Genomic DNA, 230686 nt, shown 5'->3' on the forward strand with positions numbered 1-230686 from the left:
CCGGGCGTCCGGCTGACCAGAACGCACTATGTCCTGCGCACCGTCAAGAACATCCACTCTTCCGGTTTTGACGCAGAGACCATCGCCCAGATCAAGTAACAGATATCTTCAAAGATTGAGAAAAGGGGAAACAGCCGCGGCAGCTGTTTCCCCTTTTCTATTGCACCTATTGCTTCTATTGCCCCTGTATATTGTTCTATTGTCCCTATATGTTACTTCTATTGCTGTTTCTATTGTCGTTTTGTTTCCGTATGCACCTCGATCCAGGAGAACAGCTGCGTCAGCCATCGCATGACGGTCACCTGTGCCAGTGCAAAGACCAGGCACAGCGCCCATGCCTTCAGGGACAGGCTCTTCATCTCAAACAGGCCTGAGAAATAGTCTGATGCCACCAGAAATCCGAGCACACATCCCACGATCACGGCAATCCGCCATCTGTTCAGCGGCTGCGCCGTCCTGAGCAGGATCAGAAACCCGACAAGGGCCATCAGATAGGTGCTGGCGGTCGAGACATCTGCCTGCGAGATGTTGAAAAGCTGCGCAAACAGCACCATCGTCGCAATCGAGAAAAATGAAGTCAGCGCAGGCGGCATCGCGCCAAAGAGAGTCGTCCGGATAAAGCTGCCATGCTGCTTTTTTTCATTAGGCTCAAGGGCGAGCAGAAAGGCCGGCAGACCGATGTTGAAGGTCGATATCAGGGAGACCTGCGTCGGTCTGAGCGGATACATGAACGTCCCGATGATAGAAAATACCGCCAGAAGGAGTGAGAAAATGTTCTTGTAGAGGAACAGCATCGCGGATCTGGTGATGTTGTTGATGTCCCTCCGCCCCTCCAGAACGATGTCGTGCATGTGTGAGAAATCGGAATCCAGCAGAACGACCTGTGCCGCCTGTCTGGCCGCATCGCTCCCGCTTCCCATCGCGACGGAACAGTCCGCCGCCTTCATCGCGATGATGTCGTTGACGCCGTCTCCGGTCATCGCCACCTTGAGCCCCTTTGAGCGGAAGGCATCGACAAGGGCTTTCTTCTGCTCCGGCTTCACGCGTCCGAATACAGCATACCGGTCCACAGCGTCCCGGATCTTCTGATCCGTGTCAAGGCTGGCTGCATCCACATATCGGTCGGCGTTCGGAATGCCTGCCTTGCCTGCCACCTTCGATACAGTCAGCGGATTGTCTCCGGATATGACAACAACACGGACGCCCTCCTCTGTGAAACGCTGAAAGGTCTCCTGTGCATGCTCCCGGATCTCATTTTCCAGTGCAATAAACAGAAGCGGCTGTGCCTTCTGGCCGCTTCCCTCGGAAAGAGCCAGCACACGCTTTCCTTCCATCGCCCTCTGGTCGATCAGCGTCTGGTTCCGGGCAAGCGCCTTCTCCGAAAGCAGATATTCCGGTGCCCCCAGCCTGTAGAGGGTGCCGTCCGGAAGCCGCACCTCCGAATACTTGACCGACGAGTCAAACGGCTGAACCTCGCTTCCCTCCAGCGTGCCCCTCCTCGGAACGGCTGCGCGGATTGCTTCTATCGTGATGTTCGCATCCGGCACCGTCGAGACATAGGATGCCAGAAGTTCCCGGGCATCCTTTCTCTCCGCCACAGCCGCAGGCTCTCCCTTCGCCGAATCCCCCTTCGTGCCTGCTTCAGGTTCTGCAGGGTCAAAGAATTCCGTCACCTTCATGACATTGCTGGTGATGGTGCCGGTCTTGTCAACGCACAGGACATCCACCCGCGCGAGGGTCTCGATGCTGTGCATGTCGTGCAGCATAACCTTGCCGAGCGCAAGCCTGGCGGCGCTCATCGCCAGCGCCACCGTGACGAGGAGATAGAGTCCCTCCGGAATCATGCCGGTCACAGCACTGACCATGGACGGAACAGCAACATGAAACGGGTGTCCGTTCACGGCCATTCCCTGGTACAGAAGGAGTCCGCCGACCGGAATCACCAGAATGCCGGCAATCAGGATGATCATTTCCACATCATGGATCATCTCGGAGGGTGCTTCCTTCGCCTCCCTCGCCTTCTCTGTCAGCTGTGCCGCATAGCTGTCCTTTCCGACATGCGTCAGCTTCGCCAGAAGCCGGCCGGATGCAACGAAGCTTCCGGACTTCAGCTCGCTCCCCTCGCTCTTCTGTATCTCATCCGCCTCACCGGTCAGAAGCGACTCATTGACGCCTGCGTATCCGGAAACCACGACCGCGTCCGCCGGGATCTGCTGACCGCTTTCCAGACGGATCACATCCCCCAGGACCAGCTTTCCGGAGGGCACTTTCACATTCTTTCCGTCCCGGATCACCGTATATTCAGACACATCCAGAAGCGCCAGCTTGTCAAGCACCTTCTTTGCATAGAGCTGCTGCGCAATACCAAGCGCTGTATTGGCAATGATGATCGGCAGGAAGGTCAGACTCTTATAGGACCTTGCAATGATAAGGAGGATGGCCAGAAGCAGAAAGATCCCGTTAAAATACGTGAAAACATTCGAGATGACAATGCTTTTCACGCTGCCTGTCCCTTCCTGCGGAAGCTCGTTGCCCTGCCCGGACAAAAGAAGCTGCTCAGCCTCCGCCGAAGTAAGCCCCCGGCCTGTCTTTTGGTTTTCTGCCATCCTGACCGTCCCCCTGTTTTCTGTTTTCTGTTTTCTGTTTTCTGTTTTCTGTTTGCTGATATCTGGCTGCTGTTTTTCAGCCTGCACCAGTTCACATCCGCGCCGCTTCACACCTGCAGGCTTCTGCCTTCCAGATAGTAGCGCTTCTCGTTCGCATGTCCCATCGAGAAGGTCTTTCTCGGAAGAGCGCCGTCCGCTGCAACTGCCGGGAACAGGCGGTGCTTATCCATGGAAGGAAGCAGGAATCCCGCATTCTCCACCGAGGAGGCCAGTTCCGACACGGTCTGCTCTCCATGGATGTAGTCGATCCGGATGCCTTCCGTCCTGACGAGCTCATCCAGTGCCGTCTGGAGAGCTCCGACTTCAAGCCCGGAGACCGGATGATCGATCACCAGCACCCTGCACGTGCCGCCATAGATGACCGGGATCCTGTAGCTGTCCTCTTTCCGGCCTGTCTGCGTCACGCGCTGAGCAGCATCCCGGTCTCCACAGTCGACCGCCCCCGCCTCATTCCCATCAGATTCTTCCGCCAGATAAGCGTCCGGATTCTGCTTTTTTAGAATTTCGACGGTCTTCCTTACGATCTCCTCCCCTGTCAGCTTTCCCTCACCGAACAGCACGCGGTGAATCGGCTCAAACACAATGCCATCGTCATGAACATTCTCCAGCTCGCAGAGCGCATACCTGGCCGGATGATCCTCCCTCTCCTGCGGGGACAGCGTCTTCCTGATCTCCTCCCATGCAGCCTTTGCTGTCGCCAGGGAGTGATTTCCATCCCCCATCGCCATGAGGAATTCCTTCCCTTTGCCGAAACACTCCGTCGACTTGTCATAGAGCCTTGAGAAGGCCTCCTGTACACCGCCAAGCGCTTCCTTTGGGAAAAAGGTTCCCGTGATATGGCCTCCGTCCAGCATCAGATCTGTATCGTAGACCACCGTCCCCTTCTTTTTTGCCAGCGGCTCGATCACGGTCTTATCCGGATCGTCAATCAGGATGATGATATGCGGAAGCTCAATCGGCGCTCCTCTCCGGATGCGGAGTCTCGGCGGAATCCGCTCCGTGATCGTGCGCTCGGTCGCGCGGATCAGGGAGGTGGAGCCCTTCGTATAGTCGTATGCTTCCAGATCCACTGCGATGACCAGACCAAGCCTTGTCCGCCCGGCTGCCGTCCGCTTCACAAGCATGCAGCCCTCCGGAAGCGTTCTGAGCACCCCGGTTTCCTCATACTCTTTCATATGGCTCCGGATCTGTTTTGTCAGCTCCTCCTCCTGAGGCTTTCCGAGGTAGTATTCCGGCAGAATCATCCGCAGCGTGGACGGGGAAGTGCCGACGATTCTGTCCGCCTCCTCCCAGTATGCAGGCTCGGATGTATACTGATCGCAGGCGACAACCGCCCACTTCTCATAGTCCGTCCCTTCCTTTGGAAGCTGGATCCTGGGAATTCTGAGTCCCATCTCACTGAATGCATGCATGCTGTCATCCTCCATCCTATGATATTTGTGATATCTCTGGCACATGCGGCATTCTCGTGCCGCCTGCGTGCCGCTTTATGCCTCATGTGGGGCGTGTCAATAAGTCCTGCCGCCACTTGCATGAAGCATGCATGATGGAAGACTTTTGGCACTGTAATCATGATATCAAGAAATCCGTCCCTTCAGGGCCGGCTGACCGGCACAGCCCGAAAAGACGGATTCCGATGTCCGCATACGCTGCAGGGCCTGACGCAGTCTGACTGAATCTCTGTGCAGCCTGCCCTGCAGGTATATAACGGCAGATTAAGCCTGTTCTCTCGCGAACTTCTTCATAAAGTCGACAAGCGCCTCGACGCCTTCGTACGGCATCGCATTATAAATGGATGCGCGCATGCCTCCGACAAGACGGTGTCCTTTCAGATTCGTAAAGCCGGCCTCGACAGATGCTGCGACAAACTTCTTGTCCAGCTCGTCGTCGCCTGTTCTGAATGTGACATTCATCATCGAGCGGCTTTCTTTCTTCGCCTGTGCCTTGTAGAAGCTCTGCGAATCGAGATAGTCGTACAGAAGCGCGGCCTTCTTCTCATTGCGTTTCTTCAGCTCCTCAAGTCCTCCGATGCTCATGATCCACTCGAGCACCAGCTTGCAGATGTAGATAGACCAGGTCGGCGGCGTGTTGAGCATCGAATTCTTCTCTGCCTGCTTGCCGAAATCCCAGATCTTCGGGCAGATCGGCTGCGGATTTCCGATCAGATCGTCTCTCACGATCACAACGGCGAATCCCGCAGGGGCCATATTCTTCTGGACACCCGCATAGATGATGCCGTACTTCGAGACATCGACCGGTTCAGAGAGGATGCAGGACGAAAGATCCGCAACCAGCGGAACGCTGCCGGTCTCCGGAAGTGTGTGCCAGGCTGTTCCGAAGATGGTATTGTTCTGGCAGATGTGAACATAATCTGCTGCCGGATTGAGCGTCAGCTCGTCCTGAGAGGGAATTCTGGTGAAGTTCTCGCTTTCCGTGGATCCTGCGACACGGACATCCTTCATGTACTTCTTTGCTTCCTTGTACGCGTTGTTTGCAAAGTTGCCCGTGATGATATAATCCGCCACGCCGGTCTTTGAAATGTTCAGCGGAATCGCCGCGAACATGCCGGTCGCCCCGCCCTGGAGAAACAGAATCTTGTAATTGTCCGGAATCGACATGACCTTGCGCAGATGATCAAACGCATCGTTGATAATCTTGTCATAGACCTTTGAGCGATGGCTCATCTCCATGACGGACATGCCCGAGCCTTCGTAGTTCAGAAGGTTCTCCCGTGCGGACAGGAGCACCTCGTCCGGAAGGATCGATGGTCCTGCTGAGAAATTGTAAACACGATTCTCGATCATAACATTCCTCCTTTTTGACTGAAAACTGAAACAAGTCTACACCATCTGTAACAGCCTCTGCAACTGATCGTGAGCCTCCCGCTCCCGGGACTGCCCACGTTGATCCCGCTTGCGATATATACCGTCCCCTTACAGTTCCTTCAGCAGTCCGGTCGCGTCATTGAATTCATTGATCAGCTCATCCATCTCGGCTGCCTGTCTGTGCACGGCATCCCAGGTTCCCTCCGGGTCATACCACAGAGCGTCCAGCTCCTCCTTCGTCTTCCCCTGCTGCTCGACCCAGGTATAGTACTTCAGGTTGTGGATGCGCTTTCTGTCGTAGTAGGACAGCTCCAGCATATTGTCCGTCTTCTCGTCCAGGATATGGCGGCAGTGGTCAAGCTTCGCCTCCGTCTCGCTGTACGGCCCGTACATCTGATTGAGCTCGTCGACTCTCGACTGATACATCGCTGCCGAGTCGGTCAGGACGGTTCCCAGCACATCATGCTCTGTAAGCTCATAGTACTTCGCCATCTTGATGCAGCACAGCAGGTTCGCGATGCCGGAGATGCCGAGCCAGGTCAGCTTCTCAACCAGCTCTTCATCCAGTCCGAGCTCCTCCTTCAGGTACTTCTGTCCCTCCGGCGTGTTGAAGAGTCTCAGCAGGCGCTGGGAGTCCTCGTCGTCAATATCGATGACCATGTCGGTATTGCGGACATTGTGGATCCACGGCACATGCTTGTCCCCGATTCCCTCGATGCGGTGGCCGCCGAATCCGTTTTCCAGAAGGGTCGGGCACTGAAGCGCCTCGCCGACCGCAAGCTTTGCCTTCGGGTAGAGCTCCTTCAGCCTGTCTCCCGCTGAAAGCGTTCCTGCCGATCCGGAGGTGAATGCAGCGCCTGCAAACCGGTCTCCCGGCCGCTTCACGGCCTCATACACATCCGCGAGCGCGTTGCCGGTGACATTGTAGTGCCAGACGACATTGCCCATCTCCTCGAACTGGTTGAAGATCATCATGGACGGATCCTGCTTCAGCTCGTTCGTCTTGTCGAAAATCTCCTTGACGTTGGACTCGCAGCCCGGTGTCGCAATAACCTGTGTGGCAACGCCCTTCAGCCAGTCGAAGCGCTCTTTCGACATCTCCGCCGGCAGGATGGCAACCGAATTGCAGGCAAGAAGGCGTGAATTGAAGGCCCCGCCTCTGCAGTAGTTTCCTGTGGACGGCCAGACCGCGTTATGAACGGTGGAATCAAAGTGCCCGGTGACAAGCTCGGGGACCAGACAGCCATAGGAAGCGCCGACCTTGTGACAGCCGGTCGGGAACCACTTTCCGACCATCGCGACAATCCGGCAGGGGACGCCGGTCAGGCTTGACGGAAATTCGATGTAATTCGGGACGCTCTGGAAGAGCCCGCCTGTCTCCTTCGGCTCGTTCTTCCATGTGATACGGAAAAGGTTCAGGGGGTTCACATCCCACAGCCCGACATTCTTCAGCTTTTCCTGAATCTTTGCCGGAATCTTTCCAGGATCCTTCATCTCTTCGTAGGTCGGGAGAATGACGTTGTTCTTCCGCGCATTCTCGATGTTGTGTTTCAGGCTTTCCTTGTTGACTGAAAGATCGATCATAACGGCATACCTCCTGGGTTCGTCTCCATACTTCCGTCCGGCCCGGTTCAGGCAGTCCTTTCGCCTGTCTGCTCAGGCTTCCTTTCAAAGGCCCGGACTGAAATTGTTTTTTCCAGTATAACATGTTTTCATGCAGGTTGTGATACACTATACATAGAATATTTAAACAAGATTTCAACGTTTTTATCCAACACATTTTTCCGGAGGAAGATGCCATGTTTACACACGTCGATCTGAAATACAAACCCAGACAGGTTCCGCAGACCTCAGATCCCTATCTTTCGCTCATGTCAAAGGAGGAGGTCACCAAAGCCAGAAATTTTCACAGAACCTTCCCGCAGTATCAGGAGACACCGCTCAGAAGCCTGAAGCAGATGGCCTCTTATCTCGGGCTCGGCACCGTCGCAGTGAAGGATGAGTCGTTCCGCTATGGTCTGAATTCTTTCAAAGCCCTCGGCGGTGCTTATGCGATGGGCAGATTTCTCGCTGACGAAGTCGGCAGAGATATCTCGGAGCTTTCTTACAGTGTTCTGACGGACGAGCATTTTCTGAAAACGCTTGCCCCCTGCACCTTCTTCTCTGCTACGGACGGCAACCACGGGCGTGGCGTCGCCTGGACAGCCCGAATGCTCCACCAGCGCTGCGTGATCCTGATGCCGAAGGGAACCGCAAAGTCCCGCTTCGACAACATCCGCGCACTTGGGGCAGAGGTTACAATTGAGGACCTGAACTATGATGAATGTGTGCGGAAGGCTGCCCGGCTTGCGGAGGAGACACCCCACAGCGTCATTGTTCAGGATACCTCCTGGCCCGGATATTTCGATATTCCGTCCTGGATCATGCAGGGCTACGGGGTGATGGCGGACGAAGCCGCGGAGCAGCTCGGCACGCGCCCGACCCACGTGTTCGTTCAGGCGGGCGTCGGCTGCATGGCTGGCGCTGTGACCGGCTACTTCTCCGCCCTCTATCCGGACAACCCGCCGAAGATCATCGTCGTGGAACCGCACGCAGCCGACTGCATGTACCGGAGCAATGAGAAAGGGGACGGCTCCCGCGTCATCGTGGAGGGGGATATGGATTCCTGCATGGCAGGTCTGGCCTGCGGAGAGCCCTGTGAGATCGGCTGGGATCTGTTCCGCAACCACGCAACCGGCTTCATCTCCGGGGAAGATCGGATGACGCTCCGAGGCATGCGAATGCTGGCCGGCTGCTTCAGGGACGATCCGCATATCACAAGTGGTGAATCCGGCGCCGCGACTTTCGGTGCCCTCGCGACGATCATGATGGAGGACTGCTACAGCGACATCCGGAGGGAGCTCGGGCTCGGACCGGACTCCACCGTTCTTTGCTTCTCCACAGAAGGTGATACAGACCCCGTCCACTACAAGCAGGTTGTGTGGGAAGGTCTGGACTGACCGCATCATGTAACCACATAAAGCATAAAGAAAGCAGAGGCTGCGGATTTTCTCCACAGTCTCTGCTTTTCTGGCGTTCTTACGGATATCCTTCTTCGATGGATATCTTCTCCTGCGGCCTGCGATCAGAAAGCAATTCCTTTCAGGCAGCCTCCGGATATTTCTCGTAGAGCATTTTCAGAAGAATCGGGGTCAGAATCGAGCTGACGATGATCAACAGAATTACGGCTGTAAAATAGGAGCTGGTCATGAGGCCTGCCTTCAGCCCGCGCTGTGCAACAATCAGTGCTACCTCACCCCGGGTCATCATGCCGACACCGATCTTCATGCTGTCATGTCCGTTGAAACCGCATGCACGCCCCATCAGGCCGCAGCCGATAATCTTGCCGACGAGCCCGACCACGACAAAGGCAAGTGAGAAAACAAGGATGGTTGTGTCAAGCTGGCGAAGATTCGTCTGAAGTCCGATGCTTGCGAAGAAAACAGGTCCGAAGATCATGTAGGAATTGATATCGACCTTCCGCTCAATGTAATCGGACTCTCTAAGCGAGCAGAGAATGACGCCTGCGCAGTAGGCGCCTGTGATATCCGCCACTCCAAAATATCTGTCTGCAATGTATGAAAGTGCGAACGCAAGTGCCACGCCCAGAATCGGGATCCTTCTTGTATGTGGCGAACGCTTTTCCAGTTTTTTCATCAGCTGGAAGATGAAGTACCCGCCGACAAGGGCAATTGCAAAGAATGCCAGCGTCTTCAGAGCGACAACCCCGATGTTGTTGGACGGATCCTTCATGCTCATGACAGCAGTCAGGACCAGGATGCCGATGACATCGTCAATGATCGCGGCGCTCATGATCGTCGTGCCGACTACCGTGTTCAGCTTGCCAAGCTCCTTGAGCGCCTGAACCGTAATCGAAACAGAGGTTGCTGCGAGGATCGTCCCGATAAAGAGTCCCTTCATAAACTCTTCGCTTCCGGGTCCTGCAAACCCATAGAAGCTCATGTACAGAATGGTTCCGGCGAAAACAGGAACCGCCACGCCTGCAAGTGCAATCAGCGTCGCCTTCAGCCCGGATTCCTTCAGTTTCTCCATATCGGTCTCAAGTCCTGCTGAAAACATCAGCAGAATGACACCGATCTCTCCCATACCGGAAAGGAAATCGCTCTGCTTCACAAGCCCGAACACGCTCGGACCGATCAGGATTCCGGATATGATTAGTCCCGCAACTTCCGGCATATGCAGCTTCCGCGCCACCAGGCTGAAAAACTTGCCGAAGACCAGAATAATGCATAAGTCTTTGAGTATTTCAAGTGTATCCATAAGGTGCCTCCTCATTCATATCTTGGGCTCCGTCTTTTCCGGAGCCTGTGCCGCATTCCATCATAGCACACGTGTGCAAGCCCCCTGAAAAGAATTGAGGCACTGCGTCCATAAAAAGGCGCGCCTGCATCTTTCTGCGGCGCGCCTTCTCTGGCATGGTCTCATGCTCTTATACAGCATTACTGCTGTTCTTTCTTCTCTTCCTTCGCTTCCCTGGCTGCCTTGTTTTCCTCGACGGCCTTCTCCTTTTCCTGAATTCTTGCCTGCTTCATGGCTTCCTTTGCCTCTCTTGCAGCGGCTCTCGGTCCCTTGACAGCAGCCTTTTTCGGAGCAGCGCTTTCCGTGGTCTTCTCTGGCTCAGAGGATGCCGGAGCAGAGTCCGATGCCTTCTCGATCTCGGCAATCGCGGACTTTCTCATCGGAATGCGGCAGTTCTTGTTGTTGCCGAACTCCACGATGCAGTCCTCCTCATCGACAGCGATCACAATGCCGTAGAAACCGGAGGTTGTGACAACCGTGTCTCCGACTTCCATCTGTGAAATCATCGTCTGCAGTCTCTTCTGTTCCTTCTTCTGCGGCCGAATCGCGAAGAAATACATCGCGCCGAAGATGATGACCATATAGATGATCATCATGAAAAGTCCGCCGCCCCCCGCAGCTGCGGAGCTGCCGCCTGCGGTCAGAACAGATACCGGTAAAAGAGCTGAATTCATGTTCATATCCTCCTGCGTAGTCTGAATCAAACTTTTTTCATTTTACACAAATTCACAATCTGTATCAAGCATTATTCTGACCGGCTCAGCAGTCCGGGGTATTATAGGCCTCGGTAAAGTCTCTGCGGAACTGTCCATATCGATGCTCGTCAATTGCGTTTCGAATTTCTTCCATCAGATGGTTGTAAAAATAGAGATTGTGCAGAACCATCAGCCGCATCCCGAGCATCTCCTTCGCCTTGAACAGGTGATGGATGTAGGCTCTGGAGTAGGATCTGCAGGCCGGACAGCTGCAGCCCTCCTCGATCGGGCGCTCGTCAAACATGAATTTTGCATTCAGCAGATTGATCTTCCCATGGTGCGTGTAGGCATGCCCATGTCTGCCGTTTCGGGTCGGATAGACACAGTCGAAGAAATCAACGCCCCGGTAGACGCCCTCGACGATGTTCAGCGGGGTCCCAACTCCCATCAGGTAGACTGGCTTGTCCTGCGGCAGATACGGCACCGTGCTGTCGAGGATCCGGTACATCTCCTCATGCGTCTCGCCAACCGCAAGACCGCCGACCGCGTATCCGTCCAGGTCAAGCTCCGTGATCCGCTTCGCGTTCTCGATGCGGATGTCATCATACACGGCTCCCTGGTTGATGCCGAAGAGCATCTGGTGCTTGTTAATCGTATCCTCAAGACCATTCAGACGCCTCATTTCCGTCTGACAGCGGACCAGCCAGCGGTAGGTTCTCGCAACGGAATTCTCTACATAGCTTCGCTCCGCCTTCGAGGGCGGACATTCATCGAAGGCCATCGCGATCGTGGAAGCCAGATTCGACTGAATCTGCATGCTCTGCTCTGGTCCCATGAAGATTCTGTGCCCGTCAATATGTGAGTGAAAGGTTACGCCCTCTTCCTTGATCTTCCGAAGACCAGCCAATGAAAAGACCTGAAATCCGCCTGAATCGGTCAGAATCGGCCTGTCCCAGTTCATGAACCGGTGAAGTCCGCCAAGCTTTTTGATCGCCTCATCACCGGTCCGGACGTGCAGATGGTAGGTATTGCTCAGCTCAATCTGCGTCCCGATTCCCCGGAGGTCATCTGTCGAGACAGCACCCTTGATCGCACCGACTGTACCGACATTCATGAACACAGGCGTCTGCACTGTTCCGTGAACCGTGCGGAACTCCCCACGCTTCGCGCGGCCGTCCGTTGTAAGAAGTGTATAGTTTTTGCTCATGTCTGATTTTTTCCTTTCCCTGCCTGTCAGAAAAATTAAATGACAGGCTGCGTGCCAGACCTTCAGATCCCCACATCCAGTTCCACCGGGCAGTGATCGGAGCCGAAGATCTCGGTATGGATGCCTGCAGCAAGCAGCTTTTGATCGATTCTTTTCGATGTGATAAAGTAGTCGATGCGCCAGCCTGCGTTCTTCTCTCTGGCATGAAAACGATAACTCCACCAGGAATAGATGCCCTCCTCGTCCGGATGAAAGTAGCGAAAGGTGTCCGTGAATCCGGCATTCAGAAGCTCTGTCATCTTGCCCCGCTCCTCATCTGTGAATCCTGCGTTCTTTCTGTTTGTCTTCGGATTTTTGAGGTCAATCTCCTCATGCGCAACATTCAGGTCTCCACAGACGATGACCGGCTTCTGCGCATCCAGCTTCTTCATATAAGTGCGGAAATCATCCTCCCATCTCATCCGGTATTCAAGCCTTCTGAGGCCGTCCTGCGAATTCGGCGTATAGCAGGTAATAAAGTAGTAGTCTGGAAACTCCAGCGTGATCACACGTCCCTCATGGTCATGCTCCTCGATTCCGATCCCGTATGTAACCGCCACGGGTTTCAGCCGAGTGAAGACCGCCGTCCCCGAATAGCCCTTCTTCTCCGCATAATTCCAGTACTGCTGATATTCCTCCGGAAGCTTCAGTTCAATCTGCCCCTGCTGGAGCTTGGTTTCCTGCAGACAGAAGATATCCGCATTCAGTTTTTCAAATGATTCCTCGAATCCTTTTCCCATGCAGGCTCTCAGGCCGTTCACATTCCAGCTGACTGCTCTCATCGATGCACCTTTCCCTTTCCCTCTGCCGGCCGCTGCCGTTTTTTACTCCATATGCCCTCATCTTACCTTGACAGACCGGGTCTTTGAATACTTTCCATAGTATGTGACTCCTCGAAGGATCCGATACGGTCTGATTCGGACATAGTACCGTTTCTTTCCGGTCAGTTTCGAGATCGTTCTGCTGGTCTTCTTTGTCCAATAAGTCTTCAGGGTCTTGCCCTTGAACTTTTTGTTTCTGCAGACTTGGATTTCATAGCCTGCCGCATAGGAAACCTTCCTGAATCGGATCTTCAGCTTCTTCTTCCCGGCAGACAAAGAACGGACGGCTGGTTTTGCCTTTCTGACCTTTGTGATCTTTTTCTTCTCGGTCTTTGTAATCCGGTAGTTGTGGATCGTCGATCCGCCCTGGTACCAGGAAGAGAGCGTCAGCTTGTTTGTGAATGGGTCATACAGCGCGTTCACAGCGACAGTGATCGTCTCCCCGGAATAGATCGTATTGTAAATATCCCCGCCCTTGTCCTGAATGATCTGGTAACTGTAGGTTCCTGGCTGAGTGATCCAGACCGGTGTAAATGTAAACATCCCTCCGGCGTTCGTCACGCTTGCGACTCTCTGCCCGCCGAAGTACAGACCTGCCTGAAATTCTCCATCCCTCGGATAACTGTTCTGGACACTGACTGATGCTGACACAGTCGTGGCTGCGGCCTCCGGATTGACAAAGTAATAGCCGGCCTGTCCATTTTCGTTGAACTGCAGGATCATCCTTCCGTTGTCAAACATGACGGCCTCGATCTCCCGATGTGTCCCGTCAGATGAGGCTGGAATATAGTAGGTCTTCAGCAGGTTGCCGTATAGATCGTAGATCCAGATGACATTGTCGCCGCTTCTGAAACGTCCATCCGGAACCGGTTCATACATGGATGAGCGCCCGGCTTCACTGGCTGTAAAGTAAACAAGTCCGTTCCAGGTTCCGCTGCTCTGATGGGTCAGATTGGACGGGACATGAAAGGAGCTGATTTTTCTTGAAAGATCCCCGCTGTAGACTGTCGCTGTTTCAAGGGAGTTTGCGCGGTTTCCCAGGAAGAAGACATCTCTTGTTTCATCGTAGGAGATGGAATTGTAATACTGGTCGACCCGGATCCTCCGCTTTACCTTCAGTGTTGAAGCGTCCAGGACAATGATTTGGTATACTCCATCCGTCTTGACAGGCGTTGTGTAAATTTCATTTCGTGATGCGACATATGTCATGCCGTTTGAATGTCCCAGGTCCGTATCCGCAAGCTGACTGGAAATCAGCGCGTACGATGCCTTATCCAGCAGGACAAGCGGATTGGTCTTTCCAGTTGGCTTCAGGAAGGAGGAAATGACATACCCAGGTGTGATGGCTCCGCCTTCAAGTGCTTTCCCATAAGGTCTTGAGATTCTTGTCAGATTCGTGAGGGAGACCGGCGTCAGATTCGTCTGATCCACATCGACCTGTGGAACGAAAGTCAGCATCGCAACCGGATTCTTCTCTTCACCTTCCTGGCCATCGGCTGTCAGCTTCCAGGAAAACTCCGGAATCTTTACCGGATCAGGTGTTTCGATGTCACCTACGCTGTCACTGCCTGTTTCAGATTTCGCACTTTCTTCCTTATCGTTTTCTTCTTTGCCGTTTTCTTCCTTGCCGCTTTCTTTTTCAGTCTCCGGAAGCACTTTCCACCCTGCCTGGTATGCTTTAAGGGTGAACGTCTTCTCAGCAAGCGGCTTGAAATGGGGAACCGCCACCTGCACCGAATAGGTTTTCGTCACATCCCTGTACTCTTTGGTTGAGGGATCCGGCTGTCCCATGTCCCAGTCAGCTTTCACCGTGATCGGCTTCAGGCTTAAAACACCAGCGTCACCTGTATCCCGTTTGACTGCGTCACTTGAATACACCCTCTGCCCGGTGCTCTGGTCTGTGATTGTCACCGAATAATGCTTGATCGGGTTATCCGCAGCAGTTGCCAGATAGGTAGCTGTCTGAGGATTCAGACCGCGGAAGTCGAATCTGACCACAACCTGAATATCTGCCGCCCCCTTTGTCTCGATGGAGACAGGCTGTGTTTCCGCCTGCACAGTCTCCTTGCTTCCGGCAGCAGGCTTCTCACTGAAAGCAGCTGTCTCAGTTCCATCGGATTCCGTGGAAACCGGAACGGACTCGGTCGAAGCCGAAGCGGATTCCGTTGAGGCCGGAACGGACTCGGTCGAAGCCAAAGCGCGCTCCGTTGAGACCGGAACGGACTCGGTCGAAGCCGAAGCGGATTCCGTTGCTGTCCCGGTATCACTTGCCACCGGCCCTGCTTCTGTCTGACTGATTGTGCCTTGTGCCTGGTCTGTTTCCTGTTCAACCCGTTCCGAACTTGTCTCCGTCTGATTATGCTCCGTCTCGCCGGCAGATGTTTGTTCTGTCTCAGTTTCTGTAGTCTGTACGTCTGCCCAGGCTTCTCCCACAGTTCCTGCGGTTAAAACCGCTGCCAGGGTCAGAGCCGTCCATCTCTTCGTCCTCGAAAAATGGCGGTCAGCGAACCTCTCCAATCTTTGCAATCTTTGCAATCCTTTCAATTCTCCCACGCCTTTCACGTTCCTGCCGCATTCATCAGACAGGACATCATTTTTCCTGACAGGTGTCAGGGTCTGGCAGCTTTCCCGCCAGTCAGCTGTATATGTTATCAAATATGTCCATTATGCTCAATACATTCGCCGGTCTTTGTTGCTTCTCCTGCTCCTTCAGACTGTTGTATAATACCCCATTGTGAATCGAATCATACACACATTTTTAATAAGAAGGAATTATTGATCTATATGGCACGGAATACAAAGTACGCACTCGGCGTGGACATTGGCTCCACCACTGTCAAGGTGGCCGTCCTTGATGAAAGCAAAAAGCTGCTCTTCTCAGATTATCAGAGACACTTTGCGGATATCCAGGGTACACTTGCCCGCCTTGTGAAGGAAGCCCGGGAGGCGGTGGGGGACGTGAAGGTTTCCCCGGTGATCACAGGCTCCGGCGGACTGGCACTCGCGGGAAACATGGATATTCCCTTTGTCCAGGAGGTCATCGCGGTCTCAACGGCACTGAAAAAATATGCGCCGCAGACGGATGTCGCGATTGAGCTCGGCGGGGAGGATGCGAAGATCATCTATTTTGACGGTTCCTCGATTGATCAGCGTATGAATGGAACCTGCGCCGGCGGCACCGGTTCCTTCATCGATCAGATGGCCTCCCTGCTCCAGACCGATGTCACAGGACTGAATGAGTACGCGAAGCACTATCAGTCTCTCTATACCATCGCAGCCAGATGCGGTGTTTTTGCCAAGACCGATATCCAACCTCTGATCAATGACGGCGCGACAAAGGAAGACCTCGCCGCATCCATTTTTCAGGCTGTTGTAAACCAGACCATCTCCGGTCTGGCCTGCGGGCGTCCAATCAGGGGGCATGTTGCCTTCCTCGGCGGGCCGCTCCATTTTCTGAGTGAACTGCGGACAGCCTTCATCCGCACGCTGAAGCTTGACGACGAGCATGCCATCATCCCGGACAATTCTCACCTCTTCGCCGCAATCGGTGCCGGTCTGAACGCCCATTCCGCGATGGCCGTCAATCACTCGAAGGAGCACGAGAAGCTTGCCGAGCAGCTTTATGAGGCTGGAAAGGCCGTGACGGATGAGGATTCCGACCGTCTGCTGAGTGAGCTGGAGAAGGAGCTGACGGACGGCGTTCAGATCCAGTTCGAGGTTCCGCGCATGGAGCCCCTCTTCGCCTCTCAGGATGAGTATGACGACTTCATCGAACGGCAGAATCAGTACAATGTGGCGACGGAGGAGCTGGAGTCCTACAGCGGAAACTGCTTCCTCGGCATTGATGCCGGCTCCACGACAACAAAAGCGGCGCTCGTCTCTGAAGATGGCTCCCTTCTGTACTCGTTTTACAGCAATAACAATGGCAGCCCGCTGAAGACGGCTATCCGTGCGATTGAGGAGATCTATGACCGGCTGCCTGAGGATGCCCATATTGTCTATTCCTGCTCCACCGGCTACGGCGAGGCGCTGGTTAAGTCTGCCCTGATGCTGGACGAGGGCGAGGTCGAGACCATCGCACACTACTATGCGGCGTCTTTCTTCGACCCGGATGTGGACTGTATTCTTGACATCGGCGGACAGGATATGAAATGCATCAAAATCAAGAATCACGCGGTCGATTCGGTGCAGCTCAACGAGGCCTGCTCCTCCGGCTGCGGATCGTTCATCGAGACCTTTGCAAAGTCTCTGAACTATTCGGTGGAGGACTTCGCGAAGGCGGCACTTTTTGCGGAGCACCCCTTTGACCTCGGAACCCGATGCACAGTCTTCATGAACTCAAAGGTCAAGCAGGCGCAGAAGGAGGGAGCCAGTGTCGAGGATATCTCCGCCGGTCTTTCCTACTCAGTCATAAAAAATGCTCTGTACAAGGTCATCAAGGTTTCTGATGCCAAAGAGCTTGGCCGCCACATCGTCTGCCAGGGCGGAACCTTCTACAACGATGGCGTTCTGAGAGCGTTCGAGAAAATTGCCGGCTGTGAAGCCATCCGCCCGGACATTGCAGGCATCATGGGCGCGTTTGGAGCCGGTCTGATCGCAAGGGAGCGCTATGAGGAAGGGAAACAGACTTCCATGCTCTCGATCCGTCAGATCCGTGCGCTCCAGTATACAACACACAATGCCAAGTGCCAGGGTTGCACGAATCACTGCAGGCTGACAGTGAACCATTTCTCCGGCGGACGGACCTTCATCTCTGGAAACCGGTGTGAACGGGGTATCGGAAAGAAGAAGAATGCTGAAAACCTGCCGAACATGTACGATTTCAAGAACCACCTGCTCTTTGACAGGGAGGTTCTGCCGGAGGATGAAGCGGAGCGGGGAACGATCGGTATCCCGCGCGTGCTGAATATGTACGAGCTGTACCCGTTCTGGCATCTGTTCTTCACAAAGCTGAAGTATCATGTCGTGCTTTCGCCGGCGAGCACGCATCGGATCTACGAGCTTGGTATCGAGTCAATCCCGTCCGAGTCCGAGTGCTATCCGGCCAAGCTGACGCACGGACACATCGAATGGCTGATCGCGCAGGGGGTGAAGAAAATCTTCTATCCCTGCATTCCCTACGAGCGGAAGGAGTTCAAGGAGGCCGGCAACCATTACGACTGCCCGATCGTGACGTCCTACCCGATGAACATCAAGAATAATGTTGAGACGATCCGGTCAAAGAATATCGATTTCATCTGTCCGTTCATATCCTTCGAGAGTCTGAAGACGGTCACGGAGCAGCTAGTTGATGTCTTCTCCGATCTTCCGGAGCGGGAAGTGCGCGAGGCAGCTTCAGCGGCATGGACGGAGCTGGACCGCACAAGGCAGGCGGTCTATGCGGAAGGACAGCGGATTCTGGATTATCTGGAGGAGACCGGAAAGCATGGCATCGTACTGGCAGGGCGTCCTTACCACATCGATCCGGAGATCAACCATGGCATCCCGGAAATGATCAACTCCTATGGCATGGCAGTTCTCTCGGAGGATTCCATCTCGGAGCTCGCCCCGATTGAACGTCCGCTCCGCGTTCTGGACCAGTGGATGTACCACACGCGGCTCTACGGCGCAGCGGAGTTTGTGAAGCAGCGTGACAATCTGGATCTCATCCAGCTCAACTCGTTCGGCTGCGGTGTCGATGCGGTCACAACCGACCAGGTCGACGAAATCCTGACCGGATCGGATAAGCTCTACACCTGTCTGAAGATTGACGAGGTCAACAACCTCGGTGCGGCGAGAATCCGGATTCGTTCACTGATCGCGGCCATCCGAATCCGTAAAAAGAACCATACCGCCCGGACCATCCGTTCTTCTGCTCAGGAGACCGTTTCGTTTACAAAGGAAATGCGGAAGGACTACACCATCCTTGTGCCTCAGATGAGTCCGATTCACTTCGGTCTTCTGGAAGCTGCCATGACAGCGAGCGGCTACAATATGGTGGTCGTCAATCCGCCTGAGAAGGACGCGGTCGACAAGGGACTGAAATATGTCAACAATGACGCCTGCTACCCGTCCCTGATTGTCGTCGGGCAGATGATGAGCGAGCTGGAATCCGGCAAGTACGATCCGCACAAGTGTGCGATCATCATGTCCCAGACCGGCGGCGGCTGCCGCGCGTCGAACTATGTCGGCTTCTTCCGCCGGGCGCTGAAGAAGGCCGGGATGGAATATGTGCCGGTCATCGCCGCTTCGGTGCAGGGGCTGGAGAGCAATCCAGGCTTCCGCCTGAACTATTCATTTGCAAAGCGGGCGCTTTTTGCCTGCGAATTCGGCGACCTGTTCATGAAATGTCTCTACCGTGTCCGCCCATATGAGGTGGAGCGTGGAAGTGCGGACAGACTGCACGAAAAACTGGAGAAGGAATGCATCGACTTTCTCTATTCCGAGAATCCATCCGGAAAAGATTACAAACGTCTGTGCAAAAAGATTGTACAGGAGTTTGATTCTCTGCCGATCCATGAGGACATGAAGAAACCGAAGGTCGGGATTGTTGGTGAGATTCTGGTCAAGTACTCTCCTGCCGCAAACAACCATCTGGTTGAGCTTCTGGAGCGCGAGGGTGCCGAGGCTGTCCAGCCGGAGCTTCTGGACTTCGTTCTCTACAGCCTCTACAATGAGAACTTCAAGTGTCAGAACCACTATGCCGGGAAGGCGACAACGGCACTCTGCAACATCGGCATCAGGTTCGTCGAGCACTGCAGAAAAACAGCCCGCGAAGCGCTTGATGCCTCCCGTCGTTTCAAGGCACCGCACCATATCCAAAGCCTTGCCGAGCGGGCGAAGGCTGTCATCTCAATCGGCAACCAGACCGGCGAGGGCTGGTTCCTGACCGGAGAGATGCTCGAGCTGATCGAGGAGGGCACGAAAAATATCGTCTGCGTCCAGCCCTTCGGCTGCCTGCCGAACCATATCATGGGGAAAGGTGTTATAAAAGAAATCCGCCGGCAGCACGCCGACGCAAACATTGTCGCCATCGACTACGACCCGGGTGCGTCGGAGGCAAACCAGCTCAACCGGATCAAGCTGATGCTGTCAGCCGCGGTCCGGAACATGGAGGACGAAGCGGCGCTCGCCTGATACGAAACCGCCGGACAGGTCAAGAACAAAAACACAAGAACAAGGTCTTAAGCTTCAGGCAGACAAATGGCTCCGGGCATCATCAGCCCGGAGCCATTTCTTCGCTATCCTGTCTTTCTCTTTCTGTCTTGCCTGTCCGCCTTTGCCTGTCCGCCTTTGCCTTTCCGTCTTTGCCTTTCTGTCTTTGTTTTTCTGTCTTTGTTTTTCAGCGTACGGCTTTATGCTTCCCCCTGATCTGCATTGGTGAGGCACTGTGCTGGTAATCACAGCGTACAATCTGGAAATGCTCTGCCAGATAGTATGCGCCTTCGTCGGACACGATATACTTCGGATCCAGCTTCACGGTATACCGGAAGTACGGCTCAAAGCGGCAGTAGTCCGGCGTCCTGGTCTTTCTCTTGTAGCAGTAATAATCAATATAGGTGGCTTCATTGCCAAAGGACTGCTGAAGCTCCCTTGAATACAGCCTTCTGTAATCTCCATACGGAAAACGCCCGGTGTTGCGCTCTGTCTGCCCAGAGACAGAGACATAGATGTATGCCAAAGTCCAGTCCGCATGGCGCTCCTGGAACGCGGGCTGCACCTGCTCGCCGGTCTTGTTCCCGGATTCTTCCGTTCGATTCTCCGGCTTTTCCGCCATCATCTCAGCGATGCGCTTTGTGATGGGTGGTTTCAGCCGAATGACATAGGAAGCGAGATCGTCTCTTCTGATCTTGTAGAAAAACGAGCTTGCCAGATCCAGCTGCCTGCAGAGCTTCTCCAGTGTCATCATGTGCGGTCTGTACCGCAAAATCTTTCCAATCTGTTCTTTGTCTGGAAGCAGAAGCTTCCACTCCTCGTCCGTCCCGGTTTCCTTGTCATACAGATACAGAAAATTGTCAAGCAGACCCTCCTGATCCCGGTCCTTCAGATCCAGCGGCAGGGCTGCAAGGCTGTACTCATCCCGTTTTCCAATCCGCCTGTACCGCGATTCGATGAGTCTGCAGATATAAAGCTCGGTGGATGTGTCCGCCTTCACAAACGGCACTCCTGCCTTTGCCTCATTCCATGCCTTATAGATCAGACTCAGCGGGAGATCGACATCCACCAGAAACGATGGCAGCTCCAGGGGTGCAGCCGCGGAGGGAATATCCTTTTCCTCCAGCTTCTGCCGGATTTCCGCTCTGTCTGCCGCGTCAAATGTATTCACATAGCCAACCGGGAAACGTCCGTACCGTCCAGCCCTTCCCGCGACTTGCTTGACCGTCTGGGAATCCAGCTCCACTTCCTTGCGATTGATATGTTTAACCGTATCCCGGAAGACGATCCGCTCTATGTTGTAGTTCTGGCCGATCGCAATGGCATCTGTCGCGACAAGACAGTCCGTGTCGCCGCGCTCAAACTTCCGCGCCTCCTCCATTTTCACTTCGTAGGGAAGTTTTCCATAGACAATGGACGGATTCATCCCTTTTTTCTGAAGCCAGGCCGCCATCTCATAGGCGCCAAGCCTTGAGAAAACGATGTACGCATCGTTCTTCCTCGGCCCCCGGTACGGCTCCTCCTCGAACTTCAACTCGCTTGTGCGGATATGCTCGACCACCTCGTACGTATCCCCGCAGAGTGTGATCAGTTGTTTCGTAATCTCAAGTCCGCTGTATGCGCAGCAAACCTCCACAAAGGGCGCATTGACGCCGAGAATGGCATTGGTGTAAAGAGACCCGTCCTCTCCGGATATCAGCTGGCACTCATCAATCACAGCCATATCATACCGATGGCGGAAATCGAGCATCCCGATCGTCTCTGAGATATGGGAGGCTTCAGGTTTGATTTCCTTCTCCTCACCGGTTGCAAAGCTGCACGGGACACCATATTCCTCGATGACCGCCCGGCCTTCATAGGCCAACATTCTAAGCGGCGCCAGATAGACGCCGGAAGGAGCATTGGCAAGCGCCTTCATGGCGTCATGCGTCTTTCCTGTGTTGGTACCTCCCACATGGATGGTGAAATGGCGCCTGATTTTTCTGGCATCGCTGAAGAGATCCGGAACGTGAGACCGGGCCACCTCATGGATCGAATCGTACCGGTCCAGCATGGCCTCTGCTGCTTCAAGCTGGTACTTTGCCGCACATGCATGCAGAAGCCTTGTGTTTTGCCCGACACGCACGGCTGCGGCTGAAATCACCGCTGCCCTGCCATAGCTGTCCGGAAGTGCTCTGATGCTGCCAACCAGCACCGGCTCCGGCCTTCTTCTGCGTCTCATGCCTCCCCGTTCAGGCTGCAGATCCTCCTGAAGCCTGTCCGCAATCCTGGTCCCGATTGTTCGAAGCGTCTGTCCTGAAATCCTCAGACGCATTTTTTTCCGAAAGCTCCCAAGCAGTGTATCTGCGGACTTTCCCTGTCTCACCTTTGTCCCGTTTAAAAACCCGGAAACCGGATCCGCCGCCAGCTGATGACGGAACAGTGCCAGCGCCTCTGCATCCGATTCAATTGTCTGAAGGGAGCGTCTGCTGCCCTCGCCATCCTCCATCCGGATCTCATCACTGTAGCTGATCAGACCTGCCAGCACGTCTGTCAGCCGGTCTGCCTCCGTCTCAATCTGCCCGAGCACATCAGCGGGGATGCAGGCTTCCACATCCGATTCCCGGATTCCCTTGAACTGCTCTCTCATGTTCCTCTCCTGCTCCCGGTTCCTTCCGCCTCTTTCGTCTTTCCTTCCGATGTCAGGTTCTTTCGATCCACTCCGGCGGGTCCGCCCGTCTGATCATCAGGCGTCCTGCCTCATCTCTGCAGACCCTCAGTACGAAGTTAAACCGGTCATGCGCCACGCAGAGCGGATAATCCTCCGTCGGAAAAATATCCGCCTGAGCCGGATCAAAGAACTGCTCCGCCCCATGATTCCTCAGCCAGGCAATCTTCCCGTCGATATCATACGCTTCCCCCTTCAGAAGGGCTTCGATATAGCGCGCACAGATCAGATCCTCGTTTGTACTTGTAAGTCCTGCCTTTCCCATCGCGACAATCGATACGACGGAAGGATTCCGGAAACGAATATACGCCGCAACAGCCCTTGCATTCACAAGGCTTCCTGTCACGATTTCCTCCGCACCTGCCTTCGCAGCTGCAGCTATCCCCTGTGTTCCGGCAGATGTCGAATGGATCATCGCCTTCCCCTTGAAGGATGTCTTCGTCACATCGTACGGGGAATTTCCGAGATCGCAGCCGTCTACCTTCGCGCCGCCTCTCTCGCCGAGGAAAACAGCATCCGGATAACGTTTCTTCAGAGCGAATGCATCCTCAAGCCGCGCAATCGGCCAGGACCAGAGCGCTCCTTCCGAGAATGCATAGCATTCTGTCGTAAACGCGCGGAACACATCGATGACCACCGTCAGTCCCCGCGCCTTTTTCGCTCCCTCCAACAGTTCAAATACCCTGATCTCCACGTTCTCTGCCCCCTGTGCTGCCTGTATGCGTGTGCAGCTGTCCATTTTCATCCTGTCGAACTTTCCCCCTCAGGATGTCACCAACAGGTCTGATTATATGCCATCCCTTCCGCCTCGTGAAGGTTAAAAACAGGCACACCCGCTTTTGAAACCTGCCGGGCGTGCCTGCTTTCTGTGTTCTTATATTCACTGTAACACACTTGAAACCTTCAGCAGAAAAATTCTTTCTCTGCCTTCTTTGCGCTCCTGGTAAACCAGATCAGCACCACAAGGAACACGGCTGTCAGCCCGAGATACACGTAGGTATTGACCGGCCTGACATAGTCCGAGAAGAGCCCGAGCCCGCCGGCTGCAAGCGCAGAGAGGGCAAACACGAGCAGTTTTCCCCCGATCGCCTTCTTATACCCGTCCAGATCCTTGCAATGCGCGGTCGACTTATCCGGCAGAAGGACACCCTTTTTGACCTCTCCCTTAAACTGCAGCAGATACCAGCAGTACATCAGATAGATGCCGCATCCCGCAATCAGAATATCCATAAAAGAAAACAACGAATTGTTATCCATCTTCCTGCATCCCTTCCGGCAGATTCCAGCATGGCTGACTGCCTCCAGCCCTCTCCCGCTCCGGCGGCTTCCTCATTCAGGAAAGTCCGAGCCAGGAAGCGACCTCCTTCTCCATGCCGTCCCCTGCGATAAATGTATTGTGAAGAATCGGTGCCTTCCGGATATCCTCGATCGCCTCCGGAATCCGGACACCGCTCAGCGTTTGGAGCTCATCGATCAGTTCCGAATCGGTCTTCTCCGCCATCTCAGGCTCTATTGCGCAGACAACTGCTCTCGCAAACTTATACGGGCTGGCAGTGCTGGCAATGACGACCGGCGTCGTGTCCTTCGTCTCCTCACGATACTTGCGGCAGACCTTCGACGCGACTGCCGTATGGGTATCGATGACATACCCGCAATCCCTGTAGACCTGCGCAATCTCCTCCGCAGTCTCCTCCTCACTTGCGTAGTTTCCATAGAAATCAGACAGCTTCGTGTACATACCGTCCGTGATCTTGTAGACACCCTGGGAGGAAAGCGCGCTCATCAGCTTCGCTGTCTGTTCGCTGTCGTCCCCGGATATTCTGTAGATCAGTCTCTCAAGGTTCGAAGAGACCAGGATGTCCATCGACGGACTTGATGTCAGCTTGAACGAACGGTTTTTATCGTACGCGCCTGTTCTGAAGAAATCGACCAGGACCTTGTTCTCATTCGAGGCACAGATGAGCTTCTTCACCGGAAGACCCATCCGCTTCCCATAGTATGCCGCCAGGATGTTGCCGAAATTTCCGGTTGGAACCGTAATGTTGATCCGCTCACCCGGCTTGACTGCGCCCTGTCTGAGAAGCTGTCCATAAGCATAGAAATAATAGACAATCTGAGGAACCAGTCGTCCGATGTTGATGGAATTGGCAGATGAGAACCGAAGCCCCTGCGCCTTCATCCTGCGGTTCATCTCCGGATCCCGGAAGATCTTCTTGACACCCGTCTGCGCCTGGTCGAAGTTTCCGTCAATGCCGACAACATGGACGTTCCCGCCGCGCTGGGTACGCATCTGAAGCTCCTGTACACGGCTCACGCCGTCCTTCGGGTAGAAGACGATGATCTTTGTCCCCGGGACATCCGCAAATCCTGCCATGGCCGCCTTCCCGGTATCCCCGGACGTCGCAGTCAAAATCACAATTTCATCCGTGATCTGGTTCTTCCTCGCCGCCACTGTCATCAAATGCGGAAGAATCGAGAGCGCCATGTCCTTGAAGGCAATCGTCTTGCCATGGAACAGCTCCAGATAATACGCATCGCCCTCGTGTCTGAGCGGAGCCATCGACGGATCGTCAAACTTGGCATCATATGCCTTGTTGATGCAGTCCTTCAGCTCTTCCTCCGTGAAGTCGGTCAGCAGAAGGCGCATGATCTGGTATGCTGTCTCCTGGTAGGACTGCTCCGAAAGTCTCCGGAAATCGCCATCCCACACAGGGAGCTTTTCCGGAACAAACAGTCCCCCGTCCGGCGCAAGCCCCTGAAGGATCGCCTGGGATGAAGTCACTCTCAAATCCGAATTTCTGGTGCTCTTGTACATGATCGTCTGCTGCATGACCGCTGCTCCTGCCTTTTGATTGCAAAATGGTTCGTATCAGTCTCTAAGAATACCTTATTTAGAAGAAAGGCGCAAGTTATTCTCTTCTGTATGTTTTCTGGAATGTTCCCGGAGAGGGAACCTCACCACCTTAGCTGTAGTTCAGATGGAATTTGCCCCGTCTTTTTTTGATCAATGTAAACAAGCGGAAGAGTTCATATGCTCTTCCGCCCATCCATTTTTGTTCATTTGAACTTATAATAATCGTGCCCGCCGTAGGAATACAGGTATTCCAGTGTCTCGTCAAACCAGTTGACATTCTTGCTGGAGGACGATTCCCGTGCCATGAAAAACAGCGCTCCATCCGAGATGTTCTTCCCGCTGATTGCCTCCTTCACCGCCTTTATGGTACTGTCGGAGATGGTCAGCGTCCCCATCCGGCCATCCTGTGTCGGCGAGAACTGGGCCGTACCGCCCACTCTCTGCCAAACGACATCATAGACATTGTCTGGAAAATGGCTGTCCGCCACCCGGTTCAGTATGACATCTGCAACAAGAAGCTTGCTCTTCTCATCGCCGCCTGTGCACTCCGCTTCCACAATATTCAGCAGGGTGGAATAATCCGTGTAGGACATCGATCTGTTCTCTGCGATCACCTTGCCTGCATCGCTTGTGATCTGGGACGCCGACTGAATGGCCTGTGCACCCGAGCTGTCTTCCGGCTCCACAGTCGTCTCCGGCTCCTTCACATTGTCAAGACTCTCCGCGATGGAGGAAAGCCACATGGAAGTCTGGTTTCTCAGCTGCGTCTGCCTGCTGTCCTCACTCCCGCTTTCCGGCTCACCTGTCCCCACATCTGCCGGGGCATCTGTCTCATACGTTTCGGTCCCTGCTCCCACCATCACAGATGGCGCAATGCCTTCCGCTGACGCTGCACTTGATGTTCTGTGCAGAGAGACCGGAGCTGCGATGCTACCTGTAAAAAAGACAGCTGCCGTGATGAACAGACCAAGGATCTTCCCCTTTGATGAAAACTGCTCCTCACTCAATCCTGCATCAGCCGACGCTCTGCGCTTTGAAGCAGACACCGCCAGCTCAGCTTCTTTCACGCGGCCCTCACCCGATTCAGATCGATCTGTTTTCCGCAGGTTCATATCCATGGAAGCCCCTCACCTTCTCTCCATCACATTTACATTCATCAAGACGACAGCTGCAGACATATTGAGTCATCGACGCCTGTCAGCTCCGTCATATTGGTCGATACATCGCACATTATAGATATGTTTATTACGTTTGTCAACATTTCCGTAACACAATTGTAACATGCATAAGCCCAGTCGCTATGCAGATGGACGCGGCATGCCTGCATGCCGGCGGGCAGATGCACGAGCGACGCCAACAGACATGAGCGTGAAGCGATGCGCAGCAGCGCGAAAACGCGAATGGCTGTCAGCGGCCCGGAAGCTGCGCAGCAGCGAGGGACGAAAAAAACAGCTGCCCGCACTGCAGGCAGCTGTTATCAGGAAGGCATTCTGTTATTATTCTGAAAGCGCTGTATCCTCCGCATTCACCATGTTATTCACGGCTGTGAGAAGGGCACTGACGGAAGCCCGGATGATATCGACATCCACGCCTGCGCCCCAGTACAGCACGCCGCTCTTTCTGCTCCTGACACCGACATAAGCGATGGCTCTGGAGGAAGAGCTCTTCTCCAGCGCGTGCTCCTCGTAGGTATCCAGATCATACTCAAGCCCGTATGCCTTCTTGAGCGCGTTGGACACGGCATTCAGGCGGCCGTTGCCGGACGCCGTAATCTCGGCGGAGCGGTTTCCGAACTGTGTCGTGATGGTTGCAATGATTCCATTGTGCTGACGGAAGGTCACATGAGAGATGCCGTAAGGCTTTCTGACATCCTCGAAGCGGTCGATGAAGAGATCGAAGATCTCGTTCGGCGTCAGCTCCTTGTGCTGATGCTCGGACTCCAGCTTGACCTCGTCGCGGATCGCCGACGCAAGCGCCTTCGGCAGCCTGAGGCCGAAATCGTGCTCGAGAATGAAGCCGATTCCGCCTCTTCCGGACTGGCTGTTGATACGGATGACATCCGCATCGTAGCTGCGGCTGATGTCTGTCGGATCGATCGGCAGATACGGCACCGTCCAGAGATCCGTGTTCTGCTCTTTTCTGTAATGCATGCCCTTTGAAATGGCATCCTGATGGGAGCCCGAGAACGCCGCAAATACCAGGGAACCTCCGTATGGAGTTCTCGGATTGACCGTCATGCCCGTATAATCCTGATACTTGTCTACGATATCCGGCATATCGTCCAGGTGAAGCTTGGGATCCACACCCTGGCTGTACATGTTCAAGGCGAGGGTCACGATGTCCACGTTCCCGGTCCGCTCTCCGTTTCCGAAGATCGTCCCCTCAATCCGATCCGCACCGGCAAGTTCGCCCAGCTCTGCGTCTGCCACGCCGGTCCCGCGGTCATTGTGCGGGTGAAGAGAAAGCACGACGTTCTCCCTGTACTTCAGATTGTCGGAGATGTACTCGACCTGATCTGCATAGACGCTTGGCACGGAAAGCTGCACCGTCGACGGCAGATTGATGATGGCCTTGCGGTCCGGTGTCGGCTTCCAGACATCGAGAACGGCATTGCAGACCTCGAGCGCATACTCCGGCTCCGTCCCTGTGAAGCTCTCTGGACTGTACTCAAAGCGATACTTCTCGCCTGCCTCGTCCGTCAGATTCTGCAGAAGTTTAGCGCCTTCGACAGCAATCTGCTTGATCTCTTCCTTTGACTTCCGGAAAACCTGGTCACGCTGCGCCTTTGACGTCGAATTATAGACATGAACAATGGCGTTCTTACAGCCCTTCAACGCCTCGAACGTCTTTCTGATGATGTGTTCTCTGGCCTGTGTCAACACCTGGACTGTCACATCGTCCGGAATCATGTTCCGCTCGATCAGGGCACGCAGAAAGTCGTACTCCGTCTCGGATGCCGCCGGAAAACCGACTTCGATCTCCTTGAATCCGATTTTAACCAGGAGCTGAAAGAACTTCAGCTTGGTTTCCATATCCATCGGCACAACCAGTGCCTGGTTTCCGTCCCGAAGATCCACCGAGCACCACACCGGTGCATGGTCGATATAGGTCTTATCCGCCCACCTGTGACCGGTGTCCGGCGCCTTGAAGAACTGTCTGGTATATTTCTGGGAATTCATCATCGCCTGTCACCTCTCTGAGTCATGAACATTCTGCATATAGATTCTTGCTGTGCTGAACAGGATACCGTACTTACTCGCGATTTGCAAGCTCCTCCGCAATATCTTCCCAGGACAGGCCTCGTTCGACCATCAGAACCATCATGTGATAAAGGAAATCCGCCATCTCGTAGCGAACCTCCTCACGGTTCGGGTTCTTGGCCGCAATGATGATCTCAGCCGCCTCCTCCCCGCATTTTTTCAGAATCTTGTCGATTCCCTTGTCAAAGAGGTAGTTCGTATAGGAGCCCTCCTTCGGATGCTCTTTTCTGTCGCGGATCACATCGAGTACCTGCTCAAACACCGTGAGCGGGTTGCGGTCCTGATAATCCTTCTTCAGAATCGTGCGGTAGAAACAGCTCCGGTTTCCCGTGTGGCAGGCGGCGCCGATCTGCAGCACCTTCGCCAGCAGCGTGTCACTGTCGCAGTCCAGCCGCATCTCCCGGACATACTGATAATGCCCTGAGGTTTCCCCCTTAACCCAGAGGCTCTGCCTGCTTCTGGACCAATAGGTCATGACACCGGTTCGGACGGTCTGCTCGAAGGACTCCTTGTTCATATAGGCGACCATGAGCACCTCTTCATTTTTGTAATCCTGCACCACACAGGGAACAAGCCCGTTCTCGTCCGTCTTCAGCTCTTCCCAGCTGACAGCGCTCTCAAAGAGGTTCAGATCAGCCCCCTTTGCCTTCAGCTCCGCCTTGAGCTTCATGATATCGGTCTTCGGATCCCTGAGAATGTCCTCGCACAGTCCCTCCACGCAGTCCTGCGACAGAATCCCCAGCTTTTCGTCCTCGGAAAGGCCGTCACTTCCCACGACAACCATCGTCTCCGGCAGCCCGCTGAGGTTCGCAAACTCCAGACGGTCCTTTCTGTATACGAACACATCTGTCAGGATAACGATTCCGCTGGCATAGGTCTCAATCCGTGTCTTTGTCTCATCGTCCAGCACCTCGTCCTTGCGGGTGTCGATGCAGACGCCGATCTTCTCCTTGCCGAAACGCTTGGAAACCTCCTCCAGCATCTTCATGTTGGACGCCTTCGAAAAATTCAGAATGGCTTTCGCAGCCCCTGTGTAGAGGATCTTCTTCACATCCTCAACCCGTTTGATATTGCCGAAGCCCCAGACCGGGATATCCACCTTCCGGATGATCTCCCGTTCCAGCGTCAGCGACTCATCGTGTTCCTCATCCGTATCGCTTCTGTCAAAAATCAGCAGGCCGTCCGCTCCAAGGTTTGAATAGTGGCTCGACAGCGCAACGGCGTCCCCGCCCTCATAAGGCTCATCCTCCGTGAGGGAGGTGACTGCCTTTCCGTTTTTCAGATAGATTGCAGAAACCAGCTTCTTTTGCATGATCTTGTCCCCTTCTGCCTTATATGGTACCCTTCGTCGACAGTACATCCGTGATTCTCGGATCGATTCTGGTCGCTTCGTCAAGCGCTTTCCCGAACGCCTTGAACATCGCCTCCGCCATGTGATGGTCATTGCCCGGCGTCAGGACCTTCAGGTGAAGGTTCATCATGGCGCTGTAGGAAATGGCGTAAAAAAACTCCCGGACCATCTGTGTGGACATTGTCCCCATCCGGTCTCCCTGAAAGACTGCGTCGTATGAAAATGAAGGTCTTCCGCACAGGTCGACTGCACACAGAACCAGCACCTCGTCCATCGGCAGAATCCTGCTGCCGTAGCGCTGGATGCCCTTCTTATCGCCCACAGCCTTCCGGATTGCCTGTCCGATCACAATGCCGGTATCCTCGATCGTATGATGATCGTCCACGGTCAGATCTCCGTCCACCTTGACGGTCAGATCGAAGAGACCGTGACGGGCCATCCCGTCCAGCATATGGTCAAAAAAACCGACCCCTGTATCGATCTGAGTCTGCCCGCTTCCGTCGAGATTCAGCTGAACCTCGATGCTTGTCTCCTTCGTGTAGCGCTCCACCTCGGCAATCCGTGCCATCTCACTCCTCCTCACGGGACATATCCCGCTGCTTCTGCTCATACCCCCACCCAGGTTGCCTGATTCTCCTGATACATCCTGTTCCTTAGTCTGCCTCATTCTCGAACCGGACAGCGATAGAGTTGGCATGTGCTGTCAGCTGCTCTGCCTTCGCAAATGTCTCGATATCCTTGTGTACCTTCCGGAGGGCTTCCTCGGAGTAATAGACAATGCTGGACTTTTTGACAAAGTCATCCACGGACAGCGGACTGAAGAAGCGTGCTGTACCGCCCGTCGGCAGGATGTGGTTCGGCCCTGCAAAATAATCTCCGAGCGGTTCTGAGGAATACGGTCCGAGGAAGATGGCCCCTGCATTGTGGACGCGCGTCATCGTATCAAATGGATTCGAAGTGACAATCTCCAGGTGCTCCGGGGCAATCGCGTCGACCGTTTCAATACCCTCCTGCAGGCTGTCCACAACAAGAATATATCCATGATTCTCGATGGATTCCCCTGCAATCTGCGCTCTGGAAAGCACCTTCAGGAACCCGTCAGTCTGCTCCGAGACCTGCTCCGCCAGCTTCACGCTTGTCGTGACCAGGATGGCGGAAGCCATCTCATCATGCTCCGCCTGGCTCAGCAGATCCGCAGCGACAAAGCGCGCGTTTGCTGTCTCATCTGCCAGGACAACGATCTCACTGGGTCCGGCAATTGAATCGATGCCGACCTGGCCGTACACAGACTTTTTCGCAAGCGCGACAAAGATGTTGCCGGGTCCGACGATCTTGTCTACCCTCGGAACCGTCTCCGTCCCGTAGGCAAGCGCAGCGACCGCCTGCGCGCCGCCGACCTTGAAGATCACGTCCGCACCGGCCTCATGCGCCGCAACCAGGGTATTTGGGCTGATTTTTCCATCCTTCCCCGGCGGCGTCACCATGACGATCTGGGACACGCCCGCCACCTTCGCCGGCACGATATTCATCAGGACGGACGACGGATAGACCGCCTTCCCGCCCGGCACATAAACACCGACTCTTCTCAGGGGCAGGACCTTCTGACCGAGCAGAACGCCGTCCTCGCGGGTATCAAACCAGCTGTTCCGCTTCTGTTTTTCGTGAAAGGCCCGGATGTTTTCAAGCGCTTTCCGGATGACACGCAGAAGCCCCTGCGAGACCTCGCTGTACGCTTCCCCGATCTCCGCATCGGATACACGGACTGTATCCGGCGTCAGCTTCACATGGTCAAATTTCTCCGTATTTCCGAAAAGGGCCTCATCTCCGTTCGTCCTGACCTGCTCCACAATCTCCCGGACAGAAGCCTCGTACGCCCCATAATCCGTACGGTTCCGGCTGAGAAGATTTCCAAGCACCTCACGCCTCGTCTTTTCATCCAGTCTGACAATTCTCATGATCCCGTTCCTCCTGAGCAGCAGTTTCTCCGCTTCCGCCTGCTGCATGCATCTGACCGCCCGGCCTGTGTCGTCTGAATTCCTTCTGCCGACGGATCAGGAATCCTGAGCTGAAGACATCCGCTCCTTCTCCTGTTCCCTGGTGAGTACCTCGTTCATATCCCTGAGAAGCGCGGTGATCCGCTCATTTTCCATCCGCATGCTGACCGGGTTCACAACCACTCTTGCAGAGAGCGGACAGACTTCCTCGAGCACTTTCAGTCCATTGGATTTCAGCGTCGATCCAGTCTCGACAATATCGACAATCACCTCCGAGAGTCCGACAATCGGCGCCAGCTCGATGGAGCCGTTCAGCTTGATGATCTCGACCGTCTGGTTCTTCGTCTCATTAAAGTAATCTCTCGCAATCTTCGGATATTTCGTCGCCACCCGGATCTGCTGCTGTCCGTTCAGAAGCTTCCCCGCACTCTCGGGGCCTGCCACGCACATCCGGCACTTCCCGAAGCCCAGATCCAGCACCTCATAGATCTTACGGTCCTCCTCCATGATCGTATCCTCGCCGACCACACCAATATCCGCCGCCCCGTACTCCACGTATGTCGGCACATCCGGACCCTTTGAGAGGAAAAAACGGAGCCTGCGTGCCTCATCTGTAAAGATGAGCTTGCGTGTAGACGGGTCATTCATTTCCTCACAGCTGATTCCAATCTGCTCCAGAAGCTTCATCGTCTGCTTCGCGAGCCGCCCCTTTGTGAGAGCGATTGTCAGATACCTCATCATTTCTCCTCCAGCGCTGACCATTATTCTACCACAATCACAGACGCATAGCCGCCTTCCTCACGCAGCCGCTCCGGCAGACGCGCGGGATCATCCCCGCCTCTGAGACAGGAAAGGCTGCAGAGTTCCGTGTACTTTCCCTGTGCCCGGTAGGTCACCGCTTTCTTCAGCGCCTCCTTCCTGCAATTTTCCGCGTACAGGATCAGATAACGCTCGTGCTCTGGCAGAATATCGATTTTCTGCCTGCTAAGTGCGTTCATCAGCTGGCTCACGACAATCACAAATCCGACAGACGGCGTATCCTTTCCGAAATGAGACAGAAGGCCGTCGTACCGGCCGCCCTTGACAACAGCCTCGCCGGTTCCGTAGGTGTACCCTCTGAAAATGATGCCCGTATAGTACATGTACGCTGAGAGCATCCCGAAATCAAAGGAGACGGCATCCTGAACCCCGTAGACCTGCAGAAGGTCGCGAACCTCCATCAGCCTCCTGACAGCCTCCTGCGCCTTCAGCCCCTCTGAGAGCTCATATGCCCGCTGCAGTGCGCCGTCGCCATTCAGGTCAGGAAGGGTCACAAGAAGCTCCCGCATCCCTTCATCGATCTTCTTGTCCGACAGAAGCTTCCGAATTCCGAAGGTATTGTGGTTGTGCATCAGATTCCGGAGCTTTGTTTCCGTGTCCTCGTCAAGTCCTGCCTCACGCACAAGGCTCTCGAAAAATCCGGCATGTCCGACACTGATCTGAAAATCGCTCAGTCCGGACGCCGTCAGCGCTTCCGCAGCCATCGCGATCACCTCCGCGTCACCGTCTGCGGAGCCTTCTCCGATCAGCTCGGCTCCCATCTGGGTGGATTCCTTGAGCCTGCCCTGAAGCCCCTGGTAATTCACGAAGGTATTCCCCTGATAGGAAAGCCGCGCCGGCTTCATGTTCTGACTGAAGTACCGGCTCCAGGCTCTCGCGATTGAAGGTGTGAAATCAGGGCGGAGTACCAGCGTATGCCCCTCCCTGTCAAAGAACTTGTATAAGTCCTTCGAGGGGATCGTCCCGACATCGCTCCCGAACACATCGAAGAACTCGAAAGTCGGGGTCTCGATGTCCTGGTATCCATAGGAAGCCAGAACCCCATGGAGCCGTTTCTCAAGAATCTTTTTTTTCGCACATTCCTCCCCGTAGATATCTCTCACGCCCTCCGGCGTATGAAGGATTTTCTGATTCATCTCCGCTTTCTCCTCGCTTCCGGTATTCCAGACGGTTCCTGAACCTGGAGTCCGGTTCTCCAGCCACCGGTTCATCTTTGAATAATTTACTATGCTATCACTTTACTTCGCTAAAGCGCCGCATGGGTCTGATTGTACTAAGGTTCCTTCCTGCTGTCAAGGGGAGCAGGCCTCCTCTCTCCCGTCCAGATCGAGTTGAAGGGCGTCAAGATACGGAAGCAGGAACCCGTGCCGGTTCGGCCAGATCCGATACCGGGTGTCGATTTCATTGAAGGGAATCGACTTTCGTCCTCCCGCCTCCTTCCTGTCCCAGGCTTTCTTCAGGTCGCAGAACGGCATATAGTAAAACTCATCCCGCCCCGAATAATAAATCACCAGAAACGAAATGCCTCTCTGTCTCTCGAAGGCTTCCATGAACCGTACCTGATGCTCATGGACGTTCTGCAGGCTGAAGGTATCCGTCTTGCTTTCCTTTGCATCAAAGCAGACCGGAATTCCCTGCACGGCACCGATATAGTCGACGGTGCTCTTCTGGTCAAAGTATGCCAGTGTGATGTGGCGGGTCTCCTTATCGAAATTGATCGGCGTGATCGGTGTCGGAATCTTCTGGACCAGCGCCAGATGTTTTTCCTGATACTGTTCATTGGTCCGGTTGAGCAGTTCCTCAAGCGTACTGCCCCGGAGCCCTCTTGACTGCCAGGTTGCCATTTATCCCTCCCCCATGACCCTCCGGAAATCCGCCGGAAGCGGTGCCGTGAAGGTTCTGCCCGAAAGCTTCTCCAGAGGCGGATCCATCACGGGAAATGTCAGTCTCCCGGCATGAAGAAGCTGTCTTCTGACACTGAACCTTCTGGCCAGATATGCATTCACGCCAGCGTCTCCATACTTCGGGTCCCCGGCTACCGGGTGTCCGACCGATGCCAGATGCGCCCGGATCTGGTGGCTGCGTCCCGTCAGAAGGTCGACATCCAGAAGCGTCAGCACAGGCTGGCGCTTCTGAAAGCCGGTCCCATCTGACCTGCCAGTGCACTCTCTTCCGGCAAATGCCCCGGGTGTCTTCGTCAGACAGACCGCCTGCTCCGGCGTATAGCTGGTCCGGATTCGCTGTGCGCCTTTTTCCTCCCGGTCCAGGATCCGGACCGTGTTTGTACGCGCATCCTTGACGAGCCATCCATCAATTTTCTGACCGCTCTTCACTTCCCCGCAGACCAGCGCCTGATAGTGCTTGCTGACCGCGCGGTCCCGAAAGAGAGCGGACAGTGCCTGCAGTCCACGCACGGTTTTACCGATTGCGACAATCCCGCTTGTATTCCGGTCAAGACGGTTGCAGACTGAAGGCCGGACCGTCTGAAGCTCCCTCTGTGTGATCGCTCCTTCCCTCAGCAGGTAACCGATCGCGTACTCGTTGAGCGATAAATCTTCCGGCTTTGCCTTCTGTGTCAGCATTCCGGCCGGCTTGCTGACCAGAAGCACATGTTCATCCTCATACAGGATCCGGACGGAAGAAGGAAAGGTTGGAAATGGCAAGGCTATCTCTCTCTGCTCTCTGCCTCCCCTTCCCGACACTTTCCGGCCAGGCGCTTCCCCGCCAGGCGCTTTCCCGCCCGACACTTCACTGCCAGGCGCGTCCCTGCCCGGCGCTCCATTTTCCAAAGCGTAAGGCTTCTCTGCGGGAAGTGCCCGGTTCCTGCCGGGAACCGCCTCAACGCCCGGAACAGCCCCGCCGCAGAGCTTCTCCAGTGTTTCCTCGGCGAAATAAAGGCGGACCATATCGCCCGCCTCCAGTTTTTCATTTCCATGCGCCTTATGACCATTCAGCGTGATATTTTTCTTCCGGAGCATCTTGTAGATGAATCCGGCATGCGCCTCTCTGAGGGAGCGCTCCAGAAAATGATCCAGCCGCATACCTGCCTGAAGGGCAGTCATCACGATCTCTCTCATAGCTCTCCGTCCGGTCTGTTCTCAGACCGATATGTTCCGGATGACCCGCATAACCGCCTCATCCCGTGTTTCCCCTTCATGGACTGCGTCCGCCGCATGCTTCAGATTCGCCCGGTATTTGTCCGGATCCTGCGCCAGCGCCCGGATCCGGTCCCTGTACTGGTCAAGGTTCAGAAAAATATGAACATTCATCCCGTACAGCCCATTGCTGCTCAGAATCTTTTCGATATGCTTCTGCATGAACTCGAACAGCCCCCGGTTCGCGCTCGTGTAGGCTGCAACAAAACTGCCGCAGACAACAACCGCGTCCAGAGCAAGCCTGCCCTCCTCCGCGGTCACGCAGAGCTCATATCCCCGCACAAGATTTCCGGCGATCGTCTCCGTCGCCTCATACGCCTCCCGGGAAAATGGCTTCTGCAGAAGTGCCATGATCATGCTGACCGTCCACTTTGCCGCCGGAAGAATCCCGAGGATCGCAATGAGCGTGAACATATTTTTCCGGGTATGGTACCGGAAGATTCCTGTAAAATAAATCAGCAGTACAATGCCGTACATCAGGATGACAATCGCGATCCGCTTCTTCTTCTCCCAGGAAAAATATCCGTGCATCCCCTTTTCAGGATGCCGCTTTCTCTGTTCCTTCTCCATCATCTGCCCTGTCCTCTATATCCCTTCCGTCCTCTGTCCTTGTCCTCCGTCCTGCGCGTCTTCCAGCCTGCAGACGCCGGTTTGTTTCCCTGATCCGGCCGTCTCCCGGGTTCCGGCCGGATCAGACACTTCGGTCCGTACCCGATCAGATCCTCTCGCCCGGTCAGATGAAGCGCTTCCTCGACAAGGCTGTGCAGCTTCGGGTTCTTATACTGCATCAGCGCCCGCTGCATGGCCTTCTCATGCGGATCCTTCGGCACATAGACCGGCTTCATTGTCCTTGGATCAATCCCCGTCGCATACATGATGGTCGATACGGTGGACGGTGTCGGATAAAAATCCTGCACCTGCTCCGGCTGGTGGTGGATATCTCTGAGATACTCCGCCAGCTCCACCGCATCCTGGAGCGTACTGCCCGGGTGAGAACTGATCATATACGGGACCAGAAACTGGTTCATATGGCAGCTCTGATTCATCCTGTAATAGCGCTGCACAAACTGCCTGTAGACGCTGTTCTTCGGCTTGCCCATCATATAGAGCACCCGCTCCGACACATGCTCCGGAGCGACCTTCAGCTGCCCGGAAATATGATAGCTCACAAGCTCCCTCAGAAAGTCATCGTTTTTGTCCAGACACACGTAGTCAAACCGGACGCCGGAGCGCACAAACACCTTCCGGACACCCGGGATCGCCCTGAGTTTTTTCAGAAGGTTCGTGTAGGCCACATGGGACACCTCGAGATTCCGGCACGGCTCCGGCCAGAGACACTCACGGTTCGGGCAGACGCCCTTCGTCAGCTGCTTTCTGCAGGAAGGCTGGTGGAAATTCGCGGTCGGTCCTCCGACATCGTGGATGTACCCCTTGAACAGCGGATCCTTTGTCATCCGCTCCGCCTCCGCCAGGATGGACTCGTCTGAGCGTGTCTGCACGATTCTGCCCTGGTGAAACGTCAGCGCGCAGAAGCTGCAGCCTCCGAAGCACCCCCTGTTTGAAATGATCGAGAACCGCACCTCCTCCAGCGCCGGGATTCCGCCCTCGCTGATGTAGTCCGGATGGTAGGTCCCCGCGTACGGAAGTGCGTAGACGTCGTCCATTTCCTGCTGCGTCAGCGGTTTCGCAGGCGGATTCTGGACCACCCAGACCGTTCCGTACGGCTCGACCAGGCGCATTCCGTTGAACGGATCCGTATTCTGCATCTGAATCCTGAAGCTTTTTGCCAGATTCAGCCTGTCCGCCTGGAGCTCCTCGTAGGATGGCAGCATCAGATAATCGACAACATCCTCCTGCCGCTTTGTCTTATAGCAGGTTCCCGCGATAAAGGTAATATTGCTGATGTCAAGTCCGCTGTCCAGCGCATCCGCAATCTCAACGATCGAGTGCTCGCCCATCCCGTAGGAGATCAGGTCTGCGCCGCAGTCCATCAGAAGCGACCGTCTGATTTTGTTCTCCCAGTAATCGTAATGCGCAAGCCGTCTCAGAGAAGCTTCGATACCGCCGGCGATGATGGGAACATCGCGAAAGACACTCCGGATCAGGTTGCAGTAAACCATGCAGGCACGATCCGGCCGTTTTCCACTTACGCCTCCCGGTGTGTACGCATCCTCATGCCGGCGCTTTTTAAAGACGGTGTAATGATTCACCATCGAGTCCATGTTTCCGGCTGATACCAGAAAGCCCAGCCTCGGACGTCCCAGCACGGTCACCGACTCCGGATTCTTCCAGTCCGGCTGCGCAATGATGCCGACACTGTAGCCATGCGCCTCCAGCACTCTGGAGATGATGGCAGCCCCGAAGGAGGGATGATCCACATAGGCATCGCCTGTCACATAGACAAAATCCAGCTGCCGGATTCCGCGCGCCTCCATGTCCGCTCTGGAAACCGGAAGGAACCGCTCTCTCGGAATATCCCCTTGGGGGACATGTGCACGCGATGCATGCCGGCTCGCAGTCTCTTCTACGCGTCTTTTCAAAGAAGCCGCTCCCGGCCCTCCGGTATGCCGCTGTCCGTCCCCGGACTTTCCGTCATTCATCCTCCCGCTTCCTGCAAGATACTTCGCTCTGCTTTCTGGCTTTTCCATGATTCTGCTTCCCCGGCCCTGGTTCATGGTCCCTCCTTCCCTCCTTACTTCCTGCCTTTCTTCCGAAAACCCGTTTTCTTCCTGTCAGAACCTGTCTGTTTCGGACAGCCTTCTTTACAGCAGAAGCTCCCTGAAATCTTCGATAAAAAAGTCACAGACCTCCACAAGCTCTGCCCTCCGATCCTCTGAGTATGCATCCGCCACGCCGCAGACAGTCATCCCGGCCCGTTTTCCGGCAATTGCACCGCTTATGACATCTTCAAAAACGATGGACCGGGCGGGTATTACATCGATTTGCCTTGCCGCTTCCAGATAAATATCCGGGCTTGGCTTTCCTTTTCCGACATCGTCCGCAGTCAGGATCCGATCGAACAGCCCAAGCACATCATTTGCCTGAAGAGCTGTTTCCGCCAGTCTCCTTGAATTGCTGGTGCAGATCGCAAGCTTCACACCCTCCCTGCGCATGGTCTCCAGCAGCTGCCTGGCCCCTGCCTTGAGCGGGACCTTCGTCCTGTATCGCTCATACGCCATCTGGTTCCAGTCCTCCTGCATCTGTTCCAGCGAATCTGGAATCCGGAACCGCATTTTGAAGAGCTCTGCGGTCTCCGACATGCTGAGTCCCTCGATGTCTCTCTGCAGCGCCCGTATATCACAGCCCTCAGCGCCTGAAAAGCGTGACAAATACTCAAGATCGATGTCTGTCCACATCCACATGGAATCCACCAGCGTCCCGTCCAGGTCAAACAGGGCTGCACTCTTATCCTTCAGAATCCTGCTGTCTGTCCTCTTCACGGTTCCTCCACCCTGACTGTATTTGCCTCCTCATACAGCTCCCTGAGTTCCCTGGCTGTCAGAGGCCTGTAAGCACCTGGCGCAAGCTCTCTGTCGAGCGTCAGACTTCCAATCGCGAGTCTCTTCAGGAAGATGACCTTCCCGCCGACTGTCTCAAACATCCGCTTCACCTGGTGGAACTTGCCCTCCCTCAGGGCGACTGCACAGAGGCTCTGGCCTTCCCCGCAGCGGGAATAGTCCCCCAGTGTCAGACTTTCTGAGCAAATCTGCCGCATACGGAGCGACAGCCCGGACGGAAGCGCCTCCGTCTCTCTCTGCCCTGCACCTTCGCCGCTCTCCTTCTCTATACTCCAGAGAAAGTCTCCGTCAATTGAAAGCCGTCTCATAACCGCCGGGAGGGTCGGGTGCTTTTCTCCGATCTCCATCCCGCCGAGAAACATATCCTCGTGTGCTTTTGTCATCTCTCCCTCAACAACGGCAAAATAGATCTTCCAGACATGCCTGGATGGTGATATAAGCCTGTGTACCAGCATTCCATCGTTTGTCAGAAGAAGCAGACCTTCCGTATCTTTATCGAGGCGTCCCGCCGGGAACAGCTTCCGGGCATAGGGCTGTGCAATCAGGTCAAGCACCGTCCGGGCTCTCCTGTCCTCTGTCACGGAAAGTACCCCCTGCGGCTTATTCAACATCAGGTACACCATCCCTGCTGCCTTTACCTGTTTTCCACCGATCAGAATCTCATCGGAGGAAGGATTGATCTTCTGCTCCGGCCGGAGAGCAGTTATCCCGTTGACCTCTACAAGACCGCTTTTGATTTTCTTCTTCACTTCGCTCCTGGTCATCTCCGACTCTCCGGATAAGAACCTGTCAAGCCTCATCATGCTATCGTTCTGCTGCACTGTTTCACCCTTCCTGCCGAGCTGTCATATATTCCTTCAAGCCGCAGCCGTCTTTACAACAAGAGGCATCTGTCTTCCGACAGATGCCTCGTCATCTTCCTGTCTCCGAAGAAGAGCAGCCTGCCGGTCACTCCTCGTCTTTCTCTTTGTTTTCTTCCGAATCGGCTGCTTTGTCTTCCTCCGTATCCTCTTCGCTGACATCCGGCTTCGTCTGATAACTGGATGGCGCAAGCTGCGGGGAAAGCTCCCTGCGGTTCTTCGTGACAATGTCATAGCAGGACTGAATCGAATTGATGAAGTTATTGTACCGTGTCCCAGCTGAGTCCAGCGTATGCCCCATGATCTTCTCAAGATTATCAAGCATCTCGTCCGTGTAGGCAATCGCACTCACACGGATATTGTTGGCATCGGTTGTCGCTTTGTCCACAATCTCCTGCGCCTGCTGGTTGGTCTGCTCGATCAGACGGTTGGACTGCTCCAGCGCCTTCTGCATCACTTCACTCTCGCTGACAATCTTGTCCGCCTTCGCCTGCGCATCCGCGATGATCGTATCTGCCTTCTGCTGGGCATCTGCAAGAATGGCGTCCTTGTTGCTGATGATCTTCTGGTACCGCTTGATCTCATCGGGCGTCTTCATCCGCAGCTCACGGAGCATCTCCTCAAGCTCTTCCTTGTTGACCACAATCTTTGTGGAGGACAGTGCCTGAAACTTGCAGCCGTCGATATATTCTTCAATCTCTTCAATGATCTGTTCAATTCTGCTGGCCATCTTCTATACTCTCCTTAAAAGAAATCAGTCCATACTTTTCCTTCACGGCCTTCTCCACGGGTGACGGCACGAACCTGGAGATATCGCCTCCATAGGAGGCCACTTCCCGCACGGTCGTAGAACTCAGGTATGCATACTGAAGGCTGGTTGTCAGAAAGATGGTATCGATTGTCGGATCCATGATCCGGTTGGTCTGCGCCATCTGCAGCTCATATTCAAAATCCGTGATTGCCCGCAGCCCGCGAACGATAAATTCCGCTCCCTCTTCCTTCGCGAACTCGACCGACAAGCCTGAAAACGACTTGATCCGGACATTGCTGATGTCACTTGTCACAATCTGTAACATTTTAACACGTTCCTGAACAGAAAACAATGGCGTTTTCGCCTTATTCACAAGCACTGCCACGATCAGCTGATCTACCATCTCGGCGGACCGTTTGATAATGTCCAGGTGACCGTATGTGACCGGGTCAAAGCTTCCCGGATAAACCGCAACTCTTCTCATCTGTGCTACCCATCGTCTCCGGTACCGCTTTGGGTTCCGCTGCATATTTTTTCAGAAAGACGTGTTTGCTCTTTTTTCCGTATTCCTTCACACGCTCGATCCGGTACCCGAGCGCCTCCGCTTCCGAAAAATCGGTCTCCAGCGATGCCTCCACAACGATCAGTGTCTGATCATCCGCAATCGAGCTGCCTGAAAGCGCACGGAGCGTCTCCATCTCAAGACCCTTGTCATAGGGCGGATCCATGAAGATCACGCCGAACGGGCGCTCGCCGTCCATCCCGATGACTGTCCGTACCACATCTCCTGCGATCACACGTCCCTTGTCCGCAAGGTGTGTGAAATTCAGGTTGGCACGAATCACGGTCACCGCCTGCCTGCTGCTGTCGACAAATGCGGCAGAGGAGGCTCCTCTGCTGAGGGCCTCGATCCCGATCGCCCCCGAACCGGCATACAGATCCAAAAATCTGCAGCCGGGGATCAGCGGTGCCAGTATATTGAACAGCGTCTCCTTGATCCGGTCTGTCGTCGGTCTCGTCTGCATCCCGGCCACTGTCCGGAGCGGAAGGCTCCTTGCACTTCCGGCTATAACTCTCATCTGAAACTCCTTCTTTTTCAGTCAGTCATCATGCCTGACATTGTTCCGCCAGTCAAAATCCCCCCGGTCCATCGCCAGAATCATGGCTTCTGCCGTCGCGATGTTCGTTGCAACCGGGATATTATAACGGTCACATTCCTGTGTGACCGAAAGAATATCGAGCTGGTTGGGGCTCGTCTCAATCGGATTGTAGAAATAGATGACCAGATCCAGATCATTTCTCTGGATTCTGTCGATAAACTGGTTCTCGCCGCCGACGGAACCGGAAAGGAACTTATGAACGTGCAGATTTGTCGCCTGCTCGATCCGCCGTCCGGTCATCTCCGTTGCGTACAGATTATGTTTTGCAAGTATGGACTTGTAAGCCACACAGAAGTTCTCTATCAGGTCTTTTCTGTTGCTGTCAGCAATAAAACCAATATTCATCTTTCTGCCTCCCTGTGACAGCGCCCCTGACCCACAAATCATATGTGAATTATTTACATAATTTGTGCATCATTGTTGCGAATATCTGTTATCTTTCACAGTATAACATACTCGTTGCCGCTTTGCTGATAAATTGAGGCAAAATCTCAGTCTTTTTGTTTCCTTTGGATATCAAACGATGTCGTTCTCATCAGATAGCAGATTTCCTTCTTCGTGGTCATCGTCAGATTAAAGGCCTTGGCTGCTCCTGCACACAATCCCTCCTTGAATGCCATCTCATAGTCGCCATCGGAATCCAGATAGCCTGCCAGAAATCCTGCGATCATGGAGTCACCTGCACCGACGGTATTGACCACCTTTCCCTTGAGCGCATCTGAGCTGAAGATCTCACCCTGCTCGGTCAGAAGAACCGCGCCATCTCCCCCGAGGGAGACCAGCACATTGCGCGCTCCCATATTCTGGAGCTTTGCTGCATACGGGACCGCCTCCTCACGGCTGTGGATCCGGACACCGAAGATGTCCCCCAGCTCGTCGGCATTCGGCTTGATCAGCCAGGGGTGATACTTCAGCGTGCCGGTCAGAAGCTCCTTTTCCGCATCGACAATTACACGAAGCCTCCGTCCCTTCAAAAATTCCAGAATCTGCTCGTACATATCGGAAGGAAGGGACGGAGGGATATGTCCGGCCAGGACAATCGTGTCCCCATCGATTAGGAACCGGAGCCTGCTAAACAGTGTCCCGATATCCTCCTGTGTGATCTCAGGCCCCTGCCCGTTGATCGCCGTCTCCGCATCGGAACGGATCTTCATATTGATCCGGGACATGCCCCGCTCAACCTGAATAAAATTGCCTTCCACGCCACCGACCCGGAGCAGTCGTTTGATTTCGGCACCTGTGAACCCCGCGATAAATCCCATCGCGGTTGTCAGGTACCCAAGATCATTGAGGACAAGCGATACATTCACGCCCTTTCCGCCCGGGAAGACATCCTCTGATTGTGTCCGGTTAATAGCGCCTGTCTGAAAATGATCAACTGAGACCACATAATCCAACGTCGGGCTCAGCGTCACAGTATATATCATCATCTTCCTCCATGCGAATAGAAATCCGACCTCATCTGCGTGCTGGTTTCAATATACAACATTTTTTACGGAATCTGAACATGTTCTTTAACATTTATCGGTCGATTCGTCCTTCTGTATATCAGAAAATGGTACGTCAGATCGAAGTATGCATATTCCTCGCTTTTCTCAGCGCATCGAAAATCAGGATTCTCATCCAGGTTCGGGAAATAGGCATCCGCCTGATAGCCTCTGTCAATTTTCGTCACATAGACAGTCTCCGTGTACGGAAGAAGCTGCCGGTAGACGCTCTCCCCGCCGATACAGAAAACCTCCTGTCCCCTGCAGTTTTCGCGAAGATACGCCATCAGCTCCCCGATATCATGAACAACGGCTGCACCATCCGGTTTGAAATCTTCATTCCGGGTCAGGACAATATTGGTGCGGTTCTTCAAAGGTCTTCCGCCCGGAAAACTCTCAAGCGTACGTCTTCCCATCACGACCACATGGTTCATCGTCGTTTTGCGGAAAAATTTCATATCCTCAGGTATCGATACAAGCAGCTTATTGCCATAGCCGATCCCCCAGTTCGAATCGACCGCCACAATCATATTCATATGTCGTTTCCTCCTCAGATCGCAACCGGGATGTTCCGGATCTGCTCATGGTACTGATAGTTCTCGACATGAAGATCGTCGGTTGTAAATTGATAAAAATCGTGGACCTCCGGATTCAGCCAGACCTTCGGCGCCGGATAGGGCTCCCTGCTGATCAGTTCCTGAATCAGCGGCACATGACGGTCGTAGATGTGCGCATCCGCAATCATATGGACAAGAACCCCCGGCACCATGTCGGATACCTGTGCGATCATCATCAGAAGAAGCGCATACTGGGCAACATTCCAGTTGTTCGCGGTCAGAACATCGTTGGACCGCTGGTTCAGCACGGCATTGAGCACCAGCTTCCCGTCCCCCCGTTCCTGCGTGACATTGAATGTCATGCTGTAGGCACACGGGTAGAGATTCATCTCATGGAGATCCTGATGCACATAGAGATTCGTCAGGATCCGCCTGCTGAACGGATTGTGTCTGAGATCATAGAGGACACGGTCTGTCTGATCAAAAAGGCCTTCCTTATAGACGTGCTTCACCCCCATCTGGTAGCCGTACGCCTTTCCGATGGAACCGTCCTCGTCCGCCCACTCATCCCAGATGTGACTGTGGAGGTCATGCACATTGTTCGACTTCCGCTGCCAGATCCACAAAATCTCATCCATGGCGCTCTTCAGGGCCGTCCGCCGCAGCGTCAGTGCGGGGAACTCCTTCCTGAGGTCGTACCGGTTGCAGATGCCAAATTGCTTGATCGTGTAGGCCGGCGTTCCGTCCGGCCAGTGCGGCCGGACCTTCTCTCCGCGCGTATCCGTTCCATTCTCCAGAATGTCTCTGCACATGTTGATAAAAATATGATCACATTGACTCATGTTCTTCTCCTTGAAGATGCCGCCCCGTATTCTGGGTTTTGTCCTGTGTCCGCGTTCTGTTTCCTATGACCGCATCTTGTCTCCTGTTGCCGCGTTCTGTGCTTTCGTCGATTCAGGTCCCCAGCTTTGCAAACGATGTCTCCTCCGCAAACCCGGACGCATTCTGCAGAAACAGGATATCCGTATAGCCACCCGAGGCGATCAGATCCGACAGGCTTGCGTTGTAGTACCGCAGATCCAGCAGGTCGACCTCATCGAAGTCCGCATATGTGAACGGAGCAAAGCAATGCGCATACGAGTCCTTGATGATCAGAAGCTTTCGCCCTGTCCTGCTCTCCGGCATCTTCGACTGAATCAATCCATAATTTCCGCCATAAAAGTACGAATACTTGTCTTTTTTGTCCAGGAAGGAATCATCATAGATGCTGTTTCTCACATCGTCCGACTGGTTGTAAACCAGGTAATAGTCCTCTGCTTCAGCCGGATCATAGCGCTGGATACTGTCTGCCCGCCCCCGGATGCCGAGTTTGGATGAAATGGTTCCCTCAAAATCCTCCGTCACCGTGACCGGGCTGTAGACTCCGACGGAAAACCCCTTCTCCTTCGCCCATGCCTGGTACACGTACCAGGCGGCAAGCGTCTTCCAGTGGTGGTCTGTGCGGTAGTAAATCTCTTCATCCTTATGTTCGTTCAGAATCTTCCCGGTGTCAAAGAAAACGCCGTCCGGAAGCGCCGCCCGCACCTGACTGATATAGGCTTCCTCATCGTACGGCTGTGCAAAGGCCGGAAGCTTCTCTCTTAGAATATCGACGGCGTTCGGCACGATCATCACGGTCATATGATCCGCCCCAAGCGCCTCCGCTTCCTTCTTTGCAAATGAAGCCAGCAGGCTGATATTGGCCTTCGCCTGGTCGGTTGTAAAGCTTCCCTCGTGACTCTCAATCAGGTAGCCGTCTTTTGCAAAATAAACCCCGCTGATATCCTTCTTTCCGGCCGCCAGCTCAAAGTCTGTCTTCAGTGTGATCCACCCGTCTCGGCCGATAAACTGGTCGGACAAATAGCTCTCATAGTCTTTTGCAAACTGACCGGACAGGAGGGTGTCGATGCTGAAGGAAGGCCGCATCGCAAGCGAGCGGTTTTCCGTCTCGGAGCGCTCATTCTGCGGTTTGATCACCGTCGCCGCCGAAATCCCGAAAATCAGGACCAGAAACATCAGTGTAACATTGACGGAAACTGTCCTGTTCATGGAAGGATGCCAGTCGGCCTCTTTCTGAAATTTCATGTGAATCTACCTCCAATCTGCCGGGCATCTTCTAGCCGGCTCCAGGGGTGCAGCCATGCCCCGCAGACAGTACAGTGCCGGCGGGAATTGATGCGGTGTCAGCCTGAACCGGCACATTGCCCACCGGAACTGGTGCAGTGCCGGTCTGCTATCGGCAGTGCAGGCCGGAATTGATGCAGTGCCAGCGCGTATCTTCCTCAGAAGCGGAAGTACAAAAACGGATTGTAGGACGCCCCGACCAGATACGCAACGCTGAGCAGAAAGACGCCCAGGTAGAATCCGATCCGAAGCACCAGAGTCAGAACGCTGCTGCCCTCCGCGCGCCGGAGCAGCCGCTTTGCCAGCTTCTTCGGAAGCTCTGTACTGCCAAGAATCAGGCACACCATCAGAACCGCATTTGAATAAAGAAGGTAGATGCTCTCCTTCGATAAAAAACCCGCGGCCGGGACAAACATTGCCTTCAGGTATCCCATTTTCCCGGTAATCTCGTTGAAGGAAAAGATGAACCAGCCGATCATTACCGAAAACATCGTATAGACGTGCTGAACTGCGGACGGAAGCTTCTCCAGATACTTTCCGAAGAGCAGCTTCTCAAACAGCAGCAGCACACCGTAGTAGACACCCCAGAGCATGAAATTCCAGTCTGCCCCGTGCCAGATTCCGGTCAGAAGCCAGACAACCATGATGTTGCGGATCTGCTTCCACTTTCCCTTCCGGTTGCCTCCGAGCGGGATGTAGACATATTCACGGAACCAGGTTCCGAGCGAGATGTGCCACCGTCTCCAGAATTCCGTCACGCTCCTTGACTCATACGGGTGTTCAAAGTTCTCGAGAAAGCGGAACCCGAACATATGGCCAAGCCCGATCGCCATATCCGAATAGCCGGAGAAATCGTAATAGATCTGGAATGTATAGGCAGCAATTCCGATCCAGGCTGTCAGGGTCGGAATCCCTGCCGGATCCTGCACCTTGATGCTGTCCCAGAGCACGCCTGCATTGTTCGCCAGAAGAACCTTCTTCCCAAGTCCTATCATGAAACGGTTGACACCATCCGCAAACTCCTGTGTGCTCTCCGTCCTCGATCTCAGCTGCGCATCGATCGTCTTGTACTGAACGATCGGCCCTGCAATCAGCTGTGGAAACATCGTGACGTAAGCGCCATAGGAGATGACATTCTTCTGGACGGCCGCATTCCCGCGGTACACATCGATGACATACGATATCGTCTGGAAGGTATAAAAGGAGATGCCGATCGGAAGCGTGAGCGAAAGCAGCGGGATTGACGAGCCGGACAGACTGTTGACGGTTCTCAGAATAAAATTCGCATACTTGAAGTATGCCAGAAGTCCGAGCCCGGCCGCCACGGCTGCGGTCAGTGCCACCTTTGCCTTTCTGTCCTCCCCCGCTCTGCGGAAATGGTCGACCAGAAGACCTCCCGTGTAGGAGACCAGAATCGATACGATCATCAGAAAGACGTAAACCGGCTCTCCCCATGCATAAAAAACAAGGCTGACAAGGAGAAGGACCAGATTCCGGAGCTTTGCCGGGACAACATAATAAATAAGAAGAACTACCGGCAGAAACCGGAAAAGAAACAGCAGACTGCTGAAAACCATTCTAGATACCCGCTTGAAAACTGTAAGTTGCTATGCTTTACTTTAAACCCGATTATTATATAATATAAAAATACGCTGTTCAAGATTTCAAACCTGCAGCAGACAATTGTCCAAGAATCGGTGAAAAAACTATGCCATCCTCTCAAACAACTACCAAGACAAGCTCCACCGTCCGCAGAAGGCGGAAAGGGAACTCCGGCCGGACGATGATCCCGCGCCTGCTGGCTCTTGTAATCGTTTTCATTGCTGTCTTTGAAGGCAGAATCATCCATACACTCCTCACGCACCGGGTCAGTCCCTCTTCTTCAGGTGTCACTGCCACGCAGGGAAAGACTGCTTCTGACGCTTCGCAGAACCAGGACAAAACCGCGTCCACCCCATCAGCGGGTGCAGCTTCGACCGGCAGCAACCCGGATCAGGGGCTGGCGGGGCTGGCAACGGTCTCTGTTTCCGGCATGGCGACGGCACAGGCTGATACTGCCGGTACAGACACCTCGCAGCAGACCGATGCATCCGGTTCCGGCGAGACCATCGACAGCGCCGCTGTTGTCCCTGCCCAGAGCGACTCGGTCGATGACTCCTATTTCTCAGACGCCGTTTTCATCGGAGACTCGAGAATGGAAGGCTTCCGGAATGCTTCCGGCATCACACAGGGTACCTTCCTGACCGGCGTCGGCCTCTCCATCAACGACATGGACAAGCAGATCATATCGACGGCGGACGGCAATATATCTGTCTATCAGGGACTGAGCGGCCGGCAGTATAAGAGGATCTACCTGATGCTTGGCACCAATGACCTCGGGTTCTATCCATGGGATCAGTTTCAGCCGACCTTCGAGAAAGCCATCAAACAGTTTCATGCGCTTCAGCCGGATGCCGTCATCTACATCTGCTCGGTCATCTATGTGGAGGAGTCCAAGATCGCGAAGGGCTTTGAGTATGACAACAACCAGAATGTGCAGACAATCAACCAGTACATTCTGTCTACCTGCGAGGATCTGTGGTACAGCTACTATCTCAACCTGAATGAGATCTTTTCGGACGGGAATCATGAACTGATCCCAGGCGCTTCCGCAGATGGGATCCATCTTGAGCCGGAATACTGTGCTCAGATGCTCACTTACCTGAAATCCCACTATATCAGTGACTCCGACTGGAGCCAGGTCTTTGCGGCCAATGGTGGAGACAGTTCTGCCTCCGGCGCTGAGACAGAGGGAGCAGCAGTCAAGACCAGCTCATCCGCTTCCCAGACCGATGAATCCACGGCTCAGTCCGGTGTGTCGGCTGCCACCTCCGGATCCGCTGATACCGGGAATGTCAGTGCGGGCTGACGAGCGCATCTGCCGCATCTGACACCCGGTGCTTTTTCACGCACCCGGAATGTTGCCAAGTTGTGGCTGAGCAGCCTTGCATTGGCTGCTTCAATCTGCTAAGATTCCGTAGGCAAACAGAGTTTCCGGGAAAAAACAATCAAACAATAAGGGGTTATCATATGAAGAGATTTCGTAAAATCACTGCTGTTGTGCTCGCTGCAGTCTGTGCAGCGCTTCTTCTGACCGCCTGCGGCGGGGGATCCTCAAAGGGGACATCTTCCATCGACGTTTCAGCGCTGGCAGATGAGCTGAACAAGGACACCGTCAAGAACGACACACTGACAGAGACCAGTTCCGATATGCTTTCCAGCATTTATTTCTTCAAGGACGGTCAGGTTACGGAGAGCAAGGCATACATGAGCTCCGGCTCCACGGCTGATGAGATCTGTGTTGTCAAGTGCCGGGATGATGCGACCACCGATGATGTGGAGAAGCTCTTCCAGTCCCGGGTTCAGAAGCAGTCCGATCTTTACGCCACCTACAAGGCGGAGGAAAGCGACAAGCTGAAGAAGGCCATCATCAAGTCAACCGGAAGCTACACCGTCTTGGTTGTCTGTGATGACTATGATAAAGCGAACGAGATTCTTTCAAAATACGGATTCTGAGCCATGGGATTCCGAGTCAGAGGATTCGGATCCGGAGTGCCCGGCACCTGAGCTCTGTATCTGGAATGCATGAAGGTCAGACATCAGCAGAAAAAAGTGGGCCGCCAGCCAGTGCCGGGACCCACTTTTTTCTGTATATCTTCCGTCTGTATATCTTCCGTCTGTCGTTCATCCTTCTGAACTGCTCGGGCTGGCTCATCAGCTGCATCAGCCGCACAGCTGGATGATCGTGTCCGCAAAGATTTTCACACTCTTCACAAGCACATCGATATCGACAAATTCATCATCGCCATGCATCCGGTTGTCAACACCTTCCACCTCGCAGCCGAACGCGACACCTCTCTTCAGGCCATGGACATAGGTGCCGCCGCCAATAGCCATCGGCTTGCCCGGCTTGCCGAAATAGCGCTCATAGCTCTGAAGAAGCGTTTTGACAAATGGCGAATCCGCAGGCACATAGTGGGCCGGTGTCATCGGACCATCCTCCATCTCAAAGCCCTTCTGCCGGAGCATGGCTCTGATCTTCTCCGTCAGGTTTTCCTCTGTCGCGCAGAGCGGCGCTCTGCAGTCAAACTCCGCCGTCAGCTTTCCATTCTGAAGCTTCAGGATATCCAGGCTGAGCGTCAGCTCGCCGCTCTCCTCATCGCAAAGATCAACCCCAAGCGCCTTCCCGTGGCAGTCTCCGAACGGAAAGAGCTCAGCCAGTCCTAGGAGTGCATGAGTCGTCTTCGTCCCTGCAAGAGGAAGCCTGCTGATGAAGAAAAGCAGGGCTGTCAGGGCATTGACGGAGCCGTTGTCCGGCATGGCCGCATGGCCTGTCTGCCCCTTAACATGAACGAACTCACGGTCGCTCTTCAGCTCCCAGGTCACAGCCGCCTTTGTCTTCTTCTCTGTCTCTCCCGCCGCCTGTTCAAGCTGCTCCTTCGTCAGTCCCCGGAACGCGGCATCCGCAGTCCCCGGCACGACATTTGCCTTTGAGCCTGCGTCAATTTCAAGGACACAGGGTGTGTGGTAGTCCTCCGGAAGGTCTGCGGTAAACTTTTTCGCCAATCTTGCCTTCTCGATATTGATCAACGGGAAGTTTGCATCAGGCGAAAATGTATATTCTGCCTCCTTCTCAATTCCATAGTAATGCTCCAGATCGGAACTGCCGCACTCCTCGTCTGCACCCAGGATCAGCCGGACGCCATGGCGCAGACCGATGCCCAGCTCCGAGACAGCCCGCATGGCATAGAATGCCGCAACAGCAGGTCCCTTGTCATCCGCTGTTCCTCTTCCATAGAGATAGTGATCTTCCTGAAGCGGCTCAAAGGGCTGCGTTTTCTTCCAGTCCTTCGAAACCGGTACGACATCGAGATGCGCCAGAATGTCCAGGCTCTTCTCTCCATCTCCAGCAAGATCTGCTGTAATGCAGTAGTTGTCATAGTTATGAACCTGAAACCCCTTTGATTCAGCCAGACGCGCCATTGCTGCCAGCGCTGCCGCCGGTCCTTCGCCAAACGGCTTTCCATCCTTCGCCTCGCCCTTTGTGCTGTCGATGCGCACAAGCGCGGAAATATCGTCCGTCATCTCCTGTCTGTGCGCCTCTGCCCATGCGTCCAGACGATTTGCATATTCTGAATGATCCATATGATAACCTCCCATGCTGCGTGATACCCTGCATTATACGCCGTCTTGTTCCGCCTGTCGAAATGTTTCTGCTGCTGTGATACAATCTGTTTCAAACATGTACGATTGATTTGATTGATATGATCGGGAAGGACGGGGAATAGCTGTCATGAAGAAGGAAGGCTATTATTCATCAGGTCAGTTTGCAAAGCTTGCGGATGTCTCAGTCCGGACCATCCGGTTTTACGACCGGCAGAATGTACTCAAGCCCTCTTTTGTGGATGCGCACGGTGCCCGGTTTTACACAGACCGGGATCTGGCATCTCTCCAGCAGATCCTGCTTCTCAAGTACCTCGGCTTTTCTCTGGAGGAGATCCGGGACATGACTATCGGCGGATCGGACTACAGCCACATCTCCCGGATGCTTCGCATTCAGGAAAAACTCGTCCAGGACCGGATCGAACAGATGCAGACGGTCGCCGAGGCGATCCGCGATACGGAGGAAGAGCTCCGCCGCGGCAATGTCAACTGGCAGAATATGCTGGACCTGATCCATCTGACCGGCATGGAGCGTTCCCTTGCATCCCAGTACAGAAGCGCAACGAACCTCTCCGCCCGCATCGCGCTTCACAGCCTCTATTCAACAAACCCGGAAGGGTGGTTTCCCTGGCTCTACCGAAAGCTGGAGCTTGCACCGGGCATGCGTGTCCTGGAGGTCGGCTGCGGAGACGGGGCACTCTGGACCTGCCGGCACGAAGAACTCCCTCGTCCCATCTCCATCGTACTGTCGGATATATCGGACGGCATGATACGGGACGTTCGGCGAAATATACGGCAAGATCTCCAGTCCTTCACCTTCCAGGTCTTCGACTGCGCCAACATTCCGTACGCGGACAATACCTTTGACCTGGTCATCGCCAACCATGTCCTGTTCTATGCGGATGATCTGCCCGGAACGCTTCAGGAGCTTGCACGCGTCCTGAGGCCTGGCGGACGGTTTATCTGCAGCAGCTACAGCAGCCGCCATATGCACGAAATCCGTGATCTTGTCCGCCTCTTCGACAGTCACATCTCGCTCTCACTGGGTCATCTGTATGAGCGCTTCGGTCTTGAAAACGGGCAGTCGCTTCTCTCCCCTGTTTTCTCCTCCGTCCGCCTCCTTCGGTACGAGGACGGATTGAGGATTACCGACCCGCAGCCGCTTATCGAATACATTCTCTCCTGCCATGGCAACCAGAACCAGTATCTGGTCAACCGGTACAAAGAGTTTCAGTCATTCGTAAAAGAACAGGTTGGAAATGAATTCTACGTCACAAAAGATGCCGGTATTTTCGTCTGCAGGCTCTGATCGCCTTAAATTTTCTGTATTTTCTCCAAGGGCTTGAAGGTGACGTAGCGTCACCATATACACTGTAGCCAGTCAAGGGCCTCCGAAGTCTGTACGTGTCATACAGAATCCTCCGTTTTTCCGGCAGGTCCCAGTACGAGAAAGGAGTTCTGACGCATGAAGGGAATCATTCTCGCCGGCGGATCCGGCACACGCCTGTATCCGCTCACCATGGTCACCTCGAAGCAGCTGCTTCCTATCTATGACAAGCCGATGATCTACTATCCGATGTCGGTCCTGATGTCTGCCGGTATCCGGGAGATTCTGATCATCTCGACGCCGCAGGACACACCGCGTTTCCGCGAGCTGCTCGGCGACGGACATCAATTCGGCGTCCACCTGAGCTATGCGGTCCAGCCCAGCCCGGACGGACTCGCACAGGCCTTCATCATCGGGAAGGAATTCGTCGGATCCGACGAAGTCACGATGATCCTCGGGGACAACATTTTCTTCGGGCATGGTCTGAAGAAGCGCATGAAGACCGCCATCAAGAACGCGGAGTCCGGCCGCGGGGCTACGGTCTTCGGGTATTACGTGGATGATCCGGAGCGCTTCGGCATTGTCTCCTTCAACAAAGAAGGAAAGGCCGTCTCGATCGAGGAGAAACCGAAGAAGCCGAAGAGCAACTACTGCGTGACCGGCCTGTACGTGTACGACAACCGCGTCATCGAATACGCTCAGAACCTGAAGCCATCCGCGCGCGGAGAGCTGGAAATCACCGACCTCAACCGCATCTACCTGGAACATGGCGACCTCAATGTCGAGCTTCTGGGACAGGGCTTCACCTGGCTCGATACCGGGACGCACGAGTCGCTTGTGGATGCCACCAACTTCGTCAAGACGGTCGAACAGCACGAGCACCGCAAGATTGCCTGCCTGGAGGAGATCGCCTACAACAACGGCTGGATCAGCAAGGAGGAGGTTCTCGAGGTCTACAATATTCTGAAAAAGAATCAGTACGGACAGTACCTCAAGGACGTTCTCGACGGCAAGTATATCGACAAGACGCAGTGAAAAGCTGACCGATTAAGCTGACCGATTCCCGGCAGAATCGTTCAAGGCACAGAAAGGATTTTGTTTATGAATATCATCGTCACCGGCGGAGCCGGCTTCATCGGCTCCAACTTTATCTTCTACGAAATGAAAAACCATCCGGAGGACCGGATTATCTGTCTCGACAGCCTGACCTATGCAGGAAACCTGTCCACCCTGAAGCCCGTCCTCGACAAACCGAACTTCCGTTTTGTAAAGGAGTCCATCACGGACCGTGAGGCAGTTGAGCGGCTCTTTGAGGAGGAAAAACCTGACATTGTCGTCAACTTTGCGGCAGAGAGCCATGTCGACCGCTCAATCGTGAATCCGGACATCTTCCTTGAAACCAACATTCATGGAACGACGATCCTGATGGATGCCTGCCGCAAGTACGGCATCCGCCGGTTCCACCAGGTCTCTACCGACGAGGTATACGGCGATCTGCCGCTTGACCGCCCGGATCTCTTCTTCCATGAGGATACCCCGCTTCACACCTCCAGCCCCTACTCCAGCTCGAAGGCATCTGCAGATCTGTTCGTCCTGGCATACCACAGAACATTCGGTCTCCCGGTCACCATTTCCAGATGCTCCAACAACTACGGACCGTATCAGTTCCCGGAGAAGCTCATTCCGCTGATGTTCATCAACGCACTGAATGACAAGCCGCTCCCGGTCTACGGCGAGGGCAAGAATGTCCGCGACTGGCTCTATGTGGAGGATCACTGCCGCGCGATCGATCTGATCATGCGCAAGGGCAGAGACGGCGAGGTCTACAACGTCGGCGGACACAATGAGATGCACAACATCGACATTGTGAAGCTGATCTGCGACGCACTTGGAAAACCCTACTCCCTGATTACACATGTCGAGGACCGCAAGGGACATGACAGACGCTATGCCATCGACCCGACCAAGATCCACAACGAACTGGGATGGCTTCCAGAGACGAAGTTCGCGGATGGCATCCGGATGACCATCGACTGGTACAAGACACATGAAAACTGGTGGAAGCCGATCATTTCCGGCGAATACCAGAACTACTACCAGAAGATGTACGGAAACAGGAAAGAAGTCTGACAAGGGTGAAAACTATGAATGTACTGGTAACAGGAGTTGGCGGTCAGCTCGGCCATGACGTGATGAACGAGCTCTACAAAAGAGGTTATCAGGGAACCGGATCGGATATTCAGCCGGAATATGCCGGCGCACAGGATGGAAGTCCTGTCACAACAATGCCTTATATCTCCCTTGACATCACGGACCGGGATGCTGTCATGAAAGCAGTCCAGGCGCTTCGCCCTGACGTCATCGTTCACTGTGCCGCATGGACAGCTGTCGATCTTGCAGAGGATGATGACAAAGTAGCAAAGGTCCGCGCTGTCAATGTAGGCGGAACACAGAACATCGCGGATGCAGCAAAGACCATCGATGCAAAGATGGTCTACCTTTCCACGGACTATGTCTTTGACGGACAAGGAGATACGCCGTGGGATCCGGATTTCAAGGGCTATAAGCCGCTGAATGTCTACGGCCAGACGAAGCTTGACGGGGAATTTGCAGTCTCTGGCACCATCGACAAGTATTTCATCGTCCGGATTGCTTGGGTTTTCGGCAAGAACGGGAAAAACTACATCAAGACCATGCTGAATATCGGCAAAAGCCATGATGAGCTGAGAATCGTCGATGATCAGATCGGGACCCCGACCTACACATTTGACCTGGCATCGCTTCTTGTCGATATGATTGAGACAGAGAAGTATGGGTATTACCATGCAACCAATGCGGAGATTCCAGCCTCCGAGGGCGGGTATCTCATGGACGGCACAAAAAGTGCATCGCCGGAGGCTGTCTATACAAAGGAAGGCACGAAGACGGGCTATATCAGCTGGTATGATTTCTCCCGCGAAATCTTCCGGCAGGCTGCGCTGCTCGGCCACGACGAGTACAGCGAAAAGAATCTCCGGCTCATCCCGGTCAGCACAGCCGAATACGGGCTGTCCAAGGCAAAGCGCCCCTTCAACAGCCGACTCGACAAGTCAAAGCTCGTCAGGGAGGGCTTCACTCCTCTTCCGGACTGGAGAGATGCCTTGGCAAGATATCTGAAGGAGCTTGGGTACTAAAACCAGACGTTTTCATGCAGCCGGCCGGCCTTACGTGCCGGCTGCATGATGTAAAGAAAGGATCATACGAACTACATGGGACAGATTACAGTCAACAAGACACCAATCGATGGTCTCTACACCATTCTGCCGACTGTACACGGCGATAAGAGAGGCTATTTTACAGAAACCTACAACGAACGCGACATGAAGGAAGCCGGTCTGGATATGGTCTTTGTCCAGGACAACCAGTCCTCCTCGACAAAGGGCGTGCTGCGCGGGCTTCATTTTCAGAAGAAACACCCTCAGGGAAAGCTGGTCCGCTGCATCCGCGGGACTGTCTTCGACGTTGCAGTTGACCTGCGTGAGGGCAGCAAGACCTTCGGCCAGTGGTATGGCGTGGAGCTTTCCGAGGACAACCACCTTCAGTTCTACATCTCACCTGGATTCGCACATGGCTTCCTCGTGCTCTCCGACATCGCAGAGTTCTGCTATAAGGTAACAGATTTCTATACACCTGGCGATGAGGGCGGCATCGCCTGGAACGATCCGTCCGTCGGCATCAAGTGGCCTCATGTCGTCGGTTCCTATCCCGGCAGCGGAGATGCCTCCGGTTATCGTCTCGATGACGGAACACCGCTGAACCTGGCGCAGCGCGATATGGATTTCGACGTCCTTGCGAAAACCTTTCATTTTACCTAAAAGAGGATATCAAGGAAGTATTCCTAACTCGATCAAGTCACTCAATCGTTCTCCGTTTCTACACTCATTGCCTCAGATCACGCATCGTCCAGCCTCATGGTCCTTCAAACTCTGATGGTTCCGGTCAATTCCCATGAATACGATGCTTCGTCGGCATAAGAATACCGCCAGCTGATTGCTCAGCTGGCGGTATATTTTTATGATTCTCGCTCCACTTGACGGGCAGAACACTACCGTGCGATCAGACCTTGCAACTTATTTGTTTTCCGGTTCTCACTCGACGGTCACGGACTTTGCGAGGTTCCTCGGCTTATCGACATCCAGGCCCTTTGCACAGGAGACATAATAGCCCAGAAGCTGCAGCGGGATGACCGCCAGCGAGGTCATAAAATGCTCATCTGTCTTTGGTACATAGACGGTGAAGTTCACCGTGTCCTCGATGCTGTAGTTGCCATAGGTGGTCAGTCCCATCAGGTAACCGCCGCGGCTTCCGACCTCCACCATGTTGGAGCGGGTCTTCTCGAACAGCTTCGACTGTGTCATGACGCCGACAACCAGCGTCCCCTTCTCGATCAGAGAGATGGTTCCATGCTTCAGCTCGCCCGCGGCGTAGGCTTCCGAGTGAATGTAGCTGATCTCCTTCATCTTCAGGGAGCCTTCCAGACTGATCGCGTAGTCCAGCCCTCTTCCAATGAAGAACATGTCCTTTGCATTCGCAAACTTTGCCGCAAACCACTGGATTCTGTCCTTGTCGTTCAGCACCCGCTCGATCTTCTCCGGGAGCGTCTGCATCTCAGTGACCATCTCATCCGCCTTCTCCTGGGTGATCTCACCGCGCGCCCGCGCTGCCTCGACCGCAAACAGATACGTTGCGATCAGCTGGGTGGAGTAAGCCTTTGTCGTCGCGACGGCAATCTCCGGCCCTGCAAGCGTGTACATGACATGATCCGCCTCACGGGCAATCGTGGAGCCGATGACATTGACAATCGCTAGAGTCGGTACACCCTTATCCTTCGCGAGTCTGAGCGCCGCCAGGGAGTCTGCCGTTTCACCGGACTGAGAAATGATGATGACCAGGGAGTGGTCCCGCAGCTTCAGGTTTCTGTAGCGAAACTCGCTCGCCAGATCCACTTCGATGTGGATCGAGGTGAGATCTTCAATCACATAGCGGGCTGCCACACCGACATGGTAGGCACTCCCGCAGGCGACGATATACAGCTGATCCAGGGACTTCAGGAAGTCATCGGTCAGCCCTGTCTCCGAAAGGTCGATCTGTCCATCCTTGACATAGGCATTGATCGTGTCCCGGACGGCCTTCGGCTGCTCGTGGATCTCCTTGATCATGAAATGCTCATACCCGCTCTTCTCAGCCGCCTGAGTATCCCATTTCACCTCAACCGGCTCCTTCTCGACATGTTCTCTGTCGATGTTCCAGAAATCGATCGAATCGCTCTTCAGGCAGGCAATCTCGTAATTGTCCAGATAATACACATGGCGGGTGTATTTCATGATGGGCGTGACGTCCGATGCAATGAACGTTCCCGGATGCTTCTCATCCTCGGAAACACCGACAACCAGCGGACTGTCCTTGCGGACTGCATACAGCTCGCCCGGACGGTCCTTGAACAGGATCCCGAGAGAGTAACTGCCTCTGACACGATACATCATGCGGCACAGTGTCTCGATCGGGTTATGGTCGTACTTCTGATAATAATAATGGATCAGCTTTGCGGCGACCTCCGTGTCCGTCTCGGAATAGAAGGTATACCCATTCTTCTCCAGCTTCTCTCTCAGCTGCACATAGTTTTCAATGATCCCGTTGTGAACCAGGACCACCTGCCTGTCATCGCTGTAATGCGGATGTGCATTGGCGATGGACGGCTCTCCGTGGGTTGCCCATCTGGTGTGGCCGATTCCGATCGTTCCCTGCATCGCCCGGCCATCATCCGTCTTCTCAGCGAGGATTTTCAGACGCCCTTTTGCCTTGACGATATCGATGTTGCCTGTTTTGTCATTGACGACTGCAAGACCTGCCGAGTCATAGCCTCTGTATTCCAGCTTCGATAACCCCTCCAGGAGCAGCGGCGCTGCCTGTACGGTTCCGTTATATCCGACAATTCCACACATCTATCCGATCCCTCACGCATCATTTCAGGCTAATAAACAGTAAAATTTACACAACTTAATTATTATACAAGATCCATCCCTGTGCGTCAAAACAAGCAGACGGTCTCATCTTCCACCCCGGATTTCTGCCAATCTGGCTCTGTCAATCTTAAGGAAGCTGAAGCTCTTGCCGGGACGGATATGACTGCATATAGTCGTCTGAAGGGCGCAGTATCTGTCAGCTCAATGGCTAGATCTGCTGCACGAGCAGACCAGGTATATTCTCTTTTAAAAATGTCTCCACCTGCTCTTTGTCTGCCTTCACCGATCCCTGAAGAAAATACGGCCGTCCGCCGCCTTTTCCGCCGAGTGCCTGATTCATCTCACGGATCAGTGCCCTCAGGTCACCGTCCCTCTGCCCTATCGTATAAAAGTACCCGGCTTCATCACTCCCCGAAAGGACGCAGGCCAACCCGCCGTTTTTTTCCATCACCTTTGACGTCAGCTTCTGGACCATCACCGGATCATAGGTCTGTGCAAAGATGAGCACGGGGCCCTTTCCAGCAAGTGACTGGGCCATCCTGTCCATCTCTGCATACCGCAGTTCCAGAAGCTGTCCCTTCAGTGCTTTTTCATCCTCAAGCAGTTTCCCGACACCAGCGGCTGTCTCCAGCGGTTTCGAAGACGTCAGCGCTGAGACCTCCCGGTTCTGACGAAGAATGCCCGACATATAGTTGTATGCCCACCGCCCGCACATCATCTCAATGCGGATACCGCCCCGGAAGCGCTCATGTGCAATCAGACGGATCGGACCAATTTCGCCCGTATACCGGACATGAGTCCCGCAGCAGGCACAGACATCCGCCCCCGGAATCGTCACAACGCGGATCATGCCGTGGAGCTCTTTCTTGCTCCGGAATTGAACATTCTCCGCTTCCTCCTCCGTATAGACATCCGTATGGAGCGGCACGTTATTCCAGACAATCTCGTTCGCCCGCTGCTCAATCTCCTGAAGCTCCTCCTCCCTGATCTCCCCGCTCAGATCGATTGTCATCCTGTCGGCGCTCATATGGAAGCCTACATTCTCATAGCCAAAGCGGTTATGGATGAGGCCGCTCACGATGTGTTCGCCGGAATGATTCTGCATCCGGTCAAAACGGAACTTCCAGTCCAGAACACCATGTACCCTTGTTCCTGCAGGAACCTTCACTTCCCGATCACATACAACATAAATATCATCGCCGTCACTCTGCGTATCTGTAATGGCTGCTTTCCTTCCTGGAAACAGGTCTGAGAGAAGATACCCTCTGTCCCCATCCTGTCCGCCGCCCTCCGGGAAAAAGGCACTTTTATCCAGATAAAGATGTATCCCATTCTCCCCATCCCTGCAGGCAATGACGCGTGCGTCAAACTCTTTCAGGTATGCATCTTCATAATAAAGCTGCTTCGTCATTCTTGCTTTTTCCTTCTTTCTTCCTGTTCTTGTCTCAAAAATCCTTGACTGTTCTCATCCCGGAACTCTTGACGCTTTGTTCCGGCGTCTCTATACTGAAAATCGTTGTTTCCGGGAAGGCTCTGTGACAGTCGGATAGATGCTTTCAGACAGACACAACAACCTGTTCACCATTCTAACATGACAAATATTCAGTTGAAAGGCTTCCTTTATGCAGAATTCCTCTTACAAGAAAATACTATTCTCAGATATTGATGAAACACTCGTCACAACGGACAAGAGACTGACCGATGAGAACCGGTCCGCGATCATGCACTTTCTGGACACAGGCAATGCACTTGCTGTCTCAACCGGAAGGGCGCTAGCCGGTGCGCTTCATCTGATGGAACACCTCGGTCTGACCGGGCGGAAGGGTGTCTATCTCTGTGCCTACAATGGCTCTCAGATCTACGATGTATATGCAGGCAGAACCCTCTACAGAAGAGGACTTGACGCAGAGGATGTCCGGCTGGTCAACCGCTGTGCGAAGGAATATGGCATCCATCTCCAGGCATACTCCGACACAGCCGTTCTGACGGAAACGGATGATGACAATCTTCGTCAGTACTGTGAGATCCAGCACCTCCCGTTTGAGATCGTTCCGGATCTGGCAGATGCCGTGAAGCTTCCGACAGGGAAACTTCTTGCCATCGACTTTTCAGATCCTTCCAGAGTTCAGACATTCTGCACACTCCTCCGCGGCCGCCTGTCCGGGAAAATGAATGTCTTTCTCTCCAACGAATTTCTTCTCGAAATCGTGCCAAACGGAATTGACAAGGGTTTTTCGGTCAGCTTTCTGGCTAAGGAACTGTCCGTTCCGATTGAAAACACCATCAGTGCCGGGGACCAGGAGAATGACATTCCGATGATCATCGCTGCGGGACATGGCTGCGCTGTGAGCAACGGCATCCAGGCACTAAAAGACGCTGCCGACTATGTCACGGAGCACGATAACAACCACAGTGCCATCGCCGAAATTCTCAGGAAGTTCGGCTGACTGCGAGCTGCCGGTCAGAATCCACTGCGCAGCACACGCTCTGAAGATTCAGAGGTTTAATGATCCAGTCGATAAAAAACAGCTCCCCGGAGAGTTTGATATGCTTCATGGATGAAGCCTATCTCCGGAGGAGCTGTTTTTTATATTTCTGTCAGAACGATTCCTGTCAGAACGTCAGGTTTTTTCACTGTCAGACTGTCCGTCTGTCTTACCTGCGGTTCTTCTTTCTGATCACAACCAGCAGAATGATCGCTGCCAGTGCCGCTGCCGCAACGATTGCCAGCGGGATGATAGGGCTTGTGTCGCCGGTCTTGACAGAAAGCGTATTCACGACATGGATCGTGATCGACTTTTGATCGGTCGTTCCGTCTGCCTTCCAGGTATTCCCATCGTAGACATCCTTCGCATAAGTTACCGTCAGCGTATAATCGCCAACCGCATTGATCGCCATCGATGTCTGGTACGGTGCCTGTGTCCAGCTGCCTGTCACGGACCCGATCTGATAACCGGTCGGTCTGTAGCGGTAATCGCCCGGATTCGGATTCGTGTTATCCATCCCGGCTCCTACGGCGTTGAAGGTCAGTGTGCTGCTCTTGAGGTACTCCATATCATTCTGGAGCCCTGAAATGGTGTTGTTTGCCGGATCCGGTCCGTTCTTATACACGGCCGTGATCGTTGCATCACTTGCCTTGACCGTCGCAGTTGAATAGTAGGAGGACTTGTCTCCAAGCTCGATCTTGCCGCTCGTAACCGTCCATTTGTCAAATTCCTTTCCTGCAGCAGGATAATCTGCCTGAAGCGATACCTTCTGGCCGATCGTATAGGTTCCGGAAGGCTTTCCGTTCTTTACCGTAATCTTATATGGAATCGGCTCATAATTCGCCTGCACAGACGCATCCGAGCTGCAGGTAAAGGTTGTGGTCGCTGCCTTCTGATCCGCGAAGGTCCCGGTTCCGGATGCAATCGTCCATCCGGAGAATCTGTATCCTTCCTTCGGTGCGTCCGCTGTGATGGTCGCCGGCGTCGATGCTGCATACTGCCCCGTCCCGCTTCCGGACGTAACCGTCAGATTGTACATGATATCCTTATAGTTGGCCGTAACGGTCAGCTTCGCGGATGCTATAAGCGGGCTCTTCAGCTCAAACGAAAGCGCTGTCTGTGTCAGGTCACCCGGGACCTCCTTCAGCAGATTCTGATCAGAGAATGTCCAGCCATCGAATGCCTTTCCGGCCGGAGCATCGTCAGCCTTTACGGACAGGCTGGTTCCTGCCAGATACGCACCGCTTGCATTGTTGCTATCACTGGTTATCACGCCGCCTGTTACCGTGACAGAGACCTTGTAGGTCTTGTCCTCCGGTGCTGTGACGTTCACTGTGACATCCTGATCAGGCATGGCAAACGTAAAGGTCTGACCGCTGGCATCTGTATTGACAATTTTCGAACTGTCCGCTCCGGTAACTGTCACAACCGGAGACGCACTGCTGTTCTCAGCCTTGACGACAATGATCTGATCCTTTTGAAGCTTTTTCAGATCCGGAATCGAATTTCCATCCTTGTCTGTTACTGTCACCTTTGTATAATGAGACGCGCCATTGTCATCCTTATTAACTGTAAGTGTATGATCATCAGGCTTCTGCTCCGCGACATTCACCGTCGTCTCCTCAGCCGGCATCGTAAAGGTGACAGACACGTTCTGGCTTCCATCGCCATCGTTTTCTTTCGTCTGAACGGATGCTCCATCACTCGTCGTGACAGAAACATCAGACGCCTTCTCTACGCCCTCAACCGTTGCCGTCACAACAGTTCCCTCCGGAACCTGTGTGCCTGCCTCAATCTTGTTGCTGTTCGCTGCGTTCTGAAGCGAAACGGCTGCCGGATTCTCAGCACCTTCCAGATTGACCGTCAGAAGACTTGCTGTCTCCTGCGGCGCTTCCGTCGTCTTTGTCTCAGCCTGTGGAGCCTCCGTTGCCTTTGTCTCAGCCTGTGGAGCCTCTGTCGCCTTTGTCTCCGGCTGGTCCGACGTGTTCTGCGCATCGGATTCTGCCGTCGTCTCCGTCTGTGCCGGAGCCGCTGGCGCATCCTTGTATACTGCCTGGATGGTGACATCCGCTGAAGGAGCCGCTGCAAAGGTCACAGTCGACGATGCGGACGCCGGATCAGAGAACTGTACGGCAGGATCCGAAGCCGTCCACTTGTCAAACACCTGTCCCTTGCTGTTCTCCGCCTGTGTATTGATCGCCTGGCTGAAGCCGTCCGAATAAGGCGTGACAATTGTGGAATCAGATCCGTCATCCGTGACAAATATCACAGAAACATTCACGCTCTGTGCCTGCTGGCTGTCAGTCGAGGCAGAGGATGCATCGGAAGCATCTGCGGAAGCTGCCGCGTTACCCGCTTCTTCAGTTGCAGCACCGCCCTCAACATTGATGCTCTGGGAAGTATCCTGCCCGGCTGCGTCTGTCTGCTGCTGATCCGCTGCAGCTTGACCAGTCGCCGGTGCCTCCGTAGCAGGCTGTTCGGTCTCCTTCTGCGCTGCCTCATACTGGGCCGTAAAAACCACCACCTGATCCGGTTTTCCCATTGTAAAGGTCAGGGTGGCATTCTTCAGAGCTTCGGCACTGAGTCCGGAAAGACCGAGCGCGGACACATCATCTGCCGTCTGGACACTGCCGTCCGCCCCGATCTTCGAGACAGACCATCCGGAGAACTGCTGCCCGTCCGGAGCCGCATCTGCGGTCACCGTCACCTGACTGCCCTCCGCAAAATACTTTGCGTCCGGCATCGCGGTCTGCTGGCTTCCGTCGGAGGCCGTCACAGTCAGAGCGGATGCAGAGGGATCTGTATCCCCGGACCCTGACAGGGTTCCGCCTATTGCCTCCACCACGTAACCGGCAAGATCCAGCTGGTAAACCTTTCCTTCCGGCTGCTGAGTGATCTGCTGCGGCACCATCGCCGGGCTCCCGTCCTCGTTTGTCACCGGATTGCCATTCTCATCCGTAAGCGGAACCATCTCTGTCTGAGCGGTATCAGCTGCAGGCGTCAGATCCTTGACTGTATAGACAGCTGCCGTCCCGTCCTTCCACAGGGATGTACCGTCATCAGCCTTGCTCAGGCTCTCCGCCTTTCCGGCCTGTGCGTTGTCTGCACCAAGATAAATGGCGGCAGCCCCATAGACCTTGTCTCCCGGATAGAGCTTCGGTGTGCCGGCGTCAAAATTGAACTGCTGCCCACCGTACGAAGCATTCGATGTCGTATCGTATGTTACCGGGTCGGCATAGCCGGTAAAACTGCCTGTAAACGCAAGCGCGCAGGCAGCGAGCAGTCCGAGCATCTGTCTTCTCTTCATCATAGTGTCTCGCCCTCTTCTTTCAGGAAGTTGTGTCCGAAAGTGGAAACGTTTATAGTGTTCACTGTTTCGACACAGGTATGATAACACGTTCAGGGAATCGATGATCGTGAATTCAAGAACAGAAATTATGAAGAAATTCTTAAAGAATCGTCAGAAGCATTCTGCTGTCTGAACCGTCTGAAATGTCTGAGATGTAAGCAGGACGATAAGCCGGGTTATGTCGTGGACGGCCATCTATCCAGGCCCGCCGTTGCCGGCGGGCTCAAGCAGCCTACCTGAAGCTGACGGGCAGCCATATGCTTCGTTTCGGCCTTGCTTCGGATGGGGTTTGCATGTGCCCCGCCCGTTACCGGGCGGGCGGTAGTCTCTTACACTGCCCTTCCAACCTTACCGGGAAAATCCCGGCGGTACATTTCTGTTGCACTTTCCTGGGAGTCGCCTCCACCGGACGTTATCCGGCATCCTGCCCTGTGAAGCCCGGACTTTCCTCTCCCGGCACCTTTCGGTCTGCCGGCAGCGGCCGCCTGTCCTGCTTACCCGAACACTCTAACACAGGGCAGGCTGCATTTGCAAGCGGAAGTCCGCAGCATGCCATTCTGCTCTCCTGGCAGCTTTCCCTGTCTGCCGCAGCTGAACTGTATGAACTGTAAAGAAGCTGATTCCGCGGCTGTCTCAGCGGCTTCCGGCTGAAAGGCTGCCGGCAGAAAGCAAACGGATGATGACGCTCAGGCCAGGAAGGTTCCCCCGCCGATGAACTCCCGTACCAGGGAATTTTTCGGAATGTCGTCCGGCGGGATCGGCAGAAAGTAGTCGAGAAACTTCAGAAGCCGCTTCGCCTCCGTATATTCCGGCTCATCCTCCCTGATCGAGAACAGCATCGGCTCCGCGTAGAGCTTGAGAACCCCAAGTTCATAGATCAGCGCGGAGTTGAACATGACATCCGCACTCTCCTGGAACGGGAAAATATAGTTCTCCTCCCCCCGCCGCACGCTTTTCCACATCGCGATCGTATTCTTTGCGCTCGTCCCCCGGGTCCGCTGGTCACGCACGATCCGGCGCAGCAGTCTGCCGTCCGTCGTCGGAATCCGGTTGTGCTCGTCAATGTTCAGCTGCGTGAGGGCGGATATATAGATTCGGAAGCTGCTTTCCTTCGGAAGCGCAGCGGTCACCCTGTCGTCAAGCCCGTGGATGCCCTCAATCACCAGCACATCCCGCTCAGACAGACGAAGGTGCTGTCCCTTGTACTCGCGCTTCCCTGTCTTGAAGTTGAAGGTCGGAAGCTGAACGTCCTTTCCTTCCAGAAGATCTGTCATATCGCGGCTGAAAAGCGCAAGGTCGATGGCATCGAGTGACTCAAAGTCATAGTTCCCGTTTTCATCCTTCGGTGTGTCCTCGCGGTTTTTAAAGTAGTCATCCATCGGAACCGGGTGCGGAATGAGTCCGTGCACCGAGAGCTGGATTGAAAGCCGGTGGCTGAAGGTCGTCTTGCTGGAGGAGGACGGGCCCGCAATCAGAATCAGCTTCTTCGTCCGGCTTGCCGTGATTTCATCGGCGATCTCTGCGATTCTTTTCTCCTGAAGCGCCTCCTGTGCAAGGATCAGTTCCCGTGTCCGGCCTTCGGTCACCAGATCATTCAGGTCCCCGACCGTGTCGACGTGCATTAGCTCGCCCCATTTCCGGGACTCATTCTGAACATCGAACAGCTTTCTGACCGGCTGAAATGGTGCCACCTTCTCCGGCTCCTGCATGGTCGGCATCATCAGGACAAACCCGTCCCCGTACAGCTTCAGGTCAAAATGCTGCAGATAGGATGAATCCGGCACCATGTAGCCATAGTTATAGTCACAATACCCGTCAAAGCTGTAGACATTGGTCCGCGAGCTGATGCGGTAGCGGAACAGCCGGGCCTTGTCGTCCATCCGGTTTCGGGCAAACAGCCGTGCTGCCTTTGAGGTCTCCATCGACCGTTTTTCAAACGGGATCCTCAGCGCGGCAAGCCGCTCCATTTCCAGGCGCACCCGCTCCAGGAGCTGCCCGTCAAGCTGTGCCTTCTCACTCTTCATCGAGCAGAACAGCCCCTGACTCACCGTGAAATGAACCCAGATATGGACTTCTTCCTCTGCTCCTATCACGTTCTGGAACGCTTTGAGCATCATCAGGACGAGGGACCTGGCGTAGGTGTCTCTGCCGATCTTGTCTGCCATGGTAATGAAGGTCAGCTCTGCATCATGCGTCAGCTGTTTTCCAAGTTCTCTCAGCTTGTTTCCACTGCTGACAAGCAGAATCGGGTACCGTTCCAGACTCTGGTACGCCTCTGCAATCTCCTTGTAACGCACCCCTTCCGGAAACTGTCTGCTGACGCCGTCCGCCTTCACTGTAATCATCGCGCCTCTCCTCCCTGTGCTCTTTTATTAAGTTCAAGCGCCATCTGCACCTGTTCAATCCGCGCTGCCCTTCGCTCTGCACCTGCTCTGCCTGTATCCTTCTTTTTCCTGCTTCCGTCTTTGTCCGCGTCCTGCGTCCTTTCCGTCTCAAGCCCTCTGCCTTCGCCGGATGTTTTCTCCGACTCCCTCAGCTTCCCCAGCACCGTAAGAAGCGTCTGTTCCTCATGCCGGAGATACTGCAGAAGGACCGGATGCCGCTTCTCCAGAAGCCTCGGTCCATACTGAAGCTGCAGCCTGCTGAGCGGCTCCTGCCCTCGCTCCGCCTCCATCATCGGATAATACTTGCCCTCCTCCAGTACCATATTCTCGCGCAGGATCCGCCAGCCGTGCGTGCTCAGATACCGCCGGACATCCCCGATCTCCGACTGCGGCTGCAGGACGAGCGCCTTCGCACCGGAAAGCTTCTCCTCCCCCGCTGCCAGGATCCGGACCGTCAGGGGGCCTCCCATCCCGGCAATGAGCACGACATCGGCCTCCCCTGCCTTCAGGCCGTCCAGCCCGTCTGACAGCCTCAGGCTGATTCTGTCAGACAGCCCTGCCTCCTTCACACTGGCATCTGCCCGGGACAGAGGTCCCTTCCTGACATCCATGGCGACCGCCCTGTGCACAACGCCCTCTTCTACAAGCGTCACCGGCACATAGCCATGATCCGTTCCAATATCCGCCAGGCACTCTCCATGCGGACAGAGCGCACAGACGGCCCGGAGTCTTTCCGACAGCATCATGACAGATGTACCTCAAGCATCCGGATCTGGTTCAGCTTCTGCTTTCTTGTGACAGCCTTTGCCATCTCGTTTGCTCCTTCCTCCATGGAAATGGGCGAGGCCTCGTACACCTTCCGGACGGTCTCCCGGATCGCCTTCACCCGCTCAGAATCATTTGCCGCCATGTCCATTGTATGGAAGAGCTCCGCAACCTTCGCCTGCGTCTGCGTGTCCTCAAACCGGGCGATGACAGCCGCCTCATCTACCTTCTGATGCTCCTCCATTTGACCGTACAGGATCTCTGCGACGCTGCCCGCGAGACCGTCTCCATACCCGTCCTTCCCGATGTACGGTTTGATATCGCCGGCAATCGATGGATATCTTGCAATGTAGGACAACAGCAGCCGTCTGGACATCTCGAGACTCTGGTCTCCGACCGATCCTTCGCTGCCGCGCCGCGTCGCCGGCCTCGGAATCTGGTAATAATCCCCTGTCGACAGATCCTCATAGTAGTCCGGGACCGGCCGTTCCTCATAGGAGGGCCCTTCGTCTTCTACGCCCGACGTTTCCCTGGAGACTTCAGCCGTCCTGGGTGAATCTTCCTCCGGACGCGCCTCCGTCCTGTAATCCCGGTTATAAGAGGAACCTCCACGCGCAGCCGAAAGATACCGGTCGTCGACAATTCCCTTCTCCAGCTTTGCGCGGACACGGTCCGTGAGATCGGCCTCCTCGATCCCGTACTGCTCCGCCGCGAGCCGAATATACCCTTTCCGCTTGAACACATCATCCATCGAGGCGATCAGGGTTGCAAGCGCATCATAAAAGTCTGCGGCTCCGTCAGGATCATCCATTCGGAAACGCTTCTGCATGACACCCGACTCGAAGAGAAATGCATTTTCAGCCTGGTCAAGCCGTTTCTGGAAAGCCTCCTGCCCCTCCGCCTTGATGAATTCATCCGGATCCTTGTACGGTTCCAGATGGAGGATCACCGGTGTGATTCCGGCCTTTCTCAGCATCGGAATCGCCCGCATCTTTGCGTTCGTGCCAGCCTGGTCTGAGTCATAGCTGAGAATGACATCCTTCGTGAACCTCCGGATGATCTCGCAGTGCTGCCAGGTCAGTGCCGTCCCGAGCGATGCCACGGCATACGTAAAGCCTGCCTGATGCATCGCAATGACATCCATGTAGCCCTCGCAGAGAATCAGCTTCCCGGCGCGCGTGCGGCGGGCGACATTGTAGCCATACAGATTCCGGCTCTTGTCGAAGACAGCCGATTCCGGACTGTTGAGATACTTCGGCTTTGCATCTCCCATCACGCGGCCGCCGAATCCGATCACCCGATTCTGCGTGTCCAGAATCGGGAAGATCACTCTGTTGCGGAAGCGGTCATACATCCTTCCCCGCAGCTCGTCCAGATTCATCAGCCCGGACATGCGGATCAGCTCATCAGAAAACCCGCGCTCTTTCAGGTAATTGTACAGCGACGAAGAATCGGCGGGCGCAAATCCAAGCCCGAAGCGCTGGATCGTCTCATCTGTCAGTTTTCTGCCTCTCAGATAGGAAAGCCCCTCCCGCCCCTCGGGGCTGTGGAGCTCCTTGAAGAACCATGTCGCCGCCACCTTGTTGAGCTCCAGGATCTGCATCTTCTCGTCGCGGGCTTTTTTCTCTCCCGGGCGGTAAGACTGCTCCGGCAGACTGATCCCAGCCTGGCCGGCGAGCGTCTGGACCGCCTCCTGAAAGGTCATGTTGTCGTGCTCCTCCAGGAAGGTAAAGACATTTCCGCCCTTATGGCAGCCAAAGCAGTAGTACATCTGACGATCCGGATCGACACTGAAGGACGGCGTCTTTTCATTATGAAAAGGACACAGTCCGACATACCGCCGTCCGGCCTTTTTCAGCCGGACACTGGCACCGATCAGGCGCACAATGTCCGTCGCGTCCCGGACCTTGTCGATCACCTCATCCGAATAGTACAAATGTTCCTTCCTCCTTTCAGTTTCCTGCAGCATTGTCTCCGGCTGGCAGACTGTCCGTAGATACCCTGCCTGTGCCCTGTCCGCTTTCACTTGCAGGATCAGCCATCCTGTGCTACTTTATAAATCCATCCTGACTTCACTTCTTCTGCCAGGACTGCGGCACAAAGAGTTCCTGGAACTTCGAGATCGAATACTGGTCCGTCATTCCGGATATGTAATCGCACACCACCCGCGGCTCGGGTTGCCCCTTCTTCTTAATCAGATCGATATATTCCTGCGGCATCTCATCGACATGCTTCTCATAGTACTGGTAGAGCATCGTGATCATCCGGCCAACCTTGCCCTCCTCCGTCTTGGCGACAGAGTTCAGATAGACATGGTCGAACATGAACTTCCGAAGCTCCATCATCGCTTTCTCAATTTCTGGAGACATCCGGATGTCTGCCCTGTCCAGACTGCTGTATATCACATCATGAATCAGCGTATTGAGCCTGTCCCTCGTGGAACCGCCCAGAATCTCCCGGTACTTCTTCGGAATGTCTTCCTCTGACAGGATTCCGGCACGCTCGGCATCATCGATATCGTGGTTGATGTAGGCAATCTTGTCACAGAACCGCACAATCTGTCCTTCGAGCGTCGAAGGATGTCCCGATGTCCGGTGGTTGAGGATCCCGTCCCGCACCTCCCAGGTCAGATTCAATCCTTCTCCGTTCTTTTCCAGGACCTCCACCACACGGATGCTCTGCCGGAAATGAGCAAATCCCAGCGGACAGATTTCATTCAGAACCCGCTCCCCCGTGTGACCGAAGGGTGTGTGTCCGAGGTCATGCCCGAGTGCAATGGCATCGCTCAGATCGTCATTGAGCCGGAGCGCCTTCGCGATTGTCCGGGAAAGCTGCGAGACCTCCAGCGTATGGGTCAAACGAGTACGGTAATGGTCGCCCATCGGCGCGATAAAGACCTGCGTCTTATGTGCCAGTCTGCGAAACGACTTGCTGTGCAGAATCCGGTCACGATCTCTCTGGTAGACGGTTCTGATGTCGCACTGCGGCTCCTCCCGCTCTCGCCCTTTTGAATCTCCCGCATGCGCTGCATAAGGGCTGAGAACCTCGTACTCTCTTTCTTCCGCCATCTCGCGGATAGAACGTTCCCGATTCACCCCGGCACCTCCCTTCAGACGTTCTGCTCATGATCTGCCAACAGATCCATATACCCCATTTCAAAGGCTGCTGATTGTTTCTATTGTACCACGAGTCAACCGCTTCGCCTATTCAGGAGAGTGTCGAATGTCCATTCTTTCAAGAATTCCGATCCCCTGCACAGAAATCACAGGCCGGCCTGTCTGCCTGCTGGCTGCTCTGGTGGTCCTTTTCAGCATTCTGCGCGGTCTTCTCGCCCCGCCGGGTTCCATCGACCTGTCCAGCGCCGAAGGCCGCTATCTGCTGCTCTCAGGGGAAGTGCTGTCGAAGGAAACGACCGCGGAGGGCTACGGGCTTCAGCTTGGATACATCACATTTCTGGAGAAAAATGAAGGAAATACTTCCCCCTACAAAGCACTCCTGGACAAATTAAGGGAACGATGGCCGCGCAAGGGCCGGATCCGTGTCTTTTTAAACGGCTCCCCTGATAAAACACTTCCATATTCGCAAAAGCCGGACCAGGCAGACATCTACCGCGCATGCCGGATTGGAAGCCGCGTTACTCTGTCCGGAAAGGCATCGATCCCGGAGCCGGCCACAAATCCCGGACAGTATGATGCACAGAAGGCCAGCTATGCCCGGCATACCTATCTGAAGCTGTCTGATGTCACACTGAAAGGCACTGATCAAAAACACGGCAATCTGTTTCTCAACGCCCTTGCCTTTCTCCGGCTGTCCCTCCGAAAGGGTGCGGAGCAGGTCTTTGGTTCCCGCAACAGTGCTCTCATATCCGCGATTGTTCTCGGCGACCGTTCGGGTCTTGATGCGGAGACCAGACAGCTCTTCCAGGACGGCGGGATTCTTCATGTTCTCGCGGTCTCCTCGCTCCATGTCACATTACTCGGGCTGACACTCTACAAGATTCTGAGACGGCTCAGGCAGAGCTTCCTAGTCTCCGCCCTCGCATCCGGCTTCCTCGTCGTCAGCTACTGCCTGATGACCGGAAGCAGCTACTCTGCGGTCCGGGCAGGCGTGATGTTCCTGCTCTGGCTGGGCTCTCAGATAACCGGCCGTACATTTGACCGCCTCACAGCGCTCGGAGCTGCCGCCATCCTGATCCTCCTCCGGCAGCCCCTTGCTCTGACAGATGCCGGATTTTTGCTTTCCTTTGGATGCATTCTGTCCCTCGCACTGCTGGAACCTGTCTTCTCCGACATCTGGAATCCCCGCCACGCCCTTTCAAGGCGCCTTTCCGGCGCCCTGGCGCTCCAGGCCGGCGTTCTACCGTGCATCCTCTGGTTTTACTATCAGGCAACACCATACGGAATCCTCGTCGGCCTCATTGTCCTTCCGTCCATGAGTCTGGTGATGTTCTTCGGAACAATCGGCATTCTTGCCGGCCTGCTGATTCCACTTGGTTCCTTTTTCCTGACCTCTGCCCGCCTGGCAGGCGGGCCGTGCGGATACCTGCTCGATCTGTTCCGCCTCCTGTGCCGGTTTGCGCAGCGCCTTCCAGGGGACGTCATCATCACCGGACGTCCGTCTGTCTGGAAAATGGTGCTCTACTACGCATGCCTTCTTGCCTTCTGCCTCATCATTCGGCTCCCGGACCGAAAGACCTTTCTGAAAAACCGAAAAAAGATCCGGTTTTTTCATGCAGGTCTTCTGCTCTCCCTTTTCCTCCTGATGCTCATCCAGAGAAAGCCGGCCTTCCGCTTCACCTGTCTGGACGTCGGCCAGGGCAGCTGTGCCCTGGTTGAGCAGGACGGTCTCACCATGCTTTTTGACTGCGGATCCAGCTCGGTGAAGGATGTCTGGCGCAGGCGGGTGGAGCCTGCCCTGAAGTTCTACGGAATCAGCCACATTGACCTGCTTTTTCTGTCCCACGCCGACGGCGATCACATCAGCGGTGCGCAGGAGCTGCTCAGCGGCATGCACGGCATGCTGCCAGGTGCCGCCTGCTTTCGGCGCATGCCGCCTGAAGGAATCTCTTCCGCACAGACGGGTGATTTGACTCTGGTGCAGCGGTTCTCTGCCGCACAGGCGGGCGGAATTCGTATCGGGCGGATCCTGCTGCCGCAGACAGACGTCACCTCTGACGGGCCGGGCATGGCAGAGGTCATCGCCGCCGCCCGGAGATTCAATATCCCCATCTCAACAGTCAGCGAGGGGGCCGAATTTCAGCACGGACAGCTTCATCTTCGGGTCTTATCCCCGTCTCCCGGCAGGATGACGGGGTCCGACAACGAGGACTGCATCGTACTCTCTCTTTCATGGAAGAATATCCGGATTCTCTTTACCGGAGATCTCGAAAAAGAAGGCGAGGAGAAGTTTACGCGCGCATACCAGGATGCGGCGCTCTTCTCCCCGCCACGGGGGCATTCAGAAACGAACAGCCGGACAATCCTTCTTGCCGGTCATCACGGAAGCCGCAATGCAACATCAGAAGGGTTTCTCTCTCTTGTCCGTCCTGACCTTGTACTCATCTCCTGCGGCCGGAACAACCGCTACGGACACCCTGCCGCTGCGATGCTGAAACGGCTGGAGGACAGAGGCCTTCCCTGTTTCCGCACAGACCAGAGCGGAGCCTTCTGCCTTACGGCAGACTGACACGTCTGCTTCGGGGCGGCACTTCCCGGAAGCGATAAAAAGCACCTTCAGGTCAGCCTTCCGTCGCTGCCTCTGACGAAGCTTCCTGCCGGCTAGTGTCAACCAGGACGCCTGCCTCCTCGCCGGAGCCGGCCTGCTCCACAATATCCGCGTCCGGCGTAAAGGTCTGATCAAGATTGACCTGTCCCCGGAACCGTTTGTCGCTTCTTCCCTCTATGGTGAAGCGAACCCCCTTCACGCCTTCATCCGCGCACGCCTCGCAGATTGCATTGACGAACGCATAGATCGCTGTCTCCGGCTGAACCGGGCTGTCCGCGGCCGGCAAATCATTCACCGCGCTGCTGAAATCAATGAGACAGGTGTCTCCCTTGATCCGTGCAGCCAGCACAATCACCGATGAACCGGTCACAGGAAGGAGACTGTCATCCTTTGGTCCGCTGATAATCTGCTCGGCGACAATCCGCTCCGTATTGATGTTGCTGGAATAGTAGATCTTCCGGTTTTCTTTTACCAGCTTTCTTCCGTCCTGACTGCTGAAATACAGCGGAAGCTCGAGCGTCCGGTAGGAGTTGATCGCATCGCCGTCCGGAACAATGAAGGTATCCTTGTTCATGGCACCGACCTCCGCGCCATTCAGCGTCAGCGGCTGCCCCTCGACTGTAAACCGCACCGTATCGACCCCCGGAAGCTGAACAAGCGTCTCGACAAGCGCCGCCCGAAGGAGCAGCTCCTGCGGCTTGGAGAGTGACAGATAACCCGAGCTGAAATCTACACCAATTTCGGAGATGCCGATCGTTGTGGAATTGATCTTCACCGAATCCGGCAGCGCTGTGATTTCCTTTTCCTTCGGGGATGTACAGAACTGCGTCAGAAGCTGCGTCAGAAGCTCCTTCAGGATTCCTTCGAAGTCCTGGCTCTCGGGTTTGTAATGCTCGTACTGAAGCTGGGTGCCGTCTGCATTCATATAGTAAATGCGGTAATTCCCCGTCTTTTTTCCTTCCGGCTGATCCTCCCCTGCCTTTGCGGAACACCCTGAAAGCACGCAAGCGAGAAGCATGCAAAGCGCCAGCAGCACCGCTGCTCCCCGCCTGAATCCGCTCGTTCTGATTCTGTTTTCACTCATCCTGCCCGTCATGTTCTTCCATCCGTCCGTCATCTCACGGTTTTTTCCGCCTGAGTCTTATTCAACGAGTTCCCCATACAGTGTACGCGCCAATGTACATTTTCTGACACGCCATCTGTCCGGTCCCTTATCCAACTGCCTTTCCAGCTGTCTTTCTGTCCGGCTTTCATGTTCCAGATGCTTCCGCTGCCTGCTCTTTCCCGGTCTTCGTGTACTTCAGCGGAATCCGTACAGTGAAGGTCGTCCCCTCTCCGAGCCTTGAGTAGACTCGAATCGCACCATGATGGACCAGAACCGCAGACCGCGTGATCGCCAGTCCCAGCCCGGTGCCTCCGATCTCCCGGCTGTGCGATTTATCAACCCGGTAGAAACGCTCAAATATATGGTCCTGGTCCTCCTTCGGGATGCCGATTCCGGAGTCCTCAACCTTGATGTAGAAATAGGTATTGTCCACATTCAGCGAGACATGGACCCAGCCCTTCTCCTTGTTGTACTTGATTCCATTTTCAATCAGATTGGATATCGCAAGTGTCAGCTTCGTCCGATCAACCTGCGCGATGATCGGCTTGTAGCTCTCCAGGCTGATATCGATCTGCTGCTTCTCGGCAATCGGGCGCAGCCGCTTCAGAATCAGGTTGATCAGATCGTTGATATTCGTATCTTCAATATGAATGATCGTCGACTTCCGGTCCATCTTGACCAGTTCCAGCAGATCCGTGATAATTTTATTCTCCCGGTCGATCTCATGACTGATGTCAATCATGAAATCCTCGTACATCTCGTTCGGAACTTCCCCGACCTGTGCCTGCTGGATCAGCGAATCCGAGAGAACCTTCATGGAGGTCATCGGCGTCTTCAGCTCATGGGAGACATTGGAAACGAACTGCTGTCTGGATTCCTCCTGCTCTTTCAGATGGTGCCGCATCTGGTTGTATGCCTTCGCCAGCATCTCCGTTTCCGTATAATCCGGCATCGACAGATCCTCCGCAAGGAAGTCCGTACCGGAGTTCAGGTAATCGGTGACCTTCCGAAACGGCCGGACAAGGATACTCGACGCATAGAATGATACTGCGACAATTGCAAAGGTCAGGACAATCTGGAGCAACAGTACCGTCCTGGACAATGACCGCTCTCCTTCGATGATATCCGCTGTCGGAGCGGAGATTAAAAACGCTCCGCGAATCTCCTTCGTTGCATCATTTTCAATCGGCGTGATGACCTCGATGAAGTCGCTCGTTTGCGTATAATATTTCCCGTTTTTCCCTGAGAGGCAGTCGATCAGCTCCCTTGCGACGACCGTCTTTCCTTCATCCAGTCCATATGTGTCGCGGATGATCTTGTAATCCGAGTCGATGATCATCACCCGGCCCTGGTACAGATCAGCAACCTGCTTCATCCTGGACTCCAGGGTGTCCGACTGATTCCCGTCCAGATAGCCATCGGCAATGAAATCCGCGCCCATCAAGGTGCACTGACTCCGGATCAGGTACGCCCGCTGTTCCACTGTCTGGTGCTCATAGTTTTTCAGAATCCCGGACTTGATCAGGTTGATCGGAACCAGCCCTGTCACAAGCAGGATGATCAGCACCCTGAAATGCATACTTTTCGCAACCTTGCGAAGCCTGTCCCTCATCTGTAAGCGTCCCTCAACTTTTCTGCCTCTTCTCTGACATCCTCGCGGACAGTTTTCTCCTGTTCACGATCCCGTATTCTGTGTCAGATGATCCCAACTGAGCCTCTCTGATACTATATGAGCCTCGCAGAGAAGTCAAGCGCGTCTGGGCGGAGGACACTCGTACAGCTGGCTTGGGATGACGGCTCAGCTGACCTTGGGATAACAGCTCAGCTGGCCTTGGAATAACAGCTCAGCTGGCCAGGTACAGGACAGCTGTCAGGAGACAAGCCAGGCAGGGACAGGACGGCTGTCAGGGGCAAGCCAGAGGCGTCAGAGTTCCTGAACATTTTCCGCAACGCGCCCATAGACGACGGACAGATTTCCATTTCTTGCGCGGATCTCGTCCAGCATGGCCTTCTGATCCTTCTCATTCTTCATTGTAATCATGTAGCTGAGCTCGTACATGCTCCCAAGTCCAACCGTCTTGACACGCTCGAGCCTGCTGCCGGTCGTATACTTTATGAAGATGTCGTCAAAGATCTCTGTGTAATCGAGGTTCTCCGGGATGGTCACCCGAAGTGACCGTTCCCCATTGCCCTTTCCTGCATAGGAGGACTTCATCAGGAGTACAAAGCATCCCGAGAGAAGTACCGTGAAGACAGCTGCAAAGGCGAGCTGTCCCATCCCGCACGCCAGTCCGATGGTCATAGCAAAGAAGATCGACAGAATCTCCCTCGAGGTACCAGGCACCGACCGGAACCGTACCAGGGAAAATGCACCTGCCACAGCGACTGCGCTGCCCAGAGATCCATTTGTCATGAAGATAACGGTCGCGACCATCGCCGGCAGAAGCGCCAGGGTCACGACAAAGTTTTTCGTAAACCGCTCGCTGCAGTACATATAGACGGCTGAAAATACCAGCCCGAGGACCAGCGCCGCCGCGAGGCAGATCATGGCTGTTGTAAATGTGATCGAATCAGAAGAATTGCTGATAATACTCGTAAACATAACCTGTTCCTCCTCTAGCTGAGTAAACCGCCATCTTAACAGCGGGTGTCTTGTCATCTGCAGGCTGCCTGCACGGAGACATCCGCCCTGCTGTGGCTGATCCTGTAAGCCTCCCCATATTTGGAAAAGGATGCCGGAAAAATCCTCAGCTCGCTCAGGATTCTGGCCATTTCTATCGGGAGGGCATCTCCTACCTTCAGTTCCATCAGGTACGGCGTCTCGGTACGAAGAGGGCTTCCCCCGTCTCCGTCCTCCAGCCTCAGGTCCTGCTCCCTGTAACGGATATTCCGGTCGATTGTCATCCGGAAGTCCGGGTCAAACGCCCCCTGGTAGGAATCGCGGTCGTAGCAGAGTACCATTGCCGGATGCGGCCTGTAAAACGCTCTGAAATACTCCAGCTCCCTGTTGATCTGACTGTCCAGTGCCGGTCTGATCCCCCGCTGGAGAAAATTCTCCGCCTCCCGCAGGCTCATCTCCGACCGGCGCTTATAGACAATTCCGTCGTATTTTTTCTTCAACTCCACGAAAACCGGACTTCGCTTTCCGGGAATCCCGTAGCTCCTGACTCGAAGCTTTTCTTTGTAGACTGGTTTGTCCAGGGATCTGGTCACAAGTTCATCGTGTTCCGTATCATAGTAGATATTCAGAATCAGGCTGTGCGGATAGGCCTCATCCGGAACACGAAGCATTTTCGTGTGCTCCATGAACCCCTGATACTGAGCCCTGCTCATCCTGTACTTGACCTCTGTCCGCTGAAAGGTCAGTATCGTCTGCTCCTTTTTCCCTGCCATCCTGTTCTTCCTTTCTGCATGACGATGCATGTAAATTTCATGTGTGTTTTCGGTATGAGCAGAGTGTAAGGGGATAAATTAAAACCAACCTAAAACTCATTTTTGTTTTGTTTTAGGTTGGTATGACATATCATATATACGATGACTACAGGTAAGGAGGTTCTTACATGAAGCTATTGTTTGCCGAGGATGATCCATATGTTTCGCGTTCTGTCACTGCGCTTCTGACACGCAGCCACTACAGCGTGGATCCGGTTTCTAATGGATATGACGCCCTGACTTACCTGACAGGCGGAGATTATGATGCCTGCATCATGGATATCATGATGCCAGGTATGAATGGCGACGAAGTGGTTCGGAAAGCCCGGGCTGCCGGCAGTCAGGTGCCGGTCATCATGCTGACCGCGATGGGTGAGGTGGAGGACCGGATCAATGGCCTTGACGCCGGCGCGGACGATTATCTGGCCAAGCCCTTCGACGGCGGAGAACTGCTGGCCCGAATCCGTGCGCTCCTGCGCCGCCATGAATCGTATTCTCCGGACATCGTCACATACGGGGACCTGACGCTGAACCGGAGCACGTTCGCCCTGTCCTGCCATGGAAAAAGTGTCTCTCTTTCCAACAAGACTTTTCAGATGATGGAGATGCTGATGCTCTCCCCCGGCAGGATCATCTCCGTGGACGAATTCATGCAGCACATCTGGGGCTGGGACTCCGAGTCCGAAATCAATGTTGTCTGGGTCAATATATCGACTTTGCGCAAGCAGCTGTCCGCGATGGGCTCAGAAACGGCCATCAAGGTCGTCCGCGGCGCAGGCTACAGGCTGGAGAAGACAGATGTTTAAGAAGGTTCGCAGAAAATTTATCATCAGTGCCATGTCCGCGACGCTAGTCGTGACACTGGCACTGATCATTTCCATCAATCTCATCAACTATATGCAGGTGACCGGGAATCTGAAAGCCGTGATGGACGAAATGGATCCGCGCCAGGCCTTTTCTGCTCCGCAGGATCAGGAGATGAGAGATGAGGAGGACATGACAGAGCCGGATGGCAGCAGTCCGGCATATCCGCCCGACTTTCACAGAGAAATGCGCAACACTGCAGAGGTGCAGTATGCCGGCCGGTATTTCACAATCCTTGTAGATGGGAGCGGTACCTCGCATGCAAGCGGAGGCTCCTTCGGACTTGATGATGAGGAGGCTTCGACCCTGGCCTCTGACATTCTCAACCGCAAACACCCTTCGGGCATCTACAATAACTATCTCTATGAGGTCCGGGAAATCGGAAATGAAGGCCAGAAGCTGGTTCGTCTGCTCGACTGCACGACGGAGCTCGGAGCTATGCGGTCGCTCCTTCTGACCTCGATCCTGGTCGGACTTGGCGGACTTCTTTTAACGTTCCTATTTATATGCCGGATGTCAGAGAAGGCAATCTGGCCGCTTCGGGAAAGCATGGAAAAGCAGAAGCGCTTCATCACAGATGCCGGACACGAGCTGAAGACCCCACTCTCGGTCATCGGAACCAACATGGACATTCTCGCGATGGATCTGCCGGACAATGAGTGGGTGAAAGGAACGAAGAAACAGGTTGGAAAACTCCGGGGACTCATCGAGCACCTGATCAGCCTGTCCCGGCTGGAGGAAGCCCAAGGCGAGCTGAAGATGAAACCGTTCAACCTCAGCCAGGCTGTGCAGGACACAGCAGACGCATTTGAAGGAATCGGGGACATGAACAACACCCCGGTCTGCACGAAGATCGCGGAGAATCTTACGGTGACGGCAGACGAGGCTTCCATCGTCCAGCTTCTGACCATTCTGACCGATAATGCCCTCAAGTATGCCCTGCCAGACACGGATGTGGAGCTGAGGCTTTCCCGGCAGGGACGCCATGTCTGCTTCGAGACCGTCAACGTCTGGGACAGATCGACCCCCTCTGACCAGCTGGATCGTTTTTTCGACCGTTTCTACCGGGGCGATCCTTCCAGGAGCGGTGGAGCAAAAGCCAGAGGATATGGACTCGGCCTCTCCATCGCTCAGGCAATCGCTGCCAGAAATCATCTTACCCTTCATGTCTCGGAGGATGAAGCGCACCGGATTGTTTTCCGGGTTCTCTTTCCGTGATGAATCCCGGCTAATTTTCTGACGGCACGCTTCTGTTTCCGTAAAACTCACTCCTGTTTCCTCAGGACTCCTTTCTTTTCATCACTGCCATGCCTGCTGCTAAGATGAAAAACAGGGCTGCTGCCGGGACATAGACGACCGTCCACCGGTTGGTTGTCCCGTAGATTTCGATGACGCCCTTCATGATGAAGCCTTGCGAAAGCGTGAAGATGCCGAGCTGCCAAAGCCCGGAGGCCGCGGCACGCCGCTGCTCTCCGTTCTCTGCCGCATGCCGCCGGTGCAGCCTTTCGCTGCCCAGATACGGAATGGATCCCGCCAGTGGAATCAGCCAGGCTCCGAGCATGTATCCGGATATGACGCCGTGGGAGAAATGCTCATAAATCAGAGCAAATACCAGCAGGAATACCGCCGCGGCTACATTTCTGGTCAGATATTTCTTATCCGATATAAACAATGTCCGACACCGCCCTTTCCTTGATCCGACCGTTTGTCGTCGGATTGTTGATGACCGATCCGTTGAAATACATCGTGGAGCTTCCGCCGCCATCCAGATTGTACGCTGTCCTGCAGCCAAGGCTTTCCATAAATTCTGCCAGCTCATACAGGCTCAGCCCCTTGCTCTCATCCGTCCGCCCATCCGAGACGACAAAGACATAATGATTGTCATCGATCTGTCCGATTGCTGTCCGCGGGTTGGAATTCATTGCACGGGAAACCTCCGTATTTTCTCCAACCGTCACCTCCCCGTCTGACAAAAGTCCCGGTCCGAAGCTCCACGCCTGCCAAACTCCCTGGTCAAGAAGCTCCTGCACCGTCACATCATCGCTGTCCAGCACCTTCATCGATCCATCTGCGTACAGAACGAGAATATCCTCTCCGTCGGACGTTTCCCTGTATGCCACGCCGTTCCGGATCACATAGCCGGATTCCTGCGCGCCATAATAGTCCCCATTGATCGCGAGCACCGCCTGATTCTCTGAAGCGATGGTGGAGGTGTACGCCGTGATGTTCTTTCCATATGTGTCATCCGCCAAGGCGGTTTTAATGATCTCTGCACTGGAGACAGTGATATCCGCTACGTAGATGGCGGTGTCATATTCCTGGTACTTTGTCACTGTGATGCTGTAATCATCCGTCTTTGCTGTTCCAAGGCTCGTTCCGGACAGTCCGCCTGCGGAAGCTGTCACTACGTCACTGTCCGCCGTCGCCACAGCTGTGCTCTCTGCAACTGTCGCGGCTGTGGCCGTGCTTTCTGCAGCTGCCGCAGCTGTGCTCTCTGTGGCTGTTGCGGCTGTGCTTTCTGCAGCTGCCCTGCTCTCCAATTCTGAGAACAGCGTGCTGTCGCTTGCCTTTACGGATGAGTAGGATGCCGGAATGACAAACGTGTCAAGCGCGACAAACAAAGAAAAGGCTGTGACGGCCCCTCTTGCCCAGATCCCCCACCATCTCTTCTTCCTTTTCATTCCACTTCTCCTTTTCCGCAAACCGTCAGATATCCTTCCGGCTTCACACTGCACGCTGGCTTGTCTCTGAAGATGATCCATTTCTGCACGATCCAGCTGAGTGTGAAAAAAGTAAGCTCGGTCACCAGCTTTGCCAGGTATCTGCTGATCCCTGCCCCTTCGACCAGGATGTTCAGAAGAATGGTGTTTCCTGCAAGAATGGCGGCTGCCAGGATTGCGTATTGAAAAGCGCTGACTGCAGTCTTTTCTCTTGACCGGAACACATATTTCCGATTGATGGTAAAGTTTACCGTGGCGCTCAGCGCTCTGGCCAGGATGTTTGAAATGGTAACTGCGAACACAGCCGGCGCACCCATCCATCCCACCATCGTCACAAGGGCTGCGTAAGCGCCGTAGTCTGTCAGAAAGCCGATCAGGGAAGAAAGTCCGAACTTCACGACATCCGGAACCTTCAGAATGCACCTGTAGATACGGATCGAATCCTTTACCGGATCAAAGTGGGAGGTCTCATTTCCATTGATATAGATTTTTGAAACCGGAATCTCCACAATCGGTCGCTTCTGGTCTGCAAAGACAAGCAGCATATTCATCTCATATTCATAGCGGTCGCCCGGAATGTTTAACAGCGGCGGAACCAGTCTGTCGGAGAAGGCTCTCAGCCCGGTCTGTGTGTCATAGACAGACACTCCTGCCCTGATCCGGAAAGCCTGCCGCGTCAGGGTGTTTCCAAAACGGGACCTAAGTGGCACCCGTACCTGTCCCCCATCATCCCGCCGGCTGCCCAGAATCAGCGCCTCGGGCTGCTTTTCTGCCTTCTGGCAGCACCGGACGGCATCCGCCGTCTTATGCTGCCCGTCCGCATCCACCGTCACCACGGTATAAGGCGGTTGATAACGCTGCCGGATATATCGAAGTCCATCTTTGAGAACAGCACCTTTGCCGCGATTCTTCCGGTAGGAAAGAACCGCTCCATAGGCTGCCGCCTCTTCGAACACCTCATGGTAACGGCAGCCGCTACCATCATTGACGATCACAACCTCAAATCCTGTCTCACAAAGCTCGCGGGCAGTATTAACCAGTTTCAGATCCGGTTCAAATGCCGGAATTAACGCGATTCTCATAGAATCACCTCCGTTCTTTCTTCCGGTATATGGCAGCTGGCGTCATCAGATTCCCTGTCCGCCCGCCGATTCCCCCACGGTGGGGGTACTTTCAGAATCTGCATCTGTGCTGCCGGAGTCCTGATCACTCTTCTGTCTGTTCCCCGGTTCCTTCCTCCCGAAAACCTGGTTTCCGGCACCTGGATTACTGGCTCCGACATCTGTCTTCCCGGTGCTCTCATCCGTACTGCCGGACTCCGCATCCGTCTCATCTGTGCTCCCGGAATTTGCATCCGTGTCACCGGGATGCTGATTCCCTGGTCCATGACCGTCAGGTATCATGCCTTCTTTGCCCATTCCGCCTCCGAACTGGTTGGTCAGCTCTGTCACCTCTTCCCCGTTTACAGCGACGGTTCCGCCATTGAGTGCCCCGGTTCCATCGTAGTCAAACGGAGAATTGCACTCGATCGAAATATTTCCGCCATTGATTGTGAGATCGCCATTGGAATCAATTCCATCTGTATCACCTGCTCCCATCTTGATCGACAGTGTTCCGCCATTGATCTCAACCTGCACATTGTTCTTGTCGCTGTTCGCCGCAGCATTGATTCCATCATCACTTGCGCTGATCTCAAATGTTCCTCCATCAATCCGGACATACGTGCTCTCCATGCCTTCCTTCGCGTCGATTGTGAAGGTTCCGTCACAGATGGCAGTCGAGTCATTGGACTCCAGTCCCTTTCCGGATGCTGTAATGTTGTACGTACCGCCCGTGACGGTTAGTTCATCCTTTGACGTGATGCCATTGTCCGTCGAGCTGATTGTGAGCGTTCCTGTCCCGTTCAGCGTCAGATCGGACTTTGCGAAGATCACGGCATCTGTCTTGACATCGTTTTCTGTATCTTCCGTAAATGTCCCGGATACCGTGAGTGCATTCTCGCTGCCCTCCGCCGTCGTGACGAAACACTTGTCCGCATCCAGCACGTAGATGACCGGAGACGACGTGTTGGTTACCGTCACATTATCCAGGATGAGCTGCACCTTGGCTTCAGGTGCATTGACAAGCACTGTACAGTCTGATGCAGTTCCCTGGAGAATGTACGTTCCTTCCTCTGTGATGGACAGGGTCTGTCCGTCGGTCACCTCAATTGTCTGTGCGTCTGATGTATCCGGGCTTTGCTCCATGTCGCGGTCTGAATACCACTCTCCGTCTGTCGTATCAGCAGCTTCCGATGCTTCTGAATCGACAGTGCTTTCTGATGCTGTCGTCGTCTCTGAAGCATTTGATGAATTGGCGGCATAGGCTGTCAGCATGATGGACAGTCCAAGGATAGCGGCTGGAAAAAGTACTCTGAAAAATTTGTTCTTCATGGTCTGTTCCTCTCTTTCTATCTTGTGAACAACAGGTTCCGTATCAGCCTGATTGATTCAATTTGAACTGATAGGACTGTTATAGAGGATCAACCTTAAGCCAAATTAAAAGCGGGACAGCAAACCTGCTGTCCCGCTGATGTTTCAATTATCTATTTACATCTCATGATACATTCTTCATTCATTATGCGGCAAAGTAGTATCCAACCCCCCACTTGGTGTGGACATACTTCGGGTCGGAAGGATTCTCCTCGATCTTCTCACGCAGCCGTCTGATATGGACATCGACTGTGCGGACATCACCCGGATAATCATAGCCCCAGACAAGATTCAGCAGATTCTCACGGCTGTAGACCTTGTTCGGATTCAGAACCAGCAGCTCCAGAACATCGAATTCCTTTGCCGTCAGATTGATGTCCTTTCCCTTGATCGACACCCTGCGCGCATCACAGTCCATGACAAGGTCTCCAGCCTGAACGACCTTCTCCTTCTGCTCCTGTGCAGCCTTTGTCTGCGTTCTGCGCATGATGGCCTTGATCCGGGCTTTGACCTCAAGAATATTAAAAGGCTTCGTGATATAGTCATCCGCTCCGTACTCCAGGCCGAGGATCTTGTCCATGTCCTCACCCTTGGCAGTCAGCATGATAATCGGCACATCCGAAAACTCCCGGATCTGCTGGCAGACCTGCAGGCCATCCAGCTTCGGAAGCATAAGATCCAGAAGAACAATGTCATATTGGTTCTCCCTTGCCTTCTGAACAGCTTCCTCCCCGTCATAGGCGCAGTCCACTTCCATATCATCCTGCTCCAGACTGAAGCGGATTCCTTTCACGATCAGCTTTTCATCATCAACAACAAGAACCTTCTTTGCCATGCTCTCTGCCTCTGCCTTCGCCTTTGTCAAACTGTAATCCGATCCTGGATCTTTGAATACACTGCCGATTTAATCCCACTGATGTTCATGATCTCCTCAGGAGTCGTGAACGCACCGTGCTCCTCCCTGTACCGGATAATTGAATCCGCCTTGGATTCTCCGATGCCCGGGAGCGTCATCAGCTCTTCCCTCTGCGCAGTATTCAGGTTCACACGCGCCTCTCCGTCGTTCCCGGTGGACGCCGGGCTTCCAGTTCCGTTCTTTTCAGGCACTTGTCCGGAAGCAGCGGAACTAGTGCCTCCCTGACTGATACCAATTGCCGTCCCCTGGCTGTCTGTGAGTCCTTTGCTCCCGGAAATGAGTCCCCCGCTGCTGTCTGTATGCCCGGCTTGCCTGAGAATCGCGGTTTCTTCTCTTGTCGGAACTGTGAGCATCGCACCGTCAAAGAGCGGCTGCGCCTGGTTGAGCCATTCAGTATCCGCATCGCTTCGAAAACCGCCGGCGGCCTCAATCGCCCGAAAAATCCGGGCATTCTCCTCAAGCTGATAGACACCAGGCCGGTTCACCGCACCGCGCACATAAACCACGATCTTCGCTGCAGTCACCTGCATATTGTCCGACGCTGCACTGTCAGGCACGGGCGCCCTGCCTGCGGCTGCTGCTGCGGTGTCTGCTGCCTCTGCTACACTGTCTGCTGCAGCTTCCTTATCTTCGGCTGCAGTACTATCTGTCGCCGCTGTCACACTGTCCGCCGCTGCTGCCGCACCTTCTGCTGCAGCCTCATGCTCCGTGCTCCGAACGGGATGAGTTGGCAGATCCTGGATTCCGGTCACCTCGACCATCTGTCCGCTTCCGCATCCAGCTGTCAGCCCTGAAAGCAGAAGAATGAGAAGGAGTCTGCACCTTCCTGCCGCGCTTTTCTTACATATCTGTTTCAATCCGCACAACCTCCCGGACCAGGAATCCGGTTTTCCCCGCCATGCGTGTCATCAGTTTAACAAAATATTCACAATTTGTGAAGCCTTGCTTCATGCTCTATAGTCCGCCCAGGCGAGCGCCGCTGCGACAGCTCTGTGCCATCCGCCCAGGAGACTTTCCCGCTCCTCCTCCGTCATGGTGGGCTCAAAGACATGACCGACAGACCAGTTCTCCCGCAGCTCCTCCTTATCCTTCCAGACCCCTGTGCACAGTCCGGCCAGGAATGCCGCGCCCATCGCCGTTGTCTCCACGCATTCAGGCCTGGTGACCTCCGTATTCAGAAGGTCAGACTGAAACTTCATCAGGAAATCATTCGCGGAAGCTCCTCCATCCACTTTGAGATTGCAAATCTGAAGCTCCGAATCCTTCTCCATCGCCGTCAGGACATCCGCCGTCTGGTAAGCCAGAGATTCCACCGTTGCACGCACCAGATGGCTTCTGTTTGTTCCCCTTGTCAGGCCGACAATCATCCCCCTCGCCGATGAATTCCAGTACGGAGCCCCGAGCCCGGTAAAAGCAGGCACAACATAGCAGCCGTCTGTGTCCTCAACCTCTCTGCAGTACCGTTCGGATTCCGGCGCCGAGGGGATGATCTTCAGCTCATCCCTGAGCCACTGGATCGAAGCTCCGGCGACGAACACGGAACCCTCAAGCGCATACTGCACCTTTCCTGGCGCAAGAGAGACGGCAATCGTCGATAGGAGGCCATGGCTGGAGCTGATGACCTTGTTTCCTGTGTTCATCAGCATGAAGCACCCTGTCCCGTACGTATTCTTTACATCTCCCGCATCAAAGCAGCACTGCCCGAAAAGTGCGCTCTGCTGATCCCCGGCAGCCCCGCAGATCGGGATGCCGTCACCGATCAGGCAGTCCTTCGTCCTGCCATACGGATAACTTGACGGAACGACCTCCGGCAGCATCTGTTCCGGGATTCCCAGCTTCTCCAGGATCTCCTGATCCCAGCAAAGATTGTGGATGTCGAACATCATCGTCCTGGACGCATTCGTATAGTCTGTGACATGGACGTCGCCGCCCGTCAGATTCCAGATCAGCCAGCTGTCAACCGTTCCGAACAGCAGCCGCCCCTTTCGGGCAAGTTCCCGGCTTCCAGGGACATGGTCAAGAATCCATTTCAGCTTTGTGGCAGAAAAATAAGGGTCTGGAATCAGTCCGGTCTTCTCCCGGATTCTGTCTCCAAACCCATCCTGAACCAGCTCCTCCACAATCGGAGATGTCCGCCTGCACTGCCAGACAATCGCATTGTAGACCGGTTTTCCGGTAAACCGGTCCCATACAATCGTTGTCTCGCGCTGATTTGTGATACCGATCGCCGCAATATTCTCCGGACCTGCCCCGATCCTGCCCATGGCTTCCGCAGCAACACCGATCTGGGTCGACCAGATCTCCATCGGATTCTGCTCGACCCAGCCCGGGTGCGGATAAATCTGCTGAAACTCGCGCTGAACAAGCGAGCAGACCTTTCCCTTTCTGTCAAAGAGAATGCAGCGGTTTGATGTCGTCCCCGCATCCAGCGCCATGATATACTGTCCCTGTTCCATAGGTAATTCCTCCCATGTTTGTGTTCAATAGCACTATTATACCAAACATGAGAGACCTTGTCCTGATATACGGGCAAACTGCACAGCATTTAGAGCCGTCATCACCGGCAAACCTGCAAACATGACAACCTTTGCACCGGCACCCTGACGAATCAATGTATTGAATTATAGTGCCTTCTCGAGAATCTTCACCATACAGTCGATATCCTGCTTCGTGATGATCAGCGGCGGAACAAAACGGATCACATTGCCTCCTGCTGACATGACGACAAGCCCCAGATCGAGTGCCCGCCTGACGACCTCACCGACCGGATGATCCGGTGACAGCTCGAGTCCCTGCATGAAGCCCATTCCCCGGCGGTCGACGATAAAGTCATGCCGCGCGGCAACCTCATCCAATCGCTTCTCCAGATAGGGTGCTGTCTCACGGACATGTCCGACAATATCCAGCTTCTCAAACAGATCGAACACCTTCGATACTGCTGCACATGCAAGCGGGTTTCCGCCGTAGGTTGTCCCATGATCACCTGGCTCCAGCGAATGCTCCGCAGCCTTCTCTCCGAGAACAAACGCACCGACCGGAACGCCGCAGCCAAGTGCCTTGGCACACGTCATGATATCCGGCCTTACACCGTACGCGTCGCAGGCAAACCAGTATCCGGTCCTTCCCATACCACACTGAATCTCATCCAGGATCAGGAGGATGTCCTTCTCATCACACAGTGTCCTCAGCCCCTTCAGAAAGGCCGGGTCCGCCGGGTGGATTCCTCCCTCGCCCTGCACCGTCTCCAGGATGATCGCGCAGGTTCTGTCCGTCACACACGCACGGACTGAATCGAGATCGTTGAACTTCGCAAACCGGACGCCGCCCATCAATGGCTTGAACGGCTCCTGATAATGAGCATTGCCTGTGACAGAGAGTGCGCCGACCGTCCTTCCGTGGAAGGAATGCTCCATCGCAATGATCTCATGGTCTGCATGACCATCGCGAAGGTAGGCGTACTTGCGGGCCGCCTTGATCGCCCCCTCGATGGCCTCCGTTCCGGAATTTGTGAAAAATACCTTCGACAGCCCGGTATGGGCGACCACCTTCTGTGCCGCCTCCAGCAACGGCTTATGGTAGAACAGATTGGACGTATGAATGATCTTGTCGATCTGCTCCTTCAGCGCCTGGTTGTACGCCTGATTGCCGTAACCGAGCGCAAAGACAGCGATTCCTGCGCCGAAGTCGAGATACTCCTTCCCATCCACATCATAAAGGTGCACGCCCTGTCCATGGTCAAACACGACCGGGAAGCGATTGTATGTGTGAAGGACGACCTGCTCGGTCTTTTCCATGATCTTCTGTGATTCTGACATCAATTCTGACTCCTCTTCTCCTGATATCCCGGCAGCCGCAGCGCATCCCCCGTGCAGCGCCGCTCAGCCTTCCGCCTCGTCTCCGATAATCGCTGTTCCGATTCCCTTTGTCGTGAAGAATTCCAGCAGCTGAGAGTGCGGAATCCGTCCGTCCAGGATATGGACCCGTGCGACGCCCGCCTCGATGGCATCCACACAGTTTTGAAGCTTCGGCAGCATCCCGCCACCGGCATGTCCGCCTGCCATGAACGAAAGCGTCTGCTCGACCGTCATTTCCGAGATCAGCGTCGATGGATCATCCGGATCAGCATAGACGCCCTTGATATCAGACAGAAACACCAGTTTCTTTGCTTTCATTGCTTTCGCAATTGCGCAGGCCGCATCGTCCGCATTGATGTTATAGGAATGGTAGACCGCGTCATACCCGATCGGACAGACGACCGGAACAAAGTCATTGTCCAGCAGTGTATCGAGCAGCTCCGTGTTGACACGCTCGATATCCCCGACATAACCGATGTCCTCCCCGTCCGGCATTTTTCTCGACACCTGAAGAAGGCTTCCGTCCTTGCCGGAGACACCGCAGGCCTTCACCCCGACCTTCTCCATCAGAGAAACCAGGCTCTTGTTGATCCGGTTCAGCACCATCTCGACAACATCCATCGTCTCATCGTCCGTCACACGGAACCCTGCCTTGAACTCTGATGTCTTCCCGATCTTCCCAAGCATCTTTGTGATGTCCTTGCCACCGCCATGAACGATGATTGGCCGGAAGCCGACCAGTTTCAGGAGCGCTACGTCCTGGATGACGTTTCGTTTCAGGTTCTCATCGACCATCGCGCTGCCGCCGTACTTGACGACGATCGTCGCGCCCTGAAAATGCTGAATATAGGGAAGCGCTTCGATCAGCGTTCCCGCCTTGTCCAGGTACATGGACATCTCTTCCTTGCCGAGCGGCTGTTCTGAATGAATCTCTTCCATCGAATCTACCTCTTATTGATGATCCCTCACCGGGTTCGTTCCATGCCATGATAACGCGATTTCTGCCGTCAGGACCTGTAATCTGCGTTGATGTTGATGTATTCGTGCGTCAGGTCGCACCCCCAGGCTGTCGCCTCACAGGTTCCCTCGTGAATGTCGATAAGCGCTGTTATCTCGTCTTCGGACAGAATTTTTGTGGCCAGCTCCTCATCGAAGCCTGTCGTAACCCCATTCTTCGCAATCTGGATCTCCCCGGCGTGGCTTCTGAAGGACAGGTCAACCTTTCCTTCCTCAAATGAAGCGCCGGAATATCCCATCGCGCAGATGATGCGTCCCCAGTTTGCGTCGTGTCCCGCAATGGCAGTCTTCACCAGGCTGGACTCAATAACAGATTTTGCCAACGTCACTGCCTGCTTCTTCGAAGATGCCCCCTGTACCTTGACTTCGAAGAGAGCATGTGCTCCCTCTCCATCCTTCGCCATCGCACGGGCAAGATGCTTTGTCACTGTTCCGACTGCCTCGCAGAACGTCTGATAGTCGTCATCCTCCTCCACAATCTCCGGATTACCGGCTCGTCCATTGGCCATCAAAAGGCAGGTGTCGTTGGTCGACATATCGCCATCTACTGATATCATGTTGAAGGAATCCTGGACAGCTGATAACAGCGCCTTCTGAAGCAGCTTCTGGCTGACGTTCGCATCCGTTGTCAGGAAGCAAAGCATCGTACCCATCTTCGGATGAATCATGCCTGCCCCCTTCGTCATCCCGCCGAGCGTCACCTCCCTGCCAGCGAGCTGAAAATGGATGCTGCACTCCTTTCGAACGGTATCGGTGGTCATGATTCCCTCCGCCGCTGCCGAGCCTGCGCCTTCTGAGTCAGACAAAAGCGGCAGCATCAGATCTATACCATGCTCGACCTTGTCCATCGGGAGAGAGACGCCGATGACACCGGTCGAGGCGAGAAGAATCTGCTCCGGCGAAAGCCCGAGTCTGGAGGCGGCATAGGAAGCTGTTCCTATGCAGGCTTCATCGCCTGCCTTTCCCGTGCAGGCATTCGCAACGCCGCTGTTCATGACGACCGCCTGCGCCGTCCCCTTCGTCTGCACGATCGCTCTGTCCCAGATCACCGGTGCAGCCTTGACAAGATTCGTCGTGAAGGTCCCTGCAAGGTGAAACGGAACCTCCGAGACGATCATGGACATGTCTTTTCTGCCCTTCTTGAACCCGGCGCAGACCGATGCTGCACGAAAGCCCTTTGCGGATGTAACGCCGCCCTCTCTGATCTCCATGTACTGTTCTTCTCCTTCCTTCTGTCAGGCTGTCCCTGTTACGCTTCCTGCACACATCACAGAGCGATTCCGGCTGCATGCAGCGCCTGGTCCTTCTTTTAAAATCCCTTCAGATTCTCTGTCGGCTCACGGGAATACAGGGACAAGCTTCAGTCCGGTATCCTCCGGCAGCCCGAACAGAATGTTCATGTTCTGGACAGCCTGTCCCGCGGCACCCTTGACCAGGTTATCAAGCGCGCCGACCGCTATCACTCTGCCCGTCCTGGGATCCACCTTGTATCCGATATCGACGAAATTGCTGCCTTCCACCCATCTGGTCTCCGGGAACTGGCCTGCCCCAAGCAGTCGGATAAACGTTTCGTTCCCATAATATTTCTGATACGCCTCCCCGATCCTTTCTTCGGACACGCCCTCCTTCAGGCTGGCGTAACAGGTCGCCAGAATTCCTCTGTTCATCGGAACAAGATGCGGCGTGAAGTTGATCAGGATACTCTCTCCGCCCATATAGTCAAGCCCGGCCGCATAGGACAGCTGCTCCTCGATTTCCGGTGTGTGTCGGTGCGTCGTGACCCCATATGGCTTGATGCTTTCGTTGACCTCGCAGAAAAGGTTCGGAACCTTCGCCCCTCTGCCCGCGCCCGATGTTCCGGACTTTGCATCGACTATGATCGATTTCAGATCGATCAGACCTTCCCTGACGAGCGGATAGAGTGTCAGAATAGAGGTGGTTGTGTAGCAGCCCGGATTAGCGATGAGACGAGCTCCGGCGATCTTGTCCCGGTTGATCTCACAAAGCCCGTAGACTGCTTCCTTTATATAGGATGGCGCTTTATGGGTCAGATGGTACCATTGTTCATAGACATCGACCCGTTTCAGACGAAAGTCCGCGCTCAGATCGATCACCTTCGTGTTTTCCAGAATTCCATCCCCTATGACCGATGCACAGAATCCCTGGGGGGTTGCCGTGAAAATGACGTCAGCCTGCTTCGCAAGCTCATCCAGATCATCCCCCAGGCAGTCCGCGTCGACAATCTGAAACATATTTCTGTAGATATCCGCATATTTCTGACCGGTGTAACTTCTGGATCCGTACCAGACAATCTCCGCTTCCGGATGCTGAAGAAGAAGCCGGACAAGCTCCGCGCCGGCATATCCGGTTGAACCGATGATTCCCGCCTTTATCATATTGAAATGTCCCTGCTTTCTATAGAATATCCATTCATACCTGAACTGTTCCTTATCCTACACCAGCGACCGGCCTGTGTAAAGATGCAATCATGTAATAATATGCACTATTTATGCATATATCAGGGTTGTATCGTGAATAATACATGAATATTCCGATTTAGTGTTGCATATATATTCGATTTGCGATATAGTACTGCCAACGGTCGGACAGGTGGAGGCCTGTATCTACCGGCAGCAATTGAACAGAAACCAGCAGTCATACATCTGTTTTTATGGAGGTTCTACATATGTCGAAGGAAAAGGTTGTTCTTGCTTACTCAGGCGGTCTTGATACGACTGCCATGATTCCATGGCTGAAGGAGACATTTGACTACGAGGTCATCTGCTGCTGCGTGGATGTCGGACAGGAGGAAGAGCTCGACGGACTGGAGGAACGCGCGAAAGCCTGCGGAGCCTCCAAGCTTTACATCGAAGACATTGTTGACGACTTCTGCGACAACTTCATCATGCCGTGTGTGGAGGCGGGCGCTGTCTATGAGCACAGCTATCTGCTCGGAACCTCGATGGCGCGTCCGGCAATCGCCAAGAAGCTCGTCGAAATCGCCCGCAAGGAAAATGCCGTTGCGATCTGTCATGGTGCAACCGGCAAGGGCAACGATCAGATCCGGTTCGAGCTCGGCATCAAGGCGCTTGCACCGGACATCAAGGTCATCGCACCGTGGAGGATGACGGACAAGTGGCAGATGGACAGCCGTGAGGCCGAGATTGAATACTGCAAGGCGCACGGCATCAATCTTCCGTGGTCGATGGGCAAGGGCTACTCCCGCGACAGGAACCTCTGGCACATTTCCCATGAGGGTCTCGAGCTCGAGGATCCGTCCAAGGCCCCGAACTATTCCAGCCTTCTGGTACTGTCGGTCACACCGCAGGAAGCGCCGGACAAGGAAAAAGAGGTTTCCATTACATTTGAGAAAGGCATCCCGGTCGCTGTTAACGGGCAGAAGATGAAGGTTTCCGACGTCATCCGGACGCTGAATAAGCTCGGTGGTGAGAACGGAATCGGAATTGTCGATATCGTTGAGAATCGTGTCGTCGGCATGAAGAGCCGCGGTGTGTATGAGACGCCGGGCGGAACCATCCTGATGGCAGCGCACGACCAGCTCGAGGAGCTCTGCCTGGACCGCGAGACGATGGAGAACAAGAAGAAGCTGGCAAGCCAGCTTGCCCAGACCGTCTACGAGGGCAAGTGGTTCACCCCGCTGCGTGAGGCGATTCAGGCGTTTGTGGAGTCCACTCAGCAGTTTGTGACCGGTGAAGTGAAGATGAAGCTGTACAAGGGCAACATCATCAAGAACGGCACCACTTCGCCGTACAGCCTCTACAACGAGTCTCTGGCATCCTTCACGACCGGTGATCTATACGATCATCACGACGCGGAAGGCTTCATCACCCTGTTCGGGCTGCCGCTGAAGGTGCGTGCAATGAAGCTCCAGGAGGTCGCGAAATCGAACTTCGACAGCAAGATTCAGGGTATGGTCAGCGAAATGCAGAAGAGCGCAAAAAGCGCTGACAAGTAATTCCTCTCTGGAAGGAGATAGAAAGAAACCGGAGCGCTGATAGCGCCCCGGTCTCTTTTTGGCTGTTGTCGAACCGATGCCGCGTATGCCTGCCCGGTTCGGTTCATTCTGATGTCCGAATCAACCTGTCTCAGTTTGTCTGCAGACTCTGCAGATACGAATCGATGGCCGATGTGTCGATCACATAGCCTGTCGTCTCAGCTGTTGTGTCTGATGAGGATGTCTTCGTCATGTGAACGGCTGAATACCCGATCCACACCACAACGGCTGCACAGACAACACCGCCAAGAAGCTTCATAAGAGCTCTCTCAAGCTTCTCCCTCTTCATGATCTTCTTGCGGTTTTTCTTCTGCTCCTTATAGCGGTCGACTTTTTCCTGGCTCATTGCTTCACACTCTCCTGTCCAGAGGCTGCCTTCCCGCGCCTCAAAATATTGTTTATATTATACAACTGCAGAGACTTTGATGACAAGGCACGTTTCACACACCGGCGCGTTATATTACAACGATGATGCCGCCCTCGTTCGCATAGGTTGCGGTCAGTCCGCTGGCTGGAAGAAGGATATAATTTTTCGCCGGAATCCGTTCCTTCAGCGCGTCCAGCACCATCTGTCCCCGCTCCGGGCACTCGACATAGGAGACGGCAATCTCCTTCTGTTCAGCATGTCCGGCTGCCTCTGCCGCCATCTCCACCATCCGGACAAGCGCCTTGTTGATCCCGCGGGCCTGGCCGGCCTGCTGAATCGCTCCCTCCGGGGTGGAGGAACAGATCGGCTTGATCTTGAGCGCCGTCGCAAGCGCTGCCTTGAAGTTCGACAGACGGCCGTTCTTCCGGAGTGTATCAAGCGTCTCCAGCACAAACCACGTCACCTGGCTCTCAATGTAGGCCTCGACGGTCTCGATGGTATGCTCAAAGCTGTATCCTTCCTTCTCACACGCCCAGATTTTCCGGGCAATCAGCGTCTCCCCAATGGATGCTGACTTTGAGTTGAAGACATGAATCTTTCTGCCCGGATGATCCTCGTCCTCCATATCCTGCGCAAGCTTTGCACTGTTATAGGAACCGGACAATTCGGCGGAGATGGTCACGATATAGATTCTCTCCGCCTCCGGCGAGAACAACTTCCGGAACCGCTCCGGAGACGGACAGGCAGTTCTTGCAACCGTCGGGCTTTCCTTTACAAGACGCAGAAACCGCTTCATATCGAACCGCTCATTGTCCACAAAATGAGAGCCGGCGATATCGATCAGAAAAGGAACCGATGCAAAATGCCCGCTTTCCTTCATATCCTCTGTTAATTCCCCGCAACTGTCCATCACTACAAGAAAACTCATCTCGTCTCCGCCTTTCCTGATTGTGATCCAATCTGACAGGTTGTCAGCGCCCTCATGTTCCCGCAGGGCTCGCTGTTTTTGTCTTTATCATAACATATGTGCAGGAGCATGGAAAGAAAACCGGTCTTTTCAAATGAATTTTTCTGTTATATAATGAGCATTGTGTTTCACGAGGTGTGGCCCAGATGGTTAGGGCGCTGGTCTGGGGGACCAGAGGCCGTCAGTTCGAGTCTGATCACCTCGATTGATTGTACGAATCCGAACGACTGTCGTTGAATAGCGATGTGTTGGGATGAAGTTCAGAGCAAAAACACACTTCAATGAATAAGAGGCAGATGAAGAATGAGCAGTCATTCTTCATCTGCCTCTTTTCTTTCTTCTCGTCAGCCCCAGAGTTTCTCCGGATACAGGCCTTCCGCGATCAGTTTCCGGAAGCTCTCCTTCACAGCCGGGACATCCTCCTGGTAGGTAACGCCGAACCAGCGATCTGATATCGGCAGGACGTCGATCAGTGCCTTCTGCTGCCGAAGCAATTCTCCTACGATGGTCGGAAGCAGAAACTCCGCTGTCTGCCCGTCCTTCGTCCCGTCGTGTTCTTTCAGAAAGACCGGGAAAGCTGTCTTCAGCTCGTCGATGAAGTCCGGCTGGAAGCCCCACATGTTCATGGAAACGGGCATATCCGGGTTCAGGACCTTCATCGTGCCGTCCTGGTACAGGACAGCTGCGCCTCCTGCATGCCGGATGATGTTCTTTGTCTCGACGATCTGTTCAAGCCGGCCTGCCTCATCGATCTCGCAGAGCCCCCTGGTTACGCCCCCGTGCTCGGACAGTGTATTGTTCAGAATAAAACCTGCCATGCTGATGCGGTATGGCTGGTGAATCCCTGTCCGGAACGGTGTGTCTGTCAGGTATTCATGAATCTTTCTGAAGGAGGTTCTGCCATAGTAATCATCCGCGTTGATGACGCAGAACGGCTCGTCAATGACATCTCTCGCCGCCAGAACTGCCTGCCCGGTCCCCCAGGGCTTGACGCGTCCCGCCGGAACGCAGAATCCCTCCGGCAGATCTTCTATATCCTGAAAGGCATAGGCCACCTCCACCTGCTTCTCGATCCGTCTGCCGATAATCTCCCGGAACTCGTCCGCCAAATCCCGACGCAGAATGAAGACAACCTTGTCAAATCCTGCCTGAAGCGCATCATAGATGGAGTAGTCCATGATGATCTCTCCTGACGGACCAAAGGATGTCAGCTGCTTGATGCCTTTCCCGAACCGGCTGCCAAGACCGGCCGCCATGATGACCAGGGATGTTTTTCTGCTGCTTTTTTCCACACTTCACCTCCGAATTGACTCTGGGTGCTGCTTCTTATCTGCCCCGGAAGGACGCCCGTTCCTTCTTCAGCTCCTCCTGCAGCATCTCTCCGTTCCAGTACCGGTTTTCATCCGTCTCGATCGCCTTCAGGGCAATCAACAGTCCCTGCTCTCTCAGCGTACTCAGAAATGAAGTCAGCAGAGCATCGTCAAATCCTGCCATAATGATCATTTCCTCATCAATGACCCCTTCATGGGCTCCACGCCTTTCAGCCTCCCGGATCACGCGAATCGGGTTCTCCGAGCGGGTCAGAAGGCCGACAGGCACTCTTCCGTCTCCATCGCTGACGATGACAGACCGGATCTTCATGGCCGCGCAGACTGCCTCCAGTGCCGACTGCCTCGGCTGCTGCATATGGTAAATCAGAAGCACAGGGCTCTCCATCCTGGTTCCTCCTTTATGAAAACAGATCTCTCCCTGATTGTGAGTCAGTTCAGAAGATTTCCAGCTGCATCTTTCTCAGGCGAGGAAACGCTTCAGCACATCCAGGACAGCGTCGTCCTCCATCCTTCCAATCACGTGCCTTGCAGCCCTCTTCACCTCGTCGCGGCCGCCCTCCACGCAGTAGCTCTCCCCTGCGCAATTCAGCATCCCGACATCATTGCCATTGTCGCCGAATGTCACCGTGTCCTCCCGGCTGAAGCCGAGCTGATGCTGGATCTGAGACAGGGCTGTCCCCTTGTCCACGCCCAGAGGCACACAGTCCACCCACCGTTCTCCGGCTGTCATGATGTGCGCCTGGCTGCCGAAGCGCTGTTTGAAGCACTCTGCCATCGGTGCCGCATCCTTCTCGGTGTACATGGCGCACTTCAGAACGCCGCGGTCATGCAGCCCGTCCGCAGAAGGCTTTGCATTCTCATCGCGAAGCTGCCGAAGGTCATCAATTCGCTTCAGATTGACCCGGTACCCACCGCTGAGCCTCCTCTGAAACATCTCGCTGTCACTGTCCGTCCACATTGCGTCCGGCGTATCGGCACAGGTGAAAATCCCGTTTTTCTTCATTTCCGGAATGATTTCCTCATACAGCCTGTCCGGGAGCGGCCGCACGGCCATCGAGACCCCTCTGCAGGCGACATAGGTCCCGTTTCCGCACAGAAAGATTACATCTTCCCAGACCGGCTCCAGAAGCTTTCGCATGCTCGAGTAGTGGCGGCCGCTGGCGGCAACGAACACATGTCCTTCATCGTGAAGCCTCCGGATCACCTCGTAGTATTCCGGATTAAGCTGGAATGTTCCCTCCGGGAGCAAGGTCCCGTCAAGATCAGTCGCAATCAGTTTCCCCATGCTGTCTTTCTCCTTCCGCAGCACACCATTCATATCAAGCCCGTTTTTCGGAAATGCCGCCTGCCATTCTCTGCATCACCATCATCCACGTCCAAACGGACTCTTCCAGTCGTCCGGACGGCAGTAGGACTTTCCCTCCCGGTAATGCCGGACAATCTCGTGAAACTGTGCCCCGCAGCGTTCCACCTCGGAGAGCACTACATCCGCCTTTTCAGGATCGAGGTACCAGTTGTCCCTGGTAATCCCCCTCGTGGATACCGGACACACAAAGAACTGCGTCTCCGGAAACTGCTGCCCATAGTACATCAGGCAGCGTCTGGCATGCCAGTTCTGGCAGCACAGGATCGCCCTTTGCACCTTGATGTGGCGGCTTTCGCACACCTTTCTCGAACAAATGGCATTCTCCCACGTAAAGGTAGCCTGCCTTTCTTCCAGGATGGCCTCTCCGGGAACCCCCTTCCGGATGAGAATCGTGCTGAGAAACTCCCACTCTGTCTGACAGTCCGGCGCGCAGGCTGTCTCTTCCGGGCGTTCTCCTGACGACAGCGACGGTTCAAAGTGTCCCTTCAGCCTGCTGTATTTCCCACTCGGACAGATCAGCGGCGCGTAGCCTTCCAGATAGAGCTGAGCTGCCCTCTCTGCTGCCTCCGGGTAGTTCCCGCCCGGGACAAAGATGATATCTGCCTTCTCAGGCTGATCCTCCTGGAAGATAAACGAAGTAATCCCGTCAAGGTACATCCTGAATGCTCCTGATGCCTCCTGATTCTGCACAGGGTCCCGGCTCATCAGCGAATCGCTCATTTTACGAAAGCCTGCGCCCGGTCCCCCGGTTTGATACGCAAAGACCCGGGACATCAGCTGTTCCGGGTCTGACGATTATGCCTTTCCCACTGTCGGCAGTCTGAAGGAAGACTTCAGCGGGACACTCCGGTTGAACACAAGATGATCCGGTGTCGACAGCCTGCTGTCGACGCAGAAAAATCCTGTCCGCACAAACTGGAACGAATCCGGTGCCTTCGCGTCCTTCAGCGCAGGCTCCACATAGCAGTTCTTCAGGATGGTCAGGGAGTGCGGGTTCAGGTTCAGCTCCCCCGTCTCCTTGTCGTAGACACCTTTCTCTTCATCGACAAGATTCTCAAACAGACGGACCTCACAGGGCAGCGCCGTCGCGGCATTCACCCAGTGGATCGTCCCTCTGACCTTGCGGCCATCCGGCGCATTGCCGCCCCTTGTAGCCGGGTCGTACGTGCAGTGAACAGCCCTGATCTGACCGTTTTCATCCTTCTCGACACCGGTACACGTGACAAAGTACGCGTGCATCAGGCGGACTTCATTGCCTGGATACAGCCTTCTGTACCCCTTGACCGGTACCTCCATGAAGTCGTCCCGGTTGATGTACAGCTCCCGCCCGAACGGAACCAGGCGCTTTCCAAGTTCCGGATTCTCGAGGTTGTTTTCAACCTCAAGCTCCTCCGTCTGCCCCTCCGGATAGTTGTCGATGACGAGTCTGACCGGATCCAGGACCGCCATGACACGCGGCTTCTTCAGCTTCAGGTCTTCCCTGAGACAATATTCAAGCATAGCGTAGTCCGAGCAGGAGTTTGCCTTCGACACACCGGACAGCTCCACAAACATCTGGATGGACTGCGGCGTGAACCCTCTCCTTCTCAGTCCGGATATGGAAACCAGGCGCGGATCGTCCCAGCCGTCGACAACTCCATTTTCAACCAGCTTCTTAATGTAGCGCTTTCCCGTGACAATGTTCTCGAGGTACATCTTCGCGAACTCGATCTGCCTCGGCGGATGCGGGTACTCCAGCTCCCGGACCACCCAGTCATAGAGCGGCCTGTGATCCTCGAATTCCAGTGTGCAGATGGAGTGAGACACGCCCTCGATCGCATCCTCAATCGGATGCGCGAAGTCGTACATCGGGTATATGCACCAGCGGTCGCCCGTATTCTCATGCGCGATGTGTGCAATCCTGTAAATGACCGGGTCCCGCATATTCATATTGGAGGAAGCCATGTCGATCTTTGCCCGAAGCACCTTCTCGCCGTCGGCGTACATGCCGTTCTTCATGTTCTCGAAAAGCTCGAGATTCTCCTCCACGCTGCGGTTCCGGTAAGGACTCTCCTTGCCCGGCTCCGTCAGCGTCCCGCGGTACTCGCGGATCTGCTCGGCGGAGAGATCGCACACAAAGGCTTTGCCTTTCCTGATCAGCTTGACGGCAGCCTCATACATCTGCTCGAAATAATTGGAGGCGAAAAAACAGCGGTCGCCGTAGTCAGCGCCCAGCCACTTGACATCCTGCTTGATCGCTTCCACGAACTCGCTCTTTTCCTTCGTCGGGTTCGTGTCATCAAAGCGGAGATTGAACTTTCCATGATATTTCTTCGCGAGCCCATAGTTCAGAAGGATCGACTTTGCGTGACCGATATGGAGATAGCCGTTCGGCTCAGGCGGAAACCGGGTGCATACCTCGGTTGTGCGCCCGTCTGCGATATCCTTGTCGATGATTTCCTCGATGAAATTCCTGCTTTCCTTCGTCTCCCTGACTTCCTCGCTCATCTTCTCCTCCATACCCCGGCAACCATGCGCCGTCTCATCCATCCGGTTCTCCGGATACAGGCTGCTTCTGTCTCCGGGTCAGGCAGCCAACGGTCTGTTGTCTTTCAGTTCAGGCTGAACAGCTTCCTTGCAATCTTGTAGCCCCGGACTGTTGTCTTGCGTCCAAGCTGCGTCGGCAGGTTCATGCAGACACCAAGGAAGGACATCCGCAGCCTGTAGTACAGCTTGTAATCTGCGTGCTTTAAATACGCCCAAAGCTCGCCCTTCTTCTTCAGATCCTCGCTTGTGCCGCCGACCAGAAGAAAAACTGACGAGACTGTCATGATCTTATTCAGGTAGATCATCATGTACTTGCGGACATTCTTATCCAGTCCTGAAAAATTCTGTCTTGTGAATATATCGATCATCAGCTTGTTGACACGCAGCTGCTGGTCAATCCGGCTCAGCATGACCTTCTCATTGACGGACTGATCCTCCCGCCCGATAAAGTAATGGTAAAGATTCAGGTCCATATAGTAGAACTTCTCGCAGTAGGGCAGCGGCTGGTACGCGTAGATATTGTCCACATAAAAGGTATGAAGCGGCAGCCTGAGTCCCGACTTTACCAGAATGTCATGCCGGTAGGTAATATTGTGCATCAGGATATACTGGGTCTGCTTCATATGCCCCATGTCATCCCAGCTGATGATCCGGTTTGCCGGAAATGCATGGTGGAAATTCATGACATGCTTTCCGAAGACACCTGCCCCGACCTTGTCATAGACAAAGTTCGTCAGCATCATATCGACCGGCGTGCCCTTCTTCTCAAGGGTCTTCAGCCGCGCGATCACCTTCAGAAGCACTCTGGAATCCACCCAGTCGTCCGAGTCAACCACGCGGAAATAAGTTCCGGACGCATGCTCGATACCGGTATTGACAGCCCCGCCATGTCCCTTGTTTTCCTGATGAATGGCCCTCACAATTCCCGGATACTGCGCCTCATACCGCTGCGCGATCTCCAGTGTATTGTCCTTCGTCGATCCATCATCAATCACCAGAATCTCAATATCATCCTTGCCCGGCAGAAGCGATCGGATACACTTCTCCATGTAGGCTGCCGAATTGTAGCAGGGAATTGCCACTGTCAAGATCTTTCCCATATTTTAATATTCCTCGGTCATCTGCTTCCGTGACTGCCTTCATATCCGGCTTCCGGAACCGCAGATTCTTTCCGCTCCCTCTGGAGCATTGCCTTCGGCCTGATTCCCGCAACCTTCAGATACGCGGAAAAAGCCGCCGGTATGGCATACTGTGTCTCGGCCTGCTGCACACTGGCCAGTGCCCAGGCGCCTGAAACGGATAAGCCCGTTCTGTCTGCAGCAGTCTCCGCCGCAGCAGCGGCCTGCCCGGCGGGCTCCATCCCGCAAGTCTTCAAATCTTCGAGCGTCTCAGCCAGCACCTGCCAGCCTGTCATCTCCCACTCAATGTGTGTGAAGACATGCCGTGCATGCGGAAGCGGTCTGATTCGAAGAGGGGACAGGCCAAGTTTTTCAGCATACGACAGCGCTTCCTCCCGGGTGAGCGTGCCTTCTTCATTCGGCAGCTCCCACATTCCGGCCAGAAGCCCCTTCCCGCTCCTCTTCCGGAGGGCAATCCGTCCGCCATCCGTGAGCAGAAGCACCGTCCGTTTTTCCACCCTGCGCGGCCGCTTTGTCTTTCGAACCGGATAAAGCAGCTCTCCCTCATGAAGGTGTGCAAGACAGAATGCTGAGAGCGGACATCGGCTGCAGGCGGGCGCGCCGCCCGGCACGCAGACGGTTGCGCCAATCTCCATCATCGCCTGGTTGAAGGTTCCCGGAAAAGATCCCTTCTCCGGACAGCTCTCCTGATACTGCCGCATAACCGCTGTCCAGATTTTCTCCCAGCGCTTCTTCACCTTCGGCTCGTCGATGCAGCCTGAATCCTCCAGAAGCCTCGTGGAAACTCTGAGCACATTGCCATCCACAGCTGCCTCACATCTGCCGTATGCGATGGATGAAATTGCGGAGGCAGTGTAGCTGCCGATTCCGGGGAGCTTCAGAAGCTCCTCCTTTGTATCCGGCATGCAGCCGCCGTACACCTCCATCACCACTTTTGCAGCCTTCTGAAGGTTTCTCGCCCGACTGTAATACCCGATTCCCTCCCAGAGTTTCATGAGCTTCTCCGGCGGGCAGCAGGCAAGATCCCCGACCGACGGAAGTTCCTTCAGGAACCGCCGGTAGTAGGGAATAACGGTCTCCACCCGCGTCTGCTGAAGCATAACCTCCGAAATCCAGACATAATAAGGCAGCGGATGCACCCGCCATGGAAGATCCCTTCTGTGACCCGGGTACCACTCCAACAGAGCCGGAACAATCCGCTGCAGGTATGCAGTTTCAGTTATTCTATCAGAATTCATATCCACATTCAAGACGGCTGCATCCGCCGTACAGTGTCGCCCTTCACCAGCTCACCGTCGACCGATATCTTCTCGATCAGAGCAACCTTCGGATTCTCAATCAGAGAAATGAGCTTCTCCGCCGCGATTTTGCCGACGGTCGCCGTATCCTGCCTGAGCGTTGTCAGCCTCGGGTACATTGCGAAGGCAATCGGGATCCCGTCATACCCGCACACGGAAATATCCTCCGGGATGCGGAGTCCTGCCGAGCGGATCGCATTCATCCCCCCGACAGCCGAGAAGTCATCCGGGAAAAAAATGCAGGTCGGCAGGCTGTCCTGACTGAGCAGCTCCCTTGTCCGTCGTTCCGTCATCCCGACATCCCTGTATCTGGAAGACAGCACCCATTTGTCAGGAACGGTTACACCATACGCCTCCGCAGTCCTGTAAAAGCTTGCAAGGCGCTCCTTCGTGACCGTATTGTCGTCCCCGTGGATGTAGGCAATCTGCCTGTGTCCCATTGAGCAGACATATTCCGTCAGATCGCGCATTCCCTTCTGATTGTTGGAGACAATAGCCGTCCTGCCGTCATAGACATAGTCGATCGTGACAATCGGAAGCGGGGACTTGACAAGTTCAATGATATCGGGAGATGTAAAGTCAATATTCGCAATGACCACGCCGTCCAGTCCTCTGTAGCGGCAATGCTCATAGTAGCTCATCTTTCTTCCGCCGACCGGTGACATGGATGTAAAGGTGATGTCATAGCCGCGCCGCTCCGCTGTCACCTTGATTGCGTCAAGGATCGCTGCAAAATAGCTATGTGTCAGCCCGGAATGGAGATTATCCGTGATCAGGATCCCCAGGTTCCAGGTCCGGTTTGTCTTCAGCGCGCGCGCGGAGGAATTGGGGAAGTACCCCATCTCCTCGGCGCACCGCTTGATCTCTTCTCTCTTTTCCTTCCCGATGTCGCTGTATCCGTTCAGCGCCTTGCTGACCGTTGCGACCGACACTCCGCATTTCTTGGCAATATCCTTCATTGAGACCATGATGCGTTTCTCCTTTAATGCCCGGTTGAATGCCAGGCTGCCTGAGACAGACTTTGAAATCGTTTTCGTAATTATATTATAGGATTTAGGCTGTTTTTGGACAACTCATTTTCGCGAAAACACAGGCCACCAACATTCGATTTGTATATTCCGTTCGATTTCATATTGTATTTTTGTCAATAATTAACATAATCATGCCAGCATTTTCTATTGTATTCAGGAATACGTTGCGATATACTGACCCTAACAGGTTACTTAATCGTTTTCCCAAATGTTCTTTCATCTTTGATGAGAAGGAGACTCCTATGAAATTTGGTTATTTTGATGACAAGGCCCTCGAGTATGTCATCACGACTCCCCGGACACCGCTTCCCTGGATCAACTATCTTGGCTGCAATGACTTCTTCTCGATCGTATCGAATACCTGCGGCGGATACAGCTTCTACAAGGATGCAAAAATGCTCCGGATCACCCGGTACCGCTACAACAGCATGCCGCTGGACTCTAATGGAAAATATTACTACATTCAGGACGGAGATGTCACGTGGAATCCAGGCTGGCAGCCGACTCAGACACCGCTTGATTTCTACGAATGCAGACATGGCATCGGCTACTCCCGTTTCACCGCGAAGAAGAACGGGCTGAAGGCAGACCTTCTGAACTTTGTGCCGCTCCATGATACCTGCGAGCTCAACCGTCTGACGCTGACGAACGAGTCTGAAGCGCCGAAGTCATTCAAGGTCTTCTCCTACGTAGAGTTCTGTCTCTGGAACGCCCTGGATGACATGACCAACTTCCAGCGCAACCTCTCCACAGGGGAAGTTGAAATCGACGGTGCCACCATCTACCATAAGACGGAGTACCGTGAGCGGAGAAATCACTATGCTTTCTTCTCCGTCAACGCAAAGCCGGATGGCTTCGATACCAGCCGGGATGCCTTCATCGGCACCTACAGCCCCGCCTCCGACCCGGATGCGATCCGAAACGGCGGATGCACCGGCTCTGTCGCCAGCGGCTGGTATCCGGTCGCCGCGCATGAGCTTCATGTGATCCTCACCCCGGGCGAATCAAAAACCTTCCTCTTCGTTCTCGGATATGCAGAAAATCCAAAGGACCGGAAATGGGAGGCTCCGAATGTCATCAACAAAGCACCTGCGCGCAGGCTTCTGGCAAAATACCAGACCACGGAAGGCGCGGATGCAGCATTTGCGGAGCTGAAGGCATACTGGGAGAACCTGCTGGAAGGATATCATGTCGAATCCCGCGATGAGAAGGTCAACCGCATGGTGAACATCTGGAACCAGTATCAGTGCATGGTCACGTTCAACATGTCCAGATCGGCCAGCTACTACGAATCCGGCATCGGGCGCGGCATGGGCTTTCGCGATTCCTGTCAGGATCTGTTCGGCTTTGTCCATCTGATTCCGGAAAAGGCAAGGCAGCGGATCATTGACATTGCATCCACGCAGTTTGAGGACGGATCCGCTTATCATCAGTACCAGCCGCTGACCCGCCGCGGGAACGCGGACATTGGTTCCGGCTTCAACGACGATCCGCTGTGGCTCATCGCAGGAACGGCAGCCTATATCCGCGAGACGGGCGACTTCTCGATCCTCGACGAGTCTGTCCCGTTCGACAACGACGAGGCGACATGCGTCCCGCTCTTCGAGCACCTGACCCGTTCATTCGAGTACACAGTCACCCACAAGGGACCGCACGGGCTTCCGCAGATCGGCCGTGCGGACTGGAATGACTGCCTGAATCTGAACTGCTTCTCCGACACGCCGGGCGAATCCTTCCAGACGACAGGCCCGAGCGAAGGTCCGATTGCGGAGTCCGTTTTCATCGGCGGCATGTTTGTCCGGTACGGAAAGGACTATGCGAAGCTCTGTGCGCACAGAGGACTTCTGGACAAAGCAAAAGCTGCCATGACTGAGGTGCAGAAGATGGAACAAACTGTCCTCAACGCAGGCTGGGATGGCGAATGGTTTTTGCGCGCATACGACGCAAATGGCCAGAAGGTCGGATCCCACGAGTGTGAGGAAGGGAAAATCTTCATCGAGCCGCAGGGTTTCTGCGTGCTTGCCGGCATCGGCGTGAAGGAGGGGAAGGCCGAAAAGGCACTTTCTTCAGTCGAAAAGCACCTTGACACAAAATACGGGATCCGGATCCTCGCTCCGTCCTACTCACACTATTACCTGAACCTTGGGGAGATTTCCTCCTATCCGCCGGGATACAAGGAAAATGGAGGTATCTTCTGCCACAACAATCCCTGGGTATCGATCGCGGAGACCGTACTCGGGCACGGAACAAGAGCCTTCGATATCTACAAAAAGACCTGTCCGGCTTACATCGAGGACATCTCGGAGATCCACTGCACGGAGCCCTATGTCTACTCACAGATGGTCGCTGGCAGCGACGCAAAGTATTTTGGCCAGGGAAAAAACAGCTGGCTGACAGGAACGGCCGCCTGGACATTCGTCAATATTTCGCAGCATATTCTGGGCATCTGCCCGGATTACGACGGGCTTCGAATCGATCCCTGCGTCCCGAAGGACTTTGGTTCCTACACAGTCAGCCGCAGGTTCCGCGGCGCGATGTACCGCATCCATATCTCCAATCCGGACCATGTGGAGAAGGGAATCCGGAAGCTGACCGTCAACGGGAAGGAGGTCAGCGGAAACCTGATTCCGATCACCGAGGGCGTGACAAAATACGAGGTCGACGCTGTCATGTAATCAGTCGTTTGATCTCCTGTGCCACTTCCCGGACGCTCTTCCCGTCTGACAGGACTACGTGGCTGCAGGCCTCCTCATAAAGTGCCTCGCGCTCACTCAGAATCCGGGTTATCTTTTCTTCCAGCGGCTCCTCTCCCTGCAGAAGGGGCCGCGTGGTATCCCGTGCCAGTCTTTCAGCCAGTGTCTGAACACTTGCTTTGAGATAGACCACTGTCCCGAGCTTTCTCAGAATCTCCCGATTTTCGGCTCTCAGCGGAAGCCCTCCCCCGACAGAGAGGACATATCGCCCCTCTCTGCCTGTCAGACTGCGGACTGCTCTGGTTTCCGCATCCCGGAAATACGCCTGCCCCATCCGGGTAAAAATCTCCCGGATCGTCATCTTCTCCTGCTCTTCAATCAGTGCATCGGTATCCAGACACGGCACTGCGAGCAGGCCGGCAAGCTTCCGGCCTACACTCGATTTTCCGCATCCCATGAACCCGATCAGGATGACATTTCCATCCGTCCTCAGCATACAATTCTCCATTCTTATCTGGCTGTGCCGTCATCCTTCCGTTCCGGTCGGCAGCATATCAAAGATCGACAGCTGGTTCGATTCCGGAAGCCCGGCCAGAATACCGAGCTGCACCAGCTTGTCTGCGATGCCCTTCGGACATTTTGTCCGCTCCCTGAAGTTGTCCAGCGATAAAAACGGCCCGTCCTTGCAGGCATCCACGATCTGGGCTGCGACATTGTCCCCAAGCCCGTCGATCTTGTTGAGCGACGGCATCAGCTTCCCGTCCACAATGCAAAACTTTGTCGCCCTGCACTTGAAGACGTCGATCTTCGCAAACTCATAGCCGCGGGCATACATCTCCCGGACGACCTTCATCGCCTTATACTGCTCCTGCTCCTTCTGCTGCTGCTCATTCTTATCCTTGGCTTCAATCTCCTTCATATGCCGTGCCAGCACCTCCGGTCCCTCGCACATGAGCTCATAGTCGAAGCCGGGCGAGCGGATCGAGAAGAAGGCCGCGTAGTAGGCGAGCGGCTGGTAGATCTTGAACCACGCGATCCGCCAGGCCATCATGACATAAGCCGCCGCGTGCGCCTTCGGGAACATATACTTGATCTTTTTACAGGAGCCGATGTACCAGTCCGGCACCCCATGCTTCTTCATCTCCTCCTCCCATTCCGGTCGGAGACCCTTGCCCTTGCGGACCTTCTCCATAATCGTGAAGGAAAGCTCCGGATCGAGTCCCTTTGAGATCAGATAGATCATGATATCGTCTCGGCAGCAGATCGCTGTGGAGATGGTGCAGGTGCCGTTCATAATCAGATCCTGCGCATTTCCCAGCCAGACATCCGTCCCGTGTGCCAGACCGGCGATTCGGACCAGATCCGAGAAGTACTTCGGCTTTGTGTCCACAAGCATCTGGATGGCAAAGTCTGTCCCGAACTCCGGAATGCCAAGAGAGCCCAGCGGGCAGCCACCGATGTCATCCGGCGTGATTCCGAGCGCGCTGGTATTCTGAAACAGACTCATGACTTTTCTGTCGTCCAGCGGAACATCTGTCGCATGGAGCCCGGTCAGATCCTCCAGCATACGGATCATGGTCGGATCATCATGTCCGAGAATATCCAGTTTCAGGAGGTTGTGGTCAATCTTGTGATAATCAAAGTGCGTCGTGATCGTGTTTTCATCCTTGGGCGGGTGCTGAACAGGTGTAAATGTGTTAATCTCCTCTCCGTAGGGCAGAACGATGATACCGCCCGGATGCTGCCCGGTCGATTTCCGGACACCGACACAGCCATCCGCCAGGCGCTTGATCTCCGCCGGCCTTTTTTTCTCCCCGTGATCCTCAAAGTACCGGAGCACATAACCATACGCATTCTTGTCCGCCACACCCGTCACCGTTCCGGCCCGGAACGTCTGTCCTGCGCCGAAAATGACCTCCGTGTAATGGTGCGCCTTCGACTGGTACTCTCCGGAGAAGTTCAGGTCGATATCCGGCTCCTTGTTTCCCTTGAAGCCAAGGAAGGTCTCAAACGGAATGTCAAATCCAAGCTTCTGAAGCTTCGTCCCGCACTTCGGGCAGTTTTTATCCGGCATGTCGCAGCCGGCCATCCCGTCGTACTTCCGGACCTCCGGCGAATCAAAGTCCACATAGTGGCATTTTGGACAGAGGTAATGCGGGTGAAGGGAGTTGACCTCCGTGATGCCGGCCATGTTGGCGACAAAGGACGACCCGACAGATCCGCGCGACCCGACCAGATATCCGTCTGCCACAGACTTCCATACCAGCTTCTGCGCAATGATATACATGACGGCAAATCCATTGGAGATGATGGAGTGCAGCTCCTTCTTCAGGCGGTCCTCCACCACCTGCGGAAGGTCGTCGCCGTAGATCTCATGTGCCCTGTCGTAGCAGATCTTCGTCAGCATTTCATCAGAGTGCGGGATGACGGGCGGACACTTGTCCGGCCGGACCGGCGAGAACTTCTCCACCATGTCCGCAATCCGGTTGGTGTTTGTGATGACGACCTCGTTCGCCTTCTCCTCCCCCAGATACTCGAACTCCTTCAGCATCTCCTCCGTCGTGCGCAGATACAATGGCGGCTGGTTGTCCGCCTCCGGATCCTGAAAATTCACATACTGAAGAATCCGCCTGTAGATCTCATCCTCCGGGTTCAGGAAATGGACGTCGCAGGTCGCACACACGGGCTTGCCGTACTGCTCTCCGAGCGCGACAATCCGACGGTTGTAGTTTTTCAGATCCTCGACGGTCTTCGGCTCATTTCTGAGGTTTCCATTCTTGTCATATTTCGGAACGGTCAGAAACATGTTGTTGCCGATCGGCTGGATTTCCAGATAGTCATAGAAATCCACAATCCGCTTCAGTTCCTCCTCTGAGGCGCCGCGCTCGATCGCCTGGAACAGCTCGCCGGCCTCACAGGCAGACCCGATGATCAGTCCGTCCCTGTGCGCCTCGAGAAAGCTCTTCGGCAGATGCGGCTTCCCGTTCGAGACATACTTCAGATGAGACTCCGACACGCAGCGGTACAGGTTGACACGGCCCGTCTCATTCTTTGCCAGAAGAATGACATGGTAGGTCGGCATCTTCCGGATCTTGTGCTCGTCCGCTCTGCAGTGCTCATTGACCTCGTCAAGGTTATGGAGATCCAGATCCTCCAGCATGCTGACAAACTTCACGAAGATGTGCGCCGTGCACTCCGCGTCATCGACTGCCCGATGATGGTGCCCGAGATCAATGTTCAGTGCCTTTGCAACCGTGTCCAGCTTGTACTTCCCGAGATTCGGCAGCAGGACACGCGCCAGCGCGACGGTATCCACGGATGTAAAATCATGGTCATATCCCAGACGCCTGCAGTTTTCTTCTATAAAGCTGACGTCGAAGGCGGAATTGTGCGCGACCAGCACACAGTCCTTCGAAAATGCGAGGAACCGGGGCAGAATCTTCTCGATCGTGGGCGCATCCGCAACCATCGTGTCGTTGATTGAGGTCAGATTCTCGATCCGCAGCGGAATCGGGACAAGCGGGTTTACAAACTCGGAGAAGCGGTCCACGATCTTTCCGCCGCTGACCTTTACCGCGCCGATCTCGATGATCCGGTTCTCGACGGGCGAAAATCCGGTTGTCTCGAGATCGAAAACCACAAAATCTCCCTCCAGGGACTGGCCCCTCGAGTTAACAGCCGTCTCCACCAGGTCATTCACCAGGTAGCCCTCGCACCCATAGATGACCTTGAAATCGGAATCCTCCGGGATCGCCTTGTAAGCATCCGGAAGCCCCTGCACAACGCCATGGTCTGTGATCGCGATCGCCTTGTGTCCCCAGGAGGCTGCCACCTTCACCAGATCGCCCGGCTCCGACACGGCATCCATCGCACTCATCTTGGTATGGCAGTGAAGCTCGACCCGCTTCCTCGGCCAGGTATCGCTGCGCTTCTGCCGGAAGTCGGCAATCTTCATGATGCCATAGATATTTCCGATGGTCAGATCCGAATCGAACTTGTCGATCGTCGTGACACCTCTGACCTTGATGAACATCCCTGTTTTCAGCTGATCCGTCAGCTGCGGTGCCCTCTGGGTGTCGAGGAACATCTTGATTCGCATCGTATCGGTGAAATCCGTCAACGTGATGATCAGGATGGTCAGATCGCTCCCGCGCTTTGTGTGGATGTCCCGCGTCTCGATCTCTGAAATCTGTCCGCGGATCGTCACATCTCCCATTTCTCCGAGAATCGACTTCATCTCGATCGGCAGATCCTCAAAGTCCCGGCCATACAGCACATCCGGATTGCTGCTTCTGACAAGTGACTCATTTCGCTCTGAATCGTTCCGTGAACCGGCGGTGCCTCTTCCTCTGCGGCCTCTGACGCCCTGGCCGCCCTTCCCTGCCTTTCCGGAAAGTCCACCCGTTCTGCTGCCCGGAGCTGCTTGGGGCGTTCTGCTACCTGCCGCACTGCCTTCTCCTGCCGGCACTGACTCGCCGTTCCCGACAGCTGCATATTCTCCATCCACCGGAGCTGCAGCAATTTCTGCATCCTTCTTCTGAAGGAGTCCAGCTTCCCGCAGCGTCTCCTCTGCCTTCTGCATCGTCTGGATTGCCCGGAACTGACGGGTCTTCTGAGCGGTGCTGGCTTCCTTGTACCCGACTGTCATTCGGAAGTCCACACCGCAGCGGTCTGTGAAAATTTTCTCAAGGATCGAGCAAAGCTGCTCCTCATAGCGGCGGGCGATGATTGTGTCCTCGAGTACCAGATGGCACAGCCCATCCTCCCCGAAAGTGACATCCGCATGCCGGAAGAGATTGCCCAGACACTTGTCGAACTGATCCAGCTCATAGAGAATCGATGCCCGGTAAGCCTTCATCAGGTTCCGGGCATTGTACTGCTGCGAGAGACGAAACTTTTCGATGATCTTCGTCTCCATCCCGCTTCCGGAGCAGACCTCCTCGTCGATGCGCTTTTCAATCCGGCGGATGTCCTTCTTGTCGATCAGACGGTCTGCCTCGACATAGACCTTCAGCGTGGTGTGCTGCGCGTTGACCGTGACCCTCGTCACATTCAGGTGCGGGTACAGCTCCGACAGTTCCTCATCTCCCGCGCAGACGCCCGGAAATGTCTCTTCAAACGACTTCGTCAACCCTTGTATCTCCTTTATCCCAGCTTTTCTGCTTCTCCGCTTCAACCTTCCCGGCAGTCCGGATTCACTTCCGCACAGGCAGAAAAACTGCGTCTTTCGCCCTCAGCCTTCCCAGTGATCCAGTTCCCACTTGAGGGCAGGCAGAAATTCCGATTCCGGAATCTTCCGGATGATCTCCCCGTGTTTCATCAGTAGGCCCTCGCCCTTCCCGCCGGCGATGCCAAGATCCGCCTCGCGGCCTTCGCCCGGGCCGTTCACGATGCAGCCCATGACAGCCACCTTGATGTTCAGCGGATAGCTCTGCACAAGCTGTTCGACCTGGTTTGCGAGGGAGATCAGATCAATCTGCGTCCGTCCGCAGGTCGGGCAGGATACCACCTCGATTCCGCCTTCTCTCAGTCCCAGCGTCCGCAAGATCAGCTTCGCGCTCCGGATCTCCTCGACCGGATCTCCCGAGAGCGACACGCGGATGGTGTCCCCGATTCCCTTCGAAAGAATCAGCGCCAGCCCGACCGCCGACTTGATGTTTCCGGATATGACCGTCCCGGCCTCCGTGATGCCGACATGAAGCGGATAATCCGACTGCTGTGCGAATTTCTCATACGCCTCCGCACACATCAGGACATCCGAGGACTTGATCGAGACAACCAGATTGCGGTAGTCCATCGATTCGATCCAGTGTACCTTGTCCAGCGCGCTCTCGACAAGCCCGTCCGCCGTCACACCGCCGTACTTTTCGATGATCTCCTTCTCCAGCGAGCCGGAGTTGACCCCGACACGAATCGGCACATCCCGCTCCCTTGCCGCATCGACAACGGCCAGCACCCGCTCCTGGGAGCCGATGTTGCCGGGGTTGATGCGGATCTTGTCCGCCCCGTTTTCAATCGCCGCGATCGCCAGCCTGTAGTCAAAATGAATGTCTGCAATCAGAGGAATCGAAATCTGTCGCTTGATCTCTCCCAGCGCCTTCGCCGCCTCCATCGTCGGAACGGTACAGCGGATCAGCTCACAGCCAGCCTCCTCCAGCCGGTGGATCTGTGCCACAGTTGCGTTTACATCTTCTGTTCTCGTATTCGTCATGGACTGGATCAGGATCGGGTTCCCGCCGCCAATGACGCGATCTCCGATCCTCACTGTCCTTGTATGTTCTCTTGTCGTCATCCTTCTTGCTCCTGTTCCCTCTGCCGCCAGTTCTGTCCCCTGCTCCAGATGTTTCGTCTTTCATTCTGCCGCTGCAGGCGTGAAGGTTCTCGATGCCATCGGATCGTGTGGGTCTGCAGCCGCCTCGATGGCTTCCTTCATCAGCGTTGCCTGCGCGCCGATGAGCGCCTTCCCCCTTCTGTCAACCTTCTCATAGGTATTGTCCGGCATCAGCACATGTGCCTTCATCGTATCCGCCAGCTGCACATCCAGGATGTGTCTGGCTGCCCTTGCGCTGTCCGCATCCTCAAGCGGGAACATGATCTCGACTCTCCGGTTCAGGTTCCGCGGCATCCAGTCTGCAGAAGCCATATAGATCTCCGGATGTTCCCCATTCGCAAACCAGAAGATGCGGGCGTGCTCCAGAAAGCGGCCGACAATCGAACGGACCGTGATATTCTCCGAAACTCCGGGGATTCCAACCTTCAGGCAGCAGATCCCGCGCACAATCAGCTCGATCTTCACACCGGCAGCACTCGCCTCATACAGCTTCGCGATGATTCCCGGATCGCAGAGTGCATTCATCTTCGCGATGATGTGCGCGTTCTCATTGGCCTTTGCGTGAGAGATCTCCCGGTCAATCAGTGCATACAGCTTTGACCTGAGCCAGATCGGCGCCAGGGAAAGCCGGTTCCAGTGCTTCGGCTCACTGTAGCCGGAAAGCATATTGAAAACGGCCGTCGCATCCTCCCCGTAGGCCGGACTGGCTGTCATGATCCCGCAGTCCGTGTACAGCTTGGCGGTTGAATCATTATAGTTTCCGGTCGCCAGATGGACATACCGGCGGATTCCATCCTCCTCCCTCCGGACAACCAGTGCGATCTTGCTGTGCGTCTTCAGTCCGACCAGTCCGTATATAACATGGCAGCCCGCCTTCTCGAGCATTTCCGCCCACTGAATGTTGTTTTCCTCGTCAAAGCGCGCCTTCAGCTCGACCAGCGCTGTCACCTGCTTGCCGTTCTCGGCAGCCCTTGCCAATGCCGCTACAATCGGCGAATGACCGCTCACGCGGTAAAGCGTCATCTTGATGGCCAGAACATCCGGATCGTCGGCCGCGCTGCTGATGAAATTCACGACCGGATCAAAGGTTTCATACGGATGCGACAGGAAAATGTCCTTTTCCCGGATTGCATCGAACAGGGTCATCCCATCCGGCAGGTTCATGAGTGCCGGGACCGGCTGCGGGACGTACGGCTTTTCCTTCAGGTTTTCAAAGCCCTTCATCCCGTACAGCTTCATCAGGAAGGTCAGGTCCAGCGGTCCGCTGATCTTGTAGATGGCATCCGCTCCGACTCCGAATTCCTTCTTCAGAATCTTGAACAGCTTTTTGTCCATCCCGTCCTCATACTCAAACCGGATGACCTCGCCCCACTGACGCTTCCGGAGCTTTTTCTGGATTTCGTCGAGCAAATCATCCGCATCGTCCTCGTCCAGTGTCATATCTGCATTTCTCGTGATCCGGTACGCGTTCGCACAGACAACGTTATAGCCGGAAAACAGCTTTCCCATGTTCCGCTCGATGATCTCCTCGAGCAGGATTCCGGTTCTTGTGCCTTCCTTCGTACAGGGGATCTCAATCACCCTCGGAAGCACGGACGGAACCTGGACGGTTGCGAACATTGTCCCGTCCTTGAGATCGATCTCCTTCCCATCCTTGCTGTCCTTGCCGTTGTCCTTGGCCGCCTTCCGCGCGACCCGCTCCCCTGTTCTGGTCAGATTCTCCTGTACCATCGCCTCGATGGAGCCCTCCGGCGCCGCCTTGGGCTTGCGGGAAATCAGGGCGCCGATGTTCAGGGTCTTGTTGCGCACAAGCGGAAATGGTCTTGAGGAGTCCATCGCCATCGGTGTCAGGACCGGAAAGATTACCTCGTCAAAATAGCGGTCGCAGAAGTCCGCCTGCTGCTTTGTCAGGCTCTCGTGGTCGAAAAGGACTTCCATGTTGCTGGACCGAAGTGACGGGACCAGGCTGCGCATCAGCGTTGAGTACTGCCTGTCCATGAACTCGTGGCACTTTTTCTGTACCGCCGAAAGCTGCTGATCTGCCGTCATCCCGGCTATATCGTGTCCCGAATAGCCGCCCTCCGACATGTCCTTGAGCGAGGCCACCCGCACCATGAAGAATTCGTCCAGATTGGACGCGGTGATTGAAAGAAACTTCAGCCGCTCAAACAGAGGGTTTTCCCTGTCCCTTGCCTCATCAAGGATCCTGTAGTTGAAGTCCAGCCAGGAAAGTTCCCTGTTCGTATAAAAGGCCGGGTTCGTAAAGTCAACCGCTTTCGCCGTGCCTGCCGGAGCCTGTGCCTCATTTCTGACCATCTCAAACCCTCCTCTTCTGGCGGAGCACCGTCCTTAAGTTGAACACTTCCTCAAACAGGGAATCCTCCATCGCCAGTGTTCCCTGCTCCAGCGTCAGATCCTCATCCGTCAGCGCTGTGATGACCAGGTTCCCGTCCCGGACCGAAACCTTGATGTCCTGAATCCGCTGCCTGTGGCTGCGGTCGAGTGAGTTCGCGGTTCTCAGAATCGCCGTCAGCTTTGCGATGACCAGGTACTCTTCTTTGCTGACAGAGGAATCCTGCACCAGCTCGTCGTAGTACTCAAACGGAGCGGTATTGAACTTCACAACATTGGCGACGATCTGGCGCTCTGCATGGGACAGTCCGATAATCTCCGTCGCCATGATGATGTTGTACGCACAGTCTGATACATCGGTCAGCGATATATACTTGCCGCAGTTATGCAGAATCGCGGAGATCTGCAGGAGCAGCCGTTCCCGTTTTCCCAGTCCGTGGACCCGCCTCGTCTGATCGAAGAGCTTCAGGCTCAGGCTCTCGACAACCCGGATATGATCCGAGCTCGACTTGTACCGTTTGGCGATCGACCGCGATGCTGCGATGATATCCTCGTCAAATGAATGCGGCGCCTTCAGCGCTCCGTTTTCCGCGGCGAAATCGTACGCCAGTCCGTCCCCGATCGAGACGTACGGCAGCCAGACGGATTTGGAATCAAAGCGATCGAGCAGAGAGCGGCAGATGACAAGGGAGGTCGTGGCACAGATGGCCGTCTCCATCGAAACACCGATCCGCGCCACAATCTCATCCGCGTTCAGCCCGACAACCTTCTGATACAGCTCCATGAAGGTTTCCCTGGAAATCACGGAGCTTTTCTGCTTTTCGGCAATCGGGCGGAAAATCTCCTGCAGCTCCCGGTTTGTTGCGATCAGCGTCGTGATCTGCCGGTCCTTCTGGTAAAGCTTCCCGAACCCGTCCAGCTCATGCTGCATCAGCTCCATCACCAGGCGTTCATAATGTGCATTGCTCTGAGCAAGCGGATAAAACTGTTCCCTGGTCGAGATCTTTCCGACTCTGATGTTCTGAGTCGTAATCAGCTTGTCGTGGTCAAAGACCGAAATCTGGAGGGAGTTGCCGCCGATGTCGACAATCGCTGTTCCGGTCTGAATGATTTCCTCGAAGGAATCCGTGTCCAGCGCGATGGACTTATAGTCAAGGAAACGCTGCTCAGAATTGGATAAAATCGTCAGCTTCAGCCCGGTCTGCTTCTCGATGTAGTCCTTCGTGATCAGCGCCGTCCTCAGCTCACGGATCGCCGATGTCGCCACCATCCGGTAGCTGTCCACATGGTAGCCGTCCATCGTCTTTTTAAAGGCCTTCAGTGTGCGGACCAGAAGCTCCACCTTCTGCGTCGAGAGCGTTCCGCGTGCGTATGCATCCGATCCCAGGTCAATCCGCCTGCTCTGGCAGGACAGCTGAGCCATCCCCTTCCGGGGGGAAAGCTGGAAAAGCTTCATTTCCGTTTCTGTCGATCCGATGAGGATCGACGCAAATAACTTGACCGCCATTCTCTGTCCTCACGATTGATTAAACTTCAGAAAATCAGTTTCCTGACAGCAGATAGTCGATGAACTGCTGCGCGCAGCGACCCGAACGACCGCCGTGCGACAGCTCCCAGCTTCCCGCCTTCCGCAGCAATTCCTCCTGCGGCATGTCGATGCCTGCCCTGCGCGCAAGCCCCAGCACAATCCCATCATACTCTGTCTTGACCGGTGCGCCGAAGTAAATCGTAACACCAAAACGCAGCGAAAGCGACAGCTTCTCCTGGACCGTGTCCGAGGTGTGCATATCCTGACGGATGTCGCCCTCCTTGTCGCCGTAGGTTTCCCGCACCAGGTGCCGTCTGTTGCTCGTCGCGTAGATCAGGACATTGTCAGGCCGCTTTTCCATGCCGCCCTCGATCACCGCCTTGAGATACTTGTAGTCTGTCTCATTTTCCTCAAAAGACAGATCATCCATATAGATGATGAAGCGGTAATTCCGGTTCTTGATCTGCGCGATGATGTCGACCAGATCCTTGAACTGATGACGGTACACCTCGATGATCCGCAGTCCTCTGTCATAGTATTCGTTCAGAATCGCGCGGATCGAGGAGGACTTTCCGGTCCCTGCATCCCCGAACAGCAGGCAGTTGTTCGCCTGGCGTCCCTCAAGAAAGGCCTCCGTGTTCTCCCGCAGCTTCTTTTTCTGGATCTCATACCCAACCAAGTCATCGAGCCGGATGTGGGCGATGTTCGTGATCGGAACGATCTGGCACTGTGTCTCCCCCTCGCGGTGAATCACACGGAATGCCTTGTGGAGCCCGAACTTGCCGCAGCCGAAGTCATGGTAGAAGGAATCAAGGTCGGCCTTGAATTCCTCCGGGGTCTCCGCTGCCGAAAGCCGCCCGGACAGCGTCTGGATCCGGTCCCGCACCCTCCTGCTGTACAGTCTTCGATCATCGTCCGTCTGGACATAGTCCCGGATCAGGCTGTACAGAGAGACGCCCAGCCTTTCCTCGATGTCACTGAAATCATAGCGGAAGTACTCCATCAGAATCCGGACATCGTGCAGCGCCGCCTGGTTGATTCCACCGTCCACTGCTCCCCTGATCTCACAGGCTCTCGAGTAGGCGTTCTCGTTGTAGACCAGAATTCCTGTCAGGCAGGCCTGCCAGAGATTGCCTGAAAACCCCCGCTTTTCCGATGTCTCCAGGATATCCCGGATCAGCGCCGTATAGTCTGATACACACTGAAGGCGAAGCTGGCGAGTCTCCTGCTTTGTATCTGATGTCTTCGTCTGAATGAACGTGTCCGCCCCGCACGCGGCTCTCAGCTGCGCCAGGCGGCTTAAAAATCCATTCTCCGTATCTCTGAATAGAATCAGTTCCCCTGCGTCGTGCATGCATGTCCCCCTGTCACTGTCATTCTGTCTGTCCTGAGTCTGTCTGCTGCCGGCCATCCGTTTCTTCCGTCCGGCTCAATAGTTCCCGAGAATCTTCATGTTGATGGCTTCCTCCCGGATCCCCCTCAGTGCGTTCTTGACACTCGGCTCCGCCAGGTTGCCCTCGAAATCGATGAAGAACCGGTATTCCCAGCTGCGCTGGGGAATCGGTCTGGACTCTATATGTGTCATGTTGATATTGTTGAAAATGAAATGCGACAGAATATTGTACAGGGTTCCGGATGAATGCGGCAGCTCAAAACAGATCGAAATCTTTCGCGCATCCTTCCGGAAGATCCGCTGGTTTGTCACAATCATAAAGCGGGTCGCATTAGCCTCCTCGTCGCTGATGTGCGTCTTCAGGACCTGAAGTCCGAACCGTCTGGCCGCAAATGCGCTTCCGATGGCTGCCTCATCCTTCCGTCCGTCCTGCGCAACCTTTCTGGCAGCGAGCGCCGTGTTTCCAAAAGGCTCCGCCTTCCAGTCAGGATGTGCCTGAAACAGGCCTTCGCACTGCGCAAGCGCCTGAGGATGTGAGTAGACAATGCGGACAGATGACAGATCGGCGTCCTTGATCCCCATCAGGACATGCTCGACCGGGATAATCTGTTCTGCCACGATGTAGTTCTCAAAATCAACAAGCAGATCGAAATTGTCCGCCACGATTCCTGCCGTGGAGTTCTCAATGGGCAGAACTGCATAGTCCGCACTGCCCTCGGCGATCGCCTCCATCGCATCGCGGAATCTCGCCACATGGAAGCTGTTGACATCCTCCCCGAAAAACGCTGTCATGGCAGCCTGACTGTATGCCCCCTCGACGCCCTGGAAGACCACACGGATATGATCCGTGTCCAGCCTGTCAACACCGATGAACGGAAGCCGCCCGCCTGCCCCCCGCTTCTCCAGCATTGCGTACTGCTTTTTCCGGCTCATGGACATGAGCTGTGAGAACAGCTCCTCCACCCCATGCTGGTTAAAGGCGCCGTGCGCCAGGCCCTTGACCTCATCCAGTTTCTGCCTCTCCCGCGTTTTATCGAAAACCTTGACGCCATTCTCGATCTTATAGGCGCCAATCTGCTCCGAGACCTCCATCCGTTCTTCAAAAAGTCTTACGAGCTCGCGGTCGATTCTGTCAATCTCCGCGCGGTATTCCTTTAAATCACCCATCGAATATTCCTTTTCCTGCTGCCTTCCTGTTTCCGCCACCTGTACGCAGCAGGAAAAACAGTCTGAATTCAGACGCCACTCTCCGCTGCCGGTATAATCTTCAGTATATCTCAAAACCCGTAAACTTTCTATTGCATGGCAGGGATGAACTGTGTATGATATGTAAGATTCAAACGCAGGAAACTTTACAATGCAACGGAGGTATCAATGAGACACTGCATGAGTCCTTTGGATTTCTCGGTTGAGGAAATTGACCAGCTTCTTGATCTGGCGACTGATATCGAGCATAATCCGGAAAAGTATTCCCATTCCTGTGAAGGAAAGAAAATCGCGACATTATTCTATGAGCCAAGTACCCGCACCCGTCTCAGTTTCGAAACTGCGATGCTTAATTTAGGTGGTAAGGTTCTTGGCTTTTCTTCTGCCTCTTCGAGCTCTGCTTCGAAGGGTGAGAGCGTATCTGACACGATCCGTGTCATCTCCTGCTTCGCGGATATTGCGGCAATCCGTCACCCGAAGGAAGGTGCGCCTTACGTTGCCTCTCTGGTCTCAAAGATCCCGGTCATCAACGCAGGCGACGGCGGACATCAGCACCCGACCCAGACGCTCACCGACCTGATGACGATCCGCTCCATCAAGGGCAGACTCAACAACATGACGATCGGCATCTGCGGCGATCTCAAGTTCGGACGCACTGTCCACTCCCTGATCGCTGCCCTTGTCCGCTATACAGGGATCCGCTTTGTCCTGATCTCCCCGGAGGAGCTGCGGATTCCGGATTATGTCCGGGATGACGTTCTGCGGAAGAACAACGTTCCGTTTAAGGAAGTGATCCGCCTGGAGGACGCTCTTCCGGAGCTGGATGTGCTCTACATGACCCGCGTACAGAAGGAGCGCTTCTTCAATGAGGATGACTACATCCGCATGAAGGACTTCTACATCCTTGACCGTGCGAAGCTTCAGCTCGCGAAGCCGGACTGCGCTGTGCTGCATCCGCTTCCGCGCGTCAACGAGATTTCAGTCGATGTGGACAATGACCCGCGTGCCTGCTACTTCCGTCAGGTTCAGTACGGCGTCTACGTCCGGATGGCATTGATTCTTACATTACTGGGGGTGAAGGTATGTTAAGCGTAGGACAGCTGCAGGAAGGTGTTGTGCTCGACCATATCCCGGCAGGGAAGGCAATGGATATCTACAAGCGTCTGAAACTCGACCGTCTCGACTGCCAGGTCGCCATGATCATGCACGCCCACTCCAATAAAATGGGCCAAAAGGACATCATCAAGGTGGAGGCGCCGCTTGAGAAGCTGGACCTTGATGCCCTTGGCTTCATCGATCACACAATCACGGTCAACATCATCAGAGACGGCAGGATTGTTGAGAAGCAGAAGCTGAAGCTTCCTAAGAAGCTTGTCAACATCATCCACTGCAAGAATCCGAGATGCATCTCAACCATCGAGCAGGGTCTGGATCAGGTCTTCTACCTTGCAGACGAGGAACACGAGATCTACCGCTGCCGCTATTGTGACGAGCAGTACCACTCTTCCAAGAAAAAGGGTGCCTGAATCAGGGGAAGATACAGGGAAGATACCTGGAAGACAATCAGAATTACAGGACGAAAAAAATGCGCCGGGGCTTTTTGCCCGGCGCATTTTTTTGTCTGCTCAGTACAGATAATCTGCATTGACGTATCCGTACATGTTCAGCGTTGGCGCATACACATACCAGTACTTGCTGTCCGACGCATCGATGACCTGGACGGTCTCCCCCGTGTACAGCTTTCCAATCTCGTTGGAGGCATCATATGCCTTTGCCGTCCTGAGTGCCAGATACCCGCTCTGAACCGATACCGTCCAGCTTCCAAGCGAGTAGGTATAGAACGTGCCGCCGGTCAGATAGTCCTTGTTCACATAGCCTTCCTGTCCGAGCGTCGGTGCATAAACCCACCAGTACCGGGAATCACTTGTATCTTCGATGTAGACCGTATCACCGGTATAAAGCTTCCCGATCTCATTGGAGGCGTCGTAAGCTTTCGCCGTGCGAAGCGCCAGATACCCGCTCTGGACTCTTACGGTCATCGCATCGTAGGAAGGAATCGTCCCGCTCACGGCATAGAGATAATGCTGGTTTGTGTATCCGGTCAGCCCCAGCTTCGGTGAGTAGACCGTCCAGTAGTCCGGGTCATTCATGTCAATCACATAGACGGTCTCTCCTGTGTACATCTTCCCGATTTCGTTCGATGCATCGTAGGCTTTTCCGTTCCGAAGAGCCAGATACCCGCTGTCGACCCTGACCGTCATCGCAATGCCTGCCACGCTGTACGCCGGACTGTCATAGACGGCAGTCAGGTACTTGCTGTTCACATAGCCATACTTTCCAAGGCCCGGTGCATAGACATACCAGTAGACAAAATCCGACGCATCCGTCACCTGGACCTGATCCCCTGTATACAGCTTCCCGATCTCATTGCTGTAATCATAGGCCTTCGCCGTACGCAACGCCAGATATCCGCTGTCCACATGCACCGAGTAGAGATTGCTCTGCGCCGCCTGCGCGCTGACTGCCCCGAATCCTCTGCCCCTCAGAAGTACCGGTCCCTCAAAGATCATCAGCAGCGTCAGCAGGCTCACTGCCAGCGGCAGCAGCAGCTTCTTTTTGCGATCTGTCCTCATATCCTCTCCTCCTGTGTGAAATCACATCTGAGTGTTATCTGTATCATCGCATATTTAAACAAGGGAGACAAGTGATCAGAGACAACCTTAAGAAAACTCACCGCCAGTGGCAAACTTTCTTAAAATTGGGCTTTCTCATCCTGTCATTGTGTAGTACCATTACACTACTCTGACGACCATTTCATCACACAGCGGGCTGATTGCCCGTTTCGAGAGGTACAATTCTTTGATTGCAGTCAAAATCTCTGATAACAGATCCTTTCTGTCCGCGCTCTTCACCCGCCCCGTCTTTGATCCATTCATCCTCGGAGAAGCCCAGATTACAACCTACACAACCTTCCGGATAGACGGAACCTGGCATCCCGCTTACTTCAGTGAAGCCCCGGGCAGGCCATCTGCAGCGGTCCCTCAGTCTTTAAGGCAGGATCCTGCAGACAGAAAGCTGCCCGCCGCCGGGCAGGTTTCTGAATACCTGTCTGCCGGCAGCGGGCAGCCTGTGGAAGCGTCTGAAAAAGGGCATCTGCGCGCGCAGGAACCATCCTGGGCACGCATTCGGCCGATTGTTCGCGCCATCGTCAGCGGTAAACATTCGCCGCTCAGCTTCCGGATCATCCTGAAGATGCCGGACAAAGGCATTCAAAGCATCCTGACTTCCGGCAGTCTCTCAGCCAGAGTGGAGGATGTGAACGGCCTTTTTCTGAACATCACCTATCAGAATGAGGAGATTCTCTGTACAAGCGGTGTTTCACTGAAGACTTTTACACTTGATAAATCTCTTGACAAAATCTGGGATGACATGATGCTCCGCTTCTTTGCCGCGCGGAGCATCGCTGTAGAGCTTCAGTGACAATTACTCCTCAGCCACAAGCAGCATCATCTCGTTGGATCTTCTGATAAAGTCCGCCATCTCATCCGGCTTCAGCGGACCATTCGCAATCGCTGCCAGATCATACAGCTGCTTTGCAAACAGGTCCGTGTGCGCTCCATCCTGATGAGCCAGCATATACTTCACAATTTTGTTGTTTTCGTTCAGCGTCAGTGTCTCATCCGGGGCAAACATGTCCGTATCCATGCTGCCGGAGCCGGCGCTGTACATCTTCATCATGTCCTGCATGCGGCGGCCTTCCTCGGAGAGCGTCAGGACGGAGGAAATATTCTCATCCTTCAGCTTCTCTACTTTGACCGTCAGCTTATCCTTCTTCAGAGCATCCTTGAACAGTTTCTGAAGCTCCTCCGTCTCCTTCTTCAGGCTGTCAGCATCACCCTCCTCTTTCAGAGAGCCGGTGACATCTGCATCGATCCTGCGGAAGGAAAGGTTCTCATTCTGAGACTCCAGCTTGGAAATATACGGCGTATCGATGTTCATCTTCATGACAACTGCATCCAGCTTCTGTTCCTTGAACAGCCGGATATACTGTCCCTGCTGAACCTCGTCTGTGACGTAGTAGATGACGGTCTTTTCCGGCTTTTCCTTCCCGTCGCCGGACTTCTGGTCCTCTGTCTTGCCCTCTGCCATCCGGTCAGCCTTCTCCTCATCGCTCTGGCTGTCGGTTTTCTTTTTCAGTTCTTCCGGATTCTCTGTGAAATCGACCGTATCATCGGCCTTCTTTGATTCCACTGCCTTTGAAGATGTTCCGGCACCCTCGACCGTTCCTTCCGCCGCTTTTCCAGCTGCCTCTGACTGATCTTCAGCAGCCTGCTCCGCGTTCTTTGGCGCAATGTGCTCCAGGTATTCCTTCAGCGTGAAATACTTCCCGTTAATGTCCTTGAAGAGCATGTAGTCCTTGATATGCTCATCAAACTTCTCGTCCTTCAGGCAGCCATACTTCAGGAACGGATTGATGTCATCCCAATATTTCTCAAAATCATCGCGCTTTGTCTTGCACATGCCGACAAGCTTGTCCGCGACTTTCTTAGCGATATAGTCGGACATCTTCTTCACAAATCCGTCATTCTGAAGCGCGGAACGGGATACGTTCAGCGGGAAGTCCGGGCAGTCCACAACGCCCTTGAGTGCGACCATGTACTCCGGCACGATCTCCTTGACATTGTCGGCGACAAAGACCTGGTTGCTGTAGAGCTTGATGGTTCCCTCGATTGACTCGTACTCGGTGTTGATCTTCGGGAAGTACAGAATCCCCTTCATGTTGAACGGATAGTCCATATTCAGGTGGATCCAGAACAGCGGCTCCCGGTAGTCATTGAATACCTTGCGGTAGAAATCCTTGTACTCATCATCGGTGCACTGACTTGGTGTCTTCTGCCAGAGCGGATGGATATCGGAGATGGAAACCGGGCGTTTGTTGATCTTTACCATGTCCTTTGCAGGCTCGACCTCGACCGTCTTCTTGCCGCCCTTTCCGTCATCCTCTTCACGAGTCACCGCATCATGATGAACCGGCCCGACGACAACGTCGTCCTCCTTCACCTCGTCCGGCTTCACTTCCTCGTATTCCTGCGGCGCGTCCTCCTTGCTCAGGAAGATTTCAACCGGCATGAAGCTGCAGTAGCGCTCCAGCACCTCACGCATGCGATATTCATTGGCAAATTCCAGATTGTCCTCATTCAGATGAAGGGTCACGCAGGTACCGACCTGGCTGTAGTCGCCATCGCCAATCGTGTAGGTGTCTCCGCCATCACACTCCCAGTGAACCGGTTTCGCATCCTTCTGATAGCTCAGCGTATCGATCGTGACCATGTCGGACACCATGAACACAGAATAAAAGCCCAGTCCGAAATGTCCGATGATGTCATCCTTGTTCGCCTTATCCTTATATTTTTCAAAAAATGCTGTCGCGCCTGAAAAAGCAATCTGGGTGATGTACTTCTCCACTTCCTCAGCGGTCATACCGAGGCCGGTATCGATGAATTTCACGGTCTTCTTATCCGGATTGACAAGAATCCGGATCGAATCCTTGAACTTGTCCGGATACTGATATTCTCCCATCATCTCCAGCTTGTGCAGCTTAGATATAGCATCACAGCCGTTGGATATAACCTCCCGGACAAAGATGTCCTTGTCGCTGTACAGCCACTTCTTGATAATCGGCAGCATGTTCTCGCTGTTGATTGAAACATTACCTGTTCTGGTTTCCATATTGGTTTCGCCTCCTGCATTTCATGAATTGGAAAGCGGTCATACCTGACCTTATATGCAGAGATTCTAGTTCTGCCTGAGGCAAAAGTCAAGAAAAATTTAGCACTCATATTTAGTGAGTGCTAGCAATTTGTTAGAATGATGACAGTGTTAAAAGTCCGCCACCACGCATGCTTGCATGCGAGTGCCGAAAATTCATATAAAAAAAGATCAGGAATTCACCCGAAGGGATTCCTGATCTTTCCATCACAAACTATTCATTCTGACTTCAGTTCTGCTCGTCCGGCTGTTGATCAGCTGCCTTCTCAGGCTCCGATACGCTTTCTTCTTCCGCTTCTTTCGATGCATCCCCTTCTTCTGTATGCTCCGCAGGACGCTCCTCCTCCGTCACCGTCTCGGAAAACTCGTCGCCCGCGTCTTCTTCTACATCGGCAGCCTTCTGTTCCTCAGCCTTCTCCTTCATCTCCGCCTCAGCAGCTGCCTGCGCAGCCCTGGAATCCTCGATGGCCTTCCGGATTGATTCGACTTTTCTGCCGGCCGCCTTGATTGCCTCAATCTCATCGAGAAGATCCGGATCGGCATCCTCCCCGTGGAGCTCCATATATCTGCGCCCGAACTTCTCGAACGCAGCGGCCTCTTCCTTTCTTGCGTCCGCCAGCTTGAGCTTCAGGCCACCGACCTCGGCAGCATTCTTTGCCCTGCCGTATGCGGTCTTTGCACCCATACTCAGGGCATCCGCCACATTATTCCCAACCTCGCTGATCTTGTCTCCAAGATCCGCATCCTTCAGCTTTCCGGTCAATTTATTGAGCTTTCCGCCCAGATCATCCAGCAATGACATACCGAGACCTCCCTTGTTATCATCGAAAACCTTTATCTGTTAAGGCCATTGTAGCACCTTCCATCTTCCATTGGAATCCGTACACAAACAAATCACAGTTTCGAGTACAGCTTCGAGCCTTCCGAAAAACGCCATTTCCCGGTTCCGCGGCTGAAAAGAACAGCAGATTTTTCATTCACACGACCGGATTGGATACAACTCCGATTGAAATGTATCCTGCGAGAATGGCTCCGATATCGGTCCTGATGTCTCCTGTTGTCCGTTTCTCATCCGTGACGGTCACGTATCCATTATGTTCGATATAATAGTCGTGGTACATGCACCAGTGGTCCGGCACACGGTCATAAAGGATTCCCTTCAGCGCCTTCAGACTCACTCTTGGGAAATTGACATTCCAGATCTGTCCTGCCGGGAGCCGTCTGTGAATCAGCTCTCCGGCGATTTGATCCAGATACCGGTCTACAGCCTCATCACATCCCGCCTGTTCCTGGGAAAAACAGACAGCCGGGATTCCGTAAAGTACTGCTTCCATCGCGGCTCCGACAGTTCCTGAATAAACAATATCATAGCCTGCATTGGCCCCCGCATTGATCCCGGAAAACACAATGTCCGGAAAATGCGGATTCTGTTTAAAATACGCCTCCGTTCCGGCACCCTTTCTCCCGGCGTCCGGATCAAGCATCCCGTGGACAACCGACCTGACGCAGTCCGCCGGCGTTCCGTCAAGACTGTATGCCTTCACTCCCTTCACAGGAAAATCCAGCCTCTCCTTCAGTTCCATCGGCCGGTTCAGTGTAATATGGTGCGACATCCCCGAACACTGGCTCTTCGGCGCTACCACCGTCACCATCCCCAGTTTTGCCGCGCAAGCCGCCAGTTTCGCTATGCCTGGAGCGTCGATTCCATCATCGTTCGTCACAAGTATTTTCAGCATTTCGTCTCCGTTTCTTTCCTGGCTATCCTGTTTTCCTTCAGCCATTGTCTGCGGGCATTCTTACTTCTGCCATCTTCGGATACACCTTGTATTATAATTACCATTTCGTTTATTTGCCAGGCACAGCGGGTATCTTTTCATCCTGCGGCATTGGTGATACACTTTGGACTGATCATTCTGATTTCTGACCGGACTGGAACGTGCCGGTACTTCGAAAGGATTCCTATGGAGGAACAACGTGTCTCACACAGCCGGCTGATGGACGGCCTGTCCGGCTCCCGGTATGGCCTGTCTTCCAGCACGCTGAAGCTGTTTGCCTGCATCACGATGCTGATTGACCATACCGGCGCCTCTGTTGTCCTGCAGCTTTTGAATCAGCCAGCCATCCGGGCAAATGCTGCCCGTTACAATCAGATTCTGCCCGTCTATACTGTCATGCGTCAGATCGGGCGGCTTGCGTTTCCCATCTTCTGCTTTCTCATCGTCGAGGGCTACTATCACACACACGACGTCCGCAAATACATGGGGAGACTCTTTGTTTTCGCACTGATCTCCGAGATTCCGTTCGATCTGGCTCTCAAGCCCGGCTGGTTCTACCCGCTTAAACAGAATGTCTATTTCACACTTCTGATCGGACTTTGGACCATCTGGACGATGGACCAGTTCCGCTTCCGCAGGATGCTCCGCCTGGTCATTGCCCTGTGCGGAATGACATTCGCCAGGGGACTCATGACCGATTACAGCTTCCGGGGTGTTTTTCTGATCGTTGTCCTCTATCTGTTCCACGAGGAACGGCTGGTTCAGTGCTTTGCAGGTGCTGCCGCGATCGCCTGGGAAACATATGCCCCGCCTTCGTTTATTCTCTGCTACCTGTACAATGGAAAGCGAGGCCTGCGGCTGAAGTACTTTTTCTACCTTTTCTATCCTGTCCATCTGATGATTCTCGGTCTGATCAGATGGCTCTGTATTGCAAATATCACATAAGTCCGGTGTGTTTGTTATTCAAAAAAGGGGATTCGCGGATATCCGCGAATCCCCTTTTTCATCCCTCATAACCTGTATGGCATCTGTCACATCATACGCGCGACAGATACTCTCCCGTTCTGGTATCAATCTTCAGCTTATCACCCGTGTTGACGAACAGCGGTACCTGAATCTGTGCGCCTGTCTCAACGGTTGCCGGCTTGGTTGCACCTGTAGCGGTGTTGCCCTTCAGGCCCGGCTCGGTCTCGGTGACCTCAAGCTCTACAAACAGCGGCGGCTCGATTGCGAACACAGAGCCGTTGTAGGAAAGAACCTTCACGTTCTCGTTCTCCTTGACGAACTTCATGCTGTCGCCGACAATATCGCTGTTGATCGCGATCTGATCGTAGGTCTCAACATTCATGAAGTTATACAGGTCGCCGTCCTGGTACAGATACTGCATATCGATGCGGTCAATTCTTGCCTGCGGGAACTTCTCAGTCGGGCGAAACGTTCTCTCGACAACGCCGCCATCGATGACATTCCTGAGCTTGGTACGAACAAATGCCGCCCCCTTGCCCGGCTTGACATGCTGAAACTCCATGACCTGCATAACCTGTCCATCGATCTCCAGTGTAATGCCGTTCCTGAAATCGCCTGCTGATACCATATAAATTCCTCCTTATGTCCTTATCACATATCCGTAGATCGCATCGCATCTTTTCATTCCGCCATGCATCGCTTTATTTTATGCCATTTCACGGCTCAGTTCAAGGGCTTTTAGCGGCTCAGCAGGGTTCATCAGCTGCCGGTGGGTATCTCAACAGAAGAAATCCGTTCTTCCGCCTCCCGGCAGCCTTTTCAGGCTGCCGGTGGCTTCGCTGTATCAGTTTCCTCTGATCTCCTGTCTCATAAAGCCGACATAGGAAATCTCAAATGAGACAAATGTCAGCGCCAGCAGTCCGACCAGATGCGGCCAGACCAGAAGCAGACTCTGACCCAGGGACAGATATCCGCTGATGGCTCCGACCAGCTGCGCGTAGGAGACCGCGTTGATGGCTCTCGCGGCCGGGTTCATGATAATGGACGCGGCCTCCGAATACAAGTAGTACGGAGATATGCGGTTCAGCCCTGTGTTCAGGTTTGCATTTTTCAATGCGTTGACCGCCTGCTGATACTCCGTGCTGACCGGATACACGCCGTCCGCGATGATCCCTGCAAGCAGGCTCATGAAGATCGCGAAGAACAGCCACAGCGCAATCGATGCGAGTGCGGAGGTCGCCGCATGGCGTGTGAACACCGAGAACAGCATTGACATGGCCAGCCAGAAGCAGATATACACGATCGTATAAATCAGATAGATCAGCACTCTCGCAATCTGTTCTCCATCCGGCTTGATCCCGGAGAAAAGGAAGCCCGCCGCGCCAACCGCGATGCCGGTCGCAAACACCATGACTGTGATCAACGTTGCCGACGCCAGGAACTTTCCGACGATAATGGAGTCCCTGTAGATCGGCTGAGAGACAAGCCGGTTCAGCGTCCCGTTGCTCTTCTCGGAATTGATCGCGTCAAACCCCAGAATCAGCCCGATGAACGGCCCGATCAGTGCAATCAGAGACATATAGGATGGAATGGAATTGCCCGAGGTTGTATACAGCTTCAGGAACATGAAGGTCGTGTCAAAGGAATCTCCCTTTCCCGAAGCCGCCGCATCCATCGCAGATTTTATACCCGTCAGCGCACCGTACACACTCGCGATCGACAGCGCTGCGACAATCACCAGAATGATGACCAGGCGCTTGCTGCTGATATGATCTGCGAGCTCCTTCCTGTACAGTGCATCCAGACTGTGATAGCGTACCTGGCGTCTCTCCTCGGCAGCCGCTTCCGCCTCAGGGTCCTTCGGGGACTCCATTTTCCCGACAACACTGTCGACCTTTTCCCTGACGGCATCGAGTCCCTTTTCCTTCTTCGGCTTCATCCCGAACCAGGCCCGATTGTCGGAGGCTTGTCTTTTTGTCCCGGCCTCAGGCTTTTTTTCTGCTGCCGTGCTCTTTACCGGACTTGACATGTTTTGCCTCCTCTTCCTCTGCCTGTTCAAAATAAACCCTGTATATCTCATCCAGGTCTCCGCCCTTCTGACGTAGGTGGAGCAGCGTATAGTGATTCACACCCAGAAACTCCGTGATCTGTTTCCGAAGATCCCTGTCCGACTCGATGATGAAGCGGTCGCCTTCCTTCGACACCTTCTTCACACCGTCCAGTGTGCCGATGAAGCCAAGGAACCGATCATCGCAGGGCTCCACCTCAATCTCAAGAACATAATGTCCTTCCGAGACAATCTTCTTTCCCAGCTCATTGATCTTGCCAGACGCGATCAAATTACCGCCGACAAAGATTCCGACCCTGTCGCAGATCTGCTGGATTTGATAGAGCTGATGGGAGGAAACCAGCACGGTTCTTCCATCCTCGACAGACAGCTGCTTGATCAGCTGCAGAAACTCCCGCATGCCCTCCGGATCCAGTCCGAGGGTCGGTTCATCCATGATGATGACCTCCGGATCCTTCATCAGGACATCGGCAATCCCGAGCCTCTGCCGCATACCCTTTGAATAGGTGCTCGTTTTCTGGTTACCGGCATAAGTCATTCCGACCCGCTCCAGCAGCTGGTCGATCCTGCCATCAATCTCCTTTTCCGGCACTCCGTTGAGGCGTGCTGTGAAGCGGAGGTTTTCTCTTCCGGTCATGTCCCCGTAAAAGCCGACATTGTCCGGAAGATACCCTGTAATGCGCTTGACCTGAAGGGAGTCTCTCGTGCAGTCATGCCGATCAATCGCGGCACTTCCGAGTGTCGGCTCCGTCAGTCCGAGCAGCATCAGTATCGTCGTCGTCTTTCCCGCACCATTCGGTCCGAGCAGCCCGAAAATCTCTCCCTTTTTAATGCTGAGGTTGAGATGATTGACTGCCACCTTGCTGCCGTAAGCCTTCGTCAGGTCTTTGGTGCGGATGATTGTATAATCTTCCGACATTTTTTATCTCCTGCCGAACTTGCGGATAATAGCCCCAAGGCTGACAACAAGTGCTGCGATGATCACGATGGCGACAACGCCCCAGCCCGTATGATTCTGGACAGAAACACGCAGATCCGCCTCTGAGCTTGCGTTATCGTTCTTCGCCGTAATCGCTGTGACATAATCTCCGATGACTGCATCCTTTGCCGGTGTGATGGTTGCGGTTACCTCTTTGGACGCACCCGGATCGATCGAGTCGATTGTACTGTTGTCAAACTCAACATTCCAGTCCGTGGATGCCTGAGACGTCAGCTGGACATTCTTCAGTGCGACATTTCCTGTATTCTGGACTTCGAGGGTAACCTTTTTGCCCTCTCCGGCATAAGCCTTCGCAGAGAGATTCCCGGACGGAGTCGTCAGAGTCATCCCATATGTTCCCGTGACCGTGACGGTCAGCGGCAGCTTCAGTGTTTCATCGCCGGATGTTGCGGTGCAGTCAATCTCATAATCACCCTGCTTGGCATCCTTGGACGGTGTGACTGCAACCGTGATGGAGGAGCTTGATCCTGCGTCAACCGGTACGGAAGCCGACTGTGCAGATGCCCCGGACGGTGTAAACGTAACGGTCCATCCATCCGGAACATTGTCAGCTGCCAGCGCATACGTTGCGTTCGCAGAACCGTTGTTCTTCAGTGTCGTGGAAAAGCTGAAATTTGTGGAAGAAGCGCCCTGCTGCTCCGGATACTCTGCCGTGAACTCGCCGGCTGCAACACCCTTCTCATTCTTGTCGACCTTGACTGTCAGCGGAAGCTTTGCATCGGTACTGTCGCCCTTGGCTTCCAGCGTCAGGTTGTAGGTTCCCTCCTTCGCGTCCTCCGGAATGGAAAGTGCGTAGCTCAGTGTCGGCGAAGCCTCCTTTGTCTGCGCTGCCGCGACATGAACCATCGAAACTTCTGACGATGAGCCCTTGAAGCTTCCTGTCCAGCCATCCGGCAGATCTGCGGCGCTTAGCTCAACCGTGTCCTGTTTGTCCCCGTCATTTGTCAGATAGAGTGAAAATGTGGTGGAGTCTCCCGGCTTGACAGACACACCCGGATAATCCGTGCTGAACACGACGTCCGTTCCCGATACGGTGGGGGCCGGTGCCTCTGTCTCCGACTGCGAGGCTGTGCTGCTGCCGGCAGCATACGCGTTAACCGATGTGAAGGACCATGCCGCGATGGCGCTGCACAGCACTCCTGCCAGGACCACATTTTTCGCAATCCCGGCTCTGTTGCTTCTTACCGTTGCCTTTTCCATGACTTTGCTCCTTTAATTTTTTGAAGATTTGTGTCGATCAGGCAAAAAAGCGACACACAACTGTCAACGTCTAAAGTAAACGCATTGTGTGTCGCTCCTGTTATGGAACTGTGTTCAATTTGTGAACGGGTGTCAGCTCTCTGTCTCCGATTCCGCCTCTGTATCCGTTTCCTGATTCAGCAGGCTGACATTAATCCCGTCCAGAACGGTTGTCCGGTAAAGCTTCTCATATTCATCCTCAAAGCCCTTCTGAACCACCAGACCAATTTCATTGTGGTTGAAGAAGTAGTATTCGCTGTCGGAGATACCCTCCGGATACAGACAGCCGCAATACTCGTAATACTTGCCATCGTCAACGTTGTAGACGAATCTCGAGATGACCATCAGGGACTTGTTTGCACCGTTCAGCAGCACAACCGACCCGATCGGAAGCCAGTCATCTGCCTTCAGTCCGTTCTCATTCTTCGCTTCCTTCAGTGCGTCAAGATCAACCGTCGCCTCAATTTCCGACTCTGCCTCAGACTCACTGAATACACTGTCTGTTTCCCCGGGCATCTCCTGGCTGCCCTCTGTCTGTTCCTTCTCTGCCTGCAACTTCACAGTTCCACTGACGGCGCTACTCGCCTTCTCAGTGGTCTGACTCTGTGCTGCATATGCCGGTGCCGCGGAGAGCATCACGCCTGCGAGCACCGCTGCCAGAATCTGCCGTCCTGTTTTCTTTACCATCATCTCAATCATCTGAGGTATTCTCCTTTATCGTCAATAGCTGTTCTTCTTCTCATCTGCCAGCCGCTTCATCTCAGCTGCAGTTGCGCGCACCGCATCCGTAATCTGGACGCCTCCAAGTATTCTGGCAAGCTCATCCGTGATCTCCTCTCCTGTCAGCTGCCGGACGCCGGTGTGCGTCTTGCCGTCCTCGGAGTGCTTCTCAATCAGGAAATGTACATCCGCCATCGACGCGATCTGAGCCAGGTGCGTAATCGCAATGACCTGTCTGTCCCTGGAGAGCTGCGCCATCTTTTCTGAAACCTTCTGGGCTGTCCGTCCGGAGATTCCGGTATCGATTTCATCAAAAATCAGACACTCAATTTCATCCTTCTTCGCCATCACGGTCTTGATGCCTAGCATGATTCTTGACAGCTCGCCGCCGGAGGCGACATGTTGAAGCGGCCGGAGCGGAAGACCCGGGTTCATCGATATCAGAAATGATGCCTCATCCATTCCGTTGCTGGACGGTTCCTTCAGCTTCTCAAAATGAATCTCAAACCGGACATCCAGAAAGTTCAGGTCCCTCAGAGAGCGGACAATCTGTTCCGTGAGCTTCTCCGCCGATGTTTTTCTCAGGGCTGTAATGTCTCCGCAGACCTCCAGCAGCTCTTTCCGGCTCTTCTCCGCTTCCGCCTTCAGTCCGCTGACATAGGCATCGAAATTGCTCAGACGATCAAGCTCCTGCTGCCGCGCATCCCGGTAAGACAGGATATCTTCAATCGTCCTGCCATACTTCATTTTCAGATGGTTGATCAGGTCCAGCCGGTCGGAGACCTCCGAAAATTCCTGCTCATCATAGCTGAATGCGTCGATGTAGCCGGACAGGGCGCGTGTGAAGTCGCTGAGCATGCCTTCTGCATCCGAAAGGGTGCTCTGAAGCTGCATCAGCTCCTCATCGTAGGACGCAACGGCGGAAAGCTCCCCCGATGCCCTCGAGATCTGGGAGGACGCATCGGTCTCGCCATCACCGTCGGTCAGCCGCTGGACCACTGAGAGCGCTTCCATGATTTTCTGGGCGTTCGAGAGAAAACGGAAGCGGTTCTCCAGCTCCTCATCCTCACCAAGGCGAAGGCCTGCATCGTCGATCTCTGAGACCTCGAAGCTGATGAAATCCATATTCTTTGCCCGGTCTCCTGCATCCCGCAGCGCTTCCTTCAGTTTCTGCGAGGCAGAGGCGTACGCCTGATAGAGCATCCTGCACCGCTCTTTTTTCTTCTCCAGTTCCTCCCCTGCAAAGTCATCGACCAGTTGCAGGTGATACTTCGGATACAAGAGTGACTGATGTTCATGCTGCCCATGGATATCAATCAGATCGGAAGAAAGTTCCCTGACAAGCCCGATCGGAACAACTTCTCCGTTGATCCGGGAGATGGACCGGCCCTTCCGGAATGATCTGGATATGATGATCTGTCCATCCATGTCCGGGATATCGTGTTCCTCCAGCCATACCTTTACTCTGCCGGACTGAGTATCGAAAATCAGCTCTACAGACGCATGATCTGCATTCTCCGGCACGAAATCCTTGAAGGATCCTGAACCGAGCGCGACCCCCAGCGAACCGATCAGGATCGATTTTCCGGCGCCTGTCTCCCCGGTCAGGATGTTGAGTCCGTCCCCGAACTCAATCTTTTCCTCCTCGATCAGCGCCATGTTTTTCACGTGAAGTACTCTCAGCATTCACTTACCCCTGCGCACGTTCTCCCGCGTCGCTTCCCTCTTCTCCATCCCGGCCGGTGCAGATCCCCCGGATCTTGTCCATCACGACCGGTGTGTCACCCAGGGAGTGGATGGCACAGAAAATCGTGTCGTCTCCGGCGATGCAGCCGGCAATCTGCGGCCAGTTCATGGCATCCAGCGCGGCAGCCACCGCCATCGCCATCCCGGATACCGTCTTGATCACCAGGATGTTTCCGGCGCTGTCCATCGACACGTAGCCCGCCTTCAGAACCCTCAGGTATTTCTCGTCCATCAGGCTGTCAGCCTTCTGTGTCTCAAGCGCCACATAGCGCTGACGGCCCTTCTCAGTCGGAATCTTCGTGAGATGAAGCTGGCGGATGTCCCTCGAAATCGTCGCCTGCGTCACCACAAACCCGTCCTTGTTCAGATAGTCCGCCAGCTCCTCCTGGGTCCCGATTTCGTAGCGGCTGATCAGATCGAGTATTCTTGCATGCCTGTTGATTTTCAAATTCATTTACCTCAATTTCTGCCGGATGATTTCGACAAAGCTTGTATGGTTGATCTTGATGATATGCGTCTTTTTCTCCGCCTTCGTCACGACCACCCTGCTTCCAGGCGTGAGTGCCACTGAGGTGTCGCCGTCGAACATCGCCTCTGCAGGTTTCTCCCGGTCCTCCGCCTTTCCTTTTGTAACCTCCACTGTCACCGCCACATTATCCGGCAGGACAATGGAGCGGGAGGTCAGGGTATGCGGAGCGACAGCCGTCAGCAGCATCAGAGAAGCCTCCGGCTCAACGATCGGCCCTCCTGCTGAAAGGCTGTAGCCGGTTGATCCGGTTGGCGTCGACACGATGAAGCCGTCCGCCCGGTAGGAACACAGGAAAATGTCATCGACAAACAGGTTGATGTCGATGACCCGCATCGCACGCCTCCCGATGACGATATCGTTCAGCGCCATGTCCCGCATCAGCACCCGGTTCTGGTGATAGACCGTTCCAGCGATCATCATGCGGTCCTCGATGGAAAAATCATCCCCCATCAGTCGGTCCAGCGCAACCGGGACATTCTGAAGATCAATCTCCGCCAGATAGCCGAGCGATCCCATGTTGATGCCAAGCAGCGGAAGCCCCGTTTCCACCAGATCCCGGGATGCCTGGATCAGCGTACCGTCCCCGCCGAGAACCAGAACCCCCTCCACATCGGGAGGAATGGCTCCCGCATCCGTGTACCTGTATCTTGAATCCGGCGCAGAGCGCGCCTGTTCCTGGATGTAGCACTTCTTTCCATGATCCTCCAGATACTTCCGGATAAACTCTGCCTCCCTGCGGCAGGTATCCTTCTGCTGGTTCGCAATGACATAGAATCCGTTCATGCCTCTTCCCCGGTTTTGCCCAGACTCAGGTGCGCGCTGCTTACGACTTCTGTGATCAGCTTGTCCGTCACGCTGCCCTCGCTGTCTTTCTGCCCTTTCACAAGGTCAATCAGGTATTCGATGTTTCCCTCCGGCCCTCTGATCGGCGAAAATGTCAGTCCGTTCGGCGTCAGACCATGCTCCAGGGCATAATCGCGGACCTTTCGGATGACCTCCTCATGAACAGCCGCATCCCGCACCACGCCCTTCTTGCCAACCTTCTCCCGTCCGGCCTCAAACTGCGGCTTGATCAGGGCAGCGATGCGCCCCTCGTCCGACAGAACGCCGCTGACCGGTTCCAGGATCTTTGTCAGCGAGATGAAGGAGACATCGATCGATGAAAAAGATGGCCTGTCCGGGATATCCTCCGGCGTCAGGTAACGGGCATTGAACTTTTCCATGCAGACCACACGGCTGTCATTTCTCAGCTTCCAGTCCAGCTGTCCATGCCCGACGTCGATCGAATAGACCTTGACTGCACCGTTCTGAAGCATGCAGTCTGTAAACCCGCCTGTGGAAGCCCCGACATCCATACAGATCAGGCCATCCAGCCGGATGCCGAATGTTCCGATCGCCTTTTCCAGCTTCAGGCCGCCACGCGATACATATGGGAGTGGGTTGCCCTTGACTTCAATTCTGGAATAGACATCAAACTTTGTCCCTGCCTTGTCTTCCTTCTGCCCGTCCACATAAACCTCACCGGCCATGATGACAGCTTTCGCCTTTTCGCGGGAATCAAAAAAACCGTCACGCACGAGAAGGACATCCAAACGTTCTTTCACTTTCCCCTCCGTCAGAGTCCGATAAACCTGGAAACCACTTTTCCGTAGATGCTCTCCGCGTCGATGCAGCACTCTTTTTTCAGCACATCCACCGAGCCATGCTCGATGTAGGCGTCCGGAAGCGCACACACAAGCGTCGGAACACAGCTTCCGATGGCACAGAGGTATTCCAGAACACGGCTTCCGAAGCCGCCGGAATGGACATTTTCCTCCATTGTGACAAGCAGCTTGTGTTCTCCTGCCATCCGGGTGAGCGTCTCCTCGTCGAGTGGCTTGACAAACCGGCAGTTGACAATTGTGCAGGAATAACCGTTCTGTCTGAGGCGCTGCCTGACCTCAAGCGCTGTCTGAACCATGCTTCCGACTGCGAGCAGACAGATATCGCTCTCATCGTAGAGCACCTCCCAGCGGCCCTTCTCAACGGGGGCCCGGAATTCCTGAAAGCTGTCGCACACACTTCCCCTCGGGTACCGGATCGCCACCGGTCCGTCCGCCTTGTGGATTGCCCAGCGGAACATGTCCGCCAGCTCCCACTTGTTCTTTGGTGCCATGACCGTCATGTTCGGAATCAATGACAGATACGACAGGTCGAAGATTCCCTGGTGCGTCTCTCCGTCCGCGCCGACCAGGCCTGCCCGGTCGATTGCGAAGACAACATGCAGATTCTGAAGGCAGACGTCGTGGATCATCTGGTCGAATCCACGCTGCAGAAACGATGAGTAGACAGCAAAGACCGGGATCATCCCGCCGACCGCAAGTCCTGCGCAGAACGTCACGGCGTGCTCCTCCGCAATGCCAACATCGAAAAACCGCTCCGGATACATCCCCCGGAACCGCCTCAGGCCGGTTCCCTCCGCCATCGCTGCCGTCACAGCGCAGAGGTTCGGAACCCTCGCCCCCTCCTTGCACATGACTGTGGAAAAAACGTCTGTCCAGTCCGCCTTTGTCTTCTTCACCTTCGGCAGCCCGGTCTCTATGTCAAACGGCCCGGTTCCGTGGAACCGCTCCGGCATCCTCTCTGCAGGCCCGAAGCCTTTTCCCTTCTTTGTCCGGACATGGACAATGACCGGTCCATCGACCTTCTTCGCATTCTCGAACAGCCGGACCATCTGATCGATGTTTGCTCCATCCACCGGCCCGAAGTACTTGATGCCGAAATTCTCCAGCAGTGCGCCGCCGGGCATCAGAATCGTCTTGAGGTTGTTCTTTGTCCGCCGGACGCGCTCAACCGCCCAGTCCCCCGCAATCGGAAGCTGCCTTAAGGCATCCTCCGTGGCCTTCTTGAGATCGGTGTACCCCTCGCTCGTTCTCAGATCAGACAGATACGTGCTCAGTCCGCCCACATTCCTGGAAATGGACATCCCGTTGTCGTTGAAGACGATGATGAAGTTCGTCTTCAGGTTGGCAGCATTGTTGATCGCCTCGTAAACCATGCCGCCTGTCGCAGACCCATCGCCGATGATCGATACGACCGAATATTTTTCACCTGCCAGATCCCGCGCACGGACAATCCCGAGTCCTGCGGAGATCGAGGTGGAGCTGTGTCCGGTGTCGAACACATCGCAGCTGCTCTCAGACCGCTTCGGAAACCCGGACATGCCGCCGAGCTTTCGCAGAGAGGTGAACCCCTCCTTGCGTCCGGTCAGAATTTTGTGCGTGTAGGACTGATGACCCACATCCCAGATCAGGCGGTCCTTCGCCGGATCAAACGCGAGGTGAAGTGCCATTGTCAGCTCCACCACGCCAAGGTTCGAAGCCAGGTGTCCGCCCGTCATGGACAGCTTCTCGATCAGAAACTGCCGGATCTCCTCTGCCAGCTGCGGGAGCTGATCATGCGGAATCTTCCGGATATCACCTGGCTGATTGATCTTTTCCAGTACCATAGGCTCACTTCCTGCGGTTCGTCAGAGAGGCGAGAAGCGCTCTCAGGAACGGTTCCTCCGCCTCCAGATCATCAAACTGTCTGAGCGCGCGCGCCGAGAGCTGTCTCACAGTCTCCTCTGCTGCCTCCACACCATGTATGCCCGCATAGGTCGTCTTTTTATTTCTCTCATCCGACCCTGCCGGCTTTCCGAGTTCCTCCGTCGTTTCTGTCATGTCAAGAATATCATCGCGGATCTGGAACGCATTGCCTACATCGGTCCCGATTGCCTCCAGCTTTGCAATCTCCGTGTCCGGCGCTCCGGCCAGCACAGCGCCGATCATCAACGAGGCCTCGATCAGTGCCCCGGTCTTATGGCTGTAGATATAGTCGATCTGCTCTTCTGACAGCGGCTGCCCGTCCAGCTCGACATCGACAGACTGCCCGCCGAGCATACCGCCGGGACCAGTCTTTTGGGAGAGAATCTGAAGCGCCTTTGCGACATATGCCGTCTCCTGCCCGCTGCAGCGGGCAAATGCTCCCGCCGCTGTCTCATATCCAAGGCTCAGGAGTCCGTCACCCGCCAGAATCGCCATCGCCTCGCCGTACACAACATGGGTTGTCTTCTTCCCGCGCCGGTATTCATCGTTATCCATCGCCGGAAGATCATCATGCACCAGAGAGTGTGTATGGATCATCTCCATGGCAGCCATGAAAGGCTCCGCCAGTTTTTCATTTCCGCCATACATCCGGCAGGTGCTCTCGATCATCAGCGGGCGAAGGCGTTTGCCGCCGGCCCGCACACTGTAGTTCATCGCCGAAAGAAGCGTCTCATCCGCCCCCTCCGCCACCGGGAGAAAAGAGCAGACGACTTCGTCCGCATGCCTTGTGCGCTTCTTCAGTTCCTCTGCGAAATTCATTCTGGCACAATCCTCCTTCTCTCTGCAGCACGCCGGCTCTGCCTGTATGCGCGGCGCATCATCATACGTACAGGATGCTGCCTCATCCAGTTTACTGGAAATCGACCTCCGTCCCGTCATCCTCCAGCGCCCGGACCTGTTTGTCCACAAGGCTGATCCGCTTCTCCGCCTCCTTCAGAAGGGTATCTCCCTCCTTATAGAGAGCAAAGGCATCCTCCAGTCCTGTCTCCGGATTCTCCATTTTTTTTGTGATTTCCTCAAGCCGACTGAAGATCTGCTCCAGCGTCATTCCATCTGCCGTTTCCTGTACCTGACTCTGGTCCGTCTTCCGGTTTTCCTGTCCCTTCTCCGCCATCGATCCTCCTATATGCAGCTTCACTCGAAACGCTCCATGCTCATCCTTTTTATTTCACGGACTGAGACTGGAGTCCTTCCGGCCGGATCTGCTGTACCGTTGCGCCCAGGCTTCCGTCCCGGAGCGTGATGTTCAAAAGCTCGCCCCGCACAAGCGAGGATACCGACTGGACAGCCTTTCCTCTGCTGTCGGCAACAAAGGCATAGCCGCGGTTCAGATGGTCCTGCGGGGAAAGCATTCGTACCTTCGCCTCAAGTACCCTGTATCTGCCTTCCGTCCCCTGAAGCCGCTGCCGCATCGCCGCCCTCAGCGGAGGCTCCGCCACCCGGAGCAGATTTTCCGTCTCCCGGATCTTTGTCTTCATCTTCAGACCAAAATTCAGAGCGCGCACAGCCTCCCGCGCACCGTCAACTCTGGCCCGGCAGGCATTTGTCATCCGCTCCTGCAGGTTTTCGAGCTGCATCATCCGCTCTCTGAGCCGGCCTGCCGGGCCCTTCGCCTGCAGACGAAGCCGGTATCCCTCCGCCTCTCTCCGGACATACGCACACTTCTGCGTCATCTGATTTCTGAGCCGGACCCTGTCCTGCTCAATGCCAGACCGAATGGAAACCATGTCATCTACAGCGAGTTCTGCGGCCGCCGAGGGCGTCGGTGCCCTCAGATCCGCGACATAGTCCGCAATGGTGAAATCCGTCTCATGTCCGACCGCGGAAATGATTGGCGTTGAGGCATTGAAGATTGCCTCTGCGACGACCCGCTCATTGAATGCCCACAGGTCCTCGATGCTGCCTCCGCCGCGGCCGACGATGATGGTGTCTACATGATGGCTGTCGAGCAGCCGGATTCCCCTTGCGACGCTCTGTGCCGCCCCTTCACCCTGAACGAGTGCCGGATAAAGCAGGATCTCGATCCCGGGATTGCGCCGTTTGGACACATTGATGATATCCCGAACCGCCGCTCCGGTCGGTGCGGTGACAACGCCGAGCCTTTTGATATAGTGCGGAACCGGCTTCTTGTACATCTGGTCAAACATGCCCATTTCCGACAGCTCGCTTTTTAACGCCTCAAAGCGCTCGTAAAGCGCCCCGATTCCGTCAAGCCGGATCGCCGATGCGTACAGCTGATAGCTTCCGCCCTTCTCGTAGACGCCCATGCTTCCGAAGACAATGACCTTCTGGCCATCTTCCAGCCGGAAATTCAGCTTCTTGCGGTTTCCTGCAAACATGATGCAGTTTACCTGAGCCAGCTCGTCCTTCAGAGAGAAATAGATATGCCCGGAGGAATGATACTTGCAGTTCGAAATCTCTCCCTTCACGTAAATTCTTGTCAGAAAGGGATCCGCCGAGAACATCTGGTGAATGTAGCTGTTAACCTGGGCGACTGTGTAGACCGATCTCTGCGTGCTCATGCGTTCTTCTGGCGCTGGATTTTTGCGAGAATCCCATTGACAAAAGAGGAGGAATCCTCACCGCCGAACTTCTTCGCAAGCAGCACTGCTTCATTGATCGCCACACCCGCCGGAATATGCTCGTCAAAGAGGAGCTCATATACCGCGACTCTCAGGATGCAGAGGTCGGTTCTGGCCATGCGTCCGGTCTTCCATCCGGTCGACGTTTCATCCAGAATCCGGTCAATCTCCGGTACCTTCGCGCAGACCTCAATGGCCCGCTGGCGGACCTCGTCCTGATCCTGTGGCTGCACCTCACAGGGCGGAAACTCCAGCTCCTCCCCGCTTTCATGGGTGAAATACAGGTCAATCTGCTCTGAAACAGCCGCTTCGTCCGGCCACATGTACGGGGCATCCTGTCTGTGAGACCGCAGGAATTCACAGGCAAACAGAATCCGGAACACATGCTCTCTCAGTTCTCTTCTGGTCATAAAAATCTCCCTGTACAGAAAAAGCCATTGCATGAACACCTCTCCCGACCGGGACCACCAGTATCTCTGCAACAGCCTCTGCTGTGTCTTATGATGATATGAAAGGTACGATAATGATGCTGTTATTCCTTCTCGGCAGGCTGCTGGGACTTGCCGACGACAATCGAAGCGACGCGGATGTTGACCTCTCCCACCGAGAGCCCGGTCATGGTCTCGATCGCGGTCTTGACCCTGTCCTGTACCTTTGCGCAGGTTTCCGGTACATTGTAGCCGTAGCGCACATTCACAGACAATGTGACATTCGCCTGTCCGTCTGCATCGACAGACAGCTTCACACCCTTGCCGATGCTCTTGATTCCGAGCCTCGAGATGACGTCCCTCGTGACGTTCCCGCCCAGAGAGGCAACACCCTTCACATCTGATGCCGCAAGCCCTGCAATGATCGCAACCACATCATCCGCGATCTTTACGACACCCTCGCAGCCGTCTGTCTGCATCGTTATGGTATTGATATGAGCTGTTTCAGAAGACATGTGACAACCTCCCTGACTATCCTCAGACTTATTCATACCGATTCTATTACAAAGAAGGGTTGTTTGCAACCGCCGCCCGTCAAACAACTTCCGATTCGCCGGATTCCGCGAGTCTCCGCCGTTACCTGGCAAATTCCGCAAGCCTCAGCTTCGGATTGCGCTCCTCGACCATGCCAACCGACCAGCTGTTCACAAACAGAAGCAGCGGGCGTCCCTTCAGATCCACGATCCGCTTCATATCAGAGGTCCCGGTAATCTTCTCCGGCGGTACCTCCTCCGGATTCTCGATCCAGCGGATATACTCGTACGGCAGATCCTCCATGCGGATCTCCACGTTGTACTCATTCTCCAGTCGGTACTTCAGAACATCGAACTGCAGCATGCCGACGACGCCAACGATGGTCTCCTCGAGACTTCCGTTCGGCTCCTCGAAGATCTGGATGGCACCTTCCTGTGCAATCTGCGTCATGCCCTTGACAAACTGCTTCCGCTTCATCGTATCCATCGGCCTGACACGCGCGAAATGTTCCGGCGCGAAGGTCGGGATTCCCTCATAGGCGAACTTATGTCCCGGCATGCAGACTGTATCTCCAATCGAGAAGATGCCCGGATCGAAGACCCCGATGATGTCGCCCGCGTACGCCTCGCTGACCACATGTCTGGAGGATGCCATCATCTGCTGCGGCTGCGAAAGCCGCAGCGTACGCTTCCCCTGCACATGATAGACTTCCTTGTCCGCCTCGAACTTTCCGGAACAGATGCGCATGAAGGCGATCCTGTCACGATGCATCTTGTTCATGTTCGCCTGAATCTTGAACACGAAGGCTGAGAACGGCTCCTTTACCGGGTCAAGCGTGCCGCAGTCCGCCTCGCGGGCAAGCGGCGGCATCGTCATCTCCAGGAAATAGTTCAGAAAGATCTCGACGCCGAAGTTTGTCAGCGCAGACCCGAAGAATACCGGGCTCAGCTCTCCCTTTGACACTTTCTCCTGGTCAAATGCGGCAGAGGCGCCGTCGAGAAGCTCGATCTCCTCCTCCAGCTTTTCCTGCGCATCCTGTCCGATAAAACTTGTCAGCTTCGGATCATCTATCTCATAGATGGTTTCCGTTCCTTCCTTCGTCCCCTTCTCCGTCCCGGAATAGGTCACGACATGCCGGCCTCTTCTGTCGTAGACACCCTTGAAATTCTTTCCGGACCCGATCGGCCAGTTGATCGGGCAGGTAGCAATTCCAAGCTCCGTCTCGATGTCATCGAGCAGATCGAAGGTATCCCGCGCATCGCGGTCCATCTTGTTGATGAATGTGAAAATGGGAATGTGCCTCATGACGCAGACCTTGAACAGCTTTCTTGTCTGCGCCTCGACGCCCTTGGACGCATCGATGACCATGACCGCCGAATCTGCCGCCATAAGTGTCCGGTAGGTATCCTCCGAGAAGTCCTGATGGCCCGGTGTATCCAGAATATTGATGCAGAATCCCTTGTACGGAAACTGAAGGACAGAGCTGGTCACGGAGATTCCTCTCTGCTTCTCGATGTCCATCCAGTCGGAGACTGCATGGCGTGCCGTCGCCTTCCCCTTCACGGAACCGGCCAGGTTGATCGCTCCTCCGTAAAGCAGAAACTTCTCCGTCAGAGTTGTCTTTCCGGCATCCGGATGGGAGATGATTGCAAAGGTTCTTCTTTTCTCAATTTCCGTTCTCAGGTCGCTCACTGTAAACTCCCGGGATATCTGCATGAATTCCCACTATCTGTATCATCGTCAATACCATAGCGGATTCTATCAGCAATGCCGGGGGCTGTCAACAAACACGAACGGTTCCACGCATCCATTTCGAAAACGATATACTTTGTCACATAGCAGCTGGATATCTTCCATATAATGGCTTGAAATCAAAATCAGTTTTCCCTGATTTCGAAGTCCTAACAAGAGTTTTCTCATCAGGACAACCCCATTATCGTCCAGACCATTCATAGGTTCGTCCAGGATGAGGATCGATGGATTCTCCATTATCGCCTGAGCAACACCCAGCCTCTGTTTCATTCCCATTGAATACTTGCTGACGTGTTTCTTATCTCCCGGATCCAGTCCGACCTGCTCCATGCACTCCATTATCCTGTCCGCCCCGGCGATTTTCCTGATAGATGCAATATATTTCAAATTCTCACGTCCGGAGAGATCTTCCATGAAACCGGGTCTTTCGATTAAAAACCCACAGTCATCCAGATACTCCATATTCTCTCCAAGCTTCCGGTCATCCAGCCATATCTCTCCTGTGTCCGCATGTATAAATCCACAGATACATTTGAGAAACACTGTTTTCCCAGACCCATTTCTTCCAATCAGCCCGTATATCCTCCCACTCTCAAACCGCATCGAAACTTCTGAGAAAACCACTTGTTCCTTAAAATTCTTTGACAGATTTTTTACATCCAACGTATGCCTCACGCTGATTCCCCCATTCGTCCTGGCTCTAATAACAACAGAATACTGAATAGAATATTCCCGAGTAGAAAGAACAGAATTCCATAAGAGAGGCTCATGCCATAGCGTCTGGTTGCAAGTGTGTAGTTTCCAAGCTGAGCCAACGTAACTGGTGAAAATCTGTAATATCTTTCCTGCATGGTGTTAGACAGAAAAACATCCAGAAAAATAAACGCAACTGACACATAAAGTCCCATCATTGTATAAGAAAAACTGTTTAGAAGATACATAAGCAACGCAAGCCAGGACAATTCTAGAGTTTGAAGAAGAAAAGATAGAAACATAGCTTCTGACGGCTTATATAGATGCGGCAGCATGGGGGATACCTGAATTCGAACACCGAATGCCGAACTATTCACCTTTGACAAAGTATTCCAGAACCTGCCCCACTCCATAGACGGCTGAAGCACCGGAAAGAAAAACGATGTAGAAAAAACTAAGATTCCTACAGAAAAAGCTAGCGCGCTCACCAGCAGTGCGATACAATTACCAAATCTCCATGATTTTTCTCCTGCTCTTCTCCTAATATATTCATCTGAAGGTCTGACCGTGCACAGGTCTGACACGAGCCAGACAAAATACCCGGATGCCATCATCTGGAAAACCCAGTCACTGGATAAAAAAGGAAATATATAAGGTGAGACATACATACGGTTTTGTATGGCAACTCTTACAATCCCCTCTTCTGTCATAAAAAGAAAAAGGAAGAAAACGCCGCCTGTCATTAGTAGTCTCTTATTCCACATCCGATCTCTTAGCCGGATTTTACTTACAGCCAGGCTTTTTGATATCAGGTTACTCATGGGCAATTCTCCACTTGAGTCTTCTGTCAAACAGATAACAGCACATTATCAGGATCAACGCGATCACACCCGTTGTCAGAATTAGATTTCCCCATACGCCAAAAGGTCCCGAACGTGCACTCATCCAGAAATTCAATCTCCACTTTTCTGGAATGGCAAGAAGCGCATTGGCTCTCGACAGAAAGAACATAGAAATGTACGGAACCAGGCAGACTAGATAACGTAAAGGAACGTAAGCAGAAAAAGTCAGCGCAATACAAGTCTGCAGACCAGAAGTAAGAAACAGGAGATAAAGCATGATCAAAAAATAGATAGAAGGATCACTTTTCAAAAATGAAGTATAAGGAAACATCGTTACTTCGATATAACGCCTTTCCCGAAAAAAAGGACAAAACGAGGAAGAAACTATCAAAAAGATCAAGCCCCCGGCTGCTGCTACCAGTCCTCCGCCTGTGAATGCAGCAACAAAACACCGGTATACATATCTCCTTCTCCCTGCACGTGCGATCAGGTATCTCCAGATGCCATTCTGATATTCCCTGCAGAACCGATCCGAAAAGGGCCATGCCGATAAGATGAAGAGAAAATAGGCACCATAAATACCACCATAGATAATAGAATTTAACCAGAAATATTGTAGATCAGAACTTCCTGGATTTTGTAATACACTGCAGTAAACATCAATACTGTCCAAAGGAATACACGCGGCGCACAATATAGATGCCAGCAAACAGACTAACACTCTCTTCATCTTGCTACTCGCCATATGACAAATCCCCGCCAGTCATCGCATTAATCCGCACTGGCTGCGTAATAGTTTCTCCATTTTCATCTTCAGCTTCAAACTCAAAATACCAATAAGGCACCAATTTTTGTGGTGCCTCCGATGTGCTATTCCAATCTGGTATCGGTACATACTCCAATCTGTTCTCTTTCAACTTGACAGACCCATCCGGTATGAAATCAGCTATTGAATCCATAGCAGTCTTCTGCGCTTCATCCTGAGAAATCATTGAAGCCTTCTCACTACCCTTCGTCTCAAACAAGCCCTGCATATTCAAGTAGATCAGGCTTCCATCCCCGACAAGTCCGTGGATATATACAGGGGTCGGTGCCGCAATATCCATATAAAACCCCTCTGGCAGTTCATGATAGCCCATAACAGGAATTCTCTCATAGGAAAGTTCATACTCAAACGTTACGTACTTGCTATAATCTTTGAATACGCCATTTCCAATGATGCCGGACAACGTGTCGTCATATTCAAGCGCTTTATCAAGCTGAACCTGTATTTGCTGCGCCGTATAAGACTCCGATTTCACCAGATTCATCTGTTCGTTTTCTGACGTCAGGCAAATTTCCATCAGCCAGGAAGATAGTTCTTCTATTTTATCCTGATCCCGTGCAGTCTCTTTTGATTCCCCCCTCAATCCCAATGGAAACGAAAAAATCAAGTCGCCTTCTGTACTGGAAGTGTCATTCTTTTGATAAGATAATTTTCCAGCCCCATAACCCAGATATTCCTCTCCACATGAAATGCTAACCCATCCATTACTATCGTTTTCTTCCCTTTGATAATTCCGTCCCTCCATAAGCTTGTCAATCAACTTTTCTTCTTCAAAACTTTTTAAGCCCATTTCGTACCATTTTACATCACCTTCTGCAGCTGTTTCTGCTGCAAACGACAATTGAGCCAGCGATAAGCATAAAATGAATGTAATTACCAAACATTTCCAATTTTTAATGTTCATCTTCTCACCTAATTTACAAAAGGCTGCCTGGGAAACACCCTGGCAACCTTTAGAATTCTGTCTGCTTCAATTTACGACGCGATGATTGTTATGGAGTTACATAGCCAGATATTCTTAGCTGTGCTGTGGAAGTACTTGCACTGTCTTTCTTTCCTCCCAATTTCATGGTGTCTCCCGTATTGGGCTTGACACGATATCCAATCGCGTAATTTGACACATAATTTGAAAACGTATGATAATCATCAACAACAGGTACAATGCTCATATCCTTCATGCGACAGCCAAAGATATTAGTTGAAGACATTGTATTCATGCTTAAACCATTCATTCTTGAGAGCGTTATTGTATAAGCATTTGACCCATTTGCTTTTGTCCAGCTTTCATTATATGTATAGTTGTACAAATCATTAAACTTAAAACTAAAATGGTTTGCTGCCATTGCCGGAGTCGTCAATAACATACAAACAAATAACGCCGCCGCTACTAACTGAATACTCTTTTTCATACTACTCCCTCTCTTGAACATCCTTATTAATAAAATATAGTGTAACAACAATTTATTTAAATACCCACCCTCTTTCGTAAATAATTCACATTATTCTGATAAGCATGACCAGATTCATATTCTTTGTATTAATTTACTATGATATTTTTACGCCGATTTTTATATACTTGTTTAATCGTTATTCCAAGATATTTTTGTTAATTTCTCTTATTATATATTTCTTTTCTTACTTCATCAGATAAAGAAAAGGGACATAGACAACTTCTCTCCATGTCCCTTTCACTGATGAATCGGTTCAGTTCCCATTGGAGGGTACCTGCCTTTCTCAGATTTCTCCGTCTTTCCGGAGAGCTGCCTCCTGATCGTTGGAGGCTTTTAAGAAGAACCTCTTTGTTTTCTTCTTGTCTGTATCATAGCAGGGCGAGCCGATTTTGTCAATATATAATCGAATAAATTTTATTTTATCTGTAATTGTACGTATTGATTATAATATTTCAGAATTTTATAAGTCCTGACCTGTTTTCCTCTTCCGTCAGGCGGGCAGGGATTCCGGCTTCAGCCACCTGTGCTGTCCATATGCTTTGTCCAGACAGCGCGCATCCTCCGGCCTCAGGAAGAGAGCCGGTTACTGGATCGTCGTCCCTGCCTCGCCCCTGAGCGCCGCCAGTGCTTTCTCAGGGGAAGTAATCACAGCCTTTCTTCCTGCCTTCTGAGACACAAAATTGACGCTGGCTTCGATCTTCGGCTGCATGCCGGTCTCGTCGAACTCTCCGTCTGCCATGCAGGCTCTGGCCTGAGCAGCTGACAGATGGTCGACCGGCTCCGGGTGACTGCTTCCATAATGAAGAGAAACCTGATCGACGCCTGTGAGGAACAGCAGGATGTCCGCATCTGTCAGATCTGCCAGCTTACCGGCCGTCAGATCTTTCTCCACAATCGCGCTCGCGCTCTTGAGTCTGTGCGGCTGCTTCAGAACCGGGATCCCGCCGCCACCTCCGGCAATCACGATCTGTCCGGCCTGAACAAGTGCATTGATGGCATCGATCTCAACAATATCAATCGGCTTCGGAGAGGCAACTATCCGGCGGTATCCGCCCTCGACCTCGACAACATAGTTGCCCTTGTTCTCTTCCTCCTGCGCTTCCTCCTTCGTAAGGATACGCCCGATCACCTTGACCGGATGATAGAAAGCCTCGTCATACGGATCCACGATCACCTGCGTGATCACAGTTGAGACCGTCCGGTAGATACCGCGATCCATCAGCTCACTGTGCAGCATGTTCTGAATATCATATCCCACCAGTCCCTGACTCATCGACGAGCAGAGGGACATCGGCGCATTGTAGGTTTCATGGTTTTTCGCGTACTCATTGAGCGCCGTGTGGATCATCCCTACCTGCGGGGCATTGCTGTGGGTAATCACCAGCTGACATCCGGTCTCGATCAGATCGGCCAGCACCTTCACGGATGCATGGACTGCCTTGTACTGCTCCGGAAAATTCGTTCCCACTGCGTGATGCCCAAGCGCTGCCACTACTCTCTTTTCCATAGCATCTCCATTTCCGCCGCCTGCCTGGCGGCATGATTCCCTCTCCATGCTGCAATCGCTGCTTATCTTGTCCAGCGGTCAGACCTCTCCGGAAGCCTCCCTGTTTTCCTGTTCTGTGAGCCCCGCAAAGGGTCTGAGTGCGAAGTCGGTGATCACTTGCGCCACCCTTCTGATGCGGAGAAGACGGAAGGCAGCCATCCTCACCAGGTCAACTGCCGTGCACTCCAGATACAGGGCTGCTGCCATAACGAGCACCATCAGGCACGCCGCTGCCGGTCCGAGCTTTGCAATGAACTGATACCTTCCTGCCAGCACATACTCCCAGAAGTAAGGTTGAAGCTGCATCAGATACACGGAGAACGCCAGCGGGGAGAAAAACCGGATCAGCTCTCTCAGCACCCGCCCTCTGCATTTCAGCCTGCTGAAAATCATCAGCAGGCAAAATGCACAGATGACAATCGTCGGGCTGGCATATGAAAAGAGAAGCCGGCCATATCTCGCCTCTCCGTAGACGGATGTCGTCCAGTTCTCGATCAGGATCTTTGAAATCCAGGTCACCAGGACACAGATTATGTACAGCATACCATAGAAGCCGCCTGACCGGTGCAGGAAATCCACGTTTTTCTCAGAATCCTCTTTCTGTTCTTTCACGCCAGCCGTGGTTTCGGTCTCTGTGATGCCAGTTTCCGCACCGCCGGGTTCTGAGCACTCCTGCTTCTGTCTCTCTGGACCGTTCTGGTCTGTAAGTTCCCTGACGCAGGCTCCGATGATATACATGACGGACAGCCACAGAAAGCTGTACCCGGCACCGATTCCCAGGAAGTCTCTATTCGCAACACGCGGAACCATCGTGAAGACAGAGCAGAGGAGGAACAAAGTGATCATCAGCTTCTTTTTACCGGCGCTTCCCAGCGACTTCACCAGACGGTTCAGGTATGGCTCGATCACAAACACGCCCACATAGCTTGAAAAATACCAGTAGGTCTTCCACATGGTCGGAAGCAGTGCTTGATAGAGGGTATCCGATTCTACAGGGAGGTGAAAGAATGTCACAGCGATCAGCGTTCCCAGCGCTGAATACCAGAATACCCTCAGCCAGAGCTCAACGATTCTGGACGGCCGGCGCACAGAACGGACGCCGACATAGCCGGAAATCATCCCATAGGTGTTGACCGCACAGTAAGCCGCCGTCTCGAGGATATAGACACTGTACCAGACTTCCTCCCGCCCGGCATACCGGACCATCGCTCTTCCCTGCCCGCAGACATGCAGAATGCAGATCAGGAACATACAGAAAATTCTCAGAAGGTCTATTCCCAGATTCCGCTGCTGCCGCTCTCTTCCAGTCCTCATATTCCCGTCCATCTTCCTCTCCAGCCTTGTTTCAATTTCTTCTCTGTTACAGGGTATGGAATCCTCTGTCACGAATCGCATTCTCAACCTCCCAGACATCATCGGTGCTGAAGACCATGATCGGAAGACCGCTCTGTCTGTTGAAGGACAGGTAGAGGTATCCGACATTGATATTCATGTCCAGGAGTGCCTTCAGAAGGTGGTTCAGATTTCCGACCTTATCCTCTACTTCAACGCCGACCACGTCCCTGACGCTGACCTGGTAGCCCTCTTTCCGGAGTGCATCCTTTGCCTTCTCCGGATCGGAAACCACCATCCGGTTGACGCCGTACTCCGCACTGTCCTCCGTCATGGAGCCCAGAATGTTGATTCCCTCCCGGAGCAGTACCCCCGTAATATGCTCCAGTGTTCCTTTTTTGTTCTCTGCATAGATCGATAACTGCTTCAGCATATGTCTCCTCCCGACATCTGTATGGTCATGACTTTGTTATCTGGCAAGATCCGGCAGCTGTTCAAGCTCGGCGATGGCTGTCCGTCTCATCTCCGGCGAGCTGAGCGTAATGGCATTCATCCCGAGTTTTCCGGCTGCGTCTGTATTGTCCTTCCGGTCGTCGAGGAACAGGCACTCCTCCGGCTTCAGCCCATAGCGCTCAAATAAGGTCCGGTAAAAACGTTCCGACGGCTTTCCGCAGCCCTCCTCCCAGGAAACGACCACACCGTCAACATCCGTCATGAACGGTGCGCTCTCCACCTGACACTTCCAGAGCCGCTCCGGGTAGTTGGACAGAAGATAAACACCGTAGCCCTTCTTTTTCATCACAGGAATGGTGTCCGCGAGATCAGAAAGACAGACAGACCAGACAGACGGATCCCTGAAAAACCATTTGAGTGCCCTGGTATCCTGCGGAAAATGGCTGTAGCAGTATTCCTCAATCTCCTCATCGCTGATTTCGTGCAGGTCGTACTTCTCCCAGTATGTACGGATGCTTTTCGGATCCTTGCTGCCAAAAAGCTGCTCCGAAAGGCGGCGGACACCAGCTTCGTCATAGCCAAATCTTTTGAAATCCTCCCGCCAGGTATAGCTGACAAGGACATATCCCACATCATATACGATATTGCGAATCATGGCTCCTCCCTCTCTCAACATAAGCACGGCATCCGGGTCCATCTCTCTCAGATCTCCCGTGCATCCCGGTAGGCCCCGGTCAATCCCGCCTCTCTCAGAAATTTCCGGTCCTTTTTGTCCAAAACGGCGCCGCTGCACAGATCCGGCCGCTTGCTGGCCGTGATCATCAGAGACTGTTCCCGGCGCCAGCGGTCCACAGCGCCGTGGTTTCCGGACAGAAGGATCTCCGGTACCCGGTGCCCCCTCCAGAGCTCCGGTCTGGAATACTGCGGATACTCCAGCAGGCCGTCCCCCATGAAGCTCTCTGTCCCGGCGGACTCCTCATTGCTCAGCACGCCGGGTACCATGCGGGAGATTGCATCCATCATCACCAGCGCGGGAAGCTCACCGCCTGTCATGACAAAGTCTCCGATCGACACCTCGTCCGTCACCACCTCATCGATCACACGCTGGTCAATCCCTTCGTAGTGCCCGCATAAAAAGACAAGATCGTCCTCCCGGGAGAGCTCCTCCGCCATCCGCTGGCTGAACCTGCTTCCTGCAGGGGACATATATAAGACACGCGGTCTTCTGCCTCCCTTTCCGCCTATCCGGTCGAGCACAGACACGCACGCCCGGTACACCGGTTCCGCCTGCATGATCATACCTGCTCCGCCGCCGTACGAATAATCGTCAACTCTCCCTTTTCTCTTCTCTTCCGCAAAGTCCCGGATATTGACACAGTCCAGTGTCAGTATCCCCCTTTCCTTCGCCCTTCCCGTAATGCTCGAAGAAAATGCATCTTCGATCATCTCCGGGAACAATGTCAGCACATGAAAATTCAAAGAGCTCCTCCTGCCCCCGCCCCGGGAGCGCATCTCTGACCGTCCGCAATCCACCGTCCACATTTTGTCCATCCAGCATTCAGGTCTGTTCTGCTGGTTCTCCGGCTTCAGACCAGACCATCAGGCAGATGTACTGTCATCGTTCCGCCCTCAAGATCGACTTTCCGGATGCAGTCTCTGATCGCCGGAATCAAAATTTCCTTCTTCGGATCCTGCTGTCCTTTGACAACATAGACATCATTGGCACCTGTCGCCAGAACATCCGTGATCCTTCCAAGAGATGTCCCGTCTTCCTCACGGATCACCTCCATCCCGTACAGATCTGCCACATAATACTGGTTCTGTCCGAGGGGAACCGCATCCTTCCTGGCGACATACAGATTCTTTCTGAGAAGCGTCTGCACATCCTCGATGCGGTCGAGTCCCCGGAATTTCAGAATCACCATATTCTTGAAATAGCGGACGGACTCTACAAAAAGCGCCTCCCCTGCAAGCTCCGGATCTGAGGCTGCGTATACCTCCGTGAGGTCTTCGAACCGTCTCACATCATCGGTTGTCGGATAAACCTTGACTTCTCCCTTCAGGGCATGCGTGGATGTAATGACGCCGATTTGCAGGTATGGCTGCAGCATAGATATACTCCTTTAAAAAAAGTCCCGCGCCTTGGCGGATGCCAAAGTGCGGGACACCAGGTCATTGAAGGATATCAACGATCACTTTCTTGTCGTCTCTGGAAGCAGCAGCCTTCACGACGGAGCGGATGGCTTTCGCAATTCTGCCCTGTTTTCCGATCACCTTGCCCATATCAGACGGGGCAACCTTCAGCTCAACCAGGATTGATCTCCCGCTTTCCTTCTCCGTAACCTCAACTTCTTCAGGGTGTTCGACAAGAGCCTTTGCAATTGTTTCCACTAACTCTTTCATCGGCGTCCCCTTCGTCTTATTTTACGATTCCGGCGATTTTAAAAAGCTTGCCTACGACTGCGGTCGGCTGAGCGCCGTTGCTGAGCCACTTCTTTGCCTCCTCCTCATTGATGTGGAAGGTGCTCGGATCGGTGTTCGGATCATAGGTTCCGATCTCTGCGATGCACTTGCCATCGCGCGGTGATCTGGAATCCGCGACAACGATTCTGTAATGCGGAGTCTTCAACTTTCCTGTTCTTCTGAGTCTGATCTTGACTGACATGTTTCATTCCTCCAAAAATAAGATTGATGCTTGTAATGATTCTATGTGAAAATGCGCATCTGCGCATATTCATCCGTTCTTGTATTCCTGCCTGTGGCCTGTACGAATGTCTGTCTGGTCTCCGGCGTCCGCCTGCTGATTTCACCGGCTCCGTCTTTTTGCAGCACGGCCGTCCGGCTCTCCTTACACCGAACACACGCTTGTTCAGAACGGGAGTCTCATGCCTCCCAGACCGCCCATCCCGCCAAAGCCTCGGCGCTTTTTTCCGCCCTTCAGCATATTGCCATACTGCTTCATCAGCTTTCTGGACTGTTCAAACTGCCTGCACAGACGATTGACCTCGTCAATCGATACGCCTGCTCCCTTTGCTACCCTTGCCCGCCTTGACGGGGTCAGGATATCCGGATTGGACCGTTCTTTCGGCGTCATGGAGTAGATGATGGCCTCGGTTCTCGCCATGGCCTTCTCGTCGATCGCATCTTCAAACTGCGACATCTGAGACGTGCTGACCCCGGGGATCATCGACAGCACGGACTTCATACCGCCCATTTTCTTCATCTGGTCCATCGAAGCCAGATAGTCGTCAAATCCGAAGGACGCCTTGCGGAGCTTCTGCTCCATCGCCCTTGCCTGTTCCTCGTTGACATTCTGCTGGGCTTTCTCAATCAGCGTCATCACATCGCCCATGCCGAGGATTCTTGATGCCATGCGATCCGGGTAGAATTGCTGAAGATCATCCAGCTTCTCACCCATCCCGACATAGAGGATCGGCTTCCCGACCGTCGCACGGATCGAGAGCGCTACGCCGCCTCGTGTGTCACCGTCGAGCTTTGTGAGGATCACACCGTCGATTCCGACCTTCTCCTCGAATGCGGAAGCCACATTCACAGCATCCTGTCCGGTCATCGCATCCACAACAAGGATGGAGTCATCGACTGTGACCTTCTCCTTGATCTCATGCAGCTCGTCCATCATATCCTTGTCGATCTGCAGACGGCCTGCTGTATCAAGAATTACGATATTGTACCCGTTCTGCTGAGCATAGCCGACCGCGTTCTTCGCGATGTCAGGCGGCAGGAATTCATGCTTGTCGTCCCAGTAGACGTCAATTCCGATCTTCTCAGCATTGACCTGCAGCTGCTTCACCGCAGCCGGTCTGTAGATATCAAGGCCGGCCAGAAGAGGCCTGTAGCCTCTGCTTTTGAGCTTCGCCGCGAGCTTTGCGGATGTGGTTGTCTTCCCGGCTCCGTTCAGTCCCATCATCATGATGACCGTCATCGAGGTCTGCGGGTTCAGCTTCAGATCAACCATCTCTGATCCCATAAGAGACGTCAGCTCATCACTGACAATCTTGATCACCATCTGACCGGGATTCAGGCCATTCATGACATCCGCGCCGACCGCCCGATCCTGCACATCCTTCATGAAGCTCTTGACGACCTTGAACGAAACATCCGCCTCCAGGAGCGCCAGCTTGACCTCCTTCAGCGCGCTTTTGACATCTTCCTCCGTCAGCTTTCCCTTCTTGCGGAGGTTTTTGAAGATATTCTGAAGTTTATCCGACAAACTCTCGAATGCCATTCACTGCCTCCTCTCAGGCTGTCTGCCTCCGGTTCTTACCCATCCCGGAAAGATCTCAATCCCGGACGTCACAGCTCATTCAAAATCCGGTCACAGATCTGTCTGACGCTGCCGGCACCTGTTCCGACGCCCTCTCCGTCCTCACACATCTGTCGGATCTGAAGCGCTTCCTTCCGTATTTTCAGAAAGCGTTCCACCAGATGAAGCTTTGACTCATACTCCCTCAGCTGCGCGTCCACGCGCCTTACCAGGTCATGGATGCCCTGCCTGCTGACACCGTACTGCGCCGCAGCCTCACTCAGGGACAGGTCGCCAAGGATGACATCGCCAAATACCTGTTTCTGATGCTCGGTCAGAAGCTCGCCGTAGAAATCAAAGAGCATCGTCTGCTCGACAATCTTTTCCATTGAACATCACCTGCGTAAGAATACAGGATAATCAAAAAGGTGTCAAGTATTTTTTCTTGACACCTTTCTTACCTTTCTCACTCCCGGATTTTGCTCCTGAAGGGAACGTTCCCCGGCTGCCATCCCTATGGAATGCCTGTCCTCCTTACAGGGCAGCATCCTCCATCCTGGGCTCGAAGCCCGCCTCCCGAACCTTCTTCAGGATCATCTCCTTGTGCTCCGTTCCGAATGCCTCCAGCGTGATTGTCAGCTTGACCGCCGCGCTCCGGTTGGTCGTTACAAACTGGTTGTGTGCCAGACGGATGACATTGCCCTGCGCCTGTGCGATGGCGGTTGCAACCTTGACAAGACTGCCCGGCTTATCCGGCAGCATCACTGAGAACGTGAAGATCCGGTCTCTCTGGATCAGTCCTCTCTGCACAACGGAGGACATCGTGATGACATCCATATTGCCGCCGGACAGAACGGAGACAACCCGCTTGTCCTTCACCTTGAGATGCCGCAGCGCCGCGACCGTCAGGAGTCCGGAGTTTTCCACGATCATCTTGTGGTTCTCGACCATATCAAGGAAGGCCACGATCAGCTCGTCGTCATCAACCGTGATGACCTCATCGATATTCTTCTGAAGATAGGGGAACACATGCTCGCCCGGTGTCTTTACGGCTGTCCCGTCCGCAATGGTGCTGACTGTCGGAAGTGTAACAACATGTCCGGCCTTCAGAGAAGCCGAAAGGCATGCTGCCCCTGATGGTTCGACACCGATCACCTTGATGTTCGGGTTCAGCATCTTTGCCAGCGTGGACACACCTGTCGCCAGTCCGCCGCCTCCGACAGGAACCAGGACATACTCTACAAGCGGAAGGTCCTTGAAGATCTCCATCATGATTGTCCCCTGGCCGGTAGCAACGGTCGGATCATCAAAAGGATGGACGAAGGTATAGCCCTTCTCCTGCGCAAGCTTCAGCGCATAGGCACAGGATTCATCGTACACATCCCCGTACAGAACAACCTCCGCTCCATATGAGCGGGTCCGGTTGACCTTGATCAGCGGTGTCGTCGTCGGCATGACGATGGTCGCATGGCAGCCATACTTTCTCGCAGCATAGGCGACTCCCTGGGCATGGTTCCCCGCCGATGCCGTGATCAGGCCCTTCTTCCTGTCCTCCTCGCTCATCGTCGAAACCTTGTAATACGCACCGCGAATCTTATAGGCACCCGTCACCTGCATGTTTTCCGGCTTCAGCCATACCTTGTTTCCGCACTGGCTGCTGAAGTAATCACTGTAGACAAGCCTTGTGTCTTCCGTGACCTGCCTTACGATCTGTGAGGCTTCCTCAAAGGCCTCCCTTGTCAGCATCTTTTTCATCTCGAATAAGCCTCCTCCGGCTGCCTGAATGCCGTTTCTCCGCCTCCGGCGGTTTCCCCGCAACCGCTCGGCAGAACTGCAGCTGCCGTGTTCTTCGCGCCTGTCCGCCTGTCTCAAAGGTCCGACTTTTTGACATCGAACAGCGCGTTTACAAACTGGTCTGCGTCAAACTTCTGCAGATCATCAACCCGTTCTCCAACTCCGATGTACTTCACCGGGATTCCCAGCTCAGAGTGAATTGCGATCGCGATGCCGCCCTTCGCCGTCCCGTCAAGTTTCGTCAGAATAATACCGGTCACATTGGTGACTTCCTTGAATTCTCTGGCCTGCGCCAGCGCATTCTGCCCGGTTGTTCCGTCCAGAACCACCAGCGTTTCCTTGTAGGCTTCCGGATACTCTCTGTCAATGATCCGGTTGATCTTTCCCAGCTCCGCCATGAGGTTCTTCTTATTATGAAGACGCCCTGCCGTGTCGACGAGCAGGACATCCGCGTCCCGCGCCTTCGCCGCCGCGATGGCATCGTAGACAACCGAGCCCGGATCCGATCCTTCCTGTCCGCTGATCATCGGCACATCTGTCTTTCTGGCCCAGATATCAAGCTGCTCTCCTGCCGCGGCGCGAAATGTATCCGCCGCAGCCAGGACGACCTTTCTGCCTTCCTGCTTCAAAAGACCGGCCAGCTTGCCGATGGATGTCGTCTTGCCGACGCCATTGACCCCCACCACAAGGACAACACTCTTCTCATGCTCAAACCGGTAGTCCGCCTGTCCGACATTCATCTCGTCCCTGATGCTCTGCAGCAGCAGCTCCCTGCACTGGGCGGGTTTTCTGACATGCTGCTCCTTCACCTTCTGCTTCAGGTGATTCAGAATGGAGGTTGTCGCACCGATGCCGACATCCCCCATGACCAGGATCTCCTCGATCTCATCGTAAAAATCGTCATCGATCGATGTGTATCCAGACAGGGCATCCTCCACACTGCTGCCGAGATTGTCCCTTGACTTGGTCAGCCCCCGGACGAGTCTGCTGAAAAACCCTCCCTTTTTTTCCGATCCTGCCATGAATCCTGCTCCCTTCTCACGCATCAAGCTTGTCAGCCACCAGGTCAACGGAAACCAGTGCCGAGATTCCTTTCTCCTGCATGGTAATCCCGTAGAGCCTGTCAGCCGCGGTCATGGATCCGCGTCTGTGAGTTATGATAATGAACTGGGTATGCTTTGTCAACTTGCGCAGATACTGGGCATAACGCTCCACATTGTTCTCATCCAGCGCCGACTCGATCTCATCAAGCAGGCAGAACGGGGACGGTTTCAGGTTCTGAATTGCAAACAGAAGAGCAATGGCAGCCAGTGATTTCTCCCCGCCGGAGAGCTGCATCATGTTCTGGAGCTTCTTTCCCGGCGGCTGGGCAATGACCCGGATACCGGCGTCCAGGATATCCACGCCCTCCTCCAGCTCCAGCGTTCCCTTCCCGCCGCCGAAAAGGTCCCTGAATGTGCGGTCAAACTCGGTCTGGATCATCGAGAACTGTTCCTTGAACCGGTCCCGCATGCCTTCATCCAGATCCTTGATAATCTTCTCAAGGTCCGCTGCAGATTTCACCAGATCCTCATGCTGGGCAGAGAGGAATTCGAATCGCTGTGACAGCTCGCGGTACTCCTCGATCGCCCCGACATTGACACTTCCAAGCTGGCGGATATCATGGCGAAGCTCGCCGATACGCTTTTTCATCTCCGTAAGACTTCCCAGATCATCCCGCTTGAGCTCTCTGCAGGCAACCGGAGTCAGCTCATACTCCTCCCAGAGGTATGCGATGTCCTTCTCCCGGTCAGCCTTCATCTTCTCGATCTGCTGTTCCAGCCGGAAGACCTCCCTGTCCAGATATGTGCTGTGCTCCGCAAGCTGCTCCCGCTCGGTAAAGAAGGTCTTCTGCTTTTTCTCCTTCTCATCTCTGCGCGCTGTCAGCTGCTGAAGCTCTTCCTTCAGCTGTGCCTCCCTCTCCTGCTCCTTCTGCGCCTGCTCCTTCAGACTGCCGATCTTCTCTTCCTTGTCCGCCTTCGAGGCTGCCTGATTCCGGAGCGTTTCCTCGATCCCGTCCCGCTCCATTTCCCGCGCATGTATTTCTTCCCGAAGCCGTTCCTGATTCTGTGTGATGAATGTCCGCTCCTGACCGCTTCCGGCCAGCTGAACCTGCAGCCTGGAGAGCAAGGTATCCGCCTCTGCCGCACTCCTCTTTTGCGCATCAAGCTCCTTCGTCCGGCTGTCGATGTCGTCATTGAGCGCCTTCTGGGACGCATCCGACTGCTTCAGACTGTCACCGCTGACATCATGCTGTGCCTTGAGGCTTTCACGCTGACGGACGATCTCCTCCCGCTGGGCATTGATCTGCGCAAATGCATCCTGCGTCTTCTGAATGCGAAGATCCACATCCTGCATCTTCATCTTCAGGGTTCCGAGATCATAGCTGCTCTGCTGGATCTTCCCGGTCACCGCGGCAATCTCCTCCCTGAGATGATTTCTGCGGTCGTGCGCCTGCTCCACCTCCTTCTCAAGGCTGTCAAGCGCCTGCTTTTTCTTCGAAAGCGCACGCGAAAGATCATCAATCTCCCGGCGCCTTCCAAGCAGGTTGCTGCTTGAGCGGAAGGCACCGCCGGTCATCGAGCCGCCCGGGCTGAGCAGCTCGCCGTCGAGCGTCACAATCCGGATCGAATAGTGATATTTTCTTGCGATCGCCACCGCGTGGTCAATCTGGTCGACGACAAGCGTCCTTCCGAGAAGATGCCCGGCGAGCTGCCGGAACATATCCCGGCAGGTGACAAGCCCGGAGGCAAGCCCGACCACACCCGGCTCATTCAGCGCACTCTTCTGGGAGAAGTCCTGGGCCTTCATCGCCGTCAGCGGGAGAAATGTCGCTCTTCCGAACTTATTCTCCTTCAGAAAAGCAATCATGCTCTTGGCTGTCTGCTCGTTGTCGGTGACAATGTTCTGAATGGAACCGCCGAGCGCCGTCTCAACTGCCAGCTCATATTTCTTCGTGGTCTGGATCAGGTCCGCGACCACGCCCAGTATCCCCGGGAAATGATCCTTCTGCTCCATGACTCTGCGAATCGAGCCGCCGTAGCCCTCATACCGCTCCGTCATTGATCGGAGCGTCTCGAAGCGGGCACTCTGTCTCTGATAATCTTCCCTGGCCTGCGCCAGCTTCTCATTTCCGGATGCAAAGGCTTCCTGCGCGTCATTGAGGTCCAGATTCAGCTTTCTGGAGCGGAGCTTCAGATCTCCTGCCTCCTGTTCGGCGCCGGTCCGCTGCTCCTCAAGCTCCTTCCTGGAGGTTGTCTCCTCCTTCTCGTCGCTCTTCAGAACCAGCTCGCGCGCATTCAGCTGCGCCTCCTGAACGGAGAGCTGCTCCATCAGTGTCTCCGCTCTCTGCCTGTCGGTCTGGATATCGGTCCGCTCGCCGAGCAGCCGGATGATCTCCGACTTCTCCTCCTCAATCTTCTGGCTGAGCGCCTCCATCTTCTCCTGAAGCGCTTTTCTGGAGCTCTCCTGCTCAGCTTTCTGTGCCTCAAGTTTCAGGACAGACTCATCGAGCGCCTGAAGGCGGCTGACCGACTCCCCCAACTTTTCCTTTCGCTCCTCAATCTCCGAGGACAGTCTGTCCCTCCGCTCTCCCTGCTCCTTCTGGCCTGATTCCAGTGCACGGATCTGCTCAAGCAGAAGCTCTGTCTGGCCTAGAACCTGCTGGCGTGACAGCCTGGCGGCGTTCATTTCCTCACTGAGGGCGGTCATCCTTCCAGCGTCCTCCTTCAGCTCTGCCTCCAGCTTCTCATACCGTTCCTTCGTCTCCTCAAGCTTTCTTCCGGCTTCCTCGAGCTCATCCTTCGCCACGCTCAGCTTTTGATCCGTCTCCTCAAGGGCAGTCTCTGACTTTTCACTGCTGAGCAGGAACACATTGGCATCGAGTGCCTTCAGGCTGTCTCGTTTTTCAAGATAGACCCTGGCCTTCTCGGACTGCTTTTTCAATGGCCCGACCTGGCGCTCAAGCTCCGAGAGAATGTCGTTGACGCGGACAAGGTTTGCCTGCTCGCTCTCGAGCTTCTTCAGCGTGGAGGCTTTCCGGTGCTTGTACTTCACAATGCCGGCCGCCTCGTCGAACAGCTCCCGTCGTTCGTCCGGTCTTCCATTCAGGATCTTCTCGACCTGACCCTGCCCGATCAGCGAATAGCCCTCCTTTCCGATTCCGGTATCGAAAAAAAGCTCCTGCACATCCCGCATCCGCACTTCGGTTCCGTTGATCAGATACTCACTCTCGCCGGAGCGGTACAGCCGTCTGGCAACCGTGACCTCATCATACTCAACCGGAAGAAGATGGTCCGCATTGTCAAAGGTAATCGAGACGTAGGCATAGCTCATCGGCTTTCTGGTCTGCGTCCCCGCAAAGATGACGTCCTGCATCGAGCCGCCTCTGAGGGACTTGGCACTCTGCTCTCCGAGCACCCACCGGATCGCATCGGAAACATTGCTCTTTCCCGAACCATTCGGTCCTACAACTGCCGTAATGCCGTTGTGGAACTGAAACAGGATTCTGTTTGCAAAGGATTTAAAACCCTGAACTTCAAGAGATTTCAGATACATAGAATCGGATTCCTGATAATAGAAAATGGGCGTGGCGCATCGCACCAACGCCCCCGGCCAGATGAGTCTGGCTCTCTGTGATTGAGATGCAAAAACCAAAAACCTGCGGGCTGACCGTGAGAAATGATACCGCGTCAGCTGATCCGCACTCCCTGTTTTTTCAGCTGCAGAAGGGTGTTGTAGGCGGCCTCCTGCTCCGCTGCTTTTTTCGTGCTTCCGGTTCCCTGTCCGTAGGTTCCGCCGTCGATCACCACCTCGACGGAAAAGTGCTTGTCGTGGTCCGGTCCCTCCTCGCCTGTCAGGACATAGGAGATCTCCGAATCCGGTTTTCGCTGAACGACCTCCTGCAGGATGGTCTTGCTGTCTACAAACAGCTTTTTATGCTCCGCGTCATCCATAATGAAACGGTCGATGAAGGTTTTTGAAGGCTCCAGGCCACCGTCCAGATAGATGGCGCCAATCACCGCCTCAAGTGCATCGGAAACGATTGAATTTCTTCTCCTGCCGCCAGTCAGTTCCTCGCCCTTTCCGAGGTTCAGATAGCCGGGCAGCCCGAACTGCCGTGCACAGAGTGCAAGGGTCGGTTCACATACAATGCTCGCGCGGAACTTTGTCAAATCGCCCTCCGGCATCTCCGGGTATTTTCTGTATAGAAAATCGGAACTGCATACCTCCAGGACACTGTCACCGAGGAACTCCAGCCGCTCATTGTCCCGGGCACCCTCCTCACGATGTTCATTCGCATAAGAACTGTGACAGAGTGCCTGGAACAGCAGCTGCCTGTCCCGAAACGGATAGCCGATCACACCTTCCAGCTTCCGCAGCTTCTCTGCCTCTGCCGCTGAGATCATGGCTTTCACCTCACTTGACCGCCTTGGCAATCGCGTCTGCAGCATCGCCGACGGTCACGATCTTCTCCGCTTCTTCTGTTGGAATCTGGATGCTGAACTCTTCCTCCAGTCCCATGATGATCTGGAAAACATCCAGGCTGTCCGCCCCGAGGTCGTCCCTGAAGGTCGTCTCCGGCTTGATCTCGTCTACATCCACGCTCAGAACATCAGCAATGATCTGCTGCAGCTTCTCAAATTCCACGCTGTTTCCTTCCATCCTTAAACTCCTTTTTCCGCCGCCCTTGCGGCATCCTGTTTTTTCTTCTCCCCGGCCGCGTAGTCCTGGATCCTGTCCGCAATCCGCTGCTCCCGGTACTGAACACACTGGTCCATGGCTCTCTCGACCTCGACGGCCTTGGAGCTTCCGTGCATCTTCACGACCAGCCCTGTCAGTCCGATGATCGGTGCACCGCCGTACTGGCTGCTGTCGAACTTCTTAAGCGTTTTCTTCAGCGCAGGCTTAATCAGAAGTGCCCCGATCTTTGACCGCGTGCTGGAGAGCAGCCCTGCCTTCATCTCGGAAAGAAGGACCTTTGCAACGCCCTCATACATCTTCAGCACGACGTTGCCCACAAAGCCGTCACAGACAACGACATCGAATTCCCCTTCCGGGATATCTCTTGCTTCGCAGCTTCCGCCAAAATTGATCTCGCCATCCTCGTGCATCTTTTTCAGAAGCGGATAGGTATCCTTGACAAGCTGATTGCCTTTTTCCTCCTCCGCCCCGATGTTTACAATCCCAACCTTCGGGCTTTTGATGCCGAGGCTGCTCTGCATGTAAATGGTTCCGAGCTTTGCCCACTGTGCCAGAAACTGCGGACGGGCATCCACATTGGCTCCTGAATCCACAAGCAGCAGGACGCCTCTCTTTGTCGGAATCAGTGTCCCGAACGGCGGTCTCTGAACACCCCTGACTCTGCCGACGATTCCCTGACCGCCAACCATCAGAGCGCCGGAATTTCCGGCCGATGCGACTGCGTCCGCCTCGCCCTTCTTTACCATCGTCAGTGCGACGACCATCGAGGAATCCCGCTTGTGCATGATCGCATCCACAGGGTGCTCCGAAGTGGAGATAACCTCCCTCGCGTCCCGAATGCTGATCCGATCCTGCCACCCGGGTAAAGCAGACGCATCCGCCTTCGCCGCCTGTGTCTCTTCTTCAAGCGCCCGGCGGACCTCCTCCTGTCTTCCGACGAGAATGATTCTCATGCCGTCATGGTGCATGGCGGCATGTACCGCACCCTTTACGATCTCCCCCGGCGCATGGTCGCCTCCCATCGCGTCCAGGGCAATTCTGATCTCTTCTGCCACCTTGAAACCTCCCATCAGGCTGTTTCCATATCCGGGTTTACTATACTAAATCGGTTGTCCGTTTGCAAGACAACAAAAGGGATCACCGCATTCGCAGCAATCCCTTATGTACACAACTTGACTGGAAATCAGGCAGCAGCTGCCCTCCTTCCACAGCAGTCATCAGCGTCAGGCCTCAGCGCCAACCTTGATGATCTCTCTCTTGTTGTAGCATCCGCAAGCCTTGCAGACCTGATGCGGCTTCATCAGAGCGCCGCACTTGCTGCACTTTACAAGAGTCGGAGCAGACATCTTCCACTGCGCATGCTTCATATCTCTTCTAGACTTGGAATGTTTATTCTTCGGGCAGATCGACATGGGTTACACCTCCTTATCAACACTTCTGAAAACATCCAGGACAGTTGCCATTCTTGGATCAAGCTGTCTGCGATCGCAGCCGCACTCACCCTGATTCAGGTTGTGGCCGCAGACCGGGCACAGGCCCCTGCAGTCCTCCCTGCAGAGGACACGGGACGGCCAGTTCAGCAATGCCTCACCGGAAATGAGCTTATCCACGTCCAGGTTGTATCCTTGAATTATGTAGTCCTTCTCGAATGCGTCTTCCTCAGAAGCAGCGGACTCATCCTCTTCTTCTGCAGATGCATTCTTAGAACTGCTCTCGCCCAGATTCACCCTCTCATCGAACGACAGGTCAAGCGGCACCCGCACGGGCTCCAGACATCTGTCACAGGGAATCTCGACCACAATCCTTACCTTCCCGGAGATGAGCAGGTTCTCTTTCTTGTCCCTGCAAACCGTGATCTTCAGGGGTGTCTTCTCCAGAACCGGATAGGTTCCAAACGAAAATTCCAACTGATTGAGATCGACCGGCAGTTCCTTCTCCAGTACAGTCCCCTCTTCGAGGAGCACTTCGGTCAGATTCAGGTTCATAGACAGAATTCCTCCAAGCGCACTTTGATATTATAAAGTCCTGCTCACATGATGTCAAGCAGGACTTTTTATGACAATTGCGTGTGACAATTGCGTCTCTTACCGCGGGTCTCTTACTGCGCGTTCACAAGCGCGACCGTCTCACGGCAGATTGCAAGCTCCTCATTCGTCGGAATGACAGAAACGGTCACCTTCGAATCCTTCGTGGAGAGGATGAACCGCTCGCCGCGCTTCATGTTCTGCTCCTCGTCCATCGCAATGCCAAGGTAGCCGAGATGTGCGAGCACCTTCTTACGGACGATCCCTGCATTCTCACCGATGCCGCCCGTGAATGTGATCGCGTCCACTCCGTTCATCGCCGCCACGTAGGCGCCGACATACTTCGCGACACGGTAGCAGAACGCATCGATTGCAAGACCTGCTGCCGTGTTTCCGTTGTCCATCGCTTCCTCAAGGTCGCGGAAGTCGGAGCTCAGGCCGTTTGACAGCGCCATCACACCGGACTCCTTGTTGAGGATACGCAGCATCTCGTTGATGTCAATCTTCTCGTGGTTGCAGATATACTGCAGGATTGCAGGATCAAGGTCGCCGGAGCGGGTCCCCATGACTAGCCCCTCAAGAGGCGTGAGACCCATGGACGTATCGACACACTTGCTGTTTTTGACAGCTGTGATCGAAGCTCCGTTGCCAAGGTGGCAGACAATGACCTTTGAGTTGTCCGGGTCGAGTCCCAGGAACTTGATTGTCTCCTTCGAGACAAAGCTGTGAGAGGTTCCATGGAAGCCGTAACGGCGGATCTTGTACTTGTCATAATACTTCGTCGGGATTGCATAGCGATATGCATATTCCGGAAGCGTCATGCCGAAGGAGGTATCGAAGACCGCAACATTCGGCTTGCCCGGCATCAGCTTCTGGCAGGCGCGGATTCCGATCAGATTCGCCGGATTGTGAAGCGGCCCGAGGTCAGAAGCCTCGTCGATGGCTGCGATGACCTCATCGTCCACAATGCGGGACTCTGTCAGCTTTGCGCCTCCGTGCAGGACACGGTGGCCAATCGCCTGAATCTCGTCAAGGCTCTTCAGGACACCTGTCTTCGGATTCACAAGTGCCTTCAATACGAGGGTAATCGCCTCGTTGTGCGTCGGCATCGGCGCATCGGTGACTTCCTTCTCACCGCCGGTCGGCTGATAGGTCAATCTTCCATCCAGCCCGATTCTCTCGCAGATTCCCTTTGCTTCTACCTGCTCGCTCTCAGAATCAATAATCTGATACTTCAGAGAAGAGCTTCCGCAGTTGATAATCAGTACTTTCATCGGTCTTCTCCTCTCTCAGCCCTGCATCTGTGCCTGGACAGCGGTGATGGCGATGACGCCGACGATATCCTCCCAGCTGCAGCCCCTGGACAGATCGTTGACCGGTGCCGCGATTCCCTGTGTCATCGGTCCGTATGCCTCTGCCTTCGCAAGCCTCTGAACCAGCTTGTAGCCGATGTTTCCGGCATCCAGATTCGGGAAGATCAGAACATTCGCATGGCCGGCCACCTTGCTGCCCGGTGCCTTGAACTCTCCGACAGACGGAACAATTGCCGCATCCAGCTGCATCTCTCCGTCAAGTGCGATGTCCGGATACTCTTCCTTCGCGATTCTTGTCGCTTCCTGAACCTTTGTGACATCGTCGTGCTTTGCAGAGCCCATCGTCGAGTAGGACAGCATCGCAACGCGCGGCTCATGGCCGGTCAGTGCCTTGAAGGACTTTGCCGTGGAGCCTGCGATCGCTGCCAGCTCCTCCGCTGTCGGGTTCTGATTCAGTCCGCAGTCTGCAAACGCAAAGGTTCCGTTGTCACCGTACTCGCAGTTCGGGACATTCATCAGGAAGAATGCGGAGACCAGCTTCGTGCCCGGAGCGGTCTTCAGGATCTGAAGAGACGGGCGGAGCGTATTGGCTGTCGAATGGCATGCACCGGAGACAAGACCGTCTGCATCGCCCATCTTCACCATCATGACCCCATAGTAGATATACTGGTTCAGAAGGGTGTCCTTCGCCTGCTCAGGGGTCATACCCTTCTTCTTTCTCAGCTCGACCAGCTTGTCGATGTAGCTCTGAAGCTTATCGCTCTTCTCCGGATCAATCACGGTTGCCTTGGAAAGGTCTACACCGTACTCTTTTTCCTTCTCTGCAACGACATCTGCCTTCCCGATCAGGATGATATCCGCGATATCCTCCTCGATTGCCTTGGCAGCGGCACGGTATGTTCTCTCATCCTCGGTCTCCGGCAGAACAATTCTCTTTCTGTCCGCTCTCGCCTTCGCCTTGATCTCATCCATGAATCCCATAACAAAAGCTCCTTTCCTGTATACACAGCTTTACTGGATGTCCGCGATCTCACGCACATTGTGGCCGCAGTGAATCTGCGATGCGCACACCTTTTTTTATTATAGACTTCTGCAACTGGCGGCACAAGTACGTTATTCAGTCCAAAACCCTGTCAGGCGCGCCTCCGGTATCTGTTCATCCTGCCGACCTTCCGGAGACCCTGCCTCTCAATTGTCCAGTGCCGCTGCTTTTCCGGCCTCCTTAAGCGATGTCTCCGAGCAGCGGGCAAATGGTGCCTCCTTCACAGCCTTCGCCAGCGACGCCTTCGACTTTGCGACCGGCTGGATTGTCCCCGCTCCGGCGATGCAGCCGCCCGGACAGGCCATCCCCTCCAGCAGATATCCGTTCAGCTTTCCGGTCTTTGCCATCATGACCATCTTTTTGCAGTTTTCGAGGCCCTCCGCCGCCATTGTCTTGACATCCTTGTCCGGTTCCAGCTCTCTGGCCCGGTTTACAACCGCCTGTGCAACGCCGCCGGACTGTGCAAAGCCCTCTCCGTCACCGGACGCAATCGAATCCCACGGCTCGCTCTTCAGCTGATCGAACTCGATGCCCTTTGCTGCGATCATACCGGCAAGTTCCTCGAAGGTCAGAACAAAATCGACATCGGACCGGATCGTTTTTCTCTGCGCTTCCAGCTTCTTTGCAGCACAGGGTCCCACGAAGCAAACCTTGCAGTCCTTGCCGAACTTGTGCTTGACCATACGCCCCGTGAAGACCATCGGCGTCAATGCCATGGAAATCATCTCCGGATGCTCCGGAACCAGCTTCTTCGCCATCGCGGACCATGCCGGACAGCAGCTTGTCCCCATGAACGGCTGTTTTTCCGGAACGAGCTTTAAAAACTCTTCCGCCTCCTGGAGTGTACAGATGTCAGCACCGGCCGATACCTGCCAGACACCGTTAAAGCCAAGCGCCCTGAAAAGCGGCCGGAGCTTGTCAGGCGTGCATTTCGGTCCGAACTGACCTGCAATCGCCGGTGCCACAATCGCATAGACCGGCTCCTCTGAGTGAATGGCCTGAATACACTGATAGATCTGGGACTTGTCCGCAATTGCACCAAACGGGCAGTTCACCAGACACATCCCGCAGGACACACACTTATCATAGTCAATATCTGCCAGTCCATGCTCATCAGAGCGGATCGCATCGACCCCGCAGGCCTTTCTGCACGGTCTTTCCTGCCGGATGATCGCGCCGTACGGACACTCCCGGATACACCTGCCGCACTTGATGCAGAGGCTCTGATCGATATGCGATTTGTGGTCATAGACCCTGATCGCGCCCTTCGGGCAGACCTCCTGGCACGGATGTCCAAGGCATCCCTGACAGACGTCCGTGACATGGATGACGTTGTCCGGGCAGGCGTTGCAGGCAAACTTGATCACATTGATCAGCGGAGGTTCATAGTAGCATTCCGGCCTGTCGGCAGCCTCGACGCCCTTTGACACAGGCTGGTTTTCGTTCGCCCGGTGCGGACTCAGGCCGACCGCCAGCCGGATCCGCTGCCGGACGACTGCCCGCTCCAGAAAGACGCTGTCACGGTATGTCCCGTATTCTCCGGAAATGATATGGTAGGGCACGTCATTGAATGCCTCGTAGGGCGCCTGCTCATAGGCAAGCCTGGCGACCTCTTCAAATACCTGCCTCCTCAGATTGTTCAGTGATGTATAAGTTCCTTTCATGAACGGCTCCTTTCCGTCTTTATCACGGACATCGGCCGTGCCGATACACAGCCTTGTATAGATGAGTTTATTTTAATCGGTTTTACCCCTGCAGGCAATCCTACATACAGGATTTACACCTCTTCTCGTTAATATGGATCGATTATAAGGGTCATTTATATAACTGTGTGATCTCCATCCGTTTCATTTGCCCCGTTCCTGTACGCATGATAAGATGGCTTCTGAAAATCACAGCCGCTCATCAGGGAATCAGACATGAATACAGTTGGAATCATTGCAGAATACAACCCTTTCCACAAAGGTCACGCCTATCAGATTCAAAAGGCAAGGGAACTGTCCGGCGCGGACTATGTCGTTGCAGTCATGAGCCCGGATTTTGTACAGCGCGGAAGCGTCGCCCTTGCCGACAAATGGACGCGCACCGGAATGGCACTCCTCGGCGGCGCGGATCTGGTGCTGGAACTGCCTGTCTGCTATGCCTGCGCGAGTGCAGAATATTTTGCAGAAGGCGGCGTAGCCATACTGAGCGCGCTGAATGTCATCGACGGACTTTCATTTGGCTGTGAAGCGGGAACCCTTGAGCTTTTAAGCGGTGCTGCACATTTCTTTGCTCTTCCACGTGAAGAAGAGCCCGCACTGTACAGAACCTTTCTTCAAAATCGGCTGAAAATGGGGCATTCCTTTCCTCAGGCACGCATGGAAGCATACCTGGATTTCCGCAGCACAGAGGAGTCATGTGCCGGTTCATGCGCTCCTGATGAATCTTGCAGAGACACAGCCCGCCTTGCAGCGCAGCTTTCTCAGCCGAACAATATTCTGGCGGTTGAATATCTCAAAGCCATCGAGCGGCTGCACAGCCCGCTCAGGCCGGTTCCGATCCGGCGGATTGGAGAAGGCTATCATGGCAAAGCTGCCGTGTGTGATTCCGATACGCCTGATTCCGATGCGCATGCTTCTGCCGCATCATACTTTGCCGATTCGGAAAGCAGCAGCTCGTTTGTCTCAGCCACAACAATCCGCCGTCTGATTCGGGAAGGACACACAGACAAGCTGCAAGGTCTCCTTCCAGACAGCTCCTGTTCGCTTCTTCAGAAGGCTTCTGAGCATGATGCCCTTCTCTTCGATGATGCCCTTGGACAGATGCTGCAGCTGCGGCTGGTTGAACTGGGCTGTCAGGAGCGATATGGAGGCACCCCGCTCACAGACTATCTGGATGTCACGCCGGACCTGGCGAACCGAATCCGGAATTGCCTGGACGAATACAAGTCGTTTGACCAGTTCGTCACGCTGATAAAAACCAGGCAGATGACAGAAGCCCGTGTCCGCCGCGCCCTGCTCCACATCCTGCTGAACATCCGGACATCGGATGCAGCACATGTCCGGACAGAAAGGCCGGTATTATACGCCCGCATCCTTGGTTTTCGAAAGAGCGCCCAGCCTCTGATTCGAAAGATCCGGAAGGACGCCTCTGTTCCCGTCATCTCTGACCTTCCCGCTGCGCTGCGTCTTCCTGCCTTCTATGTCCCATCCGGGGCTCTCGATACAGAAGACAAAGCAGACGCCGCTTCACGCCGCGCAATGCTTCTGCAGACCGTCTATTCTTCCCGCATCCGCAGTCTTGCGGTGCAGAATCAAACAGGCCGTCTGCCGGTTTCCGAGTACCGGAGACAGCCTGTTATCCTGTGAACCATCTTACAGCTGCAGCCTTCGTTAATATGATCTGGCCCGGATTGCGTCAGGATATCGTCAGCAGACACATGCCTGCGCTATCTGCGGCCGGACGTAACCTTCGGCAGGTTCCATTTGAACCGGTGCGCCATACACCTGATGAGAATCACCGTAAAGAACCCCGCCAGGATCGCCGTGTTCCGCTCTATTCCGCCCTCCAGGCAAAACGCCATCACTAGTGCGCCTGCGATGGACGCGCAGGCATAGATATTCCGCGTTAGAATGACAGGCATCTGGTTTGCCAGAAGATCTCTCAGCACGCCTCCTCCGACTCCGGTCATGACACCCAAAAATGTCAGCAAGAACACACTCTTGTGCCGGCCGACGGATAGTCCCGCATATACACCGTCGACAGAGAAAGCCGCCAGTCCAAGCGTATCAAACCAGAAAAATACCTTCGCGTATACTCTGACCATGTTGTCCGGAATCGCCACTTTTCTGCGTGCCTTAAAGAAAAAGAAAACAAAGCAGCAGTTTGCGGTAATCGAGGAAATCAGTACATAAAACGGATTCCGGAACATGACCGGTGGAAACTTGCCGATGAGCGTATCGCGGATCATCCCGCCGCCGGTTGCGGTTACAATCGCCAGAATATTGACACCGAAGATATCCATGTCCCGGCCGATCGCCAGCACTGCTCCGGACAGTGCAAAGGCAATCGTCCCGATCAGATCCATCAGAGGAATAAAGAAAGCCGTCTGTTCCATTGAAAAACCCCTGTATGTCAAGTCTGTTTTGACAATTTATGCGTATTGTGTGTATGATGAAGATGATTTATTCACTCCACCAACTATATCATATTGCAGCACGCAGGGGGAATTGATATGAAGCTCATCTATCCGGCAATCTTTACGCCTTATGACAATAACGGCGGCTATGATGTAGAGGTCCCGGACCTTGAGGGCTGCTCTTCCGGCGGCGATACGCTGGAAGAAGCGATGGAGAATATCTGCGATGAGGCTGCCCGCTATATTCTCATCCACATGGAATCCGGCAGACAGATCCGGAAGGCCTCGCCCTATGAAGCAATCAAGGCGCCGGGCAAAGGTGCCTTTGTCAGCCTGATCCTGATTGATATGGGTGCGTACTCAGACGCGCATGCTGAGAAGGCTGTCCGCAAGAACATCACAATCCCTGCCTGGCTGAACGCCTACGGAGAAGCACGAAACGTCAACTTCTCCCGCCTTCTTCAGGACGCACTGCTCGGGCTGACGCAGAAATCCATAGATTGACAAATTCTTCAAGATACGAAAAAGCCCCAGGAATGCGATCAAATAAGCATTCTGGGACTTTTTCATAATGCCGGTGGTGGGACTTGAACCCACACGCAGTTTCCTGCCGCAGATTTTGAGTCTGCTTCGTCTGCCATTCCGACACACCGGCTGAACTGTTCAAAAATAATGGAAGCCATACAAACTGGATTCTATCACAGACGGATGTTTGTGACAATCTTTTTTGATAATTTGAACAGCGGCTTGTTTGTTTGTAATAATAATGCGTCCGCATTTCAGCAGACGCATTCCCCGGCAATGCTCTTCACATTATTGATGTCCAGGATTCTCCGTGCTTCTGGCGCGGGATTCTCTCAGAACTTCTCCCGATCCTCAATCTCATCCAGCTTTTTCCCGACCGGGAAGCAGTCGAAGGTCGCGAAATAGTCCTTCGGTGTCTCTCTTCTCCGGATCAGCTGCACGCTCCCGTCTTCCTTCAGAAGCAGCTCCGATGACCAGAGGCGGCCATTGTAGTTATAGCCCATCGAAAAGCCGTGGGCTCCAGCGTCGTGAATGAACAGGTAGTCCCCCTTGTTGATCTCCGGAAGGTCGCGGTCAACCGCGAATTTATCATTGTTTTCGCACAGAGATCCCGTCACATCATATCTGTGGTCATGTGGCAGCTGTTCCTTGCCAAGCACTGTGATGTGATGATATGCGCCGTACATGGCAGGCCTCATCAGGTTTGCTGCACAGGCATCAACGCCGATATACTCCTTGTAAATATGCTTCTCATTGATGGCCTTCGTAATCAGTGCCCCGTACGGTCCCATCATGAAGCGTCCCATCTCTGTGAAGATCTTTACATTGCCCATGCCGTTCTTTGTCAGAATCTCATCATAGACCCTGTGCACGCCCTCTCCGATCTTCAGGATATCATTCGGCTCCTGATCCGGGCGATATGGAATACCGACGCCGCCGGAAAGGTTGATGAACTCGATGCTGCAGCCGGTCTCATTCCGGAGCCTGACGGCAAGCTCAAACAGCGTGCGCGCCAGCGCCGGATAGTAGTCATTGGTCACGGTATTGGATACCAGAAACGCATGAAGGCCGAAGTGTTTCACACCTTTCTGCTTCAGAATCCGGTACGCCTCAAAAATCTGTTCTTCCGTCATCCCATACTTGGAGTCTCCAGGGTTGTCCATAATGCCGTTCGAAAGTCTGTAAACGCCGCCCGGGTTAAAACGGCAGCTCATCGTCTCCGGAAGTCTTCCCAACACCTTCTCCACAACCGGGATATGGGTAATGTCATCAAGATTGATGATTGCGCCAAGCTCATTGGCATAGCGGAACTCCTCCGGCTCTGTGTCATTGGAGGAATACATAATCTCCTGTCCGGTGATCCCGGCTGCCTCCGCCAGCATCAGCTCCGCAGGGGAGGAACAGTCGCTCCCGCAGCCATATTCATGCAGGATCTTCATCAGAAACGGGTTGGGTGTTGCCTTTACGGCAAAATACTCCTTGAAGCCCGGATTCCATGCAAAAGCTCTCTGAACCTTCTTTGCGTTCTCCCGAATCCCCTTCTCGTCATACAGGTAGAAGGGAGTCGGATACTCCTTCGCAATCTCCTGTACCTGCTCTAATGTCACGAACGGATTTTTAACCACCTGACGCCTCCTGATCAATTGAGTCGAACAACCACATTCCCTCTTATTTAACACAAATGACCGCAGACTGTAAAGTGTCTCTCCAGATGTCCGGAGCCGAGCCGCCCCCGGGCCGCCCCCTGCCGTCTTTATTCAGTTTTCTTCTTCTCATTGTATGAATTGTCTGCTAAAATATTTTTGATAACCGACCGGGAGATGATGGCATGAAGGTTCTCTTAAACAGCTCGGAAATGAAAGCATGTGACGTTTCCACAATGATGCAATATGGAATCCCGTCCGCCGTCCTGATGGAGCGGGCAGCGCTCGCTGTCAGAGACGCAGCGGTCGAACATTTTCATCCTGAGACCGTGCTTGTGCTGTGCGGAAGCGGCAACAATGGCGGGGACGGCTTTGCCGCTGCAAGGCTTCTGATGGATCAGGGGATCAGGGCGGATGTCCTCTTTCTCGGAACACATGCCCGCATGACGGAACAATGTCAGCTGGAAGAGGAGCTCTTCCGTCGCAGCGGCGGACAGGTTCTCCCGGATGATGCCAGACTCTCCGGCTACGATCTGATCATTGACGCCCTGTTCGGAATCGGCCTTTCACGGGAAGTTCTGGGACGGTATGCAGATCTCATCAACGCTGTAAACCGGTCGGATACGCCGGTCCTTTCCGTGGATATGCCGTCCGGTGTGTCCGCAGACAGCGGGCAGGTTCTCGGCACGGCCATCCGTGCAGACCTGACGGTCACCTTCCAGTTTGAGAAGCTCGGGCAAAAACTGTTCCCCGGCGCCGAACTATGCGGAAGGCTGCTTACCTTCGATGTCGGAATTCGGAATCCTATTCCCTCTCACACCGGCTTTTCAGCAGCCTCCGGCAGCGGCAATCCGGATCAGGAACACTCTCCGGTCTATACCCTGGAGGAAAAAGATCTGCCCGCCCTTCTTCCAAGGCGGCATGCCGATGACCACAAGGGTAATTGCGGAAAACTACTCATCATCTCCGGGAATACCGGCATGGCCGGTGCGGCAATCCTGGCTGCCAGGTCTGCACTGCGAAGCGGCGCCGGTATGGTGTGCGTACTGTCTCATCCTGACAACCGGCTTGCGATTCAGACCGCTGTCCCGGAAGCGCTCTTTGCTCCGTGGCCGGCCGATCTCTCCCCGGATTCGGATGGAAGGAAACTGCTTGCCCGCTGGCTCTTCTGGTGTGATGCAGCTGCCGCCGGTCCGGGGCTTGGAACAGACGCCTTCAGTCTTTCGCTGCTGACAGTCTTCCTCAAGAACTTCAAAGGTCATGTCGTCCTTGATGCAGATGCGCTGAACCTTTTAGCAGAACACCCGGAGATTCTTCCGCCCGAAAGGCTGCCCGATCCTGTATCTGACTCAGCCCCTGAAACAGAGTTTTGTGGCGTTTCCGCTGTCATCACGCCTCATCCGGGGGAGATGAGCCGTCTTACCCATTCTCCGATAGACGTAATCCTTGCCGGACCCATTCGCGTTGCACGATCCTATTCCCGGAAAACGGGACTGACGGTCGTCCTGAAGGGTGCACGGACCGTTGTTACCGACGGAACTGATACGATGCTCAACACACTCGGCAATGAAGGTATGGCGACTGCCGGTTCCGGCGATTCTCTGACCGGGATCATCGGTGCTCTGCTGGCGCAGGGACTGGCACCCTTTGATGCGGCACAGACCGGGGTCCTTCTTCATGCAATGGCCGGAGACAGGGCTGCAGCAGTCCTCGGGACAAGGAGCATGAAAGCCGGAGACCTGGCGGATTTTCTTCCCGAAGTGCTGAAAGATATTCGCTTCTAAAACAAGCCTGCCCGGAATGACTACACTATGAAAAAAGCGGTCCGCGCCAGATTTGGCGCGAACCGCTTTTTGATCGTTGATTAAACAGATCAGAACTTTCCAGCCTTAGCAGCTTCCTCGATTGCGACTGCGGTGGAAACCGTCATGCCGACCATCGGGTTGTTGCCTGCGCCGATCAGACCCATCATCTCGACATGAGCCGGGACAGAGGAGGAACCGGCGAACTGCGCATCGGAATGCATACGGCCAAGAGTATCCGTGAAGCCATAGGAAGCCGGGCCTGCTGCCATGTTATCCGGATGCAGAGTACGGCCTGTGCCGCCGCCTGATGCAACAGAGAAGTACTTCTTGCCAGCCTCAAGGCGCTCCTTCTTGTAGGTGCCTGCTACCGGATGCTGGAATCTGGTCGGGTTGGTGGAGTTGCCGGTGATGGAAACATCCACGTTCTCCTTCCACATGATCGCAACGCCCTCCGGTACGGAGTTTGCGCCATAGCAGTTGACAGAGGCGCGGACACCATCCGAATAGCTCTTGCGGAAGACTTCCTTGACGGTATTGGTGTACGGATCATACTCTGTCTCAACATAGGTGAAGCCGTTGATACGGGAAATGATCTGCGCCGCGTCTTTTCCAAGTCCGTTCAGGATGACGCGCAGCGGCTTCTGACGAACCTTGTTTGCGTTGGTCGCAATTCCGATTGCACCCTCGGCAGCCGCGAAGGACTCATGGCCTGCGAGGAAGCAGAAGCACTCGGTCTCCTCATCCAGCAGTCTTGCGCCCAGTCTTCCATGTCCAAGGCCAACCTTACGGGTGTCTGCGACAGAGCCCGGGATGCAGAATGCCTGAAGGCCCTCACCGATCGCCTCAGCAGCGTCGGATGCCTTGCGGCAGCCCTTCTTGATCGCGATTGCAGCACCGGTGATGTATGCCCAGCATGCGTTCTCGAAGCAGATCGGCTGAATGCTCTTGATCAGATTGTAGACATCCAGTCCGGCATCCTTTGTGATCTGTTGTGCTTCCTCGAGGGAAGAGATGCCGTATGAATTGAGGACGCTGTTGATCTTGTCAATACGTCTCTCATATGATTCAAATAAAGCCATTATCGTATCCTCCTTATCTCAAAAGCCCATCAGCCTTATTTCAGAAGCGCATCGTCCTTCTTCAGGACATCCTTGAGGGCGACTTCCTTGTCGGTACGGGGATCCAGAATCTTCACTGCATCCTGTACGCGGCCATAGCGTCCCTTTGCCTTCTCCCATGCATCGTTCGGAGCCATTCCGCCCTTCACGAAGTCGGTGAACTTTCCAAGAGATACGAAGGTGTAGCCGATGATCTCATTGTCTGCGTCCAGCGCGATGCCGGTGACATAGCCCTCTGTCATCTCCAGATAACGCGGGCCCTTCTTCAGCGTGCCATACATGGTTCCGACCTGGGAACGCATTCCCTTGCCGAGATCCTCAAGGCCGGCGCCGACCGGAAGACCGTTCTCAGAGAAAGCAGACTGGCTGCGGCCATAAGCGATCTGAAGGAACAGCTCTCTCATGGCTGTGTTGATTGCGTCGCAGACGAGGTCCGTATTCAGAGCCTCAAGAACCGTCAGACCCGGGAGGATCTCAGAAGCCATAGCTGCGGAATGCGTCATGCCGGAACATCCGATGGTCTCAACAAGACACTCCTGAATGACCCCTTCCTTGATATTCAGGGACAGCTTGCAGGCACCCTGCTGCGGTGCGCACCAGCCTACACCATGGGTGAATCCGGAAATATCCTTGACTTCCTTAGCCTGTACCCACTTCGCTTCCTCCGGGATCGGAGCAGCGCCATGATGCACACCCTGTGCAACCGGGCACATCTCTTCTACTTCTCGTGAATAAATCATGTCAAAAACTCCTTTCAACAATGTAGAAGTTCACAGTTCGTGTGTATTCTCGCATATTTTGCTCAAAAAGTACAGACCCGGAAGCGGCATTTCCGGTGCAGTCCGGGGACTTCAGGCCCTGTTTCCGGTTCACCTGTCCGTCTTCTTATTCTGTCTTTTACAGTCGCCTGAAAGCAGGCCGCAGACATAGGAAAGTGCCGCTTCGCTGTCTGTCTGGAGGCTCTCCATAACCCCTTCAGTCAGCTGAATCCACCCGGATTTATCCTTCCTGCTCTTCAGAAATACCAGAGCGTCCGCAAACGTCCGGCGCGTTTCCTCCCCCTGCCCGGCTGCAGGCGAAGACGGGCAGGGAAGAAAGACTCCGCGTACCCTGATGTAGCAGTTCTCCGCTTTTGCCTGCTCCCGGAACCGGCTGTCCACAAACTGTCCGACAGACTTATGAACGGCCCGGTCCTCTTCAGGCAGATAATAATAGTTTTTATAGTCCGGGAAAAAATGAAGCAATGTCCGCTCTCTCAGCGGAATATGGATTTCCGCCTTCGATCCATACAGTTCCACCGAGAAGCCGGCCGCCTCGCTGGAAACCGGTACTGGCACCGGGACAGGCGTCCGCAGACTCAGCCTGAGCTCCTCTGTGCACATTTCTCCCTCTGCCTGTTCCCTGTCCGCTTTCCCTGCGCCGTCTGCAGCATTCTCGATACTCAGCCCCGCCGGGCAGCTGCAGCGCCGCACGTCTACAGCTGGCAAATCTTTCTGGGTCTCCCGATCATCAGTACCGTCACTCTTCTCTCTGTTTTTCCCGCTGTCCTTCACCATCTGAAAGAAGGCCGGGTAAGCCGTCAGCATGGTCAGCGACAGCATTCCACGCACATCCTCGTAGTTGTGGAGCAGAAGCTTCTCAAGATCCCCCCTCGGGTCTTCCGAGCGTCCGTCTCTGTACGCCCTGTATATCCAGATCAGCTGTCCTCCATCGTACCGGTCCTGTCGTCTGAGTCCGAGGAACCGCTCGATTGTCTTCTGATTGAGCCTTTCCAGCCCAAGAAGGTCCTTATAAGGTCTGACCATTCTGTAGATATCAGCCGTATTCATCTGCCGGAATGGGGACGGCATCGAATATTCCTGATATTTCGTTTCCAGATACGGGATATCGAACCGGTCTCCATTGAAATGAATGACTGTCCGATACCGCATGCAGATGTCAGAGAAAGCCTTCAGAAGGTATCTCTCATCTTCTGTCTTCTCTGCAAAAAGCTGCGTGATCTCCCAGCTTCCCGGCTTCTTCTGCACTGCATACCCAATCAGATACAGATGAGAGGTCTCCGCCTTCAGCCCCGTCGTCTCAATATCAAAATAGATACATGTCTCCGGGTTGAGCTCCATCGCCGTAATATAGCGCTCATCAACCACTGCGCGATGTGTTGTCTGAATCATCCGGTCTACTCCTTCTGTTCCCTTGTTTCACCAGCTATACCTGTCCGGAGCCGAAGAACAGTCTTTCTTATCATGCGTCTCTTCATCAGTTCCGGCCTTAAAGACAGCCTCTGCCGGCACACGTTATCCGCCGTTGTCTCGTGTTCCGCACGAGATGATGTACGGTCGCCTTTAAAAAAAGAGCCGCGGCAAACGCCGCAGCTCTTTCCAGATTCAATGAAACAGATTACTCTTCCTCAGCATCGCTCTTCGGAGCGGAAGTCTCAAGCGCCTTCATGCTCAGAGAAATCTTGTGGTCCTCGCCATTGAAGTCGACGATCTTTGCCTCGATCTCCTGACCGACCTTCAGAACATCGGACGGCTTGTCCACATGCTCATGAGAGATCTGGGATACATGAAGCAGGGCATCAACACCCGGCTCCAGCTCGACAAATGCGCCAAAGTCTGTCATGCGGGCAACCTTGCCGGTGATCACGGTTCCAACTGCATACTTCTCGGAGGCATCATTCCACGGGTTTGCATCCGGGAACTTGCGGGTCAGCGCGATCTTTCCGCTCTCGCTGTTGATGTTCTTGATCATGACCTCGACCTTCTCGCCAACCTTGAAGACCTTCTTCGGGTTCTCAACGTGGCCCCAGGACATCTCGGAGATATGAAGAAGTCCATCTGCGCCGCCCAGATCGATGAATGCGCCAAAATCTGTCACATTCTTGACAACGCCCTCGACACGGTCGCCGACATGGATCCGCTCGAACAGCTCCTTCTGCAGTTCCTTCTTGCGCTCGACAAGAAGCTGCTTGCGGTCACCGATGATGCGGCGCCTGCGCGGATTGAACTCTGTGACAACGAACTCAATCTCCTGATCCTTGTACTTGTCAAGGTTCTTCTCATATGTATCAGACACAAGAGATGCCGGGATGAAGACACGAGCGCCTTCGACCACAACGGAAAGCCCGCCGGAAAGAACCTGGACAACCGGTGCCTTGAGTACCTCATGGTTGTTGAAGGCCTCCTCCAGTCTCTTGTTGCCCTTCTCTGCAGCCAGTCTCTTGTACGTCAGAACGGTCTGACCCTCGCCATCGTTGACCTTCATGATCTTGACTTCCATCTTGTCGCCAACATGAATCTTTTCAGTGAGGTCGCACGGTTCATTGGAATACTCGTTTCTTGTGAGAATTCCGTCTGACTTGCCGTTGATATTCAGGATCGCCTCATCCGGCTTTACATCGATGACCTCTCCCTCAACGACTTCCCCGACATGAATCGGCTTAAATGTTTCATTCAGCATCTGTTCAAAAGTATTGTCTTCCGACATTGTTTTGAAACCTCCTCGATAATATTGTTTGGGGTAGATGCCCCCGCTGAAATACCAACGATGCCCCTGGATGGCACTAGCCGAAGATTCAAATCATCGAAAGTTTGCACAAAAAAGGTGCTTTCGCACTCTTTTCTGCAGATATCAACCAACTTCTGTGTGTTTGAACTGTTTCTGCCGCCGATTACGATCATCGCATCTGCAATGTGTGCGATCGCATCAGCTTCCGTCTGCCGCTCTTCCGTTGCATTACATATAGTATTCAATATAGCGCTTTCATGATACCTCAATTGCGTAATGATTTCAACCAGTTTGTGAAATTTCTTCAGATTAAAGGTTGTCTGGCTGACGACACACAGCGGCTTCTGAATGCCGCTCTCCACAAGCTTCTGAGCCTCCTCCTCCGTCCCGATTACAATCGCCGGAGAGCTGCACCATCCCATGATGCCCTCAACCTCCGGGTGATGAGCGTTACCGATGATGACGATCTGGAAGCCCTCCGCGCTCTTCTCCTTCACAATCTGATGAATCTTCTTCACATACGGGCAGGTTGCATCAATCAGCTTCAGCCCCTGTCCTTTGATCTGTTCGTAGACGCGCTGCGGAACCCCATGTGACCGGATCACAACCGTCCCCTCCGTGATCCCGGACAGCTGCACCTCGTCATCGATCTCCATGACCCCATGCTGCTTCAGGTCCGCAACCACCATCTCGTTGTGTATAATCGGCCCGTAGGTGCAGATGGGTGTCTGTCCTTCCTTGATCTGGTCATAGACGGTATCCACCGCCCGATGGACTCCGAAGCAGAAGCCGGCGCTGGCCGCAAGATAGACAGCCGCCTTCCCATCATCCGATACCCACAGCTGTCCCTTCAGCGGACTGTCCTCCCTCAGCATCAGGTTCTTCAGTTCCTGAATGCGTGCCTCAGGTGAATGGATGCCTCGCCTGGCACCCTCCTTTCTCTTCGCATCACGCATCGCCGTCTCTGCCAGATTCACAATCCTGTCCACCGCCTCCTCAACGCTGAGATCTGAGGTGTCCAGCAGAATTGCGTCATCTGCCTGCCTGAGCGGCGCTTCTGCTCTGTGACTGTCGCGGTCGTCCCGTTCCTCGATCTCTCTCTGAATCTCCTCAAGGCTGCAGACTTCCCCCTTTTGCTGAAGCTCCGCATACCGGCGTCTTGCCCGCTCCCTGCTGCTGGCCGTCAGAAAAATCTTCAGCGGCGCATCCGGGAGGATGCGCGTACCGATATCCCGTCCGTCCATGATCACATTTTCATGCCTTGCGAGTTCCCTTTGGAGATTCAGGAGCTTCTCCCTCACTGCCGGCTTCGCTGCTGTCACAGAGGCCTGGTCCGACACCTCCTGTGTCCGAATTCGTCCGCTGACATCCACTCCGTTCAGGAGCATCTGCTGCATACCGTCCTGATATCGAACCCCGATCTCGATCTGGCTCAGAGCCTTCTCCAGCGCATTCTGATTCTCTACATCCACCTTGTGCTCCAGCATATAAAGCGCGATGGTGCGGTACATTGCCCCTGTGTCGACATACACAAAGCCCAGCTTCTGCGCTGCACACCTCGCAACCGTGCTCTTTCCCGCTCCTGCCGGTCCGTCAATTGCAATCGAAAAACTCATGACTTCTCCCTCGCTCAGCCTGTACTGACGCCCAGTCTGTACTGGCACTGATCTCTCATTCTGTTTCTTTACTTTGACTCTTTGCATACGCTGCTGCCCCAAGTCCTGCTGCTCGACCCGTTGACCACGCAATCTGCAGGTTATATCCGCCGGTGTGCGCGTCAACATCAAGCACCTCGCCCGCAAAGAACAGCCCCGCCGTTTTTCTGGATTCCATCGTCCCCGGATCGATTTCCCGCACCCGGATGCCTCCGTGCGTCACGACTGCCTCCCGGAAGCTTCCCGGGTGTGTAATTGTAAAGGTAAAATGCTTCGTCTCACGGACAAGCCTGGCGCGCTCAGCCTTCGTAATGCTGTTGACCGCCTTCTGCGGATCAATCCGGCACCGCCTGAGCAGGACCGGGACCATCTTCTGCGGATAGATCTCAGGCGCCACATTACGGATCTCCTTGTTCGGATTCTGTTCGAAGGCTCTCAGGATCCGCTCATCCAGCTTTTCTTCAGGCAGCGCAGGTTTCAGGTCGATTTCCGCCTTCAGCTGTCCCTTTCTCAGGCAGTCGGAAAGATCAGCGCTTGCCGTCAGAACCAGCGGCCCGGTCACACCGAAATGCGTGAACATCATCTCGCCAAATCCGTCCCAGGCCTTCCGCTTTTCATTGAAAATCCGGAGCGTCACATTCTTCAGAGACAGTCCCTGCATCTCAAACAGATCTTCCTCTGCGCAGCAGAGCGGGACAAGCGAAGGGCTGCAAGGCTCCACCGTATGGCCTGCCTTCTCCGCAAACCGGTATCCGTCGCCGGTAGAGCCCGTTGTCGGGTAAGAAAGGCCTCCTGTTGCGATCACAACCGCCCTCGCAGAAAGGACGGTTCCATCGGACAGGCAGACGCCCGTGACCGTCCGGCGGACCGTCTGCTGCACATCCGCCCTGGCTGCAGCCCTCTCCCTGCATTGTCCTGAGGCGCCCGGCAAAGGTATATCTGCCCGATCAGTTTCAGCCTGCTCTCCCGATAAAATAAGCCTGGAAGCCTCTGAACGGAGTCTGATTTGTACCCCTCTCTCCCGCATCGCCTGTTCAAGCGCCTTGGTAATATCTGAGGCATGATCGCTCTGAGGGAAAGCCCGGTTTCCACGCTCCAACTTTGTCCGGCAGCCATGCTCCTCAAACCACGCAATCACTGCTGCCGGATCAAACCCGTAGATGGACGAGTATAAAAAGGAGGCATGACAGGGAACATGGCTCAGAAAATCCTCCGGATCACAGGCATTGGTGAAATTACATCTGCCCTTTCCGGTGATATAAATCTTCTTCCCTGCCTTCTCATTTTTTTCGAGCAGTATCACACGAGCGCCGGCTTCCGCCGCAGAAAAGGCCGCCATCATGCCTGCCGCTCCGCCGCCGATCACAAGAACGTCCGCGTCGGGCATTCCCTTTCCCGTCTTTCCCGGAAGCCTTGGCTTCCCGGCTGATTTTCTGCCGGAAACCTTCTCACGAGCTGCCCTCCGAGGAGCTGTCGCCTGACTTCCTGCATTCCCTGTCACGAATCTCTGCTCCCCCGTTCTCCGGCTTTTTGCTTCCTGCCTCATCTTTACTGATCCCGTCTTCCATTCTTTCTTTTGCTTCCTGCCGGCTTTCAGCCGTCTGCAGATTCTGTGAATCCTCTTTTCGGGCTGCTTTTTTTCCGACCGGCACCCAGACAGCATCTACTGCCCGGTTTTCCGCCTCACGTTCTCTGCGGGCCTCCTCTTTCCTCGCGGCCGCCTCCTGCTGACGCTGCTGCTGTCTTCTGTATTCCAGATCCTCTTCCCTGGAGCCCTCCGTCCGTCTGAAGATCGGAGTCCTGATCTGCCCGCCGCTTTCACGGTTCTGCCTTGTCAGAAGATTCTTCTCATCTTCCATCTCTTCATCCACCAGCTCGCCGTCTCCGTCTTCCAGCTCAAACCAGAATTCCACACCATCTTCCACGTTGCGGACACCATAACGCTGATGGAAAGACTCCATGATTGCCTTCACAATCGCCAGTCCGACACCCGATCCCCCGTAAGCGCGGGTCCGTGCCTTGTCAACCTTGAAAAATTTATCCCAGACATGCTCCAGGTCCTCGTCCGGAATCGGATTTCCTGTGTTGAAGACCGTTGTGCGGACGACACCTCTTTTAATGTCCTCCTCCACCCGGATCTGGATCCGAAGCGCCCCTTCCACATGGTTGATGGCATTGCTGAGGTAGTTGGTCAGAACCTCCTCCACCTTGAACTCATCCCCCCAGACATGGACGCAGGGCGGACACTGCACCTCGATCGAGGCGCCCTTCTGGTCCGCCAGAATCTTTGTGGAGGCGGTCTTTCCACGAATCAGCTCTGCCAGATCAAACCGCGTCATCTCCACCTTGTCATAGCCGGATTCCAGCTGGTTGAGCGCCATCAGCTTGCGGACAAGCTGATTCATTTTCCCCGCCTCGTCTATGATGACACTGCAGTAATAATCTCTCGACTCCGGGTCATCGTTGACACAATCCTGAAGTCCCTCCGCGTATCCCTGGATCAGTGCCAGCGGCGTCTTCAGCTCATGCGAGACATTCGACAAAAACTCGCGACGCTCATCCTCCGCCTTGATCTTCGCATCCAGATTCGCCTGCAATTCATTGTTGGCGGTCTTCAGCTCAGAGATCGTCTTCTCCAGCGTCTGACTCATCTGATTGAAATGTTCGCCCAGCCGTCCGATTTCGTTTGTGCCGCCCGACGTATACCTGGCATTAAAGTCCAGGTTTGCCATGCGTTCGGACAGCTCTGTCAGCTCTGTCAGCGGCTTTGTGAGCCGTTTCGACATCCAGCCTATCATGATCACACTGAGGACAATCGCCAGCAGGATCATGTACATGACAAACTCATTGGAAATCTTCGCAGAAGTCCGGATGCTCTCCACCGGAACCCGGAGCAGGATGTGGTAGCCATTTTTCGTGAAGGTTCCATACAGCTCCAGATAGACCGCATTCCCCAGATGGTCATCCTTCTTCTTCTGAATGGTGTAATTGTTCTCCTTCTTTACAACCTGGCTGCCCTGGTCGATCCCCCATATGTATCCATTCAGCCTTGCGGACAGGATCTCAAGGCTGTCGTTCCCCGTTCCATACACGAGAACCGGAACATAGTCCGCATCTGTAATCGCAGCGATGACACTGTTCTTCTGTGTCGTCTCCAGAAAGCTTTTGTTAAAAAATGTTTGATTCAGCCCATCCGCTGTCACATGCTCGTCTGCCATCTCAAACATGGAGACAAGCGTGTTCTCCAGCCGCCTTTCATAGAACTTTTCCAGCAGAAAGGTGTTTGCCAGAAACATCAGCAGCATGATGATCCCGATGATCGACAGGAAGGTAACCGTCAGCTGCCTGGATATAGACGTGCGCTTATTTTTTTGCTTCTTTCTGCTCATCGTCTGCCTCGAACTTGTAGCCCATCCCCCAGATGGTCTTGATATAGTTGCCGCGCTGCCCCATCTTTGCTCTCAGTTTCTTGACATGCGTGTCAATTGTCCGTGCATCCCCGAAATAATCATAATTCCAGACGCTGTTGAGAATCTTCTCGCGCGACAGCGCGATTCCCTGATTCTCCACAAAATAGGTCAGGAGCTCAAATTCCTTGAAGGAAAGCTCTACCGGCTGTCCGTCGATCTGAACCTGATGCGCGGCCTTGTCAATCTCGATCGCCCCTGCCTTCAGAATATCATCCGATCCAAATGCCCCGCTCCTGCGCAGGAGGGCCTCCACACGCGCAACCAGAATCTTCGGGCTGAATGGCTTCGACACATAGTCGTCAACTCCGAGCTCAAAGCCAAGCGCCTCATCCCGCTCATCCGATTTAGCTGTCAGCATAATGATCGGTACCTTCGACTCCTTCCGGATCTCGCGGACAACCTCCCAGCCGTCCATTTTCGGCATCATGACATCCAGAATGATCAGCGCAATATCCCGTGTCGAGAAAAACTTGTCGACTGCCTCGGCGCCATCTCCGGCTTCGATGACTTCAAAATTCTTCTTGACCAGGAAGTCCCGGACAAGCTTCCTCATCCGTTCCTCATCATCGACGACCATTACCTTCAATGTTTCCATCGCTCAATCCTCCTCCATGTCTTCATATTTTGCCAGACGGTTTTTAATGTCAAGCATCCGCCTGTCTGTCTCCGCAATTGTATCTGCGCACTCGCGCAGCTCCGAAGAGATCGCGTTCAGATCTACATCCCCCGGCAGCGTCTTCTTGTACCGGATCTGATGCTCGAGGCTCGCCCAGAAATTCATCGCAATCGTCCGGATCTGAATCTCCACGCGCATGTACCGGGTCGTCCGCGAAAAGTAAACCGGGATCTCGACAATCATGTGATAGCTTCGGTACCCGTTCTCCTTCGGATTTCTGATGTAATCCTTGATGGATATGACCTTCAGGTCGTCCTGTCTTCCGAGCATCCGCGCGATATCATAGATGTCGTCGATGAAATTGCAGATGACACGAACGCCTGCCACATCGTTCAGATTCCGGACAATGCTCTTGACTGAAATCTCCTGTCCTCGCTTTTTCAGCTTTCTGTAGATACTCATCGGCGTCTTGACCCTGCTCTCGATCGATGAGATCGGATTGCGCCTGTATCTGACAGAAAACTCCTCATCCAGAATCTCCAGCTTCGTCTGAACCTGCCGGATCGCGCAGTCATACATCATCATCAGCTCTTCAAACTGTTTCGTCTCCTCAAACAGGCCGTCCCCGTTCTTCTGCCTGCCCCGCTCCTCGGCCTGGCTCCGGATCTCCTGGTTCATCATCTCTTCACTCCTGCTCATTTTACACATTTTTTCTATGATACCACGCAGCAGTGTTGGAACTGTGAAAAACTTTCGGCTTGTTTTCCCGATCGTTGATCCTTCCTTGACGGTTTGTCCTGCAGACGGTATACTGGATGAACAGATTCACCTCCGGGGTAGTAAAGGTTTCGACGGGGGCTGTGAAGCTGGAGAAGCTATCCGCAGGGTGATGCGTCAAATCCCAACCTAAATATAAACGCTGATAACAACGTTGAACTCGCTGCAGCCTGACGGCTGCAACTGCCTGATCTGAAGCACCTGCACTGCAGACTCAGGTATCGAACTTGCAGGAAACGACTTATGCGAAGCTTTGAGCATATGGGCGTATCATGAAGCTACTGAAACCGCAAGGGTGTCTGTTCCCGTGCGGCAGAGGGAACGTCAATAGACAGACTACGATAGTAGAAGGACAGGGGATTGGCTTTCGGACACGAGTTCGACTCTCGTCTACTCCACTCATCATGCAAAATCCGAACTCTCAGGAGTTCGGATTTTTTATGCGCCGCACGCCTGCTTTGCTCATTCTCTTCACCGGTTCAGCGAGCAGGTTCGAATGAACGGTCTGATGTCTGCCCCACTCTGGAGATACCGCAGGAGGATCTGAGCGCAGGCTCTGCTGTCGCTGTCCGCCTTGTGATGATCAAGCGCAATTCCATAGTAGTCACACAGATCGTTCAGCTTGTGGCTGATGCCCGGAAGAAGGCGTCTTCCCATCTGGACCGTGCAGATATAGCGTGCATAAGGCTTCCACTCAATTTCATACGCAAGCAGGCATTTCTTCAGAACACCCATATCGAACTGAGCATTATGCGCCACCAGAAGTCCGTCTGACATATACGGCTCAATCTTCTCCCAGACCTCCGGAAAAGAGGGTGCGTTCCGGACGGATTCTTCGCTGATCCCGGTCAGCATCGTATTGAAGGGATCAAAATGAGCCTCCGGATTGACAAGGGTGTAGAATTCCTTCTCAATCTGTTCGTTCTCAATGATCGTGATGCCGATCGCGCTCATCCGGTTGTTCAGTCTGTTTGGCGTCTCCACATCGAATACCGTAAATTGTGACATTGCCATCTCCTCTGCCGGATACAGTATGGTTGCTGCCCGTGTTCGCACATTCTGTCCTGCCGGCACATTCAGCGGTTGTACTCCTTGAATGCCCGCTCCATCGATCGCTTTGCATCCCTCTTTGCAATATCTGCCCGCTTATCGTACTGCTTCTTTCCTCTTGCCACCCCGATTTCAACCTTCACAAGCGATCCCTTCAGGTAAACCTTGAGTGGGACAATGGCAAAGCCCTTCTGCTGGATAGCCCCCCAGAGTTTGTTGAGCTCCTGCCTGTGTAGAAGAAGCTTCCTTGGCCGGAGCGGATCCTTGTTGAAAATGTTTCCCTTCTCATACGGGCTGATATTCATGCCGTAGATCAGGGCCTCTCCGTTGACCATGCTGATGTAGGCTTCCTTAATGCTGCACTTTCCCATCCGAAGCGACTTGACTTCCGTTCCTACAAGCGCGATCCCCGCCTCATATGTCTCATCGATGAAGTAGTCGTGATAGGCCTTTTTATTGTTTGCGATCAGTCTGACTGATTCCTTTCCCATTCCTGTTCTCCTGAAATTCCGGTCTCCAATAACTCATCTGCCCGGCTTCTGCGTTTTCTCCCGGCTGCTGTTTTCCGCATCGCATGCCGGCTTCGCCGCCTGTATGTCAGCTGCCTGCACGGTTTATTCTTCAGTCTCCGGCAGCGATTCTGTGATCAGAAAAAGTGCGGGGCGATGGATATCCTGCCCCGCACTTTTCTATATTACCGCTGCCCGGCCTTTTCTGCAATCAGGTCCGGAGCTCATATTCAGAATTCTGCACTTCCATTTCCGCTCGCCCCTGAAGTGTTGCCGTCCTGTCCGCCGTACGGGAAACCAGAACCGTTTCCATAGCCCCCGCCAAACGGATAACCGAACTCATTTCCGCTGCCGCTTCCGTCCTGCCCGCCGAAAAAGCTGCCCCATGGAATCGTAATGCTTCCGTCTCCATCCCTGTTGTCTGACGGCGGAAGGGTCTGGGAGCCGTCGTCGGCATCACCTGTGGATCCGTCCTTCCTGCCACTGTCCTTATCCTGTCCGTCAGACTTGTCTCCGTCTGAATTCTCTTTGTCAGAGCCGTCAGATGAGGAATCAGACGAATCCGATGCGTTCTGCGCCTTCCTGGCCGCTTTTACCTCATCGGTTGCCTCGCCAAGCGTGACCTCCACTGTCTTTTCCTTATAGCTGTTTCCGGAAGCCCTTTCATAGGCAATCTTCACCTTTTCCCCTGGTGCATAATACTGGATCTTCTTCAGAAGCGTATCCCTGGAATCAATCGACAGTCCGTCAAGCTTTGTGATGACGTCTCCCTTTTGAAGACCTGCCTTCTCAGCAGCGGATCCCTTCTCAACTGAGTATACATAAGCCCCTTTCGGGATATTGTACATCTGGCTGGCTTCGTCTGTCACCGGTGCCACTGTAATGCCGAGATACCCGTAATCGTCCAGCGCATCCCTCGTCTTGCGGTTGATCAGATCCTGAAGAACCGGGATTGCGGTATTGATCGGAACCGCATACCCGACATTGTCTCCTTCCAGATAACCCGCGTTGAAGATCCCGATGACTTCTCCCTTTGCATTCAGGACAGCTCCGCCGCTCTGTCCCTGATTTGCGGCGCCATCGGTCTGGAACTCTGTCCAGGTTCCCTCGTCCGTCTCTACCTTGCAGTTCAGTGCCGCGACAATACCCGATGTCACGGTCAGCCCCTGACCAAGCGTGTTTCCGATTGTAATGGCGGTCTGTCCAACCTTGAGCTTGTCGGAGTTGCCAAGGACCGCGACCTTCAGCTGCTTCAGCACATCCTCCTTGATGTCCTTCAGCTGAACAGCAACAACTGCCACATCTGTCGATGGATCTGCTCCCTTGACCTTCGCCGCAACGACCTTGTCCTCCTCATTGTCTGTGTCAACTGAAAAAGCGACTGTAACGTCCGTCGCATTATCCACAACATGATTGTTCGTTGCGATCAGCAGCTCGTCACCGGTCTGCGCAATGATAAATCCCGACGCTGCCCCCTCCTCCTCAACACTGTGCTTCCCTCCAAAGTAGTCCTCGACTTCCTGCACACTTTTCTCGGAAATGGTGACAATGGACGGCATGCATGCAGCCACAACGTCCGAGACATCAATCGCCGTCACCTTTGCATCCCGTGTCCCTGTTGTTTCAAGCTGCGGGTAGCTGTTCTTTCCCGAATCCTTCTTATCGGAAGATGCATCCTGCTGCCTGTCAGCTTCCGTCTGCTGCTCTGTTTCCGTCTGACTGTCTGCCTCTGTCTGCTGCTCTGTACCTGTCTGGAGGGCATTTCCGGCAAATGTATATGGGGCTGCACTCACGCTCATCGCTGCGGTCAGAATCGCCGCCAGCACCCTTGCAGAGATTCTTCTGTTTCTCAGCTTCTTATCGTACATTGGAAAGCTCCTTTCATGCATTCAAATGATACTTCCTATCTTAAAAAGCTTCTGTGTCAAAGGTGTGAAAATTCAGCTGATTCTGTGTGTCCATGTGAAAAAGGGCAGCTCCCGCAGGAGACTGCCCTTTAACGTCCATTCAACGATATTCACTTAGCTTTTCTTCACAAGCAGACTCTTTCCCGTCATCTCCTCCGGCTGCTTCATGCCCATCATCTCGATCAGCGTCGGGATGATATCGCACAGCGCGCCGCCTTCTCTGAGCGTATAAGCCGGATCATAGTTGACCAGAATAAACGGAACAGGGTTTGTCGTATGGGATGTGAGCGGCTCGCCCGTCTCATAATCCACAAGCTGCTCCGCGTTGCCGTGGTCCGCCGTGATGAACATCTGTCCGTTCACTTCGAGCAGGGCATCGACAACCCGTCCGACGCACTTGTCGACCGTCTCGATGGCCTTGATGCAGGCCGGCTCCACGCCTGTGTGTCCGACCATATCCGGATTTGCGAAATTGGTAATGATTACATCATATTTTCCGGACTTGATCGCGTCAACAAACTTGTCGCAGACCTCCGGCGCGCTCATCTCCGGCTGAAGATCATAGGTCGCCACCTTCGGACTCTTGACCAGGATGCGGTCCTCGCCAGGATTCGGGGCCTCCACACCGCCGTTGAAGAAGAAGGTCACATGTGCATACTTCTCTGTCTCGGCAATTCTGGCCTGGGTCATATGATGCTGTGCAAGGAATTCCCCGAATGTCTCCTTGATCTCCGTCTTCGGGAAGGCGACATGCTTGTTCGGGATCGTGACATCGTAGTCGGTGAAGCAGGTGTAGTAAACCTTCTTGCGCGGTCCCCTGTCAAACTGATCGAAATCATCCATGCAGAAGCATCTGGTCAGCTCTCTTGCACGGTCCGGACGGAAATTGAAGAAGATGATCGAATCGCCGTCCTTGATCGTGGTAACCGGCTTGCCATCCTCCATCACAACCGCCGGAATGACGAACTCATCGGTTACCCCATTCGCATAGGAGTCCTTCACCGCCTGCACGCCACTTGAAGCCGGCACGCCCTCTCCCAGCGTCAGGGCCCTGTATGCCTTCTCGACTCTGTCCCATCTGTTGTCACGGTCCATCGCATAGTAGCGGCCGGAGACAACCCCGATTTTGCCGACGCCAAGCTCGTCCATCTTATCCTGGACCTGCTGAACAAACCCTGCTCCGGAATCCGGCGGTGTGTCACGTCCATCGAGGAAGCAGTGTACAAAGACCTTTTTCAGCCCCTCCCTCTTTGCCATCTCCAGAAGCGCAAAGATATGGGAAATGTGGCTGTGAACGCCTCCGTCGGAAACGAGTCCGTACAGATGAAGGGAGGAATCGTTCTTCTTTGCATTCTCCATGGCTCCCTTCAGAGCCGGGTTTTCAAAGAAAGTTCCCTCGCGGATCGCTTTCGTAATCTTCGTCAAATCCTGATATACAATACGGCCTGCTCCCATATTCAGATGACCGACCTCTGAATTGCCCATCTGACCATCCGGAAGTCCGACATACTCCCCGGATGCCTGTCCCTGCACAAATGGGTATTCCTTCATCAGTCTGTCCATGACAGGCGTATTCGCCTCTGCGATTGCATTGTGATCCTTCCTCGGATTCAGTCCGTACCCGTCCAGGATCATCAGTACTGTTGGTCTCTTGCTCATGATATTTCTCCTTCTCTCTGATCGATATACACCCTGATCATGCTTGCAACCCGTTTCACAACGCTGCTTGAATTGATGATCAGCAGCGCGTCCCTGATATGGCGCTCCCGAACCGGGCTTGTAATGATGACAAGCTCTGCATTTGTCCCGATCTTGTCCTTCTGGATCACCTGCTCAATTGAAACGGAATTGTTGCCGAAGATGCTGGCAATCGTGGCGAGGACGCCCGGCTTGTCCTCCACCTCCATTCTCAGGAAATAGCTGGAGACCGTGTTCTCAATCCTGCGGATCGGAATCTTCCGGTACACATTGTCTCTTGTCGTTCCCTGGGAGTGATAGACCGTGTGGCGCGCGACAGAAAAGACATCTCCCATCACAGCGCTGGCTGTCGGCATCTCACCGGCTCCTCTGCCATAGAACATGACATCCCCAACGGCATCTCCGCGCACATAGACGGCATTGTAGGATCCTTTCACCGTCGCGATTGGGTGGGCCTGCGGGATCAGCATCGGATGCACCCGGACCTCGATTCCTTCCTTCCCGTTTGTCGCGAGACCAATCAGCTTGATGACCCAGCCAAGTGTCTTCGCGTAAGCGATGTCCTGCGCCGTGATTTTCGTGATCCCCTCCGTGTACACATCCCGGAAGGTGACTCTGGAATGAAACGCGATGGATGCCATGATGGCCATCTTTCTGGCCGCGTCATACCCCTCGACATCAGCGGTCGGATCCGCCTCCGCATAACCCAGCGCAGTCGCCTCTCTCAGCGCCTGCTCATAGTCCATTCCCTCATCTGTCATCTTGGACAGAATAAAGTTTGTCGTCCCATTGACGATTCCCATGACCTCGCTGATCTCGTTGGCGGACAGGCTGTTCTTCAGAGGTGATATGATCGGGATGCCGCCGGCTACGGAAGCCTCAAACCTCAGCTCCGCATGGTTTTCCTCGGCGATCTCCATCAGCTCTCCGCCCCGCTCCGCAATCAGATCCTTGTTTGCGGTGACAACACTTTTTCCCGCCTCGAGAGCGTCCCGGATATAGGTGCATGCCGGTTCAATGCCGCCGATCAGCTCGATGACGATGTCGATGTCCGGATCATCCACAATCTGTGAATAGTCACTGGTCAATATGGAAGGGTCATCCACATCCTTCACATGTGCCTCCGGATGCCTCACCAGAATCTTTTTCAGATTCAGGACCGTGTTCAGCTTCTGAGGCATCTCAGGCCGCTGTGTTTTCATTACCTTGTAGACACCCTTTCCGACCGTTCCAAGGCCGAGCAGTGCCACATTCATTCCGTCTTTTCCCATGTCTTCTTCCATCCTGCCGATGCCGGTTTGACCCGTTCCGGCTGCTGCCAGTCAGTTGTCACTCATCTGCAATCAGTTCTGGCGATCAGGCCAGCGCAGTCATCTTATCATACTGCCAAGCTCCTTGTAAATGCACGGCCGTTCATTTTACATGTGCTGTTCCCCTGCTGCTCTCCACCGTTCTACAGGTGCTTTTCTACTGTTCTCCTTCGCTGTTCTCCTCCGCAGTTTCCCTGCGCTGTTCTCCTGCGCTGTCCTCCTTCATGAAAGACTTGCACAATTCGGCAAATTCCGCCAGCCAGGTTCTTTCGCATATGAAAATCACCGGTTCACAGGCAGTCGATCCACCGGCATATGAAAAGGCAGGCCTCATGGCCTGCCCTTCATGGTCAGATATCTGTATTACTTATTGTAGTTGACAATTGCCGCAAAGTCAGCCTTGAGGGATGCGCCGCCGATCAGGCCGCCATCGATATCCGGCTTTGCAAGCAGCTCCTTGCAGTTGGACGGCTTCATCGATCCGCCGTACTGGATGCGGATCTTCTCAGCCGTATCCGAGTCATAGATCTCCGCGATGGTATCGCGGATTGCCTTGCAGACCTCCTCAGCCTGGTCAGCCGTTGCGGTCTTGCCGGTTCCGATCGCCCAGATCGGCTCGTAAGCGATGACCATGGAAGCCGCCTGCTCCTTTGTCACTCCCTGAAGATCAGACTTGATCTGAAGACGGATCCAGTCAAGGGTCACGCCTGCTTCTCTCTGCTCGAGCGTCTCGCCGCAGCAGAGGATCGGTGTCAGGCCATGCTCAAATGCCTTCAGAACCTTTTTGTTCAGGAACTCATCTGTCTCATTGAAGTACTGACGTCTCTCGGAGTGTCCGATGATGACCCACTTGCAGCCCGCATCGACAAGCATGTTCGGGGAAATCTCGCCGGTAAAGGCTCCCTTCTCCTCGATATACATATTCTCAGCGCCGACCGTGACGTTCGTTCCCTTCACAGCCTCGACAACCGGAACAATATCAACTGCCGGTACGCAGTAAACAACATCAGTGTCAGCTCCGACAACAAGTGGCTTCAGGGTCTCCACCAGAGCCTTCGCCTCGGTCGGAGTCATATTCATCTTCCAGTTGCCGGCAATAATCTTCTTTCTAGCCATGGATTTTTAATCTCCTTTTACTTCAATCAAATGTCTTTCGCTTCGAATGATCTTCTATTGATTACTCTGCATCGTCAGCAGCGACAACGCCCGGGAGGTCCTTCCCCTCCAGGAACTCAAGGGAAGCTCCGCCGCCGGTGGAGATATGCGTCATCTTGCTGCCATAGCCAAGCTGGTTGACAGCTGCCGCAGAGTCGCCGCCGCCGATGATGGTGACGGCATCTGTCTCTGCAAGTGCTGCCGCAACTGCCTTTGTCCCCTTTGCAAGAGTCGGGTTCTCGAACACCCCCATTGGTCCATTCCAGACAACCGTCTTTGCAGTCTTCACAGCGTCCGTGTAGAGAGCAACCGTCTTCGGTCCGATATCCATGCCCATCTTGTCAGCCGGAATCTTGTCCGCATCGACAACCGCAGTCTCAATCTCCGCATCGATTGGCTCCGGGAAATGATCGGTCACAACCGCATCGACCGGAAGAAGGAGCTTCTTGCCAAGCTTCTGTGCCTTCTCAAGCATCTCCTTACAGTAATCAACCTTCGTCTCATCGAGCAGGGAGGTTCCGACCTCGTAGCCCTTTGCCTTCAGGAAGGTGTACGCCATACCGCCGCCGATGATCAGCGTATCGCACTTCTCAAGCAGGTTGGAGATGACGTTCAGCTTATCAGCAACCTTTGCGCCGCCAAGAATCGCGACAAACGGGCGCTTCGGATCGTCGACAGCATTGCTGAGATACTTGATTTCCTTCTGCATCAGATAGCCGACAACACAGTCACCCTTGATATACTTTGTGACACCGACATTGGAGCAATGTGCTCTGTGAGCAGTACCAAAAGCGTCATTGACAAAGACATCTGCCAGGGAAGCAAGCTCCTTGGAGAACTCCTCCCCGTTCTTGGTCTCCTCTGCTCTGTAGCGAGTATTCTGAAGCAGAATCACATCCCCGTCCTTCATCGCCTCAACAGCAGCCTTTGCGTTCGGGCCGACAACGTTATCGTCCGCTGCAAACTTTACTTCCTGTCCGAGCAGCTCGCTCAGGCGTGCAGCAACCGGAGCCAGGGAAAGCTTCGGATCCGCGACTCCCTTCGGTTTTCCAAGATGAGAGCAAAGGATAACCCTTCCGCCGTCTGCAATCAGCTTCTTGATCGTCGGAAGTGCTGCTACCAGACGGTTCTCATCCGTGATCTTGCCATCCTTCAGCGGAACGTTGAAGTCGCAGCGGACCAGAACTCTCTTGCCTTTTACGTTGATGTCATCAACGGTCTTCTTTTTCAGCATGTCAGTATGCCTCCTTTTTGAATACCAGGTTAGCAGGCTCTTCTGTCTTCCCTTTGGGCGTCTGTTCCCAAAAGAGAACAGGTCCGGGGCCAGCGTCCTGTCATATTTTTCCTGAAACCGAAGAAAAGGTCCGGTCCTTTCAGACCGGACCTCCTCAGGTCTTATCGTAATTCAGTTGAGATTCAATTACTGAAGCTCAGAGAAGTACTTGATGGTGCGAACCATCTGGCTGGTGTAGGAATTCTCGTTGTCATACCAGGAAACAACCTGAACAAGCGTCTTGCCATTGCCCATATCAAGAACCTTTGTCTGGGTTGCATCGAAGATGGAACCAGCCTTGCTGTTGATGATATCAGAGGAAACGATCTCATCGGTGTTGTACTCGAAGGACTCGGTGGACTCCTTCTTCATCTGAGCATTGACATCATCTGCAGAAACCACTCCGTCGACAACAGCGTCAAGGATGGTGGTGGATCCTGTAGCAACCGGTACACGCTGAGCTGCGCCGTTCAGCTTTCCGTTCAGCTCCGGGATAACCAGGCCGATTGCCTTAGCTGCGCCGGAGGAAGCCGGAACAATGTTCTGAGCTGCTGCACGGCTGCGGCGAAGGTTACCCTTTCTCTGCGGTCCGTCAAGAACCATCTGATCGCCGGTGTAAGCGTGAACGGTGGTCATGAATCCGGACTCAACCGGTGCCAGATCGTTCAGAGCCTTTGCCATCGGTGCAAGGCAGTTGGTTGTGCAGGAAGCTGCGGAGATGATGGTATCGGAAGCCTTCAGGGTCTTGTGGTTGACATTGAAGACGATGGTCGGAAGGTCGTTGCCTGCCGGAGCAGAGATGACAACCTTGCGAGCGCCTGCATCGATGTGAGCCTGAGCCTTTGCCTTGCTGGTGTAGAAGCCGGTGCACTCCAGAACGACATCGATCTTCAGCTCGCCCCACGGAAGATCCTTTGCATCCTTCTCCTTGTAGATCTCGATCTCTTTGCCGTTGACAATGATGGAATGATCGGTAGACTCAACAGTGCCCTCATAATGACCATGAGTTGTATCATACTTAAGAAGATAAGCAAGCATCTCCGGGCTGGTCAGATCGTTGATTGCGACAACATCATAACCCGGTGCCTGAAACATCTGACGGAATGCAAGGCGTCCAATACGGCCAAAGCCATTGATTGCAACTCTTACTGCCATAATTTAATCCTCCTGGATAAAGAAAAACTATAAGTTTTCTGTCGAGCCGCCATCATAACCGCAAGCAGTCCACGGCGCTCAACCTGTTAAATATTCTACATTCACTTTTCCGAAAAATCAAGTATATGCCCGAAGTTTCCGGACATCCTGCTCGAGGATTCCCGCTGTCTGTGTGATCTCCTCCTTGGTATTGAACGCGCCGATGCTGAACCGCACACTGCTTCTTGCCTGCGCGTGGTTTCTTCCGACCGCAAGCAGAACATGAGAGGAATCCAGTGAGCCGGCGGAGCACGCACTCCCGGATGAAGCACAAATCCCCTGCATATCAAGCAGCGCCAGCAGCGCTTCACCGTCCACTCCTTCAAAGCAGAAATTCGCGTTGCCGGGCAGCCTTCTTATTTCAGAGAAACGCTCATCCTCCGCTGCAGCCGGCCCGTTCAGCAGCGTTCCCGGAATTCTGCCCATGATCTGCCTGATCAGCTGATTGCGGAGGCATCTTTCATGCTCCATCCGGTCCTTCATCCGCTTGCCTGCAGCCTCCGCCGCCTTTGCGAATCCGACGATTCCCGGAACGTTCTCGGTTCCGGCGCGTTTTCCACGCTCCTGTCCGCCTCCGTGAATGAAGGATGGCAGATGAATGCCTCTTCTGATATAAAGAAAGCCCACCCCCTTCGGACCATAAAGCTTATGGCTGCTGGCAGAAAGCAGGTCAATGCCCATATTCTTCACGCTTACCGGGATCTGTCCATATGCCTGGACAGCGTCTGTGTGAAACAGGATGCCGTGATCGTGTGCAATCTGTCCGATTCTGGCAACCGGCTCAACTGTGCCGATTTCATTGTTTGCAAGCATCACGGAAATCAGAACCGTCTCTTCCCGGATCGCCCGCTCCACTTCCTCCGGATTGATAAACCCTTCCATATCCGGCTGAATGAACGTGACCTCCGCCCCCTGTTTCTGCAGCCACTCACAGGTGTGCAGGACTGCGTGATGCTCAATCGCCGTGGTGATGATATGCGGTGGTCTTTTTCTGCCCTTGTCCAGCGCCAGTTCAACCGCACCCTTGAGCGCCCAGTTGTCCGCCTCGCTTCCCCCGGAGGTAAAATAGATTTCGTCCCTGTCTGCACCGATCAGATCTGCAATCGTCTTTCTGGACTGCATGACTGCACCGCGGCAGAGCTGCCCTGCCTCATACACAGCAGAAGCATTGCCATAGGTTTCTGTAAAAAACGGCAGCATGGCCGAGACTGCCTCGGGCAGCATCCTTGTTGTTGCCGCATTGTCCAGATAGATGAATTCCGGTTTATCCCCGCTCATCTCTTTCCTCCCGCCGCACAGCCGGGAAGCTCGTCCGGATGACCGGTTCGTGCTTTTCTCGATTCTTTGACAAGCTCAGACAGGTAGATGCCATCGACCGTATCCGTGATCGCCGTGTTGATTTTCTCCCATACATACTTTGACACGCACATCTCGGCCCCGGCACAGCCGCTCTCCTTCCCGGACGACTCCGACTTCAGCCCCGGACAGGAGACTGCATCTGTACTGCCCTCGCAGGCCCTCAGCACATCGCCTACCGAGATTTCAGATGCATCCCGTCCAAGCCTGTAGCCTCCCTGTGCTCCTCTGCTCGATGTGACAAGCCCGGCCTTCTTCAACGAAGATGCCAGCTGTTCCAGATAGGACTCCGACATACTCTCCCTTCGGGCAATGCTGCTCAGTGAGACCGTCTCCTCATCCATATGAGATGCAAGATCAATCATAGCCCGAAGGCCATACCTGCCCTTCGTGGATAATTTCATGCTCGTTCTTTCCTCCGATATTTTAATCCTAGTATTTTACTTGGAATTAAAAAAATATATCACAGGACAACCGAGGCGTCAAGAAAGAAGAAGGGACAGCGAGACTTCCCCCGCTGCCCCTTCTTCTTTTTATTTCTTCTTACTCCTGCTTACCAGCCCAGCAGATGATCGTACAGCTCCTCATACTGTTTTGCAGAGGTCTTCCACGAGAAATCCTTCGCCATCGCGCGGTCAATCATCTTGTTCCACTCTCTTCTACGGTTATAGAAGACATCCATCGCGTACTTGATCGTGCCAAGCATTTCATGAGCATTATAGTTTGCAAATGAAAATCCGGTTCCGGTCGATTCATATTCATTGTAGGGCTCCACCGTATCCTTCAGTCCGCCCGTTTCCCTGACAATCGGGATGGTCCCGTAGCGAAGGCTCATCAGCTGGCTGAGTCCGCACGGTTCAAACAGGGACGGCATCAGGAATGCATCGCAGGATGCATAAATCTTGTGGCTCATCGCTTCAGAATAATATATGTTTGCCGAGACCTTTCCCTGATATTTCCACGCGAAATGACGGAACATATTCTCATATCGTTCCTCGCCTGTTCCAAGCACAACAATCTGCAGATCCTGCTGGCAGATCTCGTCCATCATGTACGCAATCAGGTCAAAACCCTTCTGGTCTGTCAGTCTTGAAACAATGCCGATCATAAACTTCCGGTCGTCCTGCTCAAGCCCCAGTTCCCGCTGCAGCGCCCTCTTGTTCTTGATCTTCTCCTTGCGGAAGTTTCTTGCATTATAGGGCTGCTCGATAAACTGATCGGTCTCCGGATTGTACTCATCATAGTCAATTCCGTTCACAATTCCGCTCAGGCAGTTGGAGCGCGCGCGCATCAGTCCATCCAGACGTTCCCCATAGAACGGCGTCTTAATCTCCTCCGCGTAGGTTCTGGACACCGTCGTGATCCAGTCTGCGTACACGATACCGCCCTTCAGATAATTGGCATCCCCGTATGCCTCCAGCTTATCCGGCGTAAAATAGGACTTGTCAAGCCCTGTGATATCCTGAATGGTCTTCACATCCCAGACTCCCTGAAACTTCAGGTTGTGAATGGTCATGATCGATTTCATGTTCCGGTAGAAGTCGCCCTGATGGAAGCTGTCCTTCAGATAAACCGGGACAAGTCCTGTCTGCCAGTCATGGCAATGGACAATATCCGGCTGGAATCCGATGACCGGAAGCGCGGAGAGCGCCGCTCTTGAGAAGAACGCGAACTTTTCCACGTCCTGATAAATATTTCCATAGGGCTTTGGCCCTGCGAAATAGTACTCGTTGTCAATGAAGTAGAAATGTACGCCCTGGTATTCCATCTCCAGGATACCGACATACTGGCTTCTCCAGGACAGGTCCATATAGAAGTGGGTCAGATACTGCATCTTATCCTTCCACTCCTGTCTCATACACATATACTTCGGCAGGATCACGCGGCAGTCATACTTCTCCTTGTCGAAGCACTTCGGCAGCGATCCAACCACATCGGCAAGGCCGCCTGTCTTGATAAACGGCACGCCCTCCGATGCCACAAACAGTATCTTTTTCATGCTGATATCCTCCAATCCTTTCCGGGATTTTCACGTTCTGTTTCCCATATCATAACTCATCTGAACAAATATATCCACAGTTGATCTTATTTACGAATTCATTTGCGAATGACATTCCGAAAAAAGTCCCCGGAAAATCGCTTCTCCGGGGACACCTCTGTCCTTCTGTCTGATCACTTTATCAAACTTCTGCGACGGCCTCGATCTCGCACCCTACGCCAAGCGGGAGGTCCTTCACAGCTACACAGCTGCGTGCCGGCTTCGAAACAAAATACTTCGCATAGACTTCGTTGAATGCCTTGAAATCCTTAATGTCTGCAAGGAAGCAGGTTGTCTTGACAACCTTCTCAAAGCCGCTTCCAGCTGCCTTCAGAATCTCTCCGACATTCCTGCAGCTCTGCTCAGCCTGCGCTGCGATATCCTCCGCGAACTTTCCTGTCTGCGGATCAATCGGTGTCTGTCCGGACACAAATACGAGTCCTCCGGTCACGATTCCCTGGGAATAAGGGCCGATTGCCGCCGGTGCCTTCTCTGTCGATACAACCTTCATCATTCCGCCTCCTTTTTCTTTATGAAATCCTGTGACAATTATACCTGCCCCCGCAGCAGAAAATCAAGCTCCCTCTTTTCCCTGTCAGATAAACGCTGTATCATCATGTCTGAATGGCAGCCGGGGATCATCGGATCAGCGGGCTGCATACCTGTATATGATAGGAGGTTTTTCTATATGGATGCTGTTGCGACCCTGTATCTGATTGTGCTGAATGTCATCACGTTGATGGTCTACGGCGCCGACAAGTACAAAGCCGTCCACAATCAGTGGCGGATTCCGGAGAAAACACTGCTCATCCTGGCCGCTGCCGGCGGCAGCATCGGGGCCCTGGCAGGTATGTACCTCTTTCACCATAAGACGAGGAAACCGAAATTCTCCATCGGTGTCCCATCTGTTCTGGTGATTCAGATCATCCTATTCCGTCTGCTGCAGGTCCGTATCATAAAATAATCTGATCGGCTCCGCCATCATCTCGAGCTCCGCACTCGATGATGAGCGGTCGGTTTCATAAAAAAGGGATGCTGCATGGCATCCAAGTGCCATGCGCATCCCCTCTTTTACTTCAAATCCTGACAATGCAGGTTTTACTTCTGCAGCTGTGCAGCAACCTCTGCTGCAAAGTCCTCGTTCTTCTTCTCCAGCCCCTCACCGGTCTCGAAACGGACAAAGCCCTTGATGTTGATCTTCGCGTTCTGAGCCTTCGCCACAGAAGCGACATACTGTGCAACAGACTGCTTTCCGTCCTCCGCCTTGACATACTCCTGGTCAAGCAGGCAGATCTCCTTAAGCTCTTTCTTCAGACGGCCCATAACCGCACCGCTGATAACCTTCTCCGGCTTTCCAGCCATCTTCGGATCATTCTTTGTCTGCTCTGTCAGGATTGCAATCTCATGATCCTTGTAATCCTGCGGAACCTCTGCATCGCTGGTATATTTCGGATTCAGGGCTGCGATCTGCATTGCGATGTTCTTGCCCATCTCACGGACAGCTTCGTTGTCCACATCAGACTCAACATCGACCAGAACGACAATCTTGCCGTTCATATGCGTGTAGCCGGTGACAAAGCCATTCTGCTCCTCAAGCTGCTGGAAGCGGCGGATCTTCAGATTCTCACCGATGACGGCAATCATGCTTGCATTGTACTCTGCAACCGTCTTTGTCGGATCTGCCTTGCTGGTCTCAGCAAGAAATGCATCAATATCTGCAGCCTTTGTGTCAAGAGCCTGGTCCGCAACAGTCTTGACATAGTTTCTGAACTTCTCATTCTGAGCAACGAAGTCGGTCTCGGAGTTGACCTCAACCGCAACACCCTTCTTTGCATCCTCAGAGACAACGATCATGGAAAGGCCTTCGGAAGCAATTCTTCCAGACTTCTTCTCCGCCGTTGCAAGTCCCTTCTTGCGGAGCCACTCAATTGCTGCCTCCTTGTCGCCATTCGTTGCGACGAGCGCCTTCTTGCAGTCCATCATACCGGAACCGGTCTCTTCTCTCAGTTCTCTAACCAGAGCTGCTGTGATAGCCATATATATCCTCCTTCAGTATGAAGTGCGGAAGTACGCGGGGCTCCCGCACCTGTTCATTTTGGAATTAATGATCAAAGGCATCCCTTACTCGGCTGCTACTGCATCAACCGGTGCTGCCTCTTCCTCAGTCTCAGTCGACTCACCCTCAGCCTGCTCCATGCCCTGGCGCGCCTCAATGACTGCGTCCGCCATCTTGGAAACGATCAGCTTGACGGCGCGGATTGCATCGTCATTACCCGGGATGACATAATCAAGGTCCTCCGGATCGCAGTTGGTATCGCAGATACCGATCAGCGGAATACCCAGCGCGTGAGCCTCCTCGACGCAGATTCTCTCCTTCTTCAGATCGACGATGAAGATCGCATCCGGAAGCTTCTTCATCTCCTCGATACCGCCGAGGTTCTTCTCAAGCTTGTCAAGTTCCTTCTTCAGCTTGATGACTTCCTTCTTCGGCAGGACATCGAATGTCCCGTCCTCTTCCATCTTCTTGATGTCCTTCATGCGCTTGATGCGGCTCTGAATGGTCTTGAAGTTGGTCAGCATACCGCCGAGCCATCTCTCATTGACATAGAACTCTCCGCATCTCTCAGCCTCTGCCTTGATGGAGTCCTGCGCCTGCTTCTTGGTTCCGACAAAGAGGATGCTTCCCCCGTTTGCAACGATGTCTCCGACAGCATTGTATGCGTCATCGATCATGCCGACCGTCTTCTGAAGGTCAATGATATAGATGCCGTTGCGCTCTGTATAGATATACGGAGCCATCTTGGGGTTCCATCTTCTTGTCTGATGTCCGAAGTGAACGCCTGCTTCCAGCAGCTGCTTCATAGAAAGTACACTCATGTCATATCTCCTTTGGTTTTGTTCTTCCGCACGTTTCAGGTCTGTGAAAGCCCGGATGGGCACCCTTCGCAGAATCCGCATGCGTGCTTTTTTCGCAACTTTTTCAGTTTATCATTGTTTTCTTTACTGTGCAACCAGTTTCTTGCACAGTTTCCACACAGTTTCAGCCCACAGTCTCAACCCAGTTTCCACCCACAGTCTCCACGGTCTCCACGCACAGTTTCCACCCACAGTCTCCATATTCAGGTTCTGCGCGGTACAGGTTCCTCGGCCATTCTATGCGCAATTGCCGCATAAGGTTTTCACTCCCGTCTCAGCGCATTGATCGGATCCATTCTGGCTGCTTTCTGAGCAGGCAGAAGGCCGGATATAACACCGATCAGCATGGAAATCAGAACAGCACCTGCCGACCACGGGATGGAAATCGCGACCGGGATGCCGGAAAAGCGATTGATCAGGTAGGAAAGCAGGACACCGACTCCGACGCCAATCAGACCGCCCATCGTTGTCAGCACTGCTGCCTCTGTCAGAAATTGTCCAAGGATGGCACTCTGCCTTGCACCGATGGCTTTCTTCAGGCCGATCTCCGCCGTCCGCTCTGTAACAGAGACGAGCATGATATTCATGACGCCGATTGCGCCGACCAGGAGCGATATCCCCGCGATCCAGATCAGCTGCATGTTCGCTGCGGCTGTAAGCTTCTGCTGACTCTTGACAATCCCGAGCAAATCCTCCGCCTGGTACTTTGGCGTGTCATCGGATGTGCTGGTGATCGTCTGATTCAGGATCTTGGCTGCTGCCCCGCCGGCAGTCGTCATATCATCCGTTGAGGTTGCCTTCACGATCACATTTTCCGGTTCATCGTAATTGAATACTATCGGCCAGTCCGCCTTCGGAATAAAAAACAGTCCGTTTGAGTTATCCTGGTTGTTGTAATAATCCTCCACTGTCTGGATATCGGGTTCGTAGTCGTCCGGCTCATACATGACGCCGATCACTGTAAATGGCTGCCCCATGAACTCGACCGTTTTCCCGAGCGGATCCGTATCCGGAAACAGCTTCTGAGAAGCAACCTGATCGAGAATCATCACCTTCCTGAACAAAGTGTAGTCACTCTCCAGAAATGCTCTCCCGGTTTTCAGGCGATACCCGACGGTGTCAAAGTAGACATCGTCCACACCGTACATATTGAACTGACTGACAGAATTGTCCCCATAGAATACAGAGCTGTCCGTCACAAACCGTTTATTGTAGAGGGTGACCTGCTTCACCGTCTTCAGATCCGCAATCTTCTGTCTGGTCTCGTCAGCAATCGGCTGCACATTCTGCGGCACCGATGATGCATCATAGATGCTCAGCTCCTGCCCTCCGGAAGAAAGGCTTACCTTCACTGTGTTGTTCCCCGATCCCACCAGCTTGTCGCGCAGCGCGTCATTTGTCCCCTTGATCGTGGATACAATCGACATGATGGACGCAATTCCGATGATAATTCCAAGCATGGTAAGAAACGAACGCATCTTGTGCGAAGCGATTCCCCGGAATGCAAGTCTGATATTCTCAAGCATGTATTTCACACTCCTTCAGCCGACGCCATAGTAGCTTCCGCTGACTGCGCTCAGCGTCTCGACTTCTTTCGTCGGCGCGCCGTCCTTCACATCGTCTCCATACGGGAAGGCAATGTAATCATCCGAGCTGAGCCCGGACAGAATCATCGTGATCCCATACCCTGTATCCTTGGTCTTCACATATTTTCTCGTAAGCTTTCCGTCTTCTCCGCGCACATAGCAGAAACTCTTTCCGGCGGAGTCCGTCCGGATCAGATAAGGAGGAAGCATCAGGCCGGATTCTGTATCCTGGGATGTCACGCTCAGCTCAACCGTCGACCCTGCTGTCAGCCCTTCTGCCTCGTCAATATACGCCAGGAACGGATACTGGGAGGAATTCTGGTCATTCGTTGAATCATAGTAGTACACATTGCTGCCGGAGTCGGACGGATACTTGGAGATCTCCGTGATTTTCGCTGTAAATGTACTTCCGGTATCCCACGAGGTTCCCGAAATCATATCTCCGACCTTCAGGCTGTCGAGCGACCGCTCACTCAGCGTTCCCTGGACATACATGCCGGCCTTCCCGGTAATGACAATGAACCCGCCGGATGAAGGCTGCTCCGTCGTTGTTCCTGCCTGCTTCACAATTCCATCCATCGTGGCTGTGACTGTCTCGTTCTGGAGATTTGCGTCATATTCCTTGATCGCCAGGTCTGCCTCCCGGATCTGAAGCTGGCACTCGACAATGTCCTTTTTCTGCTGTTCGATCGCCTGCTGAAGCTCCTGTGCGGTCGTTCCGCCGTCGCCGCCGTCGTCACCCGGCATGCCAGGTTCTGTCATCTCCATCTCTGTCTGCTGAATCGGGTTCTCCGGGAACAAAGTCTGCCCGTTCAGGTTCAATGTCTGAATCAGCCCGGTAAAATATGCTCCGTAGCTCTGATCGCCAAACGAAGGGTCATTGAGTGCCGAAAACTCTGTTGAAAAAACGATGTTTCCGCTTTCATCAACCGTACATGCACTGCTCTGCAGCTGATAGTAGGCATCCGCCGCCGCATGGATTTTTTCAGAAGCTGCGCTGACGGCTGCCGAATCGTAGGCGCCGGACGGGTTCATCTGTCCCGGAAAAATCTGCCGGACCGCATTGATGAACTGATAGACGCAGAGCCTGTCATAGGCCTGCTGGAGAACCGTCGCCGTCGCACTGCCCGTCATCGCCGTTACCCGACTTTTCACAGCATAGACCGTCACCGTCCTTGATGCGCCGAAGAAGTCTGTCACGGTTGTTTCGCCGCTGTCGGCCAGCTTTGAGCGAAACAGCTCAAACGCCTCCTGAAAGACTGCGGTGGCGGCGTCTGATGAAAGATTGTCAAAGCCTTCATTTGCCAGGCCAGTCAGGCGGTTCACATCAGAAAGGAAGGTGTTGACCGCGGTCAGTGTATCCGGATCTGCCTCCTGTGTGCCGTCACCGTCATCCTGGATGACTGTCTGCCCATCCCCCGGCAAATCATCGCTGCCCTCGTTTCCCGGGTCAATGATGACCTGGTTGCCGGTGTCTTCACTGCCGCCGGAGACAACCGTTCCGTCATCTCCGGACGCTTCTTCGGGATTCTCTGCCACCGGGCTCTGTGCCTGTGCACTTCCGGCACTTTCTCCGCTCTGACTGCTGTCTGCAGAAGAAGCCGCAGCTGCCTGCCCCTGATCGGATACGGCTGTGTCCGCTGCCTGCGTCAGTGTACTGTCTTCGTTCTCCACATCGGCACTGTCATCATCCGAATCTGCATTCGATGTATCGGCTCCGTTAAAAAACTGATATTCATTCCCGCTCCCGTAGTTAGCCGGGAGTCTGCCGCTCTGCATCGTCGCCAGGTCCTTCTGCATGCTGGTCAGCGTCAGCTCAAGTCCCTGCCTTGTCAGGTCCTGTGCCTCACGCTTGAGCTTGTCAAGATCCATGTCATAGGTCATCAGCTTGTCGCCCTTTTTGACCTTGTCCCCCTGCTTTACATAAACCTTCCTGATGGTATGCGACGTATCAAGCTCCACGGACTGTGTATCCTTTGAGATAATGGTTCCGTACAGTGTGCTGGTTGCTCCCATGCCTCCCATAGAAGCCTCGTTGACACTCGGAACCGATACAACCTCGACCGGCTGAGCCTTTTTCTTCATACCCATCCCGATTCCGTAAGCCGTTCCGACAATCAGCGCCGTCCCGGCCGTGATGGAAATGATCAGTCCCTTCACCTTCATGATGGCTCCTCCTTTGTCAAAGAGCCGTGTCTGAGCCGTTCTGCAGAGCGCTGCCTCATTCTGGCAAGCGCTTCCTCAGCTTCTGCCTCCGCTTTACGCTCCGCCTGCTGTGCCGCATTGACCTGCCCGTTCCGCTCTGAGATTACACCGTCAAAAATATCGCAGACTCTTCTCGCATAGGCTGCAATATCAGGTGAATGCGTGATCATAATCACGGTGACCCCTTCCTCATTCAGCTGCTGGAACAGCTCCATGATCTGGAGACTGGAATGAGAGTCCAGGGCGCCGGTCGGCTCGTCCGCCAGGAGGATCCCCGGGCGGTTCACCATCGCCCGGGCGATTGCAACCCTCTGCTTCTGACCGCCTGAAAGCTGCCCCGGGGTGAATGCAACCCTGTCGCCCAGCCCGACCTTCTCCAGCGCCTCGCGTGCTCTTTCCCTGCGTTCCTTTTTCGGCACCTTGGCATAGACAAGCGGAAGGGCAACATTCTCAAGCGCCGTCTCCCTTGCAAGAAGCTGGAAATTCTGGAAAACAAACCCCAGGTTCATGAGTCTGATCTTTGCGAGCGCATTGTCATCCTTGCCAAGGACATCCTCCCCATTGAGTTCATATGTCCCTGAATCGGGTCGATCCAGGCAGCCGATGATATTCATGAGAGTTGATTTCCCACTGCCGGACGGCCCCATGATGGCGACGTACTCTCCCTTTTCTACATGGAGCGATACATCGTGAAGCACAGGGACATCCAGCTTGCCTGTATGGTAGGCTTTGTTGATATGTTCTAACTTCAGGATCAATTGAATGCCTCCGCTCAGTTTATCCCATCACTGTTCGCCGAATCATCCGCTACCTGGGCCTCCGACGACTGATCAATCGGGACCATGGGAACCTCCGTCTCCTCGCTGTCGGCATCATACACCTCTGTCCCCTCCGTCCCGGACTCTGTCCCGGAAAGATCAAGATTCGCACCGTCCCCGATAAACGGGCTCCCGACTCCGCCTATAACCCCTTCAGGCAGCGTCTCGGTCTCCGAGGTGCCTTCCTCGTTCAGGCTCACCTCGCCCGCAGCCGTATCATCATTATAGGCAACCGGCATCCCCTCCTTCAGGCTGTCCGATGGCTGACAGATATAATCATCCGCACCAAGGCCGCTCTTTACCTCGGTTTTCTGCTGGTCCTTGTCTTCCTCCCCCAGCTCTACCTTCCGCTTTTCAAGCGTGTTATCGTCTGATGCTGCCCAGACATAGGTACTACCGTCGGAATCTCTGACAAAATAGTAATCATCAAGCCAGATCCCCGGTTTCCGGTCGGCCTGTCCGAGATCCTGTTCGATATAGACATGCTGTCCGAGCATCAGACCGTCGGAGGAATCCAGTTCCACATAGAACGGGTAGTTGGTGGAGCCGCTGCCGCTGCTGTCCTGGTCCGAGTATCCGGAATTGCTGCCGGCGCTGCTGTCGCTGCCCTGATCGGTCTTGATCTGCGAAATCGCGCCCTTCCAGATGGTGGACGCATCCACCCGGGAATGCACCAGAACCTGTTCTCCGACGTAGATCGATCCGATATTCTGCTCATTGCACGACGCCTTGATCCGGTAGGTCCCGACCTTGAGAAGTGTAATGTAAGCAGAGGAGTTACCGGAATCAGTTGAATAATCCTGCGAATCCGAATCCCCGGAAGCTGCATTCTCGTTGATCGTCTTGACAACTCCGTCGATATCCGAGGTCACCGTCGAGTTCTCAATCTGTTCATTGATACTGTCAATCTTGGCCTGCTTGGACTTGAGTTCGAGCTTCTGCTGTTTGAGGTTGTTCTGTTCCTCCAGTGCCTGCAGCTTTTTTTCCGGCGTATTGGCAGATGCAAGCTGTTTCTCCAGCTCCTTTGCCTTCGCCTCCGACACGTCAACCGAATTCTGAAGCCGTTCAAGGTCAATCTTCGCCTGCTCCAGCTTGTCCTTCATCGATTCAGTATCATATCGGAAGAGCTTGTCGCCCTTTTTAACCTCGTCGCCTTCCTGAACATAGGTCTCCGCAACCTTTCGTCCGCTGGCGATGCTGTATTTCTTGGTTTCCTGCGGTTCAACCTTCCCGGAGAACTTCTCAATCAGGCCATCCCCGCTTCCCAGATTCGCCAGTGTCCGCACGCTGTCAAGATAGACAGCGTTCGGGTCCGTGGAGGACACCCTGCCTTCCGCATTTTCCGTCTCCTCTTCCCTGCTGAGGGCCGGGATCACCTTTCCAAGATAATCGTGCGTAAATGTCTGAAGCTTTCCTGTTCTGTAGAGCCCGTATCCGGTTCCCGCGACAGCAGCTACGATTACAAGTGTGACAATTGCCTTCTTCATAGACATGAACCTGCCTTTAATCTCCAGTCTTCGGCTCGGTGTATGCGAGCCTGATCCGTTCCCATCTTACGGCTGATCTGTGACAGAAACGTGAACATCCCATTATTATATCTACATTTATCGATATTGACTTTCCAATATTCATTCAGTACAATGTTTTCATGAAAATACTGAATAAAAACAAATTAATACCTGCTGTTTTATGTACCTGTACCGTGGCTGTGCTTGTCTGGTTCGGCATTGCCCGGCATGTCCATCGGCTGAACGCACCTGAGAAGGCCGTCCGGGACAGTCTCGGGCTGATCGAGCAGCTGGACAGCAAGGATGCCGCTGACCTTTTTACGCCATCTGCCTCCGGCGCTCAGAGCGCCTCCTTCTCCGATCTGTCTGATACCGGCAGGGAAGCGCTTCGCGCCTATTTATCCGGGTTTTCTTTCAGCATTCTGGACAGTCACATCGACGGTGAAACCGCGGCGGTTGACGTGGAGGCGACTGGCTTTGATGCGGATGCACTTGCCAGGGCAATCCGGAAAACGCAGCTTCGCCAGGAATATAACGAAAAATTTTCCGATACGTCCACCGAACCCCCCGATGAAGACGACCTCTCCGGTGAAGGGCAGGAGGATAAGGTCTTTACCCTGATGAAAAACGCCCTCTCTGACGGAAGCTTTCAGAAGACAGAGACCAGGGAAACGCTCCATCTCACAAAAAGCAGAGGAAGCTGGACCGTCATCTCCGACAGTGCCCTCCGCACGCTCCTGACGGGCGGACTAATCGAAAAGCTGAATGATCCGGATCTTCTGAGCCCGGAGGACGTTCTTTCCGTTTACCTTGACCGCTTCAAGACCATGTCTCCTCAGGAATGGGCAACAGAACTGAATTCCCCGAACCTCTTCCAGACCTCCTCACAGGACAGTGAACAGCTGAGTGAACTGTTTTATCAGAAGGCTGCAAGTGTATTCAAATACACGACTGATGAAGTGCGGGCGGAAGGCAGCGTCGCACAGGTTTCCACTCAGGTAACGGTTGTCGACATGTCCTCCGTGCTTTCCTCGTACCGTCAGAAGCTTATCGCCTATGCGAAAACAACGGACTCCATCACGGCTGATGATTCGGCTCTCTCCAGAAAAAGCGTCTCGCTTCTGAGAGAAGCCCTTGAGGAGAACGCGGACCCGAAGACGGTTTCTGTCAGTATCCGCCTTGAGAACAGCAAGAGCGGCTGGCAGATCGTGGATACCTCCGGACTGACGAATGCCCTTCTCGGCGACATGACCGCAGCCACTGATCTCTTCCATGAAAGCTGATCATACTCCCATCCGGCCGTCTGTACAAGAAACAGCTCTGCAACAGTCAAATTTTCCGGCTGTCAGCGCAGGACATCCTTTCTCTGAATCATTTCATCGATTCTGTCAAGATAGCTTCTCACATCCTTGACATTCTCAATCCGCTCGATCCGTCCGCCGGGATAAATCACCTTGGTTGACCCCGAAGCGCCAAGCGCCAGAATGCTCTGGACCTCCTCCATAATCAGAATATTGTAGAGCCCCGCATGTCCGGCCTTTGCGTAACCGACATTTTCAAAATTGCCGGCCATGTTTTTCTGCCTATACAAGTAGTACGGCGTCATTCCCAGTCTCCGGCAGGTCTGATGCGCGCGCTCCATAATCTCATCTGACGCCTGAAAGGAAATGGACTCATATTCATCCATATGCAGTGCCAGCCGCGCTGCTCGTTTCAGTGCGAGCGCATGTACCGTGATGTCGTCCGGATCCAGCCGTTCCAGCGCGCTCATTGTCCGGTCGACCTCCTCAGGTCCCTCTCCCGGAAGCCCGACGATCAGATCCATATTGATGTTATCGAATCCCATCGATCTGGCAAGTCTGAATGCCTCCTCTGTCTGCTCCACCGTGTGTTTTCTACCGATCAGATCCAGAGTTTTCTGATTCATCGTCTGCGGATTGATGGATATCCGGCTGACACGATGCTTTCTCAGCACCGCAAGCTTTTCCTCCGTGATCGTGTCCGGTCTTCCAGCCTCTACTGTGAACTCCAGAACCCGATCCATGTCAAAATGCTCTTCCAGCGCACAGCAGACCCGTTCCAGCTGCTGCGCGGTCAGCGTTGTCGGCGTTCCTCCCCCGATGTAGACCGTCTGCAGCTCTCTTCCCGGAAAGCACGGCCGCTCAGCATGTCTTCCGCAGGACGCCATCTCATGGATCAGCGCATCGACATAGTGGTCCGTTTCTTTCTGCCAGACTCTGATCGTTCCGGACGAAAAGGAACAATACAGACAGATACTCGGGCAGAATGGAATCCCGATATACAGGGAGTATCCCCTCTCCGGGTGCATTTTCCTCAAAATCCGCTGCTCTCTCGATGCGATTGATACCGCCAGCCCAGCCTTCCGGGCGCTCACAAGATACTCAGCCTGCAGGTCCGCCTCTGCGGATGCCTCATCCCGATCGTTCTCAAGCAAAGCAGACGCCAGCTTCACCGGTCTGATCCCTGTCAGATCTCCCCACGGAAGCGTCCTGCCCGTCAGCGAGGACAGGCAGCCGTACAGGCAGCGCTTGAGCGCATTCTTGACCGACAGCCTTTTCTGTGACTCTGGCAGCTGCGTCCACGCAAGGCTTTCCGGCAGCTGTCCGGTCTGGAGCTTTTCTCCGGCTTTTGCCGTCTGCCTGACCAGCAGCTGATCCGCCCTCCTGGCTTCAGCCGTGATGCTCCTGTCCGAGATTGTGACCTCAATTGTCAGCTGCTCCCGCGAAAGGATTCCTTCTTCCTGCCCTGTGTCCAGACCATCACGGTAGGTTCCCGGCACATCGCCGGACGCCCGGCCATTCTGGGAGTCTGGCGTGCAGACGCTGACCGGAATCCCCTGAAAAAATGCGATTACCAGCGTGTAGACATCGTACTCATAGCTTCTGTCGTTCAGGATGATCCTGACCATCTTTTCTTCTGTCATCTGATTCCTGCCTCTGTCTGCCATCCATCTGTTACCTGTTCACATATGGATTGTACTTCCGCTCATGTCCGATGCTGGTTCTGCCTCCATGCCCGGGCAGGACTGCGACATCGTCCGGAAGCGTCATCAGCCTCTTGACGGAGGCAATCAGGGAAAGCGTGCTGCCTCCCGGAAAATCCGACCGTCCCACTGACTCTTCAAAAAGCGTATCCCCCGAAAACAGCAGCTTTTCCTGCGGAAAATAATAGCAGGCGCTTCCCACTGTGTGTCCCGGTGTCAGAAGAACGGTCGCTTCCGTTCCAAGGACCTTTACCTTCTGTCTGTCCAGGAAGAACAGATCAGGCTCAATGGCCCGCGGATGCCCGAACATGGAGGAAAGATTGTAATAAATGGACTCGCAGAACTCTTCCTCCTCCTTCGACACATAGCAGAGCAGGCCGTATTTCCGCTTGAGATCGCTTACGGATCCCATATGGTCGTCGTGCCCGTGCGTCAGCCAGATCGAAACCGGCTTTGCCTGATGATCGTCAAGCCATGAGACAATATTCTCCACACCGTCTGACGGATCAATGATCAGGCACTCCTTTGTCTCTGTATTCATCACCAGGTAGGTATTGGTCGGAAGCTGCCCAAGCTCCAGACAATCTACAGTCAGTACTGCCATCCGTTCTCTTCCTCCTGTCCCCTGTCGGATATCCTGCAGAAAATCGCTGCCTGCTGAAGCCTCCTGACAGACGTTTCCGGACATGTTCTCTGCAGATATCAAAAAGGACGTCCGCATCTGCGGGCGCCCTGTTATCCTGCCATCATCCAATCTCTTGTCTCAGCCGGTTGCGCGCTCGATGTCGATCACTGAATCCACCTGTCTGATCTTCTCAATGAGTTCACGAAGCGCTGCCTTTCCGGGAACCTGAAACTCATAGGTGATCGTTGCAAGCCCCTGCCTGTTTGTCCGGGAGGACACCCCCTGTACATCGATCTTCCGCTCCGTCAGAATCTTTGTGATGTCAACCAGAAGGCCTGTCCGGTTGTGCGCGAAGATTCGGATTTCCGCCATGTACAGCTTGTTTCCGTCTCCGGTTCTTGCATCGTCCGCCCACTCGACATTGATCAGCCTGGATCGCTCAGACTGCGGCAGATTGACAACATTGACGCAGTCTGTCCGGTGAATAGTAATACCGCGCCCGCGCGTGATGAACCCGACAATCTCATCTCCCGGAACCGGACTGCAGCACTTGGAGAGCCTGACAGACACATCATCAATCCCATGAACGATGATTCCGCTTTTGGACCTCGTCACCTTCCCGGGTTCCTTCTGGCTGCTGCCGTTGAGGATATCGGCATCTGTCACCTGATTGCTGTGATCCTTTGCATAGCACTCCTGAAGCTTGTTGACAATCTGTCCTTCCTTCAGTCCGCCGTGACCGACAGCCGCCAGAACAGAATCCCAGTCGCGGAACCCATACTTGGAGGTCGCTGCTTCCGTATAATCAGGCTTTGTCAGCTCCGAGTAGTTCAGTCCCTTCGCCCTGCAATAGTTCTGAAGCGCTTCCTTCCCGCGCTGGATATTGTCTTCCTTGCGTTCCTGCTTGAACCACTGGTTGATTTTGTTCTTTGCCTGCGTGCTTTTTACAATTGAAAGCCAGTCACGGCTCGGCCCCTTCGAATTGGCAGACGTGATAATCTCGATCCGGTCTCCATTCTGGATCACATAATCGATCGTCACCAGCTTGCCATTGACTCTCGCACCAACCATCCGGTTTCCAACCGCAGAATGGATGCTGTAGGCAAAATCGATGGGTGTCGATCCATTTGGCAGCGTCTTAACATCCCCTGCGGGCGTGAAGCAGTAGACGTTCTCATTGAAGAGATTCAGATCACTCTTGAGCAGCGACAAAAATTCCTTGTTGTCCGACTCCTGCTGCCATTCGAGAATCTGGCGCAGCCAGTTCATCTTCTCCTCTTCCTGCTGCGGAGAGGTCTTCCTGCCGTCGGAGGCTTCCTTATACTTCCAGTGTGCCGCGATACCATATTCAGCAACACGATGCATATCGACCGTCCGGATCTGGATCTCAAACGGAGAACCGTTCGGTGCGATCAGCGTCGTATGGAGCGACTGATACATGTTCTCCTTCGGCATCGCGATGTAGTCCTTGAACCGGCCCGGAACCGGCTTGTACATCTCATGTATGATCCCGAGTGCCGCATAGCAGTCCGGGACAGTGTCCACAATGATTCGGACTGCAAACAGATCATAAATCTGGTCGATGGTTTTATTCTGGTTCACCATCTTCTTATAGATGGAGAAGAAATGCTTTGCGCGGCCGTACACCTCCGCCTTGATGCCGGCTTCCTTCATCTTCGCGGAAACATCCTTCACGATTCCGTTGACGAAGGCCTGCCGCTCAGAGCGCTTCAGCGCAACCTTCTCCACCAAGTCATAGTAGACATCCGGCTCCAGGTACTTCAGGGACAGGTCATCCAGCTCGACCTTCACCTTGCTGATACCGAGGCGCTGTGCAATCGGAGAGTAGATATCCAGTGTTTCTCTGGCTTTTTCCTTCTGTTTTTCGGGCTTCATGTACTGAAGCGTCCGCATATTGTGAAGACGGTCCGCCAGTTTGATCAGAATGACCCGAATATCCTTGGCCATGGCCAGAAACATCTTCCGGAGATTCTCGGCCTGCATCTCCAGCTTGTCAGCCGAGTAGGACAGCTGCCCCAGCTTTGTGACGCCATCGACCAGAAGTGCAACCTCCTCTCCAAACTCCTTGCGGAGCTCGTCGAGTGTCATGATCGTGTCTTCCACAACGTCATGCAGAAGTCCGGCTGCGATCGTCTCCTTGTCCAGTTCCAGATCGGCAAGGATGATCGCCACACAGAGCGGATGAATGATATACGGCTCCCCTGACTTCCGCTTCTGATTCCTGTGGGCCTCATCCGCCACGTGGAACGCCTTTTCCACCAGCGTGATGTCATCAGAGGGATGGTACTTGCGGATACTTGCGATCAGTTCCCTGTACAGATCGTCCGGACTGGTGAAGTCTTCCATCGTCTTCGGTCTGGCATCTGCCTGGCGGATCAGCATCCGGTCATCGTCGGTCTCTGAAGGCGCAGAAAGGCCCGCGGGCTGTGTCATCTTCCGGTCTCCAAGCCCCAGCGGGACCACGACCTTCTCTTTCTGTCCTTCCGGCGTCTCTCCCGAAACTGCCACTTTCATCTTCTCTTCCGCCATATACACCTCAGGCTTCTTCACCTGCCATTACTGATGCCTGTATTCCCCGCTCTCCGCGTCCTGGAAGCTGTCAGGTTCCTCAGGCACCAGCATACCGGATCACGGACTCCACATCGTAACCCTCAAGGTTCTTCCGGCCATTTAAACCGGCAAGTTCCATCAGGAATACACACCGGTCAACCTTTCCGCCAAGCCGCTCGATCAGCTTGATCGCAGCCGCCACTGTACCGCCTGTCGCAATCAGGTCATCCACGATCACAACACGCTGTCCCGGCTTGATTGCATCCTTATGGATCTCGATGGTTGCCTGGCCATACTCCAGATCATATGTCTGTTCAATCGTCTCGCAGGGCAGCTTCCCTTTCTTGCGGACCAGAACAAATGGCTTGTGCTGGTTATAGGCAATCGGCATCCCGAAGAGAAAACCTCTCGATTCCAACCCAACCACCACATCGTATTCGTCAGGATCGCCGCACAGCTTCTGCATCTCGTCAATCGCCAGATGAAGACCATCTGCATCCTGCAGAACGGATGTAATATCGCGGAACATGATCCCCTTTTTCGGGAAATCTGGTATGGTTCTTACATAATCTTCGACTTTCTTCATGAGAACAGCCCCTCCACTGCCATAGTCCTCCAGTAATGTCTGCTGTCTGAAGACTGATTTCTCCTCACAGCCATCAGGCAGATAAACACGGAGTTCAGTATATCATTCGAATTTCTTCCTTGCAAGGATGGGTCTCCGCCCTGTTCACCCGCCTTTTCCAGCCTCATTATTTATTTAATCTTCCTTTAGCTTTGCTCCCAGAATGTACATCTGTTTATACATACTTTCCATAAATGTTTAAACAGCTCCTTTTTATTTGAGCAGTTCTGTAATTGACGCTCTTAATTTCTTATGTTAGTATTTTGAAAGGCTTCAGCGGAAACGTCGCTGGGGTATCCGGCAAAGGAAAGTACAGGCAAAGGGGTGTGTTACATGGTTAGTCAGAAAATCAGCAAAACTCGTGAAGACGGGATCGGGGAAGTCATTCCGCAGATTGTTCAGACGGCATGTGCGTTTAAGAGCGTGATCACATTCGAAGTGAACGACAAGCATGTCAATGCAAAGAGCATTATGGGTGTCATGGCTCTCGCAAGCCAGAATGCACCGCAGCTTCAGGTCACGGCCGATGGTGAAGATGAAGCGGAAGCTGTACATGCAATTGTCGAACTGATCAGTTGACAAAAAAGTACTTGACATTCAGCGCTTCCAGCAGTAGTATACACTTTGTTGTCACGAAATGTGTGCGTAGCTCAGCTGGATAGAGCGTCTGGCTACGGACCAGAAGGTCGCGGGTTCGAATCCTGTCGCGCACGTTTTTAAAGGCAAACACGAACATTTATTTGCCTTCATGGCCGCCTCTGATATCATATCAGAGACGGCCATCTCTTTTTTTTCTACATTCATCCCGCTGCGAATGTTATAGAAAATAACTACATGATTGTCATATACATAAACTGAGTTTATAAACGTATCAATGATATTGTGACAGAATTTATCATCATTAATATCTCCTGTTGTAAACTTGTACAGCCAGGCAGACACTTCTTCTTTCGACAATCCTATACCCGCAGCGACTTTCATTTTTGAGAGATCTTCTTGCGTATCGGCTCGCTGCACTTCCAGATTCTCTATATGGGCATAAATTCTCCCATGTACGGATTTAGGAGCGTCCGAAAGAGTATCCACAAGCCGGTCAAGTTCTCCCTCAATTTTTTTCAGCCTAGATTCCAATTCATGTATTTGAACTTCGGAGAAATTCTTCTTGTACTCCCGTACAACTCTTTCTGAGATATACTCAATTTGATCCGGCTCTAAAATATACTCTAGTGTCTTATTGACCACAAACTGTTCGAGGTCTTCCTTCTTCTCATTTTTCTTTGGACACCTGTAGGGATGTTTCCTGTGTGAACATCGATAATAATGATAAATCATTTTACTTTTCGATGTTCCGGATACTCCGACCATAGCTTCTCCACATGTTCCGCAATATAGTTTCCCGCTTAAAAGGTACTCGACTTTTGCTTTTCGGGCAGCAGGAGCCCTGGATCGAAGTTTAATCTGCGCCTGTACTTTTTTAAATGTTTCTTCGTCAACTAGCGGGACAGCCATCCCCTCAACAATCTCCCCTTTAAACGTACCTTTTCCGATATATACAGGGTTTCTCAGGACAGAATTAAAGCTTCCATACGTTAGCAGGTTCCCATTTGGGGATTTTATCCCCTTCGACTCCATCTCACGGATAAGATCTGCCTTTGCTCTTCCTGAAGCATATTGTTCAAAAAGGTAGCGTACAATGGGTGCCGTTTTTTCATCTGGCACCAGTTTTCCTTTCTCTACCTTGTACCCATACGGCAGGTGACCACCGTTCCAATGGCCTTTTAATGCCGTTTCACGTTTGCCCCGCTTAGTGTTTTCTGAGAGATTGGCGGAATAATATTCTGCCATGGATTCCAAAAGGCCTTCCAGAATGATGCCCTCTGGGCTGTCTGTGATATTCTCCATGACAGACACTACTTTTACTCCATATTTCTTCAGCTTTGCCTTATAAATCGCGCTATCATATCGGTTTCTAGCGAATCGATCCAGCTTCCAAACGATTACAAGCTGGAATTTTCTCGTGCTCGCATCAGAGATGAGGCGTTGGAATTCTGGGCGCTTGTCTTTTGTCCCAGATATCGCTCTATCAATATATTCACCTATAACAAGGATGTCTTTCTGCTTTGCCCATGCATAATTATCACGCAACTGCCCTTCTATGGATTGCTCGTTTTGGTTAGATGACGAATATCTGGCATATATAACAGCTTTTGTCTGCATAATCCCGCCTTCATTTTTGTGTAAAGGAAGGAGCCGCATTTCACAGCGGCTCCTTTTTATTGCTTTTTTTCGATGTTTCCTTTTTCATCCGGCTTGCGTGGTAGCGGAAGCAGAGGATCCTTCCATTGGTTTCTTTTCCATAGAAAGTTGTCTTTCTGTCTCAAACGCTATTTCCATAGCTTTGTCATGAATCTCATCCTGTGACATGTCGGGGACTTTTTTGGCTCTGTTTCTTTCGACTCTTCCTTTATGTATTTTAAAAACTGCTCTACGAATTGATGTCTTATGTTTGGTTCTGCCGAAAAATAAGCTTTCATGATACGGATGTCAAGAGATGACGCATTGTACTCTTTGCCGAAGAAATCTAGCGCAATAGTTTTTGACCTTGAGTACATCTCTCCTTCGCCTGTCCTGAGCCAATTTTCGTTTACAAAAAATTCGCTACAAATCAGCTTAATAAAAGTGTTTCGAAACTCTGATCTGCCTCTTTCAAGATTGTTTATCGTGTCACCACTTACTCCAATTCTGGCACCAAAAGCCGCCCTCGATAATCCTTCCTTATTCAGTTGTCGCCTGTTTTCTCCTCAATAAGTGGGAGATCGTATCCTCATTCGCATAAATGCCCTCTGTATACGTTTTGTTTCTTTCATATCAGTCTTGACTGCCGGTGTATTCTTCCGTAGCAAAACGGATACCCTGTTCCGCGCTTTTCTGCACGCTATCCGGCATCCACAACATCAAACCGTTCATTGGCTTTCAGTTTCAGCCGATGATTGAGGTATTTCTCGATATCAAAAGCGTATTTCTTGTCATAATCCGCCGTGTACCGGTAATTCAGGTGCCGGGTCAGATCATACTTATCTGATAAAAACGGTCTTACGCCGCGCAGCTGTAGGTTGCATTTGCTGCCGCTTAGCACCTGCAGCTCATCCACGGATAAGAGATCGTGACCTAATTTCTGATAATTCAGCGAATGGGACTGTTCCCTGCCCCTGCTTTCTCCAGTGTTGTAGGTGTCGATCGTTTCCTTGCCAAGCGCCTGATTTAGGTCTTTCAGCGTAGTAGGCTCTGTGCCGCCCAGAAACAGGCGGGAATCCATGTTGCCGATGATGGTATCCGCGTTATCCTTATAGATCGCCTTCAGCTGCGACTGCGCCTGCAGCACGAGGCAGGCGGAGATCTCCCGGCTTCGGATCGTTGCCACCAGCTTCTCCAGGTTCGGGATCTGTCCGATATTGGCCGCCTCATCAATGAGGCACCGCACATGCACCGGAAGCCTGCCGCCATACACATCGTCCGCCTTTTCACAAAGCAGGTTGAAAAGCTGAGTATAGATCATGGAGAGCAAAAAGTTGAAAGTGGCATCGGTATCCGACATGATCAGAAATAACGCTGTTTTCCGGTCCCCCAGCGTATCCAGTTCCAGTTCGTCATAAGCCGTGATGTCTCTGAGTTCCTAGATGTCGAAGGGAGCCAGCCTGGCGCCGCAGGAGATCAGGATACTTTTCATGGTCTTGCCGGCCGCCAGTTTGAAAAGACGGTACTGCCTCCCGGCAAAACACCCGGGCTTTTTCTTCTCCAACGCCTCAAACATCAAGTCCACCGGATTTTTGAACTCCTCGTCATCCGTCCCGGACCTCCATTGCATTCAGAAATTCCAGCAGAGTGGCAAAGTTCTGCTCTTCCTCCGGCGCTTCATAGTGGATATAGGCGATCAGCGCCGTATAGAGCAGTTTTTCCGCCTTCTCCCAGAACGGATCTCCGGCATTCCCTTCTCCCTTTGTATTGACCATCAGCGTTGTGACCAGCTTCAGGATGTCTTTCTCCGAGTGGGTATAGGCAAAGGGATTGTATTTCATGCTCTTTTTGAAGTTGATCGTATTGAAGATCTTCAGCTGATAACCTTTTTTCAGGAGCAAGTGGCCACAGGAGACGACGACATCCCCTATTGTCAAGGTTCAACAGCACGAAAGGCGCGGGAAATTATATTTTTCTGGTTGCAGTATACTGTAGCATGGGTGAATGCGTAAAACGGCTAATTTAGCCGCATTTCTATTAACGTAAAATTTGAGGTTTCAGTGTGATAAACACAGACAGGTTATCCCTGTCCTGACGCTTTCTTTGCCATCGCCAGATATTCTTTCTGTACACTTCCCGGTTCCATAATCTCAATCTCTCCGGCAAAGGTAAATACCCAGCCATAAAATGTCTGGCTGGTTTGCACCTGCACCTGCGCTGTAAAATGCTCATCATCCATGATATTTACTCGAATATGATCGCCAAATTTGTCAATCACGCTCCGCATAGCATTATTTTTGCAGCGCAGTGTCACCATTTGTTCTGTTCCAGAAAACAGGGGTGCGGACGAAATCCTGGCTTGCGGTGTTAGCTGGCTAACAGAAATCAAGGGAATTTTATAGAGAGATACAAAAAACGGAAAACCAAAAAACCTTGATTTTCCGCGGAATTTTCAGCGTCCCCGAGAGGATTTGAACCTCCGACCTCACACTTAGGAGTTTACCCGGATCGATATTGCAGAGTGAAAGGAAATACCAGAAAATCCGCTCTAGTGCTGACTTCTTCACGAGTAGAAAGTCCATCTCGTACCGTCCCGTGATGGCTAATATCAGCATGTTTTTTTGCCGTTCTGTTTGCCGCCCGTAGCAAGACGTTGAGAATAGTTTGATGGTCACTTTCCTGTTTTATATCATCAAGTGATGGATTGTGTGTTTGTTGCTACATGACTTACAAGCATCCTTTTCACCCTCATCACTACTCGCCATTGTAGATTTCATACAATGCAGCAACCTCTTCTTTTGCCCGATAATTATAATCTAGTTGAAGTTGTGTTTTTGAAATCAATCGGTAATTATAGCCAATATCAAAAACATTTCCTTGGATATCATAATCCCAACGTTCAAAAGGTCTGCCAAAATTACCAAGGGAAACAAAAACTATTTTGTTGGCGCCAAGATGAGTAAGGATATTTCTTACGGCGTTGAAGGAGTTTCCAAATGTCATATAATCATCGAAAATGCAGACATTGAAACGTCCCGCCTTCCTAAGCCGTTGTATTTTATCGGCAAACTCCTCATTAAGATATAATGTTGAGAACTCAACCTCGGGACCTTTTTGTGCCCTGATGCTGCTGTCTGTTTCGTGTGCCTTTTCTTTAGGAAAGGCTCGGATTAACAGATTATCACATTGCATTTTGTTGTGTGGCAGCCGTTTACCTTTTATATATCTTATCTGCTGCATAAAATCAAACATATCAGGATTTAAAGTACAATCGGAAGAAGGAATCATTCCAAACAGTTCAATGTCATCAAACAGATCTGTATTAGTCATTCCTGAAAGGAAATGATACAAGAGTATTTTGTAATAACTCCTGCTCCTTCCTTGTTTCAATAGGTGTTCAAAATTTTGCATCATCGCTTGCTCATTCGTGGTCCAAGCGTACTTTTTATAACGGGCATCCATAAGTGATAATACGACAGAATGCTCATCTATGAGACATGTTGAATACCAGAAATTATGATTGTTCAGAACCTGCACAAACTGGAAGAGCTGTTCCGGCAGATCAACAGTAATCCCATAGTGTTCTGCCCTGTCCTCATGCGGAATCCATAGAGGGATAACAAGTAAAACTCTAAAGCGAACGGCCATTTGGAAATCGACATCCTTGTTGCTGACAATAAGATACTCTGAGTTTTCGCCTTCTTGCAGTAGGTTCTTTACCTGTTCGCGGGTTGAATATCCATACAGTGGATGTGCAGAATCAAAGGCCTCTTGCGCATTATTTAAACTATTCTGATCTCTGCTAAAAAAGATCACCTGATTTTTCTGCCTATCAAGAAAGCCATCAAGCATTCTCAGGAAGGTATCTCTGAACTCCTCAATAGCTTTATTTTGATCTTCCGAAAGTCCTCCGAATTTTCGACGGAGTAAATCCAAATTACATAACAATGTCTTGTTCATGCAATACTATGATGGCTCACCTTTCTAGAAACTAAAATCGTCGTCAGTTTGGTCGGTTTCGCTATTCACAAGCGCTTCCACAAGTTTCCTGCCTTCCTCAAAATTCATGGTTTGGCTGCGGCAGTTATAGCAACTATAAAAAAAATGACGATTTTTGCTATTCACAAGAAGATGCATTCTTTCACCACATCTGGGGCAGCTTACCTGGGCAGGAATAGAAGACCAGTATGATTCGTGAATTTGATTGACTGCAAGCACGACGATAATAATCTTGCCTGCCCCTTTGTTTTTTAGCACCCGTACACATTCACGCAAAGTCGACCCTGTACTGGCGATATCATCGAGAAGAACAATTGTCTCCCCATTAAGGGCTTCTGTAGCCTGAAATACTCCCTTGATGTTATCTTCCCGCTCTCTTTGCGACAGAGATTTCTGCGATGGATATGAATGATTGCAGATTAACAATCCATCATGGTTTTTTATCCTTGTTGTTTCTGATAATTTTCGTAAAATACCAGAAAAGCGGTTCGCGTTTCCGGCTCTGGGAGGTACACTGCAAATCCCGTCAATCCTCGTAGTGCGCAGAAGGTTCTGTAAAGCCCCTAAGTAAAGCTTATAAAACATTTCATCAAATATGCCGTAATATTTTCTGCCTTTTTGCTTGTTTAAATAAATCGCGCTTGAATAAGGATGTAATTGCGACATATAGTGTTCATATCCAAAATATCTTCCCAACAGAATTAATGGATAAGTTTTCTGGTCCACTAAAATAGCTGTTGGAAGCATACTGCCTCTTGGAAATTCCCCAGGATATAACGCCGTTTCTCCAATATATCCTTTTATCCCGTTATTCAACTCATCGTTGAGGGTCGGAAGATCCCTGGACACCATATCTGCAATTCTGCTTGCATCCTCATAGCTGATGCTCCTTGTAATCCATATTGTCCCTGACAAGAATTCCATGGCTTTGTTAATGAATTCAATGTCTCGAGAAACATAAACAACCTCTGTGGGCAGCAGGTCCAGCATTTGAATGCATTGTCTTTGAATCGAAATGCTCGGCGCAAATGGCTTTTGATAAGTTTTTATTTGCAGTACTGATCCGGCACCAAAATGTGAGTTTACTTTCACTGCAATCTCGTCTTGCGCGGTCAGAAAAACACATTTATATTTTTGGACAAAGGGGCTCCATCCTTCTAAAGGATCTGACGAAAAACTGTCTATGTCTATAATCATACCCTTTAAAGCATTTATGCATCTGAACATCCTATTCACCCACCGTTACGGGGTCAAACCAGTCGAAAAGGCTGCCCTGTTCATACTTTCCCTTCTCTTGATCTCGCAGATAGTCAGCCATTGTTTGCTGCACGGGCTCATTCTCAACTTTAAATATATGGCTTTGTGAAAGTGCTTTTAGTATCTCTGCCGAATTATGAACAACTTGTGCTCCTCGTTCAACGTATCTGCGAGGCCATGTGACATTTGGCAAATTTAAAGCTGATTCAGGAATCAAAATCTGGCGACCTTGCTTTAATGCAAAGTCTGCCTGTTTCAATGCCCCAGACGTTTCCCCCGCTTCCATTATTACCGTTGCCAAGGAAAGACCGCTCATCACGCCGTTACGAAGTGGGAAAAACCATCTTTCCGTCTTATTTGCTGGAGAAAATTGGCTTACTACCAGACCCCTTTTCTCGATTTCCCGCTGTACGCTCTCATTTTCTCTTGGGTAATACTGGTTTAGATTTGTTCCAATTACCGCAATTGTATTAAACCCGTATTTAAGCGCGGAACTGTGGCCTGCCACATCAATTCCCTTTGCCAGACCAGAAATAACTGTTATTCCATTTTCTCCCAGTATCTTTGCAAGGCGTGTAGTATTATCGCATGCTTTTGAAGATGCCTGTCGAGAACCGACCAATGCCACCGTTCTCTTTTCAAAAAGCAATGATATTCTACCTCTGATATAAAGAAACCTTGGCGCCTGCTCTGTTTGCATTAGGAGCGGCGGATAGTCGTTGCTGCCTCTCTTAATTATCTCATCAGTTTCACGTAAAGTCTGAAAGGCCGCCTTTGCTTTTTCATATGCACCAAGAAGACGCCATTTTTCCACACCAAACGTTTGAGAGTATCTATCAACAATATCTGAGCTGGACATAGGAGCCGTCACGTCGTGCACCTTTGCAAACTCATCAAAGTCTGGTTCAAGAGAATGCTCTGTTCGGTTTAAAACATTCATGAGAGTCGAAAAATTCAGAGCTTCTTGTTTTACTCTTGTATCAATCCTGAACATGCCTTTCCCTCCTTCCTGACTAATCGTTGTAAAGATCGCAAGTTCCTTTCTGCGCTTGTTTAGCTCATCAATATGGAATATGGTTGCGGACGAGGATCTTTTCAAAGGTTGCAATTTTCCATCCTGCACAAGCTTATTTAGTCTCTGCGTAGAGATTCCCAAATATTCCGCAGCCTCTTTAGAAAAAAAAAGTTTTTCCGATAATTCTTCATATGGATTTGACATTGCATGATCCTCCACAATTGGAGTGTAATATAAGTATTGCTATCTGTCAACCCTTATTCATTGAATTGTCACAATAATCATGGCCCTTCTTTCCTTCCTAGCGATCAATTTTTTCATTCCGGTAATTGTAGCGGTTAACACCTAGTTTGAGGAATGCACCATCCATAATTACGCAAATCCGCTGGCGGAACAGCAGATCCTGCTGTCAGAGGATGGGATATCGAGGAAGCATTTCCTCACCATGATGAATGACATGGGAATTGGAATCAGCGGATACCGGTTCGACCAACAGAGCAGTGAGTTTTATCTCCAGAGAACCCTGCATAGCAAGCTCTATGAACTGACGTTTTCCAGTGAATCCGATGGAAAGCGGAAGCTGTTTGCCGCCTTGCCCGTCATCCTGATAACTCTGAAGGAAGGTCGTCTTTTGATCATAGATGAACTGGATGACAGGTTTCATCCAATGCTTCTCCGATATGTAATCCGTCTGTTCACAAATCTGGCGATCAGCCGGAAAGGAGGCAGCTTTTGTTTACGTCCCACGATGTATCCATGATGAAGAACAGCATCTTCGTAGGGATGAGATCTGGTTTGCTTCGTTTGATGAGGATAACAGCAGCGAAGTCTATTCCCTCTCTGAACTGTGCAAGGGGAATAACGACCCGATCAAATAATACCGCCGCCTATGATAAGCAGTATCTGGAGGGGCGTTACGGAGCCGATCCGTGTCTCTGCAACATACCGAGCTGGAAGGTGTAACACAGGCCATGAAACCCACTTCATATTACATCAGGCAAACCTTTACCGGGATGAACACTGGCCCAAGCTCGCGGAATGCCTGAAAGCAAGGAACCTGGTAACCTGCTATAAGAACAGGCCCGGTATGTACAAGGTCCTTCTGTATATTGTCAATAGGTAATCCTCAAAAGGGGATGACATCAAATTTCTTTACATAACATTCAGGCAGTTGCGTTATGTTGCCACTTTACAGAATTCCTTCAACCACTGTTTCAAAGAAGTATTGCTTTCCCATAGGGCATTTTCTTTTGGCACGAGTTCTTTGCTGGCTGCTTCAATGGCTTCCCTCTTCATTTTTGCATCTGCCCTCGCATACACCTCTGTTGTCTTTACACTGACATGTCCGAGTAGATCTCGTATATATATCAGATCTACACCCGCAGATACTAACCCCCATAGCTGCAGAATGCCGTATCTTATGAGGACTCATATCTGCTGGTATTAATGAGGCATCTACAGCATGAGCCTTCTCCGCATATTTACGGACTAGATAACAGATGCCCTACCGTGTGAACGGATTACACATGTGATTAATGAACAGCCAGTCATCTGATCGTGCCGGATTGTCATAGCGCATAGCCTTCAGATATTTCTTGATTATGGGAACCACCTTGCTGTTTAATGGTACGAATCGGCTTTTTTGCCCTTTTCCGTATACCAGCAGAGTGCAAGGTGAAGAAAGTGACAGATCTTTTACCTTGATGGTGATGAGTTCAGTAACCCTGACACCTGTGGTATGCATAAGCATCAGTATCGCATAGTCTCTTAACCCTTTCACATCGTTTGTTGAAATTTGATCCATCAACAACTTAATGCCGTCTGCCTTAAAATATGATATTTCTTTCTGAGGCACTTTCTTTTTGGGTATTCCCAGTATACGCTGGAATTCTGTGAGATACTCCGGCCTTTCGTATATCACAAAACGAATAAAACTGTTTATGGCTGCCTGGCGTTGGTTTCTTGTTGATATTCCATTATGCATATATTCCTGCAGCCATTTATAAAACCCGGAGATGTTTTCGTAAGTCAGGTCTGTCAGGCATATTTTTTTTGCAGGAATCTTCAGGACATCTGAATAGTACTCCAGAAGGAAGATAAAAGCATAGCGATATGAATCAATTGTTTTTTCTGTACTTCCCCGGGTATTTACCAGATAATCCGTTAGATATTTATTCAGAAAGACGGCAAAATCAGTCCTCTTCATAAGTGACCCCCTTTCCAAATATATCATCTATGTTGGCTTTCCATTTCTCCTTAATGCATGGATAGATACTGACTGTCAAACGAAGATATTTCTCGGTAGCATATATTGTCTTGTGCCCGAGGTAAGTTGAGAGAACTGACAATGCCACATACAGATCAACGCCATTGTCAACCAGCTGCTTAAAGGATTTGACCGCAAAAGTATGACGCCAGTCATGGATGCGAGGTCCATTGCCGTTACCTATATACGGAATTCCAGCACTGCTCATGAACTTGCGATGAAGTTCGTAAATTACATCACCGGACAGCCTTTTCCCATTTGCGGTTGTGAAAATATATTCTGTTTCTTCCAGTGCATAAAAAATTTTATCGGCATACTGAGCCATTAGATCTTTCAGTTCATCTGACAACATTATGTATCTGGCGCAATTATTCTTCGTTTCATACGTGGACATTCTTCTGGAAATCAGAGGCGTAGGTTTGAAAACGGTGATCGGGTTTGTGGCGGAAGTCGGGGACATTACGCGTTTCGATGACCCCAGGCAGATCCAGAAGCTAGCTGGATATGCCATCGTAAAGAATGAATCCGGCAAGCACAAGGGCGAGAGCCACATCAGCTACCGCGGCAAGAAGCGGCTGAGATACGTGCTGTATGAGGCGGCTGTCAGCGTGGTGAGCCACAGTCCTGAATTCCGGTCAATCCATCAGTACTACACGACAAGGGAGAAGAATCCTCTGAAGAAGATGCAGTCGCTGATTGCGGTGGCGTGCAAGCTGATCAGGGTGTTCTATCTGATCCTTCAGACGGAAGCTACCTATGACGCAGCGAAGCTGATGGGCGATATCCAGAGACCGGTGGCAGCCTGAACGTCACCAAAGAAACAGAGTAACTACTGCTTGCGGCCAGAGCCGGGCATCTGATCCGATATCAGCGATCCGGTTCCGGTCACAAGCAGGCGGCCGACTCCCTTATGGGGAGTGACGAAAGAAGAAGCTCATCAGGGAAACGTCCGACGAAAGGTGCTGGTAAGCGGGAACTGGAGTCAGCAAACAACAAAGAATGAGCCAGTAGTCGGCAGGAATTTTGTCCATAGGGCACGACCCTGTAAAGGAGCTAAGCTGACACCCTGGTTATGGGCAGGCGGAACGAAGGAAACGAGGACCCGCGGGAAACCGAAGGTGATCTTGGTAGATACGAGAGGTGCGCTGCCATAGAGGGAAGGGATATACAACGGTCATGAATATCGGAACAAGCGACGTTCTGATTTGTATACCCAAAACACCTCTGTTCTCGTACCAGATACTCTGAGATGCCCATCCTTCCGGCTCATTCAGCAGAGGTATAACACTGAAAAATCCTTAATTTTTAAGGGAAAATGACTTGACTTTATAGGGAGGGATTTGCATGGCTCTTAAAAAGCAAAAAAGGATACCTTTCATCTGTATCCTGGTGGGGATGGCTTTTCTGGGGGCTGGCATATTTTGTCGGACGACAAGAGTCCTCTCAAGATGGATGATAAAAAAGCAGATCGAGCAAAAATATGGGATAGAAGACTTGCAGATCATCAATTTTGCCCCTGTGAGCGGCGCTGATCAGACCGCTTTCCGCGATTATATTGACGAAAATGGTCTTGACGGAGCGAAATTAACAAATGATATCTATACCTTCTCAGGAAATGCATTTTGCACCGCCGAGCGGACACCGGTGCGTTTGTCAGCGGACACTCGGCGGCGACAACGGACAGCACTTTAATCAGTTACTTTCCGTTCAATCATAACGATGTAATGTTTCGTCACTCGCTTGAGCAGCGAGTTGGATGAGACCTCATCCTCCATCAACATAGAAGGCCATGCCTTTGGCTCACGCTGTGAGCAGATGATACAGCTCCTTGACAATTCATTCCGCTTTTCCAGGACATCATACAGAGCCTTGACTTCATCATCTTCTGTAATCGGATGCAGAAGAAAGTCGTCCAGGATCACAAGATCAAGGTTGATGATCGCCTTTACCTTCTTCTGGTACTGCTTGAAATCAATCTTTCGAATGGCAGCCAACTCACTTGCCAGTTCCTCGCAGTGATAGTAGCCTACACGGTACTCCCTGCATGCTTCGGCGACAAGCGCTCTTGCAAGATAAGTTTTTCCGCTGTCAGAAGCCCCGAAGATACAAAGGTTCATGCCGTTCCGTACAAAATCCAGCGACGAAAGTGTCTGGACGATATCCAGCGGCTGGTACTGGCGTTCTTTGGAATCAACACACTGGTCAAGGCAACTGTCGCTGCCCTTCAGCTTTGCCTTCTTTAAGCGCGATGTATAGCGGTTTGTAACCGTTACGATGTATTCGGCGTGAATGATGGCACTGATCAGTTCCAGACGGCCTGTATTAACAAAAGCCGGTTGCTTATAGAGAGTTTCAAGCTCTGCAGACATATGGGGCAGTCTTAGCTCATCCAGTTCTTCCAGGATCGACTTCAGCTCCTTTGTTCCTGTATTCATCGCTGCGCCTCCTTTCCGGACTGATCCGCGAGAATACGGCTGCGATTCAGCAGTTTTTCTATGTCGGAGTAACTGCTGTCCATGATGTAGGAGCCTTCGTTCCGCTTCTTATTCTTTTCGGTGTTGTAGCCTTCAGTTCCAAGCTCTTCGGCTACCGCACCGATAGTGTTTTTGATATAGGTGTATGTTGTTATCTCGGCAGCGAGAGCGCGCCTGCAGCATTCCTCCAGAGCTAAGCGGCTGTACTTCTTTGTGAAGCCAAGAACGCCAACACAGAGCCTGTAGGTCTGGACCTCCAGCTTCCGGCTTTTTTGGATGCGCTTGATCACCTCTGTTGTATTGCTTCCAACAGTTGAAGCTTTCCGAATAAAGTAGGTGCTGTTCCATTCCGAGAAATCTTCGTAATTCTTCGGCAGGCGGTTGGAGTCCGTTTTCCATTCACCCCTGTAGGTGGCTCTGGGCCATTCAATGATCAGCTCGCCTTCGAAACTGAAGATCTTGACAACGGATGCAGTGGCACGAATGACGACTTTTTTGTGCAGATATGCTTTGTCTACGCTATAATGAGCATTGTCAAAGCGTACGTGGAAGTCGCTTGATACCTTTGCCGTAGCCCTCTCCATGTAGTGGTATCGCGTGGAGGGGAGCGTCATCAGGTCTTCCTTTTCTTCTGCCCAATAGTAGGAGCGGCAATGCTCTTTCTTCTTAAAGGGATCGTCATTCAGTTCTTCCAGCTTCTCCCAGAGGTCTTTGTTGAACTGCTCAAGTGAGAAATACCTGCGTTCCTCCAGATCGTGGAAGAACCCCTTCTCGAGAATGCCAACTGCGTTTTCCACGGAAGATTTGAAACGAGGTTTCCAGACCTTAGCGGGAAGGATCACCGTGTGGTTGTGCTCCGCCCATTCAGCATGGTCCTGATTCAGCTCCGGCTGTATCCAGTCCTTATTTGCGATCACGGCCTGTTTGCAGTTATCGCAAACAACAATAGCGGGAACGCCGCCAAAAGCTTCCAGCGCGTTGTTATTGACCTCGATCCACTGCATCTCCTTCGTGGATTCCATACCCTCAGCGTAGATGTATTGGGAATACGGAAGGATAGCAACAAACACGACGATTGGTGTGATCTCGCCGGTAAGGCGGTTGATGAGGTCAAATGTCTTACCTGCGAAGTCGACTTCCATTGTCTGGGCAATCACAGCTGTAAAGTGCGCTGTTTCGTAGTTCTCTTCACACCACTTGCCGAAGAACTCGCAGAACTGCCGGTACTGGCAAGGCTTCTTCCCATCGGTCTTGCAG

189 protein-coding genes, 3 tRNA genes, 2 other RNA genes and 6 pseudogenes (1 of these 200 running past the window's edge) are annotated in these 230686 nt (G+C 53.6%); 32 read left to right on the forward strand and 168 right to left on the reverse strand.

All coding sequences use genetic code 11. The features are described 5' to 3' along the window. Positions 1-99: the 3' portion of an Lrp/AsnC family transcriptional regulator gene (locus FYJ35_RS03875; RefSeq protein ID WP_154523459.1), read on the forward strand. It extends 372 nt beyond the left edge of the window; only the last 99 of its 471 coding nucleotides appear in the window; its start codon lies beyond the left edge, outside the window; the stop codon is at positions 97-99. A 131-nt stretch (positions 100-230) separates the two neighbouring features. Here the strand turns inward: FYJ35_RS03875 and FYJ35_RS03880 are convergent, their stop codons facing one another. From FYJ35_RS03880 to FYJ35_RS03895, 4 genes are all read right to left on the reverse strand, one after another. Then, positions 231-2606, reverse strand: a complete 2376-nt coding sequence (locus FYJ35_RS03880) for an HAD-IC family P-type ATPase (protein WP_154523462.1) — start codon at positions 2604-2606, stop codon at positions 231-233. Between the two features lie 107 nt (positions 2607-2713). Continuing rightward, positions 2714-4078 carry a DUF1015 domain-containing protein gene (locus tag FYJ35_RS03885; protein WP_154523465.1) on the reverse strand — a complete coding sequence of 455 codons (1365 nt, stop codon included), beginning with the start codon at positions 4076-4078 and terminating at the stop codon, positions 2714-2716. 303 nt (positions 4079-4381) lie between these two features. Next, a complete protein-coding gene (gene serC / locus FYJ35_RS03890) occupies positions 4382-5470 on the reverse strand; it encodes a 3-phosphoserine/phosphohydroxythreonine transaminase (protein ID WP_154523468.1) in 1089 nt (362 codons plus the stop codon). Between the two features lie 129 nt (positions 5471-5599). Next, on the reverse strand, positions 5600-7075 hold the full coding sequence (locus FYJ35_RS03895; RefSeq protein WP_154523471.1) for a pyridoxal-5-phosphate-dependent protein subunit beta: 1476 nt from the start codon (positions 7073-7075) through the stop codon (positions 5600-5602). Positions 7076-7290: 215 nt separating this feature from the next. Here FYJ35_RS03895 and dpaL point away from each other — a divergent pair, with 215 nt between their 5' ends. Further along, the gene (dpaL, locus tag FYJ35_RS03900) at positions 7291-8490 is read left to right on the forward strand and encodes a diaminopropionate ammonia-lyase (RefSeq protein WP_154523474.1); all 1200 of its coding nucleotides are present in this window, start codon (positions 7291-7293) and stop codon (positions 8488-8490) included. Between the two features lie 142 nt (positions 8491-8632). On the opposite strand, the gene FYJ35_RS03905 is transcribed toward dpaL, so the two are convergent. From FYJ35_RS03905 to FYJ35_RS03925, 5 genes and pseudogenes are all read right to left on the reverse strand, one after another. After that, on the reverse strand, positions 8633-9811 hold the full coding sequence (locus FYJ35_RS03905) for a cation:proton antiporter (RefSeq protein WP_154523477.1): 1179 nt from the start codon (positions 9809-9811) through the stop codon (positions 8633-8635). Positions 9812-10188: 377 nt separating this feature from the next. Beyond that, positions 10189-10446 (reverse strand): annotated as a pseudogene (yajC, locus tag FYJ35_RS15165) (preprotein translocase subunit YajC); the annotation flags it as partial. A 163-nt stretch (positions 10447-10609) separates the two neighbouring features. Beyond that, positions 10610-11752 carry a tRNA guanosine(34) transglycosylase Tgt gene (tgt, locus tag FYJ35_RS03915; RefSeq protein ID WP_154523483.1) on the reverse strand — a complete coding sequence of 381 codons (1143 nt, stop codon included), beginning with the start codon at positions 11750-11752 and terminating at the stop codon, positions 10610-10612. A 62-nt stretch (positions 11753-11814) separates the two neighbouring features. Then, complete coding sequence (locus FYJ35_RS03920; protein WP_154523486.1) at positions 11815-12573, reverse strand: exodeoxyribonuclease III; 759 nt, start codon at positions 12571-12573, stop codon at positions 11815-11817. Between the two features lie 57 nt (positions 12574-12630). Next, on the reverse strand, positions 12631-15165 hold the full coding sequence (locus FYJ35_RS03925; protein ID WP_154523489.1) for a RodZ family helix-turn-helix domain-containing protein: 2535 nt from the start codon (positions 15163-15165) through the stop codon (positions 12631-12633). A 231-nt stretch (positions 15166-15396) separates the two neighbouring features. Here FYJ35_RS03925 and FYJ35_RS03930 point away from each other — a divergent pair, with 231 nt between their 5' ends. Next, the gene (locus FYJ35_RS03930) at positions 15397-19728 is read left to right on the forward strand and encodes a 2-hydroxyacyl-CoA dehydratase (protein ID WP_154523492.1); all 4332 of its coding nucleotides are present in this window, start codon (positions 15397-15399) and stop codon (positions 19726-19728) included. A 205-nt stretch (positions 19729-19933) separates the two neighbouring features. Here the strand turns inward: FYJ35_RS03930 and FYJ35_RS03935 are convergent, their stop codons facing one another. From FYJ35_RS03935 to FYJ35_RS04060, 26 genes are all read right to left on the reverse strand, one after another. Further along, positions 19934-22375 (reverse strand): helicase-related protein, encoded by a 2442-nt coding sequence (locus FYJ35_RS03935; protein WP_154523495.1) that lies wholly within the window; start codon positions 22373-22375, stop codon positions 19934-19936. Between the two features lie 52 nt (positions 22376-22427). Next, complete coding sequence (locus tag FYJ35_RS03940; protein ID WP_328597038.1) at positions 22428-23147, reverse strand: 2-phosphosulfolactate phosphatase; 720 nt, start codon at positions 23145-23147, stop codon at positions 22428-22430. A gap of 209 nt (positions 23148-23356) precedes the next feature. Beyond that, the gene (locus FYJ35_RS03945) at positions 23357-23710 is read right to left on the reverse strand and encodes a hypothetical protein (RefSeq protein WP_154523498.1); all 354 of its coding nucleotides are present in this window, start codon (positions 23708-23710) and stop codon (positions 23357-23359) included. 76 nt (positions 23711-23786) lie between these two features. Beyond that, positions 23787-25283 (reverse strand): threonine synthase, encoded by a 1497-nt coding sequence (gene thrC, locus FYJ35_RS03950; RefSeq protein WP_154523501.1) that lies wholly within the window; start codon positions 25281-25283, stop codon positions 23787-23789. Positions 25284-25510: 227 nt separating this feature from the next. Continuing rightward, complete coding sequence (locus FYJ35_RS03955) at positions 25511-26425, reverse strand: cell wall hydrolase (RefSeq protein WP_154523504.1); 915 nt, start codon at positions 26423-26425, stop codon at positions 25511-25513. Positions 26426-26803: 378 nt separating this feature from the next. Further along, entirely contained in the window at positions 26804-28489 is a 1686-nt protein-coding gene (locus FYJ35_RS03960; RefSeq protein WP_205839702.1) for a 2-isopropylmalate synthase, read from the reverse strand. Positions 28490-28559: 70 nt separating this feature from the next. After that, complete coding sequence (gene hisIE / locus FYJ35_RS03965; protein ID WP_154523507.1) at positions 28560-29879, reverse strand: bifunctional phosphoribosyl-AMP cyclohydrolase/phosphoribosyl-ATP diphosphatase HisIE; 1320 nt, start codon at positions 29877-29879, stop codon at positions 28560-28562. A gap of 19 nt (positions 29880-29898) precedes the next feature. Next, a complete protein-coding gene (gene hisB, locus FYJ35_RS03970; RefSeq protein ID WP_154523510.1) occupies positions 29899-30486 on the reverse strand; it encodes an imidazoleglycerol-phosphate dehydratase HisB in 588 nt (195 codons plus the stop codon). An 85-nt stretch (positions 30487-30571) separates the two neighbouring features. Next, a complete protein-coding gene (gene hisD, locus FYJ35_RS03975; RefSeq protein ID WP_154523513.1) occupies positions 30572-31873 on the reverse strand; it encodes a histidinol dehydrogenase in 1302 nt (433 codons plus the stop codon). A 96-nt stretch (positions 31874-31969) separates the two neighbouring features. Next, positions 31970-32650, reverse strand: coding sequence for an ATP phosphoribosyltransferase (gene hisG, locus FYJ35_RS03980; protein ID WP_154523992.1), 681 nt, complete (start codon positions 32648-32650; stop codon positions 31970-31972). A gap of 23 nt (positions 32651-32673) precedes the next feature. Continuing rightward, positions 32674-33867, reverse strand: a complete 1194-nt coding sequence (gene hisZ, locus FYJ35_RS03985; RefSeq protein WP_154523516.1) for an ATP phosphoribosyltransferase regulatory subunit — start codon at positions 33865-33867, stop codon at positions 32674-32676. A 156-nt stretch (positions 33868-34023) separates the two neighbouring features. Further along, positions 34024-34575 carry a Holliday junction resolvase RecU gene (locus FYJ35_RS03990; protein WP_154523519.1) on the reverse strand — a complete coding sequence of 184 codons (552 nt, stop codon included), beginning with the start codon at positions 34573-34575 and terminating at the stop codon, positions 34024-34026. Beyond that, a complete protein-coding gene (locus FYJ35_RS03995) occupies positions 34576-35808 on the reverse strand; it encodes an RluA family pseudouridine synthase (protein WP_154523522.1) in 1233 nt (410 codons plus the stop codon). 21 nt (positions 35809-35829) lie between these two features. Next, positions 35830-36459 carry a hypothetical protein gene (locus FYJ35_RS04000; protein ID WP_154523525.1) on the reverse strand — a complete coding sequence of 210 codons (630 nt, stop codon included), beginning with the start codon at positions 36457-36459 and terminating at the stop codon, positions 35830-35832. Further along, positions 36456-38321, reverse strand: coding sequence for a YgiQ family radical SAM protein (locus tag FYJ35_RS04005; protein ID WP_235906370.1), 1866 nt, complete (start codon positions 38319-38321; stop codon positions 36456-36458). The genes FYJ35_RS04000 and FYJ35_RS04005 overlap by 4 nt, the downstream gene beginning before the upstream one ends. 327 nt (positions 38322-38648) lie before the next feature. Continuing rightward, positions 38649-39326 carry an HAD family hydrolase gene (locus tag FYJ35_RS04010; protein ID WP_328597039.1) on the reverse strand — a complete coding sequence of 226 codons (678 nt, stop codon included), beginning with the start codon at positions 39324-39326 and terminating at the stop codon, positions 38649-38651. Then, on the reverse strand, positions 39323-40168 hold the full coding sequence (locus FYJ35_RS04015; RefSeq protein WP_235906353.1) for a pseudouridine synthase: 846 nt from the start codon (positions 40166-40168) through the stop codon (positions 39323-39325). The genes FYJ35_RS04010 and FYJ35_RS04015 overlap by 4 nt, the downstream gene beginning before the upstream one ends. Positions 40169-40352: 184 nt before the next feature. Then, positions 40353-40994 (reverse strand): ATP synthase subunit B family protein, encoded by a 642-nt coding sequence (locus tag FYJ35_RS04020; RefSeq protein WP_154523532.1) that lies wholly within the window; start codon positions 40992-40994, stop codon positions 40353-40355. Next, positions 40978-41499 (reverse strand): pantetheine-phosphate adenylyltransferase, encoded by a 522-nt coding sequence (gene coaD / locus FYJ35_RS04025; RefSeq protein WP_154523535.1) that lies wholly within the window; start codon positions 41497-41499, stop codon positions 40978-40980. The genes FYJ35_RS04020 and coaD overlap by 17 nt, the downstream gene beginning before the upstream one ends. Further along, positions 41465-42115: a 16S rRNA (guanine(966)-N(2))-methyltransferase RsmD gene (rsmD, locus tag FYJ35_RS04030; protein ID WP_268892525.1), complete on the reverse strand. Its 651-nt coding sequence runs from the start codon at positions 42113-42115 to the stop codon at positions 41465-41467. Before rsmD ends, coaD begins: the two co-directional genes overlap by 35 nt. After that, positions 42116-42520 (reverse strand): methylglyoxal synthase, encoded by a 405-nt coding sequence (locus FYJ35_RS04035; protein ID WP_154523541.1) that lies wholly within the window; start codon positions 42518-42520, stop codon positions 42116-42118. A 146-nt stretch (positions 42521-42666) separates the two neighbouring features. Further along, entirely contained in the window at positions 42667-43602 is a 936-nt protein-coding gene (pfkB, locus tag FYJ35_RS04040) for a 1-phosphofructokinase (RefSeq protein WP_154523999.1), read from the reverse strand. Between the two features lie 65 nt (positions 43603-43667). Beyond that, complete coding sequence (locus tag FYJ35_RS04045; RefSeq protein ID WP_154523544.1) at positions 43668-44198, reverse strand: dihydrofolate reductase; 531 nt, start codon at positions 44196-44198, stop codon at positions 43668-43670. Positions 44199-44212: 14 nt separating this feature from the next. After that, a complete protein-coding gene (thyA, locus tag FYJ35_RS04050) occupies positions 44213-45061 on the reverse strand; it encodes a thymidylate synthase (RefSeq protein ID WP_154523547.1) in 849 nt (282 codons plus the stop codon). 112 nt (positions 45062-45173) lie between these two features. After that, positions 45174-46343 carry a DHHW family protein gene (locus FYJ35_RS04055; protein ID WP_154523550.1) on the reverse strand — a complete coding sequence of 390 codons (1170 nt, stop codon included), beginning with the start codon at positions 46341-46343 and terminating at the stop codon, positions 45174-45176. Positions 46344-46540: 197 nt separating this feature from the next. Continuing rightward, entirely contained in the window at positions 46541-47959 is a 1419-nt protein-coding gene (locus tag FYJ35_RS04060; protein ID WP_154523553.1) for an MBOAT family O-acyltransferase, read from the reverse strand. A gap of 131 nt (positions 47960-48090) precedes the next feature. On the opposite strand from FYJ35_RS04060, the gene FYJ35_RS04065 reads away from it, so the two are divergent. Both FYJ35_RS04065 and FYJ35_RS04070 read left to right on the forward strand, forming a co-directional pair. Further along, on the forward strand, positions 48091-49290 hold the full coding sequence (locus tag FYJ35_RS04065) for a GDSL-type esterase/lipase family protein (RefSeq protein WP_154523556.1): 1200 nt from the start codon (positions 48091-48093) through the stop codon (positions 49288-49290). Between the two features lie 161 nt (positions 49291-49451). After that, entirely contained in the window at positions 49452-49937 is a 486-nt protein-coding gene (locus tag FYJ35_RS04070; protein ID WP_154523559.1) for a DUF4358 domain-containing protein, read from the forward strand. Positions 49938-50144: 207 nt separating this feature from the next. On the opposite strand, the gene FYJ35_RS04075 is transcribed toward FYJ35_RS04070, so the two are convergent. Continuing rightward, on the reverse strand, positions 50145-51566 hold the full coding sequence (locus FYJ35_RS04075) for a Sapep family Mn(2+)-dependent dipeptidase (protein WP_154523562.1): 1422 nt from the start codon (positions 51564-51566) through the stop codon (positions 50145-50147). Positions 51567-51714: 148 nt separating this feature from the next. On the opposite strand from FYJ35_RS04075, the gene FYJ35_RS04080 reads away from it, so the two are divergent. From FYJ35_RS04080 to rfbC, 5 genes are all read left to right on the forward strand, one after another. Next, positions 51715-52893, forward strand: a complete 1179-nt coding sequence (locus FYJ35_RS04080) for a MerR family transcriptional regulator (protein ID WP_154523565.1) — start codon at positions 51715-51717, stop codon at positions 52891-52893. Between the two features lie 156 nt (positions 52894-53049). Continuing rightward, positions 53050-53946 (forward strand): glucose-1-phosphate thymidylyltransferase RfbA, encoded by an 897-nt coding sequence (gene rfbA / locus FYJ35_RS04085; RefSeq protein WP_154523568.1) that lies wholly within the window; start codon positions 53050-53052, stop codon positions 53944-53946. 66 nt (positions 53947-54012) lie between these two features. Further along, on the forward strand, positions 54013-55041 hold the full coding sequence (rfbB, locus tag FYJ35_RS04090; RefSeq protein WP_154523571.1) for a dTDP-glucose 4,6-dehydratase: 1029 nt from the start codon (positions 54013-54015) through the stop codon (positions 55039-55041). 14 nt (positions 55042-55055) lie between these two features. Next, the gene (locus tag FYJ35_RS04095; RefSeq protein ID WP_154523574.1) at positions 55056-56084 is read left to right on the forward strand and encodes an SDR family oxidoreductase; all 1029 of its coding nucleotides are present in this window, start codon (positions 55056-55058) and stop codon (positions 56082-56084) included. A 75-nt stretch (positions 56085-56159) separates the two neighbouring features. Continuing rightward, the gene (rfbC, locus tag FYJ35_RS04100; RefSeq protein WP_154523577.1) at positions 56160-56765 is read left to right on the forward strand and encodes a dTDP-4-dehydrorhamnose 3,5-epimerase; all 606 of its coding nucleotides are present in this window, start codon (positions 56160-56162) and stop codon (positions 56763-56765) included. A 273-nt stretch (positions 56766-57038) separates the two neighbouring features. On the opposite strand, the gene glmS is transcribed toward rfbC, so the two are convergent. Together glmS and FYJ35_RS04110 are read right to left on the reverse strand one after the other, a co-directional pair. Next, positions 57039-58892, reverse strand: a complete 1854-nt coding sequence (gene glmS / locus FYJ35_RS04105) for a glutamine--fructose-6-phosphate transaminase (isomerizing) (RefSeq protein WP_154523580.1) — start codon at positions 58890-58892, stop codon at positions 57039-57041. 229 nt (positions 58893-59121) lie between these two features. Beyond that, entirely contained in the window at positions 59122-60324 is a 1203-nt protein-coding gene (locus tag FYJ35_RS04110) for an alanyl-tRNA editing protein (RefSeq protein WP_154523583.1), read from the reverse strand. Between the two features lie 211 nt (positions 60325-60535). On the opposite strand from FYJ35_RS04110, the gene FYJ35_RS04115 reads away from it, so the two are divergent. Further along, a complete protein-coding gene (locus FYJ35_RS04115; protein ID WP_154523586.1) occupies positions 60536-61360 on the forward strand; it encodes a Cof-type HAD-IIB family hydrolase in 825 nt (274 codons plus the stop codon). A gap of 208 nt (positions 61361-61568) precedes the next feature. On the opposite strand, the gene FYJ35_RS04120 is transcribed toward FYJ35_RS04115, so the two are convergent. From FYJ35_RS04120 to FYJ35_RS04145, 6 genes are all read right to left on the reverse strand, one after another. Beyond that, positions 61569-64709: an InlB B-repeat-containing protein gene (locus tag FYJ35_RS04120; protein ID WP_154523589.1), complete on the reverse strand. Its 3141-nt coding sequence runs from the start codon at positions 64707-64709 to the stop codon at positions 61569-61571. Between the two features lie 190 nt (positions 64710-64899). Then, positions 64900-65245: RNase P RNA component class A (rnpB, locus tag FYJ35_RS04125), an RNA gene on the reverse strand. Positions 65246-65434: 189 nt separating this feature from the next. Beyond that, positions 65435-67093: a nucleoside kinase gene (locus FYJ35_RS04130; protein ID WP_154523592.1), complete on the reverse strand. Its 1659-nt coding sequence runs from the start codon at positions 67091-67093 to the stop codon at positions 65435-65437. Beyond that, positions 67090-67878: a tRNA (adenine(22)-N(1))-methyltransferase gene (locus FYJ35_RS04135; protein WP_154523595.1), complete on the reverse strand. Its 789-nt coding sequence runs from the start codon at positions 67876-67878 to the stop codon at positions 67090-67092. Before FYJ35_RS04135 ends, FYJ35_RS04130 begins: the two co-directional genes overlap by 4 nt. Continuing rightward, positions 67875-69833 carry a DNA primase gene (dnaG, locus tag FYJ35_RS04140; RefSeq protein ID WP_154523598.1) on the reverse strand — a complete coding sequence of 653 codons (1959 nt, stop codon included), beginning with the start codon at positions 69831-69833 and terminating at the stop codon, positions 67875-67877. Before dnaG ends, FYJ35_RS04135 begins: the two co-directional genes overlap by 4 nt. A gap of 136 nt (positions 69834-69969) precedes the next feature. Continuing rightward, positions 69970-70992, reverse strand: a complete 1023-nt coding sequence (locus tag FYJ35_RS04145; protein ID WP_321059007.1) for a deoxyguanosinetriphosphate triphosphohydrolase — start codon at positions 70990-70992, stop codon at positions 69970-69972. A gap of 127 nt (positions 70993-71119) precedes the next feature. Here FYJ35_RS04145 and FYJ35_RS04150 point away from each other — a divergent pair, with 127 nt between their 5' ends. Next, positions 71120-73582, forward strand: coding sequence for a DNA internalization-related competence protein ComEC/Rec2 (locus tag FYJ35_RS04150; protein WP_154523601.1), 2463 nt, complete (start codon positions 71120-71122; stop codon positions 73580-73582). A 52-nt stretch (positions 73583-73634) separates the two neighbouring features. On the opposite strand, the gene FYJ35_RS04155 is transcribed toward FYJ35_RS04150, so the two are convergent. The 4 genes from FYJ35_RS04155 to FYJ35_RS04170 all read right to left on the reverse strand — a co-directional run bounded on the left by FYJ35_RS04155 (position 73635) and on the right by FYJ35_RS04170 (position 78119). Continuing rightward, complete coding sequence (locus FYJ35_RS04155) at positions 73635-74738, reverse strand: GerMN domain-containing protein (protein WP_154523604.1); 1104 nt, start codon at positions 74736-74738, stop codon at positions 73635-73637. 133 nt (positions 74739-74871) lie between these two features. Further along, the gene (locus FYJ35_RS04160; protein ID WP_154523607.1) at positions 74872-76338 is read right to left on the reverse strand and encodes a sensor histidine kinase; all 1467 of its coding nucleotides are present in this window, start codon (positions 76336-76338) and stop codon (positions 74872-74874) included. Positions 76339-76650: 312 nt separating this feature from the next. Beyond that, positions 76651-77328 carry a DUF4956 domain-containing protein gene (locus FYJ35_RS04165; RefSeq protein ID WP_154523610.1) on the reverse strand — a complete coding sequence of 226 codons (678 nt, stop codon included), beginning with the start codon at positions 77326-77328 and terminating at the stop codon, positions 76651-76653. A gap of 53 nt (positions 77329-77381) precedes the next feature. Continuing rightward, complete coding sequence (locus FYJ35_RS04170; RefSeq protein WP_205839703.1) at positions 77382-78119, reverse strand: polyphosphate polymerase domain-containing protein; 738 nt, start codon at positions 78117-78119, stop codon at positions 77382-77384. A gap of 167 nt (positions 78120-78286) precedes the next feature. Between FYJ35_RS04170 and FYJ35_RS04175 the strand changes: the two genes are divergently transcribed. Then, positions 78287-78964, forward strand: a complete 678-nt coding sequence (locus FYJ35_RS04175) for a response regulator transcription factor (RefSeq protein WP_154523616.1) — start codon at positions 78287-78289, stop codon at positions 78962-78964. After that, positions 78957-80240, forward strand: coding sequence for a sensor histidine kinase (locus FYJ35_RS04180; RefSeq protein WP_205839704.1), 1284 nt, complete (start codon positions 78957-78959; stop codon positions 80238-80240). The genes FYJ35_RS04175 and FYJ35_RS04180 overlap by 8 nt, the downstream gene beginning before the upstream one ends. Positions 80241-80301: 61 nt before the next feature. Here FYJ35_RS04180 and FYJ35_RS04185 read toward each other — a convergent pair whose 3' ends face one another. From FYJ35_RS04185 to argC, 11 genes are all read right to left on the reverse strand, one after another. Then, entirely contained in the window at positions 80302-80694 is a 393-nt protein-coding gene (locus FYJ35_RS04185) for a hypothetical protein (RefSeq protein ID WP_154523622.1), read from the reverse strand. Then, entirely contained in the window at positions 80678-81703 is a 1026-nt protein-coding gene (locus FYJ35_RS04190; RefSeq protein ID WP_154523625.1) for a phosphodiester glycosidase family protein, read from the reverse strand. Before FYJ35_RS04190 ends, FYJ35_RS04185 begins: the two co-directional genes overlap by 17 nt. After that, positions 81700-82824, reverse strand: a complete 1125-nt coding sequence (locus FYJ35_RS04195; protein ID WP_154523628.1) for a bifunctional glycosyltransferase family 2/GtrA family protein — start codon at positions 82822-82824, stop codon at positions 81700-81702. The genes FYJ35_RS04190 and FYJ35_RS04195 overlap by 4 nt, the downstream gene beginning before the upstream one ends. 45 nt (positions 82825-82869) lie before the next feature. Further along, positions 82870-84174 (reverse strand): carbohydrate-binding domain-containing protein, encoded by a 1305-nt coding sequence (locus FYJ35_RS04200; protein ID WP_154523631.1) that lies wholly within the window; start codon positions 84172-84174, stop codon positions 82870-82872. Between the two features lie 184 nt (positions 84175-84358). Then, a complete protein-coding gene (locus FYJ35_RS04205; protein WP_154523634.1) occupies positions 84359-85048 on the reverse strand; it encodes a response regulator transcription factor in 690 nt (229 codons plus the stop codon). Between the two features lie 26 nt (positions 85049-85074). Further along, entirely contained in the window at positions 85075-85986 is a 912-nt protein-coding gene (locus FYJ35_RS04210) for a helix-hairpin-helix domain-containing protein (RefSeq protein ID WP_154523637.1), read from the reverse strand. 90 nt (positions 85987-86076) lie between these two features. Beyond that, entirely contained in the window at positions 86077-87585 is a 1509-nt protein-coding gene (gene glpK, locus FYJ35_RS04215; RefSeq protein WP_154523640.1) for a glycerol kinase GlpK, read from the reverse strand. Between the two features lie 165 nt (positions 87586-87750). Then, entirely contained in the window at positions 87751-88944 is a 1194-nt protein-coding gene (locus FYJ35_RS04220) for an aspartate aminotransferase family protein (protein WP_154523643.1), read from the reverse strand. Between the two features lie 63 nt (positions 88945-89007). Further along, positions 89008-89922: an acetylglutamate kinase gene (gene argB / locus FYJ35_RS04225; protein WP_154523646.1), complete on the reverse strand. Its 915-nt coding sequence runs from the start codon at positions 89920-89922 to the stop codon at positions 89008-89010. Positions 89923-89990: 68 nt separating this feature from the next. After that, positions 89991-91211 (reverse strand): bifunctional glutamate N-acetyltransferase/amino-acid acetyltransferase ArgJ, encoded by a 1221-nt coding sequence (gene argJ, locus FYJ35_RS04230; protein WP_154523649.1) that lies wholly within the window; start codon positions 91209-91211, stop codon positions 89991-89993. 126 nt (positions 91212-91337) lie between these two features. Continuing rightward, a complete protein-coding gene (gene argC, locus FYJ35_RS04235) occupies positions 91338-92396 on the reverse strand; it encodes an N-acetyl-gamma-glutamyl-phosphate reductase (RefSeq protein WP_154523651.1) in 1059 nt (352 codons plus the stop codon). A 290-nt stretch (positions 92397-92686) separates the two neighbouring features. Here argC and FYJ35_RS04240 point away from each other — a divergent pair, with 290 nt between their 5' ends. Continuing rightward, positions 92687-93976, forward strand: coding sequence for an argininosuccinate synthase (locus tag FYJ35_RS04240; protein WP_154523654.1), 1290 nt, complete (start codon positions 92687-92689; stop codon positions 93974-93976). A gap of 130 nt (positions 93977-94106) precedes the next feature. Here FYJ35_RS04240 and FYJ35_RS04245 read toward each other — a convergent pair whose 3' ends face one another. Next, positions 94107-94361, reverse strand: coding sequence for a hypothetical protein (locus FYJ35_RS04245; protein WP_154523657.1), 255 nt, complete (start codon positions 94359-94361; stop codon positions 94107-94109). Between the two features lie 109 nt (positions 94362-94470). Then, positions 94471-95310: a DegV family protein gene (locus tag FYJ35_RS04250; RefSeq protein ID WP_154523660.1), complete on the reverse strand. Its 840-nt coding sequence runs from the start codon at positions 95308-95310 to the stop codon at positions 94471-94473. Positions 95311-95480: 170 nt separating this feature from the next. Here FYJ35_RS04250 and FYJ35_RS04255 point away from each other — a divergent pair. Beyond that, positions 95481-95554: transfer RNA gene (locus FYJ35_RS04255), tRNA-Pro, on the forward strand. Between the two features lie 139 nt (positions 95555-95693). On the opposite strand, the gene FYJ35_RS04260 is transcribed toward FYJ35_RS04255, so the two are convergent. The 8 genes from FYJ35_RS04260 to FYJ35_RS04295 form a co-directional block, all read right to left on the reverse strand. Continuing rightward, positions 95694-96605: a nucleotidyltransferase family protein gene (locus FYJ35_RS04260; protein WP_154524002.1), complete on the reverse strand. Its 912-nt coding sequence runs from the start codon at positions 96603-96605 to the stop codon at positions 95694-95696. Between the two features lie 70 nt (positions 96606-96675). Beyond that, complete coding sequence (locus tag FYJ35_RS04265) at positions 96676-97065, reverse strand: DUF3783 domain-containing protein (RefSeq protein WP_154523663.1); 390 nt, start codon at positions 97063-97065, stop codon at positions 96676-96678. A 75-nt stretch (positions 97066-97140) separates the two neighbouring features. Next, entirely contained in the window at positions 97141-97965 is an 825-nt protein-coding gene (locus tag FYJ35_RS04270; protein WP_205839705.1) for an HAD family hydrolase, read from the reverse strand. A gap of 81 nt (positions 97966-98046) precedes the next feature. Continuing rightward, positions 98047-98766: a YdcF family protein gene (locus tag FYJ35_RS04275; protein WP_235906354.1), complete on the reverse strand. Its 720-nt coding sequence runs from the start codon at positions 98764-98766 to the stop codon at positions 98047-98049. Between the two features lie 75 nt (positions 98767-98841). Beyond that, on the reverse strand, positions 98842-100533 hold the full coding sequence (locus FYJ35_RS04280) for a glutamine--tRNA ligase/YqeY domain fusion protein (protein WP_408634758.1): 1692 nt from the start codon (positions 100531-100533) through the stop codon (positions 98842-98844). Between the two features lie 104 nt (positions 100534-100637). Beyond that, entirely contained in the window at positions 100638-101672 is a 1035-nt protein-coding gene (locus FYJ35_RS04285; protein WP_154523668.1) for a glycosyltransferase family 2 protein, read from the reverse strand. A gap of 17 nt (positions 101673-101689) precedes the next feature. Beyond that, the gene (mutY, locus tag FYJ35_RS04290) at positions 101690-102949 is read right to left on the reverse strand and encodes an A/G-specific adenine glycosylase (protein ID WP_154523671.1); all 1260 of its coding nucleotides are present in this window, start codon (positions 102947-102949) and stop codon (positions 101690-101692) included. Between the two features lie 8 nt (positions 102950-102957). Continuing rightward, positions 102958-103977: a LacI family DNA-binding transcriptional regulator gene (locus FYJ35_RS04295; protein WP_154523674.1), complete on the reverse strand. Its 1020-nt coding sequence runs from the start codon at positions 103975-103977 to the stop codon at positions 102958-102960. 305 nt (positions 103978-104282) lie between these two features. Between FYJ35_RS04295 and FYJ35_RS04300 the strand changes: the two genes are divergently transcribed. Continuing rightward, positions 104283-106715: a GH36-type glycosyl hydrolase domain-containing protein gene (locus tag FYJ35_RS04300; protein ID WP_154523677.1), complete on the forward strand. Its 2433-nt coding sequence runs from the start codon at positions 104283-104285 to the stop codon at positions 106713-106715. On the opposite strand, the gene FYJ35_RS04305 is transcribed toward FYJ35_RS04300, so the two are convergent. From FYJ35_RS04305 to pheA, 7 genes are all read right to left on the reverse strand, one after another. After that, positions 106708-107229 (reverse strand): shikimate kinase, encoded by a 522-nt coding sequence (locus FYJ35_RS04305; RefSeq protein ID WP_154523680.1) that lies wholly within the window; start codon positions 107227-107229, stop codon positions 106708-106710. The genes FYJ35_RS04300 and FYJ35_RS04305 overlap by 8 nt on opposite strands. 30 nt (positions 107230-107259) lie before the next feature. Continuing rightward, positions 107260-111864, reverse strand: coding sequence for a PolC-type DNA polymerase III (locus FYJ35_RS04310; RefSeq protein ID WP_154523683.1), 4605 nt, complete (start codon positions 111862-111864; stop codon positions 107260-107262). A gap of 102 nt (positions 111865-111966) precedes the next feature. Beyond that, positions 111967-113025, reverse strand: a complete 1059-nt coding sequence (gene ispG, locus FYJ35_RS04315; protein ID WP_154523686.1) for a flavodoxin-dependent (E)-4-hydroxy-3-methylbut-2-enyl-diphosphate synthase — start codon at positions 113023-113025, stop codon at positions 111967-111969. A gap of 60 nt (positions 113026-113085) precedes the next feature. After that, positions 113086-115380: an RNA degradosome polyphosphate kinase gene (locus FYJ35_RS04320; protein ID WP_154523689.1), complete on the reverse strand. Its 2295-nt coding sequence runs from the start codon at positions 115378-115380 to the stop codon at positions 113086-113088. Position 115381: 1 nt separating this feature from the next. Further along, positions 115382-116923, reverse strand: coding sequence for a Ppx/GppA phosphatase family protein (locus FYJ35_RS04325; protein ID WP_154523692.1), 1542 nt, complete (start codon positions 116921-116923; stop codon positions 115382-115384). A 34-nt stretch (positions 116924-116957) separates the two neighbouring features. Beyond that, positions 116958-118298, reverse strand: coding sequence for an ATP-binding protein (locus FYJ35_RS04330; RefSeq protein ID WP_154524008.1), 1341 nt, complete (start codon positions 118296-118298; stop codon positions 116958-116960). A gap of 75 nt (positions 118299-118373) precedes the next feature. Then, positions 118374-119504 (reverse strand): prephenate dehydratase, encoded by a 1131-nt coding sequence (gene pheA, locus FYJ35_RS04335; RefSeq protein WP_154523695.1) that lies wholly within the window; start codon positions 119502-119504, stop codon positions 118374-118376. A 207-nt stretch (positions 119505-119711) separates the two neighbouring features. Between pheA and pyrB the strand changes: the two genes are divergently transcribed. Both pyrB and FYJ35_RS04345 read left to right on the forward strand, forming a co-directional pair. Then, positions 119712-120632, forward strand: a complete 921-nt coding sequence (gene pyrB / locus FYJ35_RS04340) for an aspartate carbamoyltransferase (RefSeq protein WP_154523698.1) — start codon at positions 119712-119714, stop codon at positions 120630-120632. Next, complete coding sequence (locus tag FYJ35_RS04345) at positions 120626-121069, forward strand: aspartate carbamoyltransferase regulatory subunit (RefSeq protein WP_154523701.1); 444 nt, start codon at positions 120626-120628, stop codon at positions 121067-121069. The genes pyrB and FYJ35_RS04345 overlap by 7 nt, the downstream gene beginning before the upstream one ends. Positions 121070-121168: 99 nt before the next feature. On the opposite strand, the gene FYJ35_RS04350 is transcribed toward FYJ35_RS04345, so the two are convergent. Beyond that, on the reverse strand, positions 121169-122176 hold the full coding sequence (locus FYJ35_RS04350) for an SH3 domain-containing protein (protein ID WP_235906356.1): 1008 nt from the start codon (positions 122174-122176) through the stop codon (positions 121169-121171). Between the two features lie 226 nt (positions 122177-122402). Here FYJ35_RS04350 and FYJ35_RS04355 point away from each other — a divergent pair, with 226 nt between their 5' ends. Then, positions 122403-123023, forward strand: coding sequence for a DUF5721 family protein (locus FYJ35_RS04355; protein WP_154523704.1), 621 nt, complete (start codon positions 122403-122405; stop codon positions 123021-123023). Between the two features lie 3 nt (positions 123024-123026). Here the strand turns inward: FYJ35_RS04355 and htpG are convergent, their stop codons facing one another. The 3 genes from htpG to surE form a co-directional block, all read right to left on the reverse strand. Continuing rightward, positions 123027-125273 (reverse strand): molecular chaperone HtpG, encoded by a 2247-nt coding sequence (gene htpG, locus FYJ35_RS04360; RefSeq protein WP_154523707.1) that lies wholly within the window; start codon positions 125271-125273, stop codon positions 123027-123029. A 268-nt stretch (positions 125274-125541) separates the two neighbouring features. Then, positions 125542-126114, reverse strand: coding sequence for a prolipoprotein diacylglyceryl transferase (locus FYJ35_RS04365; RefSeq protein WP_154523710.1), 573 nt, complete (start codon positions 126112-126114; stop codon positions 125542-125544). Positions 126115-126289: 175 nt separating this feature from the next. Next, positions 126290-127048: a 5'/3'-nucleotidase SurE gene (surE, locus tag FYJ35_RS04370; protein WP_235906357.1), complete on the reverse strand. Its 759-nt coding sequence runs from the start codon at positions 127046-127048 to the stop codon at positions 126290-126292. A gap of 225 nt (positions 127049-127273) precedes the next feature. Here surE and FYJ35_RS04375 point away from each other — a divergent pair, with 225 nt between their 5' ends. After that, positions 127274-128032, forward strand: coding sequence for a TraX family protein (locus FYJ35_RS04375; protein WP_235906359.1), 759 nt, complete (start codon positions 127274-127276; stop codon positions 128030-128032). Positions 128033-128123: 91 nt separating this feature from the next. On the opposite strand, the gene efp is transcribed toward FYJ35_RS04375, so the two are convergent. The 42 genes from efp to FYJ35_RS04585 form a co-directional block, all read right to left on the reverse strand. Next, the gene (gene efp / locus FYJ35_RS04380; protein ID WP_154523713.1) at positions 128124-128681 is read right to left on the reverse strand and encodes an elongation factor P; all 558 of its coding nucleotides are present in this window, start codon (positions 128679-128681) and stop codon (positions 128124-128126) included. A 216-nt stretch (positions 128682-128897) separates the two neighbouring features. Next, positions 128898-130082 (reverse strand): ABC transporter permease, encoded by a 1185-nt coding sequence (locus FYJ35_RS04385; RefSeq protein ID WP_235906360.1) that lies wholly within the window; start codon positions 130080-130082, stop codon positions 128898-128900. Next, positions 130039-131040, reverse strand: a complete 1002-nt coding sequence (locus tag FYJ35_RS04390) for an ABC transporter ATP-binding protein (RefSeq protein ID WP_154523716.1) — start codon at positions 131038-131040, stop codon at positions 130039-130041. The genes FYJ35_RS04385 and FYJ35_RS04390 overlap by 44 nt, the downstream gene beginning before the upstream one ends. Positions 131041-131043: 3 nt before the next feature. After that, positions 131044-132321, reverse strand: a complete 1278-nt coding sequence (locus FYJ35_RS04395) for a COG1470 family protein (protein WP_154523719.1) — start codon at positions 132319-132321, stop codon at positions 131044-131046. 132 nt (positions 132322-132453) lie between these two features. After that, positions 132454-133059 (reverse strand): DUF4176 domain-containing protein, encoded by a 606-nt coding sequence (locus FYJ35_RS04400; protein ID WP_154523722.1) that lies wholly within the window; start codon positions 133057-133059, stop codon positions 132454-132456. 21 nt (positions 133060-133080) lie between these two features. Beyond that, positions 133081-134766 (reverse strand): DNA repair protein RecN, encoded by a 1686-nt coding sequence (gene recN, locus FYJ35_RS04405; RefSeq protein WP_154523725.1) that lies wholly within the window; start codon positions 134764-134766, stop codon positions 133081-133083. A gap of 4 nt (positions 134767-134770) precedes the next feature. Beyond that, complete coding sequence (locus FYJ35_RS04410; RefSeq protein ID WP_154524018.1) at positions 134771-135274, reverse strand: arginine repressor; 504 nt, start codon at positions 135272-135274, stop codon at positions 134771-134773. Between the two features lie 6 nt (positions 135275-135280). Further along, complete coding sequence (locus tag FYJ35_RS04415) at positions 135281-136138, reverse strand: NAD(+)/NADH kinase (RefSeq protein WP_154523728.1); 858 nt, start codon at positions 136136-136138, stop codon at positions 135281-135283. Next, the gene (locus tag FYJ35_RS04420; protein ID WP_277067246.1) at positions 136135-136959 is read right to left on the reverse strand and encodes a TlyA family RNA methyltransferase; all 825 of its coding nucleotides are present in this window, start codon (positions 136957-136959) and stop codon (positions 136135-136137) included. Before FYJ35_RS04420 ends, FYJ35_RS04415 begins: the two co-directional genes overlap by 4 nt. Positions 136960-136970: 11 nt before the next feature. Next, the gene (gene dxs, locus FYJ35_RS04425) at positions 136971-138842 is read right to left on the reverse strand and encodes a 1-deoxy-D-xylulose-5-phosphate synthase (RefSeq protein WP_154523731.1); all 1872 of its coding nucleotides are present in this window, start codon (positions 138840-138842) and stop codon (positions 136971-136973) included. A gap of 4 nt (positions 138843-138846) precedes the next feature. Next, a complete protein-coding gene (locus tag FYJ35_RS04430) occupies positions 138847-139740 on the reverse strand; it encodes a polyprenyl synthetase family protein (RefSeq protein WP_154523734.1) in 894 nt (297 codons plus the stop codon). Between the two features lie 91 nt (positions 139741-139831). Next, positions 139832-140095 (reverse strand): exodeoxyribonuclease VII small subunit, encoded by a 264-nt coding sequence (gene xseB / locus FYJ35_RS04435; protein WP_154523737.1) that lies wholly within the window; start codon positions 140093-140095, stop codon positions 139832-139834. A gap of 49 nt (positions 140096-140144) precedes the next feature. Further along, positions 140145-141503 (reverse strand): exodeoxyribonuclease VII large subunit, encoded by a 1359-nt coding sequence (gene xseA, locus FYJ35_RS04440; RefSeq protein ID WP_154523740.1) that lies wholly within the window; start codon positions 141501-141503, stop codon positions 140145-140147. After that, the gene (gene nusB / locus FYJ35_RS04445) at positions 141500-141973 is read right to left on the reverse strand and encodes a transcription antitermination factor NusB (protein ID WP_154523743.1); all 474 of its coding nucleotides are present in this window, start codon (positions 141971-141973) and stop codon (positions 141500-141502) included. The genes xseA and nusB overlap by 4 nt, the downstream gene beginning before the upstream one ends. 122 nt (positions 141974-142095) lie before the next feature. Then, entirely contained in the window at positions 142096-142506 is a 411-nt protein-coding gene (locus FYJ35_RS04450; RefSeq protein WP_154523746.1) for an Asp23/Gls24 family envelope stress response protein, read from the reverse strand. Positions 142507-142627: 121 nt separating this feature from the next. Next, positions 142628-144241 carry a peptide chain release factor 3 gene (locus FYJ35_RS04455; protein WP_154523749.1) on the reverse strand — a complete coding sequence of 538 codons (1614 nt, stop codon included), beginning with the start codon at positions 144239-144241 and terminating at the stop codon, positions 142628-142630. Positions 144242-144286: 45 nt separating this feature from the next. Beyond that, complete coding sequence (locus FYJ35_RS04460; RefSeq protein WP_235906361.1) at positions 144287-144940, reverse strand: ATP-binding cassette domain-containing protein; 654 nt, start codon at positions 144938-144940, stop codon at positions 144287-144289. An 8-nt stretch (positions 144941-144948) separates the two neighbouring features. Further along, positions 144949-145791, reverse strand: a complete 843-nt coding sequence (locus FYJ35_RS04465) for a hypothetical protein (protein WP_154523752.1) — start codon at positions 145789-145791, stop codon at positions 144949-144951. Continuing rightward, complete coding sequence (locus FYJ35_RS04470) at positions 145784-146557, reverse strand: hypothetical protein (protein WP_154523755.1); 774 nt, start codon at positions 146555-146557, stop codon at positions 145784-145786. Before FYJ35_RS04470 ends, FYJ35_RS04465 begins: the two co-directional genes overlap by 8 nt. Further along, on the reverse strand, positions 146547-147542 hold the full coding sequence (locus tag FYJ35_RS04475) for a hypothetical protein (protein WP_154523758.1): 996 nt from the start codon (positions 147540-147542) through the stop codon (positions 146547-146549). The genes FYJ35_RS04470 and FYJ35_RS04475 overlap by 11 nt, the downstream gene beginning before the upstream one ends. Before the next feature lie 88 nt (positions 147543-147630). After that, positions 147631-148047, reverse strand: coding sequence for a hypothetical protein (locus FYJ35_RS04480; RefSeq protein ID WP_154523760.1), 417 nt, complete (start codon positions 148045-148047; stop codon positions 147631-147633). A gap of 625 nt (positions 148048-148672) precedes the next feature. Beyond that, positions 148673-149596, reverse strand: a complete 924-nt coding sequence (gene arcC / locus FYJ35_RS04485) for a carbamate kinase (RefSeq protein ID WP_154524024.1) — start codon at positions 149594-149596, stop codon at positions 148673-148675. Positions 149597-149674: 78 nt separating this feature from the next. Continuing rightward, positions 149675-151030, reverse strand: a complete 1356-nt coding sequence (locus tag FYJ35_RS04490) for an acyltransferase (protein ID WP_205839706.1) — start codon at positions 151028-151030, stop codon at positions 149675-149677. Next, the gene (locus tag FYJ35_RS04495; protein ID WP_154523766.1) at positions 150996-151400 is read right to left on the reverse strand and encodes an amino acid-binding protein; all 405 of its coding nucleotides are present in this window, start codon (positions 151398-151400) and stop codon (positions 150996-150998) included. Before FYJ35_RS04495 ends, FYJ35_RS04490 begins: the two co-directional genes overlap by 35 nt. Positions 151401-151436: 36 nt before the next feature. Then, entirely contained in the window at positions 151437-152075 is a 639-nt protein-coding gene (locus FYJ35_RS04500; RefSeq protein ID WP_205839707.1) for an HAD family hydrolase, read from the reverse strand. 47 nt (positions 152076-152122) lie between these two features. Beyond that, the gene (gene trmD, locus FYJ35_RS04505; protein WP_154523772.1) at positions 152123-152899 is read right to left on the reverse strand and encodes a tRNA (guanosine(37)-N1)-methyltransferase TrmD; all 777 of its coding nucleotides are present in this window, start codon (positions 152897-152899) and stop codon (positions 152123-152125) included. Positions 152900-153006: 107 nt separating this feature from the next. Beyond that, positions 153007-153528, reverse strand: coding sequence for a ribosome maturation factor RimM (rimM, locus tag FYJ35_RS04510; protein WP_154524026.1), 522 nt, complete (start codon positions 153526-153528; stop codon positions 153007-153009). A 64-nt stretch (positions 153529-153592) separates the two neighbouring features. Beyond that, complete coding sequence (locus FYJ35_RS04515) at positions 153593-153823, reverse strand: KH domain-containing protein (RefSeq protein ID WP_154523775.1); 231 nt, start codon at positions 153821-153823, stop codon at positions 153593-153595. Between the two features lie 16 nt (positions 153824-153839). Beyond that, positions 153840-154085, reverse strand: coding sequence for a 30S ribosomal protein S16 (gene rpsP / locus FYJ35_RS04520; protein ID WP_154523778.1), 246 nt, complete (start codon positions 154083-154085; stop codon positions 153840-153842). Between the two features lie 204 nt (positions 154086-154289). Continuing rightward, positions 154290-155666: a signal recognition particle protein gene (gene ffh / locus FYJ35_RS04525; protein ID WP_154523781.1), complete on the reverse strand. Its 1377-nt coding sequence runs from the start codon at positions 155664-155666 to the stop codon at positions 154290-154292. Between the two features lie 68 nt (positions 155667-155734). Then, the gene (gene ylxM / locus FYJ35_RS04530) at positions 155735-156073 is read right to left on the reverse strand and encodes a YlxM family DNA-binding protein (protein ID WP_154523784.1); all 339 of its coding nucleotides are present in this window, start codon (positions 156071-156073) and stop codon (positions 155735-155737) included. 145 nt (positions 156074-156218) lie between these two features. Continuing rightward, on the reverse strand, positions 156219-157430 hold the full coding sequence (ilvA, locus tag FYJ35_RS04535) for a threonine ammonia-lyase (protein WP_154524029.1): 1212 nt from the start codon (positions 157428-157430) through the stop codon (positions 156219-156221). Positions 157431-157552: 122 nt separating this feature from the next. Then, positions 157553-158500, reverse strand: coding sequence for a signal recognition particle-docking protein FtsY (gene ftsY / locus FYJ35_RS04540; protein ID WP_154523787.1), 948 nt, complete (start codon positions 158498-158500; stop codon positions 157553-157555). Positions 158501-158516: 16 nt separating this feature from the next. Next, positions 158517-162074, reverse strand: coding sequence for a chromosome segregation protein SMC (gene smc, locus FYJ35_RS04545; protein ID WP_154523790.1), 3558 nt, complete (start codon positions 162072-162074; stop codon positions 158517-158519). 134 nt (positions 162075-162208) lie between these two features. Then, complete coding sequence (gene rnc, locus FYJ35_RS04550) at positions 162209-162925, reverse strand: ribonuclease III (RefSeq protein ID WP_154524032.1); 717 nt, start codon at positions 162923-162925, stop codon at positions 162209-162211. Positions 162926-162935: 10 nt separating this feature from the next. Then, a complete protein-coding gene (gene acpP / locus FYJ35_RS04555; RefSeq protein ID WP_277067283.1) occupies positions 162936-163166 on the reverse strand; it encodes an acyl carrier protein in 231 nt (76 codons plus the stop codon). Positions 163167-163183: 17 nt separating this feature from the next. Then, entirely contained in the window at positions 163184-164275 is a 1092-nt protein-coding gene (gene plsX, locus FYJ35_RS04560; RefSeq protein WP_328597040.1) for a phosphate acyltransferase PlsX, read from the reverse strand. A 168-nt stretch (positions 164276-164443) separates the two neighbouring features. Next, positions 164444-164632: a 50S ribosomal protein L32 gene (gene rpmF, locus FYJ35_RS04565; RefSeq protein WP_154523799.1), complete on the reverse strand. Its 189-nt coding sequence runs from the start codon at positions 164630-164632 to the stop codon at positions 164444-164446. A gap of 3 nt (positions 164633-164635) precedes the next feature. Continuing rightward, the gene (locus FYJ35_RS04570; protein ID WP_154523802.1) at positions 164636-165205 is read right to left on the reverse strand and encodes a DUF177 domain-containing protein; all 570 of its coding nucleotides are present in this window, start codon (positions 165203-165205) and stop codon (positions 164636-164638) included. A 113-nt stretch (positions 165206-165318) separates the two neighbouring features. After that, a complete protein-coding gene (locus FYJ35_RS04575; RefSeq protein WP_154523805.1) occupies positions 165319-166518 on the reverse strand; it encodes an acetate/propionate family kinase in 1200 nt (399 codons plus the stop codon). Positions 166519-166533: 15 nt separating this feature from the next. Further along, positions 166534-167538 carry a phosphate acetyltransferase gene (pta, locus tag FYJ35_RS04580; RefSeq protein ID WP_154523808.1) on the reverse strand — a complete coding sequence of 335 codons (1005 nt, stop codon included), beginning with the start codon at positions 167536-167538 and terminating at the stop codon, positions 166534-166536. A gap of 207 nt (positions 167539-167745) precedes the next feature. After that, a complete protein-coding gene (locus tag FYJ35_RS04585; RefSeq protein ID WP_154523811.1) occupies positions 167746-169263 on the reverse strand; it encodes a 4Fe-4S dicluster domain-containing protein in 1518 nt (505 codons plus the stop codon). Between the two features lie 255 nt (positions 169264-169518). On the opposite strand from FYJ35_RS04585, the gene FYJ35_RS04590 reads away from it, so the two are divergent. Continuing rightward, positions 169519-170949 carry a tRNA(Met) cytidine acetate ligase gene (locus tag FYJ35_RS04590; RefSeq protein ID WP_154523814.1) on the forward strand — a complete coding sequence of 477 codons (1431 nt, stop codon included), beginning with the start codon at positions 169519-169521 and terminating at the stop codon, positions 170947-170949. Positions 170950-171029: 80 nt separating this feature from the next. On the opposite strand, the gene FYJ35_RS04595 is transcribed toward FYJ35_RS04590, so the two are convergent. Further along, positions 171030-171698 carry a trimeric intracellular cation channel family protein gene (locus FYJ35_RS04595; RefSeq protein ID WP_154523817.1) on the reverse strand — a complete coding sequence of 223 codons (669 nt, stop codon included), beginning with the start codon at positions 171696-171698 and terminating at the stop codon, positions 171030-171032. 117 nt (positions 171699-171815) lie between these two features. Between FYJ35_RS04595 and FYJ35_RS04600 the strand changes: the two genes are divergently transcribed. Further along, a complete protein-coding gene (locus FYJ35_RS04600; RefSeq protein WP_154523820.1) occupies positions 171816-172223 on the forward strand; it encodes a type II toxin-antitoxin system HicB family antitoxin in 408 nt (135 codons plus the stop codon). Positions 172224-172291: 68 nt separating this feature from the next. Here FYJ35_RS04600 and FYJ35_RS04605 read toward each other — a convergent pair. Both FYJ35_RS04605 and FYJ35_RS04610 read right to left on the reverse strand, forming a co-directional pair. Further along, positions 172292-172374, reverse strand: a tRNA-Leu gene (locus FYJ35_RS04605). Between the two features lie 202 nt (positions 172375-172576). Then, on the reverse strand, positions 172577-173869 hold the full coding sequence (locus FYJ35_RS04610) for a diaminopimelate decarboxylase (RefSeq protein ID WP_277067234.1): 1293 nt from the start codon (positions 173867-173869) through the stop codon (positions 172577-172579). Positions 173870-174072: 203 nt separating this feature from the next. On the opposite strand from FYJ35_RS04610, the gene FYJ35_RS04615 reads away from it, so the two are divergent. Continuing rightward, complete coding sequence (locus FYJ35_RS04615; RefSeq protein WP_154523826.1) at positions 174073-175671, forward strand: NAD(P)H-hydrate dehydratase; 1599 nt, start codon at positions 174073-174075, stop codon at positions 175669-175671. 89 nt (positions 175672-175760) lie between these two features. Here FYJ35_RS04615 and FYJ35_RS04620 read toward each other — a convergent pair whose 3' ends face one another. The 10 genes and pseudogenes from FYJ35_RS04620 to FYJ35_RS04660 form a co-directional block, all read right to left on the reverse strand. After that, positions 175761-176771: a GGGtGRT protein gene (locus tag FYJ35_RS04620; RefSeq protein WP_154523829.1), complete on the reverse strand. Its 1011-nt coding sequence runs from the start codon at positions 176769-176771 to the stop codon at positions 175761-175763. Positions 176772-176806: 35 nt separating this feature from the next. Next, on the reverse strand, positions 176807-177550 hold the full coding sequence (locus FYJ35_RS04625) for an iron-sulfur cluster assembly scaffold protein (protein ID WP_154523832.1): 744 nt from the start codon (positions 177548-177550) through the stop codon (positions 176807-176809). 129 nt (positions 177551-177679) lie between these two features. Next, entirely contained in the window at positions 177680-178981 is a 1302-nt protein-coding gene (locus FYJ35_RS04630; protein ID WP_154523835.1) for a ribonuclease H-like domain-containing protein, read from the reverse strand. A 226-nt stretch (positions 178982-179207) separates the two neighbouring features. After that, complete coding sequence (rpsA, locus tag FYJ35_RS04635; protein ID WP_154523838.1) at positions 179208-180296, reverse strand: 30S ribosomal protein S1; 1089 nt, start codon at positions 180294-180296, stop codon at positions 179208-179210. Beyond that, positions 180263-181159, reverse strand: a complete 897-nt coding sequence (gene ispH / locus FYJ35_RS15465; protein WP_235906371.1) for a 4-hydroxy-3-methylbut-2-enyl diphosphate reductase — start codon at positions 181157-181159, stop codon at positions 180263-180265. Before ispH ends, rpsA begins: the two co-directional genes overlap by 34 nt. 132 nt (positions 181160-181291) lie before the next feature. Beyond that, positions 181292-182101 (reverse strand): annotated as a pseudogene (gene cmk / locus FYJ35_RS15470) ((d)CMP kinase); the annotation flags it as partial. Then, positions 181989-183473: a BaiN/RdsA family NAD(P)/FAD-dependent oxidoreductase gene (locus tag FYJ35_RS04645; protein ID WP_321058997.1), complete on the reverse strand. Its 1485-nt coding sequence runs from the start codon at positions 183471-183473 to the stop codon at positions 181989-181991. The gene FYJ35_RS04645 and the pseudogene cmk, both read right to left, overlap by 113 nt. Then, positions 183421-185361, reverse strand: a complete 1941-nt coding sequence (locus FYJ35_RS04650; protein ID WP_154523847.1) for a sensor histidine kinase — start codon at positions 185359-185361, stop codon at positions 183421-183423. Before FYJ35_RS04650 ends, FYJ35_RS04645 begins: the two co-directional genes overlap by 53 nt. Next, positions 185336-186037: a response regulator transcription factor gene (locus FYJ35_RS04655; protein WP_154523850.1), complete on the reverse strand. Its 702-nt coding sequence runs from the start codon at positions 186035-186037 to the stop codon at positions 185336-185338. Before FYJ35_RS04655 ends, FYJ35_RS04650 begins: the two co-directional genes overlap by 26 nt. 3 nt (positions 186038-186040) lie before the next feature. Then, positions 186041-186736 (reverse strand): GTP pyrophosphokinase, encoded by a 696-nt coding sequence (locus FYJ35_RS04660; protein WP_205839717.1) that lies wholly within the window; start codon positions 186734-186736, stop codon positions 186041-186043. 155 nt (positions 186737-186891) lie between these two features. Between FYJ35_RS04660 and ssrA the strand changes: the two genes are divergently transcribed. Beyond that, positions 186892-187236: a transfer-messenger RNA gene (gene ssrA, locus FYJ35_RS04665) on the forward strand. A gap of 70 nt (positions 187237-187306) precedes the next feature. On the opposite strand, the gene FYJ35_RS04670 is transcribed toward ssrA, so the two are convergent. From FYJ35_RS04670 to FYJ35_RS04725, 12 genes are all read right to left on the reverse strand, one after another. After that, positions 187307-187843 (reverse strand): 3'-5' exonuclease, encoded by a 537-nt coding sequence (locus FYJ35_RS04670; RefSeq protein WP_154523856.1) that lies wholly within the window; start codon positions 187841-187843, stop codon positions 187307-187309. A gap of 68 nt (positions 187844-187911) precedes the next feature. After that, positions 187912-188376, reverse strand: coding sequence for an SsrA-binding protein SmpB (gene smpB / locus FYJ35_RS04675; RefSeq protein WP_154523859.1), 465 nt, complete (start codon positions 188374-188376; stop codon positions 187912-187914). A gap of 248 nt (positions 188377-188624) precedes the next feature. Further along, positions 188625-190262 carry a S1C family serine protease gene (locus FYJ35_RS04680; RefSeq protein ID WP_205839709.1) on the reverse strand — a complete coding sequence of 546 codons (1638 nt, stop codon included), beginning with the start codon at positions 190260-190262 and terminating at the stop codon, positions 188625-188627. 153 nt (positions 190263-190415) lie between these two features. Further along, entirely contained in the window at positions 190416-191960 is a 1545-nt protein-coding gene (gene gpmI / locus FYJ35_RS04685; protein ID WP_154523865.1) for a 2,3-bisphosphoglycerate-independent phosphoglycerate mutase, read from the reverse strand. After that, a complete protein-coding gene (locus tag FYJ35_RS04690) occupies positions 191957-193270 on the reverse strand; it encodes a homoserine dehydrogenase (RefSeq protein ID WP_154523868.1) in 1314 nt (437 codons plus the stop codon). The genes gpmI and FYJ35_RS04690 overlap by 4 nt, the downstream gene beginning before the upstream one ends. 402 nt (positions 193271-193672) lie before the next feature. After that, positions 193673-194425 carry a triose-phosphate isomerase gene (gene tpiA / locus FYJ35_RS04695; protein WP_154523871.1) on the reverse strand — a complete coding sequence of 251 codons (753 nt, stop codon included), beginning with the start codon at positions 194423-194425 and terminating at the stop codon, positions 193673-193675. A 61-nt stretch (positions 194426-194486) separates the two neighbouring features. Beyond that, entirely contained in the window at positions 194487-195698 is a 1212-nt protein-coding gene (locus FYJ35_RS04700) for a phosphoglycerate kinase (RefSeq protein ID WP_154523874.1), read from the reverse strand. Positions 195699-195884: 186 nt separating this feature from the next. Further along, positions 195885-196892, reverse strand: coding sequence for a type I glyceraldehyde-3-phosphate dehydrogenase (gene gap, locus FYJ35_RS04705; RefSeq protein ID WP_154523877.1), 1008 nt, complete (start codon positions 196890-196892; stop codon positions 195885-195887). Between the two features lie 117 nt (positions 196893-197009). After that, positions 197010-198209 (reverse strand): cysteine desulfurase family protein, encoded by a 1200-nt coding sequence (locus tag FYJ35_RS04710; protein ID WP_154523879.1) that lies wholly within the window; start codon positions 198207-198209, stop codon positions 197010-197012. Continuing rightward, positions 198206-198691, reverse strand: coding sequence for an RrF2 family transcriptional regulator (locus FYJ35_RS04715; RefSeq protein WP_154523883.1), 486 nt, complete (start codon positions 198689-198691; stop codon positions 198206-198208). The genes FYJ35_RS04710 and FYJ35_RS04715 overlap by 4 nt, the downstream gene beginning before the upstream one ends. A gap of 149 nt (positions 198692-198840) precedes the next feature. Further along, the gene (gene glgA / locus FYJ35_RS04720) at positions 198841-200286 is read right to left on the reverse strand and encodes a glycogen synthase GlgA (protein WP_154523886.1); all 1446 of its coding nucleotides are present in this window, start codon (positions 200284-200286) and stop codon (positions 198841-198843) included. A gap of 181 nt (positions 200287-200467) precedes the next feature. Next, on the reverse strand, positions 200468-200836 hold the full coding sequence (locus FYJ35_RS04725) for a RidA family protein (RefSeq protein ID WP_154524035.1): 369 nt from the start codon (positions 200834-200836) through the stop codon (positions 200468-200470). Between the two features lie 177 nt (positions 200837-201013). On the opposite strand from FYJ35_RS04725, the gene FYJ35_RS04730 reads away from it, so the two are divergent. Then, the gene (locus tag FYJ35_RS04730) at positions 201014-201289 is read left to right on the forward strand and encodes a DUF1294 domain-containing protein (protein ID WP_154523889.1); all 276 of its coding nucleotides are present in this window, start codon (positions 201014-201016) and stop codon (positions 201287-201289) included. 134 nt (positions 201290-201423) lie between these two features. Here the strand turns inward: FYJ35_RS04730 and tsf are convergent, their stop codons facing one another. The 6 genes and pseudogenes from tsf to FYJ35_RS04760 all read right to left on the reverse strand — a co-directional run bounded on the left by tsf (position 201424) and on the right by FYJ35_RS04760 (position 209337). Beyond that, a complete protein-coding gene (gene tsf / locus FYJ35_RS04735) occupies positions 201424-202362 on the reverse strand; it encodes a translation elongation factor Ts (protein WP_154523892.1) in 939 nt (312 codons plus the stop codon). A gap of 84 nt (positions 202363-202446) precedes the next feature. Beyond that, positions 202447-203202, reverse strand: a complete 756-nt coding sequence (rpsB, locus tag FYJ35_RS04740; protein WP_154523895.1) for a 30S ribosomal protein S2 — start codon at positions 203200-203202, stop codon at positions 202447-202449. A gap of 302 nt (positions 203203-203504) precedes the next feature. Further along, positions 203505-204767 (reverse strand): ABC transporter permease, encoded by a 1263-nt coding sequence (locus FYJ35_RS04745; RefSeq protein ID WP_154523898.1) that lies wholly within the window; start codon positions 204765-204767, stop codon positions 203505-203507. A gap of 15 nt (positions 204768-204782) precedes the next feature. Continuing rightward, a complete protein-coding gene (locus FYJ35_RS04750; RefSeq protein WP_154523901.1) occupies positions 204783-206993 on the reverse strand; it encodes a biotin/lipoyl-binding protein in 2211 nt (736 codons plus the stop codon). Between the two features lie 125 nt (positions 206994-207118). After that, a pseudogene (locus tag FYJ35_RS04755) lies at positions 207119-207790 on the reverse strand (ABC transporter ATP-binding protein); the annotation flags it as partial. Positions 207791-207804: 14 nt separating this feature from the next. Next, complete coding sequence (locus FYJ35_RS04760; protein ID WP_205839710.1) at positions 207805-209337, reverse strand: efflux RND transporter periplasmic adaptor subunit; 1533 nt, start codon at positions 209335-209337, stop codon at positions 207805-207807. A gap of 215 nt (positions 209338-209552) precedes the next feature. Here FYJ35_RS04760 and FYJ35_RS04765 point away from each other — a divergent pair, with 215 nt between their 5' ends. Continuing rightward, the gene (locus tag FYJ35_RS04765) at positions 209553-210641 is read left to right on the forward strand and encodes a hypothetical protein (RefSeq protein WP_154523909.1); all 1089 of its coding nucleotides are present in this window, start codon (positions 209553-209555) and stop codon (positions 210639-210641) included. 62 nt (positions 210642-210703) lie between these two features. Here the strand turns inward: FYJ35_RS04765 and hemZ are convergent, their stop codons facing one another. The 4 genes from hemZ to FYJ35_RS04785 all read right to left on the reverse strand — a co-directional run bounded on the left by hemZ (position 210704) and on the right by FYJ35_RS04785 (position 216144). Further along, positions 210704-212302 carry a coproporphyrinogen dehydrogenase HemZ gene (gene hemZ / locus FYJ35_RS04770; RefSeq protein WP_235906362.1) on the reverse strand — a complete coding sequence of 533 codons (1599 nt, stop codon included), beginning with the start codon at positions 212300-212302 and terminating at the stop codon, positions 210704-210706. A 31-nt stretch (positions 212303-212333) separates the two neighbouring features. Further along, entirely contained in the window at positions 212334-212966 is a 633-nt protein-coding gene (locus tag FYJ35_RS04775) for an MBL fold metallo-hydrolase (protein WP_205839711.1), read from the reverse strand. A gap of 159 nt (positions 212967-213125) precedes the next feature. Next, complete coding sequence (locus FYJ35_RS04780; RefSeq protein ID WP_235906373.1) at positions 213126-215390, reverse strand: RelA/SpoT family protein; 2265 nt, start codon at positions 215388-215390, stop codon at positions 213126-213128. Between the two features lie 226 nt (positions 215391-215616). Further along, positions 215617-216144 (reverse strand): adenine phosphoribosyltransferase, encoded by a 528-nt coding sequence (locus FYJ35_RS04785; protein WP_154523915.1) that lies wholly within the window; start codon positions 216142-216144, stop codon positions 215617-215619. Positions 216145-216516: 372 nt separating this feature from the next. Here FYJ35_RS04785 and FYJ35_RS04790 point away from each other — a divergent pair, with 372 nt between their 5' ends. Both FYJ35_RS04790 and FYJ35_RS04795 read left to right on the forward strand, forming a co-directional pair. Continuing rightward, positions 216517-216762 (forward strand): HPr family phosphocarrier protein, encoded by a 246-nt coding sequence (locus FYJ35_RS04790; protein ID WP_154523918.1) that lies wholly within the window; start codon positions 216517-216519, stop codon positions 216760-216762. Between the two features lie 60 nt (positions 216763-216822). Next, positions 216823-216896: transfer RNA gene (locus FYJ35_RS04795), tRNA-Arg, on the forward strand. Positions 216897-217428: 532 nt separating this feature from the next. On the opposite strand, the pseudogene FYJ35_RS15345 reads toward FYJ35_RS04795, so the two are convergent. From FYJ35_RS15345 to FYJ35_RS04840, 7 genes and pseudogenes are all read right to left on the reverse strand, one after another. Further along, positions 217429-218439, reverse strand: a pseudogene (locus tag FYJ35_RS15345) (recombinase family protein); the annotation flags it as partial. A gap of 128 nt (positions 218440-218567) precedes the next feature. Beyond that, a complete protein-coding gene (locus FYJ35_RS15350) occupies positions 218568-218966 on the reverse strand; it encodes a helix-turn-helix domain-containing protein (protein ID WP_154524044.1) in 399 nt (132 codons plus the stop codon). Positions 218967-219118: 152 nt separating this feature from the next. Beyond that, a pseudogene (locus FYJ35_RS14595) lies at positions 219119-220319 on the reverse strand (VirD4-like conjugal transfer protein, CD1115 family); the annotation flags it as partial. Between the two features lie 179 nt (positions 220320-220498). Beyond that, positions 220499-220735, reverse strand: coding sequence for a WCX domain-containing protein (locus FYJ35_RS04825; RefSeq protein ID WP_154523923.1), 237 nt, complete (start codon positions 220733-220735; stop codon positions 220499-220501). 437 nt (positions 220736-221172) lie between these two features. Beyond that, a complete protein-coding gene (locus tag FYJ35_RS04830; RefSeq protein WP_154523926.1) occupies positions 221173-222378 on the reverse strand; it encodes a hypothetical protein in 1206 nt (401 codons plus the stop codon). Between the two features lie 24 nt (positions 222379-222402). Beyond that, a complete protein-coding gene (locus FYJ35_RS04835; RefSeq protein WP_154523929.1) occupies positions 222403-223644 on the reverse strand; it encodes a ComF family protein in 1242 nt (413 codons plus the stop codon). Position 223645: 1 nt separating this feature from the next. Next, entirely contained in the window at positions 223646-224893 is a 1248-nt protein-coding gene (locus FYJ35_RS04840; RefSeq protein WP_154523932.1) for a DNA-processing protein DprA, read from the reverse strand. A gap of 253 nt (positions 224894-225146) precedes the next feature. Between FYJ35_RS04840 and FYJ35_RS15355 the strand changes: the two genes are divergently transcribed. Next, on the forward strand, positions 225147-225449 hold the full coding sequence (locus FYJ35_RS15355; RefSeq protein ID WP_408634759.1) for an AAA family ATPase: 303 nt from the start codon (positions 225147-225149) through the stop codon (positions 225447-225449). A gap of 744 nt (positions 225450-226193) precedes the next feature. Here the strand turns inward: FYJ35_RS15355 and FYJ35_RS04850 are convergent. Both FYJ35_RS04850 and FYJ35_RS04855 read right to left on the reverse strand, forming a co-directional pair. Beyond that, complete coding sequence (locus FYJ35_RS04850) at positions 226194-226895, reverse strand: tyrosine-type recombinase/integrase (RefSeq protein ID WP_235906364.1); 702 nt, start codon at positions 226893-226895, stop codon at positions 226194-226196. Next, on the reverse strand, positions 226882-227415 hold the full coding sequence (locus FYJ35_RS04855; RefSeq protein ID WP_328597041.1) for a tyrosine-type recombinase/integrase: 534 nt from the start codon (positions 227413-227415) through the stop codon (positions 226882-226884). Before FYJ35_RS04855 ends, FYJ35_RS04850 begins: the two co-directional genes overlap by 14 nt. On the opposite strand from FYJ35_RS04855, the pseudogene FYJ35_RS14605 reads away from it, so the two are divergent. Beyond that, positions 227333-227761, forward strand: a pseudogene (locus FYJ35_RS14605) (transposase); the annotation flags it as partial. The gene FYJ35_RS04855 and the pseudogene FYJ35_RS14605 sit on opposite strands and share 83 nt — an antisense overlap. A gap of 538 nt (positions 227762-228299) precedes the next feature. After that, positions 228300-228647: a hypothetical protein gene (locus FYJ35_RS04865; RefSeq protein ID WP_154523944.1), complete on the forward strand. Its 348-nt coding sequence runs from the start codon at positions 228300-228302 to the stop codon at positions 228645-228647. Here FYJ35_RS04865 and FYJ35_RS04870 read toward each other — a convergent pair. Together FYJ35_RS04870 and FYJ35_RS04875 are read right to left on the reverse strand one after the other, a co-directional pair. Beyond that, on the reverse strand, positions 228644-229390 hold the full coding sequence (locus FYJ35_RS04870) for an ATP-binding protein (RefSeq protein ID WP_154523947.1): 747 nt from the start codon (positions 229388-229390) through the stop codon (positions 228644-228646). The genes FYJ35_RS04865 and FYJ35_RS04870 overlap by 4 nt on opposite strands. Further along, on the reverse strand, positions 229387-230571 hold the full coding sequence (locus tag FYJ35_RS04875) for a Mu transposase domain-containing protein (protein ID WP_235906367.1): 1185 nt from the start codon (positions 230569-230571) through the stop codon (positions 229387-229389). The genes FYJ35_RS04870 and FYJ35_RS04875 overlap by 4 nt, the downstream gene beginning before the upstream one ends. Between the last annotated feature and the right edge of the window lie 115 nt (positions 230572-230686).

It is taken from the genome of Porcincola intestinalis (assembly GCF_009696445.1).
GTDB classification, from domain to species: Bacteria; Bacillota; Clostridia; order Lachnospirales; family Lachnospiraceae; genus Porcincola; species Porcincola intestinalis.

Coding starts and splice junctions, on each gene's coding strand:
- FYJ35_RS03880 (WP_154523462.1), bottom strand. CDS start 2,606: ATGGCAGAAAACCAAAAGACAGGCCGGGGGCTTACTTCGGCGGAGGCT.
- FYJ35_RS03885 (WP_154523465.1), bottom strand. CDS start 4,078: ATGCATGCATTCAGTGAGATGGGACTCAGAATTCCCAGGATCCAGCTT.
- serC (WP_154523468.1), bottom strand. CDS start 5,470: ATGATCGAGAATCGTGTTTACAATTTCTCAGCAGGACCATCGATCCTT.
- FYJ35_RS03895 (WP_154523471.1), bottom strand. CDS start 7,075: ATGATCGATCTTTCAGTCAACAAGGAAAGCCTGAAACACAACATCGAG.
- dpaL (WP_154523474.1), top strand. CDS start 7,291: ATGTTTACACACGTCGATCTGAAATACAAACCCAGACAGGTTCCGCAG.
- FYJ35_RS03905 (WP_154523477.1), bottom strand. CDS start 9,811: ATGGATACACTTGAAATACTCAAAGACTTATGCATTATTCTGGTCTTC.
- tgt (WP_154523483.1), bottom strand. CDS start 11,752: ATGAGCAAAAACTATACACTTCTTACAACGGACGGCCGCGCGAAGCGT.
- FYJ35_RS03920 (WP_154523486.1), bottom strand. CDS start 12,573: ATGAGAGCAGTCAGCTGGAATGTGAACGGCCTGAGAGCCTGCATGGGA.
- FYJ35_RS03930 (WP_154523492.1), top strand. CDS start 15,397: ATGGCACGGAATACAAAGTACGCACTCGGCGTGGACATTGGCTCCACC.
- FYJ35_RS03935 (WP_154523495.1), bottom strand. CDS start 22,375: ATGAGAGAGCAGTTCAAGGGAATCCGGGAATCGGATGTGGAAGCCTGC.
- FYJ35_RS03945 (WP_154523498.1), bottom strand. CDS start 23,710: ATGGATAACAATTCGTTGTTTTCTTTTATGGATATTCTGATTGCGGGA.
- thrC (WP_154523501.1), bottom strand. CDS start 25,283: ATGCAGCAGACGATCATGTACAAGAGCACCAGAAATTCGGATTTGAGA.
- FYJ35_RS03955 (WP_154523504.1), bottom strand. CDS start 26,425: ATGGATATGAACCTGCGGAAAACAGATCGATCTGAATCGGGTGAGGGC.
- FYJ35_RS03960 (WP_205839702.1), bottom strand. CDS start 28,489: ATGATGAATTCCCAGAAATATACCAGACAGTTCTTCAAGGCGCCGGAC.
- hisIE (WP_154523507.1), bottom strand. CDS start 29,879: ATGCAAAAGAAGCTGGTTTCTGCAATCTATCTGAAAAACGGAAAGGCA.
- hisB (WP_154523510.1), bottom strand. CDS start 30,486: ATGGCACGGATTGCCGAGGTGGAGCGCTACACGAAGGAGACAAGCATC.
- hisD (WP_154523513.1), bottom strand. CDS start 31,873: ATGAGAATTGTCAGACTGGATGAAAAGACGAGGCGTGAGGTGCTTGGA.
- hisG (WP_154523992.1), bottom strand. CDS start 32,650: ATGAGGTATCTGACAATCGCTCTCACAAAGGGGCGGCTCGCGAAGCAG.
- hisZ (WP_154523516.1), bottom strand. CDS start 33,867: ATGAATCAGAAAATCCTTCATACGCCGGAGGGCGTGAGAGATATCTAC.
- FYJ35_RS03990 (WP_154523519.1), bottom strand. CDS start 34,575: ATGGCAACCTGGCAGTCAAGAGGGCTCCGGGGCAGTACGCTTGAGGAA.
- FYJ35_RS03995 (WP_154523522.1), bottom strand. CDS start 35,808: ATGAGAGAGATCGTGATGACTGCCCTTCAGGCAGGTATGCGGCTGGAT.
- FYJ35_RS04000 (WP_154523525.1), bottom strand. CDS start 36,459: ATGATGGAGAAGGAACAGAGAAAGCGGCATCCTGAAAAGGGGATGCAC.
- FYJ35_RS04005 (WP_235906370.1), bottom strand. CDS start 38,321: ATGGAGGCGCGCGGAATCCGGCAGCTGGATTTTGTCTATGTGACAGGC.
- FYJ35_RS04015 (WP_235906353.1), bottom strand. CDS start 40,168: ATGACCAGGAGCGAAGTGAAGAAGAAAATCAAAAGCGGTCTTGTAGAG.
- FYJ35_RS04020 (WP_154523532.1), bottom strand. CDS start 40,994: ATGGCCAGCAGAATTGAACAGATCATTGAAGAGATTGAAGAATATATC.
- coaD (WP_154523535.1), bottom strand. CDS start 41,499: ATGAGAAGAGTTGCGGTTTATCCGGGAAGCTTTGACCCGGTCACATAC.
- FYJ35_RS04035 (WP_154523541.1), bottom strand. CDS start 42,520: ATGAATATTGGTTTTATTGCTGACAGCAACAGAAAAGACCTGATAGAG.
- pfkB (WP_154523999.1), bottom strand. CDS start 43,602: ATGATATATACTGTGACGCTGAGCCCGACGTTGGATTATGTGGTCTCA.
- FYJ35_RS04045 (WP_154523544.1), bottom strand. CDS start 44,198: ATGAATATGATTGTGGCGGTCGATTCGAACTGGGGGATCGGCTATGGC.
- thyA (WP_154523547.1), bottom strand. CDS start 45,061: ATGAGTCAATGTGATCATATTTTTATCAACATGTGCAGAGACATTCTG.
- FYJ35_RS04055 (WP_154523550.1), bottom strand. CDS start 46,343: ATGAAATTTCAGAAAGAGGCCGACTGGCATCCTTCCATGAACAGGACA.
- FYJ35_RS04060 (WP_154523553.1), bottom strand. CDS start 47,959: ATGGTTTTCAGCAGTCTGCTGTTTCTTTTCCGGTTTCTGCCGGTAGTT.
- FYJ35_RS04065 (WP_154523556.1), top strand. CDS start 48,091: ATGCCATCCTCTCAAACAACTACCAAGACAAGCTCCACCGTCCGCAGA.
- FYJ35_RS04070 (WP_154523559.1), top strand. CDS start 49,452: ATGAAGAGATTTCGTAAAATCACTGCTGTTGTGCTCGCTGCAGTCTGT.
- FYJ35_RS04075 (WP_154523562.1), bottom strand. CDS start 51,566: ATGGATCATTCAGAATATGCAAATCGTCTGGACGCATGGGCAGAGGCG.
- FYJ35_RS04080 (WP_154523565.1), top strand. CDS start 51,715: ATGAAGAAGGAAGGCTATTATTCATCAGGTCAGTTTGCAAAGCTTGCG.
- rfbA (WP_154523568.1), top strand. CDS start 53,050: ATGAAGGGAATCATTCTCGCCGGCGGATCCGGCACACGCCTGTATCCG.
- rfbB (WP_154523571.1), top strand. CDS start 54,013: ATGAATATCATCGTCACCGGCGGAGCCGGCTTCATCGGCTCCAACTTT.
- FYJ35_RS04095 (WP_154523574.1), top strand. CDS start 55,056: ATGAATGTACTGGTAACAGGAGTTGGCGGTCAGCTCGGCCATGACGTG.
- rfbC (WP_154523577.1), top strand. CDS start 56,160: ATGGGACAGATTACAGTCAACAAGACACCAATCGATGGTCTCTACACC.
- glmS (WP_154523580.1), bottom strand. CDS start 58,892: ATGTGTGGAATTGTCGGATATAACGGAACCGTACAGGCAGCGCCGCTG.
- FYJ35_RS04110 (WP_154523583.1), bottom strand. CDS start 60,324: ATGACGAAGCAGCTTTATTATGAAGATGCATACCTGAAAGAGTTTGAC.
- FYJ35_RS04115 (WP_154523586.1), top strand. CDS start 60,536: ATGCAGAATTCCTCTTACAAGAAAATACTATTCTCAGATATTGATGAA.
- FYJ35_RS04120 (WP_154523589.1), bottom strand. CDS start 64,709: ATGATGAAGAGAAGACAGATGCTCGGACTGCTCGCTGCCTGCGCGCTT.
- FYJ35_RS04130 (WP_154523592.1), bottom strand. CDS start 67,093: ATGATTACAGTGAAGGCGGACGGCGTCAGCAGACAGTTTCCGGAAGGG.
- FYJ35_RS04135 (WP_154523595.1), bottom strand. CDS start 67,878: ATGATGCTGTCGGAAAGACTCCGGGCCGTCTGTGCGCTCTGTCCGCAT.
- FYJ35_RS04150 (WP_154523601.1), top strand. CDS start 71,120: ATGTCCATTCTTTCAAGAATTCCGATCCCCTGCACAGAAATCACAGGC.
- FYJ35_RS04155 (WP_154523604.1), bottom strand. CDS start 74,738: ATGACGGACGGATGGAAGAACATGACGGGCAGGATGAGTGAAAACAGA.
- FYJ35_RS04160 (WP_154523607.1), bottom strand. CDS start 76,338: ATGAGGGACAGGCTTCGCAAGGTTGCGAAAAGTATGCATTTCAGGGTG.
- FYJ35_RS04165 (WP_154523610.1), bottom strand. CDS start 77,328: ATGTTTACGAGTATTATCAGCAATTCTTCTGATTCGATCACATTTACA.
- FYJ35_RS04170 (WP_205839703.1), bottom strand. CDS start 78,119: ATGGCAGGGAAAAAGGAGCAGACGATACTGACCTTTCAGCGGACAGAG.
- FYJ35_RS04175 (WP_154523616.1), top strand. CDS start 78,287: ATGAAGCTATTGTTTGCCGAGGATGATCCATATGTTTCGCGTTCTGTC.
- FYJ35_RS04180 (WP_205839704.1), top strand. CDS start 78,957: ATGTTTAAGAAGGTTCGCAGAAAATTTATCATCAGTGCCATGTCCGCG.
- FYJ35_RS04190 (WP_154523625.1), bottom strand. CDS start 81,703: ATGAAAAGGAAGAAGAGATGGTGGGGGATCTGGGCAAGAGGGGCCGTC.
- FYJ35_RS04195 (WP_154523628.1), bottom strand. CDS start 82,824: ATGAGAATCGCGTTAATTCCGGCATTTGAACCGGATCTGAAACTGGTT.
- FYJ35_RS04200 (WP_154523631.1), bottom strand. CDS start 84,174: ATGAAGAACAAATTTTTCAGAGTACTTTTTCCAGCCGCTATCCTTGGA.
- FYJ35_RS04205 (WP_154523634.1), bottom strand. CDS start 85,048: ATGGCAAAGAAGGTTCTTGTTGTTGATGATGAAAAGCTGATCGTGAAA.
- glpK (WP_154523640.1), bottom strand. CDS start 87,585: ATGGAACAGGGACAGTATATCATGGCGCTGGATGCGGGGACGACATCA.
- FYJ35_RS04220 (WP_154523643.1), bottom strand. CDS start 88,944: ATGTCAGAATCACAGAAGATCATGGAAAAGACCGAGCAGGTCGTCCTT.
- argB (WP_154523646.1), bottom strand. CDS start 89,922: ATGGAAGAGATTCATTCAGAACAGCCGCTCGGCAAGGAAGAGATGTCC.
- argJ (WP_154523649.1), bottom strand. CDS start 91,211: ATGGAGATCAGAGAGGGCGGCGTTACATCCGCAAAGGGCTTTCGTGCA.
- argC (WP_154523651.1), bottom strand. CDS start 92,396: ATGATAAAGGCGGGAATCATCGGTTCAACCGGATATGCCGGCGCGGAG.
- FYJ35_RS04240 (WP_154523654.1), top strand. CDS start 92,687: ATGTCGAAGGAAAAGGTTGTTCTTGCTTACTCAGGCGGTCTTGATACG.
- FYJ35_RS04245 (WP_154523657.1), bottom strand. CDS start 94,361: ATGAGCCAGGAAAAAGTCGACCGCTATAAGGAGCAGAAGAAAAACCGC.
- FYJ35_RS04250 (WP_154523660.1), bottom strand. CDS start 95,310: ATGAGTTTTCTTGTAGTGATGGACAGTTGCGGGGAATTAACAGAGGAT.
- FYJ35_RS04260 (WP_154524002.1), bottom strand. CDS start 96,605: ATGGCGGCCGGTCTTGGCAGCCGGTTCGGGAAAGGCATCAAGCAGCTG.
- FYJ35_RS04265 (WP_154523663.1), bottom strand. CDS start 97,065: ATGGAGAGCCCTGTGCTTCTGATTTACCATATGCAGCAGCCGAGGCAG.
- FYJ35_RS04270 (WP_205839705.1), bottom strand. CDS start 97,965: ATGGGGAAACTGATTGCGACTGATCTTGACGGGACCTTGCTCCCGGAG.
- FYJ35_RS04275 (WP_235906354.1), bottom strand. CDS start 98,766: ATGAGCGATTCGCTGATGAGCCGGGACCCTGTGCAGAATCAGGAGGCA.
- FYJ35_RS04280 (WP_408634758.1), bottom strand. CDS start 100,533: ATGAGCGAGGAAGTCAGGGAGACGAAGGAAAGCAGGAATTTCATCGAG.
- FYJ35_RS04285 (WP_154523668.1), bottom strand. CDS start 101,672: ATGGGAAAGATCTTGACAGTGGCAATTCCCTGCTACAATTCGGCAGCC.
- mutY (WP_154523671.1), bottom strand. CDS start 102,949: ATGAATTCTGATAGAATAACTGAAACTGCATACCTGCAGCGGATTGTT.
- FYJ35_RS04295 (WP_154523674.1), bottom strand. CDS start 103,977: ATGGTCTCAATGAAGGATATTGCCAAGAAATGCGGAGTGTCGGTCGCA.
- FYJ35_RS04300 (WP_154523677.1), top strand. CDS start 104,283: ATGAAATTTGGTTATTTTGATGACAAGGCCCTCGAGTATGTCATCACG.
- FYJ35_RS04305 (WP_154523680.1), bottom strand. CDS start 107,229: ATGCTGAGGACGGATGGAAATGTCATCCTGATCGGGTTCATGGGATGC.
- ispG (WP_154523686.1), bottom strand. CDS start 113,025: ATGACGACAAGAGAACATACAAGGACAGTGAGGATCGGAGATCGCGTC.
- FYJ35_RS04320 (WP_154523689.1), bottom strand. CDS start 115,380: ATGGTCAGAAATGAGGCACAGGCTCCGGCAGGCACGGCGAAAGCGGTT.
- FYJ35_RS04325 (WP_154523692.1), bottom strand. CDS start 116,923: ATGGCGGTCAAGTTATTTGCGTCGATCCTCATCGGATCGACAGAAACG.
- FYJ35_RS04330 (WP_154524008.1), bottom strand. CDS start 118,298: ATGCACGACGCAGGGGAACTGATTCTATTCAGAGATACGGAGAATGGA.
- pheA (WP_154523695.1), bottom strand. CDS start 119,504: ATGGGTGATTTAAAGGAATACCGCGCGGAGATTGACAGAATCGACCGC.
- pyrB (WP_154523698.1), top strand. CDS start 119,712: ATGAGACACTGCATGAGTCCTTTGGATTTCTCGGTTGAGGAAATTGAC.
- FYJ35_RS04345 (WP_154523701.1), top strand. CDS start 120,626: ATGTTAAGCGTAGGACAGCTGCAGGAAGGTGTTGTGCTCGACCATATC.
- FYJ35_RS04350 (WP_235906356.1), bottom strand. CDS start 122,176: ATGAGGACAGATCGCAAAAAGAAGCTGCTGCTGCCGCTGGCAGTGAGC.
- htpG (WP_154523707.1), bottom strand. CDS start 125,273: ATGGAAACCAGAACAGGTAATGTTTCAATCAACAGCGAGAACATGCTG.
- FYJ35_RS04365 (WP_154523710.1), bottom strand. CDS start 126,114: ATGTCATTGCTGGATGATCTGGGCGGAAAGCTCAATAAATTGACCGGA.
- surE (WP_235906357.1), bottom strand. CDS start 127,048: ATGCTGAAAATACTTGTGACGAACGATGATGGAATCGACGCTCCAGGC.
- FYJ35_RS04375 (WP_235906359.1), top strand. CDS start 127,274: ATGGAGGAACAACGTGTCTCACACAGCCGGCTGATGGACGGCCTGTCC.
- efp (WP_154523713.1), bottom strand. CDS start 128,681: ATGGTATCAGCAGGCGATTTCAGGAACGGCATTACACTGGAGATCGAT.
- FYJ35_RS04385 (WP_235906360.1), bottom strand. CDS start 130,082: ATGTCAAGTCCGGTAAAGAGCACGGCAGCAGAAAAAAAGCCTGAGGCC.
- FYJ35_RS04390 (WP_154523716.1), bottom strand. CDS start 131,040: ATGTCGGAAGATTATACAATCATCCGCACCAAAGACCTGACGAAGGCT.
- FYJ35_RS04395 (WP_154523719.1), bottom strand. CDS start 132,321: ATGGAAAAGGCAACGGTAAGAAGCAACAGAGCCGGGATTGCGAAAAAT.
- FYJ35_RS04400 (WP_154523722.1), bottom strand. CDS start 133,059: ATGATTGAGATGATGGTAAAGAAAACAGGACGGCAGATTCTGGCAGCG.
- recN (WP_154523725.1), bottom strand. CDS start 134,766: ATGCTGAGAGTACTTCACGTGAAAAACATGGCGCTGATCGAGGAGGAA.
- FYJ35_RS04415 (WP_154523728.1), bottom strand. CDS start 136,138: ATGAACGGATTCTATGTCATTGCGAACCAGCAGAAGGATACCTGCCGC.
- dxs (WP_154523731.1), bottom strand. CDS start 138,842: ATGGTACTGGAAAAGATCAATCAGCCAGGTGATATCCGGAAGATTCCG.
- FYJ35_RS04430 (WP_154523734.1), bottom strand. CDS start 139,740: ATGAATTTCGCAGAGGAACTGAAGAAGCGCACAAGGCATGCGGACGAA.
- xseB (WP_154523737.1), bottom strand. CDS start 140,095: ATGGCGGAGAAGGGACAGGAAAACCGGAAGACGGACCAGAGTCAGGTA.
- xseA (WP_154523740.1), bottom strand. CDS start 141,503: ATGAGCACGCAGAGATCGGTCTACACAGTCGCCCAGGTTAACAGCTAC.
- nusB (WP_154523743.1), bottom strand. CDS start 141,973: ATGACCAGAAGAGAACTGAGAGAGCATGTGTTCCGGATTCTGTTTGCC.
- FYJ35_RS04450 (WP_154523746.1), bottom strand. CDS start 142,506: ATGTCTTCTGAAACAGCTCATATCAATACCATAACGATGCAGACAGAC.
- FYJ35_RS04455 (WP_154523749.1), bottom strand. CDS start 144,241: ATGCAGATATCCCGGGAGTTTACAGTGAGCGACCTGAGAACGGAAATT.
- FYJ35_RS04465 (WP_154523752.1), bottom strand. CDS start 145,791: ATGAGTAACCTGATATCAAAAAGCCTGGCTGTAAGTAAAATCCGGCTA.
- FYJ35_RS04470 (WP_154523755.1), bottom strand. CDS start 146,557: ATGGCGAGTAGCAAGATGAAGAGAGTGTTAGTCTGTTTGCTGGCATCT.
- FYJ35_RS04475 (WP_154523758.1), bottom strand. CDS start 147,542: ATGAACATTAAAAATTGGAAATGTTTGGTAATTACATTCATTTTATGC.
- FYJ35_RS04480 (WP_154523760.1), bottom strand. CDS start 148,047: ATGAAAAAGAGTATTCAGTTAGTAGCGGCGGCGTTATTTGTTTGTATG.
- arcC (WP_154524024.1), bottom strand. CDS start 149,596: ATGGAAAAGAGAGTAGTGGCAGCGCTTGGGCATCACGCAGTGGGAACG.
- FYJ35_RS04490 (WP_205839706.1), bottom strand. CDS start 151,030: ATGCGATTCGTGACAGAGGATTCCATACCCTGTAACAGAGAAGAAATT.
- FYJ35_RS04495 (WP_154523766.1), bottom strand. CDS start 151,400: ATGCTGAAGCAGTTATCGATCTATGCAGAGAACAAAAAAGGAACACTG.
- FYJ35_RS04500 (WP_205839707.1), bottom strand. CDS start 152,075: ATGATTCGCAATATCGTATATGATGTGGGATATGTCCTTGTCAGCTAT.
- FYJ35_RS04515 (WP_154523775.1), bottom strand. CDS start 153,823: ATGAAAGAGTTAGTGGAAACAATTGCAAAGGCTCTTGTCGAACACCCT.
- rpsP (WP_154523778.1), bottom strand. CDS start 154,085: ATGTCAGTCAAGATCAGACTCAGAAGAACAGGAAAGTTGAAGACTCCG.
- ffh (WP_154523781.1), bottom strand. CDS start 155,666: ATGGCATTCGAGAGTTTGTCGGATAAACTTCAGAATATCTTCAAAAAC.
- ylxM (WP_154523784.1), bottom strand. CDS start 156,073: ATGGAAAAGATTGTCGAGCAGACGATGCTCTTTGATTTCTACGGCGAG.
- ilvA (WP_154524029.1), bottom strand. CDS start 157,430: ATGCTGACAAGGGAGGCCTTTGAGGAAGCCTCACAGATCGTAAGGCAG.
- ftsY (WP_154523787.1), bottom strand. CDS start 158,500: ATGGCAGGATCGGAAAAAAAGGGAGGGTTTTTCAGCAGACTCGTCCGG.
- smc (WP_154523790.1), bottom strand. CDS start 162,074: ATGTATCTGAAATCTCTTGAAGTTCAGGGTTTTAAATCCTTTGCAAAC.
- rnc (WP_154524032.1), bottom strand. CDS start 162,925: ATGATCTCAGCGGCAGAGGCAGAGAAGCTGCGGAAGCTGGAAGGTGTG.
- rpmF (WP_154523799.1), bottom strand. CDS start 164,632: ATGTCGATCTGCCCGAAGAATAAACATTCCAAGTCTAGAAGAGATATG.
- FYJ35_RS04570 (WP_154523802.1), bottom strand. CDS start 165,205: ATGAACCTGAATCTGACCGAAGTGCTCCTCGAAGAGGGGACTGTACTG.
- FYJ35_RS04575 (WP_154523805.1), bottom strand. CDS start 166,518: ATGAAAGTACTGATTATCAACTGCGGAAGCTCTTCTCTGAAGTATCAG.
- pta (WP_154523808.1), bottom strand. CDS start 167,538: ATGGGATTCATGGATGAGATCAAGGCGAAGGCGAGAGCGGACAGAAAG.
- FYJ35_RS04585 (WP_154523811.1), bottom strand. CDS start 169,263: ATGAAAGGAACTTATACATCACTGAACAATCTGAGGAGGCAGGTATTT.
- FYJ35_RS04590 (WP_154523814.1), top strand. CDS start 169,519: ATGAATACAGTTGGAATCATTGCAGAATACAACCCTTTCCACAAAGGT.
- FYJ35_RS04595 (WP_154523817.1), bottom strand. CDS start 171,698: ATGGAACAGACGGCTTTCTTTATTCCTCTGATGGATCTGATCGGGACG.
- FYJ35_RS04600 (WP_154523820.1), top strand. CDS start 171,816: ATGAAGCTCATCTATCCGGCAATCTTTACGCCTTATGACAATAACGGC.
- FYJ35_RS04615 (WP_154523826.1), top strand. CDS start 174,073: ATGAAGGTTCTCTTAAACAGCTCGGAAATGAAAGCATGTGACGTTTCC.
- FYJ35_RS04620 (WP_154523829.1), bottom strand. CDS start 176,771: ATGGCTTTATTTGAATCATATGAGAGACGTATTGACAAGATCAACAGC.
- FYJ35_RS04625 (WP_154523832.1), bottom strand. CDS start 177,550: ATGATTTATTCACGAGAAGTAGAAGAGATGTGCCCGGTTGCACAGGGT.
- FYJ35_RS04630 (WP_154523835.1), bottom strand. CDS start 178,981: ATGATTCAGACAACACATCGCGCAGTGGTTGATGAGCGCTATATTACG.
- rpsA (WP_154523838.1), bottom strand. CDS start 180,296: ATGTCGGAAGACAATACTTTTGAACAGATGCTGAATGAAACATTTAAG.
- FYJ35_RS04650 (WP_154523847.1), bottom strand. CDS start 185,361: ATGAGCAGAAAGAAGCAAAAAAATAAGCGCACGTCTATATCCAGGCAG.
- FYJ35_RS04655 (WP_154523850.1), bottom strand. CDS start 186,037: ATGGAAACATTGAAGGTAATGGTCGTCGATGATGAGGAACGGATGAGG.
- FYJ35_RS04660 (WP_205839717.1), bottom strand. CDS start 186,736: ATGAACCAGGAGATCCGGAGCCAGGCCGAGGAGCGGGGCAGGCAGAAG.
- FYJ35_RS04670 (WP_154523856.1), bottom strand. CDS start 187,843: ATGTCACAATTTACGGTATTCGATGTGGAGACGCCAAACAGACTGAAC.
- smpB (WP_154523859.1), bottom strand. CDS start 188,376: ATGGGAAAGGAATCAGTCAGACTGATCGCAAACAATAAAAAGGCCTAT.
- FYJ35_RS04680 (WP_205839709.1), bottom strand. CDS start 190,262: ATGTACGATAAGAAGCTGAGAAACAGAAGAATCTCTGCAAGGGTGCTG.
- gpmI (WP_154523865.1), bottom strand. CDS start 191,960: ATGAGCAAGAGACCAACAGTACTGATGATCCTGGACGGGTACGGACTG.
- FYJ35_RS04690 (WP_154523868.1), bottom strand. CDS start 193,270: ATGGGAAAAGACGGAATGAATGTGGCACTGCTCGGCCTTGGAACGGTC.
- tpiA (WP_154523871.1), bottom strand. CDS start 194,425: ATGGCTAGAAAGAAGATTATTGCCGGCAACTGGAAGATGAATATGACT.
- FYJ35_RS04700 (WP_154523874.1), bottom strand. CDS start 195,698: ATGCTGAAAAAGAAGACCGTTGATGACATCAACGTAAAAGGCAAGAGA.
- gap (WP_154523877.1), bottom strand. CDS start 196,892: ATGGCAGTAAGAGTTGCAATCAATGGCTTTGGCCGTATTGGACGCCTT.
- FYJ35_RS04710 (WP_154523879.1), bottom strand. CDS start 198,209: ATGAGCGGGGATAAACCGGAATTCATCTATCTGGACAATGCGGCAACA.
- FYJ35_RS04715 (WP_154523883.1), bottom strand. CDS start 198,691: ATGAAATTATCCACGAAGGGCAGGTATGGCCTTCGGGCTATGATTGAT.
- glgA (WP_154523886.1), bottom strand. CDS start 200,286: ATGAAAAAGATACTGTTTGTGGCATCGGAGGGCGTGCCGTTTATCAAG.
- FYJ35_RS04725 (WP_154524035.1), bottom strand. CDS start 200,836: ATGAAGGTTGTATCGACAGAGAAGGCACCGGCGGCAATCGGCCCTTAT.
- FYJ35_RS04730 (WP_154523889.1), top strand. CDS start 201,014: ATGGATGCTGTTGCGACCCTGTATCTGATTGTGCTGAATGTCATCACG.
- tsf (WP_154523892.1), bottom strand. CDS start 202,362: ATGGCTATCACAGCAGCTCTGGTTAGAGAACTGAGAGAAGAGACCGGT.
- rpsB (WP_154523895.1), bottom strand. CDS start 203,202: ATGAGTGTACTTTCTATGAAGCAGCTGCTGGAAGCAGGCGTTCACTTC.
- FYJ35_RS04745 (WP_154523898.1), bottom strand. CDS start 204,767: ATGCTTGAGAATATCAGACTTGCATTCCGGGGAATCGCTTCGCACAAG.
- FYJ35_RS04750 (WP_154523901.1), bottom strand. CDS start 206,993: ATGAAGGTGAAGGGACTGATCATTTCCATCACGGCCGGGACGGCGCTG.
- FYJ35_RS04760 (WP_205839710.1), bottom strand. CDS start 209,337: ATGAAGAAGGCAATTGTCACACTTGTAATCGTAGCTGCTGTCGCGGGA.
- hemZ (WP_235906362.1), bottom strand. CDS start 212,302: ATGACAGAAGAAAAGATGGTCAGGATCATCCTGAACGACAGAAGCTAT.
- FYJ35_RS04775 (WP_205839711.1), bottom strand. CDS start 212,966: ATGGCAGTACTGACTGTAGATTGTCTGGAGCTTGGGCAGCTTCCGACC.
- FYJ35_RS04780 (WP_235906373.1), bottom strand. CDS start 215,390: ATGCTGATCCGCCAGGCAGATGCCAGACCGAAGACGATGGAAGACTTC.
- FYJ35_RS04785 (WP_154523915.1), bottom strand. CDS start 216,144: ATGAAGAAAGTCGAAGATTATGTAAGAACCATACCAGATTTCCCGAAA.
- FYJ35_RS04790 (WP_154523918.1), top strand. CDS start 216,517: ATGGTTAGTCAGAAAATCAGCAAAACTCGTGAAGACGGGATCGGGGAA.
- FYJ35_RS04825 (WP_154523923.1), bottom strand. CDS start 220,735: ATGGTGACACTGCGCTGCAAAAATAATGCTATGCGGAGCGTGATTGAC.
- FYJ35_RS04830 (WP_154523926.1), bottom strand. CDS start 222,378: ATGAACAAGACATTGTTATGTAATTTGGATTTACTCCGTCGAAAATTC.
- FYJ35_RS04835 (WP_154523929.1), bottom strand. CDS start 223,644: ATGTTCAGATGCATAAATGCTTTAAAGGGTATGATTATAGACATAGAC.
- FYJ35_RS04840 (WP_154523932.1), bottom strand. CDS start 224,893: ATGTCAAATCCATATGAAGAATTATCGGAAAAACTTTTTTTTTCTAAA.
- FYJ35_RS15355 (WP_408634759.1), top strand. CDS start 225,147: ATGGGAATTGGAATCAGCGGATACCGGTTCGACCAACAGAGCAGTGAG.
- FYJ35_RS04850 (WP_235906364.1), bottom strand. CDS start 226,895: ATGAAGAGGACTGATTTTGCCGTCTTTCTGAATAAATATCTAACGGAT.
- FYJ35_RS04855 (WP_328597041.1), bottom strand. CDS start 227,415: ATGTCCCCGACTTCCGCCACAAACCCGATCACCGTTTTCAAACCTACG.
- FYJ35_RS04865 (WP_154523944.1), top strand. CDS start 228,300: ATGGCTCTTAAAAAGCAAAAAAGGATACCTTTCATCTGTATCCTGGTG.
- FYJ35_RS04870 (WP_154523947.1), bottom strand. CDS start 229,390: ATGAATACAGGAACAAAGGAGCTGAAGTCGATCCTGGAAGAACTGGAT.
- FYJ35_RS04875 (WP_235906367.1), bottom strand. CDS start 230,571: ATGGAAGTCGACTTCGCAGGTAAGACATTTGACCTCATCAACCGCCTT.